This window comes from uncultured Pseudokineococcus sp. (genome assembly GCF_947495735.1).
GTDB lineage: Bacteria > Actinomycetota > Actinomycetes > Actinomycetales > Quadrisphaeraceae > Pseudokineococcus.
In genome coordinates this window covers 57,160-287,845 of record NZ_CANMAA010000004.1, presented here as the reverse complement: position 1 = coordinate 287,845, position 230,686 = coordinate 57,160, and the positions used below count along the sequence as shown (strand labels likewise).

The following is a 230,686-nucleotide window of genomic DNA, read 5'->3' as shown; positions in this document are numbered from 1 at the left end:
GTAGCGCAGCAGGGGCTCGTCGCCGCTGGTGTCCAGCTGCAGCTCGCCCGCGGCCAGCACCTGCCCGATGCGCGAGCCGAGCACGGGCATCAGCAGGGCGTGGTCCTCGGTCGACCAGTCGACGTCGAACCAGCTGACGTAGGGGGAGTAGGGCCCGTCGCGCAGCACCGACCACAGCACCGCGTTGGACGTCGCCGGCGTCGGGACGGCGACGTGGTTGGGGACGACGTCGGCGACGGCCGACAGCCCGTGCTCGCGCAGGGCGGCGACCATCCGGTCGAAGGCCTCGCGCCCGCCCGCCTCCTGCGACAGCTGCGAGTGGTCGACCACGTCGTACCCGTGCATCGAGCCCGGGGCCGCCTGCAGGACGGGGGAGAGGTAGGCGTGCGTGACGCCGAGGCGGGCGAGGTAGCCCGCCACCGCCGCGGCGTCGTCGTACGTGAACTCCGGCTGCACCTGCAGCCGGTAGGTGGACGTCGGGACCGGCCGCCCGGGCCCGGGGCGGTGCTGGCGGGCGGCCGCACCGGCGTCGCGGACGGCGGGCTCGACGGCGACGGCGCTCTCGGCGGTCGTCGCGTCGTCGGGTGCGGTGCTCACTTGGGGTCCCCCTTGCGGCGTCGGGGCGTGCGGCGGGTGGCGGGGGTCGCCGGCGTGGCGGCGGTGTCGCCGGCGCCGGGGCTGCGGGCGGCGCGCGTGCGGCGAGCGGTGGCGCCGTCGTCGACCGCCGCCGTGGCGGCTGCGGCCTGCAGCGGCTCGGGCGCGGCGTGCGCCGGGTCGCACACGAGCACGACCTGGCTGCGCGCACCTAGGTGCAGGGAGGCGCCGGCCTGGACGACCTGGTCGTCGAGGAGGCTCGCGGTGTCGACGAGGACGCGCCAGGCGGGCCCGTACGCGGGCTCCGGCATCACGAACTCCAGGCCCTCGTAGTGGCTGTTGTAGAGGACGAGGAACTTGTCGTCCTCCACCCGCTCGCCGCGCGGGCCCGGCTCGTTGATCTCGCGGCCGTTGAGCCAGACCGTCACGGCCCGGGCGAAGTGGCTGTTCCAGTCGTCGTCCTTCATGACCTCGCCCGCGGGCGTCATCCAGACGATGTCCGAGAGGTCGGACTGCCCGCCCTTGGACGCCTCGCCCTTGAAGAAGCGGCGGCGCCGGAAGATCGGGTGCGCGCGGCGCAGGTGCACCGCGCGGCGGGTGAAGTCGAGGAGCTCCTTCTGCTGCTCGTCGAGGTCCCAGTCGATCCAGGAGATCTCGTTGTCCTGGCAGTAGCCGTTGTTGTTGCCGCCCTGCGTGCGCCCGAGCTCGTCGCCGTGCAGCAGCATCGGCACGCCCTGGCTCAGCAGCAGCGTGAGCAGGAAGTTGCGCTGCTGGCGGGCGCGCAGGACCAGCACCTCGGGGTCGTCGGTCGGGCCCTCGACACCGGAGTTCCACGACCGGTTGTGGCTCTCGCCGTCCGCGCCGCCCTCGCCGTTGGCCGCGTTGTGCTTGTCGTTGTAGGACACCAGGTCACGCATCGTGAAGCCGTCGTGCGCGGTGACGAAGTTGATGGAGGCGACGGGGCGCCGGCGCGAGCTCTCGTAGAGGTCGCTGGAGCCGGTGATGCGGCTGGCGAACTCCGCGAGGGTCGACTCCTCGCCCCGCCAGAAGTCGCGGACGGTGTCGCGGTACATGCCGTTCCACTCGGTCCACAGCGGGGGGAAGCCGCCGACCTGGTAGCCGCCGTCGCCGACGTCCCAGGGCTCGGCGATGAGCTTGACCTGGCTGACGACCGGGTCCTGCTGGATGAGGTCGAAGAAGGCCGACAGGCGGTCCACCTCGTGGAACTGGCGGGCCAGGGTGGAGGCGAGGTCGAAGCGGAAGCCGTCCACGTGCATCTCGGTGACCCAGTACCGCAGCGAGTCCATGATCAGCTGCAGCACGTGCGGGTGGCGCATCAGCAGGCTGTTGCCCGTGCCGGTGGTGTCGAAGTAGTGCCGCTTGTCGCTGTCCACCAGTCGGTAGTAGGCGGAGTTGTCGATGCCCCGGAAGGAGAGGGTGGGGCCCATCTCGTTGCCCTCGGCGGTGTGGTTGTAGACCACGTCGAGGATGACCTCGATGTTCGCCTGGTGCAGGGCCAGCACCATGGCCTTGAACTCCGAGACCTGCTCACCGCGGGTGCCGGCCGAGCAGTACTCCCCGTGCGGGGCGAAGAAGCCGATCGTGTTGTAGCCCCAGTAGTTGCGCAGTCCCCGGTCCACCAGGTGGGAGTCCTGGACGAACTGGTGGACGGGCATGAGCTCGACGGCTGTGATGCCGAGGTCGGTGAGGTGCTTGACCATCGCCGGGTGGCCCACGGCGGCGTAGGTGCCCCGCAGGTCCTCGGGGATGCCTGGGTGCGTCATCGTCAGGCCCTTGACGTGGGCCTCGTAGATGACGCTCTCGTGGTACTCGTGCCGCGGCCGGCGGTCGGTGCTCCAGTCGAAGAACGGGTTGATGACCACCGACAGCGCGGTGTGGCCGAGGCTGTCGTCGTCGTTGAAGGAGTCCTTGTCGCCGAAGCGGTAGGAGAACAGGGACTCGTCGCCGTCGTCCTGGCCGTCGATGGCCTTCGCGTACGGGTCGAGCAGGAGCTTGGCGGGATTGCAGCGGTTCCCGGCGGCCGGGTCGTAGGGCCCGTGCACCCGGTAGCCGTAGCGCTGGCCCGGCCGCACGCTGGGCAGGAAGGCGTGCCAGACGAAGCCGTCCACCTCGGTGAGGGGCACGCGGGTCTCGGTGCCGCCGTCGTCCACGAGGCAGAGCTCGACGCGCTCGGCCACCTCGCTGAAGAGCGCGAAGTTCGTGCCCGTGCCGTCGTAGGTGGCCCCGAGGGGGTAGGGGCTGCCGGGGTGGGTCTGCATGGGTGTCGTCCCTCGGGTCTGGGGGGCGGGCGGGGCGGTCGGGCTGCCGGCGGAGCCGGCGCGGCCGACCCGGTGCGCCTGCGAGCGCGCTCCATCCCATCGCATCGGGGCCCTGTGCGCCTACTCGCACCCCCGCCGAGCCGGGGCGGGCGGGCACCGCGCGTCTAGGGTCGGGCAGCGTGAGCGCCGTGGGGGAGGTCCTGCGAGGCCGGGGTCGCGCCGCTCGCCGCCGCCTGCGGTCGACGCCCGTGCTCGGCACGGCGGTGCGGGTCGCCGCCGAGGCCGCGCGGCTGGGGATGCGGCAGCGCGTCACCGGGCTGGCCGCCGAGGCCGCCTTCTTCGCCCTGCTCTCGCTGCCGCCGCTCGTCCTCGGGATCACGGGGCTGGCCGCGCTGGTGGGCTCGCGGCTGGGCGCCGACACCACCGACGAGCTGCAGCAGGTGCTCAGCACCCAGCTCGGGCCCTTCCTCACCTCGCGGGTGGTGGACGAGACCATCGTGCCGACGGTCGCCGCCGCGCTGGAGGGTCCGCGCTTCGACCTGATCTCGATCGGCTTCCTGCTGTCGCTGTGGTCGGGCTCCCGGGCGCTGGCCGTCCTCCTGGAGACGGTCTCGATCATGTACGGGACGCACGGCACCCGGGGGCTCGTGCGGGTCCGGGCGATCTCCGTCGGCCTCTACGTCCTCGGGCTGGGCGCCGGCGCCGTGGCGCTGCCGCTGCTCCTGCTCGGGCCCTCGCTGATCGAGGACCTGCTCCCCGCGGAGCTGGAGGGCCTGCTGGCCGCGTACTGGCCGGTCGTCCTGCTGCTCAGCTCGCTGATCCTGGCGCTGCTCTACCACGTCGCCACGCCCGTGAAGCTGGCCTGGCGACGGGCGCTGCCGGGCGCGGTGCTGGCCCTGGCGCTGTGGGTGCTGGCCTCCTGGGGCCTGCGCGCCCTGCTGGGCCTCACGGTCGGCAGCGGCCAGGGCGTCGTCATCTACGGGCCGCTGACGGCGCCCATCGTCCTGATCCTGTGGTTCTACCTGCTGGCGCTGGCGGTCCTCCTGGGCGCCGGCGTCAACGCGGCGGTCGAGCACGTGCGGCCCGAGCGCGACGAGGACGGGCTGACCGCGGGCGAGCGCGCCGCCGAGGGCACCTGACGGCGGTCCGGCCGACACACGACGGGTGCCGAGGGCCGGGCCGCCCTGCCGACGACCTGACGACGGGGGCCGGGTGTGCGACCGGGAGTGTTCGTGCTGGTGGGTGGGACTCGGTTCGAGCCAGTGACCTCTGTCCTGCAGGGGCATCCACTGGCCTGCCGCCCATCCGAGGAGTTCGACACCACCCACGGCGCGCGCTGGGAGGCATGGAAGCCGCGTGGTCCCACCCTCGAGATGAGCCGACAGGAATCGGGGGCCGTCTCGAGCGCCGCCACCTCTTCGCGCGGCAGCCCGGCATGTCGACGCCCTTGTTCCGGCAGGGCATTGCTCACGAGCGTGCCTGAGGAACGCACGAGCCTGGGGTGGTCGCGCTCAGCGCTGTGCCGCGAGCTAGCCGTAGCCCCATCGTCACAATTTGGTCACGGTCGCCATCGGGTCACCTGTTCGCCTGAATGATGCCGCAGAAGGTGCAACGTCCGACAAGGCGCGCGTTCCGTCTGGAGGTGGGGTATGACCTCGTTGCTCGGTGGCTTCGAGCTCCTGGACGTGGTCGGGCGGGGCTCCTCGGGACGGGTCTGGCGAGCTCGGGAACGCTCGTCCGGAGACCTCGTGGCCATCAAGGTCTTGCGGGAAGACCTCGCCGAGGACGCGGAGGTGAGGACCCGCTTCATCGCCGAGGCTGCGATGCTCGTCGGGCGGGACATGCCGGGCGTGGTCCGAGTCCGCGGCGTCGTCGAGGAGGACGACCGACTGGCTCTCGTCTCCGACCTGGTCGATGGCCCGGATCTGCGGAGGGTCCTGCGTGAGCGGGGGCCGCTGCCGCCATCTGAAGCGTGCCAGTTCATCGCTCAGATCGCTGCGGGGGTCGCGGCGGCGCACGCGGAAGGGCTCGTGCATCGGGACCTGAAGCCGGAGAACGTGCTCGTCGCGGAGTCGCAGGCCGGGCCGGCGGCGATGGTGACAGACTTCGGCATCGCTCGGCTGGCTGACGGCCCCACAACGACGCGCGCGTCCAGGCTCGTCGGCACCCCGGACTACGTGGCGCCCGAGGTCGCCGCTGGTCAACGCGCGACGGGGGCATCGGACGTCTACGCACTCGGCGTCATCTTCTTCGAGTGCCTGACCGGCTGGCGTCCGTTCCGCGGGGAGCACGTCGCGGCGGTCCTCCAGCAGCACCTGCAGGGAACGTTGGTGCGTCCGGACGGGCTGCCTGACGACCTCTGGACCCTTGTCGAGCAGACGCTCGACAAGGAGCCGAAGCAGCGACCGCTCGCCGGGGAGCTGGCGCTTCGCGCCACCGCTGCGGCGCAGACGTCGCAGGGAGTGGCAGCCTTGCCGCGCAGCGCCGCGCCGCCGCCGGCCCCGCTCGCGACGACGGACAGACTGCCGACCGAGATGGCCATCCAGCTCCCAGCAGGGCCGGGCTCATCGTCAGCTCGGCGACGCTGGGGCAAGCACCCCGCTCGCCTCGCAGCGGCCGTCCTGGCCGCCACGACGCTCGTGGCAGGCGGCGGAAGCATCGCGTACTCCCAGCTGCGGGACGAGTCATCCCCAGTCGTGAGTGGCGGCGACGAGGCTGCTGCGTCGGCGTCAGACGTCGCCGACCTGAGCTCGGAGCCCACGGTCGCGCCGCAAGAGCCGGGTAGTGACGGCATGCCAACCCTGGAACCAGTCCCTTCCCCTTCGGTGGTGGAAACGCACCCGGCCCTGGCTGTTCCGACCGGAGAGGTCGTGCTGCCGGACGTAGCAATTGCCAGCGCTGACGGTCCCGGTCCTGCGGGCTCGGACGGCGAGATCTCCGAGGAGGCCGGGGCAGCCGCGGCGGCGTCCGGTGACGTGGGGGCGGGTGGCGCTGTTTTCGGGGCGAACTCTCCCGGCGTCGCCGGATCGGGCGGCGACGGGGGCGCTGAGGCCAGCCGCCAGGATGAAGTCAAGCAGGCGGAGCAGGCCCGCCAGCAGGAGCAGGCCCGCCAAGCCGAGCAGGCCCGCGCCCAGGAGGCCGCCCGCCAAGCCGATCAGGCCCGCGCGCAGGAGGCCGCCCGCCAAGCCGATCAGGCCCGCGCGCAGGAGGCCGCCCGCCAAGCCGAGCAGGCCCGCGCCCAGGAGGCCGCCCGTCAGGCCGAGCAAGCTCGCCAGCAGGAAGCGGCCCGGCGGAGTACGGAGACGAAGCAGAAGTACACCGCGCCCCAGGCGTGCGGCTCCGGCTTCACGATCAGCGAGCAGCACGCGCTACCCGGCAGTGTCGTGTACCTGCTGTGGAACGGCAGTACGCAGCAAAACTGCGTCGTGACTCTGAAGGTCTCGAACGTGGGAGTCGAGAGCCCGATGACGGCCTACCTCAAGCCGTACGGCGGCGGGGCTGTCGTCGACTCCGGCAACTTCAAGTACTACGCCGACACGAAGGCGAGAACCCCCGGATGCATCCAATGGGGTGGGTCCGACGGCCGTGACCAGTTCATGAGCGGCCCGAGGACGCACTGCCCATGAGGTCAGCCGACGCCTCCGTCGCGGCTCCGCGACGCCCGACGCTCGTGCGGCAGCACAGTCCCGGCCCTCCCAACGGGAGCGCTCCATGACGCCCGAGGAGTGCTGATCGTGGCCGAGCCGCAGTCGGGCGTCTTCGCCTGCAACCTGGAGGCCGTCGACCGGACGGTGCACCGACTCGGTCGGGTCCTCGAGGAGCTGCACGAACCCGTGAGACCAGACACCGCGTCCGAGAGCGCTTTGGCTTCCGACAGGATCACTACGGCGCTCCGGGACTTCGTGAACGACTCCTCGCAGCACCGGGAGAACATCGTCGGCTCCACGGATGCCCTCGCGTCGATGCTCAAGGGACTCAGCGACGGCGTCCGCACGGTGGACGGGGCGCTGAACGCCTCCCTTCCCGGCGTCGCGCAGGAGGCGCTTGCGGTCTCAGCACCTCTGCCGCCGCAGGCATCGAGCGTCGCCTCGGGTCAGGGGGAAGCAGGATGACCGTCCTCAGCCCGCCGCTCTTCACCCTGCGGATCCCTGAGTCGTGGTTCGAGTTCGACGTGTGGCGGGCGACCCGCACCGGCGACCTGTCCCGCCTGGTCGACCGCCGGCTTACCGAGCTGCCTGAGCTCCGGCCGCACCGTTGCGCGATCCTGAGGGGACTGCGCGATCTCGCCGCCGAGGCCGAGCGTGCCGGCGCGGTGTACTGCGCGGCCGCGGCGGACGACGTGGGCGGCGACCGGGCGCTGCTCGCGTCGCTGATGGTCTTCACCACAGCAGGCATGCCCGAGCCAGGGCTCAACACGGTCGAGGCCATCGCGGCTCAGATCCCCGCGGTGTCGCGGTCAGAGACCACGCTCGAGTGGCGCGAGGTGCGTCTGCTCGAGTTCGGGGCCGGCCGCGCTGTCCGAGTCCGCGGGGTGACGGTCCTGCCGCCGTCCGTCCCGCTCGTGTCGATGCAGACGCTCGTGCCCGTCCCCGACAGCGAAGCCGTTCTGAACGTCGTCCTCACCAGCCCGCAGGCCGCGCTCGCCGAACCCCTCCTCGGTCTCTTCGACGAGATCAGCAGCACGCTCGCCTGGCGACCGGGCCTGTCGCCGCACTGACCGAACGCCACGCCCCAGCCACACACTGAAGGAGAGATGACATGGCCGAAGCAACGATCATCGTCGACCGCACCGAGCTGCGGAACAGCGCCCGGAAGCTCGACGTGGGGCGCGACGACATCGACAAGCAGCTCGGCGACCTGAAGCGGATGATCGACCAGCTGGTGCAGACCTCGTTCAAGGGCGGCGCTGCGCCGGGGAAGTTCCGTGACTCCTACGAGCAGTGGGACAAGGGCGCCAAGAACGCCATCGCCGGCTTGACCGGCATGAGGGAGTTCCTCAACAAGGCAGCGCAGGGACACGACGACCTCGACACGACGCTGAGCAGCAGCGTCTCCTGACCGATGGGGGCTGCCGGTGCTCGGACACGGGCACCGGCGCTTCCGCGCCCTGAGAGGAGCAACCGCCCGTGGCCCGAGGCACGCCCGGAGATCCGGCGGGGATCCGCCTGCTCGCTCAGCACTGGGCCGACCGTGCCGAGGCGGCGGGTGCTGCCGCCGCCACTTTGCGGTCGGCGCGGCGCGACATCACCGGCGGTGAGCTCGCTCTCCAGGGCGCCTTCGCGCCCAAGGTGGAGGAGCTCATCGGTGACCTCCCAGAGGAGCTCGACAAGCTGAGCCGCGGCTACGGCGGGTGCGGCGCAGCCCTCAAGATCTACGCGACCACGCTGGAACAAGCGCAGGACAGGTGGCGCACCGCGCAGCACAACAGCGCTGCCGCCGAGAGGACACGGCGCGAGGCCAGCTGGGAGCTCGAGGCGATCGACCCCGACTGGGACGCCTGGGCCAGCGGTTGGCCCGTCATCGGGCGCTCGATCGAGGACTACGGCGTTCAGGCCGAGCCCTTCCGCGCCGCCCTGTCCCGCTACGAGGAGGCGGAACGTCTCCGAAGTGTCGCGGAACGCCTGGCGGAGGAGGCGGAGAACCTTCGCGGTGACGGTGAGCGCACGTGTGCCGCCGCCATCGACGGCGCCCTCCAGGACAGCGGGATGCGCAACCGCCGGTGGTGGGAGAAGGTCGGCGGCTACCTCAAGCAGTCCTTCACCACCTGGGACGGCTTCGTCCGGATCTGCGAGAACGCCGGGATGGTCCTCGCCGTGGCGGCGCTGTTCGTCAGCGGCCCGCTGGCGCTCGTCGTCGGCGCGGCGCTGCTGGCGACGGCCGCGGTCGGTGTGGCCGACACGCTGAAGCAGCTGCGTGAGGGCAAGATCGGGTGGAAGGACCTCGCGGGAGAAGCGGCGTTGATGCTCGCCACCCGTTTCGGCGGTCGGGCCATCGGCGGATCGGTCAAGCGGCTGCAGGAGACGAAGACGGTCAAGCAGTTCAGCGACCGCGCCCACGACCGGGCCAAGCGGCTCAGTGACCGCTACGACGTCGGTGACCGGGGGCGCAACCTGGCGCATCGCGGCATCTGCACGGTCACCGGCCACCCGGTCGACGTCGCGACCGGCAAGGTCTTCACCGACCTCACCGACTTCGCGCTGCCCGGCCCCCTGCCGTTCGCTTTCGAGCGCGTCTGGTTCAGCACCAGCACGTACGCCGGCCCGCTGGGCCGCGGCTGGCACCACGCCTTCGACGCGGCCCTGCACGTCGCTCCTGACGCGGTGCTCTACCGGACGCCCGACGGGCGGGCGGTGGACCTGTTCCCGCTCGACCCGGGGGACAGCTACTACGAGCGCGTCGAACGGCTGACGGTGGCCCGCGACGACGCCGGCTACCTGCTCACAGGGGCCGACGGCCTCACCTACCGGTTCGCCCCGCTGGACGAGGACGCCGGCGACGAGCCGGTCACCCACGTCCTGCGGGCGGTCGCGAACCGCGCCGGCCACCGGATCGCGCTCTCGTATGACGGACAGGGCCGCCTCGCGCGGATCATCGACAGCGGAGGTCGAGACCTGCGGCTGGAGCACGATGACGCGGGCCGCCTCACCGCTCTCACCGCCCCGCATCCCGACCTGCCGGGTGGGCGCTTCGCCGCCGCCCGCTACGCCTACGACGCGCGCGGCAACCTCGCCTCGATGACCGACGCCCTCGGGCAGGCGGTCCGCTACGAGTACGACGGTCACCTGCTCGTCCGTGAGACCGACCGCACCGGGCTCACGTTCTTCTTCGAGTACGACGGCGCCGACGAGCGCGCCCGCTGCCTGCACACCTGGGGTGACGGCGGCATCTACGACCACCGCCTCGTCTACGAGCCGGGCGTCACGACGGTGACCGACTCCCTCGGCCATGTCACTCGGCACGAGCACGAGGGTGGCGTCGTGGTGCGCACGATCGACGCGCTGGGCGGCGAGCGCCGCACCCGCTTCGAGTACCGGCAGCCCGTCGAGGAGGTCGATCCGCTCGGCCGCGTCACCACGCACGAATACGACGCCCGCGGCAACGAGATCTCGGTGATTCGTCCCGACGGCTCGAGTGTCGAGTCGACGTACGACGACCGCGACCTCCCGATCGCCGCCGTGGACCCGGTCGGCGGCGAGTGGGCGTGGTCCTACGACGACACTGGGCTGCTCCGCGAGCGCCGCGACCCGCTGGGCCGGACGTGGACCTTCGACTACTCGGGGCGGCAGCTCGCCGGCGTCACTGACCCCGCGGGCGGCGTGACCGGTCTGACGTACGACGAGCGGGGCTCGATCTCGGAAGTGACGACGCCGGATGGGGCGACGAGCGGCTGGCGTCGCAACGCCCTCGGCTGGCCCGTCGCGGCAACCGATCCGCTGGGCAACGACCAGCTCCGGCGGTTCGACCTGGCCGGCCGGGTCGTGCGTGTCGACGAGCCGGACGGCAACGTCCGGGAGTTCGAGTACGACGGTGAGGGCAACCTCCTGCACGCCGTCGACCGGCTGTACGACGTCGGGTTCACCTACCAAGGCATGGGGCGGCTGGCCTCCAGGGAGCAGGCCGGCACGACCGTCCGGTTTGAGTACGACACCGAGGAGCAGCTGACCGGGGTCGTCAACGAGCACGGCTACGTGTACGGGTTCGGCCACGGTCCGACCGGCGAGGTGACGACCGAGCGCGGCTTCGACGGGGTGCTGCGCCTGTATGAGCGAGACGTCCTTGGGCGGGTCGTGTCCATGCGCCGGGCTTCCGGGATGGTGACCCGGTACCGCTACGACGACGGCGACCGCGTCGTCGCCGTCGAGCACGGCGACGGGACGGGGGAGCGGTTCGCCTACCGCGCCGACGGAGCGCTGATGCTGGCGGAGAACGACACGGTCCCGGTGCGGTTCGAGCGCGACGTGCTCGGCCGGGTCACCCGGGAGTGGCAGGGCGAACACTGGATCGACAGCGAGTACGACGAGCTCGACTCCCGGGTGCGGGTGCAAAGCTCGCTCGGGCTGGACGAGACCATTGAGCGGAACGCGGTCGGTGACGTCACGGGCGTATCCGCGGATGGCTTCGAGGCACGGTTCACACGAGATGCGCTCGGCCAGGAAGTTTTTCGTGAACTGCCCGGCGGCTTGCAGAGCCGGTGGCACAGGGACGGGCTCGGGCGGCCGGAGCGGCAGGAGGTGACGACGACGGACGGTGTCGTGCGGGATCGAACGTACGACTGGGAAGTCGACGGCCGGCTCCGCGGCGTGGTCGACGCCCTGACCGGCCCGATCCGGTACGAGCACGACGCGCTGGGTCAGCTCATGTCGGCGACGTACGCCGATGGCCGAGTCGAGCTGCGCATGCCCGACGCGGTGGGGAACCTCTTCCGGACCCGGTACCGCACCGACCGGGTGTACGGGCCGGCGGGGCAACTGCTGGAGTCTGAGGACGACGCAGGCCGCCGCATTCGTTACGAATATGACGCTGAGGGCGACCTGCTGTTCAAGGACGGCTCGGACGGAGAGGCTTGGCGCTACCAGTGGGAAGCGACGGGACAATTGGCCGAGGTCATTCGCCCAGATGGCATGAAGGTCACGTTCACGTACGACGCCCTAGGTCGTCGCGCCAGCAAGACTTTCGGCGGTCAGACCACCATCTGGGTGTGGGACTCGGATGTACCCCTGCACGAATGGGTGCGCGGTGAATCAGACGCGCAAGTCGGGTCGGGGCTTTGGGCGGCGGACACTGCGGTCGCGCGACGAGAGGCCGTATTAGCGTGCTTCCTTGTCCGCGAGCCGCTCGAGCGCGGTAGCGCCGACGCGCCGATAAGTTGGCTGTTCGAGCCCGGAAGTTTCCGCCCGCTGGCTCGCTTGACCACTGGCGTCACGGATTCTGTCGTAACAGATTACATCGGTGAGCCTGTTGCGGCAATCGTCAAGCGAGACGGCTTGACGTCCGAGTTGGATGACGACTCGTTGAGTCACCGTTGGCGATGCCCCTTCCGTCGCCCGGGGCAATACGAGGACCTCGAAACCGGCTTGTACTACAACCGCTTCCGGTACTACGACCCGGAGGACGAGCGGTACATCAGTCAGGACCCTATTCGGCTGGCGGGAGGGCCGTCGCTCTACGCCTACGTTGCTGATCCCCTGATCCTAAGTGACCCGCTGGGCTTGACCACAGAGAGTGGCATGGCCGGCTCGAAGAGTGACGCAGGTGGCGGCTGTGGCAACTCTTCGAAAGCACTTTCGGGTGCTTACGCAGGGGTCCGGCAAGCATCGCAGTACCTGCGCGACCAGGGGGTGCCGCGGGTACATCGAAAGCAGATCTTGGGTTCGTTCGCACCCGGGACCGTCAGGACCGAGGTGGCTGGGCCCGACACCTACGGCGTCCGATTCTTCTCCGTCGACGGGATCCCGGCAGCGTCCACCCTCGTCCGTCCGGGCGAAATCGGATCCGCGGCTCGTGGCCGATATCTAACGCCGACACTTCCGGCCACGCGTAGTGAACTCGCCCTTCCATCGAACAACGCAATGACCGGGTTGGCTCAATTTAGGATTCGTTCAGGCGCCACCTACCTTTCGGGCCGCGTAGCCAACAACTTTAGATACTCTGGCGGGGGTGCGCAGTTCTTCGTGGCCGATCCTGAAGATCTCTGTGATTAGGGAGGTGTCGCCGCTCGAGTCGCGCCCTCGCCTGGCGCTACTGTGAGCAATGCGAGGTCATGGTGCGCCCTGTTCGCGTCACGACGATGCGCGAAGACGGTCGAGAGGGGCCCCCGGCGCTCGCCTGCGCCCTAGCGCCGCTACGGCGTCCGGTTGGGCAGTTGGACCAGTTGCTGCCTACGCTCACTCAACAGGTAGCCCCGGCCAGCAGGACCGGCCAGGTACTGGTCGGCCTCCAGCGCGAGCCGGTGTTCCCGAGCTGTTGCACGGTCCGTCGGAGTGAGCAACAGCGTCGCTCCCTCCTGCGAGACCCGCTGTGCGACGCTGGCCAGCGAGCGCTTCGTGCTCTCCAGGAGCGGCATGCCGTTGCCGCACAGCACGAGCCCCATCTGCCCCGACCGCTCGGGTGTCAGCGCCTCGGCGAGCAGGGTCGGCAGCTCGTCGTAGGACTTCTCGGTCGCGACCATGGTGAGCTGCTCGCAGTCGTCAGCGATGACGACGACGCGGTCGGTGCCCAGGCCGGCGGCGGCACTGCGGATGACCTCGTCCGTCAGGGTCGGCCCCTCCAGCACCATCACGTTTGCCCGCCCGGACAGCCACCCCTTCACCGGCGACTGCGGCTTGCACAGAACGATGCAGCCCACGCCGCGCTGGGCCAGCGCGAGGGCGGTCGTCGCCGCGGCGGTGGAGCGTCCCGACTTGGCGGGCCCGGACACGAGCAGCCCCTGAGGACCGGTGAACAGGTCCACCCCGACCGGTCCCAAGTCGGGTCCGCCGACGCCAAGTGGAACCCAGCCGTCGCTGACCCCGTCTGGGCGGGGGACGTCGGCCAGCGGCAGCGGCCACGGCAGGGACGGGAACCGCCGGGGCGCCCGCTCCGGGGTCGGTGACGAGCCCCGCACCCGCTCAACGAGCGCCTGGACGCTCTCGCCCGGCTGCGCCACCTGCACGTGCCGGACGGACCCGCCCTCCGCGACGACGACGCCGCGGCCCGGCAACGGCGGCGGTAGGAACGCGCTAGCCGGCAGCACGTCCCGCACGACGTTGGCCTGCGGAAACTTCAGGACCACCTTGGTGGCGAACAGGTCACCGGGCTTGCGCGTCAGCGGACCTCGCTCGCTGGTGACGACGACACGCACCCCGACCTTCGTCCCGCCCTCGATGACCTGCACGAGGCGACCGGCCACCGACGTCCCCACAGAACCGGGGTCGGCGGGGTCGTGGAACAACTCCCAGCCGTCGATCAGGACCAGCAGCGTCGGCGGCGTCTCGCCGCGTGCAGCCGTGAGCCCTCGCTTGCGTCGCTCGACCTCCTCGTACAGCCACGTCACGAACCGGCGCACCCGGTCCGGTTCGTCGGCCCCGAAGACCCCGCCGCAGTGGGGGAGCTCTGCGTAGGTCGACAGGCCCGCCGGCTCGCGCTCGACGACGTAGAGGTGCAGCTGGTCAGGGGGTAATCGCTCGGCCGCGGCGTGGATCAGCGTGCGCACCGCCGTCGTCCGGCCGGACTGCGGCCCACCGGCGATCAGGACACGAGTGTCCCCGGTGAGCGGGACGTGCTCCTGCGGCTGAGCCTGCTGCTCCGGGTGGTCCGCGAGCCCGAAAGGCACTGTGGCTGCAGGAGCCGGCGACGTCGCGAGCTCCGTCAGCTGGGCTAGCGTGACGGTCGGCGGCAGCGGTGGCAGCAGCGGTCGCAAGGGCGCCGGCAGGTTGAGGTTCTTCGCGGCTCGCTCGACGGCGGCGATCAGCAGGTCCTGATCGGTGGGCTGGTTCGACCGCTCGTCCTTCGCCACCGGTCGCAGATCGCCGACCGCTGGCCAGTCGACGATGCGGACCTGCGCCGGCGGCGCTCCCTCCACGGGAGGCGGCGCGCCGAGGTAGCCCGACTGGAAGGGCCGGGGCTGCGGCAGCTCATCCACCCGCGACAGGATCAAACCGCGCCCGCGCAGTCGGCCCGGGATGTGCACCGCGTCCGGCACGTCGAGGACCTCGATGCTCTCCCCGGGCTCGTTCTGCCGCAGCGAGATGCGCAGGTTGATGTTGGTCTTCATCTCCGGGGTCAGCTTGCCGCTCAGGGCCTGGGTCGCGAAGAGCAGATGCATCCCCAAGGAGCGCCCGACGCCCGCGATCGCGACGAGCTCGGGCAGGAAGCCGGGGGCGGCGTCGAGCACCCGGGCGAACTCGTCGAACACCATGACCAGACGGGGGAGCGCCGGGGCGCCTGCCGGCCTCTTGCGCAGGTAGGTGTCGATGTCCTCGTACTGCGCCACGATGCGCGTGCGCCGGTCCTTCTCCTCGCGCAGGGACGCGAGGACACGCGCAGCGGCGGCTTCGTCGAACCTCGTCGCGGGGTCGTCCTGCGCCGATCGGATGAGGCCGACCACGTGCGGACAGCGCTCGAAGGGCAGGAAGGCGGCCCCGCCCTTGAAGTCGACGAGGATCAGGTTGAGCTCGTCCGGTCGGTTGTGCAGCAGCAGGGACGCGATCAGCGCTTGCAGCAGGACGCTCTTGCCGGCTCCGGTCGTGCCGGCGAGCATCGTGTGCGGCCCCTGCCCGACCAGGTCGACGTGCACCGTCCCCGAGGCGTCCGCCCCGAGCGGCACGCGCAGGGTGGGCCCCGGATGGTCTTCCCAGACCCGCGCGACGTCCGTCGGCTCGGGGGATCCGATCTTCACCAGGTCGAGGAAGCGCACCGGGTGGGGGATCGCGGTGTCCCCGCCCGACCCGTGCGCCCTGTCACGCATGGGAGCGAGAAGGCGGGCGATGCGCTCCGCGTCGTCGCGGGTGGTCGACTCAGCAGTGGCCCGGACGGCCGGGGCGTCGTGCGTGCGCACCACGTCCAGTCGGCCCTGCGCGTCCACCGCGATCGTGCCGCGGCACTCGTGGACGTCCGTCTCGTCGAGGCAGATGGCGTAGACCCCGACCTCGGGCCCCTCGGTGAGGACGGTCCTCATGCCGCTCAGCCGGCGGAGCTCGTGGGCACCGTCGAGGACCACGACCACGTCGCTGTCGGCTCGCGCGTGCTGCGAGGTCCCTTGGCGCGCTCGCTGACGGCTCCGGACCAGCCGCTCGAGCTCCTCGGCGCGGGCCATACGCTGCTCGTCGGTCATCGCGACGAGGCAGGGGACGTCGCCGTCCGGGCCGGCGTCGACGTGGGGCAGCCACCGCACCCAGTGCAGGTGCGATCCGTCACCTGTGCTGAGCACGTGCAGGGAGAGGTCCTCGGGGGAGCGGCGCGTGGCCAGCTGCAGGACCAGCCAGCGGGCCAGACCCTCCACGCGCGGGGTGTCCCCGACGACCCCGACGACGCCGGTGGCACGCAGGTCGAGCGTCACCGGGACGGAGCGCAGCCGTGGCGGCTCGAGACCGGGCCATCGTTCCCCGCGCAGCTCGACCTGGGCGTCCTCGTCCCTGACCCCGACGCGCATCGTCAGGGCGTCCGGGCCGTTGAGCTCCTTGGTCCACAGGCCGGGCAGGGCGCCGAGGGCGTACAGCCCCAGGGTGACCTCGTCCGGGTCGTTCAGGCGGCGCACGCGCTCCTGGTCGGTGACGGCCGCGGAGATCTCCGTCGCCGCACGGATCTTCTCCTTCTCGAACCCCACCTGCTGCTGCCGCCGGGTCCGCCGCTCCACCACCCAACCCAGACCTGCCGTGACCGGGGCGAGCAGTGCCATCAAGAGGTAGGCGGGCTGCCCGTTGGCGAGGGCCATCACCCCACCGAGCACGAGAGGGGCGACCAGAGCTGCACCCATCGCCAAGAAGTTGCGCGTGCTCGTCGGGACCGGCGCGGGCATGTCGACGCTCGCTGCGACTGGCGCCTCGGCGCGATGGAAGCGGCGGGTGAACTCGAGGCGGCCGTCCGGGCTGCGCCGCCACTCCCGCTCCACGCGCTCCAGGCGCAGCCACTGCAGGACCGACTCGCCGACCTCCACGGTGCCGCCGTCCGGCAGGGACATCTGCTCCTGCAGTGCGACACCGGCGATCCGCGTGCCGTTCGTCGACCCGCAGTCGGTCACTCGTGCCTCGTCCCGGCCGACGACGACCTCGGCGTGCCGACCCGACACCTTCGGGTCGGTGAGGACCAGCCCTGCGCCCGGCTCGCGCCCGACGGTGAGGGCGACGTCCGTGAGGAGCCACGTCCAGCGCCCGGTGTCCGGCCCGGACAGGACGCGGAGCGCTCCGCCTGCGCCGTCGGGGACGGAGCGCGGTCCGGGGACCGCGACGTCCATCGACACGAGGCAGCCCACGCTCAGCGGCGACTCGGCGATGGTCTGCGCCGGGTCGAGGACCTCGAAGCCGACGTACGCCCGGCGCCCCGCGACGTCCAGGGGCAGGGCGTCCAGCAGGGAGGCGACGGTGGATCCCGGCTCAGCTGAGACCTCGACGTCGTGGAGCGCGGCCGCTCTGGCGTCCACGACCGTGCAGCGCAACATCATCATGGGTCCACCCCCACCCCTCGGGCTTGGCGTGGCAGATGCCAGCAGGACGCCGCGCCTGAGGGACCGGTCACGCCGCGCAGACTATGGAGGACGGATCGGGCGCGTGCGACCTTCGACGAGATGTCCGCGCCGTGCGGCTGCACTTGGATCCCGTGGCGGCTGGTCGACGGCGCAGGTGGTCCAGGCGTGGTCGTCGTTGACGCGGTGCATGGACGCTGTCCGAGGTCTAGCCAGGCCTCAGCCGTTGCTGGTGGCTCCCGGCGGGTGACGACGGGTAGGTCACGTGCCCGCCCAGACGACGAACGGCCCCGGTCGAGGACCGGGGCCGTTCGTGGTGGTGGGCGATACTGGGATCGAACCAGTGACCTCTTCCGTGTCAGGGAAGCGCGCTACCGCTGCGCCAATCGCCCGGGTGCACACGAGGGGCCCGATGTCGTCCCCCGCGGCGTGCCGAGGTGGAGACGGGATTCGAACCCGTGTGGACGGCTTTGCAGGCCGCTGCCTAGCCACTCGGCCACTCCACCGTGAGTCGCGCCGGAGCACGATCTCCGAGCGGATGACGGGATTCGAACCCGCGACCCTCACCTTGGCAAGGTGATGCTCTACCACTGAGCCACATCCGCACGCTGCCTCCGTGACCCCCGGGGGATCTCGTCGGCGTGCGTCGTGAACTCTAGACGAGTGGTGAACGACTCGTCCAACCCGCCCCCCGCGGCGTCCTCCGCCCCCGCGCCGGAGGCCGTCCCGGGCGGCTCTCGCGACGCCGCGCCGAGCCCGCCCGCGGCCTGGTGGGGCGGCCTGCTCGCCACCGGGCTGGAGGAGGAGGTGGACCTCGCCCAGGACCCCGACGCCCTGGAGCGGGGCGGCTGGTGGTTCGTCGTCGCGGACTTCGAGGCGGCGGTGGGGGAGCCCAGCGCCGTCGGCGTCCCCGGCCGGGGCCGGGCGCGCGCCTTCCGGTTCGCCGACGTGCGGCCCGCGGACCCGCCCGTGGGGGGCACCTGGCGCGGGCCGGCGCCCGGCGCCTGGACGTCGTCGATGGACCGCGCCGCCTACACCGCGGGCGTGCGCGCCGTCCGCGAGCTGGTGCGCGAGGGCGTCGTCTACCAGGCGACCCTCTGCCGGGTGCTGCGGGCGCCGCTGCCCGAGCCCCCCGACCTCTGGGCGCTGGCCTCGCTGCTGCGCGCCGGCAACCGCGCGCCCTACGCCGGCGTGCTGGACCTGGGGGCGGAGGGCGTCGTCTCCGCCTCGCCCGAGCTGTTCCTGCGGCGCCGCGGCGACGTCGTGGAGAGCGGCCCCATCAAGGGGACCGCCGTGCCCGGCGGCCCGCTCGGGGGCAAGGACGTCGCCGAGAACGTGATGATCACCGACCTCGTGCGCAACGACCTCCAGCGCGTGTGCCGACCCGGCTCCGTGGAGGTCGCCGCCCTGCTGGCCCGGGAGGCCCACCCCGGGCTGGACCACCTGGTCTCGACGGTGCGCGGCCGGCTGCGCACCGGGACCACCTGGGCGCAGCTCCTGCGCGCGACCTTCCCTCCGGGGTCGGTCAGCGGGGCGCCGAAGCGGGCCGCCCTCGACGCGATCGCTGCGCTCGAGACGGCGCCCCGCGGCCCCTACTGCGGCGGCATCGGGTGGGTGGACGCCGACCGCGGCACCGCGGAGCTGGCCGTCGGCATCCGCACCTTCACCGCGTCCGGGGGGGAGCTGCGGCTCGGCACGGGAGCGGGCATCACGTGGGGCTCGGACCCGGAGCAGGAGTGGGCCGAGACCGAGCTGAAGGCCGCCCGGCTGCTCGCGATCGCGTCCGGGGCCGTCCCCTGACGCCGCGACGTCGGAGCGCCGCCCGCCGACGGCGTCCCCGCCGGGCCATGATCGGTGCCATGGACACCGGCGCCGGGAGCAGCGGGACGACGGAGCGGGCGCAGGGCGCCGGCGGCGCCGTGGGGGCGGCCGAGGCGGGGGCGGACGGCCTCGTCCCGCCGCCCGCGCCCGCGGCGGAGCCCCCCGTCGTCTGGGTGGACGGCTCCCTCTCCGCCGACGGCGGCGCCGTCGTGGACGCCCTCGACCACGGCATGACGACGGGCGACGGCGTCTTCGAGACCTGCCGGGTCAGCGACGGCGTCGCGTTCGCGCTCACGCGTCACCTGGTCCGGCTGGCCCGCTCGGCCGACGGCCTGGGGCTGCCCCGGCCCGACGAGGACCGCGTGCGCGAGGCCGTGGCCGCCGTCCTGGCCGCCCGGCCGCTGGCCCGCGGGCGGCTGCGGATCACGTGGACCAGCGGACCGGGGCCTCTGGGCTCCGAGCGCCACGGCGGTTCGACGCTCGTGGTGGCGGCGTCCGCCGCCCCGCCGCCGGCGGTGTCCCCCTCGGTGGTGGTGGTGCCGTGGACCCGCAACGAGCGCGCCGCGACCGCCGGCCTGAAGACGACGTCCTACGCCGAGAACGTGGTCGCGCTGCGCCACGCCCTCGCGGCCGGAGCCGGGGAGGCCCTGCTGGCGAACACGCGCGGGGAGCTGTGCGAGGGCACGGGCAGCAACGTCGTGGTGCAGCTGCGGGACGGCCGAGGACGGCCCGAGCAGGAGCTCGTGACCCCGCCCCTGTCCTCCGGGTGCCTGGCGGGCGTGACGCGGGCCCTGCTGCTCGAGTGGGCCGCTCAGGAGGGGCTGCCGGTCGTGGAGCGCGCCCTGCCGCTGGAGGCGCTCGAGGGGGCTGCGGCCGTGCTGCTGACGTCTTCGCTGCGCGACGTGCAGGTGCAGACGGCGCTCGACGGGCGCCCGCTGGAGACCGAGGGCCTGCCGGCCCGCGCCGCCGAGCTCTTCGCGCGCCGGGCCGCCGAGGACCTCGACCCCCGCTGAGCCGCCGGTCCCGCTGAGCCGCCGGTCCCGCTGGGCCGCCGGTCCCGCTGGGCCGCCGGTCCCGCTGGGCCGCCGTGCGACGGAGACACCCGCACCGCGGGGCGGTCGGCTCTGGGGCGCCACCGCTCCCGGGCACGACGACGCCCCGGCAGCGGGGTCGCCGCCGGGGCGTCGTCGTGCTCGGGTCGTGCGCTGCAGCGCGAGGGCTGCCCCGGGTCGGGGCGGGAGGTGCTGCCCCCCGCCCCGACCGCGGTCAGGCGGTGAGGAGGTGGCCGATCTCGGCGTCGAGGTCCATGCAGCGGGCCTCGCCGCCGCGCGGGACGGCGGCCAGGGTGCGGGCCACGAAGGCGCGCAGGTCGCTCGTCGCGGCCTCGAGCAGCGCGCGGCCGTCCGGGGAGCTCAGCGCGACGCACGTGGTGTCGGGGCGGCCGTCGGCCGCGGGCCACACGCGGACGTCGCCGTCGCCGCTGGGGGCCTCGAGCCCCGCCAGGAGCAGCTCGCGGGCGAAGACCCACTGGACGTCCGAGCCGGGCTCGGCGCCGGACCCGAAGGCCACGGTGACCGCGAAGGGGTCGTCCACCGCGTAGCGGAGCAGGACGGGGAGGGCGACGGACTCGCCGTCGGGCGAGACGAGGCGGAGGTCGACCGGCGACTCGACGTCCGCGGGGCGGCCGGAGCTGCGGGGCGTGACGGGGGACATGCGGGCCTCCTGCGGGGGCTGGCGTGCGGTGGCGGCCCGAGCGGCCGTCCGGTCTGAAGAGGATGTGCCCCCGGGAGGCCAGAGCTAAACCAGGACGCCCGCAGTAGCCCGGACGGAGCAGTGCGGGCGCTCGCCGCTCAAGTGCTCAAGAAGTCCTGCCGAGCACCAGGGGCTCCCGGTCCACCACCGTCGGGACGGCTCGGGTCGTGCGCCGAGCGGATCCGCCGGACCGCCGGCGAGGAGCGCTCGCCTAGTCTCGGGCCATGCCCAGCGGCTCCCGGCGCGTCGACGCCGGCACGGGCGGCTCCGCCGCGGACGGGTCAGGACCCGGTGACGACGGGGCGTCGTTCCCCGTGCGGCCGCGCCGCGAGCGTCCCGCGCCCCTCGAGCCGGGAGCAGCGGTGGAGCCCGGGGCCGAGTGGGGCGGGCCGGGGCCGGGGCCGGGCGCGGCCGGACGGGACTCCTCGGCGCAGGTCTCCTCGGAGCGGGTCTCCACGGAGGGGGGCGCGGCCGAGCACTCCGGAGCCACGGCGCCCTCCGACCAGCCGAGCCGATGGGGATGGCGGGACCGGCTGCGCCAGGAGCGGCCCCGCCTCCACCGGCTGTACCGGGTGGGCGTGGGCGTGGTCGGGGGCCTGCTGCTCGTCGCCTGGGCGCTGGTGAGCTGGCTCCCGGGCCCGGGCGGCATCCCCCTGCTCCTCCTAGCCCTCGCCGTCCTGTCCACGGAGTTCCGCTGGGCGAGGCGCCTGCTCGAGCGCGCCCGCGTCGGCGCCCACCGCTTCGCGGAGCGGACGGCGCGGATGCCCCTGGGGGTGCGGCTGCTCGGCTCGACCGCGCTGGTGGTGGCCGTCCTGACCGCCGTCGCCCTGGGTCTCGCCGTCGCCCTCGGCCTGCCCGGGTGGGTGCCCGAGGGCCTGGCGCTCCAGCTCGTGCGGCTGCCGGGCGTCGACCCGAGGGGCTGAGCCCGTCCGGGCCGCCGCCCCTCGTCCGGCCTCGGCGACGCCCGGTCGCCGGGATCGGGTACTGTTCACGTCCGACGCCGCACGCGGCGCCGACGGGCGATTGGCTCAGCGGTAGAGCACCTCGTTCACACCGAGGGGGTCACTGGTTCGAATCCAGTATCGCCCACCCGTCCCGAAGGCCGGTCCCCGATCCGGGGGCCGGCCTTCGTCGTCCCGGGCCCCAGTCCCTCGCCGCCAGGAGGTCCCGCCGTGACCAGCGCAGACGAGGCCAACGGGTCGGGGCCGCACCGCGACCGGCGGGCCGACCAGCGGGCCGGCCGGGTCGTCGGCGCCGTGGCGGCGCTCACCCGCTACCCGCTGCGCTCCGCCGCGGGCGAGGTGGTGGAGCGCGTGCGCTGCACGGCTGCCGGGCTGGCCGGGGACCGCGGGCACGTGCTGGTCGACGCCTCCGGGCGCCCGCTGCGGGGGCGCGACGCGCCGGCGCTGGCCTCGCTGCGGGCGAGCCTGCGCAGCGGCCGGCTCGTCGTCGCCGACGCCGGCGGCTCCGAGCTGGACGACGCCGGCCTCGCCGCGGCCACCGGTGTCCCGGGGGCGGCGACGGCTCCCGCGCGCGAGCACGACGCGGCGCCCGGGAGCGCCGCCGTCGCCCCGGTCCACCTCGTCAGCCTGGGCGCCGAGGCGGGCCCGGACGCGCAGGAGTGCGACCCCGACCCGAGGGCCAACGTCGTCCTGGCCCTCGACCCGGTCGAAGGGCCCGGCGCCGAGCGGGCCTGGGTCGGCGCCCGCCTGCTCGTCGGTGACGCCGTGCTCGTCGTCACCCGCACGCCGCGCCGGTGCCTGGGCGTCTACGCCGACGTCGTCGTCGAGGGCGAGGTCGCCGTGGGGGACCCGGTCCGGCTGGTCGCGGCCGGTGGCCCGGCCGGCGCCTGAGCCCCCTGCGGGGAAGTGCGGCGGCCGTCGGGGGCGTCGGCGGCGGGGTGGTGCGTCGCTAGCATCGCGGCCGTGACGCAGAGCCCCGAGACCACCGCGCCGTCGACCGACGCCCCGCTCCTCACCGTCGTCGTCGAGGGCGCCACCGGCCGCACCGAGCGCCGGGTGCCGCAGGGGGCGACGGCCTGGCAGGTGCTGGAGGAGGACCACCGCGCCGGTCGCGGCGACGACGCCCTCGTCGTCGCCCGGATCGGCGGCGAGCTGCGCGACCTGGACTCCGAGGTCGCCGACGGCGACGTCGTCGAGCCCGTGCTCGCCGCCTCGCCCGACGGGCTGCAGGTGCTGCGGCACTCCGCCGCGCACGTCCTGGCCCAGGCCGTGCAGCAGGCGCGGCCCGACGCGCGCCTGGGCATCGGCCCGCCCGTGACCGACGGCTTCTACTACGACTTCGACGTCGAGGTGCCCTTCACGCCCGAGGACCTGCAGGCCCTGCAGAAGGCCATGGCGCGCATCGTCAAGGAGGGCCAGCGCTTCCGCCGCCGCGTCGTCACCGAGGACGAGGCCCGCACCGAGCTGGCCGACGAGCCCTACAAGCTGGAGCTCATCGGGCTCAAGGGCTCGTCCTCGACCGACGCCGCGGACGGCGGCGAGGTGGCCGAGGGCGCCTCCGTCGAGGTCGGCGGCGGCGAGCTCACGATCTACGACAACCTGCGCCGCGACGGCTCGGTCGTCTGGCGCGACCTGTGCCGCGGGCCGCACGTCTCCTCGACCAAGGTGCTGGGCAACGCCTTCGCGCTGACGCGCTCGGCGGCCGCCTACTGGCGCGGCGACCAGGCGAACGCCCAGCTGCAGCGCGTCTACGGCACCGCCTGGGCCACCAAGGAGGGCCTGGCCGCCCACGTCGAGCGCCTGGCCGAGGCCGAGCGCCGCGACCACCGCCGGCTGGGCACCGAGCTGGACCTCTTCTCCTTCCCGGACGAGATCGGCTCCGGCCTGGCCGTGTTCCACCCCCGCGGGGGCGTCGTGCGCCGCGAGATGGAGGACTACTCGCGGCGCCGCCACGAGGAGGCCGGGTACGCCTTCGTCAACACCCCGCACATCACGAAGAAGGACCTCTTCGAGACCTCCGGTCACCTCGACTGGTACGGGGACGGGATGTTCCCGCCCATGCACCTGGACGAGCAGCGCGACGCGGACGGCGTCGTGCGCCGGCAGGGGCAGGACTACTACCTCAAGCCGATGAACTGCCCGTTCCACAACCTCGTCTACCGCAGCCGCGGCCGCTCCTACCGCGAGCTGCCGCTGCGGCTCTTCGAGTTCGGCACCGTGTACCGCTACGAGAAGTCCGGCGTCGTGCACGGCCTCACGCGGGTGCGCGGGATGACGCAGGACGACGCCCACATCTACTGCACCCGCGAGCAGATGGCCGATGAGCTGGGCGACCTGCTCGACTTCGTCCTCGGGCTGCTGCGCGACTACGGCCTCGACGACTTCTACCTCGAGCTGTCGACGCGGAACCCGGACAAGTCCATCGGCAGCGACGAGGACTGGGAGCAGGCGACCGCCGCGCTCGCGCAGGCGGCCGAGCGCTCAGGCCTGGACCTCGTCCCGGACCCGGCGGGCGCGGCCTTCTACGGGCCGAAGATCTCCGTCCAGGCGCGCGACGCCATCGGGCGCACCTGGCAGATGTCCACGATCCAGGTGGACTTCCAGCTGCCGCAGCGCTTCGAGCTCGAGTACCAGGCCGCCGACGGCACCCGCCAGCGCCCGGTGATGATCCACCGCGCGCTCTTCGGCTCCATCGAGCGGTTCTTCGGCCTCCTCGTCGAGCACTACGCGGGCGCCTTCCCGCCGTGGCTGGCCCCCGTGCAGGTCGTCGGCATCCCCGTCGCGGGGGACTTCGCGCCGTACCTGCGCGAGGTCGCCGCGCGCCTGCGCGAGCAGGGGGTGCGCGTGGAGGTCGACGACTCCGACGACCGCATGCAGAAGAAGATCCGCACCCACACCAAGCAGAAGGTCCCCTTCCTGCTCATCGCCGGCGGCGAGGACGTCGAGAAGGGCGCCGTGAGCTTCCGGTTCCGCGACGGCACCCAGGACAACGGCGTGCCCGTGGACGAGGCGGTCGCCCGCGTCGTCGACGCCGTGCGCTCCCGGGCGCAGGTGTGAGCGGCTCCCCGGCGGACGGCCCGGGGCAGGACGGCCCGGGGCAGGACGGCCCGGGGCAGGACGGCCCGGCGGAGGGGCCGGACGGGGTCCGGGTCGACCCGGCGGGCCGCTACGCCGGCGAGGCCGACGGCTTCGAGCGCCTGTGGACCCCGCACCGCATGGCCTACATCGGCGGGGAGAACAAGCCCGCGGACGAGCACGAGGGGCCGCAGTGCCCCTTCTGCCGCGCGCGGGAGGGCGACGACGCCGAGGGCCTCGTGGTGGCGCGCGGCGAGGAGTGCTTCGCCGTGCTCAACCTGTACCCCTACAACCCGGGCCACCTCATGGTCTGCCCGTACCGCCACGTGGCCTCCTACGTCGACCTGACCGAGAGCGAGACGGTCGAGGTGGCGCGGATGACGCGCACGGCCCTGCGGGTCCTGGCCGACGTCAGCGCCCCGCACGGCTTCAACCTCGGCATGAACCAGGGCGCCGTCGCGGGCGCCGGCATCGCCGCCCACCTGCACCAGCACGTCGTGCCGCGGTGGGGCGGGGACGCCAACTTCCTGCCCGTCGTGGGCCGCACCAAGGCCGTGCCCGAGCTGCTGGGCGACACGCGGAGCAAGCTCGCCGCCGCCTGGCCGGAGCCGGACCGCACGCGGGCCTGACGCCCGCGACGGGCGCCCCCGAGGACGACCGGGGCGCCCGCGCGGTGGTCGGGCGGGCCCCGTCGGCCTGGCTACTGTGCGCAGCACCATGCTCAGCCGCTACGCCCGTGCCGTGATGTCCGCCGTGTTCACCCCGGCGGCGCGCGCGCTCGTCCGCCTCGGCGTCAGCCCCGACGTCATCACGGTCCTCGGGACGCTCGGGGTGGTCGTGTCCGCGCTTGTCCTGCTCCCCGCCGGTCATCTCGTGGCGGGGCCCCTGGTCATCACCGCCTTCGTCCTCTCGGACACCCTCGACGGCGTGATGGCCCGCATGGCCGGTCGCTCCGGGCCGTGGGGGGCCTTCCTCGACTCGACGCTGGACCGCTTCGGCGACTCCGCGATCTTCCTGGGCGTCGCGCTGTGGTTCCTGGGGGAGGGGGACGACGGCGCCGCGGGCGTCCTCGCCCTCGTCTGCCTGGTCCTCGGGTCGGTCGTCTCCTACGCCAAGGCCCGGGCGGAGGGGCTCGGGATGACGGCGGACGTCGGCATCGCGGCGCGCGCCGACCGCCTCGTCGCCGTCCTGGCCGGGACGTTCTTCGTGGGGCTGGGCGCGCCGACGGCGCTCCTCGTCGTCGTGCTGTCCCTGCTCGCCCTGGGCAGCGCCGTCACGGTCGGCCAGCGCATCGCCACGGTGCGGCGTCAGTCGCTCGCGACGACCCCCCGCGCCCGGTGAGCAGGGAGCCGGTGCGCAGGGAGCCGGTGCGCAAGGACCCGGTGGCCTCCGGTCCTGCCGGGCCGGACGGCACCAGCGCAGAGGGGACCGGCGCTGAGGGGACCGGCGCTGAGGGGACCGGCGCGCGAGGGACGGGCTCGCGGCGCGGGCGGCGGGGACGGCGCCGCCCGTCCCCGCTGATGCTGCTGTGGCGCACCGTCGTGGCCCTGCCGGAGCCCCTCGTGCGCGCCGCGGCGGCCGCGGTCGTCGACGTCGCGTGGGTCGTGGCGCTCTCCCCGGTCGGTCGGCGCGCGGAGGCGCTGGCCGGGGTGCGGCACCTGGTCCGCAACCTCGAGCACGCCCGTCCCGGGCTGGCGCCGTGGCGCGCCCGGCTGGTGCTGCGGGCGGCCCTGCGCTCGCACGCCCGCGCCTGGGTGGACACCTTCGTGGTCGACACCTGGTCCGAGGAGCGCCGCCGGCGGGCCGTCCGCTTCGTCGAGGACGAGGAGCTGCGCGCCGCCCTCGCCGTCGGCGGCGCGGTGGTGGCGCTCACGCACTCGGCCAGCTGGGACGTCCTGGGCGCGTGGGGGCCGCTGGAGATGGGACCCACCACCACGGTGGTGGAGCGGCTCGCCGACGACGACGTGTTCGAGGCGTTCGTGCGGGCCCGCGCCGCCGTGGGCATCGAGGCCCTCCCGCACACCGGCGCCGCGCCGCCGCTGCCCCAGCTCGTGCGCCGCGTCCGCTCCGGGTCCCTGGTGCCCCTGCTCGTCGACCGGGACCTGGGGGGAGCGGCCGTCGAGGTCGACTTCCTGGGCGGCCGGGCGCGGCTGGCCTCGGGAGCGGCGGCCCTGGCCGACCTCGCCGACGCCCCCCTGTTCGCCTTCGAGGCCTGGTACGAGCGGGACCGCTCCGTGGCCGGGGGCTGGGTCGTGCTCGGACGCCCGCACCGCGTCGAGAGGGTCGTCACCGGCCCTCGGCCCCAGCGCGTCGCCGCGACGACCCAGGCCTGCGCCGACCTGCTCGCCGCCGCGCTCGCCCGACACCCCCAGGACTGGCACCTCCTGAGCCCCGTCCTGCTGCCCGGAACGGAGCCCGGCCCCGGCGCCGGCGGGCCCGTCGGCGCCCGACCCGAGGGTGACGGCGCCCGGACGGGGGCGGGCTCGTGAGGATCGGGATCGTCTGCCCGTACGCGCTCGACGTCGCGGGCGGGGTGCAGCTCCACGTGCGCGACCAGGCGCGCGAGCTGCGCCGGCTGGGCCACGAGGTCGGCGTGCTGGCCCCCGGCGGGGAGCGCGCGGCGAGCGCGGAGGACGGGGTCGACGAGGGCCTGGAGCTCGCCGGCCGCGTCGTGGCCGTCCCCTTCAACGGGTCCGTGGCGCGGCTGTCCTTCGGGCCGGTGACGAACTCGCGCGTGCGCCGGTGGCTGGCGACCGGCGGGTGGGACCTCGTCCACGTGCACGAGCCGGCGTCCCCGAGCCTCGGCCTGCTGGCGCTGCTGGCCGCCGAGGTGCCGGTGGTGGCCACCTTCCACAGCGCCCTGGACCGCTCGCGGGCCATGCGGGCGGCGCAGCCGCTGCTGCGCCCCGGCTTCGAGCGCCTGTCCGCCCGCATCGCGGTGAGCGAGGACGCCCGGCGCACCGTCGTGGAGCACCTCGGGGGCGACGCGGTCGTCGTCCCGAACGGCGTGCGGGTGGCCGACTTCGCGGACGCGCAGCCGGACCCCCGCTGGCTCGGGGCCCGCGCGGGCCGGCCGCCGGTCGTCGGCTTCCTCGGGCGCGTCGACGAGCCGCGCAAGGGCCTGGCCGTCCTCGCCGGTGCCGTCCCGCGGCTGCGGGCCCAGCACCCCGGCGTCCGGGTGCTCGTGGCGGGCTCCGGCGACGGCGAGGCCCTGCGGGCGCTGCCCGCCGAGGACGCCGCCGCCCTCGTGCCGCTCGGGCCCGTCTCGGAGGCGGACAAGCGGGCGCTGCTGGCCTCCGTCGACGTCTACGTGGCGCCGCAGATCGGCGGGGAGAGCTTCGGCATCGTGCTCGTCGAGGCCATGGCCGCCGGTGCCCCCGTGGTGGCCAGCGCGCTGCCGGCGTTCCGCCGGGTGCTCGGGCAGGGCGCCCTCGGCGCCCTCTTCCCCGTGGGCGACAGCGCCGCGCTCGCCGCCGCCGTGCACGACGTCCTCGGCGACCCGGCGTCGACCGCGGCGCGCCGGGACGCCGCCGCGCTGGCCGTGCGCCGCTACGACTGGTCGGTCGTGGCCGACGAGCTCGTCGCCGTCTACGAGACGGTGCTGCAGGGCGACCGCGCCCGGGCCCGTGCCGACGCCCGTACGCACGAGCGTGCCGACGCCCGTACGCACGACCGGGCCGACGCCCGTACGCACGACCGGGCCGACGCCCGTACGCACGACCGGGCCGACGCCCGTGCCAACGACCGGGCCGACGACCGGACCGACGGCGGGGGACCGGACGCGACGGGCGCCGCCGACGGCGCCGACCCGGCACGCCGCCCGGACGCCGGCCGCCCGTGGCGCGCGCGCCGGCGCAGGGGCGCGGGCCCCGGCCCCTCCGGCGACCGCGGGCCGGCGGCGCGGCGATGAGCGGGGCCGACGTCCTCGTCGACGTGCGGCTGCTGGTCCTCGTGCCGCTGGTCGTGCTCGCCCTCGTGGTCGCCGCGCTGCTGCTCAGCACGGCGGCGAGGCGGCTGGACCGCCTCCACCGGCGCGCCGACGGCGCGCGGGCCGCGCTCGTCGAGCAGCTGGTCCGCCGTGCAGCCGCCGTGGACCGCCTGGCGCGCAGCGGGCTCCTGGACCCCGCGGCGTCGGTGCTGCTCGCCGTGGCGGCGGCGGACGCCCTGGGGGAGGGCGAGCCCGACGACGAGGCCGCCCGGCGACCCGGGCCCGACGAGCAGCGGGTACCAGGTCTGTCGCCCGACCCCACCGCCGGCCCCGGGCGCCTGACGGCCGAGCGCGAGCGCGCCGAGAGCGACCTCTCCGCGGCGCTGCGCGCGGCCCTGCCCCCGGAGGTGCTCGCCGAGCTGTGGCGCGAGCCCGCGGCCGAGGGGCTGCTGGAGGACCTCGTGACGGCGTGCCGGCGGCTGTCCTTGGCGCGGCGGTTCTCCAACGACGCCCAGGTCCAGGTGCGCCGGCGCCGGCGGGGCCGCCTGGTGCGCTGGGCGCGCCTCGCGGGCCGCGCCCCGGAGCCGAGGACCTTCGAGGTCGACGACGAGCCGCCGCCGGGCCTGCTGCCCTGACCGCCCGCGCGGGGCGGGGGCCTACCATGGGCCGGACGGCGCCGAGCGCGTCGCTCGAGGTCGCGGCGGGCCCGGCGGCGGCGGAGACCGCTCCGCACCCGGCGCCCTCCCGGCGCCCTCCGCGCACGACCGGCTGGGACCGACCTCCCGGCCCGAACCGCTCCCGCTCCGACGCCCAGCCCTGACCGCCCCAGCCTGACCGCCCAGCCCCACGAGACCTGCGAGGTACCGGTGCCCACGCCCGAGACGACCCAGCCCGCCGCCGCCCAGCCCACCGGGCCGGGGGAGAGCGCCCGGGACAGCGCCGCGCGCGGCACCGCCCGGGTCAAGCGCGGCATGGCCGAGATGCTCAAGGGCGGCGTCATCATGGACGTCGTCACCGCGGAGCAGGCCAAGATCGCCGAGGACGCCGGCGCCGTCGCCGTCATGGCCCTCGAGCGCGTGCCCGCCGACATCCGCGCCCAGGGCGGCGTCGCGCGGATGAGCGACCCCGACCTCGTCCAGGGCATCGTCGACGCGGTCTCGATCCCCGTCATGGCCAAGGCGCGCATCGGGCACTTCGTCGAGGCGCAGGTCCTGCAGAGCCTGGGCGTCGACTACGTCGACGAGTCCGAGGTGCTGACGCCGGCCGACTACGTCCACCACATCGACAAGTGGCGCTTCACGGTCCCCTTCGTCTGCGGTGCCACGAACCTCGGCGAGGCGCTGCGCCGCCTCACCGAGGGCGCCGCGATGATCCGCTCCAAGGGCGAGGCCGGCACCGGCGACGTCTCGAACGCCACGGGCCACATCCGCACGATCCGCGCGGAGATCGCCCGGCTGTCCTCGATGAGCAGCGACGAGCTGTACGTCGCGGCCAAGGAGCTGCAGGCCCCGTACGAGCTCGTCGCGGAGGTCGCCGCGGCCGGGAAGCTGCCCGTGACCCTGTTCACGGCGGGCGGCATCGCCACCCCCGCGGACGCCGCGATGATGATGCAGCTCGGCGCCGAGGGCGTCTTCGTCGGCTCGGGCATCTTCAAGTCCGGCAACCCCGCCGAGCGCGCCGCGGCCATCGTCAAGGCGACGACGTTCTTCGACGACCCCGACGTCATCGCGAAGGTCTCCCGCGGCCTGGGCGACGCGATGGTCGGCCTCAACGTCGACGCCATCCCCGAGCCGCACCGCCTGGCCTCGCGGGGCTGGTGACTCCGACCCCGCCCGCACGAGGTCGGCGAGCGCCCCGTTCACCCGTTCGGGTGAGCGGGGCGCTTGCGTCCGTGCCGTCGGTCCTAAGGCCCAGCCAGGGGCGGAACCGGTCGATATGGTGCACCCGCAGCGGGTGAGCCACGCCCGCCACGACGCGAGAGGGCCTCCATGCCGCGCACGACCACCCGCCGGGTCGCCAGTACGGGCCTCGGTGCTCTGGCCGCGACCACCGCACTGGCCCTTGCCGCGCCGAGCGCGCTGGCGGCCACGTCCTCCTTCGTGCTCGACCCGGGGCAGGACGTGGCCTTCTCCGCCTTCGGCCTCCCGCTGGACCGGGACCAGGCGAACGAGCTGGACGCGACCCCGGTCGACCTCGCCGCGGGGGACGGCACCGTCACGGTGGACCTGCCCGACCGCGCCGTCTCCGCCGATGCGGCGGCCGCTCTGGTCACCATGGAGGACTACGAGGACGCCCTGGAGGTGGGAGAGGTCCCGCAGCCCCTCACGCTGGCGGAGGAGCTGGAGCCGAAGGTCACCGACGGGCTGCTCACCGTGGTCCTCCCCGCCGCCGACGACGCCCTGACGAACGTCGACGACGTCTTCCTGCTGGTCACCGGCCTCGAGGTCGAGGGCTTCGCCGACGCCCCGTCGTTCGAGGTGACCGTCCCCCTCGACCTGAAGCCGACGGGCGACGCGGCCGAGCTGGTGCGGACCCCGGCCGCGGTGGACGCCAGCGCCCTCGAGGCGTTCACCTTCGTCGAGGAGCCGGTGGCAGCTCGGGCGGGCGAGCCCTTCCAAGTCGTGCTGCCGGAGGACTCGAGCCTCCGCGGGCTGGGGGTGGAGACGCTCGAGGGGCTCGACGGCTTCCTCCTGCCGCTCGGCGACGACGACGAGGAGGGCGACCTCGTGCTCGAGTCGTCCTCGGCGGCATCCGTCGTGGCCGAGGCCGTCGAGGGGACGTCGGCGTCGAGCGCCGCGACCGGCACCGCCCGGGTGCTCGAGGACCTCGAGGCGGATCTCGAGGGCTCGGCGTCCGAGGGCGACGGTGCCGAGGGCGACGTGGTGGCGCTCGACCTCGAGGACTACGCCGGCGACCCGGAGACGGGGGAGCGCTCGGCCACGGTGAGGCCGTCCGAGGACCTCCGGCCGGGCAGCTACCTCATGGTCCTCTTCGTGCCCAGCTCCGACGACTCCGTCTCCATGGTCGCGGTGGGCGAGCTCGTCCTCGAGGCGGCGGCCGTCGCGCCCGTGCCCACGCCCACGGTGACCGTCACGGCGCCCGCACCGGCCCCGGCCCAGAACCCGGGCCTGCGCTCCAACACCGGCGTCGAGGGCGGCGGTGTCGACGGCGGTCTGGTCGCCGCCGGCGCGGCCCTCCTGGCGGTGGCCGCCGGCGCCGGCGCTGCCGCCCTCCGCACGGGGCGCCGTGGCCGCCGCGCCTGAGAGCCCCTCGCCGACGGGCGTCGCCACCCCCGGACGGGGGCGGCGGCGCCCGTCGCGGCGTGCCGCCCTCGTGGGCGCCGCCGCAGCCCTGGCGGTCGCCGGTGGCTCGCTCGTGGCCCTGGGCCTCGGCGGCGAGGAGCCCGAGACCCCCGCGGTGGCCTCGGAGCGGGACGTCGCACCCGAGCCGGCGCTGACGGTGCCCCCCGCGTCGAGTCTGGCGACACCCTCTGCTGCGGCGCCGTCAGTCCAGGCGCCGCCGGTCGACGTGCCCCAGCCGACCGCGGCGGCAGCCCTGGGGACGGACGCCGACATCCGGCTCCGCGTGCCCTCGGTCGACCTCGACCTGCCGGTCCACGCCCTGGTGCCGGACGGCGGGGCGATCAACCCGCCGACGATGACGGACGCGTACTGGATCGACCCCTACGGCGAGCCGGGGGCGGGGGCGTCGGCGCCGGACAACACGGTCTACATCGCCGCGCACTCCTGGAGCCGGGGCGAGGCTGCCTTCGACCCGCTGCTGGACGCGGACTTCGAGGGCGGCGCGGTGGGGCCCGGGGACCTCGTCGAGGTCGAGACGCCCTCGGGGACGGCGGAGTACGCGGTCACCGACGTGCGGCGCTACGGCAAGGACGAGCTGCCCGAGGCGGACGCGGTGTGGGAGGTCCACCCGGGCCGGCTGGTCCTGATCACGTGCTTCCAGCGCGAGGACGGCCGCCGCTCCACGGAGAACCTCGTCGTCACCGCCGAGGAGTCAGCCGTCGACGCCCGCTGAGGGCCGCCGGTCGGTGCGGCGGCGCGGCCGCACCGACCGCCCCGGTCCGCGGGAGCCCCGGTCGTCCGACAGCCCGGTCGTCCGACAGCCCGGGCCTGGAGCAGCCCGGTCCCGCGAGGGCTCACTCCTCGAAGGAGTGCTCCGCGCCGGGGAAGCTCCCGGCCTCCACGTCCTCGACGTAGGCCCGGGCGGCCCTCGCCAGCTCGCCGCGCAGGTCGGCGTACTGCTTGACGAAGCGGGGCGTCCGGCCGCCGCCCAGGCCGGCCATGTCCGTCCACACCAGCACCTGCGCGTCGGTCCCGGCACCGGCGCCGATGCCGACCACGGGCACCTCCAGCGCTCGGGTGACGCGCTCGGCCAGGGGCGCCGGGACCATCTCGAGCACGACCGCGAAGGCCCCCGCGTCCTGCAGGGCCCGGGCGTCGGCGAGCAGGCGCTCGGCGCCCTCGCCCCGCCCCTGCACGCGGTAGCCGCCCAGGGCGTGCTCGGACTGGGGGGTGAAGCCGACGTGGCCCATCACCGGGACGCCGGCGTCGACGAGCGCGCTCACGCTGGGGGCGACGGCGGCGCCGCCCTCCAGCTTCACCGCGGCGGCACCGCCCTCCTTGAGCATCCGGACCCCGGTGGCCACGGCCTGCGCCGGGCCCTGCTGGTAGCTGCCGAACGGGAGGTCCGCGACGACGAGCGCGCGCGAGGTCGCCCGGGTCACCGCCCTGGTCAGCACGAGCATGTCCTCGACCGTGACCGGGATGGTCGACGCGTGCCCGAGGACGGTGGTCGCCGCCGAGTCGCCGACGAGCAGGACCGGGACGCCGGTCTCGTCGAAGAGCGACGCCGTCATCGCGTCGTAGGCGGTGAGCATCGCCCAGCGGCGGCCCTCCTCCTTCCAGCGCCGCAGCGTCGTGGTCCGCACCACGCGGGGGGAGGGGGAGGCGGGCACGGGGGAGGTCGGCGCGGCGGCGCCGGGAGGCCCGGCCGCCGCGGCGCCGTAGGGAGCCGGCTCCTCGCTCACGCGTCCTCCTCGCGCCAGTGCGACGTGACGGGCAGGCGCCGGTCGCGCCCGAACGCCACGGTCGTGGTCTTGGTGCCGGGCGCGCCCTGGCGCCGCTTCCACTCCGCGCGGTCCACGAGACCGACCACCTGCTCCACGTCGTGGCGGGCGTGCCCCGCCTCGAGCAGCTCCGAGCGGCCCATGGCGCGCACGACGTAGTCCTCGAGCAGCGCGTCGAGGACGTCGTACTCCGGCAGGGAGTCCTGGTCGGTCTGGTCCGGGCGCAGCTCCGCGGACGGCGCCTTGGTGATCGACGCCTCCGGGATCGGCTCGCGCTCGCCCCGCGACGCCGCGTCGGCGTCGCGCCAGCGCGCGAGGCGCCACACGTCGGTCTTGGACACGTCCTTGAGCGGCGCGAAGCCGCCGACGGAGTCGCCGTAGATGGTCGAGTAGCCGACCGACAGCTCGCTCTTGTTCGAGGTCGTCAGCACGAGCTGGCCCTCGGAGTTCGAGACGCCCATGAGCAGGGTGCCGCGCACCCGGGCCTGCAGGTTCTCCTCCGCCACGCCGCTCATCGGGACGTTCGCGAGGAAGGCCTCCACCATCGGCGCGATCGGGTGCACCCGGTAGTCGATGCCCAGGCGCTCGGCCAGGTCGTCGGCGTCGCTGCGCGAGTGCTCGGTGGAGTAGCTGCTCGGCATCGAGACGCCCACCACGCCCTCCGGCCCCAGCGCGTCGACCGCGAGCGCGGCGCAGACCGCCGAGTCGATGCCCCCGGACAAGCCGAGGAGGACCTGCCGGAAGCCGTTCTTGCGCGTGTAGTCGCGCAGGCCCAGCACCAGGGCGCCCCACAGCTCGGCCGTGTCGTCCAGGGGCTCGGCCAGCGGGGCGGGCACGGGCTCGCGCGCCGGCGCCGGCTCCTCGCTGACCACGACGCGCTGCACCCGCTCGACCGACGGCGGGGCGGCCGCGCCCTCGGGCAGGTCCAGGTCGACGACGAGCAGCTGCTCCGCGAAGGCCTCGCCGCGGGCGAGCACCTCCCCGTCGGGGGCGACGACGACCGACCCGCCGTCGAAGACGAGGTCGTCCTGGCCGCCGACGCTGTTGACGTACGCCAGGACCGCCTCGGCCTCGCCGGCGCGACGACGGCACAGCGCCAGCCGGGTGTCGTCCTTGGCGCGCTCGTACGGGGAGGCGTTGAGGACGACGAGCAGCTCGGCGTCGGCGGCGCGGGCGGCGGCCACGGGGCCGCCCTCCTGCCAGAGGTCCTCGCAGATCGCGACGGCGACGTCGACCCCGCGCACGCGCGCGACGAGCAGGTCGCGGCCGGGCACGAAGATGCGGAACTCGTCGAAGACGCCGTAGTTCGGCAGGTGGTGCTTGGCGTAGCGGCCCACCTGGCGCCCGCCGTGCAGCAGCGCGGCGCAGTTCTGGGGCAGGCCCTTGGGCACGCCGGTCGCCGCGCCCTCGCGCCGGCCCTCCTCCTTCTGGCCGCGCCCCGCGCTGCTGACCCCCTCGGCCACCGCCCCGGAGGCCCGGTCGACGTAGCCCACGACCACGGGCAGGTCCCCGAGCCCGTCGGCGGCGAGGTCCTCGGCGAGGCGGCCCACGGCCGCCCGGGAGGCGTCGACGAAGGACCGCCGCAGCGCCAGGTCCTCCACGGGGTAGCCGGTCAGCGCGAGCTCGGGCAGGACGAGCAGGTCCGCGCCCGCCGCCGCGGCCTCGGCGGCGGCGCGCCGCACCAGCGCCGCGTTGCCGTCGAGGTCGCCCACGGTGGTGTCGACCTGGGCCAGGGCGAGGCGCAGAGAGGGCATGCGGCGAGCCTAGCCAGGCCCCGGCCCCGGCCCCGGGACGGGCGACGGGCGACCGGCGGGCCGCTCGGCGTCTCGCCTTGCGGGGGAGGGGTGCGAGCGCCACGGTCACCCGTGGGCCCGCCGCCAGGAGGCGGGTGCAGCGAGAGCCGCGCGGTGCGCGGCGAGGGAGGCGTGCGGGCCGTGGCAGTGCACGAGCACCTGGAGGTGCCCCCGGGGGTCACCGTCGTCGACGACGAGGACGAGCCCGAGCTCGTCGACGCCGACGGACGGCGCGTGGACACCTGGCGGGAGGGCTACCCCTACGCCGAGCGCATGCGCCGTGAGGACTACGCCGTCGAGAAGCGCCGCCTGCAGATCGAGCTCCTCAGGCTGCAGCGCTGGATGAAGGCGTCCGGCGAGCGGCTCGTCGTCCTCTGCGAGGGCCGGGACGCCGCCGGCAAGGGCGGCACGCTCAAGCGCTTCACCGAGCACCTCAACCCCCGGGGCGCCCGCGTCGTCGCCCTGGAGAAGCCCAGCGAGCGCGAGTCCACGCAGTGGTACTTCCAGCGGTACGTCAACCACCTCCCGGCCGCGGGGGAGATGGTCTTCTTCGACCGCTCCTGGTACACCCGCGCCGGGGTCGAGCGCGTCATGGGCTTCGCGTCGCCGCAGCAGTACGACCGGTTCATGGCGCAGGTGCCGCTGTTCGAGCAGATGCTCGCCGACGACGGCATCCACGTCGTCAAGTTCTGGTTCTCCGTGACCCGCGCCGAGCAGCGCACGCGCTTCCTGATCCGCCAGATCGACCCGGTGCGCCAGTGGAAGCTCAGCCCCATGGACATCGAGAGCCTCGGCCGCTGGGACGAGTACACCCGGGCCAAGGAGGAGATGTTCGCCCGCACCGACCTCCCGTTCGCCCCCTGGGTCGTGGTGAGCACCAACGACAAGAAGCGCGCGCGCCTGGAGGCGATGCGCGTGGTGCTCTCCCGCTTCCCCTACGACGACAAGGACGCCGACGTGGTCGGGGAGCCCGACCCCCAGCTCGTCGTCCCGGCCAGCAGCATCCTGGAGGTCGACCGGGCCCCCGAGGGGGCCTCCTCCTCCGCCGAGGACGCGGGGCGCGGCGCCGGGGCCTGAGGGCTCAGCCGCCGCCGCGCCCCGCGCCCTCGGCCCGCTGCTGCCGGCGCTCGTCGCGCAGGTCGGCGGCAGCGGGCACGAGGGCCAGGAGCACGAGGACCACGGCGACGAGCAGGCTCGCCGACAGCCCGGCGGCGTAGTCCGGGGCGGCCCCGCCCGAGGCCGCCGCGACGCCGAAGTAGACGGCGCCCACGAGGGCGATGCCCACCGAGGAGCCGATCCGCTGGCTGGTCTGCAGGACGCCGCTGGCCGAGCCCGCGCGCTCGGAGGCCACCACGGAGAGCGTCAGCGTCGTGTTGGGGGAGATGACGACACCGCTGCCGGCGCCGCCCAGGAGGAGCGGGAGCGCGAGGGCGAGGCCGAGCTGCCCCGGCGGCAGGACGTCCGAGAGCGTCGCCACGACGGCGAGGACCCCGAGCAGCCCGACGGCCACCGCCAGGAGACCGGCGACGACGAGGCGCCGCCCGAGCCGGCTGACGGCGCGGCCCGCGAGCACCGGGGTGATGGCGCCGCCGACGGCGAAGGGCGTCTGCACCAGGCCCGCCTGCAGCGGGCTCAGGCCGAGCTGGTCCTGCAGGTAGATCGACAGCACGAAGAAGATCGTCGTGAAGCCGGTGAAGTACACGAGCCCGACGAGGACGCCGTTGCGGTACCGGCTCTCGCGGAACAGCGACAGGTCCACCAGCGCGTCCCGCCCGGACCGGGTGCGCCGCCGCTCCCAGCGCACGAAGGCGACGCCGAGGACGGCGGAGCCCACCCAGAGGCTCGCCCACGACGCAGCGCCCGGCTGCTCCAGGAGGGGCAGCAGCAGCGCCGTGAGGGCGGCGGCGAGCAGGGCCACGCCGGCGAGGTCGACGTGCGAGGCTCGTCCGCCCTCGGGCCGGGCCGAGGGCAGCCACCGCATCGCGAGCACGACGCCCGCGACGCCGATGGGGATGTTCACGAAGAACACCAGGCGCCAGGCGGAGGGGTCCGGGTCGACGCTGAGGATGGTGCCGCCGAGGAGCGGGCCGACGGCGGTGGACAGCCCGATGCTCGTCCCCAGCAGCCCGAACGCGCGGCCCCGCTCCGGCCCGGAGAACAGCGACTGGATGAACGCGGCCACCTGGGGCTGCAGCAGCCCGCCGCCCACCCCCTGCAGGAGCCGGGCGGCGAGCAGCCAGCCGGGCGAGGGCGCCAGCCCGCACAGCAGGCTGGCCGTGGTGAACAGGGCCAGGCCGGCGACGAAGACGCGCCGCCGGCCGTGGGCGTCCCCGAGGCGCCCCGCGGGCACGAGCACCAGGCCGAACGCCAGCGCGTACCCCGACAGCACCCACTGCAGGTCGCTGCCCGTGGCGCCCAGGTCCTCGCGGAGGGAGGGGAGCGCGACGTTGATGATCGAGACGTCGAGGAGCGTCATGAACCCCGAGACCAGGCAGACGGCCAGCGCCCTCCATCGCCGCGGGTCCGGCGGCTCCGCGCCGTCGTCGCCCGACGACCTCCCCCGCGGCCCGGGAGGGTCCTGCCGAGGGCGGGGGGCGTGGTCCGGACCGCTCCGCGGTCCCGCGGCGCGCGGGGTCCTCACGCCAGGACGGTATGCCGAGGCACTCGTCCCCACCGCGCGGGCCGGTGCGGTGGACGTCCCGGCCGAGCAGGGCCCGGTCGACCGGCCGGGCCGACGTCGCCTCCCCGGGCCCGGCCGCTGGCAGGATGGCGCCCGCGCCGCCGCGGACGCCGCCGCGCGGGGCTCCGCCCCGAGGGGCACAGCGAAGGGATGGGACGGATGGACCGCCAGCAGGAGTTCGTGCTCCGCGCGATCGAGGAGCGCGACATCCGGTTCGTCCGGCTGTGGTTCGGCGACGTGCTCGGCGGCCTGAAGTCGGTGGCCATCGCGCCGGCCGAGCTGGAGGGGGCCTTCGCCGAGGGCATCGGCTTCGACGGCAGCTCGATCGAGGGCCTCGCCCGCCGCTCCGAGTCCGACATGATCGCCCGGCCCGACCCCTCGACGTTCCAGGTCCTGCCCTGGCGCGGGGACGGCAGCAGCGCCGGCACGGCTCGCATGTTCTGCGACATCCTCACCCCGGACGGCGAGCCCGCGCTGGCCGACTCCCGCAACGTGCTCAAGCGCACGCTCTCCCGGGCGGCGGAGAAGGGCTTCACCTTCTACACCCACCCCGAGATCGAGTTCTACCTCTTCCAGGGGAGCCCGGCCGACAGCGTCGGGGACGGCCTCGCGGACCCGGTGCACCCGCCCGTGCCGGCCGACACCATGGGCTACTTCGACCACGTGGCGGGCGGTGCCGGGCACGACTTCCGCCGAGCGGCCATCGCGATGCTCGAGGCCATGGGCATCTCGGTGGAGTTCAGCCACCACGAGGCCGGGCCCGGCCAGAACGAGATCGACCTGCGCTACGCGGACGCGCTGACGACCGCGGACAACATCATGACGTTCCGCACGGTGGTCAAGGAGGTGGCGCTGCAGCAGGGCGTCTACGCCTCCTTCATGCCCAAGCCGCTCGCGGACCAGCCGGGCAGCGGGATGCACACCCACCTGTCCCTGTTCGAGGGCGACCGGAACGCCTTCCACGAGCCGGGCGCCAAGTACGAGCTGAGCGCCACCGCACGCCACTTCATCGCCGGGCTGCTGCGCCACGCGCCCGAGACGACCCTCATCACCAGCCAGTTCGTCAACAGCTACAAGCGCCTGTGGGGCGGCAACGAGGCCCCCTCGGACATCGCCTGGGGGCACAACAACCGCTCCGGCCTGGTGCGGGTGCCGATGTACAAGCCCGGCAAGGCGCAGTCCGCGCGCGTGGAGCACCGCGGCATCGACACCGCGGCCAACCCGTACCTGACCTTCGCGGTGCTGCTGGCGGCCGGCCTGAAGGGCGTCGAGGAGGAGTACCCGCTCGCCGAGGGCGTCGAGGAGGACGTGGCCCTGCTGTCCGGCGCCGAGCGGCGCGCCATGGGCATCGGGCAGCTCCCGGCGAGCCTGGACCACGCCATCTCGCTCACCGAGGGCAGCGAGCTGGTCGCGGAGACGCTGGGGGAGAGCATGTTCGAGCACGTGCTGCGCAACAAGCGGGCCGAGTGGGTCGACTACCGGGCCCAGGTGACGCCGTTCGAGCTGCGGCGCTTCCTGCCCTGGCTCTGATCGCCGTCGCGGAGGTGGGGGACGTGCGCGGGGGAGCCGCGGGAGCGCCGGCGGCGGAGCGCTCCGGGGAGGAGCCGCTGCGCGTCCTCGTCGTCCAGCACGAGGACGTGTGCCCGCCGGCCCTGCTGGGGGAGGCGCTCTCGGCGCAGGGCGCCGTGGTCGACGTCGTGCGGCCCGACCTCGGCCAGCCGCTGCCGGCGTCGCTGGGGCGTCGCGGGCCGGGCGTCCGGGCGGGCGGGCACGACGCCCTCGTCGTCCTGGGCGGCACGGCGGCCGCGGACGACGACGCGCGCTGGCCCTGGCTGCCCGCCGTGCGCGCGCTGCTCGCCGCGTGCGCGGGCGACGGGACGCCGGTCCTCGGCGTGTGCCTGGGGGCCCAGCTCCTCGCCGCGGCGACGGGTGGGCGCACCGGCCGCGCCCCGCTCGGGCCGGAGCACGGGCTCGTGCCCCTCGTCGCCGAGCCCGTCGCCGACCCCCTGCTGGCGGCGGCCGCCGAGGAGGACGGGCCCTGGCGCGCCGTGCAGTCGCACGGGGACGCCGTGCTGGAGCTCCCCCCGGGCGCGACCCTGCTGGCCGCCTCGGCGTCGTGCGAGGTGCAGGTGTTCCGCCTCGCCCGGGCGTGGGGCGTGCAGTACCACCCCGAGGCCACGGCCGAGATGGTCACCGCCTGGTGCGACGCCGGTGACGACGCGCGGCGCGAGCTGGCCGACGCGGGGCTCGCCGTCCAGGACGTCGTGGCCCCGGTGGCCGCGGCGGCGCCCGAGCTGGCCCGCGGGGCGGACCGCCACGCGCGGGTCCTCCTGGAGCAGGCGCGCGCGGCGCGCCGCGAGCGCGGCGCCGGCTCGGCGCTCCCGACGACGGCGGGGGCGCGGTGAGCGCGGTGAGCATCTCGCCCGGGTGGCTGGCCCGTCGCGGCTTCACCGATCCCGATGCGGCGCAGCGCATCCTGGCGGAGCCGGCCACGGTCGCCGTGCTGAGGCGCTGGGGGGCCGCCGAGGGCGGGGCGCCGCGCGCCGGTGCCGGACGCGCGAGCGGGCCCCGGCGCCCCACGGCCCCGACGTCCCCGGTGACCCCGCAGGCGGCGGCCGAGGAGCTCGTGCAGGTGGTGGGCGCGGCGGCGGACCCGGACGGGGCGCTGCGCGCGGTGGCGCGGCTCGCCGAGCACCCCGGCTCGCCGCCGCTGCGGCTCCTCGCCCGTCCGGGGCCGGCGCGCGACCGCCTCGTGGCCGTGCTCGGCGGGTCCTCCGCGCTGGCGGACGGCCTCGTGCGCCACCCCGGCGACGCCGAGGTCCTCGAGGACGAGGACGCGCCGGTCCCCGGCGAGGCCCTGCGCGCCGAGCTGCTCCGGTGGGTCGGCGTCGACCCGGCCGACCCGGCCCCGGTCGCGTCCGCCGAGGCGACCGGGGACGACCTGCGCCGCGCCTACCGGCGGCGGCTGCTGTCGCTCGCGGGCCGCGACCTCGCGTCCCCCGCTCCCGAGCGCCGCGTGGCCGACGTCGGCCGCGAGCTCGCCGACCTGGCCGCCGCCGCGCTGGAGACGGCCCTGGCCCTGGCGCGCCGGGACGTCGGCGACGACCACCGGGCGGTGCGGCTGGCCGTCCTCGGGATGGGCAAGTGCGGCGGCCGCGAGCTCAACTACGTCAGCGACGTCGACGTCGTCTACGCCGTCGAGCCCGCCGAGGGCGCCACGGAGGCGCAGGCGCTGGCGGTCGGCACCCAGCTGGCGCGCCTGCTCGCCAAGCACTGCTCCGCCTACACGGCCGAGGGCGCGCTCTGGCCGGTCGACGCGAACCTGCGCCCCGAGGGGGGCGCGGGCCCGCTGGTGCGCACCGTGGAGAGCCACCGGGCGTACTACGAGCGGTGGGCCAGCACGTGGGAGTTCCAGGCCCTGCTGAAGGCGCGCCACGTGGCCGGGGACGCCGAGGTCGCCGCCGCCTACCTCGAGGCCGTCCGGCCGATGGTGTGGGAGGCGGCCCAGCGCCCGGGCTTCGTGCCGGACACGCAGGCGATGCGGCGGCGCGTCGAGCAGCACGTGCCCGCGAAGGAGGCTCCGCGCCAGCTGAAGCTGGGCCCGGGCGGCCTGCGGGACGTCGAGTTCAGCGTCCAGCTGCTGCAGCTCGTCCACGGCCGCGCCGAGCCGCGCCTGCGCAGCGGGACGACGCTCGACGCGCTAGAGGCGCTCGCCACCTACGGCTACGTCGGCCGGGCGGACGCCGGGGCCCTCGACCGCGCCTACCGGTGGCTGCGGGTGCTCGAGCACCGCATCCAGCTCTCGCGCCTGGTGCGCACGCACGTGCTGCCGACGGGGGAGGACGACGTGCGCCGCCTGGCGCGGGCGTCCGGCCTGGACGGCGTCACGGCGCTGGAGGAGCGGTGGCAGCAGACCCGCTCCACGGTCCGGCGCCTGCACGAGCGCCTCTTCTACCGGCCGCTGCTCGGCGCCGCGGCGCGGCTGTCCACCGAGGACGTCCGCCTCGGCGCGGACGCCGCGCGCGAGCGCCTGCAGGCGCTGGGGTACCGCGACCCCGCGGGGGCGCTGCGGCACCTGGAGGCGCTCACCGCCGGGGTCAGCCGCCGGGCCTCCATCCAGCGCCAGCTCCTGCCGGTGCTGCTCGGGTGGTTCGCCGCCGGCGCCGACCCCGACTCGGGCCTGCTCTCGTTCCGGCGGCTGTCGGAGAGCCTCGGCGGCACGCACTGGTACCTGCAGATGCTGCGGGACGACGGCGTGGCGGCCGAGCGGCTGGCCAACCTGCTGACTGGCAGCCGGATGGCGGCCGACCTGCTGCTGCAGGCGCCGGAGGCCGCCCGGTGGCTCGAGGGGGACGCCGAGCTGCGCCCGCGCCCGCACGAGCAGCTGCGCGCGGAGGTCGGCTCCGTCGTGGCGCGCCACCGCGACCCCGTGGACGCCGTGACGGCGGCGCGGGCCGTGCGCCGCCGGGAGATGACGCGCACCGCCGTCGGGGACCTCTCGGGCGTCCTCACCCTCGAGGAGGTGGGGGACGCGCTGTCCGCGGCGACGCGCGTGCTGCTGCAGGGCGGTCTGGCCGCGGCGCAGCGGTCGGTGGCCCGGCGCGTCGGGGAGCCGCTGCCGGTGCGGATGGCCGTCATCGGGATGGGGCGCCTGGGCGGGGCCGAGCTGACCTACGCGAGCGACGCCGACGTGCTCTTCGTCCACGAGCCGCGCGACGGCGTCGGGGAGCAGCAGGCGCAGGAGGTCGCCGTCGCGGTCGCGGGGGAGGTGCAGCGCCTGCTCAAGGCCCTCGGGCCCGAGCCGTCCCTCGAGGTGGACGCCGCCCTGCGCCCCGAGGGCCGAAGCGGGCCGCTGTCGCGCTCGCTGTCGTCCTACGCCTCCTACTACGCGCGCTGGTCGGACGTGTGGGAGGCGCAGGCGCTGCTGCGCGCGGAGCCCGTGGCCGGTGACGCCGAGCTGGGCGCGGCCTTCACCGCGCTCGTGGAGGGCGTGCGCTACCCGTCGGCCGGCCTGGACGAGGCGCAGGTCCGGGAGGTGCGCCGCATCAAGGCGCGGGTGGAGTCCGAGCGGCTGCCCCGCGGCGTCGACCCGCGCCGGCACGTCAAGCTCGGCCCGGGCGGCATCTCCGACGTCGAGTGGACGGTCCAGCTCCTCCAGCTCCAGCACGCCGCCCGGGTGCCGGCCCTGCGGACGACGTCGACCCTGGGCGCCCTGCGGGCGGCGGCCGACGACGGCCTCCTCGACGGCGAGGACGCCGACGTCCTGGAGGACGCGTGGCGGTGGGGCTCGCGCGTGCGCGCCGCGATGGCGCTGTGGTCGGGCCGGTCCGGCGACGTCGTGCCGACCGACCTGGACGACCTCGAGGGGGTGGCTCGCCTGCTGGGGATGCCCGCGGGCTCCGCGAGCGCCCTGGACGACGAGCACCGCCGGCGCACGCGGCGGGCCCGCGCCGTCGTCGAGCGGCTGCTGTTCGGCTGGGACGACGGCTGACGCCGGCGGGCGTCCGCAGCCCGCCGCACCCGAGGCGCTCCGCCACGACCGGCACCGGGCCGACGCCCTCGTGGCCCTCGGCCACGACGTCGTCCGGTGCACCTGGGCGGGCACGTGCACCCCCGGACGCGTGGGCGCGGTGGTCAGCCCGGCGGGGGCCGCCGTCGAGATGGAGGTCTGCGTCACCACGGGGGCCCTCGGGTGACGCGAACCCCCATCTCGACGCGTCGTCGGCGCTGAGCGGGCCGCGCCCGCTGCCCGGGACCGTCAGCCAGCGGCCTCCAGGGCTCGGATGCCCGCCTCGACGGCCGGCGGGTTGGGGCGTCGGGCCCGGCGCGCCGCGCCCAGCCGGGGCAGCGCCGCGCGCACGGCCGCCGGGTGCGCGCGCAGCGCGCGGACGAGCGCGCGCGCGACCACGGGCCACGGGCGGCGCATCACCGCGGTCAGCAGGGCCGAGCGCGCGATGCCCGCGGCGCGCACGTCCGGGGCGTCGCGCGAGGTGGAGGGGTGGTGGTGGACGAGGAGGTCCTCGACGTACGCCAGCCCGTGCCCGGCGGCGGCGAGGTCCCAGGCCAGCCGCTCCTCCTCGCCCGGGAAGACGACGACGTCGTCGAAGCCCCCCGCCGCGAGGAAGGCGTCGCGGCGCACGGCGGCGGCGCAGGCCACGAAGCCCAGCAGGGAGGGCCCCGGGAGGTCGTCCTGGGTGCCGAGGACCGAGCGGGCCATCACGGCGCTGATGCCGTCCTCGCGCTCCTCGGGCCCGACGAGGATCCGCGCGCACGCGAGCGCCAGCCGCGGGGAGGCGTCGAAGACGGCGACGAGGCGCTCGAGCGCGCCGGGGGCCCACCACGAGTCGTCGTCGGCGAAGGCGACGTAGGGCGTGCGGGCCCTCTCCGCGCCGATCGTGCGCGCCACCGCGCCGCGGTTGTCCGGCAGCGCCACGACCTCCACGTGCGGCAGCTCGCGGCGCACGGCCTCGACCGTGCCGTCGGTGCTGCCGTTGTCGACGAGGACGACGGGGGCCTCGTGGCGGCGCAGGCTGGTCAGCAGCTCCTCCCGGCGGTTGCGGCTGGCGACGACGACGGTCACCCGCGGGCCGCGGTGCGGGGTCGTCGCGGCGGCCCGGGCGGAGGGAGCCGAGCCGGGGGGCGGGGCGGGAGCGGCAGGCGTCGTCACGGCGCGGACGCTATCGCCGGACCCGCCGAGCGCCCGCGGCCCGGACGGGGCACAGTGATCGCGGCCGGCTCCGCACCCGGGGCCGCACGCACCGCCGCACACCTGGACGACCCCGCGCGCCGAGACCGCTCGGCGCCGACAGACCGCTGGAGGACCCATGGCGAACCGCCCGAACCCCATCGAGCTGCAGAAGCACCTGGCCGGGATGGACTACCCCGCCGGGAAGGACGCCGTCGTCAGCAAGGCCGAGTCGAACGGCGCCCCCGAGGACGTCCTCGAGGCGCTGCGCGGCATCCCGGACCGCGAGTACGAGGGGCCCAGCGGCGTCAGCTCCGCGTTCTCCGACCAGGCCTGACAGCATGCGCCCGTGAACGACCAGGCTGCCGCCGTCCCGGTGATCTCCACCCACGCCGACCCGCCCCGGCGGGCGGTCGTCACCGGGGCGGCCGGCTTCCTCGGGAGCCACCTCGTCGAGGCGCTGCTCTCCCGCGGCACCGAGGTGGTCGGGCTCGACGACTTCGTCACGGGGACGCCAGAGAACCTCGCGCACGTCGCCGAGCACCCGGGCCTGCGGCTCGTGCGGTGCGACATCACCGACTACGTGCACGTGCCGGGCGAGGTGGACCTCGTCCTGCACTTCGCCTCGCCGGCCTCGCCCGTGGACTACCTCAAGCTGCCGATCGAGACCCTCAAGGTGGGCTCCATCGGCACCATGCACGCGCTGGGGCTCGCCAAGGACAAGGGAGCCCGCCTCGTGCTGGCCTCCACGTCGGAGGTCTACGGCGATCCCCAGGTGCACCCGCAGCCCGAGGGCTACTGGGGCCACGTCAACCCCGTCGGCCCCCGCGGGGTCTACGACGAGGCCAAGCGCTACGCCGAGGCGCTGACCACCGCCTACCGCACCACCCACGGGGTCGACACCGCCATCGTGCGCATCTTCAACACCTTCGGGCCGCGCATGCGCCCCTACGACGGGCGCGCCATCCCGACCTTCGTCCGCCAGGCCCTCGCGGGCGAACCCCTGACCGTCGCCGGTGACGGGCTCCAGACGCGCTCGGTCTGCTACGTGGACGACCTGGTGCGGGGCATCCTCCTGCTGGCCTCCTCCGGGCACCCCGGGCCGGTCAACATCGGCAACCCGACCGAGCTCACGGTCCGGCAGATCGCCGAGGACGTGATCGCGGCCACCGGCTCGTCGTCGACCCTCACCTTCGTCGGACGTCCGGTCGACGACCCGCAGGTGCGCCGTCCCGACACCCGGCTCGCCGCGTCCGAGCTCGGCTGGCAGCCGGAGGTGCCGTGGGCGCAGGGGCTGGCGCGCACGGTCGACTGGTTCCGCGAGGCCGTCGTGACGGCTCCCGTCCCCGACCTGGCCGCGGGCACCAGCTCCGCCCCCCGCTGACCGCGGCAGGAGGACGCCCGTGGTCGACCTGCTGCTCGTCCCGCTCGCGGACGCCTTCCTGCAGGTCGGCGTGCCCGTGGCCGTGCTCGTCGCGGCCTTCGGCTGGCTCCAGGTCCGCCACGGGGAGCGGCTGCTGGACCTCCTGGCCCGGCGCGCCCGGTGGGCGCCGGCCGTGGGTGCCCTGCTCGGCGTCTCGCCCGGCTGCGCCGGCGCGATCCTCGTCGTGCCCCTGTTCCTGCGCGGCACCGTCTCCTTCGGGACGGTCGTGGCGGCGCTCGTGGCGACCATGGGCGACTCCTCGTGGGTGCTCATCGCCGGGGACCCCCTCACCGCGCTGGCGGTGCACGCGATCCTGCTCGTGACCGGGCTGGCGACCGGCTACGCCGTCGACGCCCTCGGCATCGGGCCGACCGCCGAGGACCTCGAGGCGGAGCGGGTGCTGCCCGCGGAGCGGCAGAGGGTGCGGACGTCGGCGCGGCGCCGCGACGCGGACGTCGTGCTGCCGGCACCCGCGGCAGGGGGTGGGGACGTCACGGCCGCGGCCGCGGACACCGCCCCGGGTGTCGCGGCGGCACGGGGGCTCGACCCCCTGACGCGCACGTTCTGGGCCGTCCTCCTCCTGGCCGTCCCGGCGTCCGTCGTCGTCACCGCGCAGGTCGACGCCGCGCCGCTCGCGGCCGCGCTCGGCGGGGTCGACCCGGTGCTGGTCCTCGGCGTCCTCGGGACGCTCACGTGCCTCGTCCTCCTGGTCGGGCACCGGGGCGCGGGCGAGCGGCTCGCCGGGGTCGTGAGCACGCGGGAGGAGGTCCTGCGCCGCGGCGCCGCCGAGACCTCCGTGATCGTCGGCTGGGTCGCGGTGGTCTTCGTCGGCTGGGAGGTCCTGTCGGCCTGGACGGGCTTCGACGGCTCCCAGCTGCCCCTCGTGGGCGTGGCGGGGGTCGTCGTGGGAGCGCTGGTGGGCCTGGTGCCCGGCTGCGCCGTCCAGATCGTGCTCACCTCGCTCTACCTGACCGGGGCCGTGCCCATCTCCACGCTGCTGGCCAACGCCGTGAGCCAGGACGGCGACGCCCTCATCCCGCTCCTGGCGCTGCGCCGGCGCTCGGCCCTCCTCGCGAGCGCCGTCACGGTCGTGCCCGCGCTGATGGTGGGCGGCCTCGCCCTGCTCCTCACCCGCTGACCGGCTCGCGGGCGTGGTCCGGTTTCCCGCTGCTCGCCCGGGCGACCTCGTGCCGGACGCGACGCGGGCGAGGGCCGCGTCAGGCTCCGCTCCTGGCGGCCTCCCCGGCCGCCGGCCCGTAGGCCCCGCCGAACATGGCCGCGTGCGCGAGCAGCGGCACCAGCTGGTGCAGGCCCACCCGCTCGCGCCACCCGTCGGCGAGCGGGTGCACCTCCTCGTAGGCGGCCAGCACCCGCGGCGGCACCCCGCCGAAGAGGTCGAGCAGCGCGAGGTCGGCCTCGCGGTGGCCGCCGAGGGCGGAGGGGTCGAGCAGCCACCGGTGCCCGTCCCGCGCGCGGACGACGTTGCCCCACCACAGGTCGCCGTGGCACCGGCTCGGCGGCTCCGGTGGCCCCATGAGCTCCTCCGCGCGGCGGGCGGCGGCCTCGACCGCGGTCTGGTCGCGCGGGTGCAGCCGGCCGGCGTCCACGGCCAGGCGCACCAGCGGGAGCACGCGCTGCTCCGCCCAGAAGCCCGGCCACGACGCCGTGGGTTCCACGGGCACGCGCAGGGAGCCCAGGTGCGGCGAGGCGCCCTCCGGGACGTCCCCGAAGGCGTCGGCCCCGGCGTCGTGCAGCGCCGCCAGCTCGGCCCCGAGAGCCTCCAGGCCGGCGTCGCCGGCGGCGGGGCTCCCGGCGACGTCCACCAGCTCGAGGGCGAGCACCCGCCCCTGCGCCGCGACGACCTCGGGCACCGGCGGCCCGCCCTCGGCGGCGGCCAGCCAGCGCAGCCCGGCGGCCTCCGAGGCGACCATCTCCTCCCCGCGCTCGCGGTCGTAGCGCTTGACGAACAGGCGACGGCCGTCGGCGAGGCGCACCTCCTCGGAGGCGCCGATGTCCCCGCCCCCGAGGCGACGTCGCTCGACGACCTCGCCGAGCGAGGCGGGGAGGTCCGAGGGCTGCGAGGGCTGCGGGGGAGTCATCCGCCCCATCCTGCGGCGGCGAGCGTCCCGCTGCAGGACCTGGCGAGAGGGCGCGGGCGGAGGGGGCGAGGGCTCGGGGGACGGCGCCGGGGGGACGGCGCCGGGGGGACGGAGACGGGCAGCGGGACGGGGGAGCGGGACGGTGGGCGCACGACGCGGCGGACCGCGCCGGCGCCCACGCTCAGGCTCCGGGCGCAGCCGGAGGCCGCTTGGGCGCCTTCCCGCGCCAGGCCAGGCTGCGGGCGTCGAGCTCGGCGACGAGGTCGGCGCCCTCGGCCTCCATCTGCTCCGCCAGGGCGACCGCGCGGGTCAGGGCGGGAGGGGGCAGGCGCGCGTACGCAGGACCGCGCCCGGGCGGCAGGACCTCGCGCCACGGGCCCTCGAGGGCGTTGTCCAGGACCACGCGCCCGACGCAGTGGTCGACCGAGACGGCCCACCCCTCGTCGCGACCCCGGCGGGGCAGCTCGTGCAGGACCAGCTCCCGGTAGCGCGCGAGCAGGGCCTCTCGGTCGTCGTCCACGCCTCCATGCTGCGCGCGGTCCGCCCGTGGCGCGCCTCCGTGCCGCGGACCCGCAGGGGTCTCGGCGGTGCCCGGCACCGGGCCCGCGCGCTCGCCGTCGCGGGAGGACTTTCCCGGGGCGGTCGTCCTGGGGTGTCGGCGTCGTCCGCGCACGGGGAGGACGAAGCCCCTCCCGGCGGCGGCACCGGCCCCGTGACCTGCGGCGGTGCCGGAGGCTGCGGGGTTCGTCCTCCCCGTCGGCGCAGCGGAGTCCCCCCGCGGGCGGGTCAGGGCGTCGTCGTGCCCGCGGGCAGCGCGTTGAGGGCGTGGGGCAGGACGCCCCACAGGTGCTGCAGGGCGTACCCGCGGACCGGGGACCAGGCGGCGGAGCGGCGCTCGAGCGCGCGGGCGTCCTGCGCGAGGCCGAGGGAGCGCGCGGCGGCGAGGGCCCCGAGGTCGCCGGGCAGGAAGGCGTCGTCGTCGCCGAGGCCGCGCAGCGCCACGGTCGAGGCCGTCCACGGACCGATGCCGGGCAGCGCCCGCAGCTCCGCGAGGCGCTGCGCGCGCGAGGGGTCCTCGAGCCGCCCGGGAGGGACGTCGAGGAGCCCGTCGGCCAGCGCGGCGACGAGCCCCAGCAGAGTGCGCTGCCGCGTGCGCGGCAGGGCGAGCTCGTCCGCCGTGACCGCCGCCAGCTGCGACGGTGTCGGGAACAGGTGGGTGACGCCGCCGACGGGGTCGGCCAGCGGGGTCCCGTGGGCGGCCACGAGCCGCGCCGCGTGGGTCCGGGCCGCAGCGGTGCTGACCTGCTGGCCCAGCACCGCCCGCACGGCCATCTCGCCCGCGTCGACGGCGCGCGGGACCCGGCGCCCCGGCGCCGCGGTCACCAGCGGGGCCAGGGCCGGGTCGGCGGCGAGCGCGGCGTCCACGCCGACGGGGTCGGCGTCCAGGTCCAGCCACCAGCGGACCAGGCCGGCGGCCTCGTCGAGGTCGTCGGGGGAGCCGGTGAGCAGGTCCGCGCGCACGGCGGCGTCGCCCGGACGCGGCGGCGCGAGGCTCAGGACGGCGGGGCCGCGGCGCAGCGCGAGCCCGCGCCGCAGGGCGCCGTCGCGCCACTCCTCCACGCCGGGGACCGCGGTGGCGGCCAGGTGGCCGAGGAGCTGGTCGACGTGCAGCGGGGGCGTGAACGGCACGAGCGCCGACGCGACCGGCGGGGTCATGGACCGGGGCGGTGCGGCAGGTCGGCCAGGGCCGCGAGCACGTCCGAGGGGGTCGTGGCGGCGAGCACCGGGTCGACCTCCGCGCCGTGCGGGTCGCCCCGGTGGTCCGGGCGCGGCGCGGGCCACAGCACCGCGTGGAGGTCGCGGTCGACCGCGGGACCCCACGCGGTGGGCGGCATGGGGCCGAAGAGCAGCACCGACGGCGTCCGCAGCGCCGTGGCCAGGTGGGCCACGCCGGTGTCCCCGCAGACGAGGGCGCGCACGGCGCCGAGCAGGCCGGCCAGCTGCTCGAGGTCGCAGCGCCCGGCGAGGTCGACCGGGGCTCCGCAGCCGGGAGCCAGGCCGGCGGCGAGGCGGGCCACCTCGGCCGTCAGCGGGGCCTCGGACGGCCCGCCCGTGAGGACGACCCCCCGCCCGCGCGCCAGCAGGTCGGCGGCGACCGCCGCCCACCGCTCGACCGGCCAGCGGCGCGAGCCGGAGGCCGCGCCGGGGTGGAGCGCCACAGCCCCCTCCAGGCCCTCGACCAGGTCGACGACAGGTCCGGGACCCGGTGCGGCACCGGGCTTCCCGTCCCCGGGGGGCGGCAGCACGAGGTCGTCGGGCGAGCACGCACCGCCGACCTGCGCGGCCAGGCGCACCCAGCGCTGCACCTCCGGCACCTCCTGGTCCCACTCCGGGCCGTCGTCGAGACCTGCTGCTGCGCAGCGGTGCCCGAGGACGCGCGACGCGGGGGCGCCTCGGGCGTCGAGGACGGCGGTCAGCGCCCGCGCGCTCTGCGGCCCGCGGCCGTGCAGGTTGACGGCGAGGTCCACGCTGCGCCCCGGCGGCAGGACCTCGGGGTGCTCGGCCAGCGCGGCGAGGACGGCCCCCTCGTCGAGGGACCGCACGCCCTCGACGGGCAGCACCCGGTCCACGACGCCGCGCCGGCGCAGCAGCTCGCCCGGCCCCGGGGGACCGGCGAGCACGAGCAGGTGGCCCGGTCGCGCGCGGCGCAGGCCCCGCAGCGCGGGCACGCCCGTGAGGGCGTCCCCGAGGCCCAGTGCGCGCAGGGCCAGCACGACCCGCGGCGAGCCGCGGCCGGGGGCACGGCTCGCCGCGAGGTCGCCGGCGGAGGGGCTCAGGGCCAGGACGGCTCCGTCGAGACCGTGACGACCATCTCGCGCACCTCGGTGCCCACCGGCTGGCGCAGCGCGTGCACGACCGAGTGGGCGACGACGCGCGGGTCCATGAGCTCGGCGTCGGGGCCGGGCTTGTACTGCTCGGTCCGGCCGTCGAAGAACTTCGTGCGCATGCCGGCGGGCACGAGCATCGTCACGCCCACCTCGCCGGCCAGCTCCAGCTGCAGGGCCCGCGTGAGGCCGACCACGCCGAACTTGCTGGCGCAGTAGGCGGTCGCGTCGCTGGCGGCGCGCAGGCCGAGCGAGCTGGACACCGTGACCACCACGCCGCGGGAGGCCCGCAGGTGCGGCAGGCAGGCCCGCACGGCGGCGGCGGTGCCGATGAGGTTGACGCCCACGACCTGCGCCCACCGCTCGGCGGGGACGTCCTCGAGGCGGCCGACGGCGTCGGTCCCGGCGGCGGTGACGACGGCGGTCGGCGGGCCGACCTGCTCGACGAGCTCGGCCACGGCCCGCTCGACGGCGGCGGCGTCGGAGACGTCGGCCAGCGCGTGCGGGGCGCCGGAGGCCGGCGCGTCGCGGTCGATGACGGCGGCCGTGCCGCCGAGCGCCGTGACGACCTCGACGACGGCGGCGCCGAGGCCCGAGGACCCGCCCGTCACGTACACGGTGCCGATCTCGCGCTGGCCGGCCATCCCGCCCTCGGGGCCGACGGCCGGGCCGGTGGCCGGGGCGATGGTGCGGCCCCCGCTCTCGCTGCTGCTGCCGGTGGTGGGTTCGGTCACGGGTTCTCCTGGTCTGCGACGACCGCCGCGGGGGCCCCGCGGCGGAGGATCTCGGTGGTCGAGCGCCCGTCGAGGTAGGGCAGGAGCACGACGCGCCCTCCCCAGCCCTGGACGAGCGCCGCCTCGGGCATGTCGGCGCCGCTGGCGCCGTAGTCGCCGCCCTTGGCCCACACGTCCGGCTGCAGGACGCGCAGGGCCTCGCGCGGGTCGTCCTCGTCGAACACGGCGACCGCGTCGACGGCGTCCAGCGCCTCGAGGACGCGGGCGCGGTCGGCCTGGCTCTGCACCGGGCGCCCCTCGCCCTTCAGGCGCCGCACGGAGGCGTCGGAGTTCACGAGCACGACGAGCGCGTCGCCGAGACGGCGGGCGGCCTGCAGGCAGCCCACGTGGCCGGCGTGGAGCACGTCGAAGCAGCCGCCGGTGGCCACGACGACGCCGCCGGCCGCGCGGACCCGGGACACGATGGCCCGGGCGTCCTCCGCGCCGGAGCGCTCGGGCGAGGGGCCGGCGGGCGCCTCGGCCGGGACCCGCGCGAGCGCGCGCCGCGCGCGCCACCCCGAGGCCCCGCCGCCGGCCACCCACGCGGAGGCGTCGGCCACGGCGTCGACGACGGCCTCGGGGAGCACGGCCCCGCGGGCCAGCGACAGCGCCGCGGTGGCCGCGAAGCGGTCGCCGGCGCCGCACGGGTCCCCGTCCGCGACGACGGGTGCCGGCACGTACACGGGGTCGCTGCCGGGCAGTCCCAGGAAGGCCCCGCGCTCGCCGACGGTCACCACGACGCCGCGCGCGGCCCAGCGCCGGGCCAGCGCGCCGGCGCCGTCGTCGGGGCGCGGAGCGCCGCCGAGGACGCGCCCGGCCTCGGCCAGGTTGGGCGTCACCAGGGCGCAGCCGTGGACGGGCTCCCCGCCGCGCGGGTGCGGGTCCCAGACCACGGGGACCGACGCGGCCGCGGCGCCGAGCAGGGCCCGCACGCCCGGGTCGTGGGTCGTGCCGGCGCCGTAGTCGGAGACGAGGACCACGTCGGCGCGCGCGAGCACGGCGCGCAGCTCGTCCAGGTCCGGCGCCGCCGGCGTGCCCGGTCCGCCGGAGTCGACGCGCACGAGCGACTGCCCGGCGGCGCGCACGCGGGTCTTGGTCCGCGTGGCCCCGGTGTGGGGCAGCGCGACGAGCTCGAGCGACCCCTCGCCCGCCGCCAGCGCCGCGCGCAGCCGCGCGCCGTCCTCGTCGTCGCCGACGGGAGCCACCAGGACCACGTCGACGCCGTCGGCGTCCGCAGCGCCGTCTCCGCGACCGGAGGCGACCAGGAGCGCGGTGAGCCCGGCGCCGCCGGGGCTCTCGGTCGTCGCCCGCAGGTCCACCACCGGCACGGGGGCGTCGGGGGCCACCCGCTCGACCACGCCGTCCAGGTCCCGGTCGAGCACCACGTCGCCGATGACGACGACGCGCCGCCGCCGTCGGGGGGCGGAGGTCCCCTCCTCGGCGGTCGGCGCCGGCGCGTCCGCGACGAGGCCCCGGTCCGCGGGGCCGGACTCCTCGGCCGCCCCGTCCACCCCGGTGGCCCGCGCGCCGTCCACCGGCTCGGGCCCGGCGGCCGCGGGGCGGCCGAGCACCCCGGCGTCCGCGGCGGCGAGCGCCGCGTCGACGCCGGCGCACAGCGCGTGCACCAGCACGAGGTGGCCCTCCTGCACGCCCGAGGTGGACGGCGCGTCGACGGCGACGACCTCGTCGGCCAGCTCGGCCAGCGGGTTGGGCGTCGGACCCGTCAGCGCCCACACGCGCAGCCCGCACGCGCGAGCGCGCGCGGCGGCCTCGAGCACGTTGGCGCTGCGCCCGGACGTCGACAGCAGCAGCAGCACGTCGCCGGGGCGGCCGTGGGCCTGCACCTGGCGCGCGAAGACCTCGCGCTCGCCGTAGTCGTTGCCGATGGCCGTCGTGCTCGAGCTGTCGGCGTGCAGCGCGATGGCCGACAGCGGGCGGCGCTCGCCGACGAAGCGGCCCACCAGCTCGGCCGTCAGGTGCTGGGCCTCCGCGGCGCTGCCGCCGTTCCCGGCGGCGAGCAGCCGGCCGCCGCCTGCGAGGACGCCGGCGAGCTCGGCGCCCCACCGGTGCACGACGGGGGCGCTGGCGCGCAGCCGCCCGAGCGCGCCCACGAGCTCGTCGACGTGCCCGTCCAGCCAGGGGGCGGCGTCCACGTGCTCGTGCGGCCCCGCGGGTCCGCCGGCCTCGCGCCCCGGCTCGGGGGCCGGGGCGTCGGCCGCGGGGTCGCGGCGGGGGGTCGCGTCGTCGGTCACAGGGTCTCCAGCCTCGTGCGGGCGAGCACGCCCTCGTAGACGTCCTCGGTGCGCGCGGCCACCTGGCGCCAGCTGAAGCCGGCGACGACGCGCTCGCGCGCCGCGCGGCCCCACGCCTCGCGGCGGGCGGCGTCGTCGAGCAGGGGGCCCAGCGCCGCGGCCAGGGCCACGGCGTCGCGCGGGGGGACGAGGGCGCCGGTGGCGCCCTCGTCGACGGTGTCGAGCAGCCCGCCCACGGCGGTGCCCACCACGGGGCGCCCGCAGGCGGCCGCCTCGAGGGGGACGATGCCGAAGGGCTCGTACCAGGGCGCGGCGACGACGACGTCGGCGCCGCGCAGCAGCGCGGGAAGGTCGGAGTGGTCCACGCGTCCCACGAGGTGCACGCGGTCGGCCACGCCGAGCTCCTCGGCGAGGGCGCGCAGCCGCTGCGCCTCCGCGTCGATGCCCAGGTGGCTGGCGGGGGGCCCGCCGAGCACCAGCAGCTCGGTGCGGGCGAGGGCCGTCGCCGGGGCGAGCGCGAGGGCCCGCACGACCTCCTCGACGCCCTTGCGCTCGACGAGGCGGCCGACGGTGACGACGCGGTGGTCCTGGCGCCGCGGCGGACCGCCCACCGGGCCGTCCGGGGTGAACAGGTCGACGTCGACCCCGCAGGGCACCACGACGACGCGCTCCGCCGGCGCGCCCAGCTCGGCGAGCTCGCGCACCTCGTCGCGGCACGTGGCCAGCACGGCGTCGGCCTCGGCCGCGAGCTCGGTCTCCACCGCGACGCGCGAGGGTGGGCTGGTGTCCTCCGCGCCCTGGTGGCGGCGCTTGACCGACCCCAGCGCGTGGAAGGTCTGCACGAGCGGCAGCCCCACGGACCGCGCGGCGTCGCGGGCGGCGACGCCGCTCATCCAGAAGTGCGCGTGCAGCAGGTCGGCGGGGCGCTCGAGCAGGTGCGCCGCGAGCTCGCGCCCGAACGCCTCCATGTGCGGCAGCAGCGCGTCCTTGGGCACCTCGGCCGGCGGGCCGGCGTCGACGTGCACCACGGTCACGCCGTCGACGAGGGGCACCTGCGCCGGCAGGTCGACGGCGTCGCGCCGGGTGTAGACGTCGACGAGGTGCCCGCGGGCGGCCAGCGCCGCGGCGAGGTGGGCCACGTGGACGTTCTGCCCCCCGGCGTCCACGCCGCCGAGGGCCGCCAGCGGGCTGGCGTGCTCGGAGACCATCGCGATCCTCACGCGAGCACCTCCCGCCGGGCCGCCGCGGGCAGGTCGCCGGCGACGACGGCGTCGAGCACCTCGTCCCACTCGCGCAGGAAGCGCGCCAGGCCGAAGCGCGCCAGCGCGTGCTCGCGCGCGGCCGCCCCGGCCTCCCGCGCGGCGGCCGGGTCCTCCAGCCAGGTGCGGGCCGCCCGGGCCAGGACGCGCGGGTCGGCGCTGACGACCCCGCCGGCGGCCGGGACCGCGTCCGCCGCAGCGGTGCTCGCGACGGCGAGGACCGGCATGCCGATGGTCATGGCCTCGCACAGGGCCATGCCGAGGCTGGTCCAGCGGTAGGGGTGGAGGTAGGCGCGGTGCGCGCCCAGCTCGCTGTGCATCCGGTCCTGGGGGAGGTCGTCGTGCAGGGCGCCCGAGGCGGTGCCCAGCGACGGCACGCCGCGGGCGTCGGCGAGCTCGCCGAGCGCGGCCATGCCCATGCCGTAGACCTCGACGGGCAGGGAGCGCGCCAGGTCGAGCACGACGTCGGTGCCCGCGACGCGCTCGCGGCGCACGGGCTCGTTGACGACGACACCCAGGGAGCGTCGCTCGCCGGTCGCCAGCGGGCCCGGGTCCACGACGCCGTGCTCCACCACGGTCGTCGGGGCGCCGCCGTTGTCCCACATCAGGGCGTTGTAGGCGGTGACGTGCACGACGAGGTCGCGGCCGTCGGCGGCGCGCTGGCGGCTGCGCGCGGCGTGGTCGGTGGGCGCGTCGTGCTCGAGGTGCACCACGGGGACGTCGACGCCGGCGACCAGGCCGGTCCAGCGCTCGAGGAGCTCGGCCTCGTGGGCGCGCTGGAGCACGACGACGTCCGGCGGCTCGGCGGCGAGCTGCTCCGGCGTCACCTCGACCGCCGACCCGGGCCAGCTCCACGTGCGCGCGCGCCCGCGCCCGTCGGGGCCGCGGTCGGGGAGCACGGGCAGCAGGTAGGTGTGGGACCCCTGGACGAACGACGTCGTCCAGGACCCGTGCACGTGCCACAGCAGGACCCTCACGGGTGCACCCCTCCCCGCGCCCCGGCGGCGGCTGCTCGCCCCGCGGACCGCTCGTCCGTCCAGAGGGCGTCACCGGGCCGGACGCCGACGACCGACCGTACGGCCTCCGCGACCGTGCGGCCGTCCACGGTCAGGCAGGGGTGCCCGGGCACGGGGCACTCGCGGGCCCGCGAGAGGGCGCACGGGGCGTCCTGGTCCCCGAGCAGGACGACCGGGACGCCCCACGGCGCCCAGCGCTCGGCGGGGACGACGGGGGAGAAGAAGGACACCACGGGCGTCCCGACGGCGGCGGCCAGGTGGGCGGGCCCGGTGTTGCCGACGACGACGACGTCGGCGCGGCGCAGCAGGGCCGCGAGCCCGGCGAGGTCGGTGGCCCCGGCGAGGTCGAGGAGCCGCTCCCCGGCGGACCCGTCGCACCGCTCGAGCGCGAGCCGGCGGACGCGCTCGACGAGCCCGGCCTCGGCGGGCGAGCCCGTGAGGACGACCGACCACCCGTCGTCCAGGAGCGCCGCTGCGGCGTCGGCGGCCACCTCGGGGGAGGGGGCGCGCGCCGGCACGGACGCACCGGGGTGCAGCGCGACGAGCCCGCGCGACCCACCGGCGTCGCCACCCCGCTCGGGCTGCCCGGGGACGGCGGGCAGCTGTGCGTCGGCGGCGTCGAGGAGGTCGGCGCGCACCGCGAGCCGCGGCTCGTCGGGCACGGCGCGGCCCGTCGCGGCGACGAGCCCGAGCGCAGCGAGGACCTCGTGGCCGCCGCCGCTGCCGTCGGCGCCGCCCGAGCGCCGGTGGCGCACGTCGAGCAGCGAGCCGGGGTAGTCCTCGCTGGTGCCGGCCACGAACGGGGCACCGGCCATCCGGGCGAGCAGGGCCACGGGCAGCGGGCTCTGGTGGAAGGACGTGAAGACGACGACCTCGTCGTGGGCGCGCTCGCGCAGCCACGCGAGCAGCCCGTCCACGGCGTCGCGGTCGAGCGCCGCGGGCGCGTACCCGCTCCACGGCACGGTCTCGACGCGGACCTGCGCGACGCCCGGCAGCAGCGCCGCAGCGGCTCGGCCCTGCGGGGAGACGAGCAGGTCCACCTCGCACGGCGCGCCGTCCGCGCCGCGGGCGAGGGCCCGGACGGCCGGTCCGGTCAGGAGCACGTCGCCGTCGCTGTCGAGGCGCACGGCCAGCACGCGCCGGACCGCGCCGGGCGCCCCCGCCGTCGGGTCCGGCGTCACGCGAGCACGCCGGGCACCAGCAGCCGGACGGCGCCGGCGAGGTCGTCGGCGACCAGCGGGGCGTCCTCCACCTCGCGCGGCAGCGTCCTGGCCGTGGGCACGAGGACGCCGCGCGCCCCGGCGGCGCGCGCCGCCTCGACGTCGGCCCCGATGTCGCCGACGACGGCGCAGGCGTCCACCGGCACGCCCAGCGCCGCCGCCGCCCGCTCCACGAGGCCCGGGCCCGGCTTGCGGCAGCGGCAGCCGTCCTGCGGGCCGTGCGGGCAGTACTGCCAGGTGCCCAGGGGGCCGACGAGCTCGTCGACCCGGGCGTTGACGGCCTCGACCTGCGCCGTCGTGAGCAGGCCGCGCGCGACGCCGGACTGGTTGCTCACCACGCCGACGGCCACGCCGGCGTCGCGCAGGGCGGCGACGACCTCGCGGGCGCCCTCGACGGGCTCCACGAGGGCGGGGTCGCCGTTGTAGGGCACGTCGCGCACGAGCGTGTCGTCGCGGTCGAAGAGGACGGCGCGCACGGGCGGCGGCCAGGCCGCCAGACCCGTTCGCGCCGAACGGGTCCCGGCCAGCCGGTGGCGCACGGCGGCCGGGGGGATGGCGGCGCTGGTCAGCAGCATCGCCCGCACCTCGCCGGCCGTGCGGGGGCCCGGGGCGATGCGCCGGCGGGCGAAGTCGGCGGTCAGCCCGGCCCAGGCCATGGCCCCGGCCGCCGCCGCGCGCGGGCGGCCCGCGAGCAGCCCCGCTGCGCCGAGAGCGGCTGCGGCGCAGGTGGCCGCGTGCCAGCGCAGGCGCCCCGGCGGGGCCTGCGCATCCTCGCGCCACCGGGGCCCGTGGAGCGCGCGCATGGTCGCGTCGTCCCGGTTGCCGGCCTGCACTCGCAGGCTGACCAGCGCGTCGGCGGGGCGGACGGGGTGCGTGGTGGTGCGCTCCCCGCGCACGAGGCGCCAGCCGGCGCGGCGCACACGCAGCGCCAGGTCGGCGTCCTCGCGGTAGGCGCGGGGGAAGCGCTCGTCGAAGCCGCTCACCGCCTCGAGAGCGGCTCGGCGGTAGGCCATGTCGGCGGTGGCCCAGTCCGCGGTCTCCAGCCCCTTGGTGCCGCGCTCCCAGTCGGTCGGACGGCGCCCGACCGGCAGCGGCACGTCGAGGCGCCCCTGCGACCCGCCGACGTCGTCACCGCAGCCCGTCAGGTCGGCGGCCAGGCCCCGCGACCACCCGGCCGGGAGCAGGACGTCGTCGTCGAGGAACGCCACCCACGGCGAGGACGTGACCCGCCACCCGAGGTTGCGCGCCGCGGCCGGCCCGCGGCCCCGGCTGCGGACGACGCGCAGGCGCCACGACGGGGCGCCGGAGCCGTCGTCGAGCCCGGCGAGGAGCTCCTCCTCCAGGGCCGGGTCCGGCTCGCGGCGGTCGTCGACGACGACGACCTCGGCCGGCGCCGGACCCTCCTGCGCCGCCAGGCTGCGCAGCAGCGCCAGGAGGCTCGGGCGCCCGATGCTCGGGACGACGACGTCGTGGGCGACGCCCTCGTCGCGGGGGCCCGGCGCGTCAAGACGCGGCGCGTCAGGACGGGGGGCGTCAGGACGGGGGGCGGCGTCGGTCACGCGGAGAAGGCGTCGGCGCGACGCACCAGGTGCGGCCCGAGCACGAGCACGTCCACGGGCGCCGAGCCGAAGAGCTCGAGGGCGTCCCGGGGGTCGTCGACCATGGGGCGTCCGGCCGTGTTGAGGCTCGTGTTGACGACGACGGGCAGGCCGGTGCGCTCGGCGAAGGCCTCGAGCAGGGCCGCGACGCGCGGGGTGCGCTCGCTGTCGACCGTCTGGATGCGCGCGGTGCCGTCGACGTGCGTCACGGCGGGGATCCGCTCGCGCCACTCGGGGCGGACGGTGTGCACGAACAGCATGTACGGGCTCGGGAAGGGCCCGTCCGTGAAGATCTCCTCCGCGCGCTCGGCGAGCACCATCGGCGCCACGGGGCGGAACTGCTCGCGGCCCTTGACGTCGTTGATCCGCTCGAGGTTGTCCGCCCGGCCCGGGTGGGCCATCAGGGAGCGGCGGCCCAGCGCGCGCGGCCCGAACTCCGCGCGGCCGTCGAACCACGCGACGACGCCGTCGGCGGCCAGGACGTCGGCCACCTCACCGGCGAGGTCGTCCGGCGTCGTGAAGGGCACGCGGGCGGTGCGCAGCCAGCCGGCGAGCTCCTCGTCGGTCCAGGAGCGGCCGAGGTCGGCGCCGGGCATGGGCTCGATCGCCACGCCCGCGTCGGCGCTGACCTGCAGGGCGGCGCCCAGCGCCGTGCCGGAGTCGCCGGACGCCGGCTGGACCCAGACCTCCTCGAAGGGCGCCTCGCGCCAGACGCGGCTGTTGGCGACGCAGTTGAGGGCGATGCCGCCGGCCATGGTCAGCACCCGGTCGCCGGTCTGGCCGTGCAGCCACGTGGCGAGGTCCACCAGCAGCTCCTCGACGAGCAGCTGGACGGACGCCGCGAGGTCGGCGTGGGGGCCTCCCCAGGTGCCGTCGTCGACGCGGCGGGGCGCGAAGCGCGTCCAGTCGGGCTCGCGGGCCACGTAGCGGCCGTCGCCGGTGGCGTGCAGGTGCTCCCGCAGCTCGTCGGCGAAGCGGGGCTCTCCGTAGGAGGCCAGCGCCATGACCTTGAACTCGTCGCTGCTGCGCAGGAAGCCCAGGTGCTCGGTGAGCGACTCGTAGACGAGCCCGACGGAGTCGGGGAGGTCCGTCGTCGCCAGGACGTCGAGCTTCCCGTCGACGTAGCGGCCCGCGAGGTGGGAGCCGCGCTCGCCGCGGCCGTCGAGCACCAGCACGCTCGAGTCCCCGGCGACCGCCAGTCCCGCGGACGCGGCGTGCGCGACGTGGTGGCGCACCATCACGACCTTGTCGCGGTCCAGGCCCGGCAGCGCCGTGGCGAGGAACCCGGCGGCCTTCTCGGCGTAGGTGGTGCGCAGGTGGTCCCACGGGTCCGACAGGCCCATGTCCTGCGCGGGCAGGCACCACGAGGCGTCGTAGGAGTAGGCCACGGCGTCGAGGTCGGAGGGCTCCAGGCCGGCCTCGGCCAGGCACCAGCGCATGGCGAGCTCGGGGAGCTCCCACGCGGAGAAGGGGACGGGGCGCTTGCCGTGCTTGCGGCGGCTGAAGCGCTCCTCCTCGGCGGCGGCGACGACGCGACCGTCGACGACGAGGGCGGCAGCGGGGTCGTGGAAGACGGCGTTGACGCCGAGGACGCGCATGGGGGACTTCCTACTAGCCGCTGCGCCGTCGGAGCGAGCCGGGTCCGCGCGCTCACCCACCCGTGCGGAGCAGCGGCGACCACCCGTCCGGCGCAGCGAGCAGCCCCGACCGGCGGGGCCGGGGCGCGCGCACGCGAGTGCCCACGCGGCGGCGCGGGGGGCGGACGGTTCGAGGCGAGCGCCGCGGACGGGTAGAACAGGCCCTCGTGACCACCCCCCAGTCCTCCGCGCCCGAGCCCTCGACCCCTGGGCTCGTGCCCGGCCGCGACGTCCCCGCCGGCGGCGGGGCGGCCTCCGCCCCCGGTGGTGGAGCCGTGCACCGGCTGGCCGAGCACGTCGTCGGCGGGCAGCCGGTGCCCGCGGGCGGGGACCGGCTGCTGCGCGTGGTGGACCCGAGCACCGGCGAGCTCGTCGGCGAGGTGGTGCCCGCCACGGCGGAGGAGGTCGCGCGCGCCGTGGCGGCCGCGGACGGCGCCCGGGCCGCCTGGCGCCGGACGGCGCCGGGGGAGCGCGCGGCGGCCCTGCGCGCCGCCGCCACGGCGGTGCGCGCGGACGCCGACGAGCTCGGGGCCCTGCTGACGGCGACCACGGGGCGGCTGCTCGGCCAGTCCCGCGCGTCCGCCGAGGTCGCCGCCGAGCTGCTCGAGGAGGCCGCCGTCACCGGGGTCCTGGACACCGGGCGCTCGCTCGGCGGCGCGGTCGACGCCGTCGACGTCGTGCGTCGCGAGCCCCGGGGCGTCGTCGCCGTGCTGACCCCGTGGAACGACCCCTACCCGGCGGCCGCGGGGCTGCTGGCCGCGGCGCTCGTCACGGGGAACACGGTGGTGCACAAGCCGTCCGAGCGCTCCGCCCGCGCCGGGTACGAGCTCGCGCGGCGCATCGCCTCGGCGCTGCCCGCCGGCGTGCTCAACGTGCTCTCCGGTGACGGCGAGACGGGTGCGGCGCTCGTGGAGGACCCGCGCGTCCACGTGGTGGCCCACGTCGGCAGCACCGCGACCGGCCGGGCGATCGCCGCGGCCGCCGGCGCGCGGGGCGGGCGGGTGCTGCTCGAGAACGGCGGCAAGGACCCGATCCTCGTGGACGCGGGGGTGGACCCCGCCTGGGCGGCGCAGCAGATCGCCGTCGGGGCCTTCACCAACACCGGCCAGCTCTGCACGGCCGTCGAGCGCGTGTACCTCCACGCCGACGTCGCCGACGCCGTCCTCGCCGAGCTCGTGGCCCTCGCCGAGGGCCTGCGCGCCGGCGACCCGGCCGACCCGGCCACCGGCCTGGGGCCGCTGGTCGACGAGCGGCAGCTCGCCCTCGTGGAGGCCCACGTGCGCGAGGCCGTGGAGGCGGGCGCCCGCGTCCTCGCCGGTGGCGAGCGGCTGGACCGGCCGGGCTGCTTCTACCCGGCGACCGTCCTCGACGGGTGCGTCGCCGGGATGCGCGTGATGGCCGAGGAGACCTTCGGCCCCGTGGCGGCGGTGACGCGCGTCGCGGACTTCGCCGAGGGCCTCGCCCTCGCCGGCGCCGGTGACTACGGGCTCGCCGCGACGGTGCTCACGCCCAGCACCGCCCGTGCGCTGGAGGCCGCCGAGGTCCTCGAGGTGGGGACCGTGAAGGTCAACGCCGTCTTCGGCGGTGCGCCCGGCGGGTCCGCGGACCCCCGGCGCGGCAGCGGGCAGGGGCGGGGGTTCGGGCCCGACCTGCTGGGCGAGCTCACCGCGCTCAAGGCCGTCCACCTGGAGGCCGCCCCGACGGCGTGAGCCCGAACGGGTGAGCGGCGACCCGGGGGGACGCGGGCCGGCGGCTGGTTCCGCGGACCGCGGGGGCGCCGAGGGCTACGCTCCTCCCACCGGGACCCGTCGCAGCAGCCGCTGGCCCGGCGACCTGCGGGAAGGGGGAGCCTGGTGCCACGTCGGTTCCTCCGCAACCCCGCCGAGGTCGTCACCGTCGGCACGGGCGTCGTGCTCCTGCTGGCCGCGGGCCACAGCACCGTCGCGTCGGCGACGGGGGAGACCGTCCGCATCCGGGCCGCTGCCGGCACCGACGGCGGCGTGCCCCGCCCCCAGCCGACCCCCGAGGTCGCCTCCTCCCGCACCGGGGGGACGCACGGCGGGGTGGCCTCCGCCGGACGCGGCCGGGACCAGGTCGACGCCGGCGCCTCCCGTCCCGGACGGCTCCTCGAGGTCTCCCCGTACCCGGCGGAGGTGGAAGGGCGGATGCCCGTCCCGCCGTCGGCGCCCGGCGAGGGCGACCCCCTCGGCTCCGCCGGCGCCGGGGCGCCGCAGGGGTCCGCCGAGGTGCCGGTCGACACGGCGCCCGCGCCGCAGGCCGAGGGCTCGCCGGGGCAGGGGCCGTCGGCCGGGCGACCCGTACCGCAGTCTCCCGCCGGTCAGCCGCCGGTCGGTCAGCCGCCGGGTGAGCAGCCGCCGGTGGAGCCGCCGGTGGAGCCGCCGGTGGAGCCGCCGCCGGGTGGGCAGCCGCCGGTGGAGCAGCCGCCGGTGGAGCAGCCGCCGGTGGAGCAGCCGCCGGGTGGGCAGCCGCCGGTGGAGCAGCCGCCGGGTGGGCAGCCGCCGGTGGAGCCGCCGTCGGGTGGGCAGCCGCCGGGTGGGCAGCCGCCGGGTGAGCCGCCGCCGGGTGAGCAGCCGCCGGGTGAGCAGCCGCCGGGTGAGCAGCCGCCCCCGGTCGACCGGCCGGCGGAGGAGCAGCCGCCCCGCACGCCTCCGCCCGTGATCCCCGGCGAGGGGCCGACGAAGCAGCCGCAGGAGGCCTCCGAGAAGACTCCTCCGGCCGAGGAGACGAAGGGCCGGGCACCGGTCCCGGACCAGGCGACGGTGCCCGCGCCGGAGAAGGCCGCCCCGGCCGGGTCAGGCGCCGAGGGCATCGACCCCGCGGCGGGTGGCGCGCTGGCGAGCCTCGCGCTGCTGCCCCCGTGGCTGCGTCGCCGTCGCGAGCTGGTGCTCGAGGTGCCGCTCCCGCCGACCGGCCGGCGCTAGGCCGTCGGCGCCCGGTCGAGCCGGGCGCCGCCCGTCGGCGGCACCCGGCCGGGCCTCAGCCCCGGACCTGGTCCTGCGACGACGCCGCGGCGACGTCCTCCGCGGCCAGCGCGGCCGCTCCGACGATGCCGGCGCTGTTGAGGAGCTGGGCGGGGACGATCGGGGTGCTCAGCTCCAGGAGGGGCAGGAACTTGTCGCTCTTCTTGCTGACGCCGCCGCCCACCACGAAGAGGTCGGGCTGCAGCAGGGCCTCCAGCGAGGCGTAGTAGCGCTGGAGCCGCTTCGCCCAGTCCTTCCAGGACAGGTCCTCGCGGTCGCGCACCGCGTCCGAGGCCCTCGTCTCGGCGTCGTGGCCGTCCACCTCGAGGTGGCCCAGCTCGGTGTTCGGCACCAGCACGCCGTCGTGGAGCAGGGCCGTGCCGATGCCGGTGCCCAGCGTCGTCACGACGACGACGCCGCGCACGCCCTTCGCCGCGCCGTAGCGGGCCTCGGCGACGCCCGCGGCGTCGGCGTCGTTGACGACGTGGACGGTGCGCCCGGTCCTCGCGCGCAGCAGCTCAGCGGCGTCCGTGCCGATCCAGCTCTTGTCGACGTTGGCGGCCGTCATCGCGACGCCGTCCTTGATGACGGCCGGGAAGGTGACGCCCAGCGGCCCCTCGGGCCAGCGCCCGGCGAGCGCGGCCACGACGTCGGCCACGGCCTCGGGCGTCGACGGGCTCGGGGTCGGCTCGCGCACGCGGTCCTCGGCGAACTCGCCCCGGGCGAGGTCCACGGGCGCGCCCTTGATCCCCGAGCCGCCGATGTCGATGCCGACGGCGCGGTCGCCCCTCGCAGCGGCGCTCACGGCAGCGTCAGGATCTCGGGACCGGACTCGGTCACGAGGATCGTGTGCTCGAACTGCGCGCTGCGGCGCCGGTCCTGGGTGACGACGGTCCAGCCGTCGTCCCACGTGTCGTGCCGTTCCGTGCCTAGGCACAGCATCGGTTCCACGGTGAAGGTCATGCCCACCTCGATGACGTCGTCGTGCAGGGGAGCCGCGTCGTAGTGCGGGATGACGAGGCCGGAGTGGAAGGACGTGCCGACGCCGTGCCCGGTGAAGTCGCGCACGACCCCGTACCCGAACCGCTTGGCGTAGGTCTCGATGACGCGGCCCACGACGTTGACCTGCCGCCCGGGCAGGGCCGCGCGGATGCCCCGGGCGGTGGCCTCGCGGGTGCGCTCGACGAGGAGCCGCGACTCCTCGTCCACCTCGCCGGCGCAGAAGGTGGCGTTGTTGTCCCCGTGCACGCCCACGCCGTCGAGGACCATGTACGCGGTGATGTCGATGTTGCACAGGTCGCCCTCGGCCAGGACGGTCGAGTCCGGTATCCCGTGGCAGATCACCTCGTTGACGCTGCTGCACAGCGACTTCGGGAATCCGCGGTAGCCCAGCGTCGACGGGTAGGCGCCGTGGTCGAGGAGGAACTCGTGGCCGACGCGGTCGAGCTCGTCCGTGGTCGTGCCGGGCCGGACGTGCCGGCCGACCTCCGCGAGCGCCTGCGCGGCGACGCGGCAGGCGACGCGCATCCGCTCGATCGTCTCGGCGTCCTTGACCTCCGACCCCTGGAAGGGCTGGGGCGCGGGCCGGTCGACGTACTCGGGCCGGGGCAGCTGCGCCGGCACGGGCCGGCGCGGTGAGACCCGGCCGGGACGCAGCGTCCCGGGAGGGGCGGTGGGCGCGGTGAGGGCCATGGCGCCAGTCAAGCACCGCGCGCGCCGGGACGGCCACGGCGGCGCGGGGCGACGGACGGCGCCCCCGGACTCCTGCTCCCGGACCTCGTGCTCCCCGACCTCGTGCTCCCCGACCTCGTGCTCCCAGCCCTCGTGCTCCCAGCCCTCGCGCCCCCGGACCTCCCGGTCCCCGGGAGCGCGGTGCAGGACGTCGCGGCGGGCGCGGCGGGCGTGCACGATGGCCCGGTGGCGGATGACGAGCGGACGGCCTGGTTCTACAACGTCTCGACGGGGGAGGTGGAGCACGGGCCGCAGAGCCTGGGGCGCCGGCTGATGGGTCCCTACGAGACCCGGGAGGACGCGGCCCGCGCGCTCGAGACCGCCCGGGAGCGCACGCAGGCGTGGGACGAGGAGGAGCGCGCGGAGGACGCCTGAGCGCGGGGCGGCGGCCCCGGGCCGACCGGCGACGAGGCCCTCGCCCGGGGCGGTAGACCCGATCGGGTGATCCCTCCGGGACGGCCTCGAGAGGCCGGGTCCCCGTGCCGACGATGCGCGGGTGAGCGACCCCCGCCCCGCCCCGGAGGCGCCCCCGCGCGCTGCGACGTCAGCCCCGCCCGGCCGGCGCGCTCCGCTGCCGCGGGCGGCGTGGGCGCTGGGGGGCGGCGGGCTGGTGCTCGGCCTCGTCCTGGGGGGCTGCTCGGGCCTGGGCGTCGGGGCCCTCGGCGGCGTCCTCGTCGCCGGGTCCGACGGCTCGCTGGTGGGCGGTCTCCTCGGCGGCGGGGAGCGCTCGGTCGCCGAGGCCCTGCCGGAGGAGCTGCCGGCCCTGCGCGCCTTCGTGGCGGAGGAGCGCGGCCTGCCCTGGACCGAGGAGGTGCCCGTCCGCGCCCTCGACGACGCGGAGTTCGAGGTCGCCCTCACCGACGCCGGCGACGAGACCGGTGCCGCCGCCGACGAGGAGTGGCCCGTGGGCCTGGACGACCCGGAGGACGGCAGGGCGGAGACCTACGCCGCCCTCGGTCTGACGCCGTCCGCCACGACCTACCGCGACGCCTGGGCGTCGGGGGACTCGGCCGTCACCGGCTTCTACGACACCGAGACCCGCGAGGTCGTCCTGCGGGGCACCGGCTGGACGCCCCTGGTCGCCGAGACGCTCGTCCACGAGCTCGTCCACGCCCTGGACCACCAGCACGTCGACCTCGACGCGCCGCTGGCCGCCGACCTGTCGCCGGAGGAGGTGACGGCGCACGCCGCCGTCGTCGAGGGCAGCGCCGAGCGCGTCGCCTGGGCCTGGTTCGACGCCCTCGACGACGAGCAGGTGGACGCCTACGACCTCGCCTGGGACGACTCCTGGGACCCCGGGGCGGACGACGGCTCCTGGGAGGACGCGGTCTACGACCCCCTCGTGGACGCGCTGGCCCAGTTCCCCTACGAGTACGGCCACGTCGCGGTCGGAGCGGTCGAGGAGGACGCCGGCGCCGAGGGCGTGAGCGCCCTGCTGCGCGACCCGCTGACCACGACCGAGCAGGTGCTCGCCGCGCGACCGGACCCCTCGGCGTCCCCCGGTCTGGCCGACGCCGCGGAGGTGGCCGCACCCGCGGCGCCGGCGGGCGCCGAGGTGCTCGGCACGGGACGGCTGGGGCTCTTCGTCCTGTCCCTCCTGCCCCGCCTCGACGTGGCCGAGGACGAGGGCTACTGGCTCGAGGACGACGTCGTGACCTTCGCCTGGGCCGGCGACGCCTTCACCACCTGGGTGGACCCCGACGACGAGGACCGCGCCTGCACGGCGGTCCTGGTGCGCCTGGACGACGCGCGCGGTCGCGACGACCTCGTCGAGGACCTGGGCGACTGGGTCGCCGAGGCGGGCGCCGTCAGCGCCTCGCTGGCGCCCGTCGGCCAGACCGACGTGGAGCTGCGCGGCTGCGGCGAGAGGTAGCGGGGACGCCGGTCCCGGTCAGCGGTGGAGCTTGGGCAGCACCTCGCGGCCGAAGACCTCGATCCACTCGCGCTGGTTGCGCCCGACGTTGTGCAGGTAGACCCGGTCGAAGCCGAGGTCCACGTGCGCCTGGACGGCCGCCCGGTGCACGTCGGGGTCGCTGGAGATGACCATGCGGCCCTCGAAGTCCTCCTCGCGCACCAGCTTCGCCATCGCGGCGAAGTCGTGCGGGGAGCGGATGTCGGCCTTGGGGAACTTCATGCCGCCGTTGGGCCACTCGACGAGGGCGTTGCGCAGCGCCTCCTCGTCCGTCTCCGCCCAGGACAGGTGCAGCTGCAGGACCTTCGGCATCGACCCCGGGTCCTTGCCCGCCTCGCGGGCGCCCGCGTCGAAGCGCTCGAAGAGGCCGGAGATCTTCTCCAGCGGCGCCCCGACGGTGATCAGCCCGTCGGCGAGCCGGCCGGCCCGCTTCGCGTTGAGCGGCCCCGCCGTGGCGACGAGCACCTCGGGGCGCTGCTCCGGCATCGTCCACAGCCGCGTGGTCTCGTGCCGGTACCAGGTGCCCTGGAACTTGACGTCCTTCCCGGCGGCGGAGGCGTCGAAGAGCTTCGTCATGAGCTCGACGGCCTCGAACATCCGGGACGAGCGCTCCCCGCCCTCGGGCCAGTAGGGGGCGACGACGTGCTCGTTGAGCGCCTCGCCCGCACCGATGCCGAGCCAGTGCCGCCCGGGGTACATGGCCGCCAGCGTCGCGGAGGCCTGGGCCACGACGGCCGGGTGCCAGCGCCACCCCGGCGCCACGACGCCGGAGCCGAAGTCGCCCCGCGTGCGCTCACCGACGGCCGTGAGCACCGGCCAGATGGAGGCGGCCTGGCCCTGCTGCGGCACCCACGGCGCGAAGTGGTCGCCCGCCATGCACCCGGAGTAGCCGTGCTGCTCGGCCAGCGCGGTCAGCTCGACCGCCTCGGTGGGGGAGAACTGCTCCAGCATCGCCGCGTAGCCGACGGTCAGCGGTGCCGCGGCGGCCGGGGTGCCACCGGCGTCCGAGGGCTGGGCGGGGGCGGCGGGCTCGCTCATGCCGTGGACGCTACCGGCGCGGGCCACCCGGGCGCCGGGGCGTGGCCCGACCGGCTCAGGGGCCGGGGTCCGAGCCCGTGAGCCGTGCGGTCAGGGCCCACAGGCGGGCCGCCTCGTCGGGGTCCGCGGCCGCGGCGGTCGTGCGCGCGCGGCGCGGGGCACCGGCCAGCTCGAGCGCTCCGCCGGGTCCGACGTAGCCGAACCCCGCGGGACGCAGGAGCGGGGAGCCGACCGGGGCTGCGTCGACGGCCGCGGGCCCCAGCAGGGCCGCGACAGCGGGCCGCGCGCCGCCGTCCTTGCCCTGCAGCAGCAGCCCCGCGGCCAGGGCGCCCGCTCGCGCGGCCGGGCTCCGGCGGGCCGCGCGGGGCCAGCGGTCGGTCGGCCCCTGCGGGTCCTCGTCGTCGAGGAGGTCGATCGCGTAGCCGGGGTGGAAGGCCAGGCTGCGCACGGGGGCACCGGCCTCCCGCAGCCGGCGGTCGAGCTCGGCGGCGTGCAGCAGCACGGCGAGCTTGGAGCGGCAGTAGGCGCGGAAGGGGGTGAAGTCGTCCTCCGACTGCCAGCCGCGGTCGTCGGCGGGCGGGCGCACGAACCGGTGGGCGAGGCTCCCCGCGGCGACGACGCGCGCGTCGCCCGTGCCCCGCCCCGCCTCCTCCAGGGCCGGCAGCAGCGACGCGGTCAGCGCGGCGTGCCCGAGGTGGGCGGTGGCGAGCGTGAGCTCGGAGCCCTGCGGGCTCGTGCGACGGGGTCCGGTGAGGAGGCCGCCGGCGTTGGCCAGCAGCCCGTCGAGGGGGCCGCGCCGCCCCACCTCCTCGGCGCACGCGCGGACCGACCGGAGGTCGGCGAGGTCGAGGGCCACCACCTCGACGTCGGCGCCGGGGACCAGGGTCCGGACGGCGTCGGCGGCGCGCCGGCCGCGGTCGGCGTCCCGGGAGGCCATCAGCACGCGGGCGCCGAGAGCGGCGAGGCGCCGGGCGGCGTGCCAGCCGATGCCGGAGCTGGCCCCGGTGACGAGCACGGTGCGGCCCGCTCCCGCCCCCGGAGGACCGTCCAGGGGAGGGCGCGCGCCCTCGCCGGGGGCGCTCACGTGACCGTCGACCGGACGGCGTGCGCGGGGTCGTGCTGCTCCCCGGCGTCCAGCACCGCCCGCAGCGCGACGACGCCCCGGGCGAGGTCGGCGTGCGTGGTGCTCGACGCGGCCACGCCCAGGCGCACCAGGTCGGGGGCCCGGAAGTCCCCGACCACGCCCCGGCCCGCGAGCGCGCGCACGACGCCCCAGGCCTCGGGCGAGCGCACGGCCACGTGGCCGCCCAGCCGGGCCGGGTCGCGGGGTCCGGCGAGCGGCAGCTCGGGCACGACCGCCTCGAGGGCCTCGACGAGGAAGCGGACCAGGGAGGTCGAGCGCGCCCGCAGCTGGACGGGGGTGACGTCGTCCAGGACGTCGAGCGCGGCGTCGAGGGCCAGCAGCGAGAGCATCGGCGGGGTGCCGATGCGCATCCTGCGGACGTCGTCGGCCGGTGCGTAGCGGCCGTCCATGGCGAAGGGGTCGGCGTGCCCGTGCCAGCCGGTCAGCGGTGGGTCCACCTCGTGCTGGTGGCGCCGGGCGACGTACACCCAGGCCGGGGCTCCCGGGCCGCCGCTGAGGTGCTTGTAGGAGCACCCCACGGCGAGGTCGGCGCCCGCGGCGTCCAGGTCGACGTCGGTCGCGCCCACCGAGTGCGCGAGGTCCCACAGCACGAGCGCGCCCGCGTCGTGCGCGGCCGCCGTCAGCGCGGGGACGTCGCACCGCTCGCCGGTGCGGTAGTCGACCTCCGACAGCGCCACGAGCGCGACGTCCCCGCCCCGGCGGGCGAGCACGTCGGGGACCTCGGCCGGCCGGGCGGCCACCACCTCCAGGTCGCACAGCCGCGCGGCGGAGGCGAGCAGGTGCAGGTCGGTGGGGAAGGCGTCGGGGTCGGCGACGACGGCGCGGCGCCCCGGGCGCATCCGCGCCGCGGCGACGTAGCACTGGAAGAGGTGGACCGACGTGGAGTCCCCGGCCACCACCTGGCCCGGGGCCGCTCCCACGAGGCGGCCGATGCGGTCGCCGACGCGCTGCGGCGCCTCCCACCAGCCCTCGGTGTTCCAGGCGGCGACGAGCTCGCGGCCCCACTGGCGGCGCACGACGTCGGCGACCGCGTCCGGGACGCCGAGGGGCATCGGCCCCAGGGAGTTGCCGTCGAGGTAGACCAGGCCCTCGGGCCGGTGGAACCGGGAGGGCAGGTGCCGCAGCGGCTCCTCGCGGTCGAGCGCCGCGGCGCGGTCCAGCAGCCCGGCCGGCGGGCCGGGAGCGGTCGGTGCGGAGGCGGCCGCGGCGTCGGGGGGCACGCCCGGAGCCTGCCACGCGGCGCCGCGGGCGGGCGGGGGCGCTGCCTAGGCTGGCGGCGTGGACCCGCGCGCGCGACGCCGTCCAGGATCGCCGGCGTGAGCCGGGACGCGCTCGGGACGCCGGACGAGCCGTCCGGGCGCGCGGACGACCGCCCCGGGCCCCCCGACGACGTCGACGCCCTCGCGCCGGCTCCCGACCGCGGCCCGGGCGCGTCGTCCTCGGGCCGTCGGGCCCCGCGCCCGGGCCGGGGCCGCGCGCTGGCCCTCGTGCTCGCCGGTGCGCTCGGCGCGGGGGGCGCGCTGCTGGCCGTGCGCGCGCACGACGCCGGCGACGTCCGGCTCCTCGTCGTCGCCTCCACCCCGGACCCCGGGGCGCCGGCGGAGGGCGGCCTGCCCGTGCGGCTGACGGTCGTCGGGACGGGGGAGGCGGACGTCACGGTCGTGGGCGGGGGGACGGGCGGACCGGGCGGCCGGCGCACCGGGCGGGTCGCCGGGACGCCGGTGGTCGCCGCGGGCGGCGCCGCGGAGGTGCGCCTCGTCGTCCCCGGCTCCTGCGACGCGCCCCCGGCGTGGGAGCCGTGGCTGGAGGTCAGGTCGGGGGGAGGCGCCGCCGAGGTCGTCGACCTCCGGGTGGCCGAGGGGGTGGGGGACCAGGTCGCCGACGGCCCCCTCCTGGGGGCGTGCGCCGCGCTCGACCGCCGCCGGCTCGCCCCCGTCAGCGTGATCGGCAGCGGCGCGGGCGAGCCGGGCGGCGTCGTCGTCTCCCTGCGCAACGACTCCCGCGCCTCCTACCGGGTGCGGGCGGGCGGCGGGGTGTCCGGGCTGTCCCTCGGCCCGGGAGCGGTCGAGCTGCCGCCGCGCTCCACGACCCCCGTGGTGCTGGACGTCGACCCCCCGCGCTGCGCCGGTGCGCTGCGGGCGGTCGACCTCGTGAGCGACGCGGGCGTCTCCGTGGAGCGGACCAGCGGCGGCCCCGACGAGGGGCCCGCCACCGCACCGCTGGACCTGTGGGTCGCCCAGCCCCAGATCGCCCTGGCGGTGGGGGCCGCCTGCGCCGGCGGCCAGTGACGGACGGCGCGGTCGACCCAGCCGGGGACATCCGGCACCTTGTGGACAGCGGCGTCCTGCTCCTAGCGTGCCCCGACGGCGGGCGACGGAGCCCGCCGCGGACGACGGAGCCCCGATGCCCACCAGCGCCCCCCGGGGCCCCGCGGCGACCCACCAGGTCGCCCCGGGGTCACCACCCCCTCCACGCCGCGCCCGCGGCGCCTCGCTGCGCCGGGCCGTCGCGCCCGCCGCGGCCGCCTCGCTCGCGCTCACCGGCCTCGGCGCCGCGGGCGCCGTCGCGGCACCCGGCCCCGAGCGCGACCTCGCGCGCACGGCCCTCGTGACCGCCTCGGCCTCCCAGGACGACGCCGACGGCTCCTTCCCGGCGGAGGCGCTCGTCGACGGCGACCCCGCCACGCGGTGGGCCAGCGGCAACGGGCCCGACGCCGACGTGCCCTTCGAGGCGACCGTCACCGCCGACCTCGGCGTCCCGGCCGACGTGCGCGCCGTCGAGGTCGACTGGGAGGCGGCCCACGCCGTCGCCTACGCCGTCCAGGTCGCGGACGCCGCGCCCGGTGCGGACGGGGAGCCCGTCGGCGGCTGGGAGACCGTGGCCGTCGTCACCGACGGCGACGGCGGCACCGACGTCGTGGACGTGGGGGCGGCCGGCGACGACGCCCGCGCGGTGCGGGTGCAGATGCTCGAGCGGCGCTCGCAGTGGGACTGGGACCCGGGCGTGCCGCACCGCTACGGCTACTCCGCCTTCGCGCTGCGGGTGCTCGGCACGACGGACGTCTCGGCCGCGGCCTTCGCCGTCGCCACGACGCCCGCCGAGGCGGGGACGACGACGTCGGTGCCGGTCGTGCTGGGGCAGCCCGCCGACCGCGACGCCACCGTCGGCGTCACGGCGACCGGCGGCGACGCCGTGGCGGGCGAGGACCACGCGCCCCTCGACGGGACGATCTCCTTCCTCGCCGGGCAGACCGAGGCCTCGCTCGAGGTGGAGGTCCTCGACGGTGCGACCCCGGGCCGCTCCCTGGAGCTGTCCCTCGTCGACCCGAGCGCTGCCATCGCCCTCGGCGCCCGCACGACGACCTCGGTCGTCGTCACCGCGGCGGCGGCGCCGCCCGCTCCGCCGGCACCGGTCGCGGAGTCGGGCCAGAGCGTGCTGGACGCCTTCGACGCCGAGCCGCTGCCCGTCTTCGCCTGGGGCTCAGGAGCAGGCAGCACGCCGCAGCTGTCCCTGGTGCCCGCCGAGCGGGAGGGGACGGACGGCAGCGCGCTCCGCGCCTCGGTCGCCGAGATGCCCGACGGCGCCTGGGGCGGCTTCACCCACGACTACGCCACCGCGCAGGACTGGAGCGGCGCCGACGGCTTCGGCTTCTGGTTCCTCGGCCGCGGCAGCGGCCGGACGCTCGCGTACGAGCTGAAGAGCGGGGGCGCGAGCCCTGACAGCGCCACCACGTTCGAGGCGCAGGTCACCGACGACACCGAGGGGTGGCGCCGCGTCGCCGTCCGCTTCTCCGACCTGCGGGAGAAGGGCGCGCCGGCCTCCGACGCCCGCCTCGACCCCAGGACCGTCTTCGGGTACGCCGTCACCCTCACGGGGCTCGGCGCCGGCGACTGGCGCGTCGACGACGTGGGCACCTTCACCCAGCGCCTCGTCGTGGACGACTTCGAGGGCGACCTGCCCCTGGCGGAGCCCGGCAGCACGACCGGGATCTTCGGCTGGGGCGCCTCCGCGGACGCCGTCCCGGGCATCGGCCAGGAGCAGCTGGACCGGCCGGGCGTCCCCGCGGGCAACCAGGTGCTGGCGGGGGAGTACTCCATCCCCTCCGGCCAGTACGGCGGCCTCTCGCACAACCTCGCCGAGCCGCAGGACTGGAGCGGCTACGGCGCCCTCGAGCTGTGGTGGTACGCGAGCCAGGACAGCAACCCCGCCTCGCCGACGGCCGGGAACGAGATCGTCGTCGAGCTCAAGGACGGCGGCAGCGACGGCGAGCGCAGCGAGCTGTGGCGGGCGTCCTTCCTCGACCGCTGGGGCAGCGCGGACAGCCGCTGGAAGCACGTCGTCATCCCCTTCGAGGACTTCGCGCTCTCGGGGTACCAGCCCGGGGACGCGGCGACCCGCAACGGGACGCTGGACCTGGACCGCGCGTGGGGCTACGCGCTGACGTTCGCGCCCGGCACGCCGGAGCCCGTCGCCTACCGCGTCGACGACGTGGCCGTGAGCGGTTCTCCCGCACCGGTGGTCACGACGTCGGTCGGCGCGGCGCAGGACGTCGTGCTCGTCGAGGCGGGGGAGACCGCGCGGGCGGGCCTGCGGCTGGACCTGTCCGGTGACGAGCCCCTGGCCGAGGACCTCGTCCTCGACTGGGCCGTCGTCGACCCGGCCGACCCCGCCACCGGCGCCGTGGTCGGCGAGCACGTCGCGGCCGCGAGCGGGCGGGTCGCCTTCCCTGCCGGCTCCGTCGACGGCGACGTCGTCGTCGTCGAGGTGCCGACGCTCCCCGCCGCGGCGGGGGCGGACGTCGCGCGCACCGTCGCGCTCGAGGTCACCTCGCCGTCGGGCGTCGCGGTGACCTCGCTGCCGCGCGTCGTCGTGGGCGCCTACGGCTTCCCCTACCTCGACGCGGCCCTGCCGACGCAGGAGCGGGTGGACGACCTCGTCGGACGGATGACCCTGGCGGAGAAGGTGGGCCAGATGGCGCAGGCCGAGCGCCTGGGCCTGGCCTCGTCCGAGCAGATCGCCGAGCTGGGTCTCGGGTCGGTCCTGTCCGGCGGCGGCTCGGTGCCGGCGGACAACACCCCGGCCGGCTGGGCCGACATGGTCGACGGGTTCCAGCGGCAGGCGCTGTCCACGCGGCTGCAGGTGCCGCTCGTGTACGGCGTCGACGCCGTCCACGGCCACAACAACGTGGTCGGCGCGACCCTCTTCCCGCACAACATCGGCCTCGGCGCCTCGCGCGACCCCGAGCTGGTGCGCGAGATCGGGCGGGTGACGGCGCGGGAGGTGCGGGCCACGGGCATCCCGTGGACCTTCGCGCCGTGCCTGTGCGTGACCCGCGACGAGCGCTGGGGCCGCGGCTACGAGTCCTTCTCCGAGGACCCGGCGCTGGTCGAGCGCTTCGCCGCCCCCGCGGTGCAGGGCCTGCAGGGCGACGACCCGAGCGACATCACGGCGCCCGACGAGGTCCTCGCCACGGCCAAGCACTGGGTCGGCGACGGCGGGACCGACTACGACCCCTCGCTCGCCGGCTCCGGCTACCCGATCGACCAGGGCATCACGCGGGTGCGCTCGCTGGAGGAGCTGCGGCGGCTGCACGTCGAGCCGTACGTGCCCGCGATCGACGCGGGCGTCGGCACGCTCATGCCGTCGTACTCCGCGGTCCAGGTCGGGGACGGCCCCGTCGTGCGGATGCACGAGCACGAGGAGCTGAACGTCGACCTGCTGAAGGGCGAGCTGGGCTTCGACGGCTTCCTCATCAGCGACTGGGAGGCCGTCGACAAGCTGCCCGGGGGCACCTACGCCGAGAAGGTGGAGCGCTCCCTCGTCGGGGGCCTCGACATGGTCATGGCGCCGTACAACTTCGACGACTTCATCGCCGCGGCGACCGACGCCGTCGAGTCCGGGCGCCTGCCCGTCGCCCGGGTGGACGACGCGGTCACGCGCATCCTCACGGAGAAGGTGGACGCCGGGCTCTTCGAGCAGCCGTTCGCCGTGCGCAGCGGCATCGAGGACGTCGGCTCGCCGGAGCACCGGGAGGTCGCCCGCCGGGCGGCCGCGCAGTCCCAGGTCCTGCTGGCCAACGGGCCGGCCGAGGACCCGGTGCTGCCGCTGGCCCCCGAGGGGCGGGTCTACGTCGCCGGCTCCAGCGCCGACGACCTCGGCCGCCAGCTCGGCGGCTGGTCCATCTCGTGGCAGGGCGGCAGCGGCGCCACGACCGAGGGCACGACGATCGCCGAGGGCATCCGGGCGGTGGCGCCCGCCGCGGACGTCGTCGTCAGCCCGGACGCCTCTGCGGACCTCGCCGGCGCGGACGTCGGCGTCGTCGTGGTGGGGGAGCGCCCCTACGCCGAGGGCCAGGGCGACGTGGGCAACAACGGCTTCACGCTCGAGGTCACGGCCGCCGACCGCGCCGTCGTGCAGCGGGTGTGCTCGGCCGTGGAGGACTGCGTCGTCCTGCTGGCCACCGGGCGCCCGCTGGTGCTCGGGGACGTCCTCGAGGGCGCCGACGCCGTCGTGGCCACGTGGCTGCCCGGCACCGAGGGCGCCGGCGTGGCCGACGTCCTCTTCGGCGAGCGGCCCTTCACCGGCCGCCTGCCCGTGACCTGGCCGGCCTCGGCCGACCAGGTGCCGGTCAACCAGGGCGATGCGCTCTACGACCCGGCGTTCCCCTACGGCTGGGGCCTGTCGACGCAGGCGCCGCGGGAGCGGCTCGAGGCGGTCGCCGCCGACCTCGGGCCCGGCGCCGTGGCCACCCGCGTGCGCTCGGCGCTGCGCGCGGCCGTCTGGACGCAGGACGGGCGCCTGCGGGACTCCGCCGCGGCGCGGGAGACGGCGGGGCAGCGCCTGCTCGCCGCCGTCGAGCAGACGCAGCGAGGTCGTGGCGGCGACGCGGCGGCCGTCGAGCCCCTGGTGGAGGTGCTGCGCGACGTCGCGCAGGCCGACGTCGTAGCCGGCGACGCCGCGCCCGGTGCTGCGGCGCTGCTCGCCGACGCCGAGCACGCGCTCGTCAGCGGGGACGCGCTCGCCGCGGCCCGCCTGATGGCGCAGGTGGTCGACCAGGGCTGACCCGCCCACCACCGCGCGGGCCCGCCGTCCACTCCTGGGGCGGCGGGCCCGTCCGCGTCCTCGGCTCGCCCCCCTGCCCCCCCCCTGCACTGTGTCGGCACATCGCCGGGAGGAGGCGTGGTCCCCGGCACTGTGTCGGCAGTTCGCCGGGGAGAGGCGTGATTCCCGGCACTGTGTCGGAAGTTCGCCGGGGGGAGGGGTGATCTCCGGCACTGTGTCGGAAGTTCGCCGGGAGGAGGCGTGATCCCCGGCACTGTGTCGGCAGTTCGCCGGGGGGAGGGGTGATCCCCGGCACTGTGTCGGCAGTTCGCCGGGGGAGGGGTGCTCTCCGGCACTGCGTCGGCACGTCGCCGTGGTCCGGCGGGCGGGACGCCGCGCCGTAGGGTCGACGGTCGTGAGCGCGAGCCCCGTCATCGGCGTCCTGGGACTGCAGGGCGACAGCCGCGAGCACCTGGCGGCCCTGCGCGCCGCGGGCGCGGAGGCGGTCGTCGTCCGGCGTCCCGCGGAGCTCGCCGCCGTCCAGGGGCTCGTCCTGCCGGGCGGGGAGTCGACGGTCATCGACAAGCTGCTGCGGATCTTCGAGCTGCGGGACCCGCTCGTCGAGCGGATCGCCGACGGCCTGCCGGTCTACGGCTCGTGCGCGGGGATGATCCTGCTCGCGGACCGGGTGCTGGACGGCACGCACGACCAGCAGACGCTCGGCGGCCTCGACGTGACGGTCCGCCGCAACGCCTTCGGCCGCCAGGTCGACTCCTTCGAGACCGACCTCGAGGTCGACGGCGTCAGCGACCGCGCGTGGCCCTCGCCCGGCGCCGAGGACGCCGGGCCGGTGCACGCGGTCTTCATCCGCGCGCCGTGGGTGGAGCAGGCCGGCCCGGGGGTCGAGGCGCTCGGGGTCGTCCCCGAGGGGCCCGCCGCCGGTACCATCGTGGCCGTCCGGGCGGGGAACCTGCTCGCGACGTCGTTCCACCCGGAGATCACCGGGGACACCCGGGTGCACCGCCTCTTCGCCGAGATGGTCCGCGCGGCCTAGGTCCTGCGGCTCCGCGGCGGGCTCCTCGCGAGCCTCCCGCCGGGCCTGCGCCCCAGGCCGGCTGCGCACCGGTCGGCGGAGGTGCGGGGGCCCGCACGCGCAGGAGGTCGATCCGCCATGTCCGGCCACTCCAAGTGGGCAACGACGAAGCACAAGAAGGCCGTCGTCGACGGCCGGCGGAGCAAGCTCTTCGCGAAGCTCATCAAGAACGTCGAGGTGGCGGCCCGCACCGGCGGCGGCGACCCGGCGGGCAACCCGACCCTCTTCGACGCCATCCAGAAGGCCAAGAAGAGCTCGGTCCCCAACGAGAACATCGACCGCGCGGTGAAGCGCGGCTCGGGCGCCGAGAGCGGCGGCGCCGACTACCAGACGATCATGTACGAGGGCTACGGCCCGAACGGCGTCGCGGTGCTCGTCGAGTGCCTGACCGACAACCGCAACCGCGCCGCCTCGGACGTCCGCGTCGCCTTCACGCGCAACGGCGGCGCGATGGCGGACCCGGGCAGCGTCTCCTACCTCTTCACCCGCAAGGGCGTCGTCACGGTGCCGGCCGAGGGGCTCGGCGAGGACGACGTCCTCACCGCCGTCCTGGAGGCGGGCGCCGAGGAGGTCAACGAGGCCGGTGACGCCTACGAGGTCATCAGCGAGGCCACCGACCTGGTCGCGGTGCGCACGGCCCTGCAGGAGGCCGGCATCGACTACGACTCCGCCGAGGCGCAGTTCGTGCCCTCGATGCAGGTCGAGCTCGACGTGGAGGGCGCCGAGAAGGTGCTGCGCCTCATCGACGCCCTGGAGGACAGCGACGACGTGCAGAACGTCTACGCCAACTTCGACGCCAGCGACGAGGTGCTCGAGCAGGTCGGCTGAGCACGTCGCGCCGGCGCCCCCTCGGACGGGCGCCCGGCGCGTCGTGCGCGCGTCCGTCCCCGCGGCTGCGAGCGTGGGGGCGTGCGCGTGCTGGCGGTCGACCCCGGGCTCACCCGCTGCGGCGTGGGCGTCGTCGACGGGCTGCCGGGGCGGCGCGCCCGGCTCGTGGACGTCGCGGTCGTGCGGACGCCGGTCGACGCGCCGCTCGCCGAGCGGCTGCTCGCGCTGTCCGAGGCCCTCGAGCTCGCGGTGGCGCGCCACCGGCCCGACGCCGTGGCCGTGGAGCGGGTCTTCAGCCGCCACGACGTCAGCACGGTGATGGGGACGGCGCAGGCCTCCGGCGTGGCGCTCCTGGCGGCGGCTCGCGCCGGCCTGCCCGTGGGGCTCCACACGCCGAGCGAGGTCAAGGCCGCCGTCACCGGGTCCGGCCGCGCGGACAAGGCGCAGGTGACGACGATGGTCACCCGCATCCTCGGGCTCGAGGAGGCGCCGAGGCCCGCGGACGCCGCCGACGCCCTCGCCCTCGCGCTGTGCCACCTGTGGCGCGGGGCGCCGCCCGGCGCGGGTGGCGCCCCGCCGGCGTCCCGCGCCGCAGCCGCCCCGAGCACGACCACCCGGAGCGCGACCACCGGCGCCCCGACGGCCGCCCAGGCGGCCTGGGCCGCCGCCGACCGGGCGGCGCGCTCCGTGCGGCCCGGCGCCTGGTCCACCGGGACCCGCTCCCGCCGGCCCCCGGCCCCTCCCGCCACCGCGTCGGGGACCGCGCCGCCGACGGCTCCGGCACCGGCGAGGTCCGCGGAGGCGCGCCGCGGGAGCGCCGTGCGCCGGGGTGTCGGGGGCGACCGCTAGCGTTCGCCTCGAACACCTGTCCGGGTCCGGTGCCGGCCCTCTCGCCGGGCGTCGGCCGGCTCGGCGGCCGTCCGGCCGCGCCGCCCGCCACACCTCGAGGAGACGTCCGTGATCGCCAGCGTCCGCGGCCCCGTGGCCACCGTCCGTCTCGACGCGGCCGTCGTCGTCACCGGGGGCGTCGGGCTCCTCGTCCACGCCACGCCGGCCGTCCTCGCGACGCTGCGCCCGGGCGAGGAGGCCGAGCTGGCCACCAGCATGGTCGTGCGCGAGGACTCCCTCACCCTCTACGGCTTCGCGGACGACGACGAGCGGGCCGTCTTCGAGATGCTGCAGACGGTCAGCGGCGTGGGCCCGCGGCTCGCGCTGGCCATGCTCGCCGTCCACGCGCCCGACGGGCTGCGGGCCGCTGTCGCCGGGGAGGACCTCACGGCCCTGTGCCGCGTCCCCGGCGTCGGGCGCAAGGGCGCGCAGCGGCTCGTGCTGGAGCTGGGCGACCGCCTCGGACCCCCGCGCGGCGGGGCGCCGTCGCCGGCGTCACCCGCGCCGCTCCCGCCCGTGGTCCTCGGGGGCGGCGGCGAGGTCGTCGAGGCGCTGGTCGGGCTCGGGTGGACGCCGCGGGCGGCGTCGGAGGCCCTCGCGGCGGTCGGGCCCGCCGAGGGCGAGGACGACGACCGCGACGTCGCCGCCCTCCTGCGCGACGCGCTGCGCCACCTCGGGAGGGGGCGGTGAGCCCCGGCCCCGCCTCGAGCGGTCCTGGCCTCGACGGGCCGGCGCCCCACGACGACGGGTCGTCCGAGCTCGGCCTCGGCGCGGCGCCGACGGCGGCCGAGGAGGCCGAGCTGGCCGGGCGCGGGGAGCGGCTCGTGGGCACGGCCGCCGACCTGGACGACCGCGCCGCCGAGGCCGCGCTGCGGCCTCAGTCCCTCGAGGACTTCGTGGGGCAGCGGGTCGTGCGCGAGCAGCTGGCCCTCGTCCTCGAGGCCGCGCGGCGGCGCGGCCGCGCGCCCGACCACGTCCTGCTGTCCGGCCCTCCCGGGCTCGGCAAGACGACGCTCGCCATGATCGTGGCCGCCGAGCTGGGGCAGCCGCTGCGGATCACCAGCGGACCGGCCATCCAGCACGCGGGCGACCTCGCGGCGGTGCTCTCCTCGCTGGAGGAGGGGGAGGTGCTCTTCGTCGACGAGGTGCACCGGATGGCGCGCCCCGCCGAGGAGATGCTCTACGTGGCCATGGAGGACTTCCGGGTCGACGTCGTCGTCGGCAAGGGCGCCGGCGCCACGGCCATCCCGCTGCACCTGCCGCCCTTCACCCTCGTCGGCGCCACCACCCGCTCGGGCCTGCTCCCCGCGCCGCTGCGCGACCGCTTCGGCTTCACCGGGCACCTGGACTTCTACGCGCCCGACGAGCTCGAGCGGGTCCTGCGGCGCTCGGCCGAGCTGCTGGGCCTCGAGCTGACCGCGGAGGGCGGGCACGAGATCGCGCGGCGCTCGCGCGGCACGCCCCGCATCGCCAACCGGCTCCTGCGCCGGGTGCGCGACTGGTCCCAGGTCCGCGGCACGGGCGTCGTCGACCAGGCCGCCGCGCGTGCGGCGCTGGCGGTCTACGAGGTCGACGAGCTGGGACTGGACCGCCTGGACCGCTCGGTGCTCGAGGCGCTCTGCCGTCGCTTCGGCGGAGGGCCGGTCGGCCTGTCGACCCTGGCGGTCGCGGTGGGGGAGGAGCCCGACACCGTCGAGACGGTGGCGGAGCCCTTCCTCGTCCGGGAGGGGCTGCTCGGCCGCACGCCGCGGGGGCGGGTCGCCACCGCAGCGGGGTGGGCGCACGTCGGCCTGCGACCGCCGCCGGGCGCCGCGCTGCAGGCGACGCTGCAGATCGAGGAGGTCGAGGCGACCGCCGACCAGGCCGCGCCGAGCGGCTCCAGATCCCACCGGTCGGCCACGGGACCTCCCGTAGAGTGACGACGCGCACGGTGGGGTGACCACCGCGCGTGCCCCTGGTCCCGACCCGAAGGCTGGCCGCGTCCCCCATGGATCCCTTCTCCCTCGTCCTGCTGCTCCTGCTGGTGCCGCTGGTCCTCCTCAGCATCCGCGGCAGCAAGCAGCGCAAGGCCGTCGCTCAGATGCAGAGCGAGCTGGCCCCGGGCACGGAGGTCATGACGGCGTCGGGCCAGTTCGGGCTGGTCACCGAGGTCCGCGCCGACCGCGTGGAGATCGAGGTCGCGCCGGGCGTGCGGACGTGGTGGCTGCGCCAGGCCATCGCCCGCCAGGTCGACCCGCTCGCGCCCGCCGACGAGCCGGTCGACGAGCCCCTCGCGGACCGCGCGGACGAGGACCACCTGGCCCACCCGCAGGACGACGACCGCTCGGACGGCTCGCGCCGCACCGTCTGACCCGCACCACCGGTCGTCGACGCGCCTCGGGCGCGGCGCTGACCGGTGCCCGACACCGCCCGAAGGACGACGACGCCGTGGCCACCACCCGCACCCGCTCGATCCGCACGCTCGGCGCCCTCGTCGCGATCGTCGCGCTGCTGTACGGGGGCATCGCCGCCGCCGTGCAGTGGTCCACGGCCTCGTGGACGCCGGGCCTCGCGCTCGACCTGGCCGGCGGCACTCAGGTGATCCTCACCCCGGTGCCCCAGCCCGGCCAGACGGGCGAGATCACCGACGACACCATCGACGACGCCGTCGAGATCATCCGCCAGCGCGTCAACGGCAGCGGCATCGCCGAGGCGACGGTCGGGCGCCAGGGCGGCCAGAACATCGTCGTCGAGCTCCCTGGCGACCCGCAGGACCAGCAGGCCACGCTCGAGCTCATCCGCCGGTCCGCGCGGATGACCTTCCGCCCCGTGCTCGTCGTCTCGGGCCCCACGCCGATCGACGCGACCGCGCAGCCGACCGACCCCGCGGCCACCGCGCCCCCCACCGACGCCCCGTCGACGGAGGCCCCGGCGACGGAGGCCCCGGCGACGCTGGCGCCGGCGACCGAGGCGCCCGCGACGCAGGCGCCCACCGCCGTCCCGACGCCGGGGTCGACCCAGGGCAGCGTCGTGCCCCAGGCCCTGCGCGCGGCCCCGACGCCGGAGGCGCCGGCCCCGGCGACCGAGGCACCGGCGACCGAGGCACCTGCGACCGAGGCACCTGCGACCGAGGCCCCGGCCACGCCGGCCCCGGCGCCGGGGGCCCTGGCGACCGAGCCCCCCGCGGCGGAGCCGAGCAGCCCGAGCGACCTCGCGTGGGTCACCCCGGACCTCGCCGCCGACTTCGCGGCCCTGGACTGCACCGACCCGGCCAACCGCACCGGCGGCATCGCCTCCGACGACGCGGCGCCCCTCGTGACGTGCGACCAGACCGGCTCCGCCAAGTACCTGCTCGGGCCGGTGGAGCTCTCGGGCTCGGACCTCACCGGGGCCAGCTCGCAGCCGGCGACCAACGACCAGGGCTTCTCCACCGGCGGGTGGGTCGTGACCATGGACTTCACCTCCTCGGGTGGGGACCAGTTCTCCGACATCACCTCGCGGATCTCGCAGCTGCCCTCGCCGCAGAACCAGTTCGGCATCGTCCTGGACGGCCTGGTCATCTCCGCGCCCAGCGTCAACGGCCCCATCCCCGGCGGTCAGGCGCGCATCGACGACGGCGGGTCGGGGACCTTCACGCAGGAGTCGACGCAGGCCCTGGCCAACCAGCTGCGCTTCGGCTCCCTGCCCGTGACGTTCGAGGTGCAGACCGAGGACCAGATCTCCGCGACGCTCGGCACCGAGCAGCTCCAGCGCGGCGTGCTGGCCGGCCTCATCGGCCTCGGCCTCGTCGTCGTGTACTCGCTCCTGCAGTACCGGCTCCTGGGGCTGGTGACCGTGGCCAGCCTCGGCGTCGCCGGCCTGCTCGCCTACGGCGCCATCGCGCTGCTGAGCTGGTCGTCGGGGTACCGGCTGAGCCTGCCGGGCGTCGCCGGCCTCATCATCGCGATCGGCGTGACGGCCGACTCGTTCATCGTCTACTTCGAGCGCGTGCGCGACGAGGTCCGCGAGGGCCGCTCGGTCGCCGCCGCCGTGCAGACGGGATGGGTGCGCGCCCGCCGCACGATCATCATCTCCGACGTCGTCCAGCTCCTCGCGGCGCTCGTCCTCTACGTGCTCGCGGTCGGCGGCGTCCGGGGCTTCGCCTTCACGCTGGGCCTCACGACGCTCATCGACCTCCTCGTGGTCGTCCTCCTGACCCACCCCCTGGTCTCGCTGCTCGCGAGGACGCCCTTCTTCGCCGGGGGGCACCGGCTCTCCGGCTTCGAGGGGGAGCACCTGGGGCGCACGGTCTACGCGGGCCGCGGGCGGCTGCGCCAGCCCACCAGCGGCCGCGACGTCGCACCGGGCGCGGACGACCGCCCCGCGGTCGACGACGACGGCAGCGGGGACGTCGAGCGGCGTCGCCGGCGCAAGACCCCGGGCACGGACGAGCCGGTCGAGTCCGGCCAGCCGCGCCGGCTCACCATCGCCGAGCGGCGGGCCGCCGAGGAGCGCGAGCGCCGCGAGCGCGAGGCCGCCCCGGACGACGACGGCGATCCCGGCCAGCACGCCCACCACGGCGGCAGCCGTCCGGCCACCACGACGGAGGACTGACCCGTGCCCAGCTTCGCCGCCCTCGGCAACGACCTGTACACGGGTCGGCGCTCCGTCGACTTCGTCCACCGCTGGAAGACGCTGCTGTCCATCGCCGCGGTCGTCGTCACGGCCTGCGTGCTCGTGCTCGTGGTCAAGGGCTTCAACCCCGGCATCGAGTTCCGCGGCGGCTCGGAGTACCGCGTCTCGGGCGTCGCGACGACCGACCAGGACCTCGCCCGGCAGGCCGTCGCCGAGGTGGTGCCGGGCACGCAGCCGCCGGCGGTCTCGGTGATCGGCGGCGACAGCATCCGCGTCCAGACCGAGGCGCTGGGCGCCGAGGGCACCTCCGAGGTCACGACCGCGCTGGCGGAGGCCTACGACGTCGACGCCTCGGACGTGACGTCCTCCTTCGTCGGGCCCGTGTGGGGCGAGGAGATCACCCAGCAGGCGCTGATCGGCATCGCGATCTTCCTGGTGCTCGTCTCGCTCGTCATCAGCGTGTACTTCCGCGACGTCGCGATGGCGGGGGCGGCCCTGGTGGCCCTCCTGCACGACCTCGTCGTCACGGCGGGCGTGTACGCGCTCGTCGGCTTCGAGGTCACGCCGGCGTCGGTCATCGGCTTCCTGACGATCCTCGGCTTCTCCCTCTACGACACCGTCGTCGTCTTCGACAAGGTGCGCGAGCAGACGACGGGCGTGCTGGCGAGCGAGAACCGCACGTACCTGGAGCAGGCCAACCTGGCGGTGAACCAGACGGTCGTGCGCTCGATCAACACCTCCGTCGTCGCCGCCCTGCCGATCGCCTCGATCCTGTTCATCGGCGCCCTGCTGCTGGGGGCCGGCACGCTGCGGGACCTCTCGCTGGCGCTCTTCGTCGGCACCCTGGCCGGCACGTACTCCTCGATCTTCGTCGCCCCCGCCTTCCTGGGCTTCGTCAAGAGCCGTGACGCGAAGGTCCGGGCCCACGCCGAGCAGGTCCTCGAGCACCGGCGCGAGCAGGCCCGGCTCGCGGAGGGCGGGTCCGCGGGCGACGGGTCCGCCGAGGGCGGAGCGGCCGAGGCGGCCCTGTCGACCTCGTCGTCGACGCCCGCGTCCTCGTCCGCGCCCGGCCCTCGGGCCCAGCGCACCCAGCCGCGGCGGGGGCAGCGTCGTGGCTGACGCGTCGACGGAGCTCCAGGCGCAGCTGCTCCCGCTGCTGCGGGCCGTGCCCGACCACCCGCGACCGGGCGTCGTCTTCCGCGACATCACGCCGCTCCTGGCGGACGCCGAGGCGCTGGCGGGTGCCGTCCGCGGGCTCGCGCAGCTGCTGCCGCCCGACGTGGACACGGTCGCGGGCGTCGAGGCGCGGGGGTTCGTGCTCGGCGCGGCGGTCGCGGTGGCGGCCGGCGCGGGCTTCGCGCCGATCCGCAAGGCGGGTCGCCTGCCGCGCGAGGTGCTCGTCGAGTCCTACGACCTCGAGTACGGCTCGGCGTCGATCGAGCTCCACGCGGACGCGACCGGACCGGGGCGTCGCGTCGTCGTCCTGGACGACGTCCTGGCCACGGGCGGGACGGCCGACGCGGCGTGCCGCCTGGTCGAGCGCGCCGGCGGCGAGGTCGCGGCCGTCGTCGTCCTCGCGGAGATCGCCGCCCTCGGCGGGCGCGCCGCGCTGCCCGGGCGCCGGGTGGAGTCGCTCCTGCGGCTCTGACGCCTCCGGTCGGGGCACCCACCGCCCCGAGCGGCCCGGGCGGGCGCCGTCCGCCCCGGCACCCGACGTAGGCTGCAGACCTGCGACGACGCGCGCCTCCGGCACCGGCCGGGGCGCCCGCTCAGGAGGTGCCGGTGTCCGACGAGGTGGCCCAGCGCGAGACCGGCACGAGCCCGTCCGAGGTGGTCGGGGCACGGCCCGCCGCGCCGGAGGTGCTGCGACCGGAGGACCAGGCCGGCAGCGGGTTCCGCGCCCGCCTGGCCCGGCTGGGCTCGCGCCCGTCGAGCACGTCCCCCGTGCTGGAGCCGCTGCTGCGCAGCCTGCGCTCCAACCACCCGAAGGCCGACACGGCCCTCGTCGAGCGCGCCTACGTCGTCGCCGAGCGCGCGCACCGCGGGCAGCGCCGCAAGAGCGGCGACGCCTACATCACCCACCCCGTCGCGGTGACGACGATCCTGGCCGACCTCGGCATGACGGCGCCCACGCTCGCGGCCGCGCTGCTGCACGACACCGTCGAGGACACGACCTACTCCCTCGCCCAGCTGCGCGCCGAGTTCGGCGACGAGGTCGCCATGCTCGTCGACGGCGTCACCAAGCTCGACAAGGTCCAGTACGGCGACGCGGCCCAGGCCGAGACCGTGCGCAAGATGGTCGTCGCGATGGCGCGCGACATCCGCGTCCTGGTCATCAAGCTCGCCGACCGCCTGCACAACGCCCGGACGTGGAAGTACGTCTCGGCGGCCTCGGCCGAGCGCAAGGCGCGCGAGACGCTCGAGATCTACGCCCCGCTCGCGCACCGCCTGGGCATGAACACGATCAAGTGGGAGCTGGAGGACCTCTCCTTCGCGACCCTCTACCCGGGCGTCTACGAGGAGATCGTGCGCCTGGTCGCCGAGCAGGCGCCCGCCCGCGACGAGTACCTGGCCGTCGTGCGCGACCAGGTCGCCGCCGACCTGCGGCAGGCGAAGGTCCGCGCCGTCGTCACCGGTCGCCCGAAGCACTACTACTCCGTGTACCAGAAGATGATCGTGCGGGGCCGCGAGTTCGCCGACATCTACGACCTCGTGGGCGTGCGGGTCCTCGTCGACACGGTGCGCGACTGCTACGCCGTCCTCGGTGCGCTGCACGCGCGCTGGACGCCGGTGCCCGGCCGGTTCAAGGACTACATCGCGATGCCCAAGTTCAACATGTACCAGTCGCTGCACACGACGGTCATCGGGCCCGAGGGCAAGCCCGTCGAGATCCAGATCCGCACCCACCTGATGCACCGGAGGGCCGAGCTCGGCGTCGCCGCGCACTGGAAGTACAAGGACGCCTCGGCGCGCAGCGGCGGCGACCCCGCGGACACCGGCGCTCCGGGGACGCACGCCACGGGGGGCAGCGACATGGCGTGGCTGCGCCAGCTGCTCGACTGGCAGCGCGAGACCGCCGACCCGGGGGAGTTCCTGGAGTCGCTGCGCTTCGAGATCAACGCCGCCGAGGTCTACGTCTTCACGCCCAAGGGCGACGCCATCGCGCTGCCGGCCGGGTCCACCCCGGTCGACTTCGCCTACGCCGTCCACACCGACGTGGGGCACCGGACCATGGGCGCGCGCGTCAACGGCCGCCTCGTGCCGCTGGAGTCGACGCTCGACAACGGCGACGTGGTCGAGGTCTTCACGTCCAAGGTCGAGGGCGCCGGGCCCAGCCGGGACTGGATGATGTTCGTCAAGAGCCCCCGCGCGCGCAGCAAGATCAAGCAGTGGTTCTCCAAGGAGCGCCGTGAGGAGGCCATCGACCAGGGCAAGGACGCCATCGCCAAGGCGATGCGCAAGGAGCACCTGCCGATCCAGCGGCTGATGTCCCACGACTCCCTCGCCGGCGTCGCCCGCGACCTGCACCACGCGGACGTCTCGGCGCTCTACGCGGCGGTGGGGGAGGGCCACGTGTCCGCCGCCTCGGTGGTGCAGAAGCTCGTCACCGCGCTGGGGGGCGAGAGCGGCGCCGAGGAGGACCTGGCCGAGGCCGTGGTGCCCCCGACGCGCGCGCCCCTGCGACGCCGGTCCGGGGACCCCGGGGTCGTGGTCAAGGGCGTCGACGACGTCTGGGTCAAGGTGGCCCGGTGCTGCACCCCCGTGCCGCGCGACCCGGTCATCGGCTTCGTCACCCGGGGCCACGGCGTCTCGGTGCACCGCAAGGACTGCGGCAACGTCAGCGGGCTCATGGGGCAGCCCGACCGGATCGTCGAGGTCGAGTGGTCCGTCGGCGCCGACAGCCTCTTCCTCGTCCAGATCCAGGTCGAGGCGCTCGACCGGGCGGGGCTGCTGTCCGACGTCACGCGGGTCCTGTCGGACAACCACGTGAACATCCTCTCAGCCTCGGTGACGACGTCGCGCGACCGGGTGGCCATCTCCAAGTTCGCCTTCGAGATGGGCGACCCGAGCCACCTCGACCACGTGCTCGCCGCCGTGCGCCGCGTCGACGGCGTCTTCGACGTCTACCGCTCGACCGGGCGCCGCGGGGAGACCGCGCCGGAGGAGCCCGTCGGCGCCTGACGAGGGCCGCCGGCGTCCGGGACGGTGCCGGAGCGCTGCTCGAGCCACCGGAGGGCGTCCGCCTCCCGGCGCCCGCGGCCGAGCCCGCGCAGGTCCGCGAGCGTGCGCGCCCGGTCGCTCGCCCGCAGCGCGCCCAGTCGCACGGCGCCGGCCCCCGGGTCGGCGACCCGCCGCAGCCGCAGGGGCGCGGGCAGGCCCCGGGACCCCGTCCCGCAGGGCACGAGGAGGTCGACGCGCGCGGGGACGAGCGGGCAGCCGTGCAGCCAGGCCGCCGCGGCGAGGCCCACCACGGCCCGCAGGACCACGGGGGCCGACACGGCGTCGGGCCCCGCGGCGCGCCGGAGCAGGACGCCGAGGGCCGCGGCCCGCGCGCCCGTCTCGTGCGCCAGGTCGGCGGCGACCCAGACCTGCGGCAGCAGCTCGACGAGCAGGCCCTCGGCGGTCATCGCGCGCAGCACACCCAGGGGCGTGCCGCCGGGGGTCCACACCGGGTGCAGCGGGTCGGTGCCCGCGGAGCGCGGGTCCTCCGGCGCCGGGCGGGGTGCCGGCCGTTGCCGGTCCGGGGACGGGGCCTCGAGCACCGCCGCATCGTGCCGGACCGGGTGGTGCCGCCGCGGGCGGCGGCCGTCACCTGTGGACGGCCGCCGGCCCCCGGGTCAGCCGCTGAAGTCCGCCGCGGCGCGCTCCACCTGCTGCAGCCACGCCCGACGGGCGTCGAGCGCCTCCTGGGCGCGCCGGACGGCCCGCTCGTCACCGGCGCCCTTCGCCTGCTCCAGCTCGGCCTCGAGCCCGCTGATGGAGTCCTGCAGCTGGCCCAGCGCGCCCTCGGCGCGGGCCCGCGCCTCGGGGTTGGTGCGGCGCCAGCGCTCGGAGTCGGCGTCGCGGACGGCCTGCTCGACGGCGCGCATGCGCTTCTCCAGGCGCCCGAGGTCCGCCCGCGGCACGCGCCCGGCGGCGTCCCAGCGGTCCTGCACCTCGCGCAGCGCGGCCGTCGTGGCCCGGACGTCGCGCACGGGCAGGAGGGCCTCGGCCTCGGCGAGGACCTGCTCCTTGACGACGAGGTTGGCCTTCTCCTCCTCGAGCTGATCGGCGTCCTTGGCGTCACGAGCCGTGAAGAAGACGTCCTGTGCGGCGCGGAAGCGGGCCCAGAGGGCGTCGTCCTCCTTGCGCGCCGCGCGCGGGGCCACCTTCCAGCGGTCCATCAGCTGGCGGTAGGCCGTCGACGTCGGGCCCCAGTCGGTCGAGCCCGAGAGCGCCTCGGCCTCGGCGATCAGCCCCTCCTTGACCGTCTTCGCCTCGCCGTGCCGGGCGTCGAGCTCGGCGAAGTGGTGCCGGCGGTGCCGCTCGAAGCGGTTGCGGGCGTGCTTGAGACGACGCCAGAGCTCGTCCTCCTCGCCCTTGGGCAGGCGGGCCGTGCCGGCGGCGCGCTGCTGCTCCCGCCACTCGTCGAAGAGGGTGCGCAGCCGCTCTCCGGACGCCTTCCACTGGACCTGCGCGGGGTCGGCCTCGGCGAGGGCCTCGGCCTCCTCGACCAGCTCGACGCGCTGGGCGCGCACGCCGGCCCGGGCCTGCTCGCGGGCGATGTTCGCCTCGCGCTCGCGCTCGGTGACGCGGCCCCCCAGGGCGTCGACGCGCTCGGCGAGGGCGGCCAGGTCGCCCACGGCCGTCGCGTCGGCCAGCGCGCGGGAGACCTTGGCGAGCGCGGAGCGGAGCTCGCCGACCGGGGCGTCGGCGACGTCGAGGCGCTGCTCCACGAGGTCGACCTGGGCGAGCAGGTCGGCGAAGCGCCGCCCGAAGTAGGCCAGGGCCTCGTCGGCGGAGACGTCGGGGTAGGAGCCCACGACCCGCTCGCCGTCGGCCGTCCGGACGTGCACGACGCCGTCCTCGTCCACGCGCCCCCACTGGGCGGTGTCCTCGGGCGCGTGCTCGGCGCTCACCTCGGGCGCGCCCGAGCGCTCCTCGCGCCGCCGACCGCCGGGGCGGCCCGACGAGCGCGGACCCCGTCCGGACCCCGCGGGGCTGCCGGGCGCGGCCTCGGCGCTGGGCTGACCGCCGAGGGCCGTGGCGACCGCGGGGTCCGCGGCGGCGGCCGGACCGGGCCGCACCGGCGACGGGCGCGGGCCCGGGCGGCCCGGTCCGGGGCGGGGTGCCGGTCGAGGGGCGGGGCGGGCGTCGCCCTCGGACGGGCTCGCGACGGCGTCGCGCGCCGCTGCACCCTCGGCCGCGGTGGCGTCCGAGGTGCCGGCGTCCTGCGCCGGCACCTCGGTGGGCGTCGCCGCCTCGACCGCGTCCTCGGGAGCCGCGTCCTCGGGAGCCGCGTCCTCGGGGACCCCGTCCTCGGACGTCGCGCCGGAGGAGGGGAGGGCCTCCGGGGTGGTGTCCTCGGGCGCCTCGTCCCGGGCGCCGGTGTCCTCGGCGGCCGTGTCCTCGGGCGCCGCGCCCTGCGGCGCCGAGTCCTCGGGCGTCGTGCCGTCCGGCGCTGAGTCCTCGGGCGTCGTGTCCGCGGGGAGGGGGGCCTCCTCCCGGGAGGTCATGTCCTGGGCCACGTCCCACGCCGTGGTGGCGGGGGTCGTCGGCTCGGGGGGCGTCTCGTCGGAGGTGGCGGCGTCCGGGGCCGGGGTGCTCTGGGCACCCGTCTCCTGGACCGCTGCCTCGTCGTCGCGCGGGGCGTCCGCGGGGTCGCTCACTGGGTGGTCACTCCCTCGATGCTGATGGGCCGCGCGGGCGCGACCCCGTCGGCGGCTGTGCCGCCCTCGGCGATGGTCTGCACGACGTCGAGCCCCTCGGTGACCCGGCCGAAGACGGTGTAGCCGCCCGCGGCGTCGGAGGGGATCGACGACTCCTCGAAGACGAGGAAGAACTGGCTGCCGTTGCTCTCGCCGTCGCCGCCCACGCGGGCCATGGCGAGCGTGCCGGCCGGGTAGACGTCGTCGGCGGGGGCGTTCTCGACCGGCCCGAACGAGTAGCCGGGGCCGCCCTGGCCCGTCGCGGTCGGGTCACCGCACTGCAGGACGAAGATGCCCGACGTGACGAGGCGGTGGCACGGCGTGCCGGAGAAGTAGTCCTGCTCGGCGAGGAAGGCGAAGCTCGCGACGGCCTGGGGCGCGGCGTCGGGCAGCAGCTCGACGGTGACGTCCCCGCACGAGGTCGCGATGACGGCCGTGGTGGCGCTGCTGGATCCCGGCTCGGGCGCGGCGTCGAACTGCGGCGGGTCGGTCACGGCGCCCGTCGCGGGCACGGGGCAGGGGTTGTCCGCGTCCGGCGCGGCCGTGGTGGCCGACGCGGAGGGAGTGGGGGCGGGGGCGGCAGCGGGGACGTCGTCGTCGCTCCCGAGGACGGCGGTGAGCACCGCGGCGACCACGAGGGCCAGGGCCGCGACCGCACCGACCACGGCCAGCAGCCGCGTGCGGCGACGGCGCGCCGCCGCCTGCTCCTCCTGGCGGCGCAGGTGCTCCGCGTAGCGCCGTCGTGACTCGTCGCGATCGCGCTTGCTGGGCGCCACGCCGGACCTCCCGCTCCTGGTTCTCCCGCGGACCCGGCCGACTGCGCCTGCCCGGGAGCAGGAGCGGCGGTGGCCCCGCGGCGGACGGCGCCGAGTCTATGCGCGGCACGGGCGCCGATAGGCTCCCCCGGTGCTCCTGCGAACCGTGCCAGCCCGGGTGCTGGGCACGAACACCACGGTCCTGGCCGCTGAGCAGGGGACGCCCGGTCGTCCTGCCGACTGCCTCGTGGTCGACCCGGGCCTCGGGGTGCTCGACCGGCTCCTGCCCCTGCTGGAGCGCCTGCACCTGCGCCCGACCGCCGTCCTGGTCACGCACGGGCACCTGGACCACGTCGCCGAGGTCGCGGGCGTCGCGGCGCTCGCCGGGGCGCCGGTCGTCCTCGGCGCCGCCGACGCGCACCGCCTGGACGACCCGCTCGAGGGGCTCGGACCCCAGCTGCGCGCCGCGCTGCTGGCCCCGGTGGGCGCCTTCGAGTGGGAGCCGCCCGCGTCGGTCCGCCGCCTTCACGACGGCGACGAGGTCACCGCCGGATCGCTGCGCGTCCGCGCCCTCGCCGCTCCGGGGCACACGGAGGGCTCGACGCTCCTCGTGGTGGACGACGTCCCGGACGCCGCCTCCCTCTCGGCCGACGACGGCCTGCCCGCCGGGACGCCGCCGCTCCCGGAGGGCCTGCGTCGCACCGTGCTCTCCGGGGACGTGCTCTTCGCGGGCTCGATCGGGCGCACGGACCTGCCGGGCGGCGACGGCGCCGCGATGCGCGCCACGCTCCGCGACGTCGTCCTGGCCCTGCCCGACGACGCCCTGGTGATCCCCGGGCACGGCCCGGCGACCACGGTGGCGCGCGAGCGCGCCACCAACCCCTTCCTGCTCGACCCCGACCTCCTGGAGACCCTCTGATGGCCGCGCGCACCCCCCGACCCCTGTCGGGCTTCCCCGAGCTCCTGCCCGGGGAGCGGGTGGTCGAGGAGCACGTCCTGGACGTCCTGCGCGAGGTCTTCGAGCTGCACGGATTCGCCGGCGTCGAGACGCGCGCCGTCGAGCCCCTGTCGGTGCTCCTGCGCAAGGGCGAGATCGACAAGGAGGTCTACGCCGTCCGGCGCCTGGCCGAGGTCGCCGAGGACGGCGCGACCGACGGCGGGGCGACCGACGACGTCCTCGCGCTGCACTACGACCTGACGGTGCCGTTCGCGCGCTACGTGCTGGAGAACGCCGGGAAGCTGTCGTTCCCGTTCCGCCGCTACCAGATCCAGAAGGTGTGGCGGGGGGAGCGGCCGCAGGAGGGCCGCTTCCGCGAGTTCCGCCAGGCCGACGTCGACGTCGTGGACGCCGGCTCGCTGGCCCCGCACCACGAGGCCGAGCTGCCGCAGGTGATGGCCGACGTCTTCGCCCGCCTGCCGCTGCCGCCGGTGGTCATGCAGGTCAACAACCGGCGCCTCGTCGAGGGCTTCTACCGGGGTCTCGGGCTGGACGACCCCGCCGCGGTGATGCGCGAGGTCGACAAGCTCGACAAGAGCACGCCGGCGCGGGTGCGGGCCTCGCTCGTGGACGGCGTCGGGGTGGGGGAGCGGGAGGCCGACGCGTGCCTGGCCCTGGCCACGCTCACCGGCGCGCCCGGCCGCACCGACTTCGTGGAGCAGGTGCGCGGTCTCGGGGTCCGCGACGAGCTGCTCGACCAGGGCCTGGACGAGCTCGCCGCCGTCGTCGCCGGGACCCGCGCCGTCGGGGGCGACGACGAGCGCTTCCGGGTGGTCGCCGACCTGTCGATCACCCGCGGCCTGGACTACTACACGGGCACGGTCTACGAGGCGCGCATGACGGGCTTCGAGCACCTCGGGTCGGTGTGCTCGGGCGGGCGCTACGACGCCCTGGCCGACGACGGACGCACCACCTACCCGGGCGTCGGGCTGTCCCTCGGCGTCACGCGCACGCTGCTGCCGCTCCTGCAGCGCGGCCTCCTGCGGGCGTCGCGGCCCACGCCCACGGCCGTCCTGGTGGCGGTGACCGACGAGGAGCACCGCGCGGCGTCGTCGGCCGCGGCGTCGGCCCTGCGCGCCCGCGGCGTCGCCACGGAGGTGGCGCCGTCGGCGGCGAGGTTCGGCAAGCAGATCCGCTTCGCCGACCGGCGCTCGATCCCCTTCGTGTGGTTCGTCCAGGAGGACGGCACCTCCGAGGTGAAGGACATCCGGTCCGGCGAGCAGGTGGTCGCCGACCCGACGACGTGGCTCCCGCCCGCCGAGGACGCCCGCCCGCGCGTCAGCTGGACCGACGAGCCCACCGCCTGACGTACGGCACCCGCACGCTCCCGGACGGGGCCGTGGGGCGGCGCTTGACGCCGTCTCGCACACGTGTTCGACTCCGCCCGTGAGGTGGCAGGCGCAGACGCTCGGGGCCGTGGACGACGGCGCGCTTCCCGGCCTGCCGGCTGCGAGCATCCCCGGCCTGCAGCGGACGGTGCGGACGCCCGAGTTCGCGGACGTCACCTTCCACGAGGTCCGGGCCCGCAGCGTCCTCAACGCGGTGCCGGCGGGTTCGTCCATGCCCTTCCGGTGGACGGTCAACCCCTACCGCGGCTGCAGCCACGCGTGCGTCTACTGCTTCGCCCGCGGCACCCACGCCTACCTGGACCTCGACACGGGGGAGGGCTTCGACCGCGAGGTCGTCGTCAAGACGAACGTGGCGGACGTCCTGCGCCGGGAGCTGGGCCGGGCCTCCTGGGAGCGCGAGCACGTCGCGCTGGGCACGAACACCGACCCGTACCAGCGCGCCGAGGGCCGCTACCGGCTCATGCCCGGCGTCGTGGAGGCGCTCGCGTCCTCGGGCACCCCCTTCTCGGTCCTCACCAAGGGGACGCTGCTCGCCCGCGACCTGCCGCAGCTCTCCCGCGCGGCCGGGCAGGTGCCCGTGGGCGTCGGCGTGTCCCTCGCCATCTGGGACGACGCGCTGCACGCCGCGCTCGAGCCCGGGACGCCGTCGCCGGCGGCGCGCCTGGAGCTCGTGCGGAGGGTCCGGGACGCCGGTCTGCCCTGCGGGGTCTTCGTGGCCCCGGTGCTGCCGTGGCTCACGGACACGGTCGAGCACCTCGACGAGGCGCTCGGGCGCGTGGCCGCCGCCGGCGCGACGGGCGTCACCGTGCTGCCGCTGCACCTGCGCCCGGGGGCGCGCGAGTGGTTCTGGGCCTGGCTCGAGCGCACCCACCCCCGCCTGGTGCCGCGCTACGCGCGCCTGTACGGGCGCGGCGCCTACGTGCCCGCCCACTACCGGACGTGGCTCACGGAGCGCCTGGCGCCGCTGCTCGAGCGCCACGGCCTCGACCGGCAGCGCGGCGGCGCCGCCCGCGGCGTGCCCGGGGACGACGAGGGGTCCTTCCCCGCCGGCAGCCTGCCGGACGTGGAGCGCGGGACCTCGCCCGCCCGTCCCGCCGCCCCGGCCGAGGTCGAGCAGCTGCCGCTCGCCCTCTGACCGCAGGCTGCGACCGAGGGCCGCGCCCCGCCGCCGGGCGTCAGTGCTCCCGGCGGCGCGGAGCGCAGCTCAGCGCACCCCGCGCGGGCGCAGCTGCACGCTGACGCGGGGCCCGACGGGCTTCGAGGTCTTGGGGACGGCGTGCTCCCACGTCCGCTGGCACGAACCGCCCATGACGAGCAGGTCGCCGTGGCCCACGGGCACGCGCAGGGCCGTCGGGCCGCCGCCGCGGGGGCGGAGCACGAGCGGTCGCGGCGCCCCGAGGGAGATGATCGCGACGACGGTGTCCTCGCGGCTGGAGCGCCCCAGGCGGTCGCCGTGCCAGGCCACGCCGTCGCGCCCGTCGCGGTAGAGGCACAGCCCCGCGGTGCGCAGCGGCTCGCCGAGCTCGGGCAGGTAGTGCGCCGACAGGGCGTCCCGGGCCTCGGCCAGGAGCGCGTGGGGCAGCACGGCCTCCTCGCCGTAGAAGCAGAGCAGGCGCGGCACGTCGACCTCGCGGTCGTACATCTGCCGTCGCTCGGCCCGCCACGGGACGTCGGCGAGCAGGTGCTCGAACAGGGCCTCCGAGCGCTGCACCCACCCCGGCCGGACGTCGACCCACGCGCCCCGGCTCAGCACGTGGCGCACGAGCCCCTCGCCGAGCGGGGCGAGCGACGGCGCCCGACCCGCGCTGGTCAGGGCCTCGTCGGCGGTCACCTCGTCGAGCAGGGACGGCTGCGTCGTCATCACCACCCCAACAGCGTAGCGCCGATGTCGAACGCGTGTTCGACCCGGCTCGCGGCAGCGAGAGAGCGACGAGGCGCAGGTCTCCCCGCCGGGGAGCCCGCGCCCCGTCGCTCTCGACGCCCGGCGGGCCGTCAGGCGGCCTGCGCGGGCAGGTCGTACGTCGCGACGAGCGTCGCGCGGGCGAGGGTGTGCGAGAACAGCGCGAAGCCGAGCTGGGCCGGCGGGGCGCCCGAGTCCAGGCCGAGCGTCTCGACGTCGACCGCGTGGACGACGACCCAGTAGTGGTGCGTGCGGTGCCCGGGCGGGGGAGCTGCGCCCACGAAGCCGGCGAACCCGCCGTCGTTGCGCAGCTGGACGGCGCCCTCGGGCAGGCCGTCGGTGGCGGCGCCCGTCGGCAGCGACGTCGTCGCCGCGGGCAGGTCGGCCACGGCCCAGTGCCAGAAGCCGGAGGCGGTCGGGGCGTCGGGGTCGTACACCGTGACGGCGAAGCTCCTCGTGCCCGCCGGCGGGTCCGACCACTCCAGCTGCGGGGAGACGTCCTGCCCGCCGTCGACGCCCATGGCGCCGCTGGCGTGCCGGTCCGCCAGCCGCTCGCCCTCGGCGACGTCGTCGCTCGTCAGCGGGAAGGAGGGCACCTGCGGCAGGTGCTCGTAGGGGTCGATCGGGCCTCTGTCGGGCACGGGGTCGCTCACGGGAGGAGTCCTCTCGTCGAGGGCGTGGCGGAGCCCGCGCAGGGGCGGGCGCCGGCCGGGTCCCCGCCATCGTGGGCGGCGCGGGTCAGGGCCGCACGTCGCCCGCGCCCGTAGGATCGCCGGGCGCGCCGGACGCCCGGCTCGACCCCGTCGTGAGGCACCTCCGGGCGGCGCGCACCACTCGGGGGACAGCGCCCCCCGGGCAGACGACCCGAGAGGACCCACCGTGCTCCGCACCCACGAGGCCGGCAGCCTTCGCGCCGACCACGCGTCCGCCGACGACCCCACCACGACGCTCGCGGGCTGGGTGGCGCGGCGGCGGGATCACGGCGGGGTGGCGTTCCTCGACCTGCGCGACGTCTCGGGCGTGGTCCAGGTGGTGGTGCGCGACGAGCTGCTGGAGTCCTCCGGCGCCCACGACCTGCGCAGCGAGTACGTCGTGCAGGTCACCGGGCAGGTGCGCCGGCGCCCGGAGGGCAACGAGAACCCCGACCTGCCGACCGGCGAGGTCGAGGTGCTCGCGACCGAGCTCGTCGTCCTGTCCACGGCGGACCCGCTGCCCTTCCCCGTGGAGTCCTCCGGCTCCGGGGAGGTCGGCGAGGAGGTGCGCCTCAAGCACCGCTACCTGGACCTGCGCCGCTCGGGCCCGGCCGCGGCGATCAAGCTGCGCAGCGCCGTCAACCGCGCCGCCCGCGGCGTCCTGGACGGCCACGCCTTCACCGAGGTCGAGACGCCGACGCTGACCCGCTCCACCCCCGAGGGCGCCCGCGACTTCCTCGTGCCGGCGCGACTGCAGCCGGGCTCCTGGTACGCGCTGCCCCAGAGCCCGCAGCTGTTCAAGCAGCTGCTCATGGTCGGCGGCGTCGAGCGCTACTACCAGCTGGCGCGCTGCTACCGCGACGAGGACTTCCGCGCCGACCGGCAGCCGGAGTTCACCCAGCTCGACGTCGAGATGAGCTTCGTCGACGCCGACGACGTCATCGCCCTGACCGAGGAGCTGCTCACGGCGCTCTGGCGCCTCATCGGGCACGAGCTCGAGGGCCCGGTCCCGCGGATGACCTACGCGGACGCGATGGCCCGCTACGGCAGCGACAAGCCGGACCTCCGCTTCGGCCTCGAGCTCGTGGACTGCACGGACTACTTCTCCGACACCCCGTTCCGCGTCTTCCAGGCGCCCTACGTCGGCGCCGTGGTCATGCCCGGCGGCGCCTCCCAGCCGCGCAAGCAGCTCGACGCCTGGCAGGACTGGGCCAAGCAGCGCGGCCACCGCGGTCTGGCCTACGTCCTCGTGGGCGAGGACGGCGAGCTCGGCGGCCCGGTCGCCAAGAACCTCTCCGAGGCCGAGCGCGCGGGGCTGGCGGCGCACGTCGGCGCGAGCCCGGGCGACTGCGTCTTCTTCGCCGCCGGCCCGGCGTCGTCGGCCCGCGGTCTGCTCGGCGCCGCGCGCCTCGAGGTCGGACGCCGCACCGGCGCGATCGACGAGGACGCCTGGGCCTTCGTGTGGGTCGTCGACGCGCCGCTGTTCGAGCCGGCCGACGACGCGACGGCCTCCGGCGACGTCGCCGTCGGGTCGGGCGCGTGGACCGCTGTGCACCACGCCTTCACGGCGCCGACGCCCGAGTGGGTCGACCGCTTCGAGGAGGACCCGGCAGCGGCGCTCTCCCAGGCCTACGACATCGTCTGCAACGGCAACGAGATCGGCGGCGGCTCGATCCGCATCCACTCGCGGTCGGTGCAGGAGCGCATCTTCGCGGTCATGGGCCTGCCCGAGGAGGACGCCCGCGCGAAGTTCGGCTTCCTGCTCGACGCCTTCGCCTTCGGCGCCCCGCCGCACGGCGGCATCGCGCTGGGCTGGGACCGCATCTGCGCGCTCCTGGCCGGGGTGGACTCCATCCGCGAGGTCATCGCCTTCCCCAAGAGCGGTGGCGGCTACGACCCGCTGACGGCGGCGCCGGCGCCCATCACGGCCGACCAGCGCAAGGAGGCGGGCGTGGACGCGAAGCCCGAGCCCGCGCCGGGGGAGTCCCCGACGGCGCCGGAGCGGGGCGGCACCGCGTGAGCGTGCTCGTCCGGCCGGAGACGCCGGAGGACGAGGCCGCCGTCGCGGCCGTCGTCACGGCGGCCTTCACCGCCGCGGGCGCCGAGCCCGGGCCCGAGGCCGCCTTCGTCCGCGAGCTGCGACGCGAGCCGGGGGCCTACCTCGGGCGCTACAGCCTGGTCGCGGTCGACGCCGGCGACGTCGTCGGCCACGTGCTCGCCAGCCGCATCAGCGTCGGAGGCGCCCCGGCGCTGGCCCTGGCGCCCGTGTCGGTGCACCCGCTGCACCAGAGCGGCGGCGTCGGCCGCCAGCTCGTCGAGCGCGTGCTCGCCGAGGCCACGGCGGCGGGGGAGACCCTCGTGCTCGTCCTCGGGGACCCGGCCTTCTACAGCCGGTTCCGCTTCGAGCCCGCCTCCGAGGTCGGCATCACCGGCCCCTACGCCGGTGCGGAGTTCATGGCGCGGCGCCTCGCCGCGGACGCGCCCGTGGGCGAGGCCGTCTACTCGCCGGTGTTCGCGCGCCTGGAGCAGGGGCAGCTCTAGCCGTCGGGACGGGCGCGGTCGACCGCGCCCGTCCCTCCCGGCGAGGCCGCTCCGCTCGTAGTGTCCGAGGGTGACCGACACCGAGCAGACGCAGGCCCGCCCCGTCCGGGTCGCCGTGCAGATCCAGCCCCAGCACGCCGACTACGCCCAGATCCGCCGAGCCGTGGCCGCGGCCGAGGAGGCGGGCGCTGACCTGGTGATGAACTGGGACCACTTCTTCCCCCTGTACGGCGAGCCCGACGGCAAGCACTTCGAGTGCTGGACCATGCTCGGCGCCTGGGCGGAGGCGACCGAGCGCGTCGAGATCGGCGCGCTCGTCAGCTGCAACTCCTACCGGAACCCGGACCTGCTGGCCGACATGGCCAGGACCGTCGACCACATCAGCGACGGGCGCCTCCTCCTCGGCATCGGCGCCGGGTGGTTCGAGCGCGACTACGACGAGTACGGCTACGAGTTCGGCACCGCCGGGGCCCGGATCGGCGACCTGGGCGAGGCGCTCCCGCGCATCGAGGCGCGCTGGGCGAAGCTCAACCCCGCGCCCGTCCGCGACATCCCCGTCATGGTCGGCGGCAGCGGCGAGAAGAAGACGCTGCCCCTCGTCGCCCGCCACGCCGACATCTGGCACGCCTTCGGCGACGCGGAGACGATCCAGCGCAAGGGGGAGATCCTCGACGGCTACTGCCGGGAGAACGGCCGCGACCCGCGCGAGGTGGAGCGCTCCGCCGGGGTGGAGGGCGACCCGTCGTCGCTCGGGGACGCCATGCTCGGGGCCGGGGTGACGCTCTTCACCGTGAGCACCGGTGGTCCTGACTACGACCTCGGCCCGCTGCGCGACTGGCTCGCCTGGCGCGACGAGCGCAACGCCTGACGCCCCGACTTCCGGCGCAGCCGCCTGCTTCGTCACCGAGGGCGGAGCAGACGCCTGCTTCACCCTCCTCGGGCCCCTGCAGGGAAGCCGACCCCTGCTCCACCCTCGTCGCCACCCACGAGGACGAAGCAGGCGTCTGCTTCACGGGAGAGCGAGGTCGTGGGGGAGGACGAGGCACTCGCCTCGCGAGTCGGTCGAGGGGGCCCGGGTCAGCGCCGGGCAGCGCGGGCGTCGAGGTAGTCGCTGACGACGTACTCGCCGAGCCGGTCGGTCGACGGCGCCAGGACCCGTCCGCCGTTGCGGCGCGCGAGGGCCTCGACGAAGCGGCGCAGGCCCGGGTCGTCGCCGAGGACGAAGGTGCTGATCGGCGCCCGCGAGCGGGTCAGCGCGTCGACCTCGTGGACGGTCGCCTCGATCGTCTCGGGCAGGCTCGGCCACCAGAAGACGGCTTCGCCGTCCTCCAGGTGGGCCGTCGGCTCGCCGTCGGTGACGACGAGCACGACCGGCTCGAGACCGGGGTGGCGCCCGAGGTGGCGCCGAGCCAGGGCGAGGGCGTGCTGGAGGTTCGTCCCCTGCACGCCGGACGGCTCGACGGCGGCCAGCTCGGCGGCGCTGAGCACCTCGGCGGTGCGCCCGAAGCCGATGATCTCCAGCTCGTCGCCGGGGAAGCGCGTGGCGATGAGGTGGCTCAGCGCCAGCGCGGTCTGCTTCATCGGCGCCCAGCGGCCCTCGGCGACCATCGAGAACGACAGGTCCACGCACAGGGCCACCGCCGCGCCCGTGCGCCGCTCGGTCTCGACGACGGCGAAGTCCTCGACGTCGAGCGCCACCGCCCCCGAGGGCGAGCCGCCGGGGATGGCGGCGGTCCGCAGGACCGCGCGCTGCACGGTCCGCACGGCGTCGAGCGGCTGCTCGTCGCCGAACTGCCAGTCCCGCCAGCTGCCCGTCGCCTCGCCGGCGGCGCCGGCCGATCGGTCGTCGTGCTGGCCGCGGCGGCCCCCGCGCAGCCGCGCGAAGACGGCGGCCAGCGCCGTCTCGCCGAGCCGGCGCATCGCCTTCGGCGTCAGGGACAGCGCGTCCGCGCCGTCGCGCGAGAGCCAGCCCTGGCGGCGCAGCTCGGCGTCGAGGTCCTGCAGGGCGCGGACGTCGGCCGCGGCGCCGGCGCCGAGCTGGCGCTCGACCGCCTCGACGTCGACGTCGTCCAGGGTCGCGCCGGGGTAGTCCTGGCCGAGCGCCTGCGAGACGTCGTCGAGGTCCGACAGCTCGGCGAGCGCGTCGGTGCCCTCGCCGACCGACATCGGCTGCCCCCCGCGGAAGCGCTCGCGCGAGGTGCGGTCCAGCCCCGGGCGCAGCGACTGCAGCGCGTCGGACAGGGCCGACATCTCCGCCTCCAGGCCGGCGTCGCCGAGGGCGTCGGCCATGAGGTCGGACAGCTCGGCGCGCTGCTGCGGCGTCAGGGAGGCGAGCATCCGGGCCATCGCGGCCTGCTGGCGCGCCAGCTCGTCGACGAGCTCCTCGACGCTGCCCGGCGGGTCGTCGCCGAAGGCCTCGCCGTGGCGCTCCATGAACTGCTCGAACTGCTCGGCGGTGTCCTCGCCGCGGGCGTGCGCGGACAGCAGCGCGTTGAGGTCGGCGAGCATGTCCTTCAGACCCGCCATCGCGGCGGCCTGCTGGGCACGGGCCCCCTCGGCGTCACCGCCCTCCTCAGCGGCGCGCCGGGCCTCGCGCGCCGCCGCGAGCGCCTCCCGGAGCCCGGCGAACTGCGCGCCCAGGACGTCGTCGCGCAGCTGCTCGCGGATCTCGCGGTACATCTGCTCCGCCGCGGGGCTGCGCCACGCGTCGTCCTCGAGCTCGCGCACGGCCTCGGCCGTGTCGCGGGGGAGGTCGTCCAGGCGCTGCTCGCGGTCGCGCGCCGCCTGGTCCTCGTCCATGGCGAGGGCCTCGCGCTCGGCGGCCAGCGCCTCGGCGAGCTGCTCGCGGGCCCGCTGCAGCGGCCCGGCGAGGTCGCCGGAGCGGCGCAGCTCCTTCTGCCGTCGCGCCGCCCGGGCGGCGAGGTCGCGCAGCCCGCGGCGCCCGTCCTCACCGCGCTCGAGCAGGTCGCGCAGCGCATCGCGGACGCTGCGGCCCTCCATGACCTCGCGCCCGAGGGCGTCGACGGCGGCGCGGACGTCCAGCGGACCGGCCAGCGGGTCGGGCCCGCCGGCCCAGGCGCCGTAGGAGAAGCGGCTCATCGGGGCCTCCCAGCAGGTGGTGCAGCAGGTCGCGGGCGGACGGCGCGTCAGCCGCCGTAGAGGGTGCGGGGGCCGCCGGGGGCGTCGACGACCTCCTTGCCGAGGCGCCGCAGCAGGTGCAGCCCTTCGAGGACGAGCTCGACGGCGGAGGCGGCCTGGGGGGCGCTGGGCTCCTCGCCGAACCCGAAGGACGCGAGCACCTGCGCGAGCCCGGGGACCGGGCCGAGGGAGGCCAGGACGTCGGCGGCCGGCACGAGCTCGCCGGTCTCCACCGTGCCGCCCTCGGCGACGACGCCCGTGAAGCCGGACAGGTCGAGCCCGCGGGTGCGGCGCCGGAAGACCTCGGCGACGGCGGTGCGGCGCAGGTGCTCCAGCACGTCGTGCTCGCGGCCCTCCTCGCCGGACTCGAACTCCACCTTGCCGCGCAGCGTCGTGACCACCGACGCCGTGTCCCCGACGCGCGCGACCGCCGGCTGCTCCCCGACGAGGGCGGAGCGGCGCAGCGCGGAGGCGGCCGTGGTCTCCGCGGCGGCGACGGCGAAGCGCGCCGAGACCCCGGAGCGCTGGTCGACCGACGGGGACTCCCGGACGGCGCGGGTGAAGCGCACCAGCACCTCGACGAGGACGTCGGGCAGCTCGGCGGCCAGCGACGCCTCCTGGCGCACCAGCGCCACCTCGGCGTCGACGTCGACGGGGTAGTGGGTGCGCACCTCGGCCCCGAAGCGGTCCTTCAGCGGCGTGATGATGCGACCGCGGTTGGTGTAGTCCTCGGGGTTGGCCGTCGCGACGACGAGCAGGTCCAGCGGCAGGCGCAGGTTGTACCCGCGGACCTGGATGTCGCGCTCCTCCAGGACGTTGAGCAGCGCCACCTGGATGCGCTCGGCCAGGTCGGGCAGCTCGTTGAGCACGAAGATCCCGCGGTGGGCGCGCGGCACGAGCCCGAAGTGGATGGTCTCGGGGTCGCCGAGGCTGCGGCCCTGGGCGACCTTCACCGGGTCCACGTCGCCGACCAGGTCGCCGACGCTCGTGTCCGGCGTCGCGAGCTTCTCGGTGTAGCGCGAGCTGCGGTGCAGCCAGCCCACCTCGAGGTCGTCGCCGTGCTCGGCGGCCAGGGCCCGCGCCCGGGCGGACACCGGCGCGTAGGGGTGGTCGTGCAGCTCGCTGCCCGCGACGACCGGGGTCCACTCGTCGAGCAGCCCGACGAGCGTGCGCGCCAGGCGGGTCTTGCCCTGGCCCCGCTCGCCCAGGAGCACCAGGTCGTGGCCGGCGATGATCGCGCGCTCGACCTCGGGCAGGACGGTGTCGTCGTAGCCGACGACGCCGGGGAACCGCTCGCCGGCGGTGCGGCCGGCGCGCATGGCGGCGAGCAGGTTCTCGCGCATCTCCTCGCGCACGCCCCGCAGGACGTGCCCGGTGGCGCGCAGCGCGCCGAGCGTGCGCGGGAGGTCGGCGGGCGGCACGGGGTCGAGGAGCAGCTCGGTGGCGTCCAGGGGGGCTGCCACGCCGGAGGGGGCGGAGGGCGTCGGCTCTGCCGGAGGGGTCACGACGCGACGGTACGTCGGCGGGGCGAGGACCGCCGCAGCGGCGGGAGGACGGGCCGGTGGACGAGGACGACCGGGAGCCCGACGACCGCGACCCGTCGCTGCGCACGGACGGGCAGGTGCGCCCGGAGGACCTCGACCGCCGCCTCGACGAGCTCTCGGGCGAGCTGCGGCTGCTGATGCCGGCGACGACCGTGCTCGTGGCCCTCCTGCTCACGGTGCCGGTCGCGTCCGGCCGGTCGGGCGTGGACCGGACGACGCGCGTCGCCTGCACCGCGGCCTTCGTCGCCGCCCTCGCCGCGGTCGTCTTCTCCGGCGGCGTCAGCGCCTCCCACCGGGTGCGCGGCTACCCCCTGCGACGAGGAGGGCCTGCTGCGGACGGTGGACCACCAGGCCGGACCGCCGCGCTGGCTGCTCCCGTCCACGGGACGTGGGTCGTGCTGCCGCTCAGCCGCCGGCAGGACCCCAGTGCTGCTCGTACCGGTGCGCCAGCTCCCGCGCGCTCCCGGGCGGCAGCAGCCGCACGCCCGGCCGGTCGCCGAGGAGCAGCTGCACCGTGCTGGCCTCCTCCACCTCGACCGCGCGGTCGACGGCCTGGGCGACCGCGCCCCCGGCCACGAGCGGACCGTGGTTGGCGAGAAGGACGGCGGCGAAGGCGCGGTCGTCCTCGCGCACGGCACGAGCCTGGTCGGCGTCGCCCGGTGGCGCGTAGGAGATCAGCGGGACGCTGCCGACCCGCATGACGAGGTAGGGCGTCAGCGGCGGGAGCGCCGTCCAGTCCGACCAGGGCTCGAGGCAGGACACGGCCACGGCGCGGGGGGAGTGCAGGTGCACGACGCACCGGGCCCGCGGGTCGCGCGCGTACATCGCGAGGTGCAGCCCGGCCTCCTTCGTCGGCCTCGGGCCGGGGAGCGGCGCGTACCCGTCGGGAGCGGCGGGGTCGGGGACGAGCTGGACGAGGTCCGCGCCCGTCAGGGAGGCGAGCGACACCCCGCTCGCGCTCATCCAGACCCGCTCCCCGCCGTCTCCGTCCGCCTCGTCCGCGGCTACGCGGACGGAGACGTTGCCCGACGTGCCGGGGGACAGCCCCAGCCCAGCGAGGTGGTGCGCTGCGGCCAGCAGCTCCTCGACGACCTCGGGCAGGCCGTCCGCCTGGTCGGTCGGGCTCTGCGGTGGTGCGCTCATCCCAGCTCCTGCCACGCCGCGGTGAAGAGGTCGTCCGCCCCGAAGTTGCCGGACTTCAGCACGAGAGCGAGCGGCCGCCCGTCCGGGGTCGTGCCCGCGGACCAGGACAGGCCCGGACCGAGGGGCTGGCCGATCTCGAGGCGCCGCACCCCGAGGGAGTGGAGGACGGCGCCCGACGTCTCGCCCCCGGCGACGACGAGCTGGCTCGCGCCGGCGTCGACGAGCGCCGGCGCGAGCCGGCCGAGGCAGGCCTCGACGAGGGCCGAGGCGTCCGGCGAGGCCTCCCGGCCGCGGCGCACGTCCGACGCGTCGGCGACGGAGAACACCAGGACGGGCTGCTCGGGCCGCTCCGCCCACTCCGCCCGCGCCCACGCGACCAGGTCGTCCACCACGGCGTCGACGGCGTCGGGCCCGTCGGCCAGCGCGGCGACGTCGAGCCCGCGGGAGGCGAGGCGGCCGCGCGCGGCGGCGACCTGGCGCCGCGTCGCGGCGGAGGCGCTGCCCGCGAGGACCGCTCGCCGGCCCGGTGGCCCGACGACCGGGGGCAGGCGCCGTCCGGTGGGGGGCGTCCCCAGCGCCAGGCCCGAGCCGCCCGTGACGAGGCGGTCGGAGGCGGTCGCGCGGGCCACGACGGCGAGGTCGTCGTCGGTGAGGCTGTCGACGACGAGGTAGCGCGCACCGGCGTCCCGGCGCCGGTCCAGCTCGCGCCGCAGGTGCTCGGCCCCGGCGCGGACGTCGCCCAGGGGCACGCAGGCCACCGCGTGGGCCGTCTGCGCGCCCAGCAGCACCGCCAGCCGGGAGTCCCACATGGGGTTGAGCGGGTGGTCCCTCATCGGGCTGTCGTGCAGCAGCTGGTCGTGCACGAACAGGTGCCCCTGGTAGACGGTGCGCCCGGCCGCCGGGAAGGCCGGCACGACGACGGCGCCGGGCGCGCCCGTCACCTCGAGCAGCGCATCGGCCACCGGGCCGATGTTGCCCTCGGGGGAGGAGTCGAAGGTGGAGCAGTACTTGTCGTAGACCTGCTCCACGCCGAGGCCGACCAGCACCTCCGCCGCGGCGCGCGACGCCGCGACGGCCTCGTCGACCGGCGCGGACCGCGTCCGCAGGGCGACGACGACGGCGTCCTGCTCGTCGAGGCCGGCGGCGACGGTCTCGTCCGGCACCCCGAGGACGACGGCGGTGCGCAGGCCGCGCGCCCGCCAGCTGCCGGCGAGGTCGGTCGCGCCGGTGAAGTCGTCCGCCACCGCCCCGCGCAGCGGGACCCTCCGTCCGTCCGCGCCCACGCTCACGCCTGCCCGTCCTGGATGCGCCGCACCCACTCCTGGACCTGCGGGTCCGCCTCCTCGAGCACCTCAGAGGTCGCCTCGCGCCACTCCTCCCGGTCGACCTCGGTGAAGGTGACGCCCTCGGCGCGCAGGAACTCCACGTTCTCCTCCTGCTCCGCCAGCGACGTCTCCCGGTACCAGTCCGAGACCTCGTCCACCTCGTCGTCGATCACCGCTCGGAGGTCCGCGGGCCAGGAGTCGTGGGCCTCGCCCCACGTCTGGAAGTGGAAGTTGCCGTAGAGGTGGTTCGTCATCGCCACGTACGGCGCCACCTCGTAGAAGGAGTTGTAGCGGACGACGTCGACCGGGTTCTCCTGCCCCTCGACGGCGCCCTGCTCGATGGCGGCGAAGACCTCGCTGAGGGCGAGCGGCGTGGGGCTCGCCCCCAGCGCCGTCCAGGTGTCCAGGTAGGTCTGCTGCGTCGGGACCCGCAGCTTCAGGCCGCGGAGGTCCTCGAGGCGCTCCACCGGGCGGTCGGAGTTCAGCACGCGACCGCCGCGGTACATCGACCCCAGGAGCAGGAAGCCGGTGTCGTCCCGGATGGCCTCGATGATCTCCTCGCCGAGCGGTCCGTCCCAGACCGCGAGGAACTGCTCGGGGCTGTCGTAGATGAACGGGACGCCCTCCACCGCCGCGAGGTCGGTGTAGCGCTCGAGCGAGCCGACGGACTCCACCACCATGTGGACGGCCCCGAACTCCAGGCCCTCCTGCATGTCCTCCCAGCTGCCGAGCTGGCCGGCCGGGTAGAGCTCGATCTCCACGCGGCCGTCGGAGGCCTCGGCGACGTTCTCGGCGAGGCGCTGGGAGGCCCGGTCCTGCAGGCTGCCGACGCCGTAGGTGTGGCCGAGCCGCAGCGTCAGCTCGGGGGCGCCCGCCTCCTGCCGCTGGGCGCCGCAGGAGGCCAGGACGAGGGCGGAGGCTGCGGCGACGACGACGCAGGCGTGGGCGCGGCGGCGACGCCCCGGGGCGGGGGAGGGCTGGACGAGCGTGGGTGGTGCCATGACGACTCCTTCGGCGGGGCGGCGTCGCTCCCGCTGTCGGTCGGGCCGGTCTGGGGCGGCTGGTCAGTAGAGGAAGAGCACCGGCACGTACGTGACGAGCAGCAGCAGGACCACCGCCACCGCCAGCCAGGGTGCGAGGTCGCGCAGCGAGCGCTCGACGGGGATGCCGGCGATCCGCGTGCCGATCAGCAGGCTGATGCCGACCGGCGGCGTGACGAGGCCGATGGCGAGGTTGATCACGACGATGAGCCCGAAGTGGACCGGGTCGACGCCGACGGCGGTGACGACCGGGAGGAGGATCGGCGTGAAGATGATGATCGCCGCGTTGCCCTCGACGACCGTCCCGACGAGCAGCAGCAGGACGTTGACGACCAGGAGCACGACCAGCACCTGGTCGGTGAGGCCGAGCACGGCGTCGGCCAGGAGCTGCGGCGTCCCGCCGGTGACCAGGGCCCAGGAGTAGGCCTGCGCCATCGCGAGGACGAGCATGACGGCCGCCACGAGCATGACCGTCTCGCCCATGGCGCGGCGCAGCGCGGCGACCGTGAGCTCGCGGTAGACGGCGACCCCGAGCAGCGCCGCGACGAGCACCGCCACCGCGCCCCCCTCCGTGGCCGTGAAGACGCCGAGGCGGATGCCGCCGAGGACGACCACCGGCACCGACAGCGCGGGCAGGGCACCGAGCAGCGCACGGCGGAGCTCCGCCCCGCCGACGGGGGCCTCGGCCGGGTAGCCCTTGCGGCGGGCGATCACGTAGCCGGTGAGGATGTAGACGGCGCCGAAGGCGAGGCCGATGTACAGGCCGTGGAAGAAGAGGTCCGCGACCGACACGTCCGCGGTGACCGCGTAGATGATCATCGTGATGCTCGGCGGGATGACGAGGGCGACCGTCGAGGCCACGGCGGTCACCGACGCGGCGTCCCCCCGGCTGTAGCCCCGGCTGATCATCTGCGGGATCAGCAGGCGGCCGACGGCCGAGGCGTCCGCGACGGCGGAGCCGGACATCCCGCCGAAGGTCATGTTGGTGAGCACGTTGACCGCCGACAGGCCGCCGCGGATGCGACCGATGACCGCGAAGGCCAGGGCGATCAGGTGGCGGGTGACGCCGCCGGCGTTCATCAGGGCGCCGGCGAAGACGAACAGGGGGACCGCGAGCAGCGGGAAGGACCGGGTGCCGGCGAGGAGCCGCTGGGGCGCCACCTCGACGGGCACCCCGCTGGACAGCAGGCTGAGGACGGACGCCAGGCCGATCGCGATCCCGACCGGTGCGCCGACGACGAGGACGACGAGCAGGACGCCGCCGAGGACGAGGGGCATCTCAGCGCACCTCGCCCGCGACGGCGGTCTCGGTGCCCGCGACCGGCTCGACCAGGCTGCGCCGGGGCAGCTCCTCCGCGGGCGTGCGAGCCGTCGTGAGGAGCTTCTCCGCCGCGAAGACGGCGGCCAGGCCCAGGCCCACGGGCACGACCACGTACATGAGGAGCAGCGGCACCTCCGCGCCGGTGGCGATGGACAGGCCGGTCATGAGCTGGCGGGCGCCGCTGGGCAGCAGCGCTGCCGAGAAGACGGCGAAGAGCCCGAACGTCACCGTGGTGAGCCCGTGCGCCACGAGGAGGACCGTCTTGCGGGCGCGGCCGTGCAGCGCGTCGGGCAGGAGGTCGACCGTGATGTGCTCGCTGCGCCGCACGGCCGCCGGGATGGCCGTCATGACGCACCACACGAAGGCGAGCGTCGCGAACTCCTCCGACCAGACGGTCGGGCTCTGCACGACGTAGCGCATGGCGACCTGGAAGACGAGCACGAGGCTCATCGCCACGAGCGCCGCGGCGGCGATCGCGACGAGGGCCCGCTCGACGCCGCCGAGCAGCCGCTGGGCGGCCGTCCGCGCGCCGCTCACGGCACCATCACCAGCTTGACCAGCTCACCGGGACCGCTGCGCCCCATCTCGGTGACGAGGTCGGCGCCCTCCTCGAGCCCGGTCGTGCGGGTCACGAGCCGGTCGCCGAGGTCGGGGTGCTCGCGCAGGAGGCGCAGCGCGACCTCGAAGTCGGCCCGCGTGTACATCGCCGTCCCGAGCAGGGCGACCTCCCGCACCTGCAGGCGACCGACGGCCACGGGCACGGGGGCGTCGAACACCGCCACCTGCACGACGGCGCCGCCGGGGGCGACCGCGTCCATCGCGACGTCGAGCAGGTCGGGCACGCCGGCCGCGACGAGCACGGCCTCGTAGCCGCCCGGCTCGAGGTCGGCGCCGGGGGCGTGGACCTGCTCGGCGCCGAGGTGGCGCAGCAGCGGGTGGACGTGCTCGCGGGGCTCGACGACCTCGACGCGCTCGCTGCCCCGGTCGCGCAGCACCAGGCACAGCAGGGCGCCGATGGTCCCGCCCCCCAGCACCAGCGCGCGTCGCGCAGACCGCTCGCCCAGCTGGCGCACCGCGTGGACCGCCACGGCGACGGGCTCCGCGAGCGCCAGGTGCTCGTCGCGCACCTCGTCCGGTGCGGGCACCAGCGTGTGCTCGGGGACGGCGACGAGCTCGGCGAAGGAGCCGTCCCACTCCGCGACGCCGAGCATGACCTTGCGCGGGCACAGGTGGTAGCGGCCCGAGTCGCACAGGTCGCACGAGCCGCACGGTCGCTGCGGGTCGATGACGACCCGCTCCCCGACCGACGTCCCCACCACGCCCTCGCCGATGGAGTCGACGACACCACCGGCCTCGTGGCCCGAGATGAGCGGCGGGATCCGGAACGGGTGGCGGCCGCGCAGGGCGGCGAGGTCGGAGCCGCAGACACCCGTGGAGGTGACTCTGACGACCACCTCCCCGGGGCCGGGTCGGGGGACGTCCACGTCGACGACGTGAGCCCGTCCCGAGGTCTCGAACCTGATGGCGCGCATCGGCGTCGCACCTCCTCCTCGCGGCGTCCTCGCCGCGTCAGCGCCGGACGGTATCTGATGGGATCCGGTCAGACCAGTTGCCCGTCGAACTGGCGGCACGCACCTGCGGGAGCATGGGACCCGCCCCGGGTGCCGTGCGGGAGCGTCGTGCCGTCAGGAGAGGGAGCGCTGATGTCCGTGCCGTCACCGAAGGACCAGCCGGCGGGGGTGGTCCGGCAGCGGAGGCTGTCCGACCAGGTCTCCGAGCTGCTGCGGGCCGACATCGTCGAGCGAGGGCTGCGCCCCGGGGACCGCCTGGCGTCGGAGCGGGAGATGTGCGAGCGCTTCGGCGTCTCCCGGACCGTCGTCCGCGAGGCCGTCCAGGCGCTGGCCGCGAAGGGCATCGTGGTCGCCAGCCCGGGGTCGGGGCTCGCGGTCGGCACCACGAGCCTCGAGGACGTCACCGAGCTCCTGCAGCGCTTCGTGCGCCACGGTCCGGAGGTGCGCTACCGGCAGCTCCACGAGGTGCGCGCCAGCGTCGAGGTCGAGGTGGCGGGGCTGGCCGCCGAGCGGATCGACGACGCGGCGCTGACGGCGCTCCACGACCTGTGCGACCAGCTGCCCGGCCACGCCGACGACATCGTCGAGGCCTCGCGCAACGACTACGCCTTCCACCGGGGGCTCGCGCTCGCGACGGGGAACGACTTCTTCGTCATGCTCCACGACGTCCTCGGCGAGGCCCTCATGCAGACGCGCGTGGCCACGTTCTCCTTCGACCCCCGACGCATCGTCGTGGTCGCCCGGGCCCACACGGACGTGGTGCGGGCGCTGGAGGCCCACCGCGCCGTCGGGGCCAGGCAGGCGATGGCCGACCACCTGGACGAGGTCCTGGCGACGTGGGTGCGCTACGACCAGTCGGCGTCCTCGGAGGGCGACTGACGGCGGTGCCCCCGGTGAGCCAGCACCAGGGGCGCGCCCGGTCGACGCGCACGCGCTGACGTCCCCGGTCGGACGGGCCCGCGCCGAGCCGGGGTCGCGGTGTCAGGCTCCCCGCTCGACGCGCCGCGAGGAGAAGCGGTGGGAGCAGGCCCAGCCCAGACGGCCGTACATCCGGCGGGCGACGTCGTTGTCGGCGTACATGCCGAGGGTGACCACGGGCGCCTCGCGCAGCAGGGCGCGCGTCACCGCTGCCGTCACAGCGGCACCCAGCCCCTGCCCGCGCAGGTCGGGCCGCGTGGCCACGGCCGCGAGGTGCGGCGCCGGGCCGCCGTCGTCGGCGGTGCTCGCGACGCAGGCGACGACGTCGCGACCGCGCCGCACGCCGACCCACCGGCGCGCGTGGGCGTCGCCCGGCTGGACCGACGAGCGGGGGTTGCCCGCGGCGAGCAGCGCGCGCAGCGGCTCGGCGTCCGGGCCCGGGGCGGCGGCGTCGCCCACGTCGAGCTCGACGACCTCGTCCTCGCCCGGCACCGGGTGCGCGGGGGCGCTGCTCGTCCAGAACCAGTCCCAGTCGTCCCCTCCCACCAGGCGGCCGCCGACGTCGGGGCGGGTGGCGGCGAGGAGGTCGGGCGTCCCCCGGGGGAGCGTCACCAGCTGCGGCGCGGCCTCCTCGAGGACCGCGGCGACGAGCGCAGCGGCGTCCTCCGCGCCTCCCACGACGACCAGCGAGCGGCCGCGGCGGCGGTCGGCGAGCACCCCGGTGGCCGACCCGGCCCGCCAGGCGCGGTGCACCGCCGTCGGCGCGAGCTGCCAGCGCAGGAAGAGGTCCGGGGCGCCCGGCGACCCGGCGAGCTCGGCGAGGTCCGGCAGCGAGCGCGCGCCCAGGTCCAGCACCTCGCGCGAGGAGGCGTCGACGTCCCGTGGCACGCGAGGATCCTGGCACCCGCGGGACGCGACCCGTCCGGCGGTCGGTGCGGGCGTCAGCGCACGTCGCGCGGCGGGTCGGAGGGACCAGCGCCGCGCTCCAGCGCCTCTACGCGCCGGCGCAGGTCGTCGAGGTCCTGGTCCAGCCGCACCGACGCGGAGCTGGTCCCGGCGCCGTAGCGGGAGGGCCCCCCTGGCGTTCCCCCGCGGCTCGCCGTCCGGGGCGTGCAGCAGGCCGAGGAAGTGCAGGGCCCGACGCGCGCGGGAGACGTCGCCGGTCACGCCGCGACCGCACGTGGGGTGCGGCGCTCCGCACCGGCGGGAGCGGCGACTCGTCGGCGCCCGCACGCGGACGGCCTAGCCTGGAGGGCGTGGTGAGCGGGTCGGACCTCTTCAGCGCCGCCGGGGACGCCGAGGACGTCGACACCTCGCGCGCGGCGGGCTCCTCCTCCGGCGCGCGCCCTCCGCTGGCGGTGCGGATGCGCCCGCGCACCCTCGAGGAGGTCGTCGGCCAGCAGCACCTGCTGCGTCCCGGCTCCCCGCTGCGTCGCCTCGTCGAGAGCCTGTCCGCTGCGGGACCGGCTGCGGCGCAGCAGCCCTCGGCCGCGCCGCGCCGGGTGACCCGGGCGGCGCCGACGTCCGTCGTCCTGTGGGGCCCCCCGGGCACGGGGAAGACCACGCTCGCGCACGTCGTCTCGCGCGCCGGCGGCGGGGACTTCGAGGAGCTGTCGGCCATCACGGCCGGGGTCAAGGACGTCCGCCGCGTCATGGACGTCGCCGCCCAGCGCCGCGACCTGCACCGCCGGCGGACCGTGCTGTTCCTCGACGAGATCCACCGCTTCACCAAGGCCCAGCAGGACGCCCTGCTGCCGGGGGTCGAGAACGGCGTGGTCGTGCTCGTCGCGGCGACGACGGAGAACCCCAGCTTCTCCGTGATCTCCCCGCTCCTCTCGCGCTCGCTGCTCCTGACGCTGCAGCCGCTGGAGCCGGCCGACGTCCGCGGGCTGCTGGAGCGCGCGCTCGTCGACGAGCGGGGCCTGGGCGGCGAGGTGGAGGTCGAGGGCGACGCCCTGGAGCACCTCGTCCGCGTCGCCGAGGGCGACGCCCGGCGCGGCCTGACGGCCCTGGAGGCCGCGGCCGGCGCCGCCGCGGCCGACGCCTGGGAGGCGGGCCTGCCCGAGGACCAGCCGGTCCCGCTGCGCCTGGAGCACGCCGAGCGCGCCCTCGAGGCGGCGGTGCTGCGCTACGACCGCGACGGCGACCAGCACTACGACGTCATCAGCGCCTTCATCAAGTCGATGCGCGGCAGCGACGTCGACGCGTCGCTGCACTACCTCGCCCGGATGCTCGAGGCGGGGGAGGACCCCCGCTTCATCGCCCGGCGCGTCGTCGTCGCGGCCAGCGAGGACGTCGGCATGGCCGACCCGACCGCCCTGCAGACGGCGGTGGCCGCGGCCCAGGCCGTCCAGCTCCTCGGGATGCCGGAGGCGCGCATCACCCTGGCGCAGGCGGTGGTGCACCTGGCGACGGCGCCGAAGTCCAACGCCGCCTACCTCGGCGTGGACGCCGCGGTGGCCGACGTGCGCGCCGGCCGCGCCGGCGTCGTCCCGGCGCACCTGCGGGACGGCCACTACGCCGGGTCGGCCCGGCTCGGGCACGGCGTCGGCTACGTCTACGCCCACGACGCCCCCCACGGCGTCGCCCCGCAGCAGCACCTGCCGGACGGCCTCGTCGGGCGCCGCTACTACACGCCCACCGACCGCGGTGCCGAGCGGGAGATCGGCGCGCGCCTCGAGCGGCTGCGCGCCGTCCTCGAGGGCCGCGCCCGCCCCTGACGCGGACGACGGTCTACGGGGGCCCGCGCCCCGATGGGGAGGACGATGTTCCCTTCGCCTCCGCTCGCACGTCCCTGACCTGCGGTGACGCGCGGCGACGTCACGTTCGTCCTCCCCGTCTGCGCGGGAACCCACCGCCCGCGGGCGGCTCAGGCCCGGTGCAGCGCCCGGTCCGCGAGCGCCACGGCCACGGCGTGCGGCACCGTCAGGCACAGCACGAGCACGAGGGCCGCGGGCAGGACGTCGCCCCCCGCGACCACGGCGAGGACGACGAGGCCGACGAGCGCGATCCCCGTCGGGAGGGCGGCCGCGCGCATGAAGCGCCCGCCCGCGGCGCGCAGCTCCTCGCCGGTCAGGTGCTCCGGCGACGGCGACGGCGGCGGCGACGGCCGGGCGGCGCGCGAGCGCACGGCGTCGACGGCGAGCAGCCGGGTGAGGTGGCGCAGCGAGTGCCAGAGCCCGAAGTAGGCGGCGAAGGCCGCCAGCGGCGGGGCCAGGGCGAAGAGCGCGACGAGCACCAGCGGCTCGAGCGCCCCCACCGCGTCGCGGCGGCGGGCGGCGACCACGGCGGTGACGAGCACGGCAGCCGCCACCGGACCCAGCGCGAGGCGCGCGCCCGTCACCACGGCGGCGCCCGCGCCACCCGCGAGGACGTCGAGCAGCGCCAGCACCCCGCTGTCGGCGAGGGCGAGCGGCAGGGCCACCGGGACCCCGCCGAGGGCGACCACCCGGGCGGCCGCGACGAGGGCGCCGGAGAGGGCTCGCGGCCCGGACCCGCCGGCGGCTCGCCAGCGGTGCACGACGTCGTCGGCGAGGCCGAAGTGCGCGGCCGCGAGGACGAGCAGGGCGGCCAGGACGGGCAGGGGAGCGACCCGCAGGGCGAGCACCGCCATCGCCACGAGGCCGACGTAGGACGCGCCCACGAGGGCTCGACCGCGCCGGCTGCGGGCGGCGAGCTCGGGCTGGACCAGGTCCACCGCGCCGTGGGGCAGGCCCACCACCACCGCGGCGACGAGCAGCGCCGGACCGGCCGCCGCGGCGAGACCGGCGGACAGGGCCGAGGCGACGGCCACCGCGGCCGCCGACGCGAGCGGCACGGCCACGACGGCGGTGCGCAGCGCCCCCTCCAGCGGAGGCAGCCCCGGAGCCGTCGACGCGGTGCCGTGGGCCCGCGGTCGTGCCGGTCTCGTCGTCGCCACAGCACCCACCCTCCCCGCTGGCGCGGCGGGGCGCGCCCCAGCGGACCGGCGCGGGCTCAGGCGGACCGGCGCGGGCTCAGGCGGCGCCGGGGGCGTACGGGCAGCGCGCGGCGCCGCCGGAGGTGGCGGCGACCACCATCAGGGCCAGGGCGTCGACGGCCGCGTCGGCGTCGGCCACCGGCGCGGGGAACAGCAGGCGCAGGGTCGCGGTCGTCGTCGCCTCGCATGCGGCGCCCTCGTGGCCGGTGCCGCAGCACCGACCGCCCAGCCCCTCCCAGGGCCGGTCGGCCCGGCAGCGCAGCACGAGGCCCGAGCGGTCCGCCCCGACGCAGCGCACCTCGCTGACGCGCCCGAGGTCGCGCCCGGCGACGCCGGCCCCGCGCCCGCCCGGCGCCGGGTGCGCGTGCCCCATGGAGCGCACGAGGTCGACGAGGCGCTCGCCCAGCTCCGCGTCCACGCGCGACAGGACGTGCCCCTCCCGCAGCGTGACGGGGTCGGGGGTCGCGGCGCGCAGGTCCTCGACCGGGACGTCGGTGCAGCCCTCGGCCCAGTGCAGGCGCGCGGCCGCCGGGTCCAGGTGCAGCACGCGCGCGTCGGGCCACTGCGCGAAGAGGTCGGCGACCGGCCCCGCGGCGCACACGGCGTCCATCGCGGCCACGGCCAGGGACGGCGGCGCCAGGCCCGCCCACCCCTCGAGGACCACCTGGGCCCGAGGGACCGTCAGGTCGGGCAGCGGGGCCTCGACGACGACCTCGAGCCGGACGGGCGCGTCCTCGTCGACCCGCGAGCCCACGCCGAGGCGGTCGAGGTCGCCCGCGCTCGCGAGCAGCACGACGTCCCCGCCGGTCGTGCGGGCGTGGACGACGGCGGCCCGCTCCTCCGTGCGTGCCGAGGTGAGCGTCGCCGTCCCCGAGCCGGAGAGGGCGGTGGCGGCGACGACCGCGGCGCTGGGCAGATGCGTCATGACAGGTGAGGCTAGCCTAAGGTCCTCCGTCGTGGTCGTCCGACCGCACACCGACCCCGAACCGTCCTGGAGCACCCGTGTCGTCCACCACCTCGAGCACCCGCTCGCGCAAGCAGGTGCGCCTGTCGCGCCGCCTCGGCCTCGCCCTCACGCCGAAGGCCGTCAAGCACTTCGAGAACCGTCCCTACCCGCCCGGCGAGCACGGCCGGGCCCGCCGCCGCAGCGAGAGCGACTACGCCCTGCGCCTGCGCGAGAAGCAGCGCCTGCGCGCCCAGTACGGCATCCGCGAGGCCCAGCTCCGCCGCGCCGTCGACGAGGCGAAGAAGCACCCGGAGCGCACCGGCGACGTGCTGGTCCAGCTCCTCGAGAGCCGCCTCGACGCCGTCGTCCTGCGCGCCGGCCTCGCCCGCACCATCGCCCAGGCCCGCCAGGTGGTCGTGCACCGCCACGTCCTCGTCGACGGCGCCCGCGTGGACAAGCCGTCCTACCGCGTCCGCCCCGGCCAGGTCGTCGAGGTCGCGCCGAAGAGCCGCGCGCTGCCGCCGTTCCAGGTCGCCGCCGCCGGCGCCCACCGCGACGTGCTGCCCGCCGTCCCCGCCTACCTGCGCGTCGAGATCGCCGACCTCCGCGCCGAGGTGGTGCGCCCCTCCGAGCGCGACGAGGTCCCGGTGACGTGCGACGTCGCCAAGGTCGTCGAGTACTACTCGCGCTGACTCGTCGCCTCCGCGCCGGGCAGGTGCGGCCGGGTCGGTCCGGGGCGGTCGGGGTGGGTCGAGGGCACTGCCTACGCGCCCCCAGCGGGCCTGGCGGCCGCTGGGAGCGCTCGGCTCACGTGCCCCCGCCCCACCCCGACCGCCCCTTCGCACGTCACCTCGCGCCCGCGCCCGCCAGGCCGACAGCAGTGCGGAGCCCCGGTCCTCAGCCCGGCGCCCGGGACGGGCTCCTGACCACGCCGCGAGATCTACGGCTCCGGCCGGACGGATCGGCCCACCTGCGGCAGGCGGGGGCGCACGGGGACGAGGGGGGCACGTCAGGCAGGCCGCTGCCCGAGCCGCTGGTGGGTGACCCGCCTCGAGACGGCGAGATGCGCGGCCGCCGCCAGTGCCCCCCACGAGATCGGGCGGCCCGCCCTGGCGACCACGCCACGCCCGACCGCACGCGCTGGTGACGGCTGGCCGACCACCGCCGCAGCAGCCGTCCGAGACCGGCCGTGAGCAGGTGCGCAGCGCCCGCTGCGGCGCCGTCGTGCCACGGGGTGCGCGGTAGGGTTCCCGCGCGCCTCGGCAGCGAGGCGGGAAGCGCCGTGCCCGCGCGCCGCCGACGGCAGGCCAGCGACGTCCCCCCGGGGCCGTGGTGGTCGGCCCGGCGGACGCCGCGGACCGACCTGGAAGGACCCGGATGACCGGAGGAGACGTCGCGGGGCTCATCGCCGCGATCGCGTTCGTGCTGCTCGTGGGGCTGCTCGCCATCCCCCTGCTGAAGCTGGGCAAGGTGCTCGACGAGACCCGCGAGGCGGTGCGCCGCCTGTCGGACGACACGCGCCCGCTGATCACCGAGACCACGACGGCGGTGACGCAGGTCAACGAGCAGATGCAGAACGTGGACCAGGTCACCACCGGCGCGGCGCAGATCGCCACCAACGTGTCGGCGCTGACCGCGCTCTTCGCGGCGACGCTGGGCTCGCCCATCGTCAAGGTCGCGGCGTTCACCTACGGCGTCCGCGGCGCCATCTCGGGCCGCCGGAAGAGGGCCTGACATGGGTCGTCTGGTCTGGATCGGCTTCGGGGCCGTCGCCGGGGTGGTCGCGGTGCGCCGCGCCGCCGGCGTCGCGCGCTCCTACACGCCGAAGGGCCTGCACGGCCGGGCGACCGGGTGGTCCGAGGCCGCCCGGAGCTTCGCCGCCGAGGTGCGCGCCGGCGCCGCCGAGCGCGAGCAGGAGCTGCGCGTGGCCCTGGGCGTCGACGCCGGGGCCATGAGTGAGACCGAGGCCCGCGACCTGATCGAGCGCCCCACCAGCCCCCGGGCCTGACCCGCCCTCCCCGCGACCCGCGGAGCACCGGTCGGGAGCCGCGCGAGCGCTCGCCCCGACCTCCCGACACGGAAGGCCCCTCATGGAGACCGCGGAGATCCGCCGTCGCTGGCTCAGCTTCTTCGAGGGCAAGGGGCACGAGGTCGTGCCCAGCGCCTCGCTCGTCTCGCCCGACCCGACGCTGCTGTTCACCGTGGCCGGGATGGTGCCGTTCATCCCCTACCTCACCGGTCGGGAGCCGGCGCCCTTCGCTCGCGCCACGAGCGTGCAGAAGTGCGTGCGGACCCTCGACATCGAGGAGGTCGGCAAGACCACCCGCCACGGCACCTTCTTCCAGATGAACGGCAACTTCTCCTTCGGCGACTACTTCAAGGAGTCGGCGATCCCGTGGGCGTGGGAGCTCGTCACCACGCCGAAGGAGCAGGGCGGGTACGGCTTCGACGAGAAGGACCTCTGGGTCACCGTCTACGAGGACGACGACGAGGCTCACCGCATCTGGACGAAGGACGTCGGCGTCTCGCCCGACCGCGTGCAGCGCCTGGGCATGGACTCCAACTACTGGTCCACGGGCGGCCCCGGCCCCTGCGGGCCCTGCAGCGAGATCTTCGTCGACGCCGGCGCGCGCTTCGGCCGGGACGGCGGCCCGGCGGCCGACGAGGACCGCTACATCGAGATCTGGAACCTCGTGTTCATGGAGTTCGAGCGCGGTGAGGGCGGCGGCAAGAACGGCTTCCCGATCCTCGGCGAGCTGCCGCGCAAGAACATCGACACGGGCATGGGCCTGGAGCGGGTGGCGTACCTGCTCCAGGGCAAGGACAACATGTACGAGATCGACGAGGTCTTCCCCGTGATCGAGGCGGCGGCGGCGATGGCGGGCGTGCGCTACGGCGCCGACCCCGCCGCCGACGTGCGGCTGCGTGTGGTCGCCGACCACGTCCGCAGCGGGCTGATGCTCGTGGGCGACGGCGTGCGCCCGGGCAACGAGGGCCGCGGGTACGTGCTGCGCCGCCTCCTGCGCCGCGCCGTGCGCGCCATGCGCCTGCTGGGGGTGGACGCCCCCTCCCTGGCGGAGCTGACGGCCGTCTCCGAGGAGCGGATGGCGCGCTCCTACCCCGAGCTGGACGCCGACTTCGGGCGCATCAGCGAGGTCGTCGCGGCCGAGGACGAGGCGTTCCGGCGCACGCTGGTGGCGGGCACGACCATCCTCGACACCGCGGTGCGGGAGACCAAGGAGTCCGGCGGCACCCGGGTGCCGGCCACCCGCGCCTTCCAGCTGCACGACACCTACGGCTTCCCCATCGACCTCACCCTCGAGATGGCGTCCGAGCAGGGCGTCAGCGTCGACGAGCAGGGATTCCGCGAGCTCATGACCGAGCAGCGCGAGCGCGCCCGGGCCGACGCGCGCTCCAAGCGGACGGGCGCCGCCGCGACGGGCGCCTACCGCGACGTCCTCGAGGCGAACGGGCCGACGGACTGGCAGGCGTACACGACCCTGACGACCACGTCGCGGGTGCTCGCCGTCGTCTCCGGCGTCGACCCGGTGACCAGCGCGGGGGAGGGGCGCGTCGTCGAGGTCGTCCTGGACCGCACGCCCTTCTACGCCGAGTCCGGTGGCCAGAGCGCCGACGCGGGCACGCTGGTCTGGGACGGCGGGTCCGCCGAGGTCCTCGACGTCCAGCGGCCGGTCAAGGGCCTCGTCGTGCACCAGGTGCGGGTCCTCGACGGCGAGATCGCCCAGGGCGTGGAGGTCTCCGCCGCGGTCGACCCGCAGTGGCGGGTGGACGCCTGCCAGGCCCACTCGGGCACGCACGTCGTGCACGCGGCCCTGCGCCAGGTGCTCGGGCCGTCGGCCCAGCAGGCGGGCTCGTTCAACCGGCCCGGCTACCTGCGGCTGGACTTCGGCTGGAAGGGCGGGCTGTCCGCCCAGCAGCGGCGCGACGTCGAGGACGTCAGCAACCTCGCGGTCCGCGACGACTTGCCGGTCAGCGCGCAGTGGATGACGCTGCCCGAGGCGCGCGAGTTCGGCGCCCTCGCCCTGTTCGGGGAGACCTACGGCGACGAGGTCCGCGTCGTGGAGATCGGCGGCCCCTGGTCGCGCGAGCTCTGCGGTGGCACGCACGTGCAGCGCAGCAGCCAGATCGGCCCCCTCGTGGTCACCGGGGAGTCCTCGGTCGGCGCCGGCAACCGGCGCGTCGAGGCCGTCGTCGGCGTCGAGGGCTTCCGGTACCTGGCGCGCGAGCGCGACCTCGTCGGCCAGCTCAGCGAGATGCTGAACGCCCCCGAGGCCGACCTCGTGAGCCGGGTGCAGGACATGGTGGGGCGCCTGCGCGACGCCGACCGCGAGGTGGCGCGCTCGCGGACCGAGCGCGTGCTCGCCTCCGCGGGGGCGCTGGCGTCCTCGCCCACCGACGTGTTCGGGGTGGCCTTCGCCGGCCACGACGCCGGGGAGGTCGCCTCCGCGGACGACCTCCGCGCGCTGGCCCTGGACGTGCGGGGCCGGCTCGGCAAGGACCGGCCCTCCGTCGTGGCGGTGGGCGGCGTGGCCAAGGGCCGCCCGCTCGTCGTGGTCGCCACCAACGAGCGCGCCCGCGAGTGGGGCGTCAAGGCCGGCGCGATGGTGAAGACGGCGGCCGGGGTCCTCGGCGGCGGCGGGGGCGGCAAGGACGACGTCGCGCAGGGCGGTGGCACCGACGCCGCCCAGCTCGGTGCGGCCCTGACGGCCGTGGAGCACCAGGTCGGCGCCGCGGTGACGAGCTGAGCCTGGCGGCGCGGGTGGGCAGGACGGGCCAGCCGCGGCCCAAGCGCAAGCGACCGGTCGGCGGGCACGAGAGCCCGCCCGCAGGTCCGCCGCCTCCCGCGCCGTCCGACCCGCCGACCTCCGCGGCGGCCGAGCCCGACGGCGGTCGTGCGTGGCGGCGCGGTGTGCGGCTGGGGGTCGACGTCGGCAGCGTGCGGGTCGGGATGGCGGCGTGCGACCCCGACGGCCTCGTGGCCACCGCGGTCGAGACGCTCGCGCGCGACCTCCCGGCGCCCGCGCGTCGGGGCGCCCCTCGCGGCGACGCAGCGCCTCGGGACCCCGAGGCTCTGCCCGCCGACGTGCTCCGGCTGGCCGCCGAGGTGCGCGAGCGCCGGGCCGTCGAGGTCGTCGTCGGCCTGCCGCGCTCGCTGTCGGGGGACGAGGGCAGAGCCGCCTCCATCGCCCGGCAGTACGCTGGCCGCCTCGCCGACGTCGTCGCACCCGTCCCGGTCCGGCTCGTCGACGAGCGGCTGAGCACGGCCGGCGCCCACCGCGCCCTGCACGAGGGCGGCACCAGCGGGCGTCGCCACCGCGCGGTCGTGGACCAGGTCGCCGCCGCGTGGATCCTGCAGACGGCCCTGGACCTGGAGCGGTCCTCGGGCCGACCGCCGGGCTCGCTCGCGAGACCGCTCGGCCCCGACGGGCGGCGCCGGGACCGCGCGCCGGTCGAGCCCGACGCGGACGAGCACGACCGGACGGGGCACGACCAGCACGAGCCGCAGCACCAGCACGACGACGAGGTCGGTAGGCGCACGGGGGCGCTGCGCACCGGCGAGGACCCGCAGGGGCGGACGAGCAGTCCGCACCCGGAGGAGGACGCCACCGTGAGCACCACCCAGCACCCCGTGCCGCGACCACCTCGCCGTGCCGTCCTGCCGTCGCCCGCCGCAGCGGCGCGCGCGGAGGAGGGCCGATGAGCCGCCGCAGCCGCCAGCCGGTGCGCCCGGACGTGCCCCTCGTGGGCGCCATCGCCGACCCCACGGCCCCTGATCCGGCGGCCGAGCCCCGCCGACGGGGCGGGCGCGGCGTGCGGCGCGCCGTCACCGCGGTGGTCCTCGTGCTCGCCCTCGCGCTCGTGGCGGGTGCCGGCCTCGTCGGCTGGAACTTCCTCCGACCGCTGCTGGACCGCGAGGACGCGCCCACCGACTTCGCCGGTCCCGGCACCGGCGAGGTGCAGGTCCAGGTCGAGCAGGGCGACACCGGCCAGGCCATCGGCGAGACGCTGGTGGAGGCGGGCGTCGTGCAGAGCGTGGGGGCCTTCGTCTCGGCCGCCGCCGCCGAGCCCGAGTCGGCGAGCATCCAGCCCGGCACCTACGCGCTCCGCGAGGAGATGTCCGCCGCCGGTGCGCTCGACCTGCTGCTCTCGCCGGCCGCGCGGGTCGACCTGCAGGTCCAGCTCATCGAGGGGCTGCGGGCCGAGGCCGCGCTCGCCCAGATCGCCGCCGACACCGGCCTGCCCGTCGAGGAGCTGCGCGCGGCGGGGTCCGACCCCGCGGTGACGCTGCCGGCGGAGGCCGAGGGGAACCTCGAGGGCTACCTCTTCCCCGCCACCTACACGTTCGAGCCCGACGTCACCCCCGTCGAGGTCATCGCGACCATGGTGAGCCGCGCCGAGCAGGGGCTCGTCGAGGGCGGCATCCCGCCCGAGCGCTGGCACCGCACCATGACGGTGGCGAGCCTGGTGGAGGCCGAGGCCTCGCGCGAGGAGGACCGGCCCCGGGTCGCCCGGGTCATCGAGAACCGCGTGGGCATCGACATGCCGCTGCAGTTCGACACGACCGTGGACTACGCGACGGGCAAGCGCGGGGTCACCACCACCGACGAGGACCGCGCGACGGACTCCCCCTACAACACCTACGTCTACCCGGGCCTGCCGCCGGGACCGATCAACTCGCCGGGGGACAGCGCCATCGCGGCGGCGTCCGCCCCGGCCGAGGGCCCGTGGCTGTACTTCGTCGCGGTCGACCCGTCCACGGGCGAGACCCGCTTCGCGGAGACCTTCGAGGAGCACTCGGTCAACGTGCGGCTGTTCCAGCAGTGGCTGCGCGACAACCCCAGCGACTGAGGGCGTCGTGACCGAGGGTTCCGGGACCGGGGGCTCCGTGACCGAGGAGCACGGTGCCGACCGGTGGCCCGCGGACGTCGACGGCCTCCGGCGCGCGGCGGTGCTCGGCTCGCCGATCGCCCACTCGCTGTCCCCGGCGCTGCACCGGGCCGCCTACGCGCAGCTCGGCCTGCCGGGGTGGCGCTACGACGCGGTGGACGTGGTCGAGGCCGACCTGGCGGGCTTCCTCGCCGGCTGCGGCCCCGAGTGGGCGGGCCTGTCCCTGACGATGCCGCTCAAGCGGGCGGTGCTGCCGCTGCTCGACGACGTCGACGAGGTCGTGCGGGCGACCGGCGTGGTGAACACCGTGACGTGGGAGCCGGCCGGTGACGGCGGCGTCGGCCGGCGTGCCCTGGGGGCCAACACCGACGTCGAGGGCCTCGTGCGGGCCCTGCGCCCGGCGGTCGAGGAGGCCGGGCGCACGTCTGACCTGCGCGGCGCCGTGCTCGGCGGGGGAGCCACCGCTGTCTCGGCCGTCGCGGCGCTGGCGGCGCTGGGCTGCTCCTCGGTCGTCGCGCACGTGCGCTCGCCCGCCCGGGCGGCGGCCCTCGTCGACGTCGGCGCGCGCTGCGGGGCGCAGGTCGAGCTGGCGCCGTGGGACGCCGCGGCGTCGGGCCTCGCCGGGGCCGACGTCGTCATCGCCACGGCTCCGGCCGGGGCGGCGGACGAGGTCGCCGCCGGGCTGGCGCCGGGGAGAACCGGCGGTGTCCTGCTCGACGTGGTCTACGACCCGTCGCCGACGGCGCTCGGCGCCGCCTGGGCCGCGGGAGGCCCCGTGGTCGACGGCTTCGAGATGCTCGTCCACCAGGCGGTCGGTCAGGTCCGCCTGATGACGGGACGCGCCCCCGCGGCCGACGTCCTGCGCGAGGCCGGGCTCGCGGAGCGCCGACGGCGCGCCCGCGACGACGCCTGACCCGGTCCCCTCAAGGTGCCCGTGCGGGCTGCCGATGGGCCCTCGGACCCGCCCTGCGACCCCGCCGCCCCTCCGGACGGCCGCGGCGGCCGGGCCGGAGAGGCGCGCGCGTGCGGACCCGCACCCGGCTGGGCGACCTGCTGGTCCAGGAGGGCGTCATCACGCCCGACCAGCTGGTGGAGGCGCTGGCCCACCAGCAGGTGACCAAGCAGCGCCTCGGGCAGGCGCTCGTGAGCACCCGGGCGATCACCGAGGCGCAGCTCATCGCCACCCTGGCCGCGCAGGTCGGCCTGGGCTTCGTGGACCTCACGGAGCACCCCGTGGACCCCTCCGCCGTGGCCCGCGTGCCGGCGGCGCTGTGCCGGCGCAGCTGCCTGCTGCCGATCGGGCTGGACGACTCCCGACGCCTCGTGGTCGCCATGGCCGACCCCGGCGACGTCGTGGCCCTGGACGACCTGCGCAGCATCACGGGCCTCGAGGTGGCGCCGGTGGTGGCCACGCGCGAGGACCTCACGGCAGCCGTCGAGCGCTTCTGCCGGGCGGACGCCGACCTGGACGACCTCACCAGCGCGATGTCCGCGGACCTCGACGAGCAGGAGGACCTCTCGCTCGTGGCGGCGGCCGTCGAGGACGCCCCGATCGTGCGCTACGTGAACCTGCTCATCGACCAGGCGATCACCGACCGCGCCTCCGACATCCACATCGAGCCCGGCGAGCACGAGCTGCGGGTGCGCTTCCGCATCGACGGCGTCCTGCACGAGGTGATGCGCTCGCCGCGCTCGGTGCAGTCGGGGGTGACGTCGCGGCTGAAGATCATGGCGGACATCGACATCGCCGAGCGGCGCAGGCCCCAGGACGGGCGCCTGTCCGTCGTCCACTCCGGGCGCAAGATCGACCTGCGGGTCGCGACGCTGCCGACCGTGTGGGGCGAGAAGGTCGTCATGCGGATCCTGGACAACTCCACGGCGAGCCTCGACCTCGCCGACCTCGGCTTCAGCGACGCCAACCACGCCCGCTACGCGGCGAGCTACCGCAAGCCGTACGGCATGGTGCTGGCGACCGGGCCCACCGGGTCGGGCAAGTCCACGACGCTGTACGCCACGCTCAACCTCGTCAGCCGCCCGGAGATCAACGTGATCACGGTCGAGGACCCGGTGGAGTACCGGCTCCCCGGCATCAACCAGGTGCAGGTGAACCCCAAGGCGGGCCTGACCTTCGCCGGCGCGCTGCGCTCGATCCTGCGCTCGGACCCCGACGTCGTGCTCATCGGCGAGATCCGCGACGCCGAGACGGCGACCATCGCCGTCGAGGCGGCGCTCACGGGCCACCTCGTGCTGTCGACGCTGCACACGAACGACGCCCCGTCGGCGATCACCCGGCTGACCGAGATGGGCATCGAGCCGTTCCTCGTCGGCTCGGCGCTGGACTGCGTGCTCGCCCAGCGCCTCGCCCGGCGCCTGTGCGGGCGGTGCAAGGAGCCGTACCGCCCCGACGAGCGCACGCTCTCGCTGGCGGGCTACCCGCACGTCCCCGGCGAGCCGCCGCCCGTGCTGCACCGGCCGGTGGGCTGCCCGTCGTGCTCGCGGACCGGCTACAAGGGCCGGCTCGCGCTCCACGAGGTGATGTCGGTCACCGAGGGCGTCGAGCGGCTCGCGGTCGAGCGGGCCTCGGCGTCCGAGATCGCCCGCCTGGCCGTGTCGGAGGGCATGACCCGGCTGCGCGAGGACGGGTGGGCGAAGGTGGCCGCTGGCCTGACGTCGCTCGAGGAGGTCCTGCGCGTCGTGGCCTGAGCGCGCTCGCGGACGTGGGGCCGAGCACGGGCCAGGAACACGGGCGGAGAGCTCACCCGGGGGCCGGGACCTCAAGGGCCGGACGGCGGGTGCCGATGGCCCGTCCGTGGACGTCCCCGTGGAGCTGCAGCCCCTGCGCGTGGCCGAGCCCGCCGTGCCCGTGCCCGGCCTCGGTCTCAGCCCTGGCCCTGGTCTCAGCCCTGCTCCTGGCCTCGCCGGGAGCCCGCCGAGCCAGGGACGCACCGTGCTCGGCGGCTCCGTGGAGCCGGTCGTCCCGGCCCCGCGCGCGGGTGGTGACGCCTCGACGGACGAGGCGCCCGTCGTCGACGTCATCGCGGCGCTCGAGGCGATGGTCGCCGTCGGCGCCTCGGACCTGCACCTGACCCGCGGGGCGCCGCCCACCGTGCGCGTGCGCGGCGAGCTGCAGCCGCTGCCGGGCTTCGACGTGTGCACGCGAGAGGGCCTGCGGCGCGCGCTGTTCGACATGCTCACGCAGAAGCAGCGGGAGCGCTTCGAAGAGCGGCTCGAGCTCGACCTGGCGCACGAGGTGCCGGGGCTGGCGCGCTTCCGCGTGAACCTCTACCGCCAGCGGGATGCCGTGGGCGCGGCCTTCCGGCTCATCCCGACGGAGCTGCTGCCGCTGGAGCACCTCGGGATGCCGCCGGCCGTCGCCACGTTCGCCCACCTGCCCCGGGGGCTGGTCCTGGTCACCGGCCCGACGGGCTCGGGGAAGTCGACCACGCTCGCCTCGATCATCGACCTGGCGAACCGGACGCGGCGCGACCACATCATGACGGTCGAGGACCCGGTGGAGTTCTTCCACGAGCACAAGCAGTGCCTGGTCAACCAGCGCGAGGTGGGGGAGGACACCCACTCCTTCGGCGAGGCGCTCAAGCACGCCCTGCGCCAGGACCCCGACATCATCCTCGTCGGCGAGCTGCGCGACCTCGAGACCATCTCCATCGCCCTGACGGCCGCCGAGACCGGCCACCTGGTCTTCGCGACGCTGCACACGCAGGACGCCGCGCAGACCGTCGACCGCGTCATCGACGTGTTCCCCGCCGACCAGCAGGGCCAGATCCGCACGATGCTCGCCTCCGCGCTGCAGGGCGTCGTCTGCCAGACGCTGTGCAAGCGCGCCGACGGCCGCGGACGGGCGGTCGCGACCGAGGTGATGATGGCGACCCCGGCCATCCGCAACCTCATCCGCGAGGGCAAGACCCACCAGATCGCCTCCGCGATGCAGGCCGGCGCCTCCAGCGGGATGCACACGATGGACCAGCACCTGGCCGAGCTCGTCCGCGTGGGCGCGATCACCTACGAGCACGCCGCCGACAAGAGCTCGAGCCCGGCCGACCTCGCCCGGCTCTGCGGCCGGGCCTGAGGGGACGCGCGATGGCGACCGCCACGAAGACCTACGAGTACGCCGTCCGCGACGCGGGCGGCCAGCTCGTCACCGGCACGCTCGACGCCGCCAGCGAGGCCGCGCTCGTCGCCCGCCTCAAGGGGATGGGCTACGCGCCGGTCTCGCTGCAGGAAAAGGGGGGCGGCACCGGACTCAACCGGGAGATCACGCTGCCCGGGGGTGACCGGGTGTCGCTGAAGGACCTGGCCGTCATGTCGCGGCAGTTCGCGACGATGGTGGGCGCGGGCCTGTCGCTCGTGCGCTCGCTGGCGATCCTGGCGGAGCAGACGCAGTCCAAGGGCCTGCAGAAGGCGCTCGCAGAGGTCCGCGGTCGGGTCGAGACCGGTGCGTCGCTGTCCGACAGCCTCGCGGCGCACCCGCGCGTCTTCCCGCCGCTGATGACGAACATGGTCCGGGCGGGCGAGGTGGGGGGCTTCCTCGACAAGGTGCTGCTGCAGGTCGCGGAGACCTTCGAGGCCGAGGTGAAGCTGACCGCCAAGATCAAGTCCGCCATGACCTACCCGGTCGTGGTGTTCGTCATGGCGATCCTGGCCACCGCGGGGATGCTCATCTTCATCGTGCCGGTCTTCGCCGGGATGTTCTCCGACCTCGGCGGCGAGCTCCCGCTGCCCACGCAGGTGCTGGTCGTCCTCAGCGACGTCCTGCGGGTCGGCGCCCCCTTCCTCGTCGTGCTGGCCGTCGCCGGTGCGGTGGCGTGGGGGCGCGTCCGTCACCGGGAGGAGGTGCGGGCGGTCGTCGACCCGCTGAAGCTGCGGCTGCCCGTCTTCGGGACGCTCTTCCGCAAGGTCGCCATCAGCCGTTTCACCCGCAACCTCGGGACGATGGTCACCTGCGGCGTCCCGATCCTGCAGAGCCTGGAGATCGTCGGCGCGACCGCGGGCAACGTCGTCATCCAGCGGGCGACCGAGGACGTCCAGGAGTCGGTGCGCCAGGGGCAGTCCATGACCGCGCCCCTGAGCCGGCACCCCGTCTTCCCGCCGATGGTCGTGCAGATGCTCTCCGTGGGGGAGGACACCGGCGCCATCGACGCGATGCTGCACAAGATCAGCGAGTTCTACGACCAGGAGGTCGAGAGCACGACCGAGGCGCTGACGGCTCTCATCGAGCCGCTGATGATCGCCGTCCTGGGGTCGGTCATCGGGGCCATGATCATCGCCCTCTACATGCCGATCTTCAGCGTCTTCGAGCTCATCGAGTAGACCGGCTCGCCCCGCGACGCCCCGACCCCGTCGATCACGGGACCGGGGCGTCGCGCGTCCCGGGACCGCACGGGCGACGCACCGCGGCAACGGGTCTAACTCCTCAAGAAGGCGGCAGGCGTGCCGACAGGAGAGGAGCAGGGAGTCGCAGAGCGCAGACAGCGCGGGCCCACCGGGCGGCTCGGACCCCGTCGTGAGAAGGAGATACGCCCATGCTGGCTCGCATCCACAAGTCGATCCGCGAGAAGGACGCCGGCTTCACGCTCATCGAGCTGCTCGTCGTCATGATCATCATCGGCATCCTCGCCGCGATCGCCGTCCCGGTCTTCCTGTCGCAGCGCGCCAAGGCCGTCGACACCGGCACGAAGAGCGACGTGTCCGTCGTCGGCAAGGAGATCGCCGCCTACTACGTCGACGGCACCAGCCCGCTGACGGTGACCATCGCCAGTGACAAGTACTCGATCGCCCAGGTAAGTGGCACTACAGCCGTCCCTCTGACGACTGGGCCGGTCAGCTCGGGGACGGTCGTCGACCAGAGCAAGGTCGTCTCCGCTGAGAACTGGTGCGTGTCTTTCAGCAACCCCAAGGGCACCAACGGGAACAACATCTGGCAGTTCTCGGTCGCTGGGCTCGCCAAGGGCACCTGCCCCTGATCAACCACACCTGAGGGAGGGCCGCTGCCGCGGCCCTCCCTCTCGCAGGCTGAAGGTCAAGACGCTGCAGCGAAGGGCGGGATGAGATGCGCGACGTGGACGCGGGCTTCTCCCTCGTCGAGGTCATGGTCGCCGCGCTCGTGCTCGCCGTCGGCGCCGCCGCGGTCGCGAGCGTGCTCATCGGCGCCCTCGGCCTTACCCGCGACAACGCTCAGCGCGTGCAGGCGGCCGGGCTCATGACGGCGCAGCTCGAGGCCGCCCGCGCCCGGCCGGTCGACGACATCCCCGCGACGACGACCTCGACGACCACCGAGGCCGGGACGACCTACACGACGACGACCTCGGCGGCGTGGGGGACCAGCGGCGGCGGGACCGACGCGTGCGTCGACGCCACGGTGCTCACGGCGACGAAGCGGGTGGTGGTGACCGTGACGTGGCCCGACATGGGCACCACCGAGCCGGTGACCGGGACCACCCTGGTCGCGGCGACGCCGACGTCCGAGGTCCTCACCACGCTCCCAGGGGCGGTCGCCGTGCAGGTGCGCGACGCCGACGGCGCCGGCGTCCCCGACGCGCAGGTGGTGCTGTCGGCCGGCGGGACGGCGACGACCGGGTCCACCGGCTGCGCCAGCTTCACCGGCGTCTCCGCGGGCTCGTACACCGCGGCCGCCTCCAAGGCCGGTGCCGTCGGTCGCAGCGGTGAGGCGGCCGTCAGCACAGGCGCCTTCAGCGTGCTCCCCGGACGGGTGGCTCGTCCCCGTGCGGACCTCGACCTCGCCGGGACGCTGACCGTGAGCACCGTGGCCCCGGCCGCCGGTGCGGCGGTCAGGGACGCACCCCTGACGCTGGACGCCCCGTTCTTCACCCCGAGGACGCGGCGCGTCGTCCTGCCGTGCGGCTCCGCCGCCGCTGGGTCCCCCTGCGTCGACGTCTCGGTGAGCCCGTCGGTGGTGCGGGGGCTCTTCCCGGGTGCGTACCGGGTGGCCGGCTGCTCCTCGGCCCCCGGCCCTGAGGCGGTCACGGTCGAGCGCGGGAAGACGACGGCGACGACGCTGTCGCTGGCCACCGCGAACCTGGTGAGCGCCACCACGACGCCCTTGCCGGCCACCCTGTACGCCCGGCCCGCGCCGGACGGCCCGTGCCAGTCCGCACCTTCGCTCACCATCGAGGGGCCGGCAGGGCCGCGCTCCGTCGCGATGCCCGACGGCTCGTGGACCTTCTCCCGCTCGGCGGACTACGTCACGTCCGTCACGGTCTCGTTGGCGGCCTCGACCTCCACGACGGTCCAGGTGCCGCAGTGAGGCGCTCCCGGGCGGCGGCGTCCTCGGGGGACCGGGGCGTCACCCTGGTCGAGCTGCTCGTCGCGATGTCGTGCGCCTCCCTCGTCCTCCTCTGCCTGGCCTCGGTGTTCGCGGCCGACCTCCGGAGCACCACCGACGTCCGCGACCGGACGACGGCTGCCGCTGAGGTCCGGCACGCCGTCGACGTGATGTCGCGGCGGCTGCGCGTGGCGACCCCTCCCAGCACGGGTGGTCCCGCCTTCCAGGTGGTGGAGCCGTCCACGGTGCGCTTCACCGCCAGCATCGAGCCGCCCGGGTCCGCCGAAGCCGTCGACCCCGCGCTCACGCTCGTCACCTACCGGTACGACGCGGACCTGGACTGCCTCGCCGAGACGCTCAGCGCCGAGGACGGCAGCGGGGCGCGGACCACCTGCGTCATGCGTGGTGCCACGTCCGGCTCGGTGGTGCTGACCTACTTCGCCGACACCGCGTCGGGGGACGTCGCCCCCGACGCCGCCGCCGTCCGTGGCGTGGGTGTCGAGCTGACGTCGTCGGTCGTCCGCGGTGGTCGGTCGTCGTCGAGCTCGGCGGCCACCCGCGTCGCCTGCCCCAACACCGTCCCTCGCGCCTGATCGGAGAACGCACGTGCACGAGCAGCAGAGCGGGAGGGGCGGCGCGGTCGGGCGGCTGCTCCACCGGCGGGGCGGGCACGACGCCGAGCGCGGCGGGGCGCTCGTCATGGTGGTCGGCGCCATCAGCGTCCTCACCGCCTTCGCGCTCGTCGCGCTCCTCGCGGCCATGACCGCGGCACCTCTGAGCCGGCGGGCGCAGGACGCCCGCAGCGCCACGGCCGCCGCGCAGGCGGGCATCGACGACTACCTCGCCCACCTCGTCGCCAACCCGACCTACTACACGAGCGGGGTCAGCGGGGTCGACGCCGGGAACCCGGCGTTCGGCACCGGCGCTCCTGTGCCCGCCTCAGCAGGCAGCACCTTCACGTACCAGCTGCTCACCACGCCGGCCCAGACGGTCCAGGACGGGGTGATCCGGCTCCGCGCGACGGGGACCACCGACGGCACCTCCCGCAGCCTCACGGCGACCATGTCGCAGGCCGGCTTCCTCGACTACATCTACTTCTCCGACCTCGAGGTCCGCGACCCCGCCCTCGTGACGATGCGCGAGGTGAACGCCACGGTCGTCGGAGTCAGCGGGACGTACTCGCCGGACACGAAGGCCTACGCGGAACGGTGCGGCACGTACTACTACGCCGGGCGCCACGCCACTGGCTCGTTGACCAGCAGCTCCGCGGAGTACACGAGCTCGGCGGAGATGCCGTACTACGTCCGTGACGCGGAGGGCCTGACCGCGAGCACCGACTACGGCCGGACGGTGCGCTTCAGCTGCGGCGAGATCTCCTTCGGCTACGGGGACGTCATCGACGGACCCCTGCACACCAACGACGCCATGCGGATCGCCTCGGGCGGGTTGACCTTCAAGAGCCCGGTCACCGAGTCGAGCTGGCCAGACGGAGGGACCTTCCCTCCTCGTGCGGCGTCCCGCTGGTGGGGCGACGGCAGCCCGAGCAGCGGCAGCTTCAAGCCGGTCTACGCGCCGCCCCTGCAGCTCCCCGGGTCCAACGGCGACCTCAGGGCGCGGGTCCTCTCCGCGGGCAGGGAGGCGGGCTGCACGTACACGGGTGAGACCCGCATCGTCTTCGACGGTGCGCAGATGCGCGTCCTCAGCCCGCAGACCACGGTCTCGACCCCGGGGTGCTTCGACGCGAGCACGGGGACGAGGGAGACCGAGCAGGTCATCAGCCCCGTCCCGCCGCTCGTCTACGTCGACGACCTGGGCGGGACCTGCCCCAGCACGACGTCCCTCGGCTACCCCATGGCCGGGGAAGCCGCCGCAGGGGCCACAGCCATCGACTACGCCTGCGCCAACGGGACGGCCTTCGTGCAGGGGAAGGTCTCCGGCCAGGTCACCGTCGCGTCGGCGCGCGACGTCGTGGTGACCGGAGACCTGACGTACGCGACGGGCACGACGGGGACGGACGTCCTCGGCCTCATCCCCAACGGCTTCGCCTGGGTCTACAACCCGCAGCGCGCGGACGGGACCAGGCTGCTCGGGACGCCCGTCGGCACCATCCAGGCGGGCATCCTCTCGATCGGGCACAGCTTCGTCGTCCAGAACTACGACCGCGGCGGCACCCTCGGGAAGCTGACCGTGGACGGCACCATCGCGCAGAAGTACCGCGGCATCGTCCGTCGTGGGGCGAACGGCTACGAGAAGAACTACCGCTTCGACAAGCGGCTGGCCAACCTGCCCCCGCCGTACTTCCTGACGCCCGCCGACTCCCCGTGGACGGTCACCCGTGTGTCGGACGGCTGACGAGTCCTACGGTCACCAGCGATGACCGCGCTCGTGCTCGCCTGCGCCGTCGTCGGCCTGCTCGTCGGCTCGTTCCTCAACGTGGTCGTGCACCGGGTGCCGTCGGGGGAGTCGGTCGTCTCCCCGCCGAGCGCGTGCCCGGACTGCGGGCACCGGCTGCGCGCCCGGGACAACGTGCCGGTGCTGTCGTGGTTGCTCCTGCGCGGTCGCTGCCGTGACTGCCGTGCGCCCATCAGCGCGCGGTACCCGCTGCTCGAACTCGCGTCTGCAACCTTCCTCGCGCTCGTCGCCCTGGAGATCGGCTGGTCGCCGGAGCTCCCGGCGTTCCTGTACCTCGCGTGCGTCGCCGTAGCGCTCACCGCGATCGACCTCGAGCACCACCGGCTGCCGGACGCCATCGTGCTGCCGTCGTACGTCGTCGGCGCCGTGCTGCTCACCGGAGCGGCTGTCGCCCAGGGCGACTGGGGGGCGCTGCTGCGCGCCGCGATCGGTCTCGCCGTCCTGTGGCTCGGCTACTTCGCGCTGGCCCTCGCCAAGCCGGGCGGCATGGGCTTCGGTGACGTCAAGCTCGCCGGGCTGCTCGGCCTGCACCTGGGGTACCTGGGGTGGGCCGAGCTGGCCGTCGGGTCGTTCGCGGCGTTCCTCGTCGGCGGCCTCGTCGGCATCGCGCTGCTCGTCACGGGCCGAGCGGGGAGGAAGTCCGCCATCCCCTTCGGGCCCTTCATGCTCCTCGGGGCGGCGATCGGCGTCGCCGTCGGGCAGGACGTCGCCGCCGGCTACCTGGGTCTCATCGGCCTGCGCTGATCGCGCCACGCCCGTCGCCCGTCCGGCTCAAGCCCCGGTCCGCGGTGCCGATGGAGCACTGACGGCACCCGGCCGTCCGCGCTCGCTGCGCGCGCACGGCAGGAGGTCATGTGGCTCGCTCGAGCATCGGCCTCGACATCGGCACCTCCGGAGTGCGCGCCGCTGAGGTGGCGCACACGAAGGCCGGTCCCGTGCTGGCCCGCTTCGCCTCGGTGGCCCTGCCGCACGGCGCCGTCCGCGACGGCGACGTCCTCGACGGTCCCGCCGTCGCCGCCGCGCTCACCGAGCTGTGGTCGCTGGGCCGGTTCCGCTCGCGCAAGGTGACCATCGGCGTGGCGTCGCAGCGCGTCGTCGTCCGCAGCGTCGACCTGCCGAAGATGCCGCCCGAGGACCTGCGCAAGGCCCTGCCCTTCCAGGTGCAGGACGTCCTGCCCATGCCGGTCGACGAGGCCGTCCTCGACTTCCAGCCCGTCGAGGAGCGCACCAGCGGCGGCCAGACCACCATCCGCGGGCTGCTCGTCGCCGCCTCCGAGGACGCCGTGATGGCTCGTGTCGAGGCCGTCCGCGCAGCCGGGCTGCGCGTCGTCGGCGTCGACCTCGTGCCCTTCGCCCTGCTCCGCTCGGTGGCCAGCCCGCCGGGCAGCCGCGACGGCGCCGAGGCGGTCGTCGACATCGGCGCCCGCGTCACGAACGTGGCCGTGCACGCCCAGGGCGCCCCGCGCTTCGTGCGCGTGCTGCTCGGGGGAGGGGACCGCGTCGTCGACGAGCTCGTCACCTCCGGCCTCGACCCCGACGACGCCCGGCGCCTCCTGCGCGACGAGGGCGTCGCCGTCGACGCGCGGCTGGACGGCGGCGACCCGCGCTCCGCGGCCGTCGTCACCCGGGCCGCCGAGCGCCTGGCCGACGGCGTCCGCGGCTCGCTCGACTACTACGCCGCCACCCAGGGCGCCGACCCCCTGCGCGGCGTCGTCCTCGTCGGCGGGACGGCGCTCGTGCCCGGCTTCGCGGACCTGCTGTCGGACGTCGTGGGCCTGCCGGTGCGCCGCGGCGACGCACTCAGCCGTCTGGTCGTCGGCCCGGCCCACGAGGGCGGCCCGGCCGCCGAGGTCTCGGCGCTGGGCGGGGTCCCGGTCGGTCTCGCCCTGGGCGGTGCGGCGTGAGCTTCCCGAGCCCGTTCGCCGGCGGGACCGGTTCCGCCGGGAGCGCTTTCGCCGTCCCGGGCCAGCGGCGCCAGGAGGACGCCGACGTGGAGGTCGTCGTCCTGGCCGGGGTGCCCCGCGTCGACCTGCTGCCGGCGGCTGTTGCCGCCGGGGACCGCTTCCGCCGGCTGCAGCTCGGCCTGGCCGCGGGCCTCACCCTCGTCCTCGTCGGCGCCGCCGCCGCGACGCTGCTCACGGGCTCGCAGGTCTCGGCCGCCGAGGAGGAGCTCGCCGTCCATCAGTCGCGCACCGTCCAGCTGCAGAACGAGCAGGCCCAGTACGCCGAGGTCCCGCTGCTGCGCGCGCAGTCGGCGGCGCTGACGGAGGCGCGCGACGCCGCCCTCGCCCGCGACGTCCTCTGGCACCGCTACGCGGCGCACCTCGCCAACGAGCTCCCCGCGGACCTGCGCCTGACCTCGATGACGATGCAGCTCGGCGACGCGGTGGCCGCGCCGGCCGTCGACGCCGCGGGAGCGGTGACGCCGGTGGAGGCCTCGGTGGGCGGCCTCACGCTCTCGCTCGAGGGACGGACCGTGCCCGACTCCGCCGACCTGCTCGACGTGCTGGCCGCCACCCCCGGTGTCACCGGTCCCTGGGCGGACAGCACGACGGCCGTCGCCGAGGGGGGCACCACCGTCCAGGCCCACGCCGACCTCTCGAGCGCTGCGCTCTCCGGCCGCTACACCGGCCAGGGCGCCGGCACCTCGGACGTGGCGCGCGAGACGGTGACGGGCGCAGAGGTGGCCGTCGCCCCCGGCGCCGGGGCGCCGGCCCCGAGCACCGACGACGCGGAGGCCAGCTGACGTGCGACTCACCCGGACGACGGCCTGGATCGGGGGAGCGGTCCTGCTCGCCCTCGTGCTCGTCGCGGCCACGTGGCTCCTCCTCGTGAGCCCACGCCAGCAGCTCGCGGCGGACCTGCGCGACCAGGCGGCGTCGACGGCTGCGCAGAACGACCTCCTGGCGGCTCAGGTGGCCCAGCTCCAGCTCGAGCTCGGCGACGTCCCGAAGACGCGCGCCGAGGTGGCCGAGCTGCGCGAGCAGGTGCCCGCCGACGCCGAGCTCGCCACGCTGCTGCGCCAGGTGACGGACCTGGCCGCGCGCTCCGGCGCGACCCTCACGGGCGTGACGCCGAGCGAGCCCGCGGCTGCTGCGGATCCGGGCGCCGTCGCGCCCGTCGAGCCCGTCGCGCCGGACGGCACCACCACGACCCCGGTCACCGCGGCCCCCGGTGTCGAGGTCGTCCCGGTGACGATCACCGCCACCGGGTCCTTCGCGCAGCTGCAGGAGCTGCTGCGGCTCGTGCAGGTGGACCTGCCGCGCGCCGTGCTCGTGCGCAGCGTCGCCCTCACCGGCGGTGAGCCGGGCGGTGACCTGCAGCTGAGCCTCACGGCGGACGCCTTCGCCCTGCCGACGACGCCGCAGGAGGAGCAGCTCGCCGCGCTGGTGGCTGCCGGCGCGACGCCGCTGACCACGGGGGAGCTCGTGCCGAGCCCCGCGCCGACCAGCCCGGGGTTCCCGCCACGGTCCGGCACCGAGGTCCCGGCGCCGACGGCCACCGAGGTCCCCGTGCCGATGACGACCGCGGCGCCGCTGGACGCCGCCGCACCCCCCACTCCGGAGGAGACCCTGTGACCGCCGCGGACACCCACGACCTCGCTGTGCCACCGCCCCCCACGGCACCTCCTGCGCCCGTGCCGTTCGTGCCCGCCCCCGCGAGCTCGCCGGAGCTCGGTGACGCGAACCCCTTCGCACGGGCGGGTGCCCTGGCAGCGCCCGCACCGGAGCCGTCCCCGCTGCCGGGCGGCACGACGTCCCCCTTCCAGGCCGTCCCCACGGTCGTCGGGCCTGCCGCGGGTGCGGCCCGACCGAGGTCCGTGCTCGGACCGGACTCCCGGGCCACGAGCGCCCCCGTGCTCGGCGCAGCCCCCGCTCCGGCGGCCGTGTCGTGGCCCCTCGGCCAGCGGACCTCCTCGCAGGCGCACGGGGATCGGGCCCACCAGGTCGCACCGCCGCCGGAGGTCGTGCCCTCGCCGCGCTCGGACGGGCCGTCGGCGGGGAGTCCGCTGCTCGGCACGGGCGCCACCTCACCTGTTGCGGGTCAGAGCGTCTCGGGCGGCGTCGCACGTCCGGGCACGGCCTTCGCCGCGGTGGGCGCCGCGCTCGTGCCCGGGCAGGGACCTACCGCCGCGAGCAGCGCCCTGCCCTCGACGTCAACTCTCACGCTGCCGGGTCCGACGGCTGTGACGGCACCTCTCACCTCACCCGCGGCGTCACCGGCCGCGACGCCCGCCGGCGCGTCGACCGGAGCGTCTGCGAACGGGACGGCGGCGAGCGGGACGCCGGCGAGCGGTCGGGCCCTCCCGGCCGGCGGCGCCTTCCCCCGTCCCGAGGCGCCGGTGCGCCCGTCCCGGCGGCGCCCCCTGCTCCTCGGCGCCGCGGCCGCCGCGGCGCTCGCCCTGGGCGCGGCCGTCGTCGTGAGCGGGCTGCCTGGCGACCCCCCGGTGCTCGCGCCCGTCACGGGCCCGGTCGTGCCCGGTGCCGTGGCCGGGAGCGCTGGAGCGTCGCCGGACCTCGCCGGCACCGCGCCGACGGACACCACCACATCGACGGGGACCGGTGCCCTGAGCGACGTGCCGGTCGTCCGAGACCCCTTCACGGGCAGCGGGACCCCGGTGGCTGAGGCGCCGGTCGTCGACCCCGGGGTGACCGAGGCGGTGGTGCCCGGCGCCGCGGCCGCCGGGGACGCCGGGACCGCTGCGCCGACAGCTGTCGCCGCAGGTCTGCGGGTCACGTGGACCGAGGTCCGCGAGGGCGGCTGGTACGTGTTCACCGTGGTCGACGGCACGCAGGGCAGCACGGTCGCCGCCACGGCCGGCAGCGCCCTCGGGGTGGAGGCGCCGACCTCCGACGTCGTCTTCGCCGGCCCGAGCACCGTCGTCGACGCCTCCGGCGGCGTGGTCGACAGCGTCTCGGTCCGCACGAGCACCACGGCGCTGCAGCTGGTCCTGGGAGAGACGGTCGTTCTCCCCTGAGCCGCCGCCCAGCCCGCGGACCCGTGGGCGGCCGCCATGCCTGCTGCTGCGAGGATCAGCCCATGCTTCGGTGGCTGACAGCGGGCGAGTCCCACGGACCTGCCCTCGTGGGCGTGATCGAGGGGATGCCCGCCGGCGTCTCGGTGACGACGTCCGACGTGCAGGACGCGCTGGCCCGCAGGCGGCTCGGCTACGGACGCGGCGCGCGGATGTCCTTCGAGGCGGACGCGGTGACCATCCTCGGCGGCGTGCGCCACGGGCTCACGCAGGGCGGCCCCGTCGCGATCCAGGTGGCCAACACGGAGTGGCCCAAGTGGGAGACGGTCATGTCCGCCGACCCCGTGGACGAGGACGTCCTGGCGGCGCAGAAGCGCGGCGCCCCGCTGACGCGCCCGCGCCCGGGGCACGCCGACCTGGTCGGGATGCAGAAGTACGGCTTCGACGAGGCGCGCCCCGTCCTCGAGCGCGCCAGCGCCCGTGAGACGGCCGCCCGCGTGGCGCTCGGCGCCGTCGCGGCCGCCTTCTGCGAGCAGGCCGCCGGCATCCGCCTCGTCAGCCACACCGTGGCCATCGGCACCGCCGGCGCCGCGGACGACGCGCCGCTGCCCGGCCCCGACGACGTCGACGCGCTGGACGAGAACCCCGTGCGCAGCCTCGACGCGGCCGGCTCGGCGGCGATGGTCGCCGAGGTCGACGCCGCCCACAAGGACGGCGACACGCTCGGCGGCGTCGTCGAGGTCCTCGCCTACGGCCTCCCCCCGGGCCTGGGCAGCCACGTGCACTGGGACCGGCGCCTCGACTCCCGCCTGGCCGGCGCCCTCATGGGGATCCAGGCGATCAAGGGCGTCGAGGTCGGCGACGGGTTCCGCACCGCGGCGCGGCGCGGCTCGGCCGCCCACGACGAGATCGAGCGCGGTGACGACGGCTCCCTCCGTCGCCGCACCGGGCGGGCCGGGGGCACCGAGGGCGGCATGAGCACGGGCGAGGTGCTGCGCGTGCGCGCCGCGATGAAGCCCATCGCCACCGTCCCCCGCGCCCTGGCCACCGTCGACGTCGCCACCGGTGAGGCCACGAAGGCGCACCACCAGCGGTCCGACGTCTGCGCCGTCCCGGCCGCGGGGGTGGTGGCCGAGGCGATGACCGCGCTGGTCCTCGCCGAGGCCGTCGTCGAGAAGTTCGGCGGCGACTCCGTCGCCGAGACGCGCCGCAACGTCGAGGCCTACCTGGCCGCGCTGCCCGAGGAGCTGCGCTCGCAGGTCGCCAGCGCCTGAGCAGGTCCCCTGACCGGCTGGTCCGCCGACCCGTCGGCGGGACACCGGAGCCCCGCGCTCAAGGGCCGGGGGCAGGGCGCCGATGAGCTGTCGGACGCGTGCGCCGCTCGGGCGCCGCGCTGCTGACGGGAGCGCTCGTGACTGCTGACCTCCAGGGCGTGACGGCCCCGGCGACGACGTCGCTCGCCGGACTGCTGCCGGCGCCGCGCCAGGAGGCTCGCACGACAGCCCCCGCCGGACCGTCCGACCTCCCCACCGCTCCGCCCGCTGCCGAGACGCCGCTGGAGGCCGCGCAGACCGAGCCCGTGCTCGGCGACGACGAGGTCTCGCCCGCCGACCTGCGGCGGGCGGTGGTCCTGGTGGCGGTGGTGCCCGCGCTCGTCGTCTCGGTCGTCGTCGGCGACGCCGGCGGGGCGCTGGACGCCTCGTCGTCCCCGCTCGGCCTGCTCCCGGGGGCTCTCCTCCTGCTGCCGGGGGGCTCCGCGCTGGTCCACCTCCTGGCCCTCGCGCTCCTGGGCGCGGTGACGGCGGGCGGGGTGACGGTGCTGCGGCACCGGTCCTGGCCGTCCTCGACCGAGAGCGCGCTCCCGGCGGCCGCGGTCGTCCTGGCGCTCGTCGCCCCGCTGCTCGGCCTGGCGGTCACCGACCCGGCGCTCGCCTGCGCCGTGGGCGCCGTCCTGCTCGCGGGCGGCTGCTGCGCGCGGGCGGTGCGGCGTCGCGACCGTGCCGCCGCCACCGGGACCGCCGCGGCGGCGGTCGCGCTGGTCGTGCTCGTGCTGCCCCTCGGGGCGTCGGCCTCGGCGGTCGTCGGCACGCTGTCGTCGCCGTCGGCGCTGCTGTGGCTGGTCGTGGGGAGCGCCCTCCTCGTGCCGGTCGTCCACGGCCGGGCGCGCCTGCTCCTGGCCGCCACCTCCGCCGGGGCGGCCGTCCTCGCAGGGGTCGCGGCTCTCTGACGGGAGCCCGGCGAGCGGGGTCCGTCAGCTCTCGGGCAGCGAGGCGGCGACGGCGTCGACCACCTCCGCGGGGGTGAGACCGGCCGTCGCCACCTCCAGCGTCGCGACCGCCGAGAAGCCCGGCACGCGGCGGGCGTGGACCGCGTCGAGGTCGGGGCGCGCGAGCATCGGGCGACCGCGGTCGTCACCCACGCGCGCCCGCGCCTCGGCGAGCGAGACCTGCAGGTGCACGACCTGCGCGCCGGGCCGCCGGCGGGGGAGGTCCGCCAGGGCCCGCGCCGTCCCCTCGTGCTCGACCGCGCCGCCGCCCAGCGCCAGGACGACGTCCGGGCCCTCCAGCAGGTCGGTGACCACGGTGTGCTCGAGGGCGCGGAACGCCGGCTCGCCCTCGGTGGAGAAGATCTCGGCGACGGAGCGCCCCGCGCGGTCGACGAGGACGTGGTCGGCGTCCCGGAACGGCAGGTGCAGCCGGTCGGCCAGCAGCCGGCCGACCGTGGTCTTGCCCGCCCCGAGGAAGCCGACGAGGACGATCACTCGTCCGCCGCCGGACCGTCGGGGGAGCGACCGGGGGTGCCCGGGGTCGAGACGGCGGCCTCCGCGACCCAGCGCAGCGCCGCGCGGTAGCCGCCGGGGCCCAGCCCCGCGACGACGCCCGTGGCCACGGCGCTGACGTGGCTGTGGTGCCGGAACGCCTCGCGCGCGTGGATGTTGGACAGGTGCACCTCGACGAGCGGGGCGGTGAGCATCGAGCACGCGTCGCGCAGGGCGATCGAGGTGTGGCTCCACGCCGCGGGGTTCAGCACCACGGGGACGGCGTCGTCCGCGGCCCCGTGCAGCCACCCGAGCATCTCGTGCTCGGCGTCGGTCTGGCGGACCTCGACCTCCAGGCCCAGGGAGGGGCCCAGCGCCACCAGGTCCGCCGCGAGCTCCGCGTGCGTCGTGGAGCCGTAGATCCCCGGCTCCCGCAGGCCCAGGCGGCCGAGGTTCGGTCCGTTCAGGACGAGCACGCGCACGGGGAACCTCCGCGGGTTCAGTTCGGACGGGCGCCGACCCGGTCAGCCGGCACCCCTCGGACGGCACGGATGCTCCCACGCGCGGTGCTGGGGCGATCTCCCGCTCGCCGTCCCGACGCACGTCGCGCGCGAGGCGACCTGCAGAAGTCCGGGCGACGCCGCGTCACCGCAGGTCAGCGCCCTCGGCCCGCGGTGTGCACGTAGTTCTGCAGGTCGCCTTGCGGTGCCCGCCCCTCGTCCACCAGCGCGACGACCCTGCGGACCGCCTCCGCGACCTGTTCCGGGGCGCCGACGACCTGCTCCCACGAGAAGCGGAGCACCAGGTAGCCCGAGACGACGAGCGCGTCGTAGCGCTCGCAGTCGCGGGCCAGGGCCGCGCGGGAGCCGTGCCACGCGAAGCTGTCCGCCTCCAGGACGACACGCCGCCCCTCGTCGACGAGGTCGGGGCGAACGCGCCCCAGCGGGCCGGCGTCGACGACGACCTGGGGCACGAACGCGCCCGCGCCGCAGCGCAGCACGACAGCGCGCAGCGCGGACTCGAACGGGTTGTCGCTCCGGCTGTCGGCGGCCGAGGCCACGGCGACGGCCCGCGCACGGCCGGCACCTCGCAGGGCCGCCGCCGCGGCTCGCAGCTCACCGGGGTCCACCAGCCTGCGACGCAGGAAGCCGTCTGCGACCCCGAGCGCCTCCTCGAACGGCATCGAGCGGGCGCAGTCGAGCGCCGTCCGCAGCGGTGCGGTGACGGGCCCGTCCACGTCAGCCGGCGCCAGGTCGCTCCAGTGCAGGCGCGTCCCGGGCAGCGGCCGTCGTCGCCGGGCGGCTCGGGGGACGGTCACCGAGATGCGGGCGGGGCGGTGGAGCGGGTCCACCATCCACAGCTGCGCGGCGCTGGCGTGCGACACCGTGCCGCGGACGGCCGCCGCTGCGCGGAGCGCCGGCGGTGCCGAGGCGAGGGCGTACACGCCCCAGCCGAGGCGCTCGACCTCCCCGCCGGCGACCGCGCGCTGGAGAGCGCCGCGGCCGGCGACGCGCACCAGGGTCGCGGCCGCGGCGGTGCCGCCCCGGCGGGCGAGGTCGTCCAGGAGAGCGCTCACAGCGTCCACGACCGCAGGGTCGCGCCGCGAGGCGCCGTCGTGCCGGCTCCGTGCACAGGTGCCGTCGGGCGCGGGCCGGGGTCAGCCCCGGCCGGAGCCCGAGCTGCGCCACCAGGCGACCTGCAGAAGTCGTCGCCACGCCGCGTCACCCAAGGTCAGAGGACTGCGGCGGGCTGGTGGCGGGACTTCTGCAGGTCGTCTGGCGAACGCGCCGGGCTCCGCGCGAGGTCGTGGGCCGGGGGGACGTGCGGCGCGTGGCTAGGGTCGCCCGGTGAGCGAGCAGAGCGCGGCCCCGGTCCCCACGACGCGGATCACCGTGGACGGGGAGAGGCCCTACGAGGTGCTCGTCGGGCGAGGGCTGCTGGGGGAGCTGCCCGGCATGCTCGGCGACGGGGTGCGCAAGGTGCTCGTCGTCCACCCCCGGGCCCTGCGCACGACGGGGGAGGCCGTGCAGGAGGACCTGCGCGCCGCCGGCTACGAGGCGCTGCTCGCCGAGGTCCCCGACGACGAGGACGCCAAGTCGGCGCAGGTCGCCGCGTTCTGCTGGGGGGTGCTCGGGCAGGCGTCCTTCACCCGCACCGACGCGGTCGTGGCCGTGGGCGGCGGCACCGTGACCGACCTGGCCGGCTTCGTGGCCGCCACCTGGCTGCGCGGGGTCCGCGTCGTCCACGTCCCCACCACGCTGCTCGCCATGGTCGACGCGGCCGTCGGCGGCAAGACGGGCATCAACACCGCCGAGGGCAAGAACCTCGTCGGCGCCTTCCACCCGCCCGCCGGCGTCCTGTGCGACCTCGGGGCGCTGGAGACCCTGCCGGTCAACGACCTGCTCGCCGGGATGGCCGAGGTGGTCAAGGCGGGCTTCGTGGCCGACCCGGTGATCCTCGAGCGCGTCGAGGCGGACCCGCAGGCCGTCCGCGACCCCGCCTCCCCGGTGGTGCGCGAGCTGGTCGAGCGGGCGGTCGCCGTCAAGGCCGACGTCGTGGGCCGGGACCTGCGCGACCTCGGGGACCGCGAGGTCCTCAACTACGGCCACACCCTCGGCCACGCCATCGAGCTGACGGAGCGCTTCGCCTGGCGCCACGGCGCCGCCGTCAGCGTCGGCATGGTCTTCGCCGCCGAGCTGGCCGCGCTCGCCGGGCGCCTCGACGAGTCGGTCGTCGCCCGCCACCGCTCCGTCCTCGGCTCGCTGGGGCTGCCCCTGACCTACCGCGGCGACCGCTGGCCCCAGCTGCTGCAGGCCATGGGCCGGGACAAGAAGACCCGCGGCGACCTGCTGCGCTTCGTCGTCCTCGACGACGTCGCCCGCCCCACGCGGCTCGAGGGCCCCGACCCGCAGCTGCTGGCCGCCGCCTACGGGAGCATCAGCCGCGACTGAGCCGGCGGGGCCCTCCCTGCGGATCACCTCGGGCAGACCGGGGCGCACACGCCCCGCGACCGCAAGGGCGCACGGGGCACCCGTCCGAGTCCGGTCAGCCCTCCGGGCCCGGTCCGGGTGCCCCGCCGCGGTCCCCGTGCGACGGTCCAGCGCATGACCCCGACTGCTGACCACTCGCCCACGCCGACGGAGAACCTCGGCACCGTCTCCCCGACGGGGTTCGCGCACGTGCGCGTGACCGTCACCGACATCGAGCGCTCGCGCGCCTTCTACGACGCCGTCTTCGGCTGGGACGTCGCCTTCGAGGTGCCCGCCGACGCCGACGAGGCCACGCGCGAGCAGCTCGCCTTCCTCTTCGGCGGCGTCATCTACTCCTTCGGGGGCGGCCTCTTCGGCCTGCGACCCGTCGCGCCCGAGGGCGACCGCTTCGACGAGGACCGGGTCGGCCTCGACCACGTCTCCTTCACGGTGGCGCAGCACTCCGAGCTCGAGGCGGCCGCCGAGGTGCTGGACCGCCTCGGCGTCGCCCACGAGCCGGTCAAGGACGTGGGCGGGTACTCGATCCTGGAGTTCCGCGACCCCGACGGCATCGCCCTGGAGCTGACGGCGCTGACGGGCTGAGAGGTCGCGGGGCCGGTCGCGCCCGCCGACGGCGGTAGCCTGGCCCCCTGCCCCGGACGACCGCGCGCCCTGGCGCGCGCACGGCGCTCGGGCGCGGAGCGGGGCACCCGGCCCGCGCCCGTGCCCCGACCCGTGCGAGACCAGCGCTCCGGGCCGACCACCCGCACCCGACGGACGGACTCCTGTGGCCTCGACGAACGACCTGAAGAACGGCACCGTGCTGAAGATCGACGGCCAGCTCTGGGCCGTCGTGGAGTTCCAGCACGTCAAGCCCGGCAAGGGCGGCGCCTTCGTGCGCACCAAGCTGAAGAACGTGCTGTCGGGCAAGGTCGTCGACCGCACCTTCAACGCCGGCCTCAAGGTCGAGACGGCCACAGTCGACCGCCGCGACATGCAGTACCTGTACCGCGACGGCGCGGACTTCGTCTGGATGGACCCCGAGACCTTCGACCAGATGCCGATCGCGGAGGCGACCGTCGGCGACGCCGCGAACTTCCTCCTCGAGGGCGCCACCGCGCAGGTCGCCCTGCACGAGGGCGAGCCGCTCTACGTCGAGCTGCCCACCTCCGTCATCCTCGAGGTGACCTACACCGAGCCGGGCCTGCAGGGCGACCGCTCCACGGGCGGCACCAAGCCGGCGACGGTCGAGACGGGCTACCAGATCGCCGTCCCGCTCTTCCTCGAGACGGGCACCAAGGTCAAGGTCGACACCCGCACGGGCGACTACCTCGGTCGCGTCAGCTGACGTGGCGGCACGCAGCAAGGCCCGCAAGCGGGCCCTGGACGTCCTCTTCGAGGCCGAGCAGCGGGGCCTCCGCCCCCTGGACCTCCTCGCGCAGCGCCTGGCGTCCACGAACCCCTCCGACCCGGGCGCCCCGGCCATGCCGGAGTACGCGGTCGAGCTGGTCGAGCTCGTGGTGGAGCACCTGCCGCGCATCGACGAGCTGCTGGCGACCTACTCCCAGGGGTGGACCGTCGACCGGATGCCGGACGTCGACCGCGGCGTGCTGCGCCTCGGCGCCGCCGAGCTGCTGTGGGGCGACGTGCCGGGCGCCGTGGCGGTCGACGAGGCCGTCGAGCTCGCCCGGACGCTGTCCACGGACGACTCCCCGGGCTTCGTCAACGGCGTCCTCGGCCGCCTGCTCGAGATGAAGCCCGCGCTGCTCGCCTGAGCAGCAGCGACGGGCGCGGCGACGCCGCCGGAGCCGGCCCCCGCTCGGTCGGCCCGGCGCCGGACCGCCTCGCACGCACGAGAGCCGCGGCACCCCCAGGGGGTGCCGCGGCTCTCGTGCGTCGGGGAGCTCCCGCGGCTACAGGTCGGGCAGCGCCACCGCGCGCCGGGCCTCCTCGTCCAGGACGTCCCAGCCGATCAGGCGCTCGGTCAGCGCCGAGGGCGGCAGGTCGAAGATGACTGCGAGGGAGCGCAGGTCGTCGACCCGGATCGGCATCTCGTCGGACTGCTCGTCCCCGCGCGCCTCGCGGATGTCCGCGAGGTAGCGCAGCAGCGGTCCGGACTGCTCCGGCGGGACGCGCCGCAGCGCCTCCAGGTCCAGCACGAGCCGGGGCGGCGGGAGCGCCGTCTCCCCGGGGGTGGTCTCCGGCAGCAGGGCCGTGACCGGGACGTCGTAGAACTCGGCCAGCTCGGCGAGCCGCTGGACGGTGACCGCGCGGTCCCCGCGCTCGTAGGACCCGACGACGACCGCCTTCCAGTGGCCCTGGGACTTGGCCTCGACGCCCTGCAGCGACAGGCCCTGGCGCGTCCGGACCGACCGCAGCCGGTTCCCGAGCACCTTCGCGTACTCCGATGCCACTGCACACCCTCCTGAGGGGCCGGGCGACGGCGCGAGGTGGTCCCGCACCGGCCGGCCGCCTAGATCGTCACTCAGCGTCACCGCACCGTCAAGCGCCGCCACCCGTCCGGTCCACGCCGTCCACCGGTCGGACGCTGAGAGCCACCCGGACGGGCACCTCGGGGCTCCTCGGGAGGGCCCCGACGACCCCGCTGGGGCGTCCGGGGAGGGGGCGTGCGGCTGCTAGGTTCGCGCTCGACCGACGTCCTTCAACCTCCGTCCCGAGAGGCGGGGAAGGAGTCGCCGCGATGGCGTCTGCCCGCCCGGTGCTCGAGGCCCCGGAGATCAGCCGGGTCCTCACCCGCATCGCCCACGAGATCCTCGAGCGCAACCGCGGCGCCGACGACCTCGTGCTCCTGGGGATCCCCACCCGCGGGGCGCACCTGGCCCGACGCGTGGCCGAGCGGCTGGTGGCCGCCGAGCCCGGCGCCGGCCCGGTGGAGGACCTCGTCGGCTCCCTCGACGTGACGATGCACCGCGACGACCTGCGGCGGCACCCCGTGCGCGCCCTGGGCCGCACGGACGTCCCGCCCCGCGGGGTGGACGACCGCGTCGTCGTCCTCGTCGACGACGTGCTGGCCTCGGGCCGCACCGTCCGCGCCGCCCTCGACGCGCTCTCCGACCTCGGTCGCCCCCGCGCCGTCCGCCTGGCCGTCCTGGTGGACCGGGGCCATCGCCAGCTGCCCATCCGGGCCGACCACGTCGGCAAGAACCTGCCCACGGCGGCGCAGGAGAGCGTGCAGGTGCTGCTGGAGGAGGTCGACGGGCAGGACGCCGTCGTCATCAGCGGCCCGGGGGAGTCCCGCCCGCCCGCGTCCGCCGGACCCACCGGGGAGTCGCGGTGAAGCACCTGCTCTCGGCCGCCGACCTCGACCGCGAGGGCGCCCTGGCGCTCCTCGACGTCGCCGAGCAGATGGCCGCCACCCAGGCCCGGGAGATCAAGAAGCTCCCCACCCTGCGGGGGCGCACGGTGGTCAACCTCTTCTTCGAGGACTCCACGCGCACGCGCATCTCCTTCGAGGCGGCGGCCAAGCGCCTGTCCGCCGACGTCATCACCTTCTCCGCCAAGGGCTCCAGCGTGTCCAAGGGGGAGTCGCTCAAGGACACGGCGCTGACGCTGCAGGCCATGGGCGCCGACGCCGTCGTGCTGCGGCACAGCGCGTCGGGCGCGGCGCACCGCCTCGCGCACGCGGGCTGGTCGCGCGTGGGCGTCCTCAACGCCGGCGACGGCACCCACGAGCACCCCACCCAGGCGCTCCTGGACGCCTTCACGCTGCGCCGGCGCCTGCGGGAGCGGTCCGGGGGAGACCTCGGCGGGGCCCTGGACGGCGCCCGCGTCGCCGTCGTCGGGGACGTCCTGCACAGCCGGGTCGCGCGCTCCAACGTGCTGCTGCTGCGCACCCTCGGCGCCGACGTCACGCTCGTCGCCCCGCCGACCCTGCTGCCGGTGGGCGTCGAGACCTGGCCGTGCCGCACCAGCTGGGACCTCGACGCCGTCCTGCCGGAGGTGGACGCCGTGATGGTGCTGCGCGTCCAGCGCGAGCGCATGGGCGGCGGCGGGTTCTTCCCCTCGGCGCAGGAGTACGCGCGCCGCTTCGGCCTCGACGGGCGGCGGCTGCGCCTGCTGCCCGAGCACGCCCTCGTCATGCACCCCGGCCCGATGAACCGCGGCCTGGAGATCTCCGCGGAGGCGGCCGACAGCCCCCGCTCGACGATCGTCGAGCAGGTCTCCAACGGCGTCGCCGTCCGCATGGCCGCCCTGTACCTGCTGCTCGCCGGAGAGGACGCCGCATGAGCGCCGACCAGACGCCCGCCCGCACCACCGCCACCGGCGAGGACGCGCCCGCCCTGCTCGTGCGCCGCGCCGCCCTGCTGGGGGGCGAGGCCACCGACCTGCTGCTCGAGGGCGGGCGCGTGGCCCGCACGGCGCCGGGCGGCTCGCTCGAGGCGCCGGCCGGCGCGCGCGTGGTGGAGGCCGAGGGCCTCGTGGCCCTGCCCGGCCTGGTGGACCTGCACACCCACCTGCGCGAGCCCGGGCGCGAGGACGCCGAGACGGTGCTGACCGGCTCGCGCGCCGCCGCGATGGGCGGCTTCACCGCCGTGCACGCCATGGCCAACACCGACCCCGTCGCCGACACCGCGGGCGTCGTCGAGCAGGTCTGGCGCCTCGGGCGCGAGATCGGGCTCGTCGACGTGCGCCCCGTGGGCGCCGTGACCGTCGGCCTGGCGGGGGAGCGGCTCGCCGAGCTGGGGGCCATGGCCACCTCCGCGGCGCGCGTCCGGGTGTTCAGCGACGACGGCCGCTGCGTGGCCGACCCCGTCCTCATGCGCCGCGCGCTGGAGTACGTGCGCTCGGTGGACGGCGTCGTGGCCCAGCACGCCCAGGACCCGCGCCTGACCGAGGGCGCGCAGATGCACGAGGGCGTCGTCTCCTCGGTGCTGGGGCTGCGCGGCTGGCCGGCGGTGGCCGAGGAGGCCGTCATCGCCCGCGACGTGCTGCTGGCCGACCACGTGGGCTCGCGCCTGCACGTCTGCCACGTCTCCACGGCCGGGTCGGTGGAGATCATCCGCTGGGCCAAGGCGCGCGGGGTGGACGTCACGGCCGAGGTGACGCCGCACCACCTGCTGCTGACCGACGAGCTGGTGCGCGGCTACGACCCCGTCTACAAGGTCAACCCGCCGCTGCGGACGCGCGCCGACGTCGAGGCGCTGCGCGCGGCGGTCGCCGACGGCACCGTGGACGTCGTCGCCACCGACCACGCCCCGCACCCGGTGGAGGACAAGGACTGCGAGTGGGCCGCGGCGGCCATGGGCATGACGGGCCTGGAGACGGCGCTGTCGGTCGTCCAGGAGGCGCTCGTCGAGACCGGGCTGCTCGGCTGGGCCGACGTCGCGCGCGTGCTGTCGAGCGCGCCGGCGCGCATCGGCCGGGTCGCCGACCACGGCCGCCCGCTCGCCGAGGGGGAGCCGGCGCACCTGGTGCTGCTCGACCCGTCGGCGCGCCGTGAGGTCGTGCCCGAGCAGCACGCCACCCAGGGCCGCAACAGCCCCTTCCGGGGCCTGGAGCTGCCGGGCCGGGTGGTGGCCACGGTGCTGCGGGGGCGGCCCGTGGTGCTCGACGGGGCGCTCGTCGGCGACGACGGCGGCTCGCGGTGAGCGCGAGGTGAGGCGCCGGTGACCGAGGCGCAGGCGGGGCTGCTGGTCCTGCTGGCCATCCCGGTGCTGTGGGCCCTGATGTGGTGGGGCTGGCGCCGGCGCGCACGGCGCCAGCAGGACCTGCCAGCGCCGCCGCTCGCACCGCAGGACCCGGGCCCGGCGCTCCTGGGGCCGCGCGAGGGCGTCTACGTCAGCTCCACGACGAGCGGGGACTGGCTGGACCGCGTGGTCGCGCACGGCCTCGGGCGCCGCAGCGCCTGCGACGTCGCCGTGTTCGACGCGGGGGTGTCGGTGGCGCGCGAGGGCGAGGACGTGCTGTGGCTGCCGGCCGACCGGCTGCTGCGGGTGCGCCGCGAGCGCGGCATGGCCGGCAAGTACGTGGACCGGGAGGGCCTCGTGGTGATCACGTGGCTGCTCGGCCCGGGCGACGAGCTGGAGCTGGACACCGGGCTGCGCCTGCGGCACGGCGACGACGCGGACGCGCTGGTGACCGCCCTGGCGGAGCTGCTGGCCCGGGGGCCGGCGCGCGGGCCGGCGGGCGCGGACGGCGGCCACGAGAGGGACGCCCGGGGACCGGGCGAGCACGAGACGGACGAGGGACGAGAGGGAGGCCAGCGGTGACGAGCACGAGCACGGGGACGGAGCCGGTCGCGCGGACGGCGGGCGGTGCCCCAGCGGCGTCCGGGACGTCGTCGGAGGCGGTGCTGGTGCTGGAGGACGGGCGGTCCTTCCCGGGCCGCGCGTACGGGGCGAGCGGCTCCACGGTCGGCGAGGCGGTCTTCTGCACCGCGATGACCGGCTACCAGGAGACGCTCACCGACCCCTCCTACCACCGGCAGGTCGTCGTCATGACGGCCCCGCACATCGGCAACACGGGCGTCAACGACGAGGACGGCGAGAGCCGGCGCATCTGGGTCTCGGGCTTCGTCGTCCGCGACCCCGCGCGCCGGCCGTCGAGCTGGCGCAGCCGCCGGGCGCTGGAGGACGAGCTGGCCGAGCAGGGCGTCGTCGGCATCAGCGGCGTGGACACCCGCGCCCTCACCCGGCACCTGCGCGAGCGCGGCGCCATGCGGGTCGGCGTCTTCTCCGGGGACGCGCTGCGCGAGCCCGTCACCGGGCGCCGGCTGGAGCCCTCCGAGCTGCTCGTGCGGGTGCTCGACGCCCCGGTGATGACGGGCGCCGACCTGGCCGGCGAGGTGACGACGCCGGAGCCGTACCTGGTCGAGGCCGTGGGCGAGCCCCGCCGCGGCGCCGACGGGCGTCCGATGACCGTGGTGGCCCTGGACCTCGGCATCAAGTCGCGCACGCCCTGGCACCTGGCCCAGCGCGGCGTGCGGGTGCACGTGCTGCCCTCCTCGGCGACGACGGAGGAGGTGCTGGCGCTCGAGCCGCACGGCGTCTTCTACTCCAACGGCCCCGGCGACCCCGCGGCCGCCGAGCACGAGGTCGGCGTGCTGCGCGACGTCCTCGCGCGGAAGGTGCCCTTCTTCGGCATCTGCTACGGCAACCAGCTGCTCGGCCGGGCGCTCGACCTGGGCACCTACAAGCTCGTCTACGGCCACCGCGGCGTGAACCAGCCGGTGCTCGACACGGCCACGGGCTCGGTGGAGATCACCGCGCACAACCACGGCTTCGCCGTCGACGCCCCGATCGGGGAGCCCTTCGACACCCCGTTCGGCCGCGCCGAGGTCAGCCACTGGTGCCTCAACGACCGCGTCGTCGAGGGGCTGCGCCTGCTCGACGGGCCGGCCTTCAGCGTCCAGTACCACCCGGAGGCCGCGGCCGGCCCGCACGACGCCGGGTACCTGTTCGACCGCTTCTGCGACCTCATGGCCGCCCCGGAGCGGACCCCGGACACCCCCAGCGCGCAGAGCCCGGCCAAGGGCGAGGGCACCGCCGCGACGGGTCCCCAGAGCAGCACGACCAGCACCGAGGAGAGCGCCTGATGCCCCGTCGCGACGACCTGAGGTCCGTCCTCGTCATCGGCTCCGGCCCGATCGTCATCGGGCAGGCGTCGGAGTTCGACTACTCGGGCACCCAGGCGTGCCGGGTCCTGCGCGCGGAGGGCCTGCGGGTCGTCCTCGTCAACTCCAACCCGGCCACGATCATGACCGACCCGGAGTTCGCCGACGCCACCTACGTCGAGCCGATCACCCCGGAGTTCGTCGAGGCGGTCATCGCCAAGGAGCGCCCCGACGCGGTGCTGGCGACCCTCGGCGGCCAGACGGCGCTCAACACGGCCATCTCGCTGCACGAGGCCGGCGTCCTGGAGAAGTACGGCGTCGAGCTCATCGGGGCCGATGTCGCGGCCATCCAGAAGGGCGAGGACCGCCAGGTCTTCAAGGAGATCGTGGAGAGCTGCGGCGCCGAGAGCGCCCGCAGCGCCATGGCGCACACCCTGGAGGAGGCCAAGGCCGCGGCCGCCGAGCTGGGCTACCCCGTCGTCGTGCGCCCCTCGTTCACCATGGGCGGGCTCGGCTCGGGCTTCGCCCACGACGAGGCCGAGCTCGAGCGCTTCGCGGGCGCCGGCCTGCGCGCGAGCCCGACCAGCTCGGTGCTGCTCGAGGAGTCGATCCTGGGGTGGAAGGAGTACGAGCTCGAGCTGATGCGCGACGCCAAGGACAACGTCGTCGTCGTGTGCTCGATCGAGAACCTCGACCCGATGGGCGTGCACACGGGTGACTCGATCACCGTGGCCCCGGCGATGACGCTGACCGACCGCGAGTACCAGCACATGCGCGACGTCGCGATCGCGGTCATCCGGGCGGTCGGCGTGGACACCGGCGGCTGCAACATCCAGTTCGCCGTGGACCCCCGCGACGGGCGCATGGTCGTCATCGAGATGAACCCGCGCGTCTCGCGCAGCTCGGCGCTGGCGTCCAAGGCGACGGGCTTCCCCATCGCCAAGATCGCCGCGCGCCTCGCCGTGGGCTACACGCTCGACGAGATCCCCAACGACATCACCGAGAAGACGCCGGCGAGCTTCGAGCCGAGCCTCGACTACGTCGTCGTCAAGGTGCCGCGCTTCGCCTTCGAGAAGTTCCCGGCCGCCGACGCGTCGCTGACGACGACGATGAAGAGCGTCGGTGAGGCCATGGCCATCGGCCGCAGCTTCCCCGAGGCGCTGCAGAAGGCGCTGCGCTCCCTGGAGAAGCGCGGCTCCTCCTTCCACTGGGACGACGCCCCGGCCGGCCCGGAGGAGCTCGACTCGCTCATGGCCGAGGTGGCCGTGCCCACGGACGGGCGCATCGTGGCGGTGCAGCAGGCGCTGCGCGCCGGGGTGGACGTCGAGGCGCTGCACGAGGCCACGGGCATCGACCCGTGGTTCCTCGAGGAGATGGCGGGCATCGAGGAGGTCGCCGCCGAGCTGGCGGGGGCGCCGGAGCTGTCGGTGGACCTGCTGGCGCGCGCCAAGCGCTCGGGCTTCTCCGACGCCCAGATCGGCTCGCTGCGCTCGATGCCCGAGGACGTCGTCCGCGGGGTGCGCCACGCCCTCGGGGTGCGCCCGGTCTACAAGACCGTGGACACCTGCGCCGCCGAGTTCGCGGCCACGACGCCGTACCACTACTCCTCCTACGACACCGAGGACGAGGTCGCCCCCAGCGGGCGGCGCAAGGTCGTCATCCTCGGCTCGGGGCCCAACCGCATCGGCCAGGGCGTGGAGTTCGACTACTCCTGCGTGCACGCCGCCTTCGCGCTGCGCGACGCCGGCTACGAGACCGTGATGGTCAACTGCAACCCCGAGACGGTCTCCACCGACTACGACACCTCCGACCGGCTGTACTTCGAGCCGCTGACCCTCGAGGACGTCCTGGAGGTCGTGGCCGCGGAGCAGCGCAGCGGCGAGCTCGTGGGCGTCGTCGTCCAGCTGGGCGGGCAGACGCCGCTGGGCCTGGCCCGCGGCCTCGAGGCGGCCGGCGTGCCGATCGTCGGCACCTCGCCGTCGGCCATCGACCTCGCCGAGGACCGCGGCGCCTTCGGGCGCGTCCTCGCCCAGGCCGGGCTGAGCTCGCCGCGGTGGGGGACGGCGGCCTCCGCGGAGGAGGCCGTGGCCGTGGCCGCCGAGATCGGCTACCCGGTGCTCGTGCGCCCGTCGTTCGTGCTCGGCGGGCGCGGCATGGAGATCGTCTACGACGAGCCCACGCTGGCCGGCTACGTCGACCGGGCGCGGCGCACCGGCGTCGTCGTCAGCCCCGACCACCCGCTGCTGGTGGACCGGTTCCTCGAGGACGCCATCGAGATCGACGTCGACGCGCTCTTCGACGGCGAGGAGATGTACCTCGGCGGCGTCATGGAGCACATCGAGGAGGCGGGCGTGCACTCCGGCGACTCCGCCTGCGTGCTGCCGCCCGCGACGCTGGGCCGCCGCGAGATCGAGCGCGTGCGCCGCTGCACCGAGGCCATCGCCCGGGGCGTCGGGGTCCGGGGCCTGCTCAACGTGCAGTTCGCCCTGGCCGGCGACGTGCTCCACGTGCTGGAGGCCAACCCGCGGGCCAGCCGGACGGTGCCCTTCGTCGCCAAGGCCACCGGCGTGCAGCTCGCGAAGGCCTGCGCCCGCGTGATGCTCGGCGCCAGCATCGCCGAGCTGCGCGCGGAGGGCCTGCTGCCCGAGCGCGGTGACGGCGGGTCGCTGCCGCTGGGCGCACCGGTCGCCGTCAAGGAGGCCGTGCTGCCGTTCAAGCGGTTCCGCACGCCGGCGGGGGAGGTCGTCGACTCCCTGCTCGGGCCCGAGATGCGTTCCACCGGAGAGGTGATGGGCATCGACGTCGACTTCCCGGCGGCGTTCGCCAAGTCCCAGACCGCCGCCTACGGCGGGCTGCCCACGGACGGACGGGTCTTCGTCTCCGTCGCCGACCGCGACAAGCGCGCCCTGGTGCTGCCGGTCAAGCGCCTCGTGGACCTGGGCTTCGAGGTGCTCGCCACGGAGGGCACCGCGGAGGTGCTGGCGCGCAACGGGATCCCGAGCACGGTCGTGCGCAAGCACAGCGCCGGGCCGGGGCCGTCCAGGGACGGCGCGCCGGGGGAGCGCACGGTGGTGCAGCGCATCCTCGACGGGGACGTCGACGTCGTCGTCAACACGCCGTCCGGCACGGCGGCGCGGGCGGACGGGTACGAGATCCGCGCGGCGACGACGGCCATGGACCGCCCGATCATCACGACGGTGCAGCAGCTCTCGGCCGCGGTGCAGAGCATCGACGCGGCGCGCAGCGGCGTCGTCCGCGTGACGAGCCTGCAGGAGCACGCCGAGGCGCTGGGCCGCGTGTGGGGGCAGCGGGCGGCCGGGACGTCGGCGTGAGCCCCGAGGTCGGCGGGCCGCCGCGCGGGCCGGGGGAGGGCGACGTCGTCGGCGACGAGGCCGTCCCTCCCGCCGGCGCGGTGAGCGAGCGGGCGCGCGTGGTCTCGGCCGAGCCGGTGGGCGCCTACGCGCGGCTCGTCCTCGCCGCCCCCGGCGCGGCGGCGTCCGCGCGGCCCGGGCAGTTCGCGGCCTGCTCGACCGGCGACACGGGGATGCTGCTGCGGCGGTCGTTCTCGATCTCCTCGGCGGACCCGGCGGCCGGCGAGCTGGTGCTCGTCGTGGCCGCCGCCGGGCCGGGCACCGCCCGCATCGCCGCCCTGCGCGCGGGCGACGAGCTGCCCGTGCTCGCCCCGCTGGGGCGTCCCTTCGCGCTGCCGCCCGCGGGGGAGGGCGTCGTCCTCGTCGGGGGCGGCTACGGCGCCGCGCCGCTGGCGTGGCTGGGCGCGGCCCTGCGCGCCCGCGGCAGCGCCGTCGACCTGGTCGTGGGCGCGGGGGACTCGTGCCGCCTGCTGGCCCAGGACACGCCCGCGGGCACGCCGTCGGCGCCGGTCGACCGCGTCCACGTGGCCACCGAGGACGGCTCCGCCGGCGTGCGCGGGCGGGTCACCGACGTCCTCGCCGGCCTCCTGGCCGAGCCGGCCGCCGGCCGCCGGCACGTCTTCGCGTGCGGCCCCATGGCGATGCTCCGCGCCGTCCACGAGGTCGCCGCGGCCGCCGGGGCGGCCACGCAGCTGGCCACCGAGGAGTCCATGGCCTGCGGCATCGGCGTCTGCATGACCTGCGTGCTGCCCGTCGTCGGCGAGGACGGGGCGACCCGGATGGTGCGGGCGTGCACCGAGGGCCCGGTCTTCGCGGGCGATCGCCTCCGCTGGGACGCCATCGGCGCCCCGGCGCCCCAGCGCCCCGCCGGCGTCGGGGCGCGCGTGCCCGCGGACGCCGTCGGCGCGCCGTCGCCGGTCCCGCCGGCCGGCGGGGACGCCGTCCAGCCCGGGTCCGTCGCCGGGCCCGCCACCGGGGCGCGCTCGTGAGCGCCGTGGACATGGCCGTCGACCTCGCGGGCGCACCCCTGCGCTCGCCGGTCATGACGGCCTCCGGGTGCGCCGCGGCCGGGCGCGAGCTCGACGCCTTCACCGACGTCGCGGCGCTCGGCGCCGTGGTCACCAAGTCGGTCATGCTCGCGCCGCGCTCGGGGCGCCCGACGCCGCGCATGGCCGAGACGCCCGCCGGGATGCTCAACTCGATCGGCCTGCAGGGCGGCGGCGTCGACGCGCTCGTGGAGCACGACCTGCCCTGGCTCGCCGAGCGCGGCGCCACCGCGGTGGTCTCCGTCGCCGGCGGGGACCCCGAGGAGTTCGCCGAGGTGGCCCGACGGGTCGTCGGCGCCCCGGGCGTGGCGGCGCTGGAGGTCAACATCTCCTGCCCCAACGTCGCCAACCGCGGTCTGGTCTTCGCCTGCGACCCGGCGAGCAGCGCCGCGGTGCTGGGCGCCGTGCGGGCCGCCGTCGGGGACGACGTCGTCCTGCTGGCCAAGCTCTCGCCCGACGTCACCGACCTGGTGGGGATCGCCCGGGCCTGCCTCGAGGCCGGCGCCAGCGGTCTGACGGCGATCAACACGCTGCTCGGGGTGGACGTCGACGTGCGGACCATGCGCCCGCGGCTCGCAGTCACCACCGGTGGGCTGTCCGGGCCCGCCATCCGCCCCGTCGCCGTGCGGTGCGTGTGGCAGCTGCGTGCGGCGATGCTCGCGGGGCTGCTGCCCCAGGCCCCGGTCGTGGGCACCGGCGGGGTGGCCAGCGGCGCGGACGCCCTCCAGCTCCTGCTCGCCGGTGCCAGCGCCGTGCAGGTCGGCACCGCCGTCTTCGCCGACCCGACGACGCCCGGCCGGGTCGCCGAGGAGCTCGCGGCGATGCTCGCCGAGCGCTCCTTCGCCTCGGTGGCCGAGGCCGTCGGCTACGCCCACCGGCCGTGACGGCGCCGGAGCGCCCCCGCGGTGAGGGGAGGGCCAGCGCGGGTGGGGTCCGGATCGGTGGGATGGGCGCTGGGCGGACGGAGACTGGTGGGATGGGGGCCGTGGACCCCGAGACGAGGACCGGCGCGGCGGCGCCCTTCGGCGACCGCCTGCGCGCGGCGATGGACGCGCACGGCCCGCTGGCGGTGGGCGTCGACCCGCACCCGGAGCTGCTCGCGGCGTGGGGCCTGCCCGACGACCCCACGGGCCTCGAGCGCTTCGCCCTGACGTGCGCGGAAGCGCTGGGCGGCGCGGTGGCGGCCGTGAAGCCGCAGTCGGCCTTCTTCGAGCGCCACGGCAGCCGCGGCGTCGCCGTCCTGGAGCGGCTGCTGGCCGAGCTGGCGGCCGCCGGCACGCTGTCGGTCCTCGACGTGAAGCGGGGCGACGTCGGCAGCACCATGGCGGCCTACGCGCAGGCGCACCTGCTCGACGGCGCCCCGCTCGCGGCCGACGCCGTCACGCTCTCGCCCTACCTCGGCCTGGGCTCGCTGCGGCCGGCGCTGGACCTCGCGGCGTCCACCGGGCGCGGCGCCTTCGTGCTGGCCCTGACGTCCAACCCCGAGGGCGCGTCCGTGCAGCACGCGCGCACCGACGACGGCGTCCCGGTCGCCGCTGCCGTGGCCCGCGGGGTGGCGCAGGAGAACGCGGCGGCGGTCCGGCGGGGGGCCCTCGGGTCCGTGGGGCTCGTCGTCGGGGCCACGACGGGCGACGCCGCCGCGCGCCTGGGCCTGGACCTGCCCGCGACCGCGGCCCCGCTGCTCGCCCCCGGCGTGGGGGCCCAGGGCGCCGGCCCGGCCGAGCTGGCCGCCGTCTTCGGCGCCGCGCGCCGCCAGGTGCTCGCGACGTCCAGCCGCGGGGTGCTCGCCGCGGGGCCGCGCGCCGCCGACGTGCGGGCCGCCGCCCGCGACCTCGCCGAGCGCTGCGCCGCCGCCCTGGGCTGACCGCGCCCCCTCGGTGTCGCTCGCGCGCCGGAGTCGCTAGCGTCGCACCGCTCCCGGGGGAGGGACGCAGGACGCCCGAGCCGCCCCCGCGCTGCACGCCCCTGACCCTGCTGCCACGAGGTGGACCCGCCGTGCCGCTCCCGCACCTGACCGACGAGCAGCGCGCTGCGGCGCTCGAGAAGGCGGCCCAGGCCCGCCGCGCGCGCGCGGAGATCAAGAACCGCCTCAAGTACGGCCAGGGCTCGCTGGAGCAGGTGGTGCAGGACGGCCAGACCGACGACGTCGTCGGCAAGATGAAGGTCAGCGCGCTGCTGGAGTCCATGCCCGGGGTCGGGCGCGTCACGGCGCGCAAGATCATGGAGGAGGTCGGCATCTCGGAGTCGCGGCGGGTCCGCGGTCTCGGCGCCCACCAGATCTCCGCGCTCGTCGAGCGCTTCGGGCGCTGAGCCGCCTCGTGGACGCAGCCACCGCCGCGCGCCTCACCGTCCTCGCCGGTCCGACGGCCGTGGGGAAGGGCACGGTCTCCGCCGACGTCCGCCTCCGCTACCCGCAGGTCTGGCTGTCGGTCTCGGCCACGACGCGGGCGCCGAGGCCGGGCGAGGTCGAGGGCGTGCACTACCACTTCGTCGACGAGGCCGAGTTCGACCGCATGGCCGCCGCCGGCGAGCTGCTCGAGTGGGCCGTCGTCCACGGCCGGCACCGCTACGGCACGCCCCGCCGCCCCGTCGAGGAGGTCCTGGCCCAGGGGAGGCCGGCGCTGCTCGAGATCGACCTGCAGGGCGCGCGCCAGGTGCGCGAGTCCATGCCGGACGCGCGGTTCGTCTTCCTGGCCCCGCCGTCCTGGGACGAGCTCGTGCGGCGCCTGGTCGGTCGCGGCACCGAGGACGAGGCGGAGCGGGAGCGCCGGCTGGCCACCGCGCGCACCGAGCTGGCGGCCGAGCCGGAGTTCGACGTGACCGTCGTCAACGCGGATGTCCGGCAGGCCGGCGACGACCTCGTATCATCGATGGGCCTGGAGCCGCTGCGCGGCCCCGCCGCCGCCGACGGGCGCGACGACGGCGCCACCGGGCGCTGAGGGCCCCGCTCCCGCGGGAGCGCCGGCGCGACGCGCCGGCGGCGAGCACGACGGCACGCACGAGACACGCACGAGACGACAGGGGCGAGCGCCCGCGCGCAGCGCCCACGACTGCAGGAGGACACGTGTCCGGAACGAGCGCCGCCCCCGAGGGCATCACCGACCCGCCCATCGACGACCTGCTCAAGGCCGCCGACTCCAAGTACGCGCTGGTCATCTACGGCGCCAAGCGGGCCCGTCAGATCAACGCCTACTACTCCCAGCTCTCCGAGGGCCTGCTCGAGAACGTCGGCCCGCTCGTGGAGACCCACGTGCAGGAGAAGCCGCTGTCGGTCGCGCTGCGCGAGATCGACGCCGGCATGCTGACGATCCGTCCCTCCGACGGCGAGGGCGAGGTCGTCGAGGGCCTCGAGATCGCCGAGGACGGCGGCGTCGACGAGCCGATCGACCCCCAGGACGTCCCCGCCGAGGGCTGACCCCACCGGCTGCTCCTGCGCGCTCCGCCCCCGCCGTGCTCCGCTCCCTCGAGGGGACCCGCCCGTGACCGACCCCAGCAGCGCCCGTCCTCCCGGCGGTGCGGCCGTCGGTCCGGGTGAGGCGGGGGGTCCCACGCGGGACGGCGGACCCGCGGGGGCGGGGGGCGCGGTGGGGCCCGACCCGTCGAGCACGGCGCGCCGGCCGCGCGTCGTCCTCGGCGTCGGCGGGGGCATCGCCGCCTACAAGGCGGCCTCGCTCCTGCGCCTGCTCGCCGAGGGCGGGGCCGACGTCCGCGTCGTCCCGACGGCGGCGGCGCTGCGCTTCGTCGGCGCCCCCACGTGGGCCGCCCTGTCCGGGCACCCGGCTGCCACCGACGTCTGGGACGACGTCCACGAGGTGCCGCACGTGCGCCTCGGCCGCGAGGCCGACCTCGTCGTGGTCGCGCCGGCCACCGCCGACCTGCTCGCCCGCGCGGCCGCGGGCCTCGCGGACGACCTCCTCACCACGACGCTGCTCACGGCCACGTGCCCGGTGCTCCTGGCCCCGGCGATGCACACCGAGATGTGGCTCCACCCCGCCACCCGCGCCAACGTGGCGCTGCTGCGCGAGCGCGGCACGCACGTCCTGGAGCCGGCGGTGGGTCGCCTCACGGGCGCCGACTCGGGACCCGGGCGGCTGCCGGAGCCGGAGGAGGTCCACGCCGCGGCCCTGGCCCTGCTGGCCGACGGCGTCGGGAGGCCCGCGGACCGCGCCCGTTCCGGAGCGCCGGACGAGCGCCCGGCGTCCGCGCCGGCCACGGCCGGCTCCCCCCTGCCCGACGGCTCCGGACCCGACGCCCCGGGGCGGGACCTCGCCGGTCGCCGGGTGGTCGTCTCGGCCGGGGGCACCCGCGAGCCGCTGGACCCCGTGCGCTACCTGGGCAACCGGTCGTCCGGGCGCCAGGGCGTGGCGCTGGCCGCGCGCGCCGCTGCCCGCGGCGCCGAGGTGGTGCTCGTCGCGGCCCCCCTGGAGGTGGCGACCCCGCCCGGGGTGCGGGTCGTGGACGTCGGCGACGCCCGCGAGCTGCGCGCCGCGGTGCTCGCCGAGGCCGCCACCGCGGACGTCGTGGTGATGGCCGCGGCGGTCGCGGACTTCCGGCCTGAGTCGGCCGCGGGCACCAAGATCAAGAAGGACCCGACCACGGACGACGCGCCCGTCGTCCGGCTGGTGCGCAACCCCGACGTGCTCGCCGAGGCGGCCGCCGGGGCGCGGCCGGGGCAGGTGGTGGTCGGCTTCGCCGCCGAGACGGGCGACGCCGACGGCGACGTCCTCGCGCACGGGCGGGCGAAGCTCGCCCGCAAGGGCTGCGACCTCCTCGTGGTCAACGAGGTGGGGGGCGCCCGCGGGTTCGGCTCGACCGACAACGCCGTCGTGCTGCTGGGCCGGGACGGGTCCGAGCGGGCGGTCGGCCCCGCGCCCAAGGAGGACGTCGCCGACGCGGTGTGGGACGCCGTGGGGGAGCTCCTGCGCCGCGGCTAGGGTGATCGAGCCCGCCCTCCGCCGCTGCACGAGCGGGGCGCCCGCGGGCCCAGCCAGCAGCCGCTGCACCCGAGGAGCCCCGTGCCCGCGATGACGCCCGCCCCCGCCGACCTGCGCCTGTTCACCTCCGAGTCGGTGACCGAGGGGCACCCCGACAAGATCTGCGACCAGATCAGCGACGGCATCCTCGACGCCCTCCTGGCGCAGGACCCGCGCAGCCGCGTCGCCGTCGAGACCATGGTGACCACCGGGCTCGTGCACGTGGCGGGCGAGGTGACGACCAAGGGCTACGCCGACATCCCCTCGATCGTCCGCGAGACGATCCTGCGCATCGGCTACGACAGCTCGACCAAGGGCTTCGACGGCGCGTCGTGCGGCGTGGAGATCTCGATCGGCGCGCAGTCGCCCGACATCGCCGCCGGCGTCGACAGCGCGTGGGAGCAGCGCAGCGGGGAGTCCGCCGAGGACGTCCTCGACGCGCAGGGGGCCGGCGACCAGGGGCTGATGTTCGGCTACGCCTGCGACGACACCCCCGAGCTCATGCCGCTGCCCGCCTGGACGGCGCACCGGCTGGCCGAGCGGCTCGCGGAGGTCCGCCGCACCGGCGTGCTGCCCTACCTGCGCCCGGACGGCAAGACGCAGGTCACCATCGGCTACGACGGCGACCGGCCCGTCCGGGTCGAGACGGTCGTCGTCTCCACCCAGCACGCCGCGGACGTCTCCCTCGAGGGCATGCTCGCCCCGGACGTGCTCGAGCACGTGGTCGCGCCCGTCCTGGAGACCACCGGACTCGACACCGAGGGCGTGCGCCTGCTGGTCAACCCCTCGGGGCGCTTCGAGCTCGGCGGCCCCATGGGCGACGCCGGCCTGACCGGCCGCAAGATCATCGTCGACACCTACGGCGGCATGGCGCGGCACGGCGGCGGGGCCTTCTCGGGCAAGGACCCCTCGAAGGTCGACCGCTCCGGCGCCTACGCCATGCGCTGGGTCGCCAAGAACGTCGTCGCCGCCGGGCTGGCGCGCCGCTGCGAGGTGCAGGTGGCCTACGCCATCGGCGCGGCGCGGCCCGTCGGGCTCTACGTCGAGTGCTTCGGGACGCAGACGGTGCCGCTCGAGCGCATCACCGCGGCGATCCGGGAGGTCTTCGACCTGCGTCCGGCGGCGATCGTGCGCGACCTTGACCTGCTGCGTCCGATCTACGCGCAGACGGCGGCCTACGGCCACTTCGGCCGCGAGCTGCCCGACCTCACGTGGGAGCGCACCGACCGGGTCGAGGCGCTGCGCTCGGCGGTCGGCTGACCGCTCGCCCGGGCCCCGAGCCGGCGCCCGGGGACGGGCCGCGCGCGGTGTCGGCGGCGGCTGATGGGATCGGGTCGTGCAGGAGACGGGAGCGGGCGTGACCGGGGCGGCGGACGACGCCGACGAGACCGGCCCCGAGCAGCTCTCCCTGCTGCGGGCGTCGGTGCGCGGACGCCGTCCCCGGGCGCCGGAGGGGGCCGCGGAGGTCGACCCGGTCGCCGGCGTCGTGCTGGACGTCCCGCTGCCGCACCTGGACCGGGTCTTCGACTACGCCGTGCCGGTCTCCGCCGCGGCGGCGGCGGTGCCGGGGGCGCGGGTGCGGGTGCGCTTCGCCGGCACCGAGGTCGAGGGGTTCGTCGTCGAGCGGCGCGCCACGACCGACCACGCGGGGGCGCTCCTGCCGCTGCGTCGCGTCGTCTCGGCCGAGCCGGTGCTGGACCCGCAGGTGCTCGCCCTCGCCCGCGCCGTCGCCCGGCGCTGGGCCGGCACGACCGCTGACGTCCTGCGGCTCGCGGTGCCCCCGCGACGCGCTGCCGTCGAGACCGAGGAGCGCCCCGGGCCACCGCTCGGGCCGCTCCCGCTGCCCGACCCCGGGCCCTGGCGCGCCTACGCGGGCGGGCCCGCCCTGGTGGCGCGGACGGCGGCGGGCGGGGCGCCCCGCGCGGTGTGGACGGCCCTGCCGGGGGGCCCCGGCGAGGACTGGGCCGCGGCGCTCGCCGTGCTCGCCGCCGCGGCGCTCGCCGGTGGCCGCGGCGCGCTGCTCGTCGTCCCCGACCACCGCGACGTCGCCCGGGTGGACGCCGCGCTCACCGCCGCGCTCGGGCCGGGGCGGCACGTGCGGCTGGTGGCGGACGACGGGCCGACGGCCCGCTACCGCGCCTTCCTCGCCCTGCGGCGCGGCCGCGTCCGGGTGGTCGTGGGCACCCGGGCGGCGGCGCTCGCGCCGGTGGCCGACCTCGGCCTCGTCGTCTGCTGGGACGACGGCGACGACCTGCACGTCGAGCCGCGCGCGCCCTACCCGCACGCCCGCGACGTGCTCGTCGAGCGCGCGCAGCTGGTGGGCGCGGCCGCCGTGGTGGGCTCCCCGGCCCGCACCGCGGCTGCGCAGCAGCTGCTCGCCACGGGCTGGGCCCGCCCCGTCGTCGCGGCGCGCGACGTCGTGCGCACCCGGACCCCGCGGGTCGCCGTGGCCGAGGACGACGGGCGCGACCCGGCAGGGCCCGGCGCGCGCCTGCCCGCGAGCGCGCTGCGCCTGGTGCGCGAGTCGCTGCCGCACGGCCCCGTGCTCGTGCAGGTGCCCCGGGCCGGCTACCTGCCGGCCACGGCGTGCCAGCGGTGCCGCCACCCGGCGCGGTGCGGGCGCTGCGGCGGGCCGCTGGCCCTGCCCCAGCCCGACGAGCCCGGGGGCGCCAGCGCCCCGGTGTGCCGCTGGTGCGCCACGCAGGCGCCCGCGTGGGCGTGCGCCCACTGCGGGGGGCGCGCGCTGCGCTCCCTCGTCGTCGGGTCGGGCCGCACGGCCGAGGAGCTGGGGCGCGCCCTGCCGGGGACGACGGTGCGCCGCTCGGGCGGCGCCGTCGACGTGCTCTCGTCGGTGCCGAGCGCCCCGGCCCTGGTCGTGGCCACCCCGGGCGCCGAGCCCGTGGCCGAGGGCGGGTACAGCGCCGCGCTCCTGCTCGACACCTGGGCCCTGCTGACGCGCGCCGACCTCCGCTCGGCCGAGGAGGCGCTGCGCCGCTGGCTGCAGGCGGCGTGCCTCGTGCGCCCGGCGGGCGAGGGCGGGCGGGTCCTCGCGGTCGGCGAGGCCGGTCTGGCGCCGCTGCAGGCCCTGGTCCGCTGGGACCCGGGCGGCCACGCCGAGCGCGAGCTGGCCGAGCGCGTCGAGCTCTCCCTGCCGCCGGCGGTGTCCGTCGCGACCGTCAGCGGCCCGGCGGCCGGCGTCCGGGCGCTGCTCGCCGTCGCCGAGCTGCCCCCGGGCACCTCCGTGCTCGGGCCCGCGCCGGTCGTGCGGCGCGCCTGGGTGGGCCCGGGGGCCGCCGGGAGCGGCTCGGGGGCCGCCGGCGACGCCGCGGCGGGCTCGGGTGCCGGCCCCTCTCCTGCCGCGGGTCGCGCCCGGGGCCGCGCGCCGCTGTCCCGACGCCCGCGCGCCGGCGACGACGCGCTGCCCGGGGCGCCGGGGCAGCGGGCGCCCGCGGCAGGGCGCCCGCGCGGTGGTGCGGGGTCGGACGGCGACGACCGGGGCAGCGCGGGGCAGGAGGGCGCAGCCCGGGACGGGACCGGACCGGACGAGGCGGCGATGCAGCCGGTGCAGGCCCTGCTGCGGGTCGGGCCGGAGCGCGCCGCCGCGCTGGCCGGCGCGCTGAGAGCGGCGCGGGCGACGACGTCGGCGCGCAAGGAGCCGGCCGTCCGCGTCGTCGTCGACCCGCTGGACCCGCTCGAGGGCTGGTGATCGGCGGCCGGGCGCGCCCGGGGCGGACCCTCAGCCCTCAGCCCTCAGCCCTCAGCCCTCAGCCCTCAGCCCTCAGCCGGTGGCCTCGCCTCCCGCGGCCGGTGCCGGTCCGGTGGTCCTCCGTCGTCCGGCGTCCCGTCGGCGAGCGCTCCTGCGCTCGCCTCCGCGGCGAGCGCCGGGCGGCCGTCAGGGCGCGGTGCCTGCGCCGGGCCCGCACCGAGGCGGCCGGTGCTCGGTCGACCGAGCAGCAGGGGTGCGGCGCGGGTGCCGGCGAGCCCGAGCCCGAGGACCAGCGGCAGGACGAAGGCGAGCGCGGCGACGACGGGCGACGGCAGGAGCGCCGAGTCCGGCGGCAGGACGGCGAGCACCAGGGGGTGGACGAGCACGACGACGACGGCGGGGCGCGTCAGGGCGCGGTAGGCCGCGGCCACCCTCGCCGGCGGCGCCGGCGCCGCGTCGGCGAGCACCACGAACCCGCAGGAGAGCAGCAGCGCGACGACCACGGCGAGCACCGGCAGCTCGCCGTCCTCCATGTCGAGCGGGGTGAAGTCGTCGACGACGGCGAGCAGGACCACCGGGGGGAGGAGCAGCGCCCACGCCGCGCGCCGACGGGTCAGCGCCGGCCGGTCCAGCGCCCGACGGCGGAGCTCGTCCCCGCACCAGAGGAGGGCGACGGCGCCGAGGGCCGTCCCGGCGCTGAGCGGCACCCGCGCCAGCAGCTCACCCGCCAGGACGTTCACGACGAGACCCGCGAGGCAGAGCGCTGCGCGCACCGCGGGGGGCACCCGCTCCAGGGCCCGGTAGAGCAGCGCGGCGAAGAACAGGCAGGACAGGAACCAGAACGTCGTGAGCGGCCGGAGGGCGTAGGAGCCCCCGAGGAGGGCCTCCACCAGCCGGTCGACGGGGTCCTCGCTCGCCGGGAGCGCCACGGCGGTGAGGACCGCGAGCCAAGCCAGGTACGGGACGGCGGTGCTGCGCCAGCGCCCGGACAGGTCGGAGACCCAGGCGAGGCCGGGGCGCCAGAAGTACCCGGCCAGGACGAAGAACAGGGGGAGCCGCCAGCTCTGGACCAGCCGCTCCGCCGGCTCGGACTCCGTGTACACGTGGCCCACCACGATGGCCACGAGCGCGAGGACCCGGAGGCCGTCGACGTTGGCCGAGCGGGCCCTCATCGGGTCACGACCGTCGTGCGGCGGCCCCCCTCGGCGTCGCGGGGCGGCTCGAGCAGTCTTCTCAGCACGCGGTGACGCTAGGCACCGAGCGGGGGCAGGTCGGCGCGTCGCCGGCGCGATGCACCCGTCCGGGGCGGGTGGGGCGGGCGGGTTCGCCCGTCCGTGCCGCACCCGGGGCGCGCAGCGCCGTCGGTGCGCGCCCCTACGCTCGGGGTCTCCCCGCCGCTAGTGAAGGGCTCTCCCGTGGCCGTCCAGCCCGTCCGCCTGTTCGGCGACCCCGTCCTGCGCCAGCGCGCCGCCGAGGTCGTCGACTTCGACCGCGAGCTGCAGCGCCTCGTCACCGACCTCGAGCACACGATGCTCGAGCAGCGGGGCGCCGGCCTGGCCGCGCCCCAGATCGGCGTCGGCCTCCGCGTGTTCACCTACCACGTCGACGGCGTCCTGGGGCACCTGGTCAACCCGCGCCTGGAGCTCTCCGAGGAGTGCCAGGAGGGCGACGAGGGGTGCCTGAGCTTCCCCGGGGTCTTCGCGAGCACCCGGCGCAGCCTGCACGTCGTCGCCCGCGGCCAGGACAGCCACGGCGAGGACGTCGTCCTGCAGGGGAGCGAGCTGCTGGCGCGGGCCATCCAGCACGAGACCGACCACCTCGACGGCATCCTGTTCATCGACCGGATGGAGCGCGAGGAGCGCAAGCTCGCGATGCGGGCCATCCGCGAGGCGGCCTGGGCGGCGGGCGAGCCCGCGCCGGTCGTGCGCACGAGCCCGCACGCCGTCTTCGGCCGGGTGACCTGACCCGTGCGCGTCGTCCTCGCCGGCACCCCCGCGCCGGCCGTGCCGTCCCTGCGCGCCCTGCTCGACTCCTCCCACGACGTGGTCGCCGTCGTCACGCGCCCCGACGCCCGGGCCGGCCGCGGGCGCCGGGCCGTCACCAGCCCGGTCAAGGAGCTCGCGCTCGAGGCGGGTCTGCCCGTGCTGGCGCCCGAGCGGCCCGGCGACGAGGTCTTCCTCGCCGAGCTCGCCGAGCTGGCGCCCGACTGCGTGCCCGTCGTCGCCTACGGCGCCCTCGTGCCGCGCCGGGCCCTCGACGTTCCCCGCCTCGGCTGGGTCAACCTCCACTTCAGCCTGCTGCCGCGCTGGCGCGGGGCGGCGCCCGTGCAGCACGCCGTGATCGCCGGCGACGCGCGGACGGGGGCCTGCGCCTTCCAGCTCGAGGAGGGCCTGGACACCGGCCCGGTGCTCGGCTCGCTGGTCGAGCCGGTGGGGGAGCGCGACACCGCGGGAGACCTGCTCGAGCGCCTGGCGCCGACCGGCGCCGAGCTCCTGGTGCGGGTCCTCGACGAGCTGGAGAGCGGTGCGGCGCGCCCCGTCCCGCAGCCGGAGGACGGCGTGCTGCTGGCCCCGAAGCTGCGCCCCGAGGACGCTCGGGTGCGCTGGGACGAGACCGCCGACGCCGTGGACCGCCGGGTGCGGGGCTGCACGCCGGCACCCGGCGCCTGGACGACCTTCCGCGGCGAGCGGCTGCGCCTGGGGCCTGCGGCTCCCGCCGACGCCGCGGGGGAGCCGCTCGCGCCGGGGGCGCTGCGCGCCACGCGGGCGGGCGTGCTGGTGGGGACGGGGACGACGCCGGTCGTCCTCGGCGACGTGCAGCCCGCGGGCAAGCGGGCCATGGCGGCGCAGGACTGGGCCCGGGGCGTCCGCCCCGCGGCCGACGAGGTGCTGGGGGAGGGCGCGTGAGCGACGACGAGAGCGGCCGAGGGGCCGGAGCGGGTCCGGGCCGCGGAGGCCGCGGCGACGGCCGGGGCCGCGGCACCGGCGGGGGCCGTCCCAGCAGCCCCGGGGGTCCTCCTCGCGGGGGGGCCGGGCGCGGGGGCCCTGGTCGCGGTGACGACGCCCGCGGCGGCGCCGACCGGGGCCCGTCGGCGCGGGGACCGCGGCGCGACGGCGCTCCGGGCTCGCCGGCCGGCGGACGCCCCGACCGGCCCGGCACGGGCACGGACGGCGGCCCCGGTCCTCGTGCCGGTGGTCCTCGTGCAGGTGGTCCTCGTGCCGGTGGTCCTCGTGCCGACGGTCCCCGTTCAGGTGGGCCGCGCGCGGGCGGTCCTGCCTCAGGTGGGCCGCGCACCGGTGGACCCGCGTCCGGCGAGACCCGCTCGGGCGGTCCGCGCACGGGTGCTCCGCGCACGGGTGGTCCCGCCTCGGGCGGTCCGCGCGCCGGTGGACCCGCGGCCGGCGGCCCTCGCACGGGCGGCTCCGGTCCCGGTGCTCCCCGGTCCGGTGGTCCCCGTGCGGGTGGCCCCCGCTCCGGGAGCCCCGCGTCGGGCGCCCCGCGCTCGGGCGGTCCCGCCTCGGGCGGGGAGGACGCCGGGGAGCGGACCGGTCCCGACCGCCAGCGCTGGTCCACCCAGAAGCCGTCCCAGCGCTCGCGCGGCGGCGGGCCGGCCCGCGAGGTGGCCTTCGACGTCCTGGTGGCCGTCCGCGAGGACGACGCCTACGCCAACCTCGTGCTGCCCGCGCTGCTGCGGCGCCACCGCCTCGACGCGCGCGAGGCCTCCCTGGCCACCGAGCTCGCCTACGGGACCCTGCGCGGCCGCGGCTTCTACGACGCCGTGCTCGCGGCCTGCCTCGACCGGTCGCTGGAGCAGGTGGACCCGCCGCTGCTCGACGCGCTGCGCATGGGCGTCCACCAGCTCCTGGCCACGCGGGTCCCGCCGCACGCGGCCGTGAGCCAGACCGTCGGGCTCGTGCGCACGCGCGTCGGCCCCGGCCCCGGCGGGTTCGCCAACGCCGTGCTGCGCAAGGTCGCCGGGCGCGACCGCGCCGGGTGGGCCGCCGAGGTCGTCCCCGACGCCGGGAGCGACGCCGCCGAGCACCTGGCCGTCCTGCACAGCCACCCCGGCTGGATCGTGCGCGCGATGCGCGAGGCCCTCGTCGCGCACGGCCGCGACGTCGGCGAGCTGGAGGCGCTGCTGCGCGCCGACAACACCGCGCCCGAGGTGGTCCTCGCGGCGCGCCCGGGGCTCTCGACCCCCGACGAGCTCGTCGAGTCCGCCCGGGCGTCGGTGCTGCGCAGCACCGCGGGCGCGTGGTCGCCGCAGGCGGTCCGGCTCGAGGAGGGCGACCCGGGGTCGCTGCCCGCGGTCCGGGACGGACGGGCGCGCGTGCAGGACGAGGGCAGCCAGCTGGCCGCCCTGTCCCTCGCCGCGGCGCCGCTGGAGGGCCGCGACGAGCGCTGGCTCGACCTGTGCGCGGGCCCGGGCGGCAAGGCGGCGCTGCTCTCGGCCGTCGGCGCCCAGCGGGGGGCCGAGCTGGTCGCCGTCGAGGTGAGCGAGCACCGGGCGCGGCTGGTCTCCCAGGCGCTGTCGACCGGTCCGGCGGTGCAGGTGCGCACCGAGGACGGGCGCTCGGTCGGCGAGGACGAGCCGGGGGCCTACGACAGGGTCCTCGTCGACGCCCCGTGCACCGGGCTCGGTGCGCTGCGCCGCCGTCCCGAGGCGCGGTGGCGGCGCCGGCCCTCGGACCTCGCCGGACTCGGGCCCCTGCAGCGCGACCTGCTCGCCTCCGCGCTCGCCGCGGTGCGCGTCGGCGGCGTCGTGGCCTACGTGACGTGCTCGCCGCACCCCGCGGAGACCCTCGCGGTCGTGCGCGACGCCGTGCGCCGCGGCGGCGTCGAGCTGCTGGACGCCCCGGCCGCCGTGGACGCCGCGGCGGGCGCCCCCGTGCCGGGGACGGCGCCCGCCGTCCTCGAGGACGCCGCGGGCGCGGGGCGCACGGCCCAGCTCTGGCCGCACGCCCACGGCACCGACGCGATGTTCGTCGCCCTGCTGCGCCGGACCGCCTGACGACCGACCGGCAGGTGGCGACCCCTCGTCGTGGCAGAGCGCGAGGAGGGGCCGCCACCTGCCGCGCTCGGGCGCGTGGCGCGGTCGCCGGGCTCGTAGGCTCCCCGCCGTGACGGACGCCGACAGCCACGCCGACCGCCCCACGACGCCGCAGCGGGACCTGCGGGTCCACCCGAGCATCCTGTCGGCTGACTTCACCGACCTCGCCGCCGAGGTGCGCCGCATCTCGACCGCGGACGCCGTGCACGTGGACGTGATGGACAACCACTTCGTCCCCAACCTCACGCTCGGGCTGCCCGTGGTCGAGCGCCTCGCACAGGTGAGCGCGCTGCCCCTGGACTGCCACCTCATGGTCGAGGCGCCGGACCGGTGGGCCCCGGAGTACGCCGAGGCGGGGGCGCAGGGCGTCACCTTCCACGCCGAGGCGGCCGCGGCGCCCGTCCGGCTGGCGCGCGAGCTGCGCCGCCTCGGCGCGCGGGCGGGGGTGGCCCTGAACCCGGCGACCCCCGTCGAGCCGTGGTTCGACCTGCTCGGCGAGGTCGACATGGTGCTCGTGATGACCGTCGAGCCGGGCTTCGGCGGCCAGTCCTTCCTCGACGTCACGCTGCCCAAGATCCGCCGGCTGCGGGCGGCCATCTCCGCGGCGCACCTGCAGGTCGCCGTGCAGGTGGACGGGGGCGTCAGCGCCGCGACGGTCGGGCGCGCGGCGGAGGCCGGCGCGGACGTGTTCGTGGCCGGCTCGGCCGTCTACGGCCAGGAGGACGCCGCGGCGGCCGTCGACGACCTGCGAGCGCGGGCCCGCGCCGCCCTGGACGGCACCTCCGGGGGCTGAGCGGTCCCGCGCGGGGGGCACCCCGCGCGGCGCTCTAGCCTGGGGCCTCGTGAAGACCTTCGAGGACCTGTTCGCCGAGCTCTCGACGAAGGCGCAGCAGCGCCCCGACGGCTCGCGCACGGTCGCCGAGCTGGACGCGGGGGTCCACTCCATCGGCAAGAAGGTCGTCGAGGAGGCCGCCGAGGTCTGGATGGCCGCCGAGCACGAGAGCGACGAGCGCACCGCCGAGGAGGTCTCCCAGCTCCTGTACCACCTGCAGGTGCTGCTGCTCGCCCGCGGCCTGACGCTCGAGGACGTCTACGCCCACCTCTGAGCCGGCCACCCGCCACCCCGGCACCCCCTTCCGCTCGCCCTTCCTGAGGAGCACCGCTCGTGCTGCGCATCGCCGTCCCGAACAAGGGCTCGCTCGCCGAGCCCGCCGCCGCCCTCCTTCGCGAGGCCGGCTACGCCGAGCGCCGCACCGGTCGCGAGCTCGTCCTGCACGACCGGGTGAACGACGTGGAGCTGTACTTCCTGCGGCCCCGCGACATCGCGCTGTACGTGGGCGCCGGCACGCTCGACGCCGGCATCACGGGCCGCGACCTGCTGCTGGACTCCGGCGCCGACGCCGAGGAGGCCCTCGAGCTGGGCTTCGCCGCCTCGACCTTCCGGTTCGCCGCCCGCGCCGGGGAGGCGCCCGCGGACGCCGCGGGGCTCGCCGGGCGCCGCATCGCCACGAGCTACGACGGGCTCGTGCGCGCGCACCTCGCGGACCTCGGCGTCGAGGCGTCCGTGGTGCGCCTCGACGGCGCCGTGGAGGTCTCCGTGGCGCTCGGGGTCGCCGACGTCATCGCCGACGTGGTGGAGACCGGCTCGACCCTGCGCGCCGCCGGCCTCGAGGTCTTCGGCGACCCGCTCCTGCAGTCCTCGGCCGTCCTCGTGCAGCGCCGGGGGGTCCCCGCGCCGGCCGGGCTGGACGTGCTCGTGCGCCGCGTGCAGGGCGTCCTGGTGGCCCGCGAGTACGTGATGGTCGACTACGACGTGCACGTCGACCTCCTGGACGCCGCCTCCGCGGTGACGCCCGGCCTGGAGTCCCCGACGGTCTCGCCGCTGCGCGACGCCAGCTACGTCGCCGTCCGCTCGATGGTGCGGCGCTCGGAGGTCAACGCGGTGATGGACAGGCTGTACGAGATCGGCGCGCGCGCCATCCTCATGACGACGATCCACGCCTGCCGGATCTGATCGTGGCCCCCTCCGCGCCCCGTGGGCGGGACGACCGGGTGCCCGAGCCGGGGTCCGAGCGCGCGCGGCTGCACCGCGACTTCGCGCCCCGACGAGCCCGCGTCGTCGCCGTGGTGATCGGCGCCCTGGCGCTGCTGGGCGGGCTGGTCCTCGCGTTCGTGCTGCCCGACATCGGGCCGCTGGACCGCCTGGGCTTCCTCGGCATCGGCGCGCTCGTGGCCGCCTTCATGGCGCGGCAGGCCATGGTCGCCGTCCACGTCGACGAGCAGGGCCTGGCCGTCCGCAACCTCTTCCTGTCCCGGCGCCTGGAGTGGGCCGAGGTGGTCGAGGTCCGCTTCGGCGGTGGGCAGCCCTGGCTGCAGCTCGACCTGTCCGACGGGGACGTCCTGCCCGTCATGGCCGTCCAGCGGGCCGACGGCGCCGCCGCCGAGGCCGAGGCGCAGCGCCTGGCCACGCTCGTCGCGCTGCACGGGCCCCGCGACCGCGGCTGAGCCGCCGACCGGGGCGCGCGACCGGACCCCGGCGTCGGGACGGACGGCGTCAGTCGACCGGCGGCACGGCGTCCGAGGCCTGCTCCGTGGTCCAGCCGCCCACCTGGAGCAGGTCGACCACGGTGCTGCGCAGCTGCCCGACGCAGACGGCGCCCGACAGGCCGAGGCGCTGGGTGCCGAGGACGCCGGCGCGGCGCCCGAGGTCCACGAGGTCGTCCTGCAGCTCGTCGTCGCGTCGGCCGGCGTCCACGGCCTCGGACATCAGGCGCGCGCTCGTGGCCAGCTCCTCGAGCAGCGACCACAGCTCGGCGGGCAGCGGCTCGCCGCGCTGCTCGGCCACGGTGACCCGGCGCAGCAGCACGCGGACGTTGCGCATCGCGCGGTCGAGGGGGACGGCGAGGTCGCGGACGGTCTCCAGCCCGGGCCGGTGGCGGTGGCGGAACGGGGACAGCCGCAGCCCCTCCAGCGCCTCCTCGGCGGCCGGGCGCAGGTCCTCGAAGGCCCGCTGCCCCGCGCGGGCGCGGTCGAGGGCGGCCTGGGCCCGGTCGCCGTCGGCCTCCTTGGCGGCGCGGGCCGCCTCGCCGAGCAGCACGGCCAGCTCGCCGGCGGCCGCGGCGGCGAGCCGGCGCGGCCGCATCAGGGGCGCGGTGGGCAGGAGCGCCGCCACCACCAGGGCCACCGCGCCGCCGACCAGGGCGTCGACCCAGCGGTCCAGGCCCACCGCGGCCGGCGCGGCCAGGGACGTCACGATGCTGGCCTGCACGCCCGCCTGCGTGACGAGCAGCTGGCCGGCGTCCAGGAGGACCGCGAGCGCCATGGACAGGCCCACGACGACGGCGAGCTGCCAGACGCCGCTGCCGAGCCAGGAGACGAGCAGGTCGCCCACGGCGATGCCCAGGGCGACGCCGACGACCACCTCGCCGGTGCGGCGCAGCCGCCCCTCGTAGGACTGCCCGAGCACGATGACCGCCGCCACGGGGGCGAAGAAGGGCGCCTCGTGGCCGAGGAGCACGTGCGCGATGGCCCAGGCGGCCGCCGCCGCGAGCGCGCACTGGACGATGTTGGGCCCGCGGCGCCGCAGCCGGGCGACGCGCTCGCGGGCCGAGCGCCGGCCGCGGACGGCGGCGCGCAGGGGCCAGACGCGCTGGAGGTCCAGGCGCTCGCTCGCAGGGCTGCTCGGCACGCCCCGATGGTCCCAGCACCGGCCCCGTCCGCAGCCGGAGGTGCTCGCCGGCGAGCACGACCGGGTGCTCGCGGCCGCGGAGGCGACCTACGCGGTGCGGACGACGACGTCGGCGCGCGAGCGCGGGTCGCAGGCGGCGAGGTGCTCCGCCTCCTGGGCCGCCCAGCGGTCCCAGTGCGGGGCGTAGGCGTCGCCGTCGCGGACCAGGGCGCGCCGGCGGCGGACGTCGTCGGGCGCCTCCACCCAGACGAGGACGTCCGGGGCCGCCGCCGCGTCGAGGACGCCGGCCCCGACGCCCTCGACGACCAGCAGCGGGCACGCGGGCACCACGACGTCGTCGGCGACGTCGACGGACCAGCGCCCGAGCGCCCAGTCCCAGCGCCGGGCCCGCACCGGGCGCCCGCGGCGCCACCCCGGCAGCACGTCGCGGGCCAGGCGCGCGGACGCGGCGGCCAGGCCGTCCCACCCGGGGTAGAGGTCGTCCATCCGCAGGACCGGGGCCCCGAGGTCTCGACCCAGCGCGGCGGCGAGCGTCGTCTTGCCGGCCCCGCTGCGCCCCTCGACGACCACGAGCCGCGGCCCGCCCCTCGTCGTCGCGGCCCTCGTCGCGGTGTCCCTAGGCTGGGCCGCGTGAGCCTCGCCGTCCGCGTCGTCCCCTGCCTCGACGTCGACGCCGGGCGCGTCGTCAAGGGCGTCCGCTTCGCCGGCCTGCGGGACGCGGGCGACCCGGTCGAGCTCGCGCGCCAGTACGGCGACGACGGCGCGGACGAGCTCGTCTTCCTCGACGTCACGGCGAGCACGGACGAGCGGGCCACCACCTACGACGTCGTCGCGCGCACCGCCGAGCAGGTCTTCGTCCCCCTGACGGTCGGGGGAGGGGTCCGCGCCGTCCGGGACGTCGACCGGCTGCTGCGCGCCGGCGCCGACAAGGTAGGCGTCAACACCGCCGCGGTCGCCCGCCCGCAGCTGGTCGCCGAGATCGCCGACCGGTTCGGCGCCCAGGTCCTCGTGCTGTCCGTGGACGCCCGGCGCTGCCCGCCCGGGACCCCCGAGGGCGAGCGCACGCCGTCGGGCTTCGAGGTCACCACCCACGGCGGGCGCCGCGGCACCGGTGTCGACGCCGTCGCCTGGGCCGAGCAGGCCGCCCGGCTCGGCGCGGGGGAGATCCTGCTCAACTCCGTCGACGCCGACGGCACCACCGGCGGCTTCGACCTCGACATGCTCCGCGCCGTGCGCGGCGTCGTGGGCGTCCCCGTCATCGCCAGCGGCGGCGCCGGGCGGCTCGAGGACTTCGCCCCGGCCGTCGACGCCGGCGCCGACGCGGTCCTCGCCGCCTCGGTCTTCCACTTCGGCGTGCTGCGGGTCGGCCAGGTCAAGGACGCGCTCGCCGAGGCCGGCCACCCCGTCCGCCGGGCGGGCGCCGCCGTCCACGCGGGGGAGGGCGCCCGCGGCGCCGAGGACCTCGGGTCCGCGCCCCGCCCCTGAGCGCCCCGCCCCCGAGGCCACGTCTCCCGAGCCCACCGCCCGCGAGCCCTCCACGCCGGAGTCGTCCGCGCCCGCGCCGTCCACCGGGGTCTCTCAGACGGCGCGGCTGACGCCCGCGAGCGCGCGGACGTGCTCGGGTGCGCCGTCGAGCTCCACGCGCGCGACCGCCTCCCGGCCGAAGCTGTGCAGCAGCACCTCGCCGACGTCGCCGCGGATGACGACCTCCCCGGCGCCTCCGGGCGCCCGGCGCACGACGGCGCGGCCCTCGGGCGTCTCGAGGACGACCCCGACGGGGGCCTTGCGGTAGAGCAGCGTCGCCCGGCCGCGCAGGCCCGACCACAGCGCCCGCCGCACGTCCTCGGCGAGCTCGCGCGGCTCCTGCGGGTGCTCGCCCGCGCGGCGCAGGTCCTCGAGGTGGACGAAGTGCTCGCCGGTGTTGACGGCGCCGTCCACGCCCGGCAGCGAGAAGGGCGACAGCCGCGGGGGGCCGTCGGCGACCGCGGCGACGAGCTCGGCGAAGGGCCGGGCGGCGACGGCGGCGCGCACCCGCTCCCCGTGCGCGGCCATCGGGGCGAGCACCACGCCCAGCGCGGCGTCGGGCCGGCGCTCGCGCACGACCAGGTGGGCGGCGAGGTCCCGGGCGCGCCAGCCCTCGCAGAGGGTGGGGGCGTCCGGCCCGCGCCGGAGCAGCTCGGAGGCCAGGGCGGCGCGCTCGGACGCGGAGGGGGTCATGGGCCCATCGTGCCCCCGGCGCCCGCGCCCGGCCGCGCGCCGGCCCGACCGCCCCACCAGAGGGCGCGCCGCCCTCCCGCCCCGCGACCGCCCCCTCCCGCCCCGCGACCGCCCCCTCCCGCCCCGCGACCGGGCGCGCGGGCGGACGGGGGTCCGGCGCTCGGGGGTCCCGGTGGCTCGTGGGCATCGGCGCGCTCGTGGGTGTCGGCGCGCTCGTGGGTGTCGGCGCGCTCGTGGGTGTCGGGGGCTCGTGGCAGTGTGAGGTCCGTCCACACCGGTGGGCATGCCGCGAGAGGACGCCCGTGCACCGCCGTTCCACCCCGACCCGCCCCACGCCCCCGCGCACGGCCCGCTCCCGGACCGACGCGCCTCCCGACGCCCTCGCCGACGACCGGACCCCTCGGGCCGCCGAGACGGCGCCCCGCCCCCGCTCCGAGGCCGTCGTCGTCGCGCCGCCGCACGACGCGGCCGGTGCTCGCGCGCGCCCGGGCGAGGGCGGCGAGCGGCACGACGGCGAGCACGAGGGCGGGGCGCGGCGTGCGCCCGGAGCGGGGCGCGGACGGCGGCGCGGTGAGAGCGCCACCCGACGGGGACTGCGCGTGGTGGTGCGCGGGGCCCGGGACGAGCCGCTGGTCCTCGGCCTGGCCGTGCTCGTCTCGGCGGTCTACGGCGCCGGCACGGCTGCGGCGGGGTGGCTGCTGGGGCGCACGACGGACGGCGTCCTGGTGCCACTCTTCGCAGGGGACCCGGGCGTGGGCGGCGCCGACATCGCGGGGGCGGGCCTCGCCCTCGCGGGCGTCGCCGTGGTCACCGCGGTCGCCGTCGCCCTGCGCCGGATGATCGCGGGGCGGGTGTTCGCCAACCTCCAGGCGCGGTACCGCCGGCGGCTGGCGCACCAGTACCTGCGGCTGCCCATCGCCTGGCACCACCGCCACCCGGCCGGCCAGCTGCTGTCGAACGCGAGCTCCGACGTCGAGGCGAGCTTCCAGATCTTCCAGCCCCTGCCGATGGCCCTCGGCGTCGTCGTCATGGCGCTGGTCGCCTCGGTCGCCATGGTGGCCGCCGACCCCGTGCTCGCGGCCGTCGGCCTGCTGACGATCCCGGCCATGGCGGCGGCGAACATCGCCTACCAGAAGGCCATGTCGCCCCGGGTCGTGCGGGCCCAGGCGCTGCGCGGCGAGGTGGCCGCCATGGCCCACGAGAGCTTCGACGGCGCCGTCGTCGTCAAGACCCTCGGCCGCGAGGGCGCGGAGACCGAGCGCTTCGGCGGCGCGGCCGACCGGCTGCGCGAGGCCAACGTCGACGTCGGCCGCACCCGCGGCGCCTTCGACCCCGTCGTCGAGGCGCTGCCGAGCCTCGCCAGCCTCGCCGTCCTCGCCGTCGGCGCCGCCCGTGCGGCCTCGGGCGACGTGCAGGTCGGCGACATCGTCCAGGTCGTCTACCTGCTCACCATCCTCGCGGCCCCCGTGCGGGCCTTCGGCTGGGTGCTCGCCGAGCTGCCGCGCTCCGCCGTCGGCTTCGGGCGGGTGCGGTCCGTGCTGGAGGCCACCGGGCGCACCCGGTGGGGCTCGCAGCCGCTGCCCGAGGGCGGGCTGTCGCTGAGCATGCGCGGCGTCCGCCTGGCGCACGTGCGCAGCGTCGACGAGGACCTCGACGAGACGACGGACCCGGACGCGCCGACCGTCGAGGAGGTCCGGGTGCCCGCGCTCGTGGACGTGGACCTCGACGTGCCCGCGGGCTCGACCACGGCCCTGGTCGGCCCGACCGGCTCGGGCAAGTCCACGCTGGCGGCGCTGGCCGTGCGCCTGGTCGACCCGGACGCCGGCGTCGTGCGCCTCGGCGGGGTGGACGTGCGCGAGCTCGCCGAGGGCAGCCTGCCCGCGGAGGTCTCCCTCGTGCCCCAGGGCACCTTCATCTTCGACGACACCGTCCGCGGCAACATCACCCTCGGGGCGGACGTCGACGAGGCGCGGCTGCGCGCCGCGCTGGAGACCTCGCACGCGGCGGAGTTCGTCGACGTCCTGCCCGACGGGCTCGACACGCGCGTGGGCGAGCGCGGCGCCTCCCTGTCCGGGGGCCAGCGCCAGCGGATCGCCCTGGCGCGGGCGCTGCTGCGCAGCCCGCGGCTGCTGGTGCTGGACGACGCGACGTCGGCGGTCGACCCGGCCGTCGAGGCGCAGATCCTCTCCGCGCTGCGCCGCCCGCCCGCGCCGGGCGCCCCGAAGCCCACCGTGCTGCTCGTCGCCTACCGCCGCGCCACGATCGCCCTGGCCGACCGGGTCGCGTGGATGGACGGCGGCCGCGTGGTCGACGAGGGCACGCACGCCGAGCTGCTGGAGCGCCAGCCCGGCTACCGGCACCTCGTGACCGCCTACGAGGAGGCCGCCCTGGCCTCCGCCCGGCCACCTGGCGGCGGCGAGGGCGACGGCGGTGCGCCCGCCGCCGACCAGCGCCCGGCGGCCTCGGGGAGCGCCCGGTGAGCCGCCGCACGCCTCCGCCGGCGACCCCGCAGGCCGAGCCGACCCCGCAGAGCGGGGGCACCCCGCCCGCGGGCGGCACCCGCATCTCCCGGGAGGCCGGGGACGGCGTCGTGGCGACGGTCCGCCGCGGGCTCGCCCTGTCCCCGCTCATGCGCCAGGGCCTGCTGGGCACGCTCGCGCTCGGGATGCTCGCGACGGCCGGTCGGGTCGTCGTCCCCCTGGCGGCGGGGCGCACCATCGACGTCGGCATCGACGGGCCGGACGGCCCCGACCCCGGACTGGTCTGGCGCCTCGCGCTCGTCGGGGCGGCCGTGGTGCTCGCGACGGCGGTCGTCTCCTACCTGGTGAACCGCCGCCTGTTCACCGCCACCGAGGCGGGCCTGGCGGAGCTGCGGACCACGGCGTTCCGCCGCGTGCACGACCTCTCGGCCCTCACCCAGGGGTCCGACCAGCGCGGCTCCCTCGTCGCCCGCGTGACCAGCGACGTCGACACCATCTCGACGTTCCTGCAGTTCGGCGGTCTGCTGCTCGTGCTGTCGGTGGGCCAGCTGCTCGTCGTCACCGTGCTCCTCGGCGTCATCTCCTGGCCGCTCATGCTGCTGGTGCTCGCCTGCTTCGTCCCGGTGGTGCTCTTCGGCCGCTGGATGCAGCCGCGGCTGTCCGCGGCCTTCAGCGAGGTCCGCGCCCGCGTCGGGCGGGTGCTGGGCGGCATCTCCGAGACCGTCGTCGGCGCCGACACCATCCGCGCCTACGGCGCCGAGCAGCGCACCCGCGAGCGGGTCGACGCCGCCGTGGAGGACCAGCGGCGGGCGCAGGTCCGGGCGCAGACCCTCGTCGCCACGAGCTTCTCCACCGGGGTGCTCGCCTCGGGCCTGGTCGTGGCGGCGGTCGTCGTCGTCGGCGCGCTCCTGGGCCTGGGCGGCGACCTGACGCTGGGCGAGCTGACGACCGTGCTGCTGCTCGTGCAGCTGTTCACCGGCCCGGTCCAGAGCCTGACCGAGGTGCTCAACGAGCTGCAGAACGCCGTCGCCGGCTGGCGGCGCGTGCTCGCCCTCCTGGACACCCCGGTGGACCTCGCCGACCCGGGCGCGGCGGGGACCGACCTTCCCGACGGCCCGCTCGACGTGCGCGTGGACGGGGTGGGGTACGCCTACCCGGGCGGCCCCCCGGCCCTCTCCGACGTCGACCTGGACGTGCCCGCGGGCACGCGCGTCGCCGTGGTCGGGCGCACGGGGTCGGGCAAGACGACGCTCGCCAAGCTGCTGACCCGGCTGCAGGACCCGGACACCGGGCGGGTGCTGGTCGGCGGCGCCGACCTGCGGGAGGTGCGCGCGGCGAGCCTGCGCCGGCGCGTCGCGATGGTGCCCCAGGAGGGGTTCCTCTTCGAGGGGACGATCGCGGAGAACGTGGCGCTGGGCCGCGAGGGCAGCACCGAGCAGGACGTGCGCCGCGCCCTGGAGGAGCTCGGGCTCGGCGCCTGGGCCGCGGGGCTGCCCGACGGGCTGGGCACGCGGGTGGGCCAGCGCGGGGAGACGCTGTCGGCGGGGGAGCGCCAGCTCGTGGCGCTGGCCCGGGCGCGCCTGGCCGACCCCGACGTCCTGGTGCTCGACGAGGCCACCTCCGCCGTCGACCCCGCCCTGGACGTCGCGATCGGCGCGGCCCTGGAGCGCCTGATGGCCGGGCGGACGTCGGTGACCATCGCCCACCGCATGTCGACGGCCGAGCGCGCCGACCTCGTCGTCGTGGTCTCGGGCGGGCGGGTCACCGAGACCGGCCGCCACGCCGACCTCGTCGGCGCCGGCGGCCACTACGCCGAGCTGCACCGCGCCTGGGCCGCCCAGCTGGATCCCGTCGGCTGAGGCGGGCGGGCGGCCGGGGGCGCCGCGGGGGAGTCGCGGCGCCGCGGGGGAGCCCCGGCGCAGTGGGAGGATCGCGGCGTGAGCTCGACGACGCCCCCCGCCTCCTCGCTGGACCCGGCCGTGGCCGCCCGCCTGCGCCGCACGACCGACGGGCTGGTCGCCGCGGTGGTCCAGCAGCACGACACCGGCGAGGTGCTGATGCTCGCGTGGATGGACGACGCAGCGCTGGCGCAGACGCTGACCACCGGGCGCGCCACCTACTGGAGCCGCAGCCGCGGTGAGCTGTGGCGCAAGGGCGACACCTCGGGGCACGTCCAGCACGTGCGCTCGGTGAGCCTGGACTGCGACGGCGACGCGCTGCTCGTGCGGGTCGACCAGGTGGGCGTCGCCTGCCACACGGGCACGCGCACCTGCTTCGACGGCCGGGACCTGGGCGCCGTGGACGCGCTGGCCGGGTCGGCCGGCTCGGCGGGGGGGCCGGAGTGAGCGCCGGGCCCGACGGCCGCCTCGGCGGCACCTGGCCGTCGCTGGAGGTCTTCCGCGAGCTGGCGCGCGACCGCCGGGTCGTCCCCGTCGTGCGCCGCGTGCTCGCCGACGGCGAGACCCCGGTGGGCCTGTACCGCAAGCTCTCCGGGGACGCGCCGGGCTCCTTCCTCCTGGAGTCGGCCGAGGGCGGGCGCTGGTCGCGCTGGTCGATCGTGGGCGCGCGCTCGGGCGCGATGCTGCTCGGCGGCGACGGCGCGTCGCAGTGGGTCGGGGAGCCGCCGGCGGGCGTGCCGACGTCGGGGGAGCCGACCGAGGTGCTCGCCGCGGTGATGGAGGCGCTGCACACGCCGCGCCTGCCGGGCCTGCCCCCGCTGACCGGGGGGATGGTCGGCGTCCTCGGCTACGACGTCGTCCGGGCGTGGGAGCGCCTGCCGGTGCGCTCGCCCGACGAGCTCGGCGCGCCCGCGGTGATGATGGCGCTGGCCACCGACGTCGCCGTGCTGGACCACAGCGACGGGACGCTGCTGCTCGTCGCCAACGCCGTCAACCACGACGGCACCGACGAGCGCGTCGACGAGGCGTGGGCCGACGCCGTCGGCCGCCTGGACCGGATGGTCGGCGAGCTCGCCGCCCCGGCGCCCTCCACGGTCGCCGTCCACGACGGCTTCGAGGAGGAGCCCCCGGCGCCGCGCGAGCGCACCGCCCGCGAGGACTACCTGGACGCCGTGCGGCGCGGCAAGGAGGCCATCGTCGACGGCGAGGTGTTCCAGGTCGTGCTCTCCCAGCGGTTCGAGCTGGACTGCCCGGCGGACGCCCTGGACGTCTACCGGTGCCTGCGCGCGTCCAACCCGAGCCCGTACATGTACCTCTTCCGCGGGCAGCGCCCGGACGGCAGCCGCGTCGACGTCGTCGGCTCGAGCCCGGAGGCGCTGGTGAAGGTCGAGTCCGGGCGGGTCCTGGCGCACCCGATCGCCGGCACGAGGCCGCGGGGGGCGAAGCCCGAGGACGACGTGCGCCTGGCCGAGGACCTCCTCGACGACGCCAAGGAGCGCTCGGAGCACCTCATGCTCGTGGACCTGGCGCGCAACGACCTCGCGCGGGTGTGCGCCCCCGGGACGGTCGACGTCGTGGAGTTCATGGCCGTGGAGCGCTACAGCCACGTCATGCACCTGGTGTCGACGGTGGTCGGCGACGCGCGGCCGGGGACGGTCGCGATGGAGGTGCTGCGGGCGGCCTTCCCCGCCGGGACGCTCTCGGGGGCGCCCAAGCCCCGGGCGATGGAGCTCATCGACGCCCTCGAGCCGGTGCGGCGCGGGGTGTACGGCGGCGTCGTCGGCTACCTCGACTTCGCAGGGGACCTGGACATGGCCATCGCCATCCGCACGGCCGTCCTGTCCGGGGGCGTCGCGCACGTCCAGGCCGGCGCCGGCGTCGTCGCGGACTCGGTGCCCGAGAGCGAGGACGCCGAGTGCCGCGCGAAGGCCGCCGCGGTGCTGCGCGCCGTCGCGGCCGCCCGCACGCTGCGGCCGCCGGCCGCCGGCCGGGTCGACGCCGCCCGATGAGCCCGACGGCGGGCGACCGGTCCCGGGACGGCGAGCGCCGGGACGACGAGCGCCGGGACGGCGAGCGCGCGGGCCGGCCCCAGCGGCTGCCGCGCGGGCGGACCGTCCTCGGCCTGCTGGTCCTCGGCGCGCTCGTCGTCGTCACGGGCGCGGTGGTGTGGACGCGCGCCGTCGTGGAGGGCGCCCTCGCCGGGGCGGGCGTCGTGGAGGCCACCGGGGGGGCGGCCGCCCCCCTCGTGCCGGCGCTCGGGCTGGTCGCCCTGGCGGGCGCCGGCGCGGCGACCACCACGCGCCGCGCCGGGTCGGCCGTCGCCCTCGGGCTCGTGGCCCTGGCGGGCGCCGGCGTCGTCGCCGGCGCGGTCGGCGTCCTGGTCGACCCGCTGTCGGCGACCGCCGCCGAGGTCGGCGAGGCCCTGGGCGTGACGGCCGGCTCGGTGGAGCCCGGCAGCGCGACGGCGACGACGACGGCCTGGCCCTGGGTGGCGGCCCTCCTCGGCGTCCTGCTCGCGGTCCTCGCCGCGGCGGGGGCCGCGGCCTCCCGCCGCTGGCCCTCCGGACGGCGCTACGAGGCCCCGGCGGCCCCGGGGCCGGGGGAGGACCTCCCGCCGGCCGGGGACCCCGCGGCCGAGCGCGCCCGGCGCCGGGGCGAGTCCTTCGACGCGTGGGACTCCCTCACCCGCGGCGAGGACCCCACCGGGGAGACCGCGACGCCGGTGCGCCCGCCCCCGAGCGCCCGCGAGGACCGTCCCGAGCGGCGCTGACCCCGCGGCGCCCCCGGGAGCCGTCCGCGGGAGGCGAGAGCCCCTCGACCGGCCCGGCGCGGGCGCCCCGGCCCGGGGCTGCTGGCATGATGGGCCGCAGGTCGGCGGCCGGCCCGGAGGCCTGGACCGCCACCGACCGCACCAGCCCAGCTCGACGAGACCACCCGCACCAGAGCAGCCGCACCGGGCCCGCCCGGGGCGCGGCGAGGAGGACCCCATGGCCGAGCGCACCCAGAGCCGGGAGCAGGACCGGGGTCAGCAGCCGGCGCACCAGCACCAGCCCCAGCTGCCGCCCCACGCCGAGGACCACGGGCACAGCCTCGCGGCCTGGGCGGGCGTGGGCATCTGCATCCTGGGCGCGCTGATCGCCTCCCTCGCCGTCGTCTTCACCATCTGGTGGATGCTCGCGGCCGGCTTCCTCGTCGCCTTCACGGGACCCGTCGTCGGCAAGGTCCTGGCGATGAAGGGACACGGGGCCGGGACGCCGAAGCAGTCCTCGGACCGCCCGGGCGACGACACCCACGACAGCCAGGCCGGTGCGGGGCGCTCCGCCGAGGGGCGCACTGACACCGCGCACGGCCCCCGCTGACCTCGCCCGGGGCTCCTGCGACGCGTCGACCCGAGGAGCGCTCCGGCTCGTCCCCCGCGCGGGTCCCGCGGCGCTGGCCGCCGCTGCTGCTCGGGGTCGCCGGCGCGGCCGCGCTGGGCGCGGTCGCCCTGCGCGACCCGCACGTCCCCGGCAGCTGGGGGGCGTGCCCCGTGCTCGCCCTCACCGGTCTGCCGTGCCCCTTCTGCGGCGGGCTCCGCGCCGTCTCCGACGTCCTCGCCGGTCAGCCGCTGGCGGCGCTGGGCAGCAACGCCCTCGCCGTCGTCCTGGTGGGCGCAGCGGTCGCCGTCTGGGGCGTCTGGCTGGTCGCCGCGCTGCGCCGGCGCCCGCTGCGCCTGGTCGACGCCGTCACCGACCGCGGCGCCCTGGCCCTGGCCGTGGTGCTGGCCGCCTTCACCGTCGTGCGCTGGCTCCCCGGGGCCTCGGCTGTCCTCGGCCCCTGATCCGCGCTCTCCCCGGTGCGGGAGGTCAGCCGGGGGTGCGCGGCATCCGCCGCCCGACCTCCCCGGAGCACGCGGCCGCCGGAGCACCGGTCCCGGCGCGCGATCCCCCGCAGACGACAGCCCCCCGGACCAGGGGTCCGGGGGGCTGTCGTCTGCGCGGCGTCCGGTCAGCCGAACATCTCCTGCGCCTGCTCCTCGACGCACTGCTGGTACGCGGGGCCGTCGAGCTGCTCGCACTCCTGCATCACCGGCCCCAGCGCGTTGATCCCGGCGCCCCAGGCGATGACGCTGCCGATGCCGATGAGCAGGGCGACGACCGACAGCACGAGGCCGGTCGTGGCGACGCCCTTGTTGGTGGCCTCGCCGCGCGTGGCGCGCTTGCGCCCGATGATGCCGAGGACGATCCCGACGACGGCGATGACGGCCGTGAGGACGCCGAAGAAGGGGAGCAGGGCGACGCACACGGAGACGAGCGCCACGATGCCGACGACCAGCGCGGCCACGCCGAGCCCGTTGCGCGGCTCGGGGCGCCCGCCGTCGTAGGAGCCCGGGGTCCCGGCGTCGCCGCCGTAGCGACCCGCCTCGGCGCCGGCGCCGGCGGCCCCGTACCCCGACGGGGTCTGGCCGTAGCCGCTGTCCTGGCCGTAGCCGGGCTGCTGCTGGCCGTAGCCGGGCTGCTGCTGGGCGTCGCCGTAGCCGGGCTGGGCGTCGCCGTAGCGCGGCGGCTCGCCGCCCGTCGGATCCTGCCCGTAGCGGGGCTGGTCGGGGTCGTTCGGGGTGCTCACGGATGGCCTCCTGGCTGGGCTCGCGAGGAGCCCGTCGTCGACGGTCGGATCGGGCGGCGCGTCGCCGCGGCGGTGCCGCCGACGGTATCGGCGCGCCGGCGCCGCTGCCGTGCGGCGCGCCCGGGGGCGCGGGGAGCGACGGCGGTCACGCACTAGAGTCCTGCGCAGCGGTGGACCGGGCGCGCGCCCGGGCGTCCACCCCGCGCCGGCGGCCCGCCGACGGCGCGGGTGCGGTGCCGCCGCTCGCCCCCTCGACCGCGGTCCAGCAGAGGAGCCCCTCACGTGAGCGTGCTCGACGACATCCTCGCCGGCGTCCACGAAGACCTCGCCGAGCGCCAGGCGGCCACCGGTCTCGACGAGCTCAAGGAGCTCGCGTCGCGCCGTCCCGGCGCCCTCGACGCCGTGGAGCGGCTGCGCCGGGTCGACGGCGACGACGACCGCGGGGCCGTGAAGGTCGTCGCGGAGGTCAAGCGCTCCAGCCCGAGCAAGGGCGCGCTGGCGGCCATCGGCGACCCGGCCGGGCTGGCGCGCGACTACGAGGCGGGCGGCGCTGCCGTCATCAGCGTGCTCACCGAGCGCCGCCGCTTCGGCGGCAGCCTGGACGACCTCGACGCCGTGCGCGCGGCCGTGGAGATCCCCGTCCTGCGCAAGGACTTCATCACGACCGCCTACCAGGTGTGGGAGGCGCGGGCCCACGGGGCCGACGTCGTGCTCCTCATCGTCGCGGCCCTCGAGCAGCCGGCGCTGGTCTCCCTCGTCGAGCGCGTCCACTCCCTCGGCATGACGGCGCTCGTGGAGGTCCACGACGTCGACGAGGTGGCCCGCGCGGTCGACGCCGGGGCCCGTGTCGTCGGGGTCAACGCGCGCGACCTGCGGACCCTGGCCGTCGACCGCTCCACCTTCGCGACCGTGCGGCCCGCCGTCCCGGACGGCGTGGTCGTCGTCGCCGAGTCGGGCGTGCGCGGCTCGCACGACGTCTTCGACTACGCCCGCGCCGGCGCCGACGCCGTGCTGGTCGGCGAGGCCCTCGTCACCGGAGGCCACCCGCGCTCGGCCGTGGCGGACCTCGTCGCCGCCGGCAACCACCCCTCGACCCGAGCAGGACGCGCATGAGCACCGACACCCCTCCCCGCGAGCCCCTCGCCCCCTCGCCCACCGGGCTCCCGGAGGGCGCGGACCTGCGCAGCGCCGCCGGTCCCTACTTCGGGGACTTCGGCGGCCGCTTCGTCCCCGAGGCGCTCGTCGCGGCGCTGGACGAGCTCGACGCCGCCTTCACGCAGGCGTGGGCCGACCCGTCGTTCCGGGCCGAGCTGGACGAGCTGCACCGCAGCTACACCGGCCGGCCGAGCATCCTCACCGACGCGCCGCGCTTCGGCGCGCACGCCGGCGGCGCGCGCGTGCTGCTCAAGCGCGAGGACCTCAACCACACGGGCTCGCACAAGATCAACAACGTGCTCGGGCAGGCGCTGCTCACCAAGCGCATGGGCAAGAGGCGCGTCATCGCCGAGACCGGCGCCGGCCAGCACGGCGTCGCCACCGCCACCGCCGCGGCGCTCATGGACCTCGAGTGCGTCGTGTACATGGGGGAGCGGGACACCGAGCGCCAGGCGCTCAACGTCGCCCGGATGCGCCTGCTCGGCGCCGAGGTCGTGCCGGTCAGCACCGGGTCGCGCACGCTCAAGGACGCGCTCAACGAGGCCATGCGCGACTGGGTGGCCAACGTGGACGACACCCACTACCTGCTCGGCACGGTCGCGGGCCCGCACCCCTTCCCGACCATGGTGCGCGAGCTGCACCGCGTCATCGGCGAGGAGGCGCGGGGCCAGGTCCTCGACGTGGTGGGGCGCCTGCCCGACGTCGTCGTGGCCTGCGTCGGGGGCGGGTCCAACGCGATGGGCATCTTCCACGCCTTCCTCGACGACCCCGACGTGGCGCTGCTCGGCCTGGAGGCCGGCGGCGACGGCGTGGCCACCGGCCGCCACGCCTCCTCGATCACCGGCGGGGCCCCCGGCGTGCTGCACGGCACCCGCTCGATGCTGCTGCAGGACGAGGACGGCCAGACCATCGAGTCCCACTCGATCAGCGCCGGCCTGGACTACCCGGGCGTCGGCCCCGAGCACGCGTGGCTCGCCGCCACCGGCCGGGCTCAGTACCGGCCCGTGACGGACGACGAGGCGATGCAGGCCCTGCGCCTGCTGTGCCGCACGGAGGGCATCATCCCGGCCATCGAGACCGCCCACGCGCTCGCGGGGGCGCTGCAGGAGGGACGCCGGCTCGGGCCGGAGGGCGTCGTGCTCGTCAACCTCTCGGGCCGCGGCGACAAGGACGTGGACACCGCGGCGCGCTGGTTCGACCTCGTGAGCGAGGAGGACCTGGTCGCGTCCGAGGACCTGCGCACGGACGTCGCCGACGAGGGCGTCCACGACGGGCCGGACGTCGTCGCGGGCGGGGCCCCCCAGGACGAGGGCGTGCCCCCCGAGGGCCCGGGCTCGCGCGCCGACCGGGGCGACGACCGGGGCGACCGGTGAGCGCCGCCGCGACGGCGCCGGGCGCCACCGGCACGGGCACCAGCCGGACGGGCGCCGCGATCGACGCCGCCCGCGCGCGCGGCGGCGCCGCGCTCGTCGGCTACCTGCCCGTCGGCTTCCCCGACCTCGCCACCTCGGTCGAGGCGGCGCGCGCGATGGTGGCCGAGGGCGTCGACGTCGTCGAGCTCGGCCTGCCCTACTCCGACCCCGTCATGGACGGCCCCGTCATCCAGGCCGCGGCGCAGGCCGCGCTGGAGGGCGGCCTGCGGGTCCGCGACGTCCTGACCGCCGTCGAGCAGGTCGCCGAGACCGGCGCCGCCGTGCTCGTGATGACGTACTGGAACCCGGTCGTCCGCTACGGGGTGGACGCGTGGGCGCGCGACCTCGCGGCCGCCGGGGGAGCGGGCCTCATCACGCCCGACCTCATCCCCGACGAGGGCGCCGACTGGCTCGCCGCCTCGGAGGCCCACGACCTGGACCGCGTCTTCCTGGTGGCCCCGTCCTCGACGCCGGACCGCCTCGCCAGCACGGCCGCCTCGTGCCGGGGCTTCGTCTACGCCGCGTCCACGATGGGCGTCACGGGCGTGCGCGCCGCCGTGGGCAGCGCCGCCGCCGGGCTGGTGGAGGCGACCCGCGCCGCCGGGGCGGAGCGCGTCTGCGTCGGCCTCGGCGTCTCGAGCGCCGAGCAGGCCGCCGAGGTGGCCTCCTTCGCCGACGGCGTGATCGTGGGCTCGGCCCTCGTGCGCGCCCTGGGCGACGGCGGCGTCCCGGCCGTCGGCTCCCTGGCCGCCGAGCTCGCCGCCGGGGTGCACCGGTGACGGGCGCGCTGGCGGCCGTCCCCGGCGCCCTGGCGTCGGTGCCCGCCGCGGTCCTGACGTCCATCCCCAGCCCCGCGCAGGGCGTCTGGCACCTCGGCCCGGTGCCGATCCGCGCGTACGCGCTGGCGATCATCCTGGGCATCGTCCTCGGCGTCGCCCTCAGCGAGCGGCGGCTGCGGGCCCGCGGGGGACCGCCCGGCGCCGTGGTGGACATCGCCATCTGGGCCGTGCTGTTCGGCATCGTCGGCGCGCGGGTCTACCACGTCCTGTCCTCCCCGGACGCCTACTTCGGCGAGGGGGGCGACCTCGTCCGGGCGCTCTACGTCTGGGAGGGCGGCCTGGGCATCTGGGGCGCCATCCCCGCGGGCTTCCTGGGGGCGCTCGTCCCGATCCGGCAGCTCGGCCTGCGCGTCGGCGTCGTGGCCGACGCCATGGCTCCCGGCCTCCTGCTGGCGCAGGCGGTGGGCCGCGTGGGGAACTACTTCAACCAGGAGCTGTTCGGTCGTCCGACGACCCTGCCCTGGGGCCTGGAGATCGACCCGGCGAACCGCCCGGCCGGCTACGCCGAGTTCGAGACCTTCCACCCGACGTTCCTCTACGAGGCGCTCTGGTGCCTGGTGGCGCTGCTCCTGCTGCTCCTGCTGGAGCGCGTGCTGAAGCTCGGGCACGGCCGGGTGTTCCTGACCTACGTGCTGCTCTACGTCATCGGCCGGGGCTTCATCGAGACGCTGCGGATCGACCAGGCCGAGATCATCGCCGGCCTGCGTCTGAACGTCTGGACGTCCGTGGTGGTGGGCCTGGTGGCCGTGATCGGCCTCCTCGTCAGCGCGATGCGCCACCCGGGCCGCGAGGCCACCGCCCTGCGCGAGCCGCCGGCGGCCGAGGCCGGCAGCGCCGCCGAGGTCGAGGCGCTGGACGCCGGCGCCGAGCCGCGGGAGGCGGCCGAGGAGGGCCGGCGCGCCGAGGCGCGGGCAGCGTCCGAGCGGCCCGGCGACGGCCGGCCGCAGGACGCCGGCGTCCCCGCCGGCGACGGCGAGGACCCCCGGGCCTGAGGCCCGGCGGTCGCGCTCCGGTCACGTCGGGGTCACACCCCGGTCACGGCTCCGGTCCGCCCCTGCGGGGCGGTCTCGCGGGGTGGATCCACCGCCAGGACGCCGCGTCCCGCGGTGTACCTTCTTCCGACCCGGGGCCGACGACGTCCCCTTTCCGTCCCCCCGTCCCACCCACCGGTGGGGCACGTCGACCGCCCCGGCGGTCCCCGTGAGGATGGTGCGACGCATGACGACCTCCCCGAGCCCCCAGCACGGCCGGAGCGGCGAGCAGGCCCGGGCCCAGCAGCCCGCCCGGGCCCCGCGCGGCCTCCCGTCGGCCGGCCCCGCACCCCAGGGCCTCTACGACGGCCGCCACGAGCACGACGCCTGCGGCGTCGCCTTCGTGGCCACGCTCCGCGGCGAGCCCGGTCACGACATCGTCGACGCCGCGCTGACCGCGCTGCGCAACCTCGACCACCGCGGCGCCGTGGGCGCCGAGGTGGACACCGGGGACGGCGCCGGCATCCTCACCCAGGTCCCGGACGAGCTCTTCCGGGCGCTGGCGGCCGAGGAGATGGGTGTCGAGCTCCCGCCGAGGGGCGCCTACGCCGTCGGCCTCGTCTTCCTCCCGGTCGACGACGAGGAGGCGGCCGAGGCCGTCCGCCGGGTCGAGGCCCTCGCGCAGGAGGAGGACCTCGCCGTCCTCGGGTGGCGCGACGTCCCCGTGGCGGCGGACCTCGTCGGCGCCACGGCCCGCGCGACGATGCCGCGCTTCCGCCACCTGTTCGTGGCGGGCCGCTCGGCCCGCATCACGGGCATGGCCCTGGAGCGGCGCGCCTTCTGCCTGCGCAAGCGCACCGAGCGCGAGGTCGGGGTCTACGTGGCCTCGCTGTCGTGCCGCACGATCACGTACAAGGGCATGCTGACCACCGGCCAGCTGGAGCCCTTCTTCCCCGACCTGTCGGACCGGCGCTACACGACCGAGCTCGCCGTCGTGCACTCCAGGTTCTCGACCAACACCTTCCCGTCGTGGCCCCTCGCGCACCCGTTCCGGCTCATCGCCCACAACGGCGAGATCAACACGGTGCAGGGCAACCGGAACTGGATGCGGGCGCGCGAGAGCATGCTGTCCTCCAGCGTCATCCCGGGGGACCTCGAGCGGCTCTTCCCGATCTGCACGCCGGGGGCCAGCGACTCCGCGTCCTTCGACGAGGTGCTCGAGCTGCTCCACCTCGGCGGGCGCTCGCTGCCGCACGCGATGCTCATGATGATCCCGGAGGCCTGGGAGAACCACGAGGCGATGGACCCGGCCCGCCGGGCCTTCTACGAGTTCCACTCCACCTTCACCGAGGCCTGGGACGGCCCGGCCGACGTGGTGTTCACCGACGGCACGCTCATCGGGGCGGTCCTGGACCGCAACGGCCTGCGCCCCTCGCGCTACACGATCACCTCCGACGGCCTCGTCGTGCTCGCCAGCGAGACCGGCGTCCTGGACCTGGACCCGGCGACGGTCGTGCGCAAGGGGCGGCTGCAGCCCGGGCGGATGTTCCTCGTCGACACCGCGGCCGGCCGCGTCGTGGACGACGAGGAGGTCAAGGCCGAGCTCGCGGCGGCGCAGCCGTACGACGAGTGGCTGCACGCCGGCCTGGTCACCCTCGACGGGCTGCCCGAGCGCGAGCACGTCGCCCACACGCACTCGTCGGTGACCCGGCGCCAGCAGACCTTCGGGTACACCGAGGAGGAGCTGCGCCTGCTCGTGGCGCCCATGGCCCGGGCGGGCGCCGAGCCCATCGGCTCGATGGGCACCGACACGCCCATCGCGGTGCTCTCCACCCGCCCGCGCATGGTCTTCGACTACTTCACCCAGATGTTCGCGCAGGTCACCAACCCCCCGCTGGACGCGATCCGCGAGGAGCTGGTGACGTCCCTGGTCACCGGCGTGGGCCCGGAGCAGAACATGCTCGACGCCGGCCCGGCCCACTGCCGCCAGCTCGTCATCCCGTTCCCGGTCATCGACAACGACGAGCTCGCCAAGATCGTCCACGTCAACGCCGACGGGAACCTGCCGGGCTTCCGGGCCGTGCGCGTCTCGGGCCTCTACCGGGTCGACGGCGGCGGGGAGGCCCTGGCGGAGCGCATCGACGAGATCTGCGCCGAGGTCAGCGCGGCCATCGCCGACGGGGCGCGCTTCGTCGTGCTCTCCGACCGCGACTCCGACGCCGTCCTCGCGCCGATCCCGTCGCTGCTGCTCACGGGCGCCGTCCACCACCACCTGCTGCGGGAGAAGACGCGGACGCAGGTCGGCCTGGTCGTCGAGGCGGGGGACGTGCGCGAGGTGCACCACGTCGCGCTGCTCGTGGGGTACGGCGCCGCCGCGGTGAACCCCTACCTGGCGATGGAGTCGGTGGAGGACCAGGTCCGCTCCGGGCGCCTCACGGGCGTCGAGCCCGAGGACGCCGTGCGCCGGCTCATCTACGCGCTCGGCAAGGGCGTGCTCAAGGTGATGTCCAAGATGGGCATCTCCACGGTCGCCTCCTACCGGGGCGCGCAGACCTTCGAGGCCATCGGGCTCGCCCAGGACCTCGTCGACCGCTACTTCACGGGCACGACGACGCAGCTCGGCGGCATCGGCATCGACGTCCTCGCCGAGGAGGTCGCCGCGCGCCACCGCACGGCCTACCCCGCCAGCGGCGTCCAGCCGGCCCACCGCCGGCTCGACGTGGGCGGGGAGTACCAGTGGCGCCGCGAGGGCGAGCACCACCTGTTCGACCCCGAGACCGTCTTCCGGCTGCAGCACGCCACCCGCGCCGGCCGCTACGACGTCTTCAAGCAGTACACCCGGCGCGTGGACGACTCCGCGGAGCGGCTCATGACGCTGCGCGGGCTGTTCTCCTTCCGCGAGGACCTCCGCCCGCCGGTGCCGGTCGAGGAGGTCGAGCCGGTCTCCGAGATCGTCAAGCGCTTCTCGACCGGCGCGATGAGCTACGGCTCGATCTCCGAGGAGGCGCACTCCACGCTGGCGGTCGCCATGAACCGCCTCGGCGGGCGCAGCAACACCGGCGAGGGCGGCGAGGACGTCGAGCGGCTGCTGGACCCCGAGCGCCGCAGCTCGGTCAAGCAGGTGGCCTCGGGCCGCTTCGGCGTCACGAGCATGTACCTCACGCACGCCGACGACCTGCAGATCAAGATCGCGCAGGGCGCCAAGCCCGGCGAGGGCGGCCAGCTGCCGGGGCACAAGGTCTACCCCTGGATCGCGCGGACGCGGTTCTCGACGCCGGGCGTCGGGCTCATCTCCCCGCCGCCGCACCACGACATCTACTCGATCGAGGACATCGCCCAGCTCATCCACGACCTCAAGAACGCCAACCCGTCGGCGCGCGTGCACGTCAAGCTCGTCAGCGAGATCGGCGTCGGGACGGTCGCGGCGGGCGTGAGCAAGGCGCACGCCGACGTCGTCCTGATCTCGGGGCACGACGGCGGCACGGGCGCGAGCCCGCTCACCTCGCTCAAGCACGCCGGCGGTCCGTGGGAGGTCGGCCTGGCCGAGGCGCAGCAGACGCTGCTGCTCAACGGCCTGCGCGACCGCATCACGGTGCAGGTGGACGGCCAGCTCAAGACCGGCCGCGACGTCGTCGTGGCGGCGCTGCTCGGCGCCGAGGAGTACGGCTTCTCGACGGCGCCGCTCGTCGTGTCCGGCTGCATCATGATGCGGGCCTGCCACCTGGACACCTGCCCGGTGGGCATCGCGACCCAGAACCCCGAGCTGCGGGCCCGCTACGGCGGCCAGGCGGACTTCGTCGTGAGCTTCTTCGAGTTCCTCGCGCAGGAGGTCCGCGAGCACCTGGCGGCCCTGGGCTTCCGGTCGCTGGACGAGGCGGTCGGCCGCAGCGACGTGCTCGACGTGCGCCGCGCCGTCGACCACTGGAAGGCGTCGGGCCTCGACCTGACCCCCGTGCTCCACCAGGTGGAGCTGCCCGAGGGCGCCTCCCGCCGGCGCACGGCCCAGCAGGACCACGGGCTGGAGAAGGCGCTGGACCACCAGCTGATCGCCATGTGCCGCGACGCCCTCGAGCACCGCACCCCGGTGCAGGTGTCCAGCGCCGTCCGCAACGTCAACCGCACCGTCGGCACCATGCTCGGCCACGAGGTCACCCGGCGGCACGGGGAGCACGGGCTCCCCGACGGCACGGTGGACGTCACGCTCACGGGCAGCGCCGGCCAGTCCTTCGGCGCCTTCCTGCCGGGCGGGGTCACCCTGCGCCTGGTCGGCGACGCCAACGACTACGTGGGCAAGGGCCTGTCCGGGGGGCGCGTGGTCGTCCGCCCGGACGAGGCCGCGCCCTTCGCCGCCGCGGAGAACGTCATCGCCGGCAACACGATCGGCTACGGGGCGACCTCCGGGGAGCTGTTCCTGCGGGGCACCGTCGGGGAGCGCTTCTGCGTGCGCAACTCCGGGGCCACCGCCGTCGTCGAGGGCGTGGGCGACCACGCCTGCGAGTACATGACGGGCGGCACCGTCCTGGTGCTCGGCGCCACGGGGCGCAACGTCGGGGCCGGCATGTCGGGCGGGACGGCCTACGTCCTCGACCTGGACCGGGCCGAGGTGAACCAGGCCGCCGTGCGCAGCGGCGAGCTGGGGCTGCACCCGCTCGACGAGGCCGACCGCGTGCTGGTGGGGGACCTGCTGGTCCGCCACCGGGACGAGACGGGCTCAGAGGTGGCGGCCGAGCTGCTCGGGGCGGGCGACGCCGGCCTCGACCGCATCACCAAGCTCCTCCCGCGGGAGTTCTCCCGGGTGCTCGCCGTCCGGGCGCAGGCGCAGGAGGAGGGGCTGGACCTCGACGGCGACGCCGTCTGGAGCAGGATCGTGGAGGCGACCAGCCGTGGCTGACCCCAAGGGCTTCCTCACCCAGCGCGAGCGTGAGCTGCCGCGGCGCCGTCCCGTCGACGTCCGCATCATGGACTGGCGCGAGGTGTACGAGAGGCAGGAGGAGGGCGCCCTGCTGCGGCAGGCCGGGCGCTGCATGGACTGCGGCATCCCCTTCTGCCACCAGGGCTGCCCGCTCGGGAACCTCATCCCCGAGTGGAACGACCTCACGTGGCGCGGCGACTGGGCCGAGGCGGTCGAGCGGCTGCACGCGACGAACAACTTCCCCGAGGTGACGGGGCGGCTGTGCCCGGCGCCGTGCGAGAGCGCGTGCGTGCTGGGCATCAACCAGCCGCCCGTGACGATCAAGCAGGTCGAGGTGTCCATCGCCGACCGCGCCTTCGCCGAGGGGTGGGTCGTCCCGCAGCCGCCCGACCGCCTCACGGGCCGGACGGTGGCGGTCGTCGGCTCCGGTCCCGCCGGCCTCGCCGCCGCCCAGCAGCTGACGCGCGCCGGGCACACGGTGGCGGTCTACGAGCGCGACGACGCCATCGGGGGGCTGCTGCGCTACGGCATCCCCGAGTTCAAGATGGAGAAGGACCTGCTCGACGCCCGCCTGGCGCAGATGGCGGCCGAGGGCACGCGCTTCCGGCCCGGCACGCCGGTGGGCGGCAGCGCCCCCGGCGCCGTCTCCGGCGCCGCGCTCGTCGCGCGCTACGACGCGGTCCTCGTGGCCGTCGGCGCGACCGAGCCGCGCGACCTGCCGGTGCCCGGGCGCGACCTGCCCGGGGTGATGCCCGCGATGGAGTACCTGGTGCCCGCCAACCGCGCCGCGCGCGGCGCGGGGGAGGGGCCCGAGGGCCGCGACGTGCCCCCGCACCTCGACGCGAGGGACCGCGACGTCGTCATCATCGGCGGCGGCGACACCGGAGCGGACTGCCTGGGGACGGCGCTGCGCCAGGGCGCCCGCTCGGTCACCCAGCTCGCCCACGGCCCGCAGCCGGCGGCGGAGCGCTCGGCCGGTGAGCCGTGGCCGGTCGACCCGCGCCTGTTCGAGGTGACGAGCGCCCACGAGGAGGGCGGGGACCGGCGCTTCACCGCCTCCACGACCCGCTTCGTCGCCGACGGGGACGGGCGGCTCAGCGGGCTGGAGCTGGTCCGGGCCGAGCGTGTCGGCCGCGAGGTCCGCCCGGTCGAGGGCACCGAGGAGGTCGTCGACGCCCAGCTCGTGCTCATCGCCACCGGGTACACCGGGCCGGAGAAGGGGCCGCTGCTCGACGAGCTCGGGCTGGAGCTGGACGAGCGGGGCAACATCGCCCGCGACGGCTCCTACGCCACCTCCGTCCCGGGCGTCTTCGTCGCCGGGGACGCCGGGCGGGGCCAGTCGCTCATCGTCTGGGCCATCGCCGAGGGGCGCGCCGCGGCCGCGGCCGTGGACACCCACCTCACGGGGAGCCCCAGCACGCTGCACGCGCCCGTGCGGCCCGCGGACCGCCCCCTCGTGGTCTGAGCGCGGCGCCGGACCCGCCCTGCACGGGTCCGGCGCCGTCACCGCCCGGTCACCCGCTGGTCGCCCGGGCACGGGCGTCGGGGCGCCGTGGTGGCCTGCTCGGCTCTGTAAGGTGCGTCACATGCGTCGCGCGAAGATCGTCTGCACACTCGGCCCCGCCGTCTCCTCCCCCGAGCAGCTGCGGGAGCTGGTCGACGCGGGCATGGACGTCGCCCGCTTCAACCTCAGCCACGGCTCGCACGCCGAGCACGAGGAGCGGTACCACGACGTCCGCCGGGCCGCCGAGGAGGCGGGGCGCGCCGTCGCCGTCCTCGTGGACCTCCAGGGCCCGAAGATCCGCCTGGGCCGCTTCGCCTCCGGCCCCCAGGCCCTCGCCGTCGGTGACGTGTTCACCATCACCACCGAGGACGTCCCCGGGGACGCCCGCGAGGTCTCCACCACCCACAAGGGCCTGCCCGGTGACGTCGCGCCCGGTGACCGGGTCCTGGTCGACGACGGCAAGGTCACGCTGCTCGTCACCGCCGTGGAGGGTCCCCGCGTCACCACGCAGGTGGAGGTGCCCGGGGTCGTCTCGGACAACAAGGGGCTCAACCTGCCGGGCGTGGCCGTGGGCGTGCCCGCCATGTCGGAGAAGGACATCGACGACCTGCGCTGGGGCCTGCGCGTGGGCGCCGACCTCATCGCGCTCTCGTTCGTCCGCGACGCCTCGGACGTCGTGGACGTCCACCGGATCATGGACGAGGAGGGCATCCGTCTCCCCGTCATCGCCAAGGTCGAGAAGCCGCAGGCCGTCGACAACCTCGAGGCGGTCGTGGACGCCTTCGACGGCGTCATGGTGGCGCGCGGTGACCTCGGCGTGGAGCTGCCGCTGGAGCAGGTGCCGCTCGTCCAGAAGCGCGCCGTCGACCTCTGCCGCCGCGCGGCCAAGCCGGTCATCGTGGCCACGCAGGTCCTCGAGTCGATGATCTCGGCGCCGCGGCCGACGCGCGCCGAGGCGTCCGACTGCGCCAACGCGGTGCTCGACGGCGCCGACGCGATCATGCTGTCCGGCGAGACCAGCGTCGGGCAGTACCCGTTCGACGCCGTCCGGACGATGGCGCGCATCATCGAGAGCACCGAGGAGCACGGCCTCGACCGGATCAGCCCCCTCGGCACGAACCCGCACACCCGGGGCGGCGCCATCACCCGCGCCGCGCTGGACGTCGGGGTCAACCTGGGCGCGAAGCACCTCGTCGTCTTCACCACCACCGGCGACTCGGCGCGGCGGATGTCGCGCCTGCGCTCGGAGATCCCGCTCATCGTCTTCACGCCCGAGCCCGCCGTGCGCGCCCAGCTCGCGCTGACCTGGGGCGTGAAGACCTTCCTCATGCCCTACGTCACCCACACCGACGAGATGGTCCTCGCCATGGACGAGGTGCTCCTCGACAGCGGCGTGGCCACCGAGGGCGAGCTCGTCGTGGTCGTCGCCGGGGCGCCCCCGGGCATCCCGGGCTCCACGAACGCCCTGCGGGCCCACCGCATGGGCGACGCCGTCCACGGCGTCACCCAGGCCTACCGCGAGACCCGCCGCGACTCGACCGCCCGCCAGCTCGGCGCCCCGAACGCCGGCTGAGACCGGCGCCGGCAGGCGCTCTCCGACACTCCGTCCCACCCGGTCACCGACGTGACCGGGTGGGACGCCTGCGTGGAGGGTCGACGCACCGGCGAGCGCTGGACAGGTGAGCCGGACCGGCCGGGTGCGGGGTCCTCCCGGGGCGCGTGAGGCCCGACGAGGAGCACGGGCGGCAGCCCGTCGAGTCGTCGGAGCCAGGGCCCCAGCGGGATGCGGCACCCGGACCCGAGCCGAGCCGGTCGTGGGGCGTCCCGGTGGACGACCGCCGGTCGGGCGGACGGCTCACCCGCCGACGAGGTGCCCCGGGTGGGACTCGAACCCACACTGCGTGGATTTTGAGGCCACTTCCTCTGCCGGTTGGGATACCGGGGCGAGCCGCGCGGTGGCCGTCCGCGGTGCGCGGTGCGGTCGTGCGGCGGGCCGGGCGTCGGCGCCCGGATGCGCGGATAGGCTAGCCGACGTGACCGAGCAGCCCCCCAGCACCGAGGCCAGCACCGACGGGACCGACGAGGACGCCGCCGTCCCGCAGGGCCCGCGCCGCCGCGTCGTCGTCGCCGAGGACGAGGCGATCATCCGCCTCGACGTCGTCGAGACGCTGACCGAGGCGGGCTTCGACGTCGTCGGCGAGGCGGGCGACGGCGAGAGCGCCGTCCGCATCGTCGAGGAGATGACGCCGGACCTGGTGGTCATGGACGTCAAGATGCCCGTCCTGGACGGCATCTCGGCCGCCGAGCGGATCGGTCGCACCGGTCGGTCGGCGGTCGTGCTGCTGACGGCGTTCTCGCAGAAGGAGCTCGTGGACCGGGCTCGGGACGCGGGCGCCATGGCGTACGTCGTCAAGCCGTTCACGTCGGCCGACCTGCTGCCAGCCGTGGAGATCGCGCTCAGCCGGCACGCGGAGCTCCGCGCCCTCGAGGACGAGGTCTCCGACCTGACCGAGCGGTTCGAGACGCGCAAGCGGGTCGAGCGGGCGAAGGGCCTGCTGATGCAGCAGATGGGCCTGTCGGAGCCGGAGGCCTTCCGGTGGATCCAGAAGACGTCGATGGACCGCCGGCTGACGATGCGCGAGGTCGCCGACGTGGTGCTGGAGCAGGTGGGCGGCAAGCGCTGACGGCGGGCCCGCGAGGGCGCTCGCCCGGCGACCGACGCCGACCCGGTCACGAACCGGCAACGGCCGTCTCCGGTTCGGCGGGGGAGGGCCTGCGGGCCCCTGCGGTGGACTAGCGTCCGGGCACCCACTGGACCTCGGCGGACGCGTCCGCCGGGACGAAGGAGAGCCCTGCATGAAGCGAACCACCCTGGCCCGGCGCTCCGTCGCAGTCGCCGGCATCTCGGTCCTGGCGCTCGCCGGGTGCGGCGACAGCGGCAGCTCGGACGGCGGCAGCGCGGGCGGCGGCTCCGACCCCGCCAGCACCGCCGGCTCGACGTCGGAGAGCTCGTCGGCCTCCGCGCAGGAGTGCGAGCCCGAGACCCCGACCGAGGCGGAGGGCGACGGCGTCCTCACCATCGGCTCCGTGCTGCCGCAGACGGGCAACCTCGCCTTCCTCGGCCCGCCCGAGTTCGCCGCCGTGCAGCTCGCGGTGAACGAGATCAACGAGAACGGCGGGTACAACGGCCAGGACGTCGTCTACCTCGAGGGCGACTCGGGCGACACGAACACCGACATCGCCTCCTCGACGGTCCAGCGGCTGCTGTCGGCGGACGTGGACACGATCGTCGGTGCGGCGTCCTCGGGCGTCTCCTTCACGATCCTCGACGCCATCACGGGCGCCGGCGTTGTCCAGATCTCCCCGGCGAACACCGCCCCGGACTTCACGTGCGCCTCGGACTCCGGGCTGTACTTCCGCACCGCGCCCTCCGACGTGCTCCAGGGCCGGGTGATGGGCGACCTGGTCGTCGGCGACGGCTACGTCGACATCGGCGTGATGGCGATCGACGACCCCTACGGCACCGGCCTCGCGGCCAACGTGCGGGGGGCGGTCGAGGCGGGCGGCGGCAGCATCGCCGGCGGCGACCCGATCATCTACAACCCGCAGGCGCCGAACTACAGCGCCGAGGTGGCGCAGCTCGCCGAGACGAACCCCGAGGCGATCGTCCTCATCGGCTTCGACGAGTCGCTGCGGGTCATCCCCGAGCTGATCTCCCAGGGCATCGGGCCGAGCGAGGTGCCGCTCTACCTGGTCGACGGCAACCTGGCCAACTACAGCGGCGACGGCCTCGAGCCGGGCGCGCTGCTGAACACCAAGGGCACGCTCCCGGGAGCGGCGGCCACGGGCGACTTCCGCGAGCGGCTCCTGGAGGTCGACCCCGCGCTCGACCAGTTCAGCTACGCGCCCGAGTCCTACGACGCCGTCATCATGACCGCGCTGGCCGCGGTGGCCGCGGGCGACGACAGCGGGGCCAGCATCGCCTCGCAGCTGCCCGCCGTCAGCCGCGACGGCACCGCGTGCTCGGCCTACGTCGAGTGCCTGGAGCTGCTGGAGGCCGGGGAGGACATCGACTACCAGGGCGTCTCCGGCCCGGTCGAGTTCTCCGACCTGGGTGACCCGACGCAGGCCACCATCGGCATCTACTCCTACGTCGAGGACAACAGCTACGAGAACGAGTCGTACGTGGAGGGCTCGCTCGACTGAGCCGCCCACCGCTCGAGCGCCCGAGCCCCGGTCCCCCTCGCGGGGGCCGGGGCTCCGGCGCGTCCGGCCGGTGGAGGGATCGCCCGGCGCTCTGACCGGGCGGGAGCCGTGACGGGCGTCCGCCGCACCGGGACGCCCGCGCACCAGGGCACCGCTGGACGGGGACGCCCTGCACGAGGACGCCCCGCACGAGGACGCCCGGCCCCTCGAGGAGGAGCCGGGCGTCGCGGGGTCCGGCGGCCGCCGGGGGAGCGTCAGGAGGTCGCCAGGGTCCCGAGGTAGAGCTGGATGACCTTGGGGTCCTCCGCGAGCTCGCGGCCGGAGCCGCTGTAGGCGTTGCGGCCCTGGTCGAGCACGTAGCCGCGGTCGCAGATCTGCAGGCAGCGCCGGGCGTTCTGCTCGACCATGACGACGGACACGCCGGTGCGGTTGATCTGCCGCGTCCGGATGAAGACCTCGTCCTGCAGGGCGGGGGACAGGCCCGCGGAGGGCTCGTCGAGCAGCAGCACCTGCGGCTCCATCATCAGCGCGCGCCCCATCGCCACCATCTGGCGCTCACCGCCGGACAGCGACCCGGCGCGCTGGTTGCGGCGCTTGCCCAGGGTCGGGAACAGGTCGACCACGGCGTCGAAGCGCTCGGGGAAGCGCTTGGGGGCCTGGTAGATGCCCATCTGGAGGTTCTCGGCGATGGTGAGCGAGGGGAAGACGTTGTTCGACTGCGGCACGAAGCCGACCCCCCGGCGCACGAGCTTGTCGGCCCCGAGCCCGGTGATGTCCGCGTCCCCGAGGCGCACGCTGCCGGACCGGATCTTCACGAGGCCGAACATCGCCTTGAGCAGGGTCGACTTCCCGGCCCCGTTGGGGCCGATGATGGCGACGAGCTCACCGGGGCGGACGTGCAGGTCGCACCCGTTGAGGATGTCCACCCCGGGCAGGTAGCCGGCGACCAGCTCGTCGGCCCGGAGCACCGCCCCCTCCGCGGCGGCGAGGTGCTCGCTGCGGTCCTGCGTCGTCGTCTCGCGCGCGCTCATCGTCCGACCTCCCGGTCGTGCTCCCGCTCGAGCTCCGCCTCGGCGGCGGCGAGCTGCTCCTCCTCGCCCTCCTCGGTGAGCGGGGCGTCGTGGTGGCCCCCGAGGTAGGCGTCGATGACCGCCGGGTCCGCCATGACGGCGTCGGGCGGTCCCTCCGCGACGACCGCGCCCTGGGCCATGACGACGACCCAGTCGGAGATGTCGCGGACCATGTCCATGTCGTGCTCGACGAACATGACCGTCATGCCCTGCTCCCGCAGGTCCTTGACGTGCTCGAGCAGGGACTGCGTCAGCGCCGGGTTCACCCCGGCCATCGGCTCGTCCAGCATCACCAGGCGCGGCTCGGTCATGAGGGCGCGGGCCATCTCGAGGAGCTTGCGCTGCCCCCCGGACAGGCTCCCCGCGAAGTCCTCGCGCTTGGCGTCGAGCTTGAAGCGGCGCAGCAGCTCGTCGGCCCGCCGGGTGTTCGACTCCTCCTGGCCGCGCCACAGCCAGCCGAACATGGCGGAGGCGAGGCGCTCCCCGACCTGGCCGGTGGCCCCCAGGCGCATGTTCTCGATCACCGTCAGGCGCGAGAGGGCCTTGGTGAGCTGGAAGGTGCGGACCATCCCGCGTCGCGCGACGCGGTGGGCGGGGACGCGCGCGAGGCTGCGCCCCTCGAAGGTCCACGTGCCCTCGTCCGGGCGGTCGAAGCCGGTGAGCAGGTTGAAGAACGTGGTCTTGCCGGCGCCGTTGGGACCGATGAGCGCCGTGATGGCCCCGCGCTGGATCTCCACGTGGGCGACGTCGACGGCGGTCAGCCCGCCGAAGCGCCGGACCACGCCGTCCGCGACGAGGACAGGGTCGGGCTTGGGGGCGCCCGGCACGCGCGGGACGTCGCGCAGCGCCGCCCGCGCGGCCAGCGCGCGCGGGCCGGGGGCGGGCGCCGGGGTCGCGCCGTCGGCCCCGTCGAGGCGCTCCGGGGGCGCGGGGGCGGGGTGGCTCCCGCCACCGCCCGGGGACGCGCCCCCCGGCGTCGTGGTGGGCCTGGTCTCGTCAGCGGGCATCGATGGCCAGCTCCCTGCGGTCGCCGAAGATGCCTTGCGGCCTGAAGATCATGAGCAGCATGAGCGCGAGGCCCACGAGCATGAAGCGCACCTGCCCCACCTGGGTCGAGTCCATGACGGCGCTGGGGATGAAGCCGGCGCCGACCGCCTGGATGAGGACGTTCTCGATGAGGACGAGGGCCACCCAGAAGACGGCGGCGCCGACCACCGGCCCGAGCACCCTCGCCGCTCCGCCCAGGAGCAGGACGGTGTAGATGAAGAACGTCAGCTCGGTGCCGTAGAGGTCCGGCTGCACCGAGGCGCGGCCGATGCCGAAGACGAAGCCGGCGAGCGCGCCGATGACGCCGCCGATCACCAGCGCCTGCATCTTGTAGGCGTAGACGTTCTTGCCGAGGCTGCGCACCGCGTCCTCGTCCTCCCGGATGCCCTTGAGCACCCGGCCCCACGGGCTGCGCATGAGGAGGAAGACGACGGTGCAGCACAGCGCGATGAGGACCCACCCGACGAGGAGGATCCACGCCAGCCGGGCGCTGAAGACCCACGGCCCGAAGCCGTAGGACCGCCCCTGCTCGAGGGGGCTCAGGGCGTAGAAGCCCTCCGCGAAGCCCGAGAGCCCGCTGGACCCGCCGGTCTGCTCGCGCAGCGTGGCGCTGCGCACGGTCAGGCGGACGATCTCCGCGGCCGCGATGGTGGCGATGGCCAGGTAGTCGGCGCGCAGGCGCAGCGTGGGGATGCCGAGCAGGACGGCGAGCAGGACGGCGCCGAGCAGGCCGACGACGACGCCGAGCCAGAAGGGCAGCCCCAGCACGGTGACCGTGATGGCCAGGCCGTAGGCGCCGACGGCCACGAAGGCGGCCTGGCCGAAGTTGAGCAGCCCGGCGTAGCCGAACTGGACGTTGAGGCCGATGGCGGCGAGGGCGTAGATCACCGTCTCCAGGCCGATGGCCGACCGCGCGGCGTTGCTGAGGATCGAGGACCAGTCCACGGGGTGTGCTCCGCTCAGCCGATGCGCGAGGCGCGCCCGAGGATGCCCTGCGGTCGCACGAGGAGGACGAGGATCAGGACGAGGAGCGCGCCGACGTTGCGGAGCTCGGTCGGGACGATGATCGTGCTCACCTCGAGGAAGACGCCGATGACGAGCGCGCCGACCATGGCGCCGAAGGCCGTGCCGAGCCCGCCGAGGGTCACCGCGGCGAACACGAGCAGCAGGATCTGGAAGCCCATCTGGTACTGGACCTGCTGGGCGAGCCCGAGCAGGACCCCGGACAGCGCCGCGAGGGCGGCTCCGGCGACCCACACGACGAGGATCACGCGGTTCACGTCGATGCCCGAGGCGGCGGCGAGGGCGGGGTTGTCCGACACCGCGCGGGTGGCCTTGCCGAGGCGGGTGCGGACCAGCACCAGGCCGACGACCACCAGCACCACCGCGGCGATCACCATGCTGATGAGGTCGATCGGGCGGAGCGTGAAGAGCCCGAGGTCCAGGCCCCGCTGGCCCTGGTACTCGGCGTAGGTCTGCGTCGAGCCGCCGAAGAGGTACAGGAAGAAGTAGCGCAGGAGCAGGGCGAGCCCGATCGAGACGATCATCATCGCGACGAGCCCGGTGCCCCGCCGTCGCAGCGGTCTCCACAGCAGCCTGTCGTTGGCGTAGCCGGCGGCCGCGCCGGCGACCACGGCGAGCGGCGCCGCCAGGAGGAACGGGATCCCCGCTCCCACGTTGAGGAAGTACGTCGCGATGGCGCCGAACGTGATGAGCTCGCCGTGGGCGAAGTTGGTCAGCCCCGTCGTGCCGAAGACGAGCGACAGGCCGATCGCGGCGAGCGCGATGATGAGGCCGTAGCGCAGCCCGTTGGCCACCAGCTGGGCGACCTGGCCCGCGCTGACGCCGCCGGCGGCGGCCTGCTCGGCGCCCTCCTCGGCGACCTGGAAGACGTAGTTGTTGGCGCTCCCGGCCGTGACGTCGCGCTGGACGGGGTTCTGCCGGGGGACGAGCCCCGCCGCCGGCCCCTCGAGGGTGTCGACGTCCAGCTGCACCTCGTAGGAGCCGGCCCCCGGGACGACCAGCTCGGCGACCCCGTCGTCGCCGGTGGTCCCGGTGACCGGGTCGGCGCCGGCGCCGGTCGCGGTGACGGCGGCGCCCGGGACGTCCTCGCCCTCGGAGGTGCGCACCCGGACCCGGAGGGTCTCGCCCTCGACGTCGGTGGGCGCCGTGGCCGCGGGGCCCGGGGTGGCCGTCGCGGCGGCGGCCCGGCCGGCGCCGTCGGGCAGGGCGGGGGCGAGGACGAGCAGGAGCGCGAGCGCCACGAGGGCGAGCAGCGCCCGGGGGGCGGCGAGCGTCGGCAACACGGTCTCCCTACGGCAGGACGGCGCGCGGCGCCGCAGCGGCGGCCGGCCCGGGACGAGCGGGCGTACTCAACCACGCGGACGCGCGCACCGGGGGTCGCCCCGCCGAACGCGTCACCCGGCGTCGTGAGGCGGCTCCCGGGCCCCGTCCCGAGCAGCCGCCCGGACCCGAGGCCCTCGGTCGGGTGAGCGGGCACGACCGGGAGACCCCGACCGGGGACGGCCGCACTACGCTGCGCGCGGCCGGAGGCGACGACGACGAGGTGGGCGCGTGAGCAGGTCGAGGGTCGTGGTGCGCGTGGCCGGTCCGTCGGACGTCGCCCGCGTGGCCGCCGTGGTGGCGGCCGTCCGCGCGCCCGGTCGGCCGGGGCGCAGCGGTGCCCCGCGGGCCGCGGCGCTGCCCGGCGCCGCGGTGGCGGCCGACGTGCTGGTCCTGGCGGACCCCGTCGACGTCGAGCCCGTCGAGCTCGTGGCCGACGGGCTGGTGGCCGACGGGGCGCCCTCTCCCGTGGTGGCCGAGGACGTCATCGCGGAGGCGCTGCGCCGGCCGGACGTCGTCGTCCTGCTCGCCGAGGCCGCGGAGCGCGCGGTGGGCGTCCTCGTCCTGCGGCGCGGCGAGGTCCTGCCGCTGTCGGACCTGCCGGCGGCGCACGTCGACCAGCTGGCCGTCGCACCGGCCGAGCGGCGTCGCGGTGTCGGGCGCGCGCTCCTGGCGGCCGCCGCGCGCGCCGCGGAGGCGGACGGGGTCGAGCGCATCGTCGTGTCGGCGCCGCCCGGGGCGCGCGAGGCCCAGCGCTTCCTCGCGCGGCTGGGCTTCGCCCCGCTCGTCGTCCAGCGCTGCGCGTCGGTGCCCGCGCTCCGGAGGTCGCTGCGCCTGCAGGCGACCAGGCGCCTCGAGGCCCGGGACGACGACGCCTCGCGCCGCGACGCCGTCGAGCGGCTCCTCAGCCGCCGGCGCCGCGAGCGCGGGCTGACCGGGACCGCCTGACCGCACCGCCCTGGCGACCCCGGTCCTGCCCCCCGGCCCTGCACCCCCGGCCCTGCGCCGCCGAGGACGCCGGGGCCGCAGCCCGGGTCAGTCCCGGGGGAGGGGGACGAGCTGGCAGGTCAGCCGCGCCGTGCACACGCGGCGGCCGTCGTCGTCGGCCAGGACGACCTCGACGCTGACGACCCGGCGCCCGACGTGCAGCGGTCGCCCGGTCGCCGTCACCCAGGTCGAGCGCGCGGGGGAGACCGCGCGGTGGTGCGTGGCGCTGAGGTCGACGCCGACCGCCGCGAGACCGGGGCCGGCGGCCAGGGAGGCGAGCACGGACCCGACCGTCTCGGCCAGGGCTGCGGAGGCGCCCCCGTGCAGCAACCCCATGGGCTGGGTGTTGCCCGCCACCGGCATGCGCGCCACCAGCACGTCGGGCGCCACGGACACGAACTCGGTCCCGGTGCGCTCGGCCAGCGTCCCCGCGCACCAGGCCGTCGCCGCGCGCGCCGCCGCGGCGGGGTCGCGGGAGGCGAGCGCGAGCAGCGCCCGCGCGTCGCCGGTCGCGGCCCCCGGCCCGAGCGCGGGGTCCTGCGGGACGGGGGCGCTGTCGGTCACGGCGCCTAGTCTGGCGCGCGTGAGCGACAGCGCCCTCCTCCGCCCCGACGCCGCCGCCGACGACTCGCTCGTGGCGCCCCCGCTGGAGGCCGCCGCGGACTCCCCCCGGGCGCCCGGCAGCGGGGGGCCCCGCCCCAAGCTGCTGCTGGTGGACGGCCACTCCATGGCCTACCGCGCCTTCTTCGCCCTGCCGGTGGAGAACTTCTCCACCACCACGGGCCAGGTGACGAACGCGGTCTACGGCTTCACCTCGATGCTGATCAACGTGCTGCGCGACGAGGCGCCGACCCACGTCGCCGTGGCCTTCGACGTCTCGCGCGAGACGTTCCGGGCGGCCGAGTACGCGGAGTACAAGGCGGGCCGGGCGAAGACGCCCGTCGAGTTCTCCGGGCAGGTCGGCCTCGTCAAGGAGGTCCTCGCCGCGCTGCGCGTCCCCGTGGTGGAGAAGGAGGGCTTCGAGGCCGACGACGTCATCGCGACGCTGGCCACCCAGGCGCGCGCCCAGGGCTTCGAGGTGGCCATCTCGACGGGGGACCGCGACGCGCTCCAGCTCGTCGACGAGGCGACCACGGTCCTGTACCCCCGCAAGGGCGTCTCCGACCTCGTGCGGATGACGCCGGACGTCGTGGAGGAGAAGTACGGGGTGCGCCCGCACCGCTACCCCGACCTCGCGGCGCTCGTGGGGGAGACGAGCGACAACCTGCCGGGCGTCCCCGGCGTCGGCCCGAAGACGGCGGCCAAGTGGCTGGCGGCGCACGACGGGCTCGACGGCGTCGTGGGGAACGTGGACCGCATCACGGGCAAGGCCGGCCAGTCCCTGCGCGACCACCTCGACCAGGTGCTGCGCAACCGGCGGCTGAACCAGCTGGTGGCCGACCTCGACCTGCCCGTCGTCGTCGACGACCTCGTGGTCGCGGCGTGGGACCGCGAGGAGGTGCACCGCGTCTTCGACTCCCTGGAGTTCCGGGTCCTGCGCGAGCGCCTGTTCGCCACGCTGACCGTCCCCGAGGCCGAGGCCGAGGCGGAGGCCGAGGGCGGGTTCGAGGTCGACGTCGCGCGCCCCCGCGGCGCGGAGGTGGCCTCCTGGCTGCGGGCCCGGGGCGACGACCTCGTCGGCCTCCACGTGCTCGGTCGCTGGGGCGCCGGGGCGGGCCTCGCGACGGCGGTCGCGCTGGCCGCGGCGGACGGCGCCGGCGCCTGGCTGCCGCTGGTGGCCGAGGAGGGCGGCGAGGAGGCCCTGGACGACGAGGGGCGCGCCGCGCTGGGCGCCTGGCTGGCCGACCCGGACCGCCCCAAGGTCCTGCACGACGCCAAGGGCCCCCTGCAGGCCCTCGCCGGAGCGGGCCTGCCCCTGGCCGGCCTGGTGGACGACACCGCGCTGGCGGCGTACCTGTCCCGGCCCGACCAGCGCTCCTACGACCTGGCCGACCTGTCGGTGCGCCACCTGCACCGCGAGCTCCGCGCCGAGGAGCCCGAGGCGCCCGCGGCCGAGGACCAGCTCTCCCTCGACGTCGGCCCCGAGGGCGGTGCCCCCGACCCGGCGCCGCTGGCGGCCGTCCGCGCGTCGGCCGTCGTCGAGCTGTCGTCCGTCCTCGCGGCCGAGCTGGCCGAGCGGGGCGGCACCGCGCTGCTGGACGAGCTCGAGCTGCCGCTCGTCGGCGTCCTCGCCCGCATGGAGGCGCGGGGGGTGGCGGCCGACCGGGCGCACCTGGAGGCGCTGGAGCAGCAGTTCGCCGCCGCGGTGGAGGAGCAGGCCGAGGCGGCCTACGCCGTCATCGACCGGAGGGTGAACCTGGGCTCGCCCAAGCAGCTCCAGGAGGTCCTCTTCGACCAGCTGGGGATGCCCAAGACCAAGCGCATCAAGACGGGGTACACCACCGACGCCGAGGCGCTGGCGGACCTGCTCGTCAAGACCGACGGCCAGCCCGGCAGCGGCTTCCTCGTGCACCTGCTGGCGCACCGCGACGTCAGCCGGCTGCGCCAGACGGTCGAGGGCCTGCTCAAGACGGTGGCGCCGGACGGGCGCATCCACACCACCTACCAGCAGACCATCGCCGCCACGGGCCGGCTCTCCTCCACGGACCCGAACCTGCAGAACATCCCCATCCGCACCGAGGAGGGCCGCCGCATCCGGCAGGCCTTCGTGGTCGGCGAGGGCTACGAGAGCCTGCTGACGGCCGACTACAGCCAGATCGAGATGCGGATCATGGCGCACCTGTCGGGCGACGAGGGCCTGGTGGAGGCCTTCCGCTCCGGGGAGGACCTGCACTCCTTCGTGGGCAGCCGCGTCTTCGAGGTGGAGCCGGCGGAGGTCACGCCGGCGATGCGCAGCAAGATCAAGGCGATGTCGTACGGGCTGGCCTACGGACTGTCCGCCTTCGGCCTCTCCCGCCAGCTGCGCATCGGGGTCGACGAGGCCCGCGGGCTCATGGACGACTACTTCGAGCGCTTCGGCGGGGTGCGCGACTACCTGCGCGGCGTCGTGGACGAGGCGCGCACCACGGGGTACACCGAGACGATCCTCGGCCGCCGCCGCTACCTGCCCGACCTCACCAGCGACAACCGGCAGCGCCGCGAGATGGCCGAGCGGATGGCCCTCAACGCGCCCATCCAGGGCTCGGCGGCCGACGTCATCAAGGTGGCGATGCTCGGGGTGGAGCACGCGCTCGCCGAGCAGGGCCTGCGCTCGCGGATGCTCCTCCAGGTCCACGACGAGCTCGTCCTCGAGGTGGCCCCGGGGGAGCGCGAGCAGCTCGAGGCGCTGGTGCGCGCCCAGATGGGCGGCGCCGCCGAGCTGAGCGTCCCCCTCGACGTCTCCGTCGGCGTCGGGACGTCCTGGCACGAGGCCGGGCACTGAGCCCCGCGCGGCGTCCCCCCGGCTCCCGGGGCGCCGCGCGTCAGGCGGGCAGGTCGCAGACGAAGACCGCCGTGCCGGGCAGCAGCCGGCCGCGCAGGGGGCTCCAGCCGCCCCAGACGACGTCCCGGCCGGCGGGCCAGCGCGGCTCGACGAGGTCGACGAGGTCGAAGCCCGCGGCGACGACCTCGCGCACCCGCTGGCCGAGCGTCCGGTGGTGCTCGGCGTAGAGCACCTCGCCGTCCTCGCCGGTCTCCGCGTAGGGCGTGGTGTCGAAGTAGGAGCTCGTCGCCGTCAGCCCCGCCTCGCCGGGGTCGTCGGGGAACGCCCAGCGCACCGGGTGGGTGAGGCTGAACACCCACCGCCCGCCGGGGCGCAGCACGCGGGCCACCTCGGCGTGCACGCGCTCGGGCTCCGCGGTGAACGGCAGGGCGCCGTACGCCGACGCCGCGACGTCGACGGAGCGGTCCGCGAGCGGGATGCGGCCGGCGTCGGCCTGCACGAGGGGCAGGTCCGGGTCGGCGCGGCGGCCCTGCGCGAGCATCCCCGCCGACAGGTCCAGCCCGACGACCTCAGCCCCCGCGTCGACCAGCCACCGGCTGCCCTGGGCCGCGCCGCAGCCGACCTCGAGGACGCGCCGGCCGCGGACGTCGCCGAGCAGGCGGGCGTCGGCCTCGCGCAGCCCCTCCGGGCCCCAGACCAGCTCGCGGTCGCCCAGGTGGTCGGCGTGCTCGGCGAGGTAGCCCGGCGCCGCCTCGTCCCACCAGCCGCGGTTCGCGCGCACGGTGGCCCCCGGGTCGACGTCGCGGTAGCCGGCCGCCGCCAGGGCGCTGCGGGGTGCGGGCTGTCCTGCTGCGGAGGGGGAGTCGGCCACGCGGGCATGGTCGCGCACGTCCGCACCCGCTGCGGGCCGCGGCTCCCTTTGACCCCCCGGAACGGGCCCGCGTAGGCTTGACGTGCGCGCGTCCTGCGCGCGGCACCGCCCTCTCGCCACGGCCCCGGCTCGTCCCGGGCGCGCGGCACCGAGGTGGCGGACCGCGCGGAGGTCGGCGCACCACCTGTCCACGAGGTGGCGCCGCACGTCGCGGTGCCGCCGCGAAGCCCCCGCCCGCATCGGAGCCCAACGACTTCATGTCCATCACCACCGAGCGCACCGCGCCTCAGGTCGCCATCAACGACATCGGCACGGCCGAGGACTTCCTCGCCGCGATCGACGCGACCATCAAGTACTTCAACGACGGCGACATCGTCTCCGGGACGATCGTCAAGGTCGACCGCGACGAGGTGCTCCTCGACATCGGCTACAAGACCGAGGGCGTCATCCCCTCGCGCGAGCTGTCGATCAAGCACGACGTCGACCCCAACGAGGTCGTCGGCGTCGGTGACGAGGTCGAGGCCCTGGTCCTCCAGAAGGAGGACAAGGAGGGCCGGCTGATCCTGTCCAAGAAGCGCGCCCAGTACGAGCGCGCCTGGGGCACGATCGAGCGCATCAAGGAGGAGGAGGGTGTCGTCACCGGCACCGTCATCGAGGTCGTCAAGGGCGGCCTCATCCTCGACATCGGCCTGCGCGGCTTCCTGCCGGCCTCCCTCGTCGAGATGCGCCGCGTGCGCGACCTGCAGCCGTACGTCGGCCAGGAGCTCGAGGCGAAGATCATCGAGCTGGACAAGAACCGCAACAACGTCGTCCTCTCGCGCCGCGCGTGGCTCGAGGAGACCCAGTCGGCGGTGCGCCACAACTTCCTGCAGACCCTGCAGAAGGGCCAGGTCCGCTCGGGCGTCGTCTCCTCGATCGTCAACTTCGGCGCGTTCGTCGACCTGGGCGGCGTGGACGGGCTCGTGCACGTCTCCGAGCTGTCCTGGAAGCACATCGACCACCCCTCCGAGGTCGTCGAGGTGGGCCAGCAGGTCACGGTCGAGGTCCTCGACGTCGACATGGACCGCGAGCGGGTCTCGCTGTCGCTGAAGGCGACGCAGGAGGACCCGTGGCAGCAGTTCGCCCGCACGCACGCCATCGGGCAGGTCGTGCCGGGCAAGGTCACCAAGCTCGTCCCCTTCGGTGCGTTCGTGCGCGTCGAGGAGGGCATCGAGGGCCTGGTCCACATCTCCGAGCTGGCCGTGCGCCACGTCGAGGTGCCGGAGCAGATCGTCGGCGTCGGTGACGAGATCTTCGTCAAGGTCATCGACATCGACCTCGAGCGCCGCCGCATCTCGCTGTCGCTGAAGCAGGCGAACGAGGGCCTCGACCCGACCAGCGACGAGTTCGACCCGTCGCTGTACGGCATGGCGCAGGAGTACGACGAGGCGGGGAACTACAAGTACCCCGAGGGCTTCGACCCCGAGACCAACGAGTGGCTCGAGGGCTTCGAGACCCAGCGCGAGGAGTGGGAGCGGCAGTACGCCGAGGCCCAGGCGCGCTGGGAGGCGCACAAGCGCCAGGTCGTCTCGGCCAGCGAGGCCGAGGCCGAGGCCGTCACCGCGGGCGACGCCCCGGCGACGTCCTACTCCTCGGGCGGCCCGTCCACGTCGAGCTCCTCCGACCGCGGCGGCGACCGCGGCGGCGACCGCGGCGGGCGCGACGACGACGAGCAGGACGACCGCGGCTCCTCGGCGCCGTCCTCCGCCCCGTCCTCGGGCGGCGGCGAGGGCACGCTGGCCTCGGACGAGGCGCTCGCGGCCCTGCGCGAGAAGCTCACCGGCGCCGGCAGCTGATCTCCGGCTGACGCACCACCAGCACGACCCGCGGGGGTCCGGCGCCACGGCGCCGGGCCCCCGCGGCGCGTCCGGGGCCGGCGCTCCCCGGTCCGCACGCCCGGTCTGCGCGCCCGGTCCGCGCGCCCGGTCCGCGCTCACGGGTCCGCGCGACGGGGCGCTCGCGCTCGTAGGCTCGCCGTCGTGCTGAGGGTGGGGCTGACGGGCGGGACCGGCGCGGGCAAGAGCACGGCGGCCCGCCGGCTGTCCGAGCTGGGGGCGGTCGTCGTGGACGCCGACGCGATCGCGCGCGAGGTCGTCGAGCCCGGGACCCCGGGGCTCGACGCCGTGGTCCGCGAGTTCGGCGAGCACGTGCTCACGGGGGACGGCGCGCTGGACCGGCCCGCGCTCGGAGCGGTCGTCTTCGCCGACGCGGACCGCCGCCGGGCGCTGGAGGCGATCACGCACCCGCTCGTGCGCGCACGGCGGGAGGAGCTCGTGGCCGCGGCGCCGGCGTCCGCCGTCGTCGTCGACGACATCCCGCTCCTGGTGGAGACCGGCCGGGGCGCGGAGTGGCCGCTCGTCGTGGTCGTCGACGCCCCGGTCGAGGTCCGGGTGGCGCGGCTCGTGGCCTCCCGGGGCATGGCCGAGGCGGACGCCCGCGCGCGCATCGCCTCCCAGGCCGGGGACGACGAGCGGCGGGCCGCGGCCGACGTGGTGCTGGCCAACGACGGCGGCGCGCAGGAGCTGCGCGAGGCCGTCGAGCAGCTCTGGCGCGAGCGGCTGGTGCCGTTCGAGGAGGGCCTGCGCCTCGGGCGCCGGGCGGCGCGCGACGCCCGGGCGGTGCTCGTCCCGCCCGACCCGACCTGGCCCGCGCAGGCCGAGCGGGTGCTCGCCCGGGTGCGCCGCGCGGCGGGGGAGCGCGCCCTGTCGGTGGAGCACGTCGGCTCGACGTCCGTGCCCGGGCTCCCGGCGAAGGACGTCCTGGACGTGCAGGTGGTCGTCGACGACCTGGCGACGGCGCAGCGGGTGGCGGACGACCTGCGCGAGGCGGGGCTCGTCCGGCTGCCGGGGGAGTGGGCCGACGAGCTGCCCGGCGGCGGGACCACGCCCAAGTGCTTCGCCGCGAACGCCGACCCCGAGCGGGCCGTCAACTGCCACGTGCGCCCGCGGGTGGGGCGGGCCTCGGACGTCCTCGCCCTGCGGGACCACCTGCGGGCGCACCCGGCCGAGCGCGCCGCCTACGCCGCCCTCAAGGCCCGGCTCGCGGCCGAGCCGCACGCGAGCGTCGACGAGTACGCCTCCCGCAAGGGGCCCTGGATCCGCGCCGCGCTCGAGCGCGCCCGCGCCACCGGGTAGGCCCCTCGGCGCGCCGGCCCGGGGACCGGCTCGCGACGCCGCTGTCGGTGGCGAGGCCTACCGTTGGCGGCATGAGACCGGTGACCGACCTCCAGCGACGCGTCGCCCCCTTCACGGTGGTGTCGGAGTTCTCGCCGAGCGGGGACCAGCCGACGGCCATCGCCGAGCTGGAGCAGCGGGTGCGGGCGGGGGAGAAGGACGTCGTCCTGCTCGGCGCCACCGGCACCGGCAAGTCGGCGACGACGGCGTGGATGATCGAGAAGCTGCAGCGGCCCACGCTCGTCATGGCGCCGAACAAGACCCTCGCGGCCCAGCTGGCCAACGAGTTCCGCGAGCTCCTGCCGAACAACGCGGTCGAGTACTTCGTCTCCTACTACGACTACTACCAGCCCGAGGCGTACGTCCCGCAGACGGACACCTACATCGAGAAGGACAGCTCCATCAACGACGAGGTCGAGCGCCTGCGGCACTCGGCCACGAACTCCCTGCTGACGCGCCGGGACGTCGTGGTGGTCGCGTCCGTCTCCTGCATCTACGGCCTGGGCACCCCGCAGGAGTACGTGGACCGGATGGCGCGCCTGCACGTCGGGCAGACGGTCGAGCGCGACGAGCTGCTCCGCAAGTTCGTCGGCATGCAGTACACGCGCAACGACCTGGCCTTCACGCGCGGCACCTTCCGCGCGCGCGGGGACACCGTCGAGATCATCCCGGTGTACGAGGAGCTCGCGCTGCGCATCGAGTTCTTCGGCGACGAGATCGAGTCGCTGTACACGCTGAACCCGCTGACGGGGGAGGTCGTGGCGGAGGAGCAGGAGATGTACGTCTTCCCCGCGACCCACTACGTGGCCGGGCCCGAGCGCATGGAGCGGGCCATCGGGTCCATCGAGGCCGAGCTGGCCGCCCGGCTGGCCGAGATGGAGCAGCAGGGCAAGCTCCTGGAGGCCCAGCGGCTGAGGATGAGGACCACCTACGACATCGAGATGATGCGCCAGGTCGGCTCCTGCTCGGGTATCGAGAACTACTCGCGCCACATCGACGGGCGCGAGGGCGGGACGGCCCCCAACACGCTGATCGACTACTTCCCCGAGGACTTCCTGCTCGTCCTCGACGAGAGCCACGTCACCGTGCCGCAGATCGGGGCGATGTACGAGGGAGACATGTCCCGCAAGCGCACCCTCGTCGACCACGGGTTCCGCCTGCCGAGCGCCATGGACAACCGCCCGCTGAAGTGGGAGGAGTTCCTCGAGCGCATCGGGCAGACGGTCTACCTGTCGGCCACCCCCGGCAAGTACGAGCTCGGCCGCGGGGACGGGCACGTGGAGCAGATCATCCGGCCCACCGGCCTGGTCGACCCCGAGGTCGTGGTCAAGCCGACGAAGGGCCAGATCGACGACCTGCTCGAGGAGATCCGCCGGCGCACCGAGAAGGACGAGCGGGTCCTCGTGACGACGCTCACGAAGAAGATGGCCGAGGACCTCACCGACTACCTGCTCGAGCACGGCGTCCAGGTGCGCTACCTGCACTCCGAGGTCGACACCCTGCGCCGCGTCGAGCTGCTCCGCGAGCTGCGGCAGGGCGAGTTCGACGTCCTGGTCGGCATCAACCTCCTGCGCGAGGGCCTGGACCTGCCGGAGGTGTCCCTCGTGAGCATCCTGGACGCCGACAAGGAGGGCTTCCTGCGCAGCGGCACCTCGCTCATCCAGACGATCGGGCGCGCGGCGCGCAACGTCTCCGGCCAGGTGCACATGTACGCCGACCGGATCACGCCGTCGATGGCCCAGGCCATCGACGAGACCAACCGGCGCCGGGAGACGCAGGTGGCCTACAACCGCGAGCACGGCATCACCCCCACCGCCCTGCGCAAGAAGATCCGCGACATCACCGACATGCTCGCCCGCGAGGACGCCGACACGGCCGAGCTGCTCGGCGGGGCGGGGCGCCAGCAGTCCCGCGGCAAGACGCCGGTGCCCGGCATGGCCTCGCGGGGCGGCGAGGACGGGCAGCGCCGGAACCTCGCGGCCATGCCGGCAGCCGACCTGTCCGACCTCATCCAGCAGCTCACCGACCAGATGCACGCCGCCGCCGCCGAGCTGCAGTTCGAGCTGGCGGGGCGGCTGCGCGACGAGATCGGCGACCTGAAGAAGGAGCTCCGGGGCATGCACGCCGCGACGGGCTGACGCCGCCCGGGCCGACCGCCGCGCCGGAGGGGCCAGGTTGGCGCAGCCCCGGCGCCGGCCGCATACTCCTCAACGTCGAGGAGGGGAGTATCCCTGCGCGGCGGTCTCGTCAACACGACGCTCCCGCGGTCCGCCGGGGAGCTCCGGGGCCGTCGGTCCGGGCCGCGCAGCGGTCGGGCGGGAGAGACCTCCGGTCGAGCAGCTCAGCCAACCGGAGGAACTTCATGGACGTGCCCATCTGGGTGTGGGCGGTCACCGTCGCCGGCATCATCGGGATGATCGCCTACGACTTCGTCGTGCACGTGCGCACGCCGCACAGCCCCAGCATCAAGGAAGCGGCCGTCTGGTCCTCCGTCTACATCGGGATCGCCGTCCTCTTCGGCGTCGGCGTCCTCGTGCTCACCGGGAGTACCTACGGCGGCGAGTACTTCGCCGGGTACATCACGGAGAAGAGCCTGTCGATCGACAACCTCTTCGTGTTCGTGCTGATCATGAGCGGCTTCGCGGTGCCGCGGGAGTACCAGCAGAAGGTGCTCCTCATCGGGATCGCGCTGGCGCTCGTCTTCCGCACCGTCTTCATCGCCCTCGGCACCGCCGTGATCGAGAACTTCGCCTGGGTCTTCTACATCTTCGGCGCCTTCCTCATCTACACCGCGTACGCGCAGGCCAAGGCCGGGCGCACCGACTCGCACGCCGACGACGAGTTCAAGGAGAACGTCGTCCTGCGCCTGGCCAAGCGCGTGCTCCCGACGACGGACGAGTACCACGGCGACAAGTTCACCGTGAAGCTGGACGGCAAGCGCCTCGTGACGCCCCTGCTCGTGGTGATGATCGCCATCGGCAGCGCCGACCTGCTGTTCGCCGTCGACTCGATCCCGGCCATCTTCGGGCTGACGCAGGAGCCCTACCTCGTCTTCACGGCGAACGCGTTCTCCCTGCTGGGGCTCCGCCAGCTGTACTTCCTCATCGACGGGCTGCTCGACCGCCTCGTCTACCTGCACTACGGCCTGGCCGCCATCCTCGCGTTCATCGGCGTCAAGCTCCTGCTGCACGCCCTGCACGAGAACGAGCTGCCCTTCATCAACGGGGGTGAGCACGTGCCGGTCTGGGAGATCCCCACCTGGCTGTCGCTGCTCTTCATCGTCGTGGCTCTCGGCATCACCACGGTCCTGTCCCTGCGCGAGAACAAGCGCGCGGCGGCGGAGCGGGGCGCCGAGGAGCCGGGCGCCGCGCGCCCGCAGGACGCCCCCTCGCCGACGCGCGGCCCGGTGGGTGAGGGCCAGCGCGACGGCGGGGCGCTCAGCGACCTGCCGGACGACGCGCCCAGCGGCGGCAGCACCCGTAGCGGCCGGCACTCCGGGTGAGCGTCCCGGGCTGGCTCTGGGCCGCGACGATCGTCGCGGCGGTGCTCTTCCTCACCGCCGACGTGCTGCACAGCCGCGCCCGCCCGCACGTGCCGAGCACGCGGGAGAGCGCGACGCACCTCGCGGGGTTCGTCGGCGCGGCCGTGCTCTTCGGCCTGGGGCTGTGGTGGTTCGCCGGCGGCCAGGCGGCGGGGGAGTTCTACGCCGGCTGGCTCACCGAGTACTCGCTCTCGGTCGACAACCTGTTCATCTTCCTGCTGATCTTCCGGCGCTTCGCCGTCCCGCGGGAGCTGCAGCAGAACGCGCTGCTCATCGGCATCGTGCTGGCGCTGGTCCTGCGCGCCGTCGTGATCGCCGTCGGCGCCACGCTCATCTCGGCCTTCAGCTGGGTGTTCTTCCTCTTCGGCGCCTTCCTGCTCCTCACCGCCGTGAACCTGGTGCGGGGCTCCGGCCACGATGCGGAGGAGGAGTTCACCGAGAACCGCCTCGTCGGGCTCGTGCGCCGGGTGGTGCCCGTCACGCCCGACTACCGCGGGACGACCCTCGTGGTCTCCGACGGCGGACGGCGCGCCGTCACCCCGATGCTCCTCGTGCTCGTGGCGCTCGGGACGACGGACCTGCTCTTCGCGCTCGACTCGATCCCGGCGATCTTCGGGCTCACCAGCGAGCCCTACATCGTGCTGACGGCCAACCTCTTCGCGCTGATGGGGCTGCGCCAGCTCTTCTTCCTCGTCGGCGACCTGCTGAAGAAGCTGATCTACCTCGACATCGGCCTGGCCGTCCTGCTCGCCTTCGTCGGCGTCAAGCTCATCCTCGAGGCGCTGCACGAGAACACGCTGCCGTTCCTCAACGGCGGCGAGCACGTCGAGTGGGCGCCCGAGGTGCCCATCTGGCTCTCGCTGTCGGCGATCGTCGTCATCCTCGGGACGACGGCCGCGGTGTCCCTGCTCGTGAGCGGCCGGCGGGAGCGGGCCGCCCAGCGCGGCTGACCGACGCGGTCGCCCCGGCACGAGGGGCGCCCCGGTCGCAGGGGCGTCCCTCCGACCGGGGCCCGCGCGTCACCAGCCGCGGGAGCGCCACTGCGGCACGCCGGGCCGCTCCGCGCCGAGGGTGGTCGGCTCGCCGTGGCCGGGCAGCACCTCGGTGCGGTCGGGGAGCACGGCGAGCAGCCGGGCCTCGACGTCGTCGAGCAGCTGCCGGAACCGGTCGGCGTCGCCCCCCGTGGCGCCGACGCCACCGGGGAAGAGGCTGTCACCGGTCAGCGCCAGCACCCGGCCGGACGGGTCCCGCAGCACGAGCGCCACGGAGCCGGGGGTGTGCCCGCGCAGGGCCACGACGTCCAGGCGCAGGTGCCCCACCTCGACGACGTCCCCGTGCCGCAGCAGCCGGTCCGCCGGCACCGGCAGGTCGCCCGCGTCCTCGGCGCCCACCAGCACCCGGGCGCCCGTGGCGGCGACCACCGCGGGCAGCGCCCGGTGGTGGTCCCAGTGCCCGTGCGTCGTGACGACGACGTCCAGCCGGCCGTCGCAGAGCTCCAGGAGCCGCGGGGCGTCGTCCGCGGCGTCGACGAGCAGGCGCGCGCCCGTGGCTCGGCACTCCAGCAGGTAGCAGGCGTTGTCCATCGCCGAGACCCGCGCGGTGGCCAGGCGGACCGCCTCGAGCGGCCGCACCGCCGCGTCGCCGTCGACGGGCCCGGTCACCGGGGCCCCGAGGGCGTGGCGTCGCTGAGCGCGTCCGCGGCGCGGACCAGCGCGAGGTGGCTGAGGGCCTGGGGCACGTTGCCCGCCTGGCGTCCGGCCACCGTGTCGTACTCCTCCGACAGCAGGCCGAGGTCGCTGCAGCAGGCGAGGCAGCGCTCCATCAGCGCGTTGGCGTCGTCGACGCGGCCGGTGCGCGCGTACTGCTCCACCAGCCAGAACGAGCACGCCAGGAAGGGGTGCTCGTCGCCCGCGAGGCCGTCGAGACCGGGGCCGGTGTCGTAGCGCAGCACCAGGCCGTCGCGCAGCAGGTCCTCCTCGAGGGCCCGCACGGTGCCGACCATGCGCGGGTCGTCGGCGGGCAGGAAGCCGACCTGGGGGAGCATGAGCAGGGACGCGTCCACGTGGGGGGAGCCGTAGACCTGGGTGTAGGTGCCGCGGTCCTCGTCCCAGCCCCGGGTCTCGACCTCCTCGCGCACCCGGTCCCGCAGCTGCGCCCAGCGGTCGGCCGGCCCGTCCATCCCCGCCTCGCGCACCGCGCGCACCCCGCGGTCCAAGGCCGCCCACACCATGACCCGCGAGTGCGTGAAGTGCTGCAGCTCCCCGCGCATCTCCCAGATGCCGTGGTCCTTGCGCTCCCAGTGCTCCTCGACGTAGCCGAGGAGCGCCCGCTGCAGCGGCCAGGAGAACTCGTCCTCGGGGACGCCCTCGCGCCGGGCCCGGTCGAGCGCCACCAGCACCTCGCCGAGGACGTCGGCCTGGTACTGGTCCACCGCGCCGTTGCCGGTCCGCACGGGCGAGGACCCCTCGTAGCCGGGGAGCTGCGGCTGCTCGTGCTCGGCGAGCTCGCGCTCCCCGGCGAGGCCGTACATGATCTGCACGTCGCCCGGCTCGCCGGCCACGGCCCGCAGGAGCCAGCGCCGCCAGGCCTCCGCCTCCTCGTGGTACCCGTGCGTGAGCAGCGCCTCGAGCGTGAGCGCCGCGTCGCGGAGCCAGACGTAGCGGTAGTCCCAGTTGCGCTCGCCCCCGAAGTCCTCGGGCAGCGACGTCGTCGCCGCGGCCACGATGCCGCCGGTGTCGGCGTGCGTGAGGGCGCGCAGGACCAGGAGCGAGCGGCGCACGGCGGCGGGGTGGTGGTCGCCCGGGTCCGCGCGGTCGGCCCAGTCCTGCCACCACGCCAGCGTGGCGGCGAGGCGGTCGCCGACGTCGAGGCGCTGCGGCATCTCCCGGAACGAGCGGTACCAGGTCAGGCTGACGTCGTGGCCCTCGCCCGCCGCGAGGTCCCACTCGCCCCGGTGGCGGCGGCCCGCCGCCCGCGGGATCGGCCCGCCGCGCAGCAGGAAGGCGTCCGGCCCCGCCACGGCCAGCAGCCCGTCGAGGCCGTCCGGGTCCACGACGCGGCGCACCCACGGCACGACCTTGGCGTAGTCGGGCCGCACGACGAGCTCCTGCTGCATGCGCACGACCCCCTCGACCCCCTCGACGCGTCGGACGACGTCGGCGCGCAGGTCGTTCGTGGGCATGAAGTCGACCACCCGCACCACGCCCGTCGAGGTCGTCCACGTCGTCTCCAGCACGAAGGAGTCGCCCAGGTAGCGGCGCTCGCACGTGGCGTCCTCGTCGACCGGCGCCAGGAGCCAGCGGCCGTGCTCGGCGCCGCCCAGCACGCTGCTGAAGACGGCGGGGGAGTCGAAGCGGGGCAGGCAGAGCCAGTCCACGCTCCCGTCCCGGCCCACCAGGGCGGCGCTGTGGCAGTCGCTGAGCAGGGCGTAGTCCTCGATGCGCTGGCTGGGCATGGCCGGAGGCTCCCACGGGCGCGGGGGGCCCGTCGCGCCGGCGGGAGCGCCCGGCGCAGGTGGCCGGGGCTGCTTGCGGCTCCCCGCCGATGGCACCAAGGTGGCCCCCGGTCCCGCTGGTCCGCCGGGCGGACCGCCCGCGCACGCCCGACGCCCCACGGACAGGAGCCCGCCGCCGTGACCACGCTCATCGTCCTGGGCGCGGGGGGAGACCTCACCTCGCGCCTCCTGCTGCCCGGCCTCGCCGACCTGCTCGTCAGCCACCACGGCGAGTCGCTGGACCTCCGGCTGGTGGGCGCCGACCGCGACGAGCACGACCAGCAGTGGTGGGTGGACCGCGTCCGGGAGGCGGCGCGCACGGCCGGGGCCGAGGGCCCGCAGGTCGAGCAGCTGCTGGGGACGACCCGCTACGCCGCCACCGACGTCGCCGCCGACGGCGACCTCGCCCGCCTGCTGGCCGAGTGCGCGCGGGACGGGGACGTCGTCTGCTACTTCGCGCTGCCGCCGTCGGTGACCGCAGCCGCCTGCCGCGCGCTGTCCCCGGAGGACGTGCCCGAGGGCACCCAGCTCGTCCTGGAGAAGCCCTTCGGCCACGACCAGGAGTCGGCGGCCGAGCTGAACGCCGTGCTGACCCGGCTCGTGCCCGAGAGCGACGTGCACCGGGTGGACCACTTCCTCGGCAAGTCCACGGTGCTGAACATCCTGGGGCTGCGCTTCGCCAACCGGCTCTTCGAGCCGCTGTGGAGCGCGACGCACGTCGAGCGGGTGGACGTCGTCTTCGACGAGGACCTCGGCCTCGCGGGGCGCGCGGGGTACTACGACCGCGCCGGCGCGCTCGCCGACATGGTCCAGAGCCACCTGCTGCAGCTGCTCGCGCTGCTGGCGATGGACCCGCCGGCGACCATCTCCGAGCGCGACCTGCGCGACCGCAAGGCCGAGGTGCTGCGGGCCACGCGCCTGTGGGACGTCGACGACCCGGCGTCGTGCAGCCGGCGCGCCCGGTGGACGGCGGGTCGCGTCGGCGACCTCGACCTCGGCGACTACGCGGACGAGCCGGGCGTCGACCCCGAGCGCGGGACCGAGACGCTGGCCGAGGTCGTCCTCGCGGTCGACACGTGGCGGTGGGCGGGCGTCCCCTTCCGGCTGCGGTCGGGCAAGGCGATGGGCCGGCGGCGCAAGGAGGCGGTCATCACCTTCAAGCACGTGCCGCACCTGCCCACGGGGCTGCTCGGCACGCCGTCCCCGACGCGCCTGCGCATCGGCTTCGGACCGGACGAGATCACCCTCGAGCTCGACCTCAACGGCCAGGACGACGCCTTCGGCCTGGAGCGCACCAGCCTCACCACGCAGCTGTCCCCGGGGGAGCTCACGGCCTACGGGCAGGTGCTCCTCGGGGTCCTGCGGGGGGACTCCACGCTCTCGGTCCGCGGCGACACCGCGGAGCAGTGCTGGCGCGTCGTGGAGCCGGTCGTGGAGGCGTGGCGCGAGGGGCGCGTGCCGCTCGAGACCTACCCGGCCGGTTCGGGGGGCCCTCGGGGCTCCGGGCTGCTGGAGGACGTCGACGCGCGCGAGTGCGTCGAGGACGCCCAGGCGCAGGCGCAGCGGGAGGCCGCCACCCACGAGATCGGCTCGACGGAGTAGGCCCCGGCGGCGCGGGTCGGCGTCGGCGGCGTCGGGCGGGGGCGGCCCCGCGGCCGCCGACCGGCGCTGTCGGGGGGCGCGCCTACCATCGGCGGGTGCAGTCAGAGCTCATCATCCGCGGCGCCCGCGAGCACAACCTCCGCGACGTCTCGATCGACCTGCCGCGCGACGCGATGGTGGTGTTCACGGGCCTCTCGGGCTCCGGCAAGTCCTCGCTCGCCTTCGACACGATCTTCGCCGAGGGCCAGCGCCGCTACGTGGAGTCGCTCTCGGCCTACGCCCGGCAGTTCCTCGGCCAGATGGACAAGCCCGACGTCGACTTCATCGAGGGGCTCTCGCCCGCGGTCTCGATCGACCAGAAGTCCACGAGCCGCAACCCCCGCTCCACCGTCGGCACCATCACCGAGGTCTACGACTACCTGCGCCTGCTGTGGGCCCGCGCCGGTCAGCCGCACTGCCCCGTGTGCGGCGAGCCCATCGGTCGCCAGACGCCACAGCAGGTCGTGGACCGCCTGCTCGAGATGCCCGAGGGCACCCGCTTCCAGGTGCTCGCCCCGGTGGTGCGCGGGCGCAAGGGCGAGTTCGTGGAGCTCTTCGCCGAGCTGCAGACCAAGGGCTTCTCGCGCGCGCGGGTGGACGGCGACGTCATCTCCCTCGCCACCCCGCCGCAGCTCGACAAGAAGTTCAAGCACGACATCGAGGTCGTCGTGGACCGCCTCGTGGTGCGGGAGGGGGCGAAGCGGCGGCTGACCGACTCGGTCGAGACGGCGCTCGGGCTGGCCGACGGCGTGCTGCTGGTGGACCTCGTCGACGCGGGGGAGGGCGAGCAGAAGGAGCGCCGCTTCTCGGAGCGGCTCGCCTGCCCCAACGAGCACCCGCTGTCCCTCGACGAGGTCGAGCCGCGCACCTTCTCCTTCAACGCCCCCTACGGCGCCTGCCCGGAGTGCACCGGCATCGGCACGCGGCTGGAGGTCGACCCCGAGCTGCTCGTGCCCGACGACGAGCTCACCCTCGCCGAGGGCGCCATCGCGCCCTGGGCCAGCGGCTCGGGGTCCGCGGACTACTTCCAGCGCGTCATGCGCGGGCTCTCCGACCAGCTCGGGTTCTCCATGGACACGCCCTGGCGGGCGCTGCCCAAGCGGGCGACGACGGCGCTGCTGCAGGGGCACGACCACGAGGTGCACGTGCGCTACCGCAACCGCTTCGGCCGCGAGCGCGCCTACTCCACGGGCTTCGAGGGCGTCGTGCCCTTCATCCGGCGGCGCCACGCGGAGACCGACTCGGAGTGGTCGCGCGAGCGCTACGAGGGCTACATGCGCGAGACCCCCTGCCCGGTCTGCAAGGGCACCCGCCTGCGGCCGGAGGTGCTGGCCGTCACGCTCGGGGGCCGCTCCATCGCGGACGTGTGCGCCCTGCCGATCGACGAGTGCGCCGCCTTCCTGGGGGCGCTCGAGCTCGGGGCGCGCGAGCGGCAGATCGCGGCGGCCGTCCTCAAGGAGATCAACGCCCGGCTGGGCTTCCTCCTCGACGTCGGGCTGGACTACCTCTCCCTCGACCGCGCGTCCGGGACGCTGTCGGGCGGGGAGGCCCAGCGCATCCGCCTGGCGACGCAGATCGGCTCGGGACTGGTGGGCGTGCTGTACGTCCTCGACGAGCCGAGCATCGGGCTGCACCAGCGCGACAACCGCCGCCTGATCGACACGCTCACGCGGCTGCGCGACCTCGGCAACACGCTGATCGTCGTCGAGCACGACGAGGACACCATCCGCGCCAGCGACTGGGTCGTGGACGTCGGCCCGGGCGCCGGCGAGCACGGCGGCCGCGTCGTCCACTCCGGCTCCGTGCAGGGCCTGCTCGACCACGAGACCTCGCTCACCGGCGGCTACCTCTCCGGGCGCCTGGCCATCCCCGTGCCCGAGGCGCGGCGGCCCCGCGACCGCTCGCGGCAGGTCGTCGTCAAGGGCGCCCGGCAGAACAACCTCCAGGGCGTGGACGTCGCGTTCCCGCTCGGGTGCTTCGTCGCGGTCACGGGCGTCTCCGGCTCGGGCAAGTCGACGCTGGTCAACGACATCCTCTACACGGTGATGGCCAACCAGCTCAACGGCGCCCGCCGGGTGCCGGGCCGCCACCGCACCGTCACGGGGCTGGACCAGCTCGACAAGGTCGTGCACGTCGACCAGAGCCCGATCGGCCGCACCCCGCGCTCGAACCCGGCCACGTACACCGGCGTCTGGGACCACGTGCGCAAGCTCTTCGCGACGACGACGGAGGCGAAGGTGCGCGGCTACCAGCCGGGCCGCTTCTCCTTCAACGTCAAGGGCGGTCGGTGCGAGAACTGCCAGGGCGACGGCACGATCAAGATCGAGATGAACTTCCTGCCCGACGTCTACGTGCCCTGCGAGGTCTGCCAGGGCGCCCGGTACAACCGCGAGACGCTCGAGGTGCACTTCAAGGGCAAGACGGTCTCCGACGTCCTGGAGATGCCGATCGAGGAGGCGGTGGACTTCTTCGCCGCGGTCCCCGCCATCGCGCGGCACCTGCGGACCCTCGTCGACGTCGGGCTCGGGTACGTGCGGCTCGGCCAGAGCGCGCCGACGCTCTCCGGCGGCGAGGCGCAGCGCGTCAAGCTCGCCTCCGAGCTCCAGAAGCGCTCGTCGGGACGCACGGTCTACGTGCTCGACGAGCCGACGACGGGTCTGCACTTCGAGGACATCCGCAAGCTCCTGGGCGTGCTGCAGGGCCTGGTGGACAAGGGCAACACCGTCCTGGTCATCGAGCACAACCTCGACGTCATCAAGAACGCCGACTGGGTCGTGGACATGGGCCCCGAGGGCGGGGGCGGGGGCGGGCGCGTGGTCGCGGAGGGCACGCCGGAGCAGGTGGCCCGGGTGGCCGAGAGCCACACCGGGCACTTCCTCGCCGACGCCCTCGGCGTGCCGCGCGGGGAGTCCGCCCCGGCGCTCCCGCCGTCGCCGCGACGCCAGGAGGCCGCCGCGACCGCCTGACCGGGCGCGCCCAGAGCGGTGCGCACCCGGTCCAGGGCGCGCCCGGTCCGGGGCGCGCCCGGTCCCGAGCGCACCGGGACCGGAGCACACCGGGACCGGAGCACACCGGGACCGGAGCGCACCCGAAGCGCCGACCACCGGGGGAGCCCGGGCCCGCGTGCGGGCGAGCCGGACGGCCTGCGTCCCGAGCGTCCGGCGTCCCCGGACGGCTGGCAGTCCGGACGGCTGGCCGTCCGGGCGCTTGGCCCGTCCGGAGGGCTGGCGCGCCCTGACGGCTGGCGTGCCCGGACGGATGGTGCGCCCGACGAGCACGGCCACCGCGCCCCGGGGCGCCTCAAGGTGCGCGGTGCTGCCGCCGACGAGCCCAGGGTGAGGACTCCGCCGACGCGTGCCCCCGCTCCTGCGGGCCGGGGGCCGGTCGCCGTCGCGCTGCTCGTGGGCCTCGCCTGCGCGGCCGTCGTCGTGGCCACCGCCGCGGTCGAACCCGGCGCCGCTCCCCTCACCGCGTCGTTCGTCGTGGCCGTGTCGGGGCTCGCGGGCGGCGCGCTCGTCCTGGCGCGGCGCGGGCCGCGGGCGGCGCGCTCGTGCCGGCGGTGGTTCGCCCTGACCGCGATCGCCTGGTGCGGCGGGGAGCTGGTGAGCGCCCTGGTGGACGTCGTGCTCGCGGGCCCGCCGCCGCGCCCCAACGTCGGGGACGCGCTGAGCCTGTGCGCCGGGCCGCTCGCGCTGCTCGGCGTCCTGGCGCTGCCGCGTCCCACCGGGCGCGGCGGGGCCCTGCGCACCCTCGCGGTCGACGCGGTCGTCCTCGCGCTGGGGCTCGCCGTGGCCGTCTGGATGACGGTCTTCCCGGTCGGCGGGCCGCCCCTGCTGGTCCTCTTCTGCGTCGGCGTGCTGCTCCTGTACCTGCTGCTCTGCAGCCTGATCGCCCAGGTCGCGATGGTGGGCCGGGACCCCGGCGTCCTCGTCGTGCTGGTCGGGCTGGTCACGCTCGCGGTGGGCGACCTCGCGGTCACGCGGGAGCTCGTCGCCGGTGCGGCCGTCTGGGACTGGCGGCTGGCCGCCGTCCAGTGCCTGGTCTGGCCGGTCATCCTGGGCGGGGTGGACGGGATCGGGCGCGGGCGCCCGCTCGGGCGCTGCGGCGCGACCACGGACGAGGGGGAGACCTACGCCACCGTGGTGACCACGGCTGCCGTCTACGTCGTCTGGCTCGTCGCCCTGGCCGCCTTCGCGACGACCGGTGCCGGCAGCTCCGTCGCGGCCGTGCTCGGCGTCCTCGCCATCGCCAGCGCCGGCCTGCGGGAGGTGCTGCGCCTGCGGGCCCGCGTGGCCGTCCTCCGACGCCTGTCGCAGGAGAGCCGCCACGACCCCCTGACGGGCCTCGGCAACGCCCGCGCCCTGGCCGAGCGCCTCGCCCCGGTCACCGAGGGCGGCGCCCCGGCCTCGCTCGTGCTGCTCGACCTCGACGGCTTCGGCGAGGTCGACGAGCGGCTCGGGCGCACGGCGTCCGACGTCCTGCTGGCCCGGGTGGCGGAGGGGCTCGCCGACCGCTTCGGCGAGCCCCGCACGCACCGCACGGGGGGTGACGAGCTGGTCCTGCTGTGCGCCTGCGGGCCCGAGGCGGCGCAGGCCGTGGCCGAGGAGGCGCGCGCGCTCGTGGCCACCACCTCGGCGGCGGCCGGGGTGCGGCTCGTCGCCAGCGCCGGGGTCTCCGGCGTGGACGCCGGCGCCTCCACCGCGGTCCCCCGGCCGCTGGAGCTGCTCGCCGAGGCGGCGACGGCCGTCAGCGCGGCCAAGCGCGCCGGGGGAGACCGGACCGCGCTCTTCCGCGGGGAGGTGGCCGAGCGGGTGCGCCGGCGGGCGCTGGTGGAGCGGCGGCTGCGCTCGGCCCTCGCCGCGGCCGACCTGCACGTGGAGCTGCAGCCGGTCGTGCACCTGTCCTCCGGCCGGCTCCGCGGCTTCGAGGTGCTCTCCCGCTGGCAGGACGACGTGCTCGGCGGCGTCCGTCCGGACGAGTTCGTCGAGGTGGCCGAGGCGAGCGGGCTCGTGAGCGGCGTGGGCCTCTCGGCCCTGCGCGGGGGGCTGGCCGCCTTCGCCGCGGCGGGAGCCGCCGAGCGGGGGCTGACGCTCTCGGTGAACGCCTCGCCGGTCGAGCTGCGCGACCCCGGCTACCCCGCGCAGGTCGCCGCCGAGCTGGCCGCGGCGGGCGTGCCCGCGTCGGCGCTCGTCGTCGAGGTCACCGAGAGCGTCCTGGTCGCCGAGCAGGACCCGGCCCTCGCCAGCATGGCCGCCCTGCGCGCGGCCGGGTGCCGGATCGCCGTCGACGACGTCGGGTCCGGCTACGCCTCGCTCACCTACCTCGCGCGGCTGCCGGTGGACGTCGTGAAGGTCGACCGCTCGCTCGTCGTGGCGCTGGACGAGCCGCGCACCGCCCGGGTGCTCGACGCCCTCGTGAGCCTGAGCCGGTCCCTCGGCCTGGTCGTGCTCGCCGAGGGGGTCGAGGAGGACTGGCAGGTCGACCCGCTCGTCCGCGCCGGCGCCACCCTGGGCCAGGGGTGGCTCTGGTGGCCGGCCCTGCCCGCCCGGGACGTGCCGGCGCTGGTGCGGGCGGACGCCGTGGCGCACCCCGGCCCGCCGCCGCTCGAGGTGCTCGGCCGTCCTGCCGCCCTGCCGGCGGCGGACGTCCCCGCAGCACCCGACCCCGAGGCCGCCGCCCCGGAGGCCGCGCGCCGCGAGACGGGGGCGGACGGACCGGGACTGCCCGCGCAGCGGGTCGCCGACCGGGTACGCGGCGGCGCCGCCCCGCGCTGAGGGCCGGGGCCCCGGGCGTCCGGAGGTGTCAGCGGGCCGACCTACGCTGGAGCCGTGGCCGACCCGTCCTCCTACCGCCCGAAGCCCGGGGAGGTCCCGGACTCCCCGGGCGTGTACCGCTTCCGCGACGCGCACGGCCGCGTCATCTACGTCGGCAAGGCGCGCAGCCTGCGCCAGCGGCTCGCGTCGTACTTCCAGGACGTGGCGAACCTGCACCCGCGCACGCAGACGATGGTCACGACGGCCGCGTCCGTGGAGTGGACGACGGTCTCGACCGAGGTCGAGTCGCTGCAGCTGGAGTACTCCTGGATCAAGGAGTACGACCCGCGCTTCAACGTCAAGTACCGCGACGACAAGTCCTACCCGTACCTGGCCATCACGATGGGCGAGGCCGTCCCGCGGGTCCAGGTGATGCGGGGGAGCAAGCGCAAGGGCACCCGGTACTTCGGCCCGTACACGCACGCCTGGGCCATCCGCGAGACCGTCGACCTGCTGCTGCGCGTCTTCCCGATCCGCAGCTGCTCGGCAGGGGTCCTGCGCCGCGCGGCGCAGGTCGGGCGCCCCTGCCTGCTCGGCTACATCGGCAAGTGCTCCGCCCCGTGCGTGGGGCGCATCAGCGAGGACGACCACCGGGCCCTCGCCGAGGACTTCGCCTCGTTCATGGCGGGCGACGCGAGCCGGTTCGTGCGCCGCATCGAGGCGGAGATGCGCGAGGCGTCGCAGGACCTGGACTTCGAGCGCGCGGCGCGCCGCCGGGACGACCTCGGGGCCCTGCGGCGGGCGCTGGAGAAGAGCGCCGTCGTCCTCCCCGACGCCACGGACGCCGACGTCTTCGCGCTCGCCGAGGACGAGCTCGAGGCCGCCGTCCAGGTCTTCCACGTGCGCGGGGGGCGCATCCGCGGCCAGCGCGGCTGGGTCGTGGAGAAGGTCGAGGACGTCACCACCGCGGGGCTGGTGCAGCACCTGCTCCAGCAGGTCTACGGCGACGCCGACGCGACCGCGGACGCGGCCGCCGGCGGCGAGGGCGAGACCGGTTCCGGAGCGCCCACCGGCGCCGTGCCGCGGGAGGTCCTCGTGCCCGTGGAGCCCACCGACGCCGACCAGGTGACGGCCTGGCTCTCCGGGCTGCGGGGGTCGGCCGTCGACGTCCGCGTGCCCCAGCGCGGCGACAAGCGCGCCCTGCTCGAGACCGTCGCCAAGAACGCGTCGCAGGCGCTGGCCCTGCACAAGACCCGCCGGGGAGGCGACCTCACCTCGCGCAGCCTCGCCCTCCAGGAGCTGCAGGAGGCGCTCGGCCTGTCCGACGCCCCCCTGCGCGTGGAGTGCTACGACGTCTCCAACCTCCAGGGCACCGAGGTGGTGGCGTCCATGGTCGTCTTCGAGGACGGCCTGCCCCGCAAGGGCGAGTACCGCCGCTTCGCGGTGCGCGGGGAGTCGGTGCGCGCCGGTGACGCCCAGAACGACACGGCGGCGATCCACGAGGTGATGCTGCGCCGGTTCCGGCGGCACGTCGCCGACGGCGGGCGGGGCGCGGGCTCCCCGGCGGAGGAGCCGGTGGTAGCCGGTGAGGTCGTCGCGGGTGAGGTCGTCGCGGGTGAGGTGGTGGCGGGTGGGGTCGTGGCGGACGGCGCGCCCGCGCACCAGCCCGTGGACCCGGACACCGGCCGGCCGCGCCGCTTCGCCTACCCGCCCCAGCTCGTCGTCGTCGACGGCGGGGAGCCGCAGGTGGCCGCGGCCGCCCGGGCGCTGGAGGAGCTCGGCGTCACCGACGTCGCCCTGTGCGGCCTCGCGAAGCGGCTGGAGGAGGTGTGGCTGCCGGGGGAGGAGTTCCCGGTGGTGCTGCCCCGCCAGAGCGAGGGGCTGTACCTGCTGCAGCGCGTGCGCGACGAGGCCCACCGCTTCGCCATCACCTACCACCGGCAGCGCCGCAGCTCCTCGATGACGCGCAGCGCCCTCGACGACGTGCCGGGCCTCGGACCCGCGCGGCGGACGGCGCTGCTCAAGCGCTTCGGCTCGCTGAAGCGCCTGCGCGACGCGACGGTCGAGGAGGTCTGCGAGGTCCCCGGGGTGGGGCCCGCAACGGCTCGCGCCGTCCTGGACGCCCTCGCGCCGGCGCAGCGCGTGCCCGCCGGGGGGCCGCCGGAGCCTCGCGAGAGCGCCGACGAGGCGCCGCTGCGCGTCAACACGGCCACCGGCGAGCTGCTCGACGACTGAGCGCGCCGGGAGGGCCCGACGAGGGAGCCCCACCAGGGGCGGGGGCGAGCCGGCCGCTGCGCGGGACGGGCGTCGACGGCGCCGCGCGGCGCTGGGAGGATCCCCGCGTGGACGCGCAGCCCCCGCCCCCCGACGACGCCCGGCACCTCCCCGACGAGGCACGCGAGGAGGGATCGGACGGCCACCGCACCGGCCCGTGGGGGAACCTCGAGGAGACCGGCGAGGTGCCCGTCGTGGTGGGGGGCGACCCGCCCGGCTGGTCGCTCGCCTCGCAGGAGCGGCCCCGGTCCAGCGCGGACGCGGGACCGGCGGCCGGGTCCGCAGGGGGACCCGGCGCGGGCCAGGTGCCGGTGCCCGCGGCGGGCCCGGCGCCGGGGGACGACCCGGTCGAGGAGACGGGGGAGGGGCCGCCGCCCGGGGCGCGCGGCGGGAGCACCGAGGTGGTCGTCATCACGGGCATGTCCGGGGCCGGCAGGTCGACGGTCGCCGACCGGCTGGAGGACCTCGGCTGGTACGTCGTCGACAACCTGCCGCCGCAGATGCTCGGCGCGCTGGCGGGGCTCGCCGCGCGGGCGCGCCGGGGCCTGCCCCGGGTGGCGGTCGTCCTCGACGTCCGCGGCCAGGAGTTCTTCCCCGAGGTGCAGTCCGCCCTCGGCGAGCTGCGCGACCGGGGCGTCGTCGTCCGCGTGCTGTTCCTCGAGGCCTCCGACGAGGCGCTCGTGCGGCGCTTCGAGTCGGTGCGCCGCCCCCACCCCCTGCAGGCGGACGGGCGGATCCTCGACGGCATCCGCCGCGAGCGGGAGCTCGTCGCCGCCCTGCGCGGCGGGGCCGACGTGCTCGTGGACACGAGCGTCCTCAACGTCCACGAGCTGGGCGCCCGCGTCGGGGAGCTGTTCGGGGACTCGGCGCGGCCCCGGCTGCGGCTCACCGTCATGTCCTTCGGCTTCAAGTACGGCATCCCCGTCGACGCCGACCACGTCACCGACGTGCGGTTCCTGCCGAACCCGTACTGGGACCCCTCCCTGCGCGCGAGCACGGGGCGCGACGACCTCGTGCGGGACTTCGTGCTGCGCCAGGAGGGCGCGCTGGAGTGGCTGGAGCGCTACGCGGCCTCGCTGGAGCCCGTCGTGGCCGGCTACCGGCGCGAGCACCGCGGCTTCGCCACGGTCGCCGTGGGCTGCACCGGGGGCAAGCACCGGTCGGTGGCCCTCAGCGAGCAGCTGGCGCAGCGCCTCTCGGGGGCCGACGTCCGCGCCCGGGTGGTCCACCGCGACCTGGGGCGCGAGTGAGCGCCCCGGCCACCGGCTCGCTGCCGGTCCTCGGCCCCACCGCGACGCCGGGGGGCCTGCCCCGGGGCGCCGCCGGAGGAGCGGCACGGCCGTCGGTGGTGGCCCTGGGCGGGGGGCACGGGCTGTCGGCGTCGCTGTCCGCCCTGCGCCACCTGACCGACCGCCTCACCGCCGTGGTGACGGTGGCCGACGACGGCGGCTCGAGCGGCAGGCTCCGGCAGGAGCTGGGGGTGCTCCCGCCGGGCGACCTGCGCATGGCCCTCGCCGCGCTCTGCGACGACGCCGACTGGGGCCGGACGTGGGCCGACGTCGTCCAGCACCGCTTCGGCGGCGAGGGCGAGCTCGGGGGGCACGCGGTCGGCAACCTGCTCATCGTCGCGCTGTGGGAGCTGCTGGACGACCAGGTCGCGGGGCTCGACTGGGTGGCCCACCTGCTCGGCGCCCGGGGCCGCGTGCTGCCGATGTCGCTCGTGCCCCTGGACGTCGAGGGCGACGTGCGACCCGTGGACGGCGACGGCCCCGCGCGGGTCGTGCGGGGCCAGGTGGCCCTGGCCACCGCGTCGGGCCGCATCGGCTCCGTCCGC

General features: G+C 76.3%; 183 protein-coding genes, 5 tRNA genes and 3 pseudogenes (2 of these 191 running past the window's edge). 130 read left to right on the top strand and 61 right to left on the bottom strand.

The features are described from left to right. Positions 1–456 carry the 5' portion of a malto-oligosyltrehalose synthase gene (gene treY, locus Q0848_RS08605; protein ID WP_366146499.1) on the bottom strand. The gene continues 1,977 nt to the left of window position 1, outside the view, so the window shows 456 of its 2,433 coding nt (coding positions 1–456); the start codon lies at positions 454–456; the stop codon falls past the left edge of the window. A gap of 137 nt (positions 457–593) precedes the next feature. Next, entirely contained in the window at positions 594–2,873 is a 2,280-nt protein-coding gene (glgX, locus tag Q0848_RS08600; protein ID WP_299036684.1) for a glycogen debranching protein GlgX, read from the bottom strand. A gap of 179 nt (positions 2,874–3,052) precedes the next feature. Here glgX and Q0848_RS08595 point away from each other — a divergent pair, with 179 nt between their 5' ends. The 6 genes from Q0848_RS08595 to Q0848_RS08570 all read left to right on the top strand — a co-directional run bounded on the left by Q0848_RS08595 (position 3,053) and on the right by Q0848_RS08570 (position 12,574). Continuing rightward, a complete protein-coding gene (locus Q0848_RS08595; protein WP_299036683.1) occupies positions 3,053–4,012 on the top strand; it encodes a YihY/virulence factor BrkB family protein in 960 nt (319 codons plus the stop codon). A 510-nt stretch (positions 4,013–4,522) separates the two neighbouring features. After that, positions 4,523–6,499, top strand: coding sequence for a serine/threonine-protein kinase (locus Q0848_RS08590; protein ID WP_299036681.1), 1,977 nt, complete (start codon positions 4,523–4,525; stop codon positions 6,497–6,499). 108 nt (positions 6,500–6,607) lie between these two features. Further along, positions 6,608–6,985, top strand: coding sequence for a hypothetical protein (locus Q0848_RS08585; protein WP_299036680.1), 378 nt, complete (start codon positions 6,608–6,610; stop codon positions 6,983–6,985). After that, on the top strand, positions 6,982–7,590 hold the full coding sequence (locus Q0848_RS08580) for a hypothetical protein (protein ID WP_299036679.1): 609 nt from the start codon (positions 6,982–6,984) through the stop codon (positions 7,588–7,590). The genes Q0848_RS08585 and Q0848_RS08580 overlap by 4 nt, the downstream gene beginning before the upstream one ends. A gap of 41 nt (positions 7,591–7,631) precedes the next feature. Further along, the gene (locus tag Q0848_RS08575) at positions 7,632–7,931 is read left to right on the top strand and encodes a WXG100 family type VII secretion target (RefSeq protein ID WP_299036678.1); all 300 of its coding nucleotides are present in this window, start codon (positions 7,632–7,634) and stop codon (positions 7,929–7,931) included. A 68-nt stretch (positions 7,932–7,999) separates the two neighbouring features. Then, entirely contained in the window at positions 8,000–12,574 is a 4,575-nt protein-coding gene (locus Q0848_RS08570; protein WP_299036677.1) for a DUF6531 domain-containing protein, read from the top strand. A gap of 140 nt (positions 12,575–12,714) precedes the next feature. Here the strand turns inward: Q0848_RS08570 and Q0848_RS08565 are convergent, their stop codons facing one another. The 4 genes from Q0848_RS08565 to Q0848_RS08550 form a co-directional block, all read right to left on the bottom strand. Further along, entirely contained in the window at positions 12,715–16,989 is a 4,275-nt protein-coding gene (locus tag Q0848_RS08565; protein WP_299036676.1) for an FtsK/SpoIIIE domain-containing protein, read from the bottom strand. A gap of 359 nt (positions 16,990–17,348) precedes the next feature. Then, positions 17,349–17,423, bottom strand: a tRNA-Val gene (locus tag Q0848_RS08560). A gap of 43 nt (positions 17,424–17,466) precedes the next feature. Then, positions 17,467–17,537 (bottom strand) — tRNA-Cys (locus Q0848_RS08555). A gap of 27 nt (positions 17,538–17,564) precedes the next feature. Then, a tRNA-Gly gene (locus tag Q0848_RS08550) sits at positions 17,565–17,636 on the bottom strand. Between the two features lie 175 nt (positions 17,637–17,811). On the opposite strand from Q0848_RS08550, the gene Q0848_RS08545 reads away from it, so the two are divergent. Together Q0848_RS08545 and Q0848_RS08540 are read left to right on the top strand one after the other, a co-directional pair. Beyond that, the gene (locus tag Q0848_RS08545; protein ID WP_366146498.1) at positions 17,812–18,831 is read left to right on the top strand and encodes a chorismate-binding protein; all 1,020 of its coding nucleotides are present in this window, start codon (positions 17,812–17,814) and stop codon (positions 18,829–18,831) included. Positions 18,832–18,890: 59 nt separating this feature from the next. Then, on the top strand, positions 18,891–19,865 hold the full coding sequence (locus Q0848_RS08540; RefSeq protein ID WP_299036674.1) for an aminotransferase class IV: 975 nt from the start codon (positions 18,891–18,893) through the stop codon (positions 19,863–19,865). 253 nt (positions 19,866–20,118) lie between these two features. Here the strand turns inward: Q0848_RS08540 and Q0848_RS08535 are convergent, their stop codons facing one another. After that, positions 20,119–20,565, bottom strand: coding sequence for an SsgA family sporulation/cell division regulator (locus Q0848_RS08535; protein WP_299036673.1), 447 nt, complete (start codon positions 20,563–20,565; stop codon positions 20,119–20,121). Positions 20,566–20,828: 263 nt separating this feature from the next. Here Q0848_RS08535 and Q0848_RS08530 point away from each other — a divergent pair, with 263 nt between their 5' ends. The 12 genes from Q0848_RS08530 to Q0848_RS08475 all read left to right on the top strand — a co-directional run bounded on the left by Q0848_RS08530 (position 20,829) and on the right by Q0848_RS08475 (position 32,604). After that, complete coding sequence (locus tag Q0848_RS08530; protein ID WP_299036672.1) at positions 20,829–21,527, top strand: PGPGW domain-containing protein; 699 nt, start codon at positions 20,829–20,831, stop codon at positions 21,525–21,527. Between the two features lie 94 nt (positions 21,528–21,621). Beyond that, positions 21,622–21,693: transfer RNA gene (locus tag Q0848_RS08525), tRNA-Val, on the top strand. Between the two features lie 83 nt (positions 21,694–21,776). Continuing rightward, positions 21,777–22,457: an MOSC N-terminal beta barrel domain-containing protein gene (locus Q0848_RS08520; protein ID WP_299036671.1), complete on the top strand. Its 681-nt coding sequence runs from the start codon at positions 21,777–21,779 to the stop codon at positions 22,455–22,457. 192 nt (positions 22,458–22,649) lie between these two features. Then, a complete protein-coding gene (gene thrS / locus Q0848_RS08515) occupies positions 22,650–24,623 on the top strand; it encodes a threonine--tRNA ligase (RefSeq protein ID WP_366146497.1) in 1,974 nt (657 codons plus the stop codon). A 158-nt stretch (positions 24,624–24,781) separates the two neighbouring features. Continuing rightward, a complete protein-coding gene (locus Q0848_RS08510) occupies positions 24,782–25,270 on the top strand; it encodes an HIT domain-containing protein (RefSeq protein WP_366146496.1) in 489 nt (162 codons plus the stop codon). Between the two features lie 88 nt (positions 25,271–25,358). Then, positions 25,359–25,982, top strand: a complete 624-nt coding sequence (pgsA, locus tag Q0848_RS08505; RefSeq protein WP_299036669.1) for a phosphatidylinositol phosphate synthase — start codon at positions 25,359–25,361, stop codon at positions 25,980–25,982. Positions 25,983–26,161: 179 nt separating this feature from the next. Beyond that, the gene (locus Q0848_RS08500; RefSeq protein WP_299036668.1) at positions 26,162–27,130 is read left to right on the top strand and encodes a phosphatidylinositol mannoside acyltransferase; all 969 of its coding nucleotides are present in this window, start codon (positions 26,162–26,164) and stop codon (positions 27,128–27,130) included. Continuing rightward, positions 27,127–28,551, top strand: coding sequence for a glycosyltransferase family 4 protein (locus tag Q0848_RS08495; protein WP_299036667.1), 1,425 nt, complete (start codon positions 27,127–27,129; stop codon positions 28,549–28,551). The genes Q0848_RS08500 and Q0848_RS08495 overlap by 4 nt, the downstream gene beginning before the upstream one ends. Further along, positions 28,548–29,204 (top strand): hypothetical protein, encoded by a 657-nt coding sequence (locus Q0848_RS08490; protein ID WP_299036666.1) that lies wholly within the window; start codon positions 28,548–28,550, stop codon positions 29,202–29,204. Before Q0848_RS08495 ends, Q0848_RS08490 begins: the two co-directional genes overlap by 4 nt. Before the next feature lie 231 nt (positions 29,205–29,435). Further along, positions 29,436–30,389, top strand: a complete 954-nt coding sequence (gene pdxS / locus Q0848_RS08485; protein ID WP_299036665.1) for a pyridoxal 5'-phosphate synthase lyase subunit PdxS — start codon at positions 29,436–29,438, stop codon at positions 30,387–30,389. A gap of 168 nt (positions 30,390–30,557) precedes the next feature. Next, a complete protein-coding gene (locus tag Q0848_RS08480) occupies positions 30,558–31,832 on the top strand; it encodes a hypothetical protein (RefSeq protein WP_299036664.1) in 1,275 nt (424 codons plus the stop codon). Next, positions 31,816–32,604, top strand: coding sequence for a class F sortase (locus tag Q0848_RS08475; protein WP_299036663.1), 789 nt, complete (start codon positions 31,816–31,818; stop codon positions 32,602–32,604). The genes Q0848_RS08480 and Q0848_RS08475 overlap by 17 nt, the downstream gene beginning before the upstream one ends. Positions 32,605–32,725: 121 nt before the next feature. On the opposite strand, the gene panB is transcribed toward Q0848_RS08475, so the two are convergent. Next, entirely contained in the window at positions 32,726–33,544 is an 819-nt protein-coding gene (gene panB / locus Q0848_RS08470) for a 3-methyl-2-oxobutanoate hydroxymethyltransferase (RefSeq protein ID WP_366146495.1), read from the bottom strand. Between the two features lie 68 nt (positions 33,545–33,612). Next, entirely contained in the window at positions 33,613–35,409 is a 1,797-nt protein-coding gene (locus Q0848_RS08465) for an NAD+ synthase (protein ID WP_299036661.1), read from the bottom strand. 180 nt (positions 35,410–35,589) lie between these two features. On the opposite strand from Q0848_RS08465, the gene ppk2 reads away from it, so the two are divergent. Then, entirely contained in the window at positions 35,590–36,525 is a 936-nt protein-coding gene (gene ppk2 / locus Q0848_RS08460; protein ID WP_299036659.1) for a polyphosphate kinase 2, read from the top strand. 4 nt (positions 36,526–36,529) lie between these two features. On the opposite strand, the gene Q0848_RS08455 is transcribed toward ppk2, so the two are convergent. Next, positions 36,530–38,089 carry an MFS transporter gene (locus tag Q0848_RS08455; protein WP_299036658.1) on the bottom strand — a complete coding sequence of 520 codons (1,560 nt, stop codon included), beginning with the start codon at positions 38,087–38,089 and terminating at the stop codon, positions 36,530–36,532. 198 nt (positions 38,090–38,287) lie between these two features. Here Q0848_RS08455 and Q0848_RS08450 point away from each other — a divergent pair, with 198 nt between their 5' ends. From Q0848_RS08450 to Q0848_RS08435, 4 genes are all read left to right on the top strand, one after another. Then, positions 38,288–39,658 (top strand): glutamine synthetase family protein, encoded by a 1,371-nt coding sequence (locus tag Q0848_RS08450; protein ID WP_299036657.1) that lies wholly within the window; start codon positions 38,288–38,290, stop codon positions 39,656–39,658. A gap of 23 nt (positions 39,659–39,681) precedes the next feature. Then, complete coding sequence (locus tag Q0848_RS08445) at positions 39,682–40,533, top strand: type 1 glutamine amidotransferase (protein ID WP_299036656.1); 852 nt, start codon at positions 39,682–39,684, stop codon at positions 40,531–40,533. 5 nt (positions 40,534–40,538) lie between these two features. Then, a complete protein-coding gene (locus Q0848_RS08440; RefSeq protein WP_299036655.1) occupies positions 40,539–43,619 on the top strand; it encodes a bifunctional [glutamine synthetase] adenylyltransferase/[glutamine synthetase]-adenylyl-L-tyrosine phosphorylase in 3,081 nt (1,026 codons plus the stop codon). Positions 43,620–43,689: 70 nt separating this feature from the next. Beyond that, entirely contained in the window at positions 43,690–43,824 is a 135-nt protein-coding gene (locus tag Q0848_RS08435; RefSeq protein WP_299036654.1) for a hypothetical protein, read from the top strand. 62 nt (positions 43,825–43,886) lie between these two features. On the opposite strand, the gene Q0848_RS08430 is transcribed toward Q0848_RS08435, so the two are convergent. Beyond that, the gene (locus Q0848_RS08430) at positions 43,887–44,795 is read right to left on the bottom strand and encodes a glycosyltransferase family 2 protein (protein WP_299036653.1); all 909 of its coding nucleotides are present in this window, start codon (positions 44,793–44,795) and stop codon (positions 43,887–43,889) included. Between the two features lie 157 nt (positions 44,796–44,952). Here Q0848_RS08430 and Q0848_RS08425 point away from each other — a divergent pair, with 157 nt between their 5' ends. The 3 genes from Q0848_RS08425 to Q0848_RS08415 are packed head-to-tail and all read left to right on the top strand — an operon-like array spanning position 44,953 to position 47,374. Further along, positions 44,953–45,150, top strand: coding sequence for a DUF2795 domain-containing protein (locus tag Q0848_RS08425; RefSeq protein WP_299036652.1), 198 nt, complete (start codon positions 44,953–44,955; stop codon positions 45,148–45,150). 12 nt (positions 45,151–45,162) lie between these two features. Next, positions 45,163–46,197 (top strand): UDP-glucuronic acid decarboxylase family protein, encoded by a 1,035-nt coding sequence (locus Q0848_RS08420; protein ID WP_299036651.1) that lies wholly within the window; start codon positions 45,163–45,165, stop codon positions 46,195–46,197. A gap of 19 nt (positions 46,198–46,216) precedes the next feature. Further along, the gene (locus tag Q0848_RS08415) at positions 46,217–47,374 is read left to right on the top strand and encodes a putative manganese transporter (protein ID WP_299036650.1); all 1,158 of its coding nucleotides are present in this window, start codon (positions 46,217–46,219) and stop codon (positions 47,372–47,374) included. A gap of 79 nt (positions 47,375–47,453) precedes the next feature. Here Q0848_RS08415 and Q0848_RS08410 read toward each other — a convergent pair whose 3' ends face one another. From Q0848_RS08410 to Q0848_RS08360, 11 genes are all read right to left on the bottom strand, one after another. Continuing rightward, positions 47,454–48,335 (bottom strand): fructosamine kinase family protein, encoded by an 882-nt coding sequence (locus tag Q0848_RS08410; RefSeq protein ID WP_299036649.1) that lies wholly within the window; start codon positions 48,333–48,335, stop codon positions 47,454–47,456. 181 nt (positions 48,336–48,516) lie between these two features. Then, a complete protein-coding gene (locus Q0848_RS08405; RefSeq protein WP_299036648.1) occupies positions 48,517–48,855 on the bottom strand; it encodes a hypothetical protein in 339 nt (112 codons plus the stop codon). Between the two features lie 266 nt (positions 48,856–49,121). Then, positions 49,122–50,051 (bottom strand): DNA-3-methyladenine glycosylase, encoded by a 930-nt coding sequence (locus Q0848_RS08400; protein ID WP_299036647.1) that lies wholly within the window; start codon positions 50,049–50,051, stop codon positions 49,122–49,124. After that, on the bottom strand, positions 50,048–51,109 hold the full coding sequence (locus tag Q0848_RS08395) for a glycosyltransferase family 9 protein (protein WP_299036646.1): 1,062 nt from the start codon (positions 51,107–51,109) through the stop codon (positions 50,048–50,050). Before Q0848_RS08395 ends, Q0848_RS08400 begins: the two co-directional genes overlap by 4 nt. Positions 51,110–51,168: 59 nt before the next feature. Continuing rightward, positions 51,169–51,864: an SDR family oxidoreductase gene (locus tag Q0848_RS08390; protein ID WP_366146494.1), complete on the bottom strand. Its 696-nt coding sequence runs from the start codon at positions 51,862–51,864 to the stop codon at positions 51,169–51,171. Positions 51,865–51,950: 86 nt separating this feature from the next. Continuing rightward, positions 51,951–54,245: a PfkB family carbohydrate kinase gene (locus Q0848_RS08385; protein ID WP_299036644.1), complete on the bottom strand. Its 2,295-nt coding sequence runs from the start codon at positions 54,243–54,245 to the stop codon at positions 51,951–51,953. Further along, positions 54,242–55,465 carry a glycosyltransferase gene (locus Q0848_RS08380; RefSeq protein ID WP_299036643.1) on the bottom strand — a complete coding sequence of 408 codons (1,224 nt, stop codon included), beginning with the start codon at positions 55,463–55,465 and terminating at the stop codon, positions 54,242–54,244. The genes Q0848_RS08385 and Q0848_RS08380 overlap by 4 nt, the downstream gene beginning before the upstream one ends. After that, a complete protein-coding gene (locus tag Q0848_RS08375; RefSeq protein ID WP_299036642.1) occupies positions 55,462–56,481 on the bottom strand; it encodes a glycosyltransferase in 1,020 nt (339 codons plus the stop codon). The genes Q0848_RS08380 and Q0848_RS08375 overlap by 4 nt, the downstream gene beginning before the upstream one ends. Further along, entirely contained in the window at positions 56,478–57,701 is a 1,224-nt protein-coding gene (locus Q0848_RS08370; protein ID WP_299036641.1) for a glycosyltransferase family 9 protein, read from the bottom strand. The genes Q0848_RS08375 and Q0848_RS08370 overlap by 4 nt, the downstream gene beginning before the upstream one ends. Next, positions 57,698–59,299: an HAD-IIIA family hydrolase gene (locus Q0848_RS08365; protein WP_299036640.1), complete on the bottom strand. Its 1,602-nt coding sequence runs from the start codon at positions 59,297–59,299 to the stop codon at positions 57,698–57,700. The genes Q0848_RS08370 and Q0848_RS08365 overlap by 4 nt, the downstream gene beginning before the upstream one ends. Further along, a complete protein-coding gene (locus Q0848_RS08360; protein ID WP_299036639.1) occupies positions 59,296–60,936 on the bottom strand; it encodes a carbamoyltransferase C-terminal domain-containing protein in 1,641 nt (546 codons plus the stop codon). The genes Q0848_RS08365 and Q0848_RS08360 overlap by 4 nt, the downstream gene beginning before the upstream one ends. 206 nt (positions 60,937–61,142) lie before the next feature. Here Q0848_RS08360 and Q0848_RS08355 point away from each other — a divergent pair, with 206 nt between their 5' ends. After that, complete coding sequence (locus tag Q0848_RS08355) at positions 61,143–62,684, top strand: aldehyde dehydrogenase (RefSeq protein WP_299036638.1); 1,542 nt, start codon at positions 61,143–61,145, stop codon at positions 62,682–62,684. Between the two features lie 144 nt (positions 62,685–62,828). Next, complete coding sequence (locus tag Q0848_RS08350; RefSeq protein ID WP_299036637.1) at positions 62,829–63,917, top strand: hypothetical protein; 1,089 nt, start codon at positions 62,829–62,831, stop codon at positions 63,915–63,917. Between the two features lie 55 nt (positions 63,918–63,972). On the opposite strand, the gene ppgK is transcribed toward Q0848_RS08350, so the two are convergent. Both ppgK and map read right to left on the bottom strand, forming a co-directional pair. Beyond that, positions 63,973–64,761 carry a polyphosphate--glucose phosphotransferase gene (gene ppgK, locus Q0848_RS08345; RefSeq protein ID WP_299036636.1) on the bottom strand — a complete coding sequence of 263 codons (789 nt, stop codon included), beginning with the start codon at positions 64,759–64,761 and terminating at the stop codon, positions 63,973–63,975. Beyond that, positions 64,758–65,648, bottom strand: coding sequence for a type I methionyl aminopeptidase (map, locus tag Q0848_RS08340; RefSeq protein ID WP_366146493.1), 891 nt, complete (start codon positions 65,646–65,648; stop codon positions 64,758–64,760). The genes ppgK and map overlap by 4 nt, the downstream gene beginning before the upstream one ends. 225 nt (positions 65,649–65,873) lie before the next feature. Between map and Q0848_RS08335 the strand changes: the two genes are divergently transcribed. Both Q0848_RS08335 and Q0848_RS08330 read left to right on the top strand, forming a co-directional pair. After that, complete coding sequence (locus Q0848_RS08335; RefSeq protein ID WP_299036633.1) at positions 65,874–66,062, top strand: hypothetical protein; 189 nt, start codon at positions 65,874–65,876, stop codon at positions 66,060–66,062. A gap of 121 nt (positions 66,063–66,183) precedes the next feature. After that, complete coding sequence (locus Q0848_RS08330; protein ID WP_299036632.1) at positions 66,184–67,560, top strand: hypothetical protein; 1,377 nt, start codon at positions 66,184–66,186, stop codon at positions 67,558–67,560. Between the two features lie 18 nt (positions 67,561–67,578). Here the strand turns inward: Q0848_RS08330 and Q0848_RS08325 are convergent, their stop codons facing one another. Genes Q0848_RS08325 through Q0848_RS08315 form a run of 3 tightly spaced genes read right to left on the bottom strand, consistent with a single transcriptional unit; the run spans position 67,579 to position 71,001 of the window. Next, the gene (locus Q0848_RS08325) at positions 67,579–68,637 is read right to left on the bottom strand and encodes a TIGR03557 family F420-dependent LLM class oxidoreductase (RefSeq protein WP_299036631.1); all 1,059 of its coding nucleotides are present in this window, start codon (positions 68,635–68,637) and stop codon (positions 67,579–67,581) included. Positions 68,638–68,692: 55 nt separating this feature from the next. Then, on the bottom strand, positions 68,693–69,721 hold the full coding sequence (locus Q0848_RS08320; RefSeq protein WP_299036630.1) for an SDR family NAD(P)-dependent oxidoreductase: 1,029 nt from the start codon (positions 69,719–69,721) through the stop codon (positions 68,693–68,695). Next, positions 69,718–71,001, bottom strand: a complete 1,284-nt coding sequence (locus Q0848_RS08315; RefSeq protein ID WP_299036629.1) for a kynureninase — start codon at positions 70,999–71,001, stop codon at positions 69,718–69,720. The genes Q0848_RS08320 and Q0848_RS08315 overlap by 4 nt, the downstream gene beginning before the upstream one ends. Before the next feature lie 96 nt (positions 71,002–71,097). On the opposite strand from Q0848_RS08315, the gene Q0848_RS08310 reads away from it, so the two are divergent. The 12 genes and pseudogenes from Q0848_RS08310 to Q0848_RS08255 all read left to right on the top strand — a co-directional run bounded on the left by Q0848_RS08310 (position 71,098) and on the right by Q0848_RS08255 (position 88,406). Next, the gene (locus tag Q0848_RS08310; protein WP_299036628.1) at positions 71,098–72,069 is read left to right on the top strand and encodes a hypothetical protein; all 972 of its coding nucleotides are present in this window, start codon (positions 71,098–71,100) and stop codon (positions 72,067–72,069) included. 115 nt (positions 72,070–72,184) lie between these two features. Further along, positions 72,185–76,843 (top strand): glycoside hydrolase family 3 N-terminal domain-containing protein, encoded by a 4,659-nt coding sequence (locus Q0848_RS08305; protein ID WP_299036627.1) that lies wholly within the window; start codon positions 72,185–72,187, stop codon positions 76,841–76,843. A gap of 394 nt (positions 76,844–77,237) precedes the next feature. Continuing rightward, positions 77,238–77,876, top strand: a complete 639-nt coding sequence (gene pdxT, locus Q0848_RS08300) for a pyridoxal 5'-phosphate synthase glutaminase subunit PdxT (RefSeq protein ID WP_299036626.1) — start codon at positions 77,238–77,240, stop codon at positions 77,874–77,876. 117 nt (positions 77,877–77,993) lie between these two features. Further along, positions 77,994–78,743, top strand: a complete 750-nt coding sequence (locus Q0848_RS08295) for a YebC/PmpR family DNA-binding transcriptional regulator (RefSeq protein WP_299036625.1) — start codon at positions 77,994–77,996, stop codon at positions 78,741–78,743. An 81-nt stretch (positions 78,744–78,824) separates the two neighbouring features. Beyond that, positions 78,825–79,289: pseudogene (ruvC, locus tag Q0848_RS19040) on the top strand (crossover junction endodeoxyribonuclease RuvC); the annotation flags it as partial. A 411-nt stretch (positions 79,290–79,700) separates the two neighbouring features. Continuing rightward, positions 79,701–80,321, top strand: a complete 621-nt coding sequence (gene ruvA, locus Q0848_RS08285) for a Holliday junction branch migration protein RuvA (RefSeq protein WP_299036623.1) — start codon at positions 79,701–79,703, stop codon at positions 80,319–80,321. A 110-nt stretch (positions 80,322–80,431) separates the two neighbouring features. Continuing rightward, positions 80,432–81,550, top strand: coding sequence for a Holliday junction branch migration DNA helicase RuvB (ruvB, locus tag Q0848_RS08280; RefSeq protein WP_366146492.1), 1,119 nt, complete (start codon positions 80,432–80,434; stop codon positions 81,548–81,550). A 68-nt stretch (positions 81,551–81,618) separates the two neighbouring features. Continuing rightward, entirely contained in the window at positions 81,619–81,981 is a 363-nt protein-coding gene (gene yajC / locus Q0848_RS08275) for a preprotein translocase subunit YajC (RefSeq protein WP_299036622.1), read from the top strand. 77 nt (positions 81,982–82,058) lie between these two features. Beyond that, a complete protein-coding gene (gene secD, locus Q0848_RS08270) occupies positions 82,059–84,203 on the top strand; it encodes a protein translocase subunit SecD (protein WP_299036621.1) in 2,145 nt (714 codons plus the stop codon). A 3-nt stretch (positions 84,204–84,206) separates the two neighbouring features. Next, positions 84,207–85,343: a protein translocase subunit SecF gene (secF, locus tag Q0848_RS08265; protein ID WP_299036620.1), complete on the top strand. Its 1,137-nt coding sequence runs from the start codon at positions 84,207–84,209 to the stop codon at positions 85,341–85,343. Then, a complete protein-coding gene (locus tag Q0848_RS08260; protein ID WP_299036619.1) occupies positions 85,336–85,872 on the top strand; it encodes an adenine phosphoribosyltransferase in 537 nt (178 codons plus the stop codon). The genes secF and Q0848_RS08260 overlap by 8 nt, the downstream gene beginning before the upstream one ends. 212 nt (positions 85,873–86,084) lie before the next feature. Then, positions 86,085–88,406, top strand: coding sequence for a bifunctional (p)ppGpp synthetase/guanosine-3',5'-bis(diphosphate) 3'-pyrophosphohydrolase (locus Q0848_RS08255; RefSeq protein ID WP_366146491.1), 2,322 nt, complete (start codon positions 86,085–86,087; stop codon positions 88,404–88,406). Here the strand turns inward: Q0848_RS08255 and Q0848_RS08250 are convergent. The 3 genes from Q0848_RS08250 to Q0848_RS08240 all read right to left on the bottom strand — a co-directional run bounded on the left by Q0848_RS08250 (position 88,349) and on the right by Q0848_RS08240 (position 91,908). After that, positions 88,349–88,987 (bottom strand): hypothetical protein, encoded by a 639-nt coding sequence (locus Q0848_RS08250; protein WP_299036617.1) that lies wholly within the window; start codon positions 88,985–88,987, stop codon positions 88,349–88,351. The two genes, Q0848_RS08255 and Q0848_RS08250, sit on opposite strands and share 58 nt — an antisense overlap. Positions 88,988–89,062: 75 nt before the next feature. Next, positions 89,063–91,093: a DUF349 domain-containing protein gene (locus tag Q0848_RS08245; RefSeq protein WP_299036616.1), complete on the bottom strand. Its 2,031-nt coding sequence runs from the start codon at positions 91,091–91,093 to the stop codon at positions 89,063–89,065. After that, on the bottom strand, positions 91,090–91,908 hold the full coding sequence (locus Q0848_RS08240) for a peptidylprolyl isomerase (RefSeq protein WP_299036615.1): 819 nt from the start codon (positions 91,906–91,908) through the stop codon (positions 91,090–91,092). Before Q0848_RS08240 ends, Q0848_RS08245 begins: the two co-directional genes overlap by 4 nt. Before the next feature lie 130 nt (positions 91,909–92,038). Between Q0848_RS08240 and Q0848_RS08235 the strand changes: the two genes are divergently transcribed. The 3 genes from Q0848_RS08235 to Q0848_RS08225 all read left to right on the top strand — a co-directional run bounded on the left by Q0848_RS08235 (position 92,039) and on the right by Q0848_RS08225 (position 95,368). Further along, positions 92,039–92,806 carry an MBL fold metallo-hydrolase gene (locus Q0848_RS08235; RefSeq protein ID WP_299036614.1) on the top strand — a complete coding sequence of 256 codons (768 nt, stop codon included), beginning with the start codon at positions 92,039–92,041 and terminating at the stop codon, positions 92,804–92,806. Continuing rightward, on the top strand, positions 92,806–94,191 hold the full coding sequence (gene hisS / locus Q0848_RS08230; RefSeq protein ID WP_299036612.1) for a histidine--tRNA ligase: 1,386 nt from the start codon (positions 92,806–92,808) through the stop codon (positions 94,189–94,191). The genes Q0848_RS08235 and hisS overlap by 1 nt, the downstream gene beginning before the upstream one ends. Positions 94,192–94,270: 79 nt before the next feature. Beyond that, entirely contained in the window at positions 94,271–95,368 is a 1,098-nt protein-coding gene (locus tag Q0848_RS08225; RefSeq protein WP_299036611.1) for an Rv2578c family radical SAM protein, read from the top strand. 69 nt (positions 95,369–95,437) lie between these two features. Here the strand turns inward: Q0848_RS08225 and Q0848_RS08220 are convergent, their stop codons facing one another. Together Q0848_RS08220 and Q0848_RS08215 are read right to left on the bottom strand one after the other, a co-directional pair. Continuing rightward, positions 95,438–96,094, bottom strand: a complete 657-nt coding sequence (locus Q0848_RS08220; protein ID WP_299036738.1) for an alpha-ketoglutarate-dependent dioxygenase AlkB — start codon at positions 96,092–96,094, stop codon at positions 95,438–95,440. A gap of 131 nt (positions 96,095–96,225) precedes the next feature. Beyond that, positions 96,226–96,786 (bottom strand): YbhB/YbcL family Raf kinase inhibitor-like protein, encoded by a 561-nt coding sequence (locus Q0848_RS08215; protein ID WP_299036610.1) that lies wholly within the window; start codon positions 96,784–96,786, stop codon positions 96,226–96,228. Between the two features lie 226 nt (positions 96,787–97,012). Between Q0848_RS08215 and aspS the strand changes: the two genes are divergently transcribed. The 3 genes from aspS (at position 97,013) to Q0848_RS08200 (ending at position 100,234) form a co-directional block, all read left to right on the top strand. Next, positions 97,013–98,845 (top strand): aspartate--tRNA ligase, encoded by a 1,833-nt coding sequence (gene aspS, locus Q0848_RS08210; protein ID WP_299036609.1) that lies wholly within the window; start codon positions 97,013–97,015, stop codon positions 98,843–98,845. Continuing rightward, positions 98,842–99,366 carry a GNAT family N-acetyltransferase gene (locus tag Q0848_RS08205; RefSeq protein ID WP_299036608.1) on the top strand — a complete coding sequence of 175 codons (525 nt, stop codon included), beginning with the start codon at positions 98,842–98,844 and terminating at the stop codon, positions 99,364–99,366. Before aspS ends, Q0848_RS08205 begins: the two co-directional genes overlap by 4 nt. A 70-nt stretch (positions 99,367–99,436) precedes the next feature. Beyond that, the gene (locus tag Q0848_RS08200) at positions 99,437–100,234 is read left to right on the top strand and encodes an LLM class F420-dependent oxidoreductase (RefSeq protein ID WP_299036607.1); all 798 of its coding nucleotides are present in this window, start codon (positions 99,437–99,439) and stop codon (positions 100,232–100,234) included. A 209-nt stretch (positions 100,235–100,443) separates the two neighbouring features. On the opposite strand, the gene Q0848_RS08195 is transcribed toward Q0848_RS08200, so the two are convergent. Next, positions 100,444–102,465: a VWA domain-containing protein gene (locus Q0848_RS08195; protein ID WP_299036606.1), complete on the bottom strand. Its 2,022-nt coding sequence runs from the start codon at positions 102,463–102,465 to the stop codon at positions 100,444–100,446. A gap of 47 nt (positions 102,466–102,512) precedes the next feature. Further along, the gene (locus tag Q0848_RS08190; protein ID WP_366146490.1) at positions 102,513–103,955 is read right to left on the bottom strand and encodes an ATP-binding protein; all 1,443 of its coding nucleotides are present in this window, start codon (positions 103,953–103,955) and stop codon (positions 102,513–102,515) included. A 110-nt stretch (positions 103,956–104,065) separates the two neighbouring features. Between Q0848_RS08190 and Q0848_RS19035 the strand changes: the two are divergent. Continuing rightward, positions 104,066–104,335: pseudogene (locus tag Q0848_RS19035) on the top strand (DUF6328 family protein); the annotation flags it as partial. Between the two features lie 118 nt (positions 104,336–104,453). Here the strand turns inward: Q0848_RS19035 and Q0848_RS08185 are convergent. The 6 genes from Q0848_RS08185 to Q0848_RS08160 all read right to left on the bottom strand — a co-directional run bounded on the left by Q0848_RS08185 (position 104,454) and on the right by Q0848_RS08160 (position 110,409). Beyond that, positions 104,454–105,191 carry a class II aldolase/adducin family protein gene (locus Q0848_RS08185; RefSeq protein WP_299036604.1) on the bottom strand — a complete coding sequence of 246 codons (738 nt, stop codon included), beginning with the start codon at positions 105,189–105,191 and terminating at the stop codon, positions 104,454–104,456. After that, positions 105,188–106,480, bottom strand: coding sequence for a 3-oxo-tetronate kinase (otnK, locus tag Q0848_RS08180; RefSeq protein WP_299036603.1), 1,293 nt, complete (start codon positions 106,478–106,480; stop codon positions 105,188–105,190). Before otnK ends, Q0848_RS08185 begins: the two co-directional genes overlap by 4 nt. After that, entirely contained in the window at positions 106,477–107,517 is a 1,041-nt protein-coding gene (locus Q0848_RS08175; RefSeq protein ID WP_299036602.1) for a TRAP transporter substrate-binding protein, read from the bottom strand. The genes otnK and Q0848_RS08175 overlap by 4 nt, the downstream gene beginning before the upstream one ends. A gap of 63 nt (positions 107,518–107,580) precedes the next feature. Continuing rightward, positions 107,581–108,834 carry a TRAP transporter large permease gene (locus Q0848_RS08170; protein ID WP_299036601.1) on the bottom strand — a complete coding sequence of 418 codons (1,254 nt, stop codon included), beginning with the start codon at positions 108,832–108,834 and terminating at the stop codon, positions 107,581–107,583. Between the two features lies 1 nt (position 108,835). Further along, the gene (locus Q0848_RS08165; protein ID WP_299036600.1) at positions 108,836–109,414 is read right to left on the bottom strand and encodes a TRAP transporter small permease; all 579 of its coding nucleotides are present in this window, start codon (positions 109,412–109,414) and stop codon (positions 108,836–108,838) included. Further along, positions 109,411–110,409 carry a zinc-binding dehydrogenase gene (locus Q0848_RS08160; protein ID WP_299036599.1) on the bottom strand — a complete coding sequence of 333 codons (999 nt, stop codon included), beginning with the start codon at positions 110,407–110,409 and terminating at the stop codon, positions 109,411–109,413. The genes Q0848_RS08165 and Q0848_RS08160 overlap by 4 nt, the downstream gene beginning before the upstream one ends. A 171-nt stretch (positions 110,410–110,580) precedes the next feature. On the opposite strand from Q0848_RS08160, the gene Q0848_RS08155 reads away from it, so the two are divergent. Continuing rightward, a complete protein-coding gene (locus Q0848_RS08155; protein WP_299036598.1) occupies positions 110,581–111,327 on the top strand; it encodes a FadR/GntR family transcriptional regulator in 747 nt (248 codons plus the stop codon). Between the two features lie 102 nt (positions 111,328–111,429). On the opposite strand, the gene Q0848_RS08150 is transcribed toward Q0848_RS08155, so the two are convergent. Continuing rightward, a complete protein-coding gene (locus Q0848_RS08150) occupies positions 111,430–112,254 on the bottom strand; it encodes a GNAT family N-acetyltransferase (protein ID WP_299036597.1) in 825 nt (274 codons plus the stop codon). 368 nt (positions 112,255–112,622) lie between these two features. Here Q0848_RS08150 and Q0848_RS08145 point away from each other — a divergent pair, with 368 nt between their 5' ends. Next, complete coding sequence (locus Q0848_RS08145; protein WP_299036596.1) at positions 112,623–114,086, top strand: replication-associated recombination protein A; 1,464 nt, start codon at positions 112,623–112,625, stop codon at positions 114,084–114,086. 149 nt (positions 114,087–114,235) lie between these two features. Here Q0848_RS08145 and Q0848_RS08140 read toward each other — a convergent pair whose 3' ends face one another. After that, positions 114,236–115,285 carry a beta-carotene 15,15'-dioxygenase, Brp/Blh family gene (locus Q0848_RS08140; RefSeq protein WP_299036595.1) on the bottom strand — a complete coding sequence of 350 codons (1,050 nt, stop codon included), beginning with the start codon at positions 115,283–115,285 and terminating at the stop codon, positions 114,236–114,238. Between the two features lie 76 nt (positions 115,286–115,361). Next, on the bottom strand, positions 115,362–116,249 hold the full coding sequence (locus Q0848_RS08135; protein WP_299036594.1) for a hypothetical protein: 888 nt from the start codon (positions 116,247–116,249) through the stop codon (positions 115,362–115,364). Between the two features lie 77 nt (positions 116,250–116,326). Here Q0848_RS08135 and rpsD point away from each other — a divergent pair, with 77 nt between their 5' ends. The 21 genes and pseudogenes from rpsD to Q0848_RS08030 all read left to right on the top strand — a co-directional run bounded on the left by rpsD (position 116,327) and on the right by Q0848_RS08030 (position 140,093). Further along, complete coding sequence (rpsD, locus tag Q0848_RS08130) at positions 116,327–116,962, top strand: 30S ribosomal protein S4 (RefSeq protein ID WP_299036593.1); 636 nt, start codon at positions 116,327–116,329, stop codon at positions 116,960–116,962. A gap of 685 nt (positions 116,963–117,647) precedes the next feature. Further along, the gene (locus Q0848_RS08125; protein WP_299036592.1) at positions 117,648–118,004 is read left to right on the top strand and encodes a DUF948 domain-containing protein; all 357 of its coding nucleotides are present in this window, start codon (positions 117,648–117,650) and stop codon (positions 118,002–118,004) included. A gap of 1 nt (position 118,005) precedes the next feature. Beyond that, entirely contained in the window at positions 118,006–118,278 is a 273-nt protein-coding gene (locus Q0848_RS08120; RefSeq protein WP_299036591.1) for a DUF6167 family protein, read from the top strand. An 82-nt stretch (positions 118,279–118,360) separates the two neighbouring features. Next, positions 118,361–121,036 (top strand): alanine--tRNA ligase, encoded by a 2,676-nt coding sequence (gene alaS / locus Q0848_RS08115; RefSeq protein ID WP_299036590.1) that lies wholly within the window; start codon positions 118,361–118,363, stop codon positions 121,034–121,036. A gap of 203 nt (positions 121,037–121,239) precedes the next feature. After that, positions 121,240–121,689, top strand: a pseudogene (gene ruvX, locus Q0848_RS19030) (Holliday junction resolvase RuvX); the annotation flags it as partial. A gap of 299 nt (positions 121,690–121,988) precedes the next feature. Next, a complete protein-coding gene (gene mltG, locus Q0848_RS08105; protein ID WP_299036588.1) occupies positions 121,989–123,140 on the top strand; it encodes an endolytic transglycosylase MltG in 1,152 nt (383 codons plus the stop codon). Between the two features lie 37 nt (positions 123,141–123,177). After that, positions 123,178–124,092, top strand: coding sequence for a shikimate dehydrogenase (locus Q0848_RS08100; protein ID WP_299036587.1), 915 nt, complete (start codon positions 123,178–123,180; stop codon positions 124,090–124,092). Positions 124,093–124,202: 110 nt separating this feature from the next. Then, the gene (locus Q0848_RS08095) at positions 124,203–125,882 is read left to right on the top strand and encodes a GspE/PulE family protein (RefSeq protein ID WP_299036586.1); all 1,680 of its coding nucleotides are present in this window, start codon (positions 124,203–124,205) and stop codon (positions 125,880–125,882) included. A 118-nt stretch (positions 125,883–126,000) separates the two neighbouring features. Then, complete coding sequence (locus Q0848_RS08090) at positions 126,001–127,266, top strand: type IV pilus twitching motility protein PilT (RefSeq protein ID WP_299036585.1); 1,266 nt, start codon at positions 126,001–126,003, stop codon at positions 127,264–127,266. Positions 127,267–127,277: 11 nt separating this feature from the next. Continuing rightward, positions 127,278–128,507, top strand: coding sequence for a type II secretion system F family protein (locus Q0848_RS08085; protein ID WP_299036584.1), 1,230 nt, complete (start codon positions 127,278–127,280; stop codon positions 128,505–128,507). A 212-nt stretch (positions 128,508–128,719) separates the two neighbouring features. Next, positions 128,720–129,160, top strand: coding sequence for a type II secretion system protein (locus tag Q0848_RS08080; RefSeq protein ID WP_299036583.1), 441 nt, complete (start codon positions 128,720–128,722; stop codon positions 129,158–129,160). An 86-nt stretch (positions 129,161–129,246) separates the two neighbouring features. Further along, positions 129,247–130,461, top strand: coding sequence for a prepilin-type N-terminal cleavage/methylation domain-containing protein (locus Q0848_RS08075; protein WP_299036582.1), 1,215 nt, complete (start codon positions 129,247–129,249; stop codon positions 130,459–130,461). Continuing rightward, positions 130,458–131,072: a type II secretion system protein J gene (locus Q0848_RS08070; protein WP_299036581.1), complete on the top strand. Its 615-nt coding sequence runs from the start codon at positions 130,458–130,460 to the stop codon at positions 131,070–131,072. Before Q0848_RS08075 ends, Q0848_RS08070 begins: the two co-directional genes overlap by 4 nt. A gap of 13 nt (positions 131,073–131,085) precedes the next feature. Next, the gene (locus Q0848_RS08065; protein WP_299036580.1) at positions 131,086–132,831 is read left to right on the top strand and encodes a hypothetical protein; all 1,746 of its coding nucleotides are present in this window, start codon (positions 131,086–131,088) and stop codon (positions 132,829–132,831) included. 21 nt (positions 132,832–132,852) lie between these two features. Further along, complete coding sequence (locus Q0848_RS08060) at positions 132,853–133,635, top strand: A24 family peptidase (RefSeq protein ID WP_299036579.1); 783 nt, start codon at positions 132,853–132,855, stop codon at positions 133,633–133,635. 110 nt (positions 133,636–133,745) lie between these two features. Further along, the gene (gene pilM, locus Q0848_RS08055) at positions 133,746–134,795 is read left to right on the top strand and encodes a type IV pilus assembly protein PilM (RefSeq protein WP_299036578.1); all 1,050 of its coding nucleotides are present in this window, start codon (positions 133,746–133,748) and stop codon (positions 134,793–134,795) included. Beyond that, positions 134,792–135,637: a hypothetical protein gene (locus Q0848_RS08050; protein ID WP_299036577.1), complete on the top strand. Its 846-nt coding sequence runs from the start codon at positions 134,792–134,794 to the stop codon at positions 135,635–135,637. Before pilM ends, Q0848_RS08050 begins: the two co-directional genes overlap by 4 nt. 1 nt (position 135,638) lies before the next feature. After that, positions 135,639–136,469 carry a hypothetical protein gene (locus Q0848_RS08045; protein ID WP_299036576.1) on the top strand — a complete coding sequence of 277 codons (831 nt, stop codon included), beginning with the start codon at positions 135,639–135,641 and terminating at the stop codon, positions 136,467–136,469. A 764-nt stretch (positions 136,470–137,233) separates the two neighbouring features. Next, the gene (locus Q0848_RS08040; protein WP_299036575.1) at positions 137,234–137,869 is read left to right on the top strand and encodes a hypothetical protein; all 636 of its coding nucleotides are present in this window, start codon (positions 137,234–137,236) and stop codon (positions 137,867–137,869) included. Between the two features lie 62 nt (positions 137,870–137,931). Further along, positions 137,932–139,140, top strand: a complete 1,209-nt coding sequence (gene aroC / locus Q0848_RS08035; RefSeq protein WP_299036574.1) for a chorismate synthase — start codon at positions 137,932–137,934, stop codon at positions 139,138–139,140. 137 nt (positions 139,141–139,277) lie between these two features. Further along, the gene (locus Q0848_RS08030) at positions 139,278–140,093 is read left to right on the top strand and encodes a hypothetical protein (protein ID WP_299036573.1); all 816 of its coding nucleotides are present in this window, start codon (positions 139,278–139,280) and stop codon (positions 140,091–140,093) included. 24 nt (positions 140,094–140,117) lie between these two features. On the opposite strand, the gene Q0848_RS08025 is transcribed toward Q0848_RS08030, so the two are convergent. The 3 genes from Q0848_RS08025 to Q0848_RS08015 form a co-directional block, all read right to left on the bottom strand. Then, entirely contained in the window at positions 140,118–140,627 is a 510-nt protein-coding gene (locus Q0848_RS08025) for a shikimate kinase (protein ID WP_299036572.1), read from the bottom strand. Further along, entirely contained in the window at positions 140,624–141,106 is a 483-nt protein-coding gene (gene aroQ, locus Q0848_RS08020) for a type II 3-dehydroquinate dehydratase (protein ID WP_299036571.1), read from the bottom strand. The genes Q0848_RS08025 and aroQ overlap by 4 nt, the downstream gene beginning before the upstream one ends. A gap of 173 nt (positions 141,107–141,279) precedes the next feature. Beyond that, on the bottom strand, positions 141,280–142,209 hold the full coding sequence (locus Q0848_RS08015) for a DUF559 domain-containing protein (protein ID WP_299036570.1): 930 nt from the start codon (positions 142,207–142,209) through the stop codon (positions 141,280–141,282). Positions 142,210–142,471: 262 nt separating this feature from the next. Here Q0848_RS08015 and aroB point away from each other — a divergent pair, with 262 nt between their 5' ends. The 4 genes from aroB to nusB all read left to right on the top strand — a co-directional run bounded on the left by aroB (position 142,472) and on the right by nusB (position 145,368). Then, the gene (aroB, locus tag Q0848_RS08010; protein WP_299036569.1) at positions 142,472–143,575 is read left to right on the top strand and encodes a 3-dehydroquinate synthase; all 1,104 of its coding nucleotides are present in this window, start codon (positions 142,472–142,474) and stop codon (positions 143,573–143,575) included. A 153-nt stretch (positions 143,576–143,728) separates the two neighbouring features. Next, positions 143,729–144,196, top strand: a complete 468-nt coding sequence (locus Q0848_RS08005) for a VOC family protein (protein WP_299036568.1) — start codon at positions 143,729–143,731, stop codon at positions 144,194–144,196. A gap of 184 nt (positions 144,197–144,380) precedes the next feature. Then, positions 144,381–144,941: an elongation factor P gene (gene efp / locus Q0848_RS08000; protein WP_299036567.1), complete on the top strand. Its 561-nt coding sequence runs from the start codon at positions 144,381–144,383 to the stop codon at positions 144,939–144,941. A gap of 1 nt (position 144,942) precedes the next feature. Beyond that, positions 144,943–145,368 (top strand): transcription antitermination factor NusB, encoded by a 426-nt coding sequence (nusB, locus tag Q0848_RS07995; RefSeq protein ID WP_299036566.1) that lies wholly within the window; start codon positions 144,943–144,945, stop codon positions 145,366–145,368. A gap of 138 nt (positions 145,369–145,506) precedes the next feature. Here the strand turns inward: nusB and Q0848_RS07990 are convergent, their stop codons facing one another. Further along, positions 145,507–146,007, bottom strand: a complete 501-nt coding sequence (locus Q0848_RS07990; RefSeq protein WP_299036565.1) for a transcriptional regulator — start codon at positions 146,005–146,007, stop codon at positions 145,507–145,509. 287 nt (positions 146,008–146,294) lie between these two features. Between Q0848_RS07990 and pyrR the strand changes: the two genes are divergently transcribed. The 15 genes from pyrR to Q0848_RS07915 all read left to right on the top strand — a co-directional run bounded on the left by pyrR (position 146,295) and on the right by Q0848_RS07915 (position 164,262). After that, a complete protein-coding gene (pyrR, locus tag Q0848_RS07985; RefSeq protein WP_299036564.1) occupies positions 146,295–146,891 on the top strand; it encodes a bifunctional pyr operon transcriptional regulator/uracil phosphoribosyltransferase PyrR in 597 nt (198 codons plus the stop codon). Further along, positions 146,888–147,841 (top strand): aspartate carbamoyltransferase catalytic subunit, encoded by a 954-nt coding sequence (locus Q0848_RS07980; RefSeq protein WP_299036563.1) that lies wholly within the window; start codon positions 146,888–146,890, stop codon positions 147,839–147,841. Before pyrR ends, Q0848_RS07980 begins: the two co-directional genes overlap by 4 nt. Further along, a complete protein-coding gene (locus tag Q0848_RS07975) occupies positions 147,838–149,202 on the top strand; it encodes a dihydroorotase (RefSeq protein ID WP_299036562.1) in 1,365 nt (454 codons plus the stop codon). The genes Q0848_RS07980 and Q0848_RS07975 overlap by 4 nt, the downstream gene beginning before the upstream one ends. 18 nt (positions 149,203–149,220) lie before the next feature. Beyond that, positions 149,221–149,823, top strand: a complete 603-nt coding sequence (locus tag Q0848_RS07970) for a transporter (RefSeq protein WP_299036561.1) — start codon at positions 149,221–149,223, stop codon at positions 149,821–149,823. 80 nt (positions 149,824–149,903) lie between these two features. Then, positions 149,904–151,148, top strand: coding sequence for a glutamine-hydrolyzing carbamoyl-phosphate synthase small subunit (carA, locus tag Q0848_RS07965; RefSeq protein ID WP_366146489.1), 1,245 nt, complete (start codon positions 149,904–149,906; stop codon positions 151,146–151,148). Next, positions 151,148–154,498 carry a carbamoyl-phosphate synthase large subunit gene (gene carB / locus Q0848_RS07960; protein ID WP_299036559.1) on the top strand — a complete coding sequence of 1,117 codons (3,351 nt, stop codon included), beginning with the start codon at positions 151,148–151,150 and terminating at the stop codon, positions 154,496–154,498. Before carA ends, carB begins: the two co-directional genes overlap by 1 nt. Then, entirely contained in the window at positions 154,495–155,526 is a 1,032-nt protein-coding gene (locus Q0848_RS07955; protein WP_299036558.1) for a hypothetical protein, read from the top strand. Before carB ends, Q0848_RS07955 begins: the two co-directional genes overlap by 4 nt. Positions 155,527–155,537: 11 nt before the next feature. Next, positions 155,538–156,467 (top strand): dihydroorotate dehydrogenase, encoded by a 930-nt coding sequence (locus Q0848_RS07950; RefSeq protein ID WP_366146488.1) that lies wholly within the window; start codon positions 155,538–155,540, stop codon positions 156,465–156,467. A 92-nt stretch (positions 156,468–156,559) separates the two neighbouring features. Next, positions 156,560–157,447 carry an orotidine-5'-phosphate decarboxylase gene (gene pyrF / locus Q0848_RS07945; protein WP_366146472.1) on the top strand — a complete coding sequence of 296 codons (888 nt, stop codon included), beginning with the start codon at positions 156,560–156,562 and terminating at the stop codon, positions 157,445–157,447. Between the two features lie 131 nt (positions 157,448–157,578). Beyond that, entirely contained in the window at positions 157,579–157,893 is a 315-nt protein-coding gene (gene mihF / locus Q0848_RS07940) for an integration host factor, actinobacterial type (RefSeq protein ID WP_299036555.1), read from the top strand. 8 nt (positions 157,894–157,901) lie between these two features. After that, positions 157,902–158,522, top strand: coding sequence for a guanylate kinase (gene gmk, locus Q0848_RS07935; protein WP_299036554.1), 621 nt, complete (start codon positions 157,902–157,904; stop codon positions 158,520–158,522). A 125-nt stretch (positions 158,523–158,647) separates the two neighbouring features. Further along, a complete protein-coding gene (gene rpoZ, locus Q0848_RS07930; RefSeq protein WP_366146471.1) occupies positions 158,648–158,998 on the top strand; it encodes a DNA-directed RNA polymerase subunit omega in 351 nt (116 codons plus the stop codon). 169 nt (positions 158,999–159,167) lie between these two features. Continuing rightward, positions 159,168–160,517 carry a phosphopantothenate--cysteine ligase family flavoprotein gene (locus tag Q0848_RS07925; RefSeq protein ID WP_299036553.1) on the top strand — a complete coding sequence of 450 codons (1,350 nt, stop codon included), beginning with the start codon at positions 159,168–159,170 and terminating at the stop codon, positions 160,515–160,517. Positions 160,518–160,607: 90 nt separating this feature from the next. Further along, positions 160,608–161,816: a methionine adenosyltransferase gene (metK, locus tag Q0848_RS07920; RefSeq protein WP_299036737.1), complete on the top strand. Its 1,209-nt coding sequence runs from the start codon at positions 160,608–160,610 to the stop codon at positions 161,814–161,816. 229 nt (positions 161,817–162,045) lie between these two features. Continuing rightward, a complete protein-coding gene (locus tag Q0848_RS07915; RefSeq protein WP_366146487.1) occupies positions 162,046–164,262 on the top strand; it encodes a primosome assembly protein PriA in 2,217 nt (738 codons plus the stop codon). Between the two features lie 65 nt (positions 164,263–164,327). On the opposite strand, the gene Q0848_RS07910 is transcribed toward Q0848_RS07915, so the two are convergent. Then, positions 164,328–165,434 (bottom strand): acyltransferase, encoded by a 1,107-nt coding sequence (locus Q0848_RS07910; RefSeq protein ID WP_299036551.1) that lies wholly within the window; start codon positions 165,432–165,434, stop codon positions 164,328–164,330. A 243-nt stretch (positions 165,435–165,677) separates the two neighbouring features. On the opposite strand from Q0848_RS07910, the gene def reads away from it, so the two are divergent. From def to Q0848_RS07875, 7 genes are all read left to right on the top strand, one after another. Next, positions 165,678–166,226: a peptide deformylase gene (gene def, locus Q0848_RS07905; RefSeq protein ID WP_299036550.1), complete on the top strand. Its 549-nt coding sequence runs from the start codon at positions 165,678–165,680 to the stop codon at positions 166,224–166,226. A gap of 3 nt (positions 166,227–166,229) precedes the next feature. Further along, positions 166,230–167,168, top strand: coding sequence for a methionyl-tRNA formyltransferase (gene fmt / locus Q0848_RS07900; RefSeq protein WP_299036549.1), 939 nt, complete (start codon positions 166,230–166,232; stop codon positions 167,166–167,168). Between the two features lie 713 nt (positions 167,169–167,881). After that, entirely contained in the window at positions 167,882–169,273 is a 1,392-nt protein-coding gene (locus tag Q0848_RS07895; protein WP_299036548.1) for an RsmB/NOP family class I SAM-dependent RNA methyltransferase, read from the top strand. A gap of 109 nt (positions 169,274–169,382) precedes the next feature. Continuing rightward, positions 169,383–170,105 carry a ribulose-phosphate 3-epimerase gene (gene rpe / locus Q0848_RS07890; protein ID WP_299036547.1) on the top strand — a complete coding sequence of 241 codons (723 nt, stop codon included), beginning with the start codon at positions 169,383–169,385 and terminating at the stop codon, positions 170,103–170,105. A 49-nt stretch (positions 170,106–170,154) separates the two neighbouring features. Beyond that, positions 170,155–170,418 (top strand): phosphoribosyl-ATP diphosphatase, encoded by a 264-nt coding sequence (locus tag Q0848_RS07885; RefSeq protein WP_299036546.1) that lies wholly within the window; start codon positions 170,155–170,157, stop codon positions 170,416–170,418. Between the two features lie 59 nt (positions 170,419–170,477). Then, the gene (gene hisG, locus Q0848_RS07880; RefSeq protein WP_299036545.1) at positions 170,478–171,326 is read left to right on the top strand and encodes an ATP phosphoribosyltransferase; all 849 of its coding nucleotides are present in this window, start codon (positions 170,478–170,480) and stop codon (positions 171,324–171,326) included. Between the two features lie 38 nt (positions 171,327–171,364). Then, positions 171,365–171,817: a PH domain-containing protein gene (locus tag Q0848_RS07875; protein ID WP_299036544.1), complete on the top strand. Its 453-nt coding sequence runs from the start codon at positions 171,365–171,367 to the stop codon at positions 171,815–171,817. 49 nt (positions 171,818–171,866) lie between these two features. Here the strand turns inward: Q0848_RS07875 and Q0848_RS07870 are convergent, their stop codons facing one another. Both Q0848_RS07870 and Q0848_RS07865 read right to left on the bottom strand, forming a co-directional pair. Next, positions 171,867–173,000, bottom strand: coding sequence for an aromatic acid exporter family protein (locus Q0848_RS07870; protein WP_299036543.1), 1,134 nt, complete (start codon positions 172,998–173,000; stop codon positions 171,867–171,869). An 87-nt stretch (positions 173,001–173,087) separates the two neighbouring features. Next, entirely contained in the window at positions 173,088–173,570 is a 483-nt protein-coding gene (locus tag Q0848_RS07865) for a hypothetical protein (protein WP_299036542.1), read from the bottom strand. 60 nt (positions 173,571–173,630) lie between these two features. Between Q0848_RS07865 and hisF the strand changes: the two genes are divergently transcribed. After that, positions 173,631–174,485: an imidazole glycerol phosphate synthase subunit HisF gene (gene hisF, locus Q0848_RS07860; protein WP_299036541.1), complete on the top strand. Its 855-nt coding sequence runs from the start codon at positions 173,631–173,633 to the stop codon at positions 174,483–174,485. Between the two features lie 93 nt (positions 174,486–174,578). On the opposite strand, the gene Q0848_RS07855 is transcribed toward hisF, so the two are convergent. Further along, positions 174,579–175,217: a TIGR03085 family metal-binding protein gene (locus tag Q0848_RS07855; protein WP_299036540.1), complete on the bottom strand. Its 639-nt coding sequence runs from the start codon at positions 175,215–175,217 to the stop codon at positions 174,579–174,581. A 302-nt stretch (positions 175,218–175,519) separates the two neighbouring features. Here Q0848_RS07855 and Q0848_RS07850 point away from each other — a divergent pair, with 302 nt between their 5' ends. The 7 genes from Q0848_RS07850 (at position 175,520) to Q0848_RS07820 (ending at position 183,415) form a co-directional block, all read left to right on the top strand. Further along, the gene (locus Q0848_RS07850; RefSeq protein ID WP_299036539.1) at positions 175,520–177,697 is read left to right on the top strand and encodes an ABC transporter ATP-binding protein; all 2,178 of its coding nucleotides are present in this window, start codon (positions 175,520–175,522) and stop codon (positions 177,695–177,697) included. Then, positions 177,694–179,556 carry an ABC transporter ATP-binding protein gene (locus Q0848_RS07845; RefSeq protein WP_299036538.1) on the top strand — a complete coding sequence of 621 codons (1,863 nt, stop codon included), beginning with the start codon at positions 177,694–177,696 and terminating at the stop codon, positions 179,554–179,556. Before Q0848_RS07850 ends, Q0848_RS07845 begins: the two co-directional genes overlap by 4 nt. Before the next feature lie 78 nt (positions 179,557–179,634). Next, complete coding sequence (hisI, locus tag Q0848_RS07840) at positions 179,635–180,042, top strand: phosphoribosyl-AMP cyclohydrolase (RefSeq protein WP_299036537.1); 408 nt, start codon at positions 179,635–179,637, stop codon at positions 180,040–180,042. Further along, a complete protein-coding gene (locus Q0848_RS07835; RefSeq protein ID WP_299036536.1) occupies positions 180,039–181,604 on the top strand; it encodes an anthranilate synthase component I in 1,566 nt (521 codons plus the stop codon). The genes hisI and Q0848_RS07835 overlap by 4 nt, the downstream gene beginning before the upstream one ends. Beyond that, positions 181,601–182,365 carry a Trp biosynthesis-associated membrane protein gene (locus Q0848_RS07830; RefSeq protein ID WP_299036535.1) on the top strand — a complete coding sequence of 255 codons (765 nt, stop codon included), beginning with the start codon at positions 181,601–181,603 and terminating at the stop codon, positions 182,363–182,365. The genes Q0848_RS07835 and Q0848_RS07830 overlap by 4 nt, the downstream gene beginning before the upstream one ends. Positions 182,366–182,582: 217 nt before the next feature. Then, a complete protein-coding gene (locus Q0848_RS07825) occupies positions 182,583–182,954 on the top strand; it encodes an HGxxPAAW family protein (protein WP_299036534.1) in 372 nt (123 codons plus the stop codon). Positions 182,955–183,124: 170 nt separating this feature from the next. Beyond that, complete coding sequence (locus Q0848_RS07820; protein ID WP_299036533.1) at positions 183,125–183,415, top strand: DUF2752 domain-containing protein; 291 nt, start codon at positions 183,125–183,127, stop codon at positions 183,413–183,415. Between the two features lie 167 nt (positions 183,416–183,582). On the opposite strand, the gene Q0848_RS07815 is transcribed toward Q0848_RS07820, so the two are convergent. Next, positions 183,583–184,200: a DUF4190 domain-containing protein gene (locus Q0848_RS07815; RefSeq protein WP_299036532.1), complete on the bottom strand. Its 618-nt coding sequence runs from the start codon at positions 184,198–184,200 to the stop codon at positions 183,583–183,585. Positions 184,201–184,482: 282 nt separating this feature from the next. On the opposite strand from Q0848_RS07815, the gene trpC reads away from it, so the two are divergent. From trpC to pyk, 7 genes are all read left to right on the top strand, one after another. Continuing rightward, positions 184,483–185,313, top strand: coding sequence for an indole-3-glycerol phosphate synthase TrpC (trpC, locus tag Q0848_RS07810; protein WP_299036531.1), 831 nt, complete (start codon positions 184,483–184,485; stop codon positions 185,311–185,313). Then, positions 185,310–186,728, top strand: coding sequence for a tryptophan synthase subunit beta (gene trpB / locus Q0848_RS07805; protein ID WP_299036530.1), 1,419 nt, complete (start codon positions 185,310–185,312; stop codon positions 186,726–186,728). The genes trpC and trpB overlap by 4 nt, the downstream gene beginning before the upstream one ends. A 59-nt stretch (positions 186,729–186,787) precedes the next feature. Further along, entirely contained in the window at positions 186,788–187,546 is a 759-nt protein-coding gene (gene trpA / locus Q0848_RS07800; RefSeq protein ID WP_366146486.1) for a tryptophan synthase subunit alpha, read from the top strand. Further along, positions 187,543–188,598 (top strand): prolipoprotein diacylglyceryl transferase, encoded by a 1,056-nt coding sequence (gene lgt, locus Q0848_RS07795; RefSeq protein ID WP_299036528.1) that lies wholly within the window; start codon positions 187,543–187,545, stop codon positions 188,596–188,598. The genes trpA and lgt overlap by 4 nt, the downstream gene beginning before the upstream one ends. Before the next feature lie 226 nt (positions 188,599–188,824). Continuing rightward, positions 188,825–193,468, top strand: coding sequence for a glutamate synthase large subunit (gltB, locus tag Q0848_RS07790; RefSeq protein ID WP_299036527.1), 4,644 nt, complete (start codon positions 188,825–188,827; stop codon positions 193,466–193,468). After that, positions 193,461–194,954, top strand: a complete 1,494-nt coding sequence (locus Q0848_RS07785) for a glutamate synthase subunit beta (protein WP_299036526.1) — start codon at positions 193,461–193,463, stop codon at positions 194,952–194,954. Before gltB ends, Q0848_RS07785 begins: the two co-directional genes overlap by 8 nt. A 121-nt stretch (positions 194,955–195,075) precedes the next feature. After that, complete coding sequence (gene pyk, locus Q0848_RS07780) at positions 195,076–196,566, top strand: pyruvate kinase (protein ID WP_299036525.1); 1,491 nt, start codon at positions 195,076–195,078, stop codon at positions 196,564–196,566. A gap of 298 nt (positions 196,567–196,864) precedes the next feature. Here pyk and Q0848_RS07775 read toward each other — a convergent pair. Beyond that, a tRNA-Leu gene (locus tag Q0848_RS07775) sits at positions 196,865–196,938 on the bottom strand. A gap of 88 nt (positions 196,939–197,026) precedes the next feature. Between Q0848_RS07775 and Q0848_RS07770 the strand changes: the two genes are divergently transcribed. Together Q0848_RS07770 and Q0848_RS07765 are read left to right on the top strand one after the other, a co-directional pair. Continuing rightward, on the top strand, positions 197,027–197,677 hold the full coding sequence (locus Q0848_RS07770) for an ANTAR domain-containing response regulator (protein ID WP_299036524.1): 651 nt from the start codon (positions 197,027–197,029) through the stop codon (positions 197,675–197,677). A 172-nt stretch (positions 197,678–197,849) separates the two neighbouring features. Beyond that, positions 197,850–199,199 (top strand): ABC transporter substrate-binding protein, encoded by a 1,350-nt coding sequence (locus Q0848_RS07765; protein WP_299036523.1) that lies wholly within the window; start codon positions 197,850–197,852, stop codon positions 199,197–199,199. Positions 199,200–199,453: 254 nt separating this feature from the next. Here Q0848_RS07765 and Q0848_RS07760 read toward each other — a convergent pair whose 3' ends face one another. From Q0848_RS07760 to Q0848_RS07745, 4 genes are read right to left on the bottom strand one after another with little or no spacing between them, the layout of a single operon-like run. Beyond that, positions 199,454–200,230: an ABC transporter ATP-binding protein gene (locus tag Q0848_RS07760; protein WP_299036522.1), complete on the bottom strand. Its 777-nt coding sequence runs from the start codon at positions 200,228–200,230 to the stop codon at positions 199,454–199,456. After that, a complete protein-coding gene (locus Q0848_RS07755) occupies positions 200,227–201,276 on the bottom strand; it encodes an ABC transporter ATP-binding protein (RefSeq protein WP_299036521.1) in 1,050 nt (349 codons plus the stop codon). The genes Q0848_RS07760 and Q0848_RS07755 overlap by 4 nt, the downstream gene beginning before the upstream one ends. Further along, entirely contained in the window at positions 201,266–202,261 is a 996-nt protein-coding gene (locus Q0848_RS07750) for a branched-chain amino acid ABC transporter permease (protein ID WP_299036520.1), read from the bottom strand. The genes Q0848_RS07755 and Q0848_RS07750 overlap by 11 nt, the downstream gene beginning before the upstream one ends. 14 nt (positions 202,262–202,275) lie before the next feature. Continuing rightward, positions 202,276–203,622: a branched-chain amino acid ABC transporter permease gene (locus tag Q0848_RS07745; RefSeq protein WP_366146470.1), complete on the bottom strand. Its 1,347-nt coding sequence runs from the start codon at positions 203,620–203,622 to the stop codon at positions 202,276–202,278. 268 nt (positions 203,623–203,890) lie between these two features. Between Q0848_RS07745 and Q0848_RS07740 the strand changes: the two genes are divergently transcribed. Then, positions 203,891–204,607, top strand: coding sequence for a GNAT family N-acetyltransferase (locus Q0848_RS07740; RefSeq protein WP_299036518.1), 717 nt, complete (start codon positions 203,891–203,893; stop codon positions 204,605–204,607). Positions 204,608–204,694: 87 nt separating this feature from the next. On the opposite strand, the gene Q0848_RS07735 is transcribed toward Q0848_RS07740, so the two are convergent. Continuing rightward, positions 204,695–205,210 carry a hotdog fold thioesterase gene (locus Q0848_RS07735; RefSeq protein WP_299036517.1) on the bottom strand — a complete coding sequence of 172 codons (516 nt, stop codon included), beginning with the start codon at positions 205,208–205,210 and terminating at the stop codon, positions 204,695–204,697. Between the two features lie 82 nt (positions 205,211–205,292). Between Q0848_RS07735 and polA the strand changes: the two genes are divergently transcribed. Continuing rightward, positions 205,293–208,067 (top strand): DNA polymerase I, encoded by a 2,775-nt coding sequence (gene polA / locus Q0848_RS07730; RefSeq protein WP_366146485.1) that lies wholly within the window; start codon positions 205,293–205,295, stop codon positions 208,065–208,067. Positions 208,068–208,107: 40 nt separating this feature from the next. On the opposite strand, the gene Q0848_RS07725 is transcribed toward polA, so the two are convergent. Then, positions 208,108–208,890: a class I SAM-dependent methyltransferase gene (locus Q0848_RS07725; protein ID WP_366146484.1), complete on the bottom strand. Its 783-nt coding sequence runs from the start codon at positions 208,888–208,890 to the stop codon at positions 208,108–208,110. Between the two features lie 305 nt (positions 208,891–209,195). On the opposite strand from Q0848_RS07725, the gene rpsA reads away from it, so the two are divergent. The 5 genes from rpsA (at position 209,196) to Q0848_RS07700 (ending at position 216,641) form a co-directional block, all read left to right on the top strand. Then, positions 209,196–210,773 (top strand): 30S ribosomal protein S1, encoded by a 1,578-nt coding sequence (gene rpsA / locus Q0848_RS07720; protein ID WP_299036514.1) that lies wholly within the window; start codon positions 209,196–209,198, stop codon positions 210,771–210,773. 183 nt (positions 210,774–210,956) lie between these two features. Next, complete coding sequence (coaE, locus tag Q0848_RS07715; RefSeq protein WP_299036513.1) at positions 210,957–212,111, top strand: dephospho-CoA kinase; 1,155 nt, start codon at positions 210,957–210,959, stop codon at positions 212,109–212,111. A gap of 71 nt (positions 212,112–212,182) precedes the next feature. Continuing rightward, positions 212,183–214,288 carry an excinuclease ABC subunit UvrB gene (gene uvrB / locus Q0848_RS07710; RefSeq protein WP_299036512.1) on the top strand — a complete coding sequence of 702 codons (2,106 nt, stop codon included), beginning with the start codon at positions 212,183–212,185 and terminating at the stop codon, positions 214,286–214,288. A gap of 224 nt (positions 214,289–214,512) precedes the next feature. Then, positions 214,513–215,652, top strand: coding sequence for a TerC family protein (locus Q0848_RS07705; RefSeq protein ID WP_299036511.1), 1,140 nt, complete (start codon positions 214,513–214,515; stop codon positions 215,650–215,652). Continuing rightward, complete coding sequence (locus Q0848_RS07700; protein ID WP_299036510.1) at positions 215,649–216,641, top strand: TerC/Alx family metal homeostasis membrane protein; 993 nt, start codon at positions 215,649–215,651, stop codon at positions 216,639–216,641. The genes Q0848_RS07705 and Q0848_RS07700 overlap by 4 nt, the downstream gene beginning before the upstream one ends. A gap of 69 nt (positions 216,642–216,710) precedes the next feature. On the opposite strand, the gene Q0848_RS07695 is transcribed toward Q0848_RS07700, so the two are convergent. Further along, the gene (locus Q0848_RS07695) at positions 216,711–217,274 is read right to left on the bottom strand and encodes an MBL fold metallo-hydrolase (protein ID WP_366146483.1); all 564 of its coding nucleotides are present in this window, start codon (positions 217,272–217,274) and stop codon (positions 216,711–216,713) included. A gap of 74 nt (positions 217,275–217,348) precedes the next feature. Next, entirely contained in the window at positions 217,349–219,145 is a 1,797-nt protein-coding gene (locus Q0848_RS07690) for a glycoside hydrolase family 15 protein (protein WP_299036508.1), read from the bottom strand. Between the two features lie 177 nt (positions 219,146–219,322). Between Q0848_RS07690 and Q0848_RS07685 the strand changes: the two genes are divergently transcribed. The 6 genes from Q0848_RS07685 to yvcK form a co-directional block, all read left to right on the top strand. Then, complete coding sequence (locus Q0848_RS07685; protein WP_299036507.1) at positions 219,323–220,786, top strand: glucose-6-phosphate dehydrogenase; 1,464 nt, start codon at positions 219,323–219,325, stop codon at positions 220,784–220,786. 95 nt (positions 220,787–220,881) lie between these two features. Next, positions 220,882–223,791, top strand: a complete 2,910-nt coding sequence (gene uvrA / locus Q0848_RS07680) for an excinuclease ABC subunit UvrA (protein ID WP_299036506.1) — start codon at positions 220,882–220,884, stop codon at positions 223,789–223,791. A gap of 369 nt (positions 223,792–224,160) precedes the next feature. After that, entirely contained in the window at positions 224,161–226,599 is a 2,439-nt protein-coding gene (locus Q0848_RS07675; protein WP_299036505.1) for a bifunctional diguanylate cyclase/phosphodiesterase, read from the top strand. 54 nt (positions 226,600–226,653) lie between these two features. Beyond that, positions 226,654–228,813, top strand: a complete 2,160-nt coding sequence (gene uvrC / locus Q0848_RS07670) for an excinuclease ABC subunit UvrC (RefSeq protein ID WP_299036504.1) — start codon at positions 226,654–226,656, stop codon at positions 228,811–228,813. Between the two features lie 440 nt (positions 228,814–229,253). Further along, positions 229,254–230,102, top strand: a complete 849-nt coding sequence (gene rapZ / locus Q0848_RS07665) for an RNase adapter RapZ (RefSeq protein WP_366146482.1) — start codon at positions 229,254–229,256, stop codon at positions 230,100–230,102. 56 nt (positions 230,103–230,158) lie between these two features. After that, positions 230,159–230,686 carry the 5' portion of a uridine diphosphate-N-acetylglucosamine-binding protein YvcK gene (yvcK, locus tag Q0848_RS07660; protein WP_366146481.1) on the top strand. The gene runs 453 nt beyond the window's last position, so 528 of the gene's 981 nt are visible here — the first part of the coding sequence; it begins with the start codon at positions 230,159–230,161; the stop codon falls past the right edge of the window.

What these genes read in the sequence shown, in the direction of transcription:
- pgsA (WP_299036669.1), top strand. Translation starts at nt 25,359, where the DNA reads ATGCTCAGCCGCTACGCCCGTGCCGTGATGTCCGCCGTGTTCACCCCG.
- pyrR (WP_299036564.1), top strand. Translation starts at nt 146,295, where the DNA reads ATGGCGTCTGCCCGCCCGGTGCTCGAGGCCCCGGAGATCAGCCGGGTC.
- Q0848_RS08490 (WP_299036666.1), top strand. Translation starts at nt 28,548, where the DNA reads ATGAGCGGGGCCGACGTCCTCGTCGACGTGCGGCTGCTGGTCCTCGTG.
- Q0848_RS07765 (WP_299036523.1), top strand. Translation starts at nt 197,850, where the DNA reads ATGAAGCGAACCACCCTGGCCCGGCGCTCCGTCGCAGTCGCCGGCATC.
- Q0848_RS07705 (WP_299036511.1), top strand. Translation starts at nt 214,513, where the DNA reads ATGGACGTGCCCATCTGGGTGTGGGCGGTCACCGTCGCCGGCATCATC.
- Q0848_RS08530 (WP_299036672.1), top strand. Translation starts at nt 20,829, where the DNA reads ATGCCCAGCGGCTCCCGGCGCGTCGACGCCGGCACGGGCGGCTCCGCC.
- Q0848_RS08135 (WP_299036594.1), bottom strand. Translation starts at nt 116,249, where the DNA reads ATGACGCATCTGCCCAGCGCCGCGGTCGTCGCCGCCACCGCCCTCTCC.
- Q0848_RS08590 (WP_299036681.1), top strand. Translation starts at nt 4,523, where the DNA reads ATGACCTCGTTGCTCGGTGGCTTCGAGCTCCTGGACGTGGTCGGGCGG.
- alaS (WP_299036590.1), top strand. Translation starts at nt 118,361, where the DNA reads ATGGAGACCGCGGAGATCCGCCGTCGCTGGCTCAGCTTCTTCGAGGGC.
- Q0848_RS08360 (WP_299036639.1), bottom strand. Translation starts at nt 60,936, where the DNA reads ATGCGCGTCCTCGGCGTCAACGCCGTCTTCCACGACCCCGCTGCCGCC.
- glgX (WP_299036684.1), bottom strand. Translation starts at nt 2,873, where the DNA reads ATGCAGACCCACCCCGGCAGCCCCTACCCCCTCGGGGCCACCTACGAC.
- Q0848_RS08160 (WP_299036599.1), bottom strand. Translation starts at nt 110,409, where the DNA reads ATGCGCGCCATCAGGTTCGAGACCTCGGGACGGGCTCACGTCGTCGAC.
- aroC (WP_299036574.1), top strand. Translation starts at nt 137,932, where the DNA reads ATGCTTCGGTGGCTGACAGCGGGCGAGTCCCACGGACCTGCCCTCGTG.
- Q0848_RS07695 (WP_366146483.1), bottom strand. Translation starts at nt 217,274, where the DNA reads ATGGACAACGCCTGCTACCTGCTGGAGTGCCGAGCCACGGGCGCGCGC.
- map (WP_366146493.1), bottom strand. Translation starts at nt 65,648, where the DNA reads ATGGCCCTCACCGCGCCCACCGCCCCTCCCGGGACGCTGCGTCCCGGC.
- mltG (WP_299036588.1), top strand. Translation starts at nt 121,989, where the DNA reads ATGAGCCGCCGCAGCCGCCAGCCGGTGCGCCCGGACGTGCCCCTCGTG.
- Q0848_RS08170 (WP_299036601.1), bottom strand. Translation starts at nt 108,834, where the DNA reads ATGCCCCTCGTCCTCGGCGGCGTCCTGCTCGTCGTCCTCGTCGTCGGC.
- gltB (WP_299036527.1), top strand. Translation starts at nt 188,825, where the DNA reads ATGACGACCTCCCCGAGCCCCCAGCACGGCCGGAGCGGCGAGCAGGCC.
- pyk (WP_299036525.1), top strand. Translation starts at nt 195,076, where the DNA reads ATGCGTCGCGCGAAGATCGTCTGCACACTCGGCCCCGCCGTCTCCTCC.
- Q0848_RS08425 (WP_299036652.1), top strand. Translation starts at nt 44,953, where the DNA reads ATGGCGAACCGCCCGAACCCCATCGAGCTGCAGAAGCACCTGGCCGGG.
- Q0848_RS07950 (WP_366146488.1), top strand. Translation starts at nt 155,538, where the DNA reads ATGGCCGTCGACCTCGCGGGCGCACCCCTGCGCTCGCCGGTCATGACG.
- Q0848_RS08155 (WP_299036598.1), top strand. Translation starts at nt 110,581, where the DNA reads ATGTCCGTGCCGTCACCGAAGGACCAGCCGGCGGGGGTGGTCCGGCAG.
- Q0848_RS08295 (WP_299036625.1), top strand. Translation starts at nt 77,994, where the DNA reads ATGTCCGGCCACTCCAAGTGGGCAACGACGAAGCACAAGAAGGCCGTC.
- Q0848_RS08220 (WP_299036738.1), bottom strand. Translation starts at nt 96,094, where the DNA reads ATGACGACGCAGCCGTCCCTGCTCGACGAGGTGACCGCCGACGAGGCC.
- Q0848_RS08080 (WP_299036583.1), top strand. Translation starts at nt 128,720, where the DNA reads ATGCTGGCTCGCATCCACAAGTCGATCCGCGAGAAGGACGCCGGCTTC.
- Q0848_RS08075 (WP_299036582.1), top strand. Translation starts at nt 129,247, where the DNA reads ATGCGCGACGTGGACGCGGGCTTCTCCCTCGTCGAGGTCATGGTCGCC.
- Q0848_RS08540 (WP_299036674.1), top strand. Translation starts at nt 18,891, where the DNA reads ATGGACACCGGCGCCGGGAGCAGCGGGACGACGGAGCGGGCGCAGGGC.
- Q0848_RS08510 (WP_366146496.1), top strand. Translation starts at nt 24,782, where the DNA reads ATGGCCTACATCGGCGGGGAGAACAAGCCCGCGGACGAGCACGAGGGG.
- Q0848_RS07855 (WP_299036540.1), bottom strand. Translation starts at nt 175,217, where the DNA reads ATGACCCCCTCCGCGTCCGAGCGCGCCGCCCTGGCCTCCGAGCTGCTC.
- Q0848_RS07760 (WP_299036522.1), bottom strand. Translation starts at nt 200,230, where the DNA reads ATGAGCGCGCGCGAGACGACGACGCAGGACCGCAGCGAGCACCTCGCC.
- Q0848_RS08060 (WP_299036579.1), top strand. Translation starts at nt 132,853, where the DNA reads ATGACCGCGCTCGTGCTCGCCTGCGCCGTCGTCGGCCTGCTCGTCGGC.
- Q0848_RS08195 (WP_299036606.1), bottom strand. Translation starts at nt 102,465, where the DNA reads ATGAGCCGCTTCTCCTACGGCGCCTGGGCCGGCGGGCCCGACCCGCTG.
- Q0848_RS08410 (WP_299036649.1), bottom strand. Translation starts at nt 48,335, where the DNA reads ATGACTCCCCCGCAGCCCTCGCAGCCCTCGGACCTCCCCGCCTCGCTC.
- Q0848_RS08185 (WP_299036604.1), bottom strand. Translation starts at nt 105,191, where the DNA reads ATGAGCGCACCACCGCAGAGCCCGACCGACCAGGCGGACGGCCTGCCC.
- Q0848_RS08175 (WP_299036602.1), bottom strand. Translation starts at nt 107,517, where the DNA reads ATGGCACCACCCACGCTCGTCCAGCCCTCCCCCGCCCCGGGGCGTCGC.
- yajC (WP_299036622.1), top strand. Translation starts at nt 81,619, where the DNA reads ATGGATCCCTTCTCCCTCGTCCTGCTGCTCCTGCTGGTGCCGCTGGTC.
- Q0848_RS08480 (WP_299036664.1), top strand. Translation starts at nt 30,558, where the DNA reads ATGCCGCGCACGACCACCCGCCGGGTCGCCAGTACGGGCCTCGGTGCT.
- Q0848_RS08120 (WP_299036591.1), top strand. Translation starts at nt 118,006, where the DNA reads ATGGGTCGTCTGGTCTGGATCGGCTTCGGGGCCGTCGCCGGGGTGGTC.
- Q0848_RS08305 (WP_299036627.1), top strand. Translation starts at nt 72,185, where the DNA reads ATGCCCACCAGCGCCCCCCGGGGCCCCGCGGCGACCCACCAGGTCGCC.
- Q0848_RS08390 (WP_366146494.1), bottom strand. Translation starts at nt 51,864, where the DNA reads ATGGCCGGCCAGCGCGAGATCGGCACCGTGTACGTGACGGGCGGGTCC.
- Q0848_RS08500 (WP_299036668.1), top strand. Translation starts at nt 26,162, where the DNA reads ATGCTGCTGTGGCGCACCGTCGTGGCCCTGCCGGAGCCCCTCGTGCGC.
- Q0848_RS08400 (WP_299036647.1), bottom strand. Translation starts at nt 50,051, where the DNA reads ATGACCCCGCCGGTCGCGTCGGCGCTCGTGCCGTTCACGCCCCCGCTG.
- Q0848_RS08325 (WP_299036631.1), bottom strand. Translation starts at nt 68,637, where the DNA reads ATGAGCGAGCCCGCCGCCCCCGCCCAGCCCTCGGACGCCGGTGGCACC.
- Q0848_RS07755 (WP_299036521.1), bottom strand. Translation starts at nt 201,276, where the DNA reads ATGCCCGCTGACGAGACCAGGCCCACCACGACGCCGGGGGGCGCGTCC.
- Q0848_RS08005 (WP_299036568.1), top strand. Translation starts at nt 143,729, where the DNA reads ATGACCCCGACTGCTGACCACTCGCCCACGCCGACGGAGAACCTCGGC.
- Q0848_RS08465 (WP_299036661.1), bottom strand. Translation starts at nt 35,409, where the DNA reads ATGCCCTCTCTGCGCCTCGCCCTGGCCCAGGTCGACACCACCGTGGGC.
- metK (WP_299036737.1), top strand. Translation starts at nt 160,608, where the DNA reads ATGACGCCCGCCCCCGCCGACCTGCGCCTGTTCACCTCCGAGTCGGTG.
- Q0848_RS08450 (WP_299036657.1), top strand. Translation starts at nt 38,288, where the DNA reads ATGGACCGCCAGCAGGAGTTCGTGCTCCGCGCGATCGAGGAGCGCGAC.
- Q0848_RS07830 (WP_299036535.1), top strand. Translation starts at nt 181,601, where the DNA reads ATGAGCCCGACGGCGGGCGACCGGTCCCGGGACGGCGAGCGCCGGGAC.
- Q0848_RS07910 (WP_299036551.1), bottom strand. Translation starts at nt 165,434, where the DNA reads ATGAGGGCCCGCTCGGCCAACGTCGACGGCCTCCGGGTCCTCGCGCTC.
- carB (WP_299036559.1), top strand. Translation starts at nt 151,148, where the DNA reads ATGCCCCGTCGCGACGACCTGAGGTCCGTCCTCGTCATCGGCTCCGGC.
- Q0848_RS08535 (WP_299036673.1), bottom strand. Translation starts at nt 20,565, where the DNA reads ATGTCCCCCGTCACGCCCCGCAGCTCCGGCCGCCCCGCGGACGTCGAG.
- Q0848_RS08575 (WP_299036678.1), top strand. Translation starts at nt 7,632, where the DNA reads ATGGCCGAAGCAACGATCATCGTCGACCGCACCGAGCTGCGGAACAGC.
- Q0848_RS08085 (WP_299036584.1), top strand. Translation starts at nt 127,278, where the DNA reads ATGGCGACCGCCACGAAGACCTACGAGTACGCCGTCCGCGACGCGGGC.
- rpsA (WP_299036514.1), top strand. Translation starts at nt 209,196, where the DNA reads ATGTCCATCACCACCGAGCGCACCGCGCCTCAGGTCGCCATCAACGAC.
- hisS (WP_299036612.1), top strand. Translation starts at nt 92,806, where the DNA reads ATGGCCGCGCGCACCCCCCGACCCCTGTCGGGCTTCCCCGAGCTCCTG.
- Q0848_RS08580 (WP_299036679.1), top strand. Translation starts at nt 6,982, where the DNA reads ATGACCGTCCTCAGCCCGCCGCTCTTCACCCTGCGGATCCCTGAGTCG.
- Q0848_RS08125 (WP_299036592.1), top strand. Translation starts at nt 117,648, where the DNA reads ATGACCGGAGGAGACGTCGCGGGGCTCATCGCCGCGATCGCGTTCGTG.
- pyrF (WP_366146472.1), top strand. Translation starts at nt 156,560, where the DNA reads ATGGGGGCCGTGGACCCCGAGACGAGGACCGGCGCGGCGGCGCCCTTC.
- trpB (WP_299036530.1), top strand. Translation starts at nt 185,310, where the DNA reads ATGAGCACCGACACCCCTCCCCGCGAGCCCCTCGCCCCCTCGCCCACC.
- Q0848_RS07975 (WP_299036562.1), top strand. Translation starts at nt 147,838, where the DNA reads ATGAGCGCCGACCAGACGCCCGCCCGCACCACCGCCACCGGCGAGGAC.
- Q0848_RS07690 (WP_299036508.1), bottom strand. Translation starts at nt 219,145, where the DNA reads ATGCCCAGCCAGCGCATCGAGGACTACGCCCTGCTCAGCGACTGCCAC.
- uvrB (WP_299036512.1), top strand. Translation starts at nt 212,183, where the DNA reads ATGAGACCGGTGACCGACCTCCAGCGACGCGTCGCCCCCTTCACGGTG.
- Q0848_RS07825 (WP_299036534.1), top strand. Translation starts at nt 182,583, where the DNA reads ATGGCCGAGCGCACCCAGAGCCGGGAGCAGGACCGGGGTCAGCAGCCG.